Genomic DNA, 228,035 nt, shown 5'->3' with positions numbered 1-228,035 from the left:
CAACCGGAAGTCGCGCCGACCATCGACCAGTTCTTCTACCACCCGCGTCGCAATAATGTGCGCACCAGCGCCAGCCTGTCGTTCATCAGTTACGACGTGGCGTTGCCGGGCAGCCCCGGCGCGCCGGGCAAGGCCAACCGCAGCGAACGTGGGGTGAAAGTGCTGGAGCGCCCACGTCGTGAAGACGTCGACACCGCCGCGTGGCAGCCGGAATTGCTCACAGGTGCCGACGGCAAAACCCGTTTCACCTTCAAGATGCCGGACTCGCTGACCCGCTGGCGCATCACCGCCCGGGCTATCGCCGATGACGGCCAGGTCGGGCAGAAGAAGCAGTTCGTCCGTTCGGAAAAACCGCTGTACCTGAAGTGGAGCGGGCCGAGCAAATTCCGCAAGGGCGATCAGCCGCAACTCGGTGTGTTTGCCTTCAGCCAGGCCGAAAAACCGGTCAAGGCTGAGCTGGTCACCCATTACGCTGGCGCCGAACAACGCCTGCCGGTAACCCTGAACAACGGCATCAACTACGTGCCGCTGCCAGCGTTCGCCCTGGCGACCGGTGAGTGGACAGCGGAGCTGGTGCAGGATGGCAAAACCGCTGACGCCCTCGCCGTGCGCCTGAGCGCGACCGGTGACGGCTGGCAAGTCACGCAAACCCAGAGCCTCGACGTGGCCAGCGGCGACACCCCGTTGAGCCTGCCGGCGGACGCCACCGACATTCGCCTGCGTCTGGATGACAGTCCGCAAGCGCTGTTCCGTTCCGCGCTCGACGATCTGCTGAGCTACCCGTACGGCGGCGTCGAGCAGACCGCCAGCCGCTTGCTGCCGCTGAGCATCGCTTATCCGTCGCTGGCGTCGAGCCCGCAGATCCGCGATCGCCTGCGCCTGATCATGCAGAACAGCCGTCTGCGTCTGGTGCAAATGGCCGGGCCGTCGGCGAGCTTCACCTGGTGGGGCTTCGACGGCGAGCCGGACGCGTTCCTCACCGCTTACGCCTACTACGCCGACTGGAACGCCAGTCAGGTGCTGGAACTGACCTTGCCACCGGAGCACTGGCAGCGAGTGCTGGAGGTCTACGCCAAGCAAGCGCCGAACACGCCGCTGCTGCAGCGGGCACTGATTCTGTCGTTCGCCAAGCAGATGCACCTGCCGGTGAATACCCTGCTCAGCGGTTTGATGGACGATCTGGCCAAGGCCGGTGAGGGCAATGCCGAAAACCTGATGGACGACGGCGAAGACAGCCTGGTGATGAGCGACCCGGATTCGGCGCTCGGTCTGGCGGCGGCGCGGGTGTTGACCGCGTCGCTGGCCACGCAGTCGAAAGTCGCGTTGCCGGAGGCATTCAACCGTCAGGTTGGCGCGGCGCAACAGCGTCTGGCGGTCAGTTCGCAGCCGTTTGCCGAAGCGCTGAACCTGTCGCTGCAACCGTTTGATCAAGCGCGGGCGACGGCGTTGTTGCAACGTCTGTTGCCACAGCAATCGACCCTCGAACGTGCGCTGGCGCTGAGCTGGTTGCAACGCAGCATCGCCCAGGCCTCGCCGACCATCGCGCTGATGCCGGGTGAAGGCTGGAAGAAAAACTACGGCGCCACCGGCGAGATGTACTGGACCTGGCAGGGTGCGACGCCGGTGCCGAGCGTGTTGTCGGTGTCCGGCACTCAGGAGCGTCCGTTGCGCGCGGCGCTGAGCTTCCAGACCCAGCAACCGGCCGTCGATCCAATGGCCGTGACCATCACCCGGCGCCTGTCGCGACTGGTGCCGGGCGATGAAGCGTTCACCTTCAAACTGGAGCCGGTCGGCAGCAAACCGCTCTCCAGTGACAGCCTGTATCTGGACGAAGTGATCCTCACCAGCAAGGCGCCGAAACCGCTGCGCTACGGCATGCTCGAAGTGCCGCTGCCACCGGGCGCCGACGTCGAGCGCACCACTTGGGGCATCAAGTTGCAGGGCAAGGACGGCACCGAGCCGACCGCGCTGGAAAAGGCGCGCTTCGAACCGGGGCAATTGGCCTACGCGGTGCCGGTGGATGCGCTGAGCGGCGAATTGCGTCTGCGCCATCTGGTGCGGTTCTCGCAGAAGGGCCAGTTCAACCTGCCGCCGGTGCGCTTCACTCAGGTCTATGCGCCGCAGCATCAGGCCCGGGAAGCGAAAGCCGCCCTCGGTCAGGTCACGGTCAACTGACATGAACCGGCCGCTGCTGTGGCTGTTGATGTGTGTGATGCCTGCGCTGGCGACGGCGCAGGATGAGCCGTTGCGGCTGGCGTACAAGGGCGAGTTGCTGTCGTTGAATCACACGCAACTGATCGCTCGCGAACCGTTGCCGTCGACGCTGGAAACGCCGCTGGGCAGTCTGTGGAAATTGTTCGTCTATGCGTGGCTGGTGGATACCGGCGCGCGCGAGCCAGCGTATGAATGTCGCGGGCAGTCGAAGGAAGAGGTTTATTGCTGCTCGGCGGGCGGCAGGATCGAGCGTGATCAGGCGTTGGTCAAATCCTGCGGCTTGTACTTTGAGCCGGCGCGATTGGGCATCGCTGCTGCCGATTGGCGCACCTATTGGCAGGCGCGGCAGGCGCCGTCGTGGTTGCTGGATTTGCCGACCGTGCAACCGGCTACTCGGGTTTCCGTGACTGACTTGCTGAAGGTGTTGTCGGTGCTGCCAGCGCAGGAGCAGATGCGCCGAGTGTTGCTCGACGTCGTGCTGAATGCGGCGGACGGCAATGTCGTCGGTGAGCTGGGCGGGCGCTTGCGGGTGAAAACCTGGAGCTGGCTCGGCGATCAGGATCCGCAATCGCGGCAGGGCGGTTTCGCCGGTTGGACGGCGGACGGCTCGCCGATCTGGGCCGGTGGGCGTGGCACCAGTCAGATGGTTTTGCGTCATTACGGGCAGGCGTTGGCGATGGTGTTGCCTTCATCGTGGCCGGCGGAAGCGGGGCGTTGTGTAGAGGTCGGACTGTTCTCGCGCTATCCGCTGACGCGTGTTCTGGCAGGGGATCGGGTGGTGTCTTCCGGCCCGTTGCAAGGCGACTACCGCGTCGAGTTCGCCAACGGCAATGCGCTGGATATCCACAGCGCCAGCGAAATGTTTCTGCTCAACGACAAACTGGTCGCCAGACTTGATCGCGAAGAATACGTCGCCCGCGTCCTTGAGCGCGAAGCCAAACCTGAACCCGCCGAAGCTGCCAAGGCACTGGCCGTGGCGATCCGCACCTATCTGTTGCAAAACGCCACGCGCAACGGCGATTGCCTGAGCATCGACGACAGCAGCAACCGTCAGCGCGTCGCCCCACGCCCAGCCTCCGCCGAGTCGCGCAACATCGCGGCGTGGACCGCGGATCTGGTGCTGGCCGGCAGCACCGTCACCTATCACTCCGATCAACCCGGCCCGGACAAACTCGCCTGGCAACAAGCCGTCGAACAGGCCAACGCCGGTCAACGCTACGACGCGATTCTGTTGCACGCCTATCCGCGCGCCAGCCTCAGCCGTTGGGACAACCCGGTGGCCTCCTGCGAAGCGTTGCCCGCCGCGCAAGACTGGCTGCAAAAGCAGCGTCGCGGCTGGCGTCCGACACTGGAAAGCGAAACCGGCTACAACGAAGTCAGCACCTTTGCCGTGTGCAAACTGGCGTTCGGCCGCCCGTTTGTCGATCGCGAGCGCCAGCGCATCTACGTGCGCGGCGTGCTGACTCTGCAGGATCGCCTCGACCTGACTCACGAATATCTGCACCTGGCCTTTGAAGCACATCCCAATGGCCAGGATGAAACCTACATCGAAGGGCTCGCCCGTCACCTCTTGCTGGAATAGACCATGACACTCCGTTATCCACAGGTCTTGCTATTGCTCTGCGCGTTCAATGCATGGCCGATGGCAATGGCCGCTGACAGCGTCAAACTCGACACCCCGGTCGGCGGCTGGCGCACCGGCGCGCCCGAGGGCGAAGGCGAGAACTTCCGCCAGACCGTCAACTACCCGGCCTCCTCGGTCAACACCCCGGTCGGCCAGGCCAACACTGCCCGCATCAGCGGCGAGATCAAAGCCACCCCCAAGAGCAAGGATCCCGGCCGGCTGATCGTCAACGGTGTCAGCATGCCGCTGAAAATCGACGACAGTGGCCGCTTCGACCGCCCGTTCTCCTTCCCCAACGGCAGCAACAGCGTCGAAGTGCGCAGCCCCGACGGCCAGCAACGCCACCGCACGCAATTCCTCAACACCAGCGGCAGCGCCACCCCGGCCAAACTGCGCGTGCTGCTCTCTTGGGACAGCGACGGCACCGACCTCGACCTGCACTTGATCACCCCCGACGGCGCGCACATCTGGTACGGCGACCGCGTCGCACCCAATGGCGCCGCACTCGACGTCGACGTCACCACCGGCTACGGCCCGGAAATCTTCGCCATGCCGGCACCGATCAAGGGCCAATATCTGGTGTATGTGAACTACTTCGGCGGTGGTTATCGCGGGGATGACGAGGGCGGCGAAGAGGCGGTGCAGCCGCTGACCACGGCGCAGGTGACGGTGATTACCGAGGAAGGCACGCCAAGCGAGAAAATGGAGACGTTTGTGGTGCCGATGCGGGCGGTGGGTGAACTGACGTTGGTGAAATCGTTCAGCTATCCCTGAGCAGCAGCCTGCTCAGGGTTGCACTAGAAACCGGGCGGAATGTAACCAGGCACGAACGGCACGTTGATGCACTTGCCGTGAATGATCTTTCCGTCTTCGATCCTGAACAGCACGATCTTTTTCGCCTTGTTGACGGTGGCTTCGAGTTTGCAATCGGAACTGTGACCGACCGTCTCGTAGTACTCGGTGTAAACCATGCCGTTACCGGTGTGATTCATTGAAGTACCGGCCGCTTCCGTGGTGGTCCAACTGGACGATTTGTACCAGGTGAGCACAGCCAGATTCTCGCCGTTGGCCCCGGTCTGTTTTTTCATCGAGTCGGGTTTGCCGAACAGATCGAGCGCTTCCTGCACATCGCGTCCTTCCCAGCGCGACTGGGCAATCAAGTGGCAACCATTGATCAGCAAAACAGCGGGCGTTATCAGCAGCGCCAATAACGTTTTAGTCCATGGGTTCATCGTAATTCCCGCCGCTTACTTGTTGCCCAGGATCGAGTCGAGGTTATCCATCATCTGGCCTTTCTCCTGAATCGGCGCCAGTTTGAAGAACATCTGCTGCAGGCCCTGAATCATCTGCAAGTACTCCATCTTGCCCAGCGCGATCATGTCCTTTTTGGCAGGTGAGCAAACGAACTCGCTGGTGCGCTGCACCCAGAACTCCTTCGGCTGCTGCCATTGGTCGTTAACTTTGAGGTTGCGCATCATGTAAGCGATGCGATCAACCGACTGGCCATTGAGCATTCGGACCTTGTTCGTCGAACACTGAACTTCGAGGTTGTAGGCATCGATCATCGGTTTGCCGGGTTCCTCATACACCAGCGTCACGGCGACCAACTTGGCCCCCTTGGTCTGCTTCGACGGCACGACTGAAGTGCTGTCGGCGACATACATGATGTTCTTGTGGGGAACGCCGTTGCCGTAAATGATCCACCAGTCACCGACGAGCTTCTGCTCCTCTGCCATGGCTGAAGAGGTAGCGGTCAGGAGTGCGGTCAGCAGAACAGCGGATTGAGTGAGTTTGAAAAACGACGACATGGTGTTGCTCCATTCCTTGGCGCTTTTGTAATGCACAAAAACAGAATGGAAATTTAGTGGTGAGGTTGGGCGCGGGGCAATTAGGGCGGATGTGCTAATGGCTTATTGCGATGCCTGAGTGGCGGGCGCTGCCCGGTTAATCTTGCGAAAGGCTCAGGTATAAAGAACGCAAGGTTTGCAATGGGAGCAGGTCAATTCCATGAGGTCCCATGAGGACTCAGTACCGTAATCCGGCCGGAGGATGAGGATAGAAACACTGGGATTTGCGCTTGGCGGGATTTAGCACTCTGGGTATTCGAAGTTACAGGTCATCCAGGCTTATCTTGACCCTTTGAGGAGCTACAAGGCGTTTGGTGACTGCAGCGATGAGAGCCTTATCCTCTACAAAATTCAATTCTGTTTTGAGCGGTGACTGATACTGATCAGCGAAGCGCTGCTTCAGATCGTCGTCAGTAGAGGGTTTAAAGAATGCCACGATGGAAAACCGTAATGAAGTTGTCGCTACGATAACAAGTGGGCCTTCCTAGAGGTAGGCCTGGGTTTCTTTCAGGCATTAAAAAGCCGGCTTGTGGCCGGCTTCTCGGGGACTGGCTTGGTTTATTTTTGGTAAACCGCGCCAGCCTTCAAAACGTACACCCGGATCTGCGTCCGGCTGTGGGACTTGGTCAGACGTTGGTCTGCCGCGTCAGGCGTCATCTGGGCCGCGGGAGCGGGGCGATGCGCAAATGTGGGGCGCAGGATACTGAGTTTTGTCGGGGATTCCCAGTCTCAACTGCGGAATAGAGCCACCGCGGCGGGCAAAAATCGTAATTTGTACTGATTTTCGGGGCCTCTTCGCGAGCGGGCTCACTCCCACAGGGGTTGGTGCAGGGTTGAAGATCCGTATCCGATCAGAGAAACGGTACCACCGGCCGGCGTTTGCCCAGGGTCGACCACCAGAATACCCAGCCCAGAATGTGTATCCGCTGCTCATCGATTTGTGCTGCGCGGAAGATTTCGTCCGGGTATTCGGCGCTGTTGTGGCTGCGCAGGCGCAGGGCGTTGCCGGGCATGCGGTGCAGGTATTTGATGCGCAGCATGCCGTCATGTTCGATCGCGTAGATTTCGCCGTCGACCACCTGGGTCAGGCCGCGGTCGATGCCGACGATGGAGCCGTCTTCGATGCGCTCGGCCATGCTGTTGCCGATCATGTGCGCGCAGATGGCGTCGCTTGGGCGGATTTCCAGTTGCGCTAGATGGGCGCGGGGCAGGCGGACGGTTTGCTCGGGGTCGAGGATGACGTGGGTTTTGTCGGCGCCGGCGCTGAGCGGTGTTTCCTTGAAAAACGGCAGTTCGATGTCGTTGGGGTTGATGATGGAATAGACGCCGTTGACGGACTGGGCGTCGAAGGTGTCGCCGTTGCTGGCAGGCGTTTGCAGGCGGGGTGACTCTTTGCTGCCTTCGCCGGTTTTCAGCCACTCGCTGTTGACCGAGAGCAGGCGTGAGACTTCCTCCATGCGATACGCCGGGACGCCCCGGGTGTACCAGTTATGAATGTTTTGGGCTTCCGTGCCCCAGAACTTTGCGAATCCCGTGGTGGTGATGTTCGCTGCTTCCAGGAGTGCCTTGAATCTTGGACCGCTAGTGTTCTTTCTCATAAACACCGAGTCTACGGCCGTGCCAGAGCGGTTTGAATAAACTGGCTGTTCAAAAAAAGCCTGTATTTTGCGACTGGATGTAAGACGTGCTTGTGGGAAATCACTCACTTCGAAACTTTTCTGTAGTCCGCAATAAACACACTGTTTAAAGCGGCGTTTTTCAGGCACAAAAAACCCCGGATCAACCGGGGTTTTCTTCAAGCGTCATCCAGCCAGCAGATGCTTAGCCCTTGTAGGCAGCAACCGACTTGGTGATCGCGTCGCGAGCGGCGTCAGCGCCAGCCCAGCCTTCGATCTTGACCCACTTGCCTTTTTCGAGATCTTTGTAGTTCGCGAAGAAGTGCTCGATCTGCTGGATCAGCAGCGGTGGCAGGTCGGTGTATTCCTTCACGTCGACGTACAGCTGGGACAGCTTGTCGTGTGGGACTGCGATGACTTTGGCATCGCCGCCGCCGTCGTCGGTCATGTTCAGGATGCCGACTGGACGCGCGCGGATCACCGAGCCTGGAGCAACCGGGTAAGGGGTCACAACCAGTACGTCGAGGGGATCACCGTCGTCAGCCAGGGTGTTCGGAATGTAACCGTAGTTGGCCGGGTAGAACATTGGGGTGGCCATGAAACGGTCAACGAACAGGCAATCGCTGTCTTTGTCGATTTCGTATTTGATCGGCGCGTGGTTGGCCGGGATCTCGATCGCGACGTAGATGTCGTTCGGCAGGTCTTTGCCAGCCGGAATCTTGCTGTAGCTCATTGGGCGTTGCCCCCGTAGTTGACCAAAAACACTTGGCCGGATTGACCAAAAAGTGGCGGCGATTATAGGCACATTCCTACGTCGACGCCACGTACCAGAAGTCGTGCAGCGCTTACTCGTGCGCCTGATAGACCGGGTCTGTGGCCTGAAGTTGCCGCAGCCTGCCCAACGGATCCTGCCGGTAGAAAAGCTGCAGTTGCAAGTAGACCTGTGGATAAGCCGCGTGCAGCAGATCCGGAGCGCTGAAGAAGTATTCGCTGGTGACCGCAAAGAACTCCGCCGGGTTTTCCGCGGCGTACGGGTCGATGGCGGTTTCGGCGTCGGGGTTGCGGTCGAGCTGGCGGTTGAGGTCATCGTAGGCGTGTTGCATGACCTCGGCCCAGTCGCTGACGCGCATGTCGGCGTGCAGCGGCGGCAGGCCGTTGGCGTCGCCGTTGAGCATGTCGAGTTTGTGCGCCAGTTCGTGGATCACCAGGTTGTAGCCTTCCCAGCCACCACTGGCCATCACCCCCGGCCAGGCGAGGATGATCGGCCCCTGTTGCCAGGCTTCGCCGCTGTGCTCGCCGTCCCACTCGTGCTCGACCCCGCTGGCATCGCGATGCCGTTGCGGGCTGAGGAAGTCGTCGGGGTAGAGGACGATTTCGTGGAAACCCTGATACCAGTTCAAGTCGCCGAGATTGAGCAGCGGCAACTGGGCCTGGGCGGCGAGCAGCAGGCGCTGTTCCTGATGCAGTTCGACGCCGGGCAGGGCGGTCAGGTGTTTTTCTTCCAGAAACAGCACGCTGGCTTCACGCAACCATTGGTCTTCGGCGGCGCTGATGCCGTCGAGAAAACTCAGGTGATGGCGTACCCGTTGCCACATCTCGTCGGCAATCGGGTGCCTGGCCAGAATGCGCCGGCGACGCCAGGCGCTCAGTGACCACATCGGATCAGTGGGTTTCGACTTTGGCGCCGCCGAAACGGCTGCGCACCACGCCGATGATCATTGGTACCAGCGACAGCAAAATGATGGCGACCACCAGCAGCGACAGATTCTTTTTGATGAACGGCACGTTGCCGAAGAAATAGCCCAGGGTCACCAGACCGCCGACCCACAGCACGGTGCCGAACACGCTGAACGCGAAGAAACGCGGATAAGGCATTTTCCCTACGCCGGCGACGAAAGGTGCAAACGTGCGGATGATCGGCAGGAAACGCGCCAGGGTCACGGTTTTGCCGCCGTGCCTGTCGTAGAAATCGTGGGTTTTTTGCAGGTAATCGCGACGGAAGATTTTCGAATTCGGGTTGCTGAACAGTTTTTCGCCCGCCGTTCGTCCAATCACATAGTTGGTGCTGTCGCCGAGGATCGCCGCGAGCATCAGCAGCCCGCCCAACAGCACTGGGTCCATGCCACCGCCCGCTGCCACGGCACCGGCGATGAACAACAGCGAATCACCCGGCAGGAACGGCATCACCACCAGACCGGTTTCACAGAAGATGACAGCGAACAGAATCGCGTAGATCCACGGCCCGTAGTTGGTCACCAGCAAATCGAGGTACACATCGAGATGCAGGATAAGGTCGAGCGGGTTGAAATCCATGGGGGCACCTGTGGTGACGGCCCGACTCGGCAGGCCTGTGCGGATGATTCGGGTGTAAGCCTACAGCGGGGTGTAGTTTTTCTTACAAGCCGGAAAGCTCGGGATTATACGGTCTGAGAGGTGAAAAGCGCGTTGGTTTTGTAGCGAGGGATGTCGGGGTGTGAACAAATGTCAGGCAGGCATTGATGGTTGCGGCAAGGTGGGTGTGGCGAGGGAGCTTGCTCCCGCTGGAGGGCGGAGCACTCCCAAGCCTTGATTTGCCTGACCTGTTGAGATGACTGAGGTGGGGCCGCTTCGCAGCCCGGCGGGAGCAAGCTCCCTCGCCACAACAGGCCCTTGATGAGCGCTAGAGCTCGTCGCTGATCGGCAGCACGTAGTTCTTGAACTCGGTGTCTTCCTTGAAGCCAATGGATTCGTAGGTTTTCTGCGCCACCTCGTTGTTGCTGCTGGTGGAAACGCGCATGCGCACGGCCTGGGTTTCCTTAGCCATTTTCTTCGCGGTGCGGATCAGGTTGTCGGCCACCAGTTGGCGGCGGGCGTCTTCGGCGACATAGATGTCGTTGAGGATCCACACGCGCTTGAGCGACAGCGAGGAAAAGCTTGGATACAGCTGGCAGAAACCCATGAGCTTCTTGTCGTCATCATCGGCCAGGGCCAGATAAATCACCGACTCCTTGCGACGCAGGCGTTTTTCGAGAAACGCGCGGGAGGAATCCGGGTAGGGCAGGGAACCGTAGAACTCGCGATATTTGACGAACAACGGGGTCAGCAAATCCAGGTGTTCGAGGGTCGCTTGAATAATCCGCATGATAGGTCTCGTCTTCAAGTGGCTGTCTTCAACTGCTCTGACGGCGATGGGAAACCCTGCGGCCGTGCATCGATCCTGCCTGAAAGCAGCGCAGAAACGCAATGCGGAAACGGTTCAGGTTGTGGGCGGATCGAGCAGGAAGTTTCCCTTCATGTCCGCACCGGCGTCCGACTCCAGCGTCTGCACCTGTGCTTCGTCCTTCAGATTGACCCCCGACAGCTGCCGCCGGCAGGCTTCGCGCATCAGATACAGCAAGCGATGCGCCGCCATGCCGTAGCTCAAGCCCTCAAGCCGCACGTTGGAGATGCAATTGCGGTAGGCATCGGTCAGCCCGACTTTTGGATTGTAGGTGAAATATAAACCGAGGCTGTCGGGCGAGCTGAGGCCCGGACGCTCTCCGATCAGCATCACGACCATTTTTGCACCCAGCAACTGACCGATCTCGTCACCGATGGCCACTCGACCCTGCTCCACCAACACCACGGGGGCAAGCGACCAGCCGTCGGCGCTCATCTGCTCCTCCAGGCGGGTCAGAAACGGCAGGGTATGCCGATGCACCGCCAGTGCCGACAGACCGTCCGCCACCACAATCGTCAGATCGACCCCGCCGGGGTTGGCCTGCGCGTAATCCCGCAGGCTCTGCGCCGAGGTGTCGCTGAGCTTGCGCCCCAGATCCGGGCGTTGCAGGTAGCTGTTGCGATCGGTCGCCGCGCTGTGCAGCAACAAGGTCTCGCGCCCGCGCTCGCTCAGTTGCGCGCTGAGCCCGGCATGATCGAACGGCAGATGCACCGCATCCCGCGCTTGGGCGTGGGCGAACTGGAAATCCAGTTGGGCGCTGGTCGGCAGGCTGGTGCCGGTGCGGCCGAGGGCGATGCGCGCCGGGGTCAGGCGGCGCAGTTCCAGCCATGGGTTTTGCGGGTCGACAGGCGGTTTTTCCATCACACTCATCCCAGTTGCGCCAGCGCCTGGCGGAAGGCCGGCGGCAGGTTGTTGCCAAAGCGAACCTTGCCGTCCGCCTGGGTGAAAATACCCATGTTCGCCAGCCATTGCTCGAACTCCGGCGCCGGTTTCAGGCCCAAAGTCTGACGGGCGTAGAGCGCATCGTGGAACGAGGTGGTCTGGTAGTTGAGCATGATGTCGTCGGAACCGGGAATGCCCATGATGAAGTTGATCCCGGCGACACCGAGCAGGGTCAGCAGGGTGTCCATGTCGTCCTGATCGGCTTCGGCATGGTTGGTGTAGCAGATGTCGCAGCCCATCGGCACGCCGAGTAACTTGCCGCAGAAGTGGTCTTCGAGGCCGGCGCGGATGATCTGTTTGCCGTTATAGAGGTATTCCGGGCCGATGAAGCCGACCACGGTATTCACCAGAAACGGCTTGAAATGCCGCGCCACGGCGTAGGCCCGGGTTTCGCAGGTCTGCTGGTCGACACCGTGGTGGGCGTTGGCCGACAGCGCGCTGCCCTGACCGGTCTCGAAATACATCAGGTTCTGCCCCAGAGTGCCGCGCTTCAGGCTCAGCCCCGCGTCATAGCCTTCCTGCAATACGTTGAGGTTGATGCCGAAACTGGCGTTGGCTGCTTCGCTGCCGGCAATCGACTGGAACACCAGGTCCAGCGGCACGCCACGGTTGATCGCCTCGATCGAGGTGGTGACGTGGGTCAGCACGCAGGCCTGGGTCGGGATGTCATAGCGCTGGATGATCGCGTCGAGCATTTCCAGCATCGCGCAGATCGAGGCGATGCTGTCGGTGGCCGGGTTGATGCCGATCATCGCGTCGCCATTGCCGTACAGCAGGCCGTCGAGAATGCTCGCGGCGATGCCGGACGGTTCGTCGGTCGGATGGTTCGGTTGCAGCCGGGTCGACAAGCGCCCGCGCAGGCCGAGGGTGCCGCGAAATTTTGTGACCACGCGGATCTTCTGCGCCACCAGCACCAGATCCTGCACGCGCATGATTTTCGACACGGCGGCGACCATTTCCGGGGTCAGGCCGGGGGCGAGGGCGCGCAGGCTGGTTTCGTCCGCCGCGTCGCTGAGCAGCCAATCGCGGAAACCACCGACGGTGAGGTGGCTGACCACCGCGAAGGCTTGTTTGTCGTGGGTGTCGATGATCAGTCGGGTGACTTCATCGGCTTCGTAGGGAATCAGCGCTTCCTGCAGAAAATGCGTGAGCGGGATGTCGGCCAGCGCCATTTGTGCAGCCACGCGTTCGCCGTCATTGAGCGCGGCAACGCCGGCCAGAAAGTCACCGGAGCGCGCCGGGCTGGCCTTGGCCATGACGTCCTTGAGGCTGTCGAAGCGGTAGGTCTGGGCGCCGACGGAATGGGCAAATGCGGCCATGGGGCGGTGTCCTCCTGATTCTGTGGGTAACTCGGTCTCCCTGTGGGAGCGGGCTTGCTCGCGAAAGCGTCGTGTCAGACGACATCGTTGTTGGATGACACGACGCCTTCGCGAGCAAGCCCGCTCCCACATTGGATCTTCATGCACTTCTATATAGCGGGCACCGGGCGACAGGCCCGGTGCCGGTGCAACTAGATACTTTCGAGCATAGCGTCTGCCGGGGCTTCGGCGCGTTGCTTGGCGGTGAGCTGGAAGTACAGATAGCCAGCGGCCATGAAACCAAGGAACACACAGCCGATCAGCGTGTTGAACCACGCCATCGCCACTAGGCACACCACCGCCAGGAACAGCGCAATCGCCGGCACCACCGGGTAGCCCGGGGCGCGGAAGGTGCGTTCCAGGTTCGGTTCGGTTTTGCGCAGTTTGAACAGGCTGAGCATGCTGATGATGTACATCACGATGGCGCCGAACACCGACATGGTGATCATCGCTGCGGTCAGGGTCATGCCTTGCAGGTTGACCAGTCCATCGCTGTAGATCGCCGCGATGCCGATCACGCCCCCGGCCAGAATCGCCCGATGCGGGGTCTGGAAGCGCGACAGTTTGGCCAGGCTTTTCGGCAGATAACCGGCGCGGGCGAGGGCGAAGAACTGTCGCGAGTAGCCGAGGATGATCCCGTGGAAACTCGCCACCAAGCCGAACAGGCCGATCCACACCAGCATGTGCATCCACGATGAGTTATTGCCGACCACCGCTTTCATTGCCTGTGGCAGCGGATCATTGATGTTCGACAGTTGACGCCAGTCGCCGACGCCGCCGGCCATCACCATCACGCCGATGGCGAGGAATACCAGTGTCAGGATGCCGCTGACATAAGCCTTGGGAATCGTGCGTTTCGGGTCCTTGGCTTCTTCGGCTGCCATGGCCGCGCCTTCGATGGCGAGGAAGAACCAGATCGCGAACGGAATCGCGGCAAAGATTCCGGGGATCGAACCCATGCTGAACTCGTTGGCCCCCGACCAGCCATTGAGCACGAAATTGCTGAAGCTGAAGCCCGGCGCGACCACGCCCATGAACACCAGCAGTTCGGCGACCGCCAGCACGGTGACCACCAGCTCAAAAGTCGCGGCAATGCTGACGCCTAGGATGTTCAGGGTCATGAACACGAAATACGCGCCGACCGCTGCCACCTTCGGATCAAGCTCCGGGTACTGCACATTGAGGTAGGCGCCGATGGCCATGGCGATCGCCGGTGGGGCAAAAACGAATTCGATCAGCGTGGCGATGCCGGCAATCAACCCGCCTTTTTCGCCAAACGCCCGGCGGCTGTAGGCAAACGGTCCGCCTGCGTGGGGAATCGCGGTGGTCAGTTCGGTGAAGCTGAAGATGAAGCAGGTGTACATGGTCGCGACCATTAGCGCCGTGACCAGAAATCCGAGGGTGCCTGCGGTGCCCCAGCCGTAACTCCAGCCGAAGTATTCGCCGGAAATCACCAGGCCGACGGCAATACCCCAGAGGTGCAGGGTGCCGAGTGTGGGTTTGAGCTGTGTGGTGGAAGTCATAAGTCCTCTCTGTTTTTTATTGTTCGATCTGTTGGACTTTCGGGTGCAGCGGTTGCGGTGGATGGACGCTGTTCACGCAGCGGCAGTTTTTGTGCAAAACCTGAATGACGGGTACGCAAGGGCCGTGCCAGAGCGGCCAGGCCTTGTGTCGTGTCATTTAGGACGCCTTCGCGAGCAGGCTCGCTCCCACAGTGGATTTGTGCCGAGCCTGTGTATGTGGTGCGACACGACTCCCCTGTGGGAGCGAGCCTGCTCGCGAAAGCGGTCGAAAGGGCGACACAGAAATATCTGTATCGCCCTCGGGTTTTAGAAGAAGCCCAACGGATTGATGTCGTAGCTCACCAGCAGGTTTTTGGTCTGCTGATAGTGATCGAGCATCATCTTGTGGGTTTCACGGCCGACGCCGGACTTCTTGTACCCGCCGAACGCGGCGTGCGCCGGGTACAGGTGGTAGCAGTTGGTCCACACACGACCGGCCTTGATCGCGCGGCCCATGCGGTAGGCGCGGTTGATGTCGCGGGTCCACAGGCCGGCGCCGAGGCCGAACTCGGTGTCGTTGGCGATCGCCAGGGCTTCGGCTTCGTCCTTGAAGGTGGTGATGCTCACCACCGGGCCGAAGATTTCTTCCTGGAACACGCGCATTTTGTTGGTGCCCTTGAGCAGGGTCGGCTGGATGTAATAGCCGGTCGCCAGATTGCCCTCGAGTTTTTCCACCTTGCCGCCGGTCAGCAGCTCGGCGCCTTCGCCCTTGGCGATTTCCAGGTACGACAGGATCTTGTCGAATTGCTGCTCGGACGCTTGCGCGCCAACCATGGTGTCGGTGTCCAGCGGGTCGCCACGTTTGATCTGCAGGACTTTCTTCATCACCACTTGCATGAATTCGTCGTAGATCGACTCCTGCACCAGCGCGCGGGACGGGCAGGTGCAGACTTCGCCCTGGTTGAAGAACGCCAGCACCAGGCCTTCGGCAGCTTTTTCGATGAAGGTCGGTTCGGCCTGCATGATGTCTTCGAAGAAGATGTTCGGCGACTTGCCGCCCAGCTCCACGGTGGACGGAATGATGTTCTCGGCGGCGCATTTCATGATGTGCGAGCCGACCGGGGTCGAGCCGGTGAAGGCGATCTTGGCGATGCGTTTGCTGGTGGCCAGGGCTTCGCCGGCTTCTTTGCCGAAACCTTGCACCACGTTGAGCACGCCCGGTGGCAGCAGATCACCGATCAGCTCCATCAGCAAGCAGATGCCCAGCGGGGTTTGCTCGGCAGGCTTGAGTACCACGCAGTTACCAGCGGCCAGTGCCGGGGCGAGTTTCCACGCGGCCATCAGCAGCGGGAAGTTCCACGGGATGATCTGCCCGACCACGCCCAGCGGTTCATGGATGTGATAGGCCACGGTGTTGCCGTCGATTTCGGCAGCGCTGCCTTCCTGGGCGCGCAGGCAACCGGCGAAGTAGCGGAAATGGTCGGCCGCCAGCGGGATATCAGCGTTGAGGGTTTCGCGGATGGCTTTGCCGTTGTCCCAGGTTTCGGTGATCGCCAGCAGTTCGAGGTTCTGTTCGATGCGGTCGGCGATTTTCAGCAGGATCAGCGAGCGCGCCTGCACGGAGGTCGCGCCCCACGCATCGGCAGCGGCGTGGGCGGCGTCCAGTGCCTTGTCGATGTCTTCGGCAGTGGAGCGGGGGAATTCGGCAATCGGCTGGCCATTCACTGGCGAGGTGTTGGTGAAGTACTGACCTTTGACAGGCGCGACGAACTCGCCGCCGATGTAGTTACCGTACTTGCTCTTGAACGAGACTTTGGCGCCTTCAGTACCGGGGTGAGCGTAACGCATGATTTGTTCTCCTTGGCTTTGTACTTATTAGAGAAACGCGCAAGTGCGCTTGCTATAAGCGTAGAGCAAGGGTCGGGCCACTGCCGTGCAGGTCAGGCAAATCAAGGCGTTACGTATTTTTTGTCGGACGGGCGGGCGACGCCTGTGATGGTTTCGGTACAGATCGGGTGACAGTTTGTACCGCTTTTGGCACAGCCTGTGACCGGGTGGTCTTGCCAGCATTGCAATGCCGGCCTGCCTGGAGGATCCTCAGCCAACAGAAACCCTGTAGGGGCTGCCGCAGGCTGCGATCTTTTGATCTTGATCCTCAAAAACAAGATCAAAAGATCGCAGCCTGCGGCAGCTCCTACATGAGGTTTGCGTCGACCTTTCGGGGAGAACAATAATAAATGCACGATAACCATTTGAGTCGCCATGCCCAGCAGGTTCTCACCGTCAGTCAGGGCAAGCCGCACCTGCACGGGCCCGGTGCCGATCCGTCGATTGCCCGCTCGTGGCTGCGCTGTCTTGAGGACTATCACCTCGATCCGGCCCTGACCATGGCGCCCACCGTGCTCGAACACGGGCGCGTGCTTGAAAGCCGCGAACGCCTGCAACAGGTGTTGCAGATCGCCGGTAATGAAATGAGCAGCCTGCATCAACAACTCTCCGGCGCCGGTCATGCGGTGCTGCTGACCGACGCGCGCGGGGTGATCCTCAACTGCGTCACCGCGCCGGCCGAGCGCAAGATTTTCGAACGCGCCGGTCTCTGGCTCGGCGCCGACTGGAGCGAAGCCTGCGAAGGCACCAACGGCATCGGCACCTGTCTGGTCGAGCGCCAGGCACTGACCATCCATCAGGACGAACACTTTCGCGGCCGCCACACCGGCCTGACCTGCTCGGCGAGCCCGGTGTTCGACCCGCACGGCGAACTGCTGGCGGTGCTCGACGTGTCCTCGGCGCGCCACGATGTCTCGCGGCAGAGCCAGTTCCACACCATGGCACTGGTCAATCTGTCGGCGAAGATGATCGAGAGCTGCTATTTCCTGCGCTGCTTCGATAACCAATGGCTGCTGCGTTTCCATCTTCAGGCCGAATCCGTCGGTTTGTTCAGCGAAGGGCTGCTGGCGTTTGACGGGGAAGGGCGGATCAGCGCGGTCAACCAGAGTGCGCTGAACCTGCTCGGGCATATTCGCGGTGGTTTGCTCGGCAAACCGGTGGAAGCATTTTTCGATTGTTCGCTGGACGAGTTGCTCGGTCGGGCCAGCGCCAATGCCAGCGCCAGTTGGCCGCTGCGCACCCGCGACGGGCGGCATCTGTTTGCCTTGTTGCGTGGCGAATCGCGCAAACCGGTGCCGATCATGCCGGCCCCGATCGTGGCCAAGCCTCAAGCACTGGTGGGCATTTGCCTCGGTGACGCGGCGCTGCAAGCGGATTTCCGCAAGGCGCTACGGGTGTTCGAACGCGACGTGCCGCTGCTGATCAATGGCGAAACCGGCTCGGGCAAGGAAGCCTTTGCCAAGGCTGTGCATCACGCCAGCCAGCGCGCCAGCAAAGCCTTCGTCGCCCTCAATTGCGCGGCGATCCCGGAAAGCCTGATCGAGAGCGAGCTGTTCGGTTATCGCGGCGGCAGTTTCACCGGCGCGCGCAAGGACGGCATGCGCGGCAAGCTGCAGCAGGCCGATGGCGGCACGTTGTTTCTCGATGAAATTGGTGACATGCCGCTGGCGCTGCAAACCCGGTTGTTGCGGGTGCTGGAAGACCGGCAGGTGGTGCCGATCGGCGGCGAGCCGGAAGCGGTCAACGTGCGGATCATCAGCGCCACTCACCGTAATCTGCTGGAGCGCGTGGCGGACGGCAGCTTCCGCGAAGATCTGTATTACCGGCTCAATGGCCTCGAAGTTGCGCTACCGGCGTTGCGCGAACGCAGTGATAAATCGCAGTTGCTGGATTTCCTGCTGGCCGAGGAGGCCGGCGGCGAAACAATTGTGATCGACGAACCGGCGCGCAAGGCGTTGCTGGCCTTCAACTGGCCGGGCAACGTTCGGCAGTTGCGCAATGTTCTGCGCACATTGGCGGCATTGTGTGATGAAGGGCGAATCGGGCTGGAGGATTTGCCGGCGATGATTCGGCAGACGCGGCCGGCGCTGCAGCTGAAGTCGGTTGAGTCCGAGCATCCGCTGGAAGACGCTGAACGTCTGGCGTTGCTCGATGTGCTGGAGCAAACGCGCTGGCACATGACCCAGACCGCGCAGCAGCTCGGGGTCAGCCGCAATACCCTCTATAGAAAGCTGCGCAAACACGCGATCTCCCGTTAAACCGCGCCGCACCGTTCGCAAGCAAGCCCGCTCCCACAGGATCAGCGCCAACCTTGTGGGAGCGGGCTTGCTCGCGAAGGCGTCGGCGCAGGCGAAACACAAGGTGCGATTTCCCCCTCCCTGCGCTAACCTGCGGCCATGTTTTACGAGGTCGACTATGCACATTCATATTCTGGGTATCTGCGGGACTTTCATGGGCTCGATGGCGGTTCTGGCCAAAGAGCTGGGCCATCACGTGACCGGCTCCGACGCCAACGTCTATCCGCCGATGAGCACGCAGCTTGAGGCCCAGGGCATTCAGCTGACCCAGGGCTACGACCCGGCCCAGCTCGATCCGGCACCGGATCTGGTGGTGATCGGCAACGCCATGTCGCGCGGCAACCCGGCGGTGGAGTATGTGCTGAACAAAGGCCTGCCGTACGTCTCCGGCCCGCAATGGCTGGCCGATCACGTGCTGCAAGGGCGCTGGGTGCTGGCGGTCGCCGGTACGCACGGCAAGACCACCACCAGCAGCATGCTCGCCTGGGTGCTGGAACACGCCGGCATGAGCCCGGGATTCCTGATCGGCGGGGTGCCGCAGAATTTCTCGGTATCGGCGCGGTTGGGCGGTACGCCGTTTTTCGTGATCGAGGCCGACGAGTACGACAGCGCGTTTTTCGACAAGCGTTCGAAGTTCGTCCACTACCGTCCGCGCACCGCGATCCTCAACAACCTTGAGTTCGATCACGCTGACATCTTCCCCGATTTGCCGGCGATCGAGCGGCAGTTCCACCACTTGGTGCGGACTATTCCGAGCGAAGGTCTGGTGATCCACCCGACCACCGAACCGGCCTTGCAGCGCGTGATCGAAATGGGCTGCTGGACCCCGGTGCAGACCACCGGCGTCGGCGGTCAGTGGCAGGTCAAGTTGCTCAAAGACGATGGCTCGGCGTTCGAAGTAATGTTCGAAGGCGTGTCCCAGGGCACGGTCGAATGGGAGTTGACCGGTCAGCACAACGTCGCCAACGCCTTGGCTGCGCTGGCAGCGGCGCGGCATGTCGGTGTGGTGCCAGCGATGGGCATCGCCGGCTTGAGCGCATTCAAGAACGTCAAACGCCGGATGGAGAAAGTCGCCGAAGTGCGCGGCATCACCATCTACGACGACTTCGCCCACCACCCGACCGCCATTGCCACCACCCTCGACGGTTTGCGCAAGCGCATCGGCGACGCACCGCTGATCGCGATCATCGAACCGCGCTCCAACTCGATGAAACTCGGCGCGCACCGCGATGGCCTGCCCGACAGCGTGGTCGATGCCGATCAGGTGATCTGGTACGCCCCGGCCAACCTCGGTTGGGATCTGGGCGCCACCGCCGCACTGTGCAGCGTGCCATCGATTGTCAGCGACTCTCTGGAAGGCATCATCGAACGCGTGAAGAGCCAGGCCCAGCCCGGTACTCACGTGGTGATCATGAGCAACGGCGGCTTCGGTGGTCTGCACGGCAAACTCGCCGAGGCACTGCAATGAACACTTTTGCCCAGAGCGGCGGCCCGGAACGCATCACGCTGGCGATGACCGGCGCGTCCGGCGCGCAGTATGGATTGCGCCTGCTCGACTGCCTGGTACGGGAAGATCGCGAAGTGCACTTCCTGATCTCCAAGGCCGCGCAACTGGTGATGGCCACCGAGACCGATGTCACGCTGCCGCCCAAGCCGCAGATGATGCAGGCGTTCCTCACCGAGTACACCGGGGCGGCCGCCGGGCAGATCCGCGTGTATGGCAAGGAAGACTGGATGTCGCCGGTAGCTTCGGGCTCCGGCGCACCGGCGGCGATGGTCGTGGTGCCGTGTTCCACCGGTACCCTGTCGGCGATTGCCACCGGTGCCTGCAACAATCTGATCGAACGCGCAGCGGACGTCACCTTGAAGGAGCGGCGCCAGTTGATCCTGGTGCCGCGCGAGGCGCCGTATTCGAGTATTCATCTGGAGCACATGCTCAAGTTGTCGAACATGGGCGTGACCATCCTGCCGGCCTCGCCGGGTTTCTATCACCAGCCGCAGACTATCGATGACCTGATCGATTTCGTCGTGGCGCGGATTCTCAATCTGCTGGGCATTCCACAGGACATGCTGCCGCGTTGGGGCGAGCATCATCTGAGCAGCGATGAATAAGCTGTTGATGATTGCGCTGGCGCTGCAACTGGCCGGCTGCGCCACCGCGCGCACGCTGGATGCCGCCAAGCCGGGGGCGCCGGTGGTGTATTCCGGGACACGCCTGGATTTGTACGCGATGAATGGCGGGTGCTGTGCGATGGACCGCTTCGGGGCTGAGGCGCCGAGTTATCCGGGAGTGGACCTGCCGGCGAGTGCGTTGCTTGATACGCTGCTGTTGCCGTTGTCTTTGCTGACCGTGATTGGCGTGGGGTTTCAGGCGACTGGTGGGTTGTAGGGGAGTGCTGCGCACTCCATTCGCGAGCAGGCTCGCTCCCACAGGAGAGCGCGGTGCAATTGTGGGAGCGAGCCTGCTCGCGAAAGCTTTCTTCCAGACGCTATAGATTATTTGCCGAGCTTTCGCAGCTCATCCGACTCGACGATCCGCACCCCATCCTGTTCTTCCAACGCCAGGCGCCACATCGCCCGGGCCAGTTGGCAGGCTTCGATGCCGCGATATTTGCCGGGAATCAGTTTGGAGAACGGCGCCGCCAGTTGTTCGCCTAAGCGCGGCTCGGTGCGATCTCCCAGCAATAGCGATGGTCGGCAGATGGTCAGCTGCGGCCAGTCCTGTGCGCGCAATGCCTGCTCCATCTCGCCTTTGACCCGGTTGTAGAAAATCGACGATTTCGGATCGGCGCCCAGCGCGCTGATCACGATCAGGTGCCGCGCGCCCATCTCCCGCGCACGTTTGGCGAAGGCCACCACCATGTCCAGATCCACTGCGCGGAACGCGGCTTCGGAACCCGCCTGTTTGATGGTGGTGCCGAGGCAGCAATAGGCGATATCGACGCGACCACTGAGTTGCGGCAGAAACGCCTGTGGGTCGCCCACCGGGTTTTCCAGGTGCGGATGCTCCGCCAATGGACGACGGGACGGGGCGAGCACGCGGGTGATCGTCGGCTCGTTGAGCAAACGGTCGAGCAGATGTTCACCGGTCAGTCCGGTGGCTCCGGCAAGCAATACGTGCTGAGGCGTCAAGTACATAGTGTTTCTCCCTTGATACTGTTCAGCTTAGTTGCTGTTTGTTGCTCCGTCGTTCAATGCAGCACTCTGCAACGCTTTTCTTGCCTGCAGTTTACGCAGCAGTTGCCAGTGCGCCAGCACGGTTTTCGGTGCCCAGATCTGTGGCTCCGAAGCTTCGAAGTTGTCCGCCAGTTCGCGCTCGGCGACGGTGGCCTTGGCCAGTTTGAAGGCCTGCTCCAGATCGTCGGTCTGGTTCAGGGCCTGAGCGAACAGGGCGTCGCCGAAGTAGGTGAAGTTGGCTTCTTCCGAGCAACCGAACGACACGCGGTCGGCACGCGAGGCGGTCATGATCAGGGTGCGCTCATCTTTCAGCGCGGGGATGAAACCGCCGGAATAGCACGATGAAATCACGATCACCTTGTCGCGGTTTTTCAGTGGCGCGAGCACGGCGGCAAGTTCGTCGGCGGGCAGGTCGGCCAGCTCCATGCGCGGCTGATCGAGCACCAGTTCGTGTTCGGCGGTGCCGTGGCTGGTCAGGTAGATGAAGATCAGGTCTTCCGGGCCGCTGCGTTCAGCGAGGGTCTGCGCGGCGCGGCGCAGGTTTTCGCGGGTGGCCATCGGCCGGTCGGCGAGATGCTCGCGGTGGTTGACCAGACGAATCTGGCCATAAGCGCCGAAACGCGTAGTGAGCATGTTGGCGACGTAATCGGACTCGCGCAGGAACACGCTTTGCTTGCCGTCGCCGCCGAGGGTCAGGGTGTACAGCTCGACTGCTGGCGTCGACGCCGGCACGCCGGCCAGTGCGTCATCGAGCAGGCGCCCTTGGGCCAGCAAGCCGAGTTCGAGGGTGTCGGGCAGCAGCTTGCCATCGGCATCACGCACGCGCTGGCCGTTGATCCAGGTGCCGCTGAGCACGGTGCCGTCGGTCAGCACCAGGGTGCCGCGTCCGGCGTAGCTGTCGCCGTCGAACCCGCCGATGTAGAAGCTGCCGTCAGACAGGTTCAAGCGGCCCTGACCGCTGAAGCGCCAGTCGTTGAAGAAGCCGATGTAGTGGCTGCCGTCGGCGCCGATCAGTTCGCCCTTGCCGGTCAGTGCGCCTTCCTTGAACTGGCCGAGCCACACGTCGCCGTCGGCGTTCTCGTAGCGGCCCTTGCCGTGCAGTTGGCTGTTCTTGAAACCACCGACATAGATGTCGCCATCGGCACTGTTGAATGTGCCATTGCCTTCGAGCTGGCCGTTGACGAAGTGGCCGCTGAAGGTATTGCCGCTAGAGTCGCCGCGCTGGCCTTCGCCGTTGGGTTTGCCGTGGGCGAACTGGCCTTGATAGGAGCTGCCGTCGTCCATTTCCAGACGACCCAGCCCGGAATACTGGTCAGCCTTGAACTCGCCACGGTAGGTCATGGCGTTTTCCTTGAGGGTGCCTTCGCCATCGCGGCGGCCCTGCTTGAAACCGCCGGTGTAACTGCTGGCGTTGGTGGTCAGGCTGCCCTGGCCATCGAACAGACCCTGCTGAAACTGACCGCGATAGACTTCGCCGTTGCTGCCGTGCCACTCGCCCTGGCCATGCCATTGGCCCTTGTCGAACTGCCCGGCGTACCAACTGCCGTTGGGGTAGTCGACCCGGCCCTGGCCTTGCAGCAAGCCGTTGACCAGTTCACCGCGATAGCGTCCGCCGTCCGGCAGCCGTGCATCCGGGGGCAACAGCGATTCGCCGTCGCCGCACGCGGTGAGCATCAGGGTCAGGGCAAGGGGTGCAAGAGAAGCGAGTGGGCGCATAGCGGGATCCGGGCAATTAGGCGACCGAGTATGCCGCAGCTATGTGACCTTATACAGCCGGTAAAAACAGCGCTGATGCGAAACAGCGTGCGCTGTTTCGCATCCCGTGACTCAAACGAAGCAGAGCGACAGCGGTTCGGCGATATAGGCCGGTTTGTCCGAGCCTTCTATCTCAAGCGTCGCGGTGGCCTTGAGCAGCCATTGACCGGGTTTTTTCTCGGTCACTTCGGCCAGATCGACTTTCAGGCGCACTTTTGAATTGACCTTCACCGGCTGGATGAACCTCACGCTGTCCAAGCCGTAATTGACCACCATCTTCAGGCCTTGCGGCAGCACGAGGATGTCTTCCATCAGTTTCGGGATCAGCGACAACGACAGGAAACCGTGGGCAATGGTGCTGCCAAAAGGCGTTTGCGCGGCTTTGACCGGATCGACATGGATGAACTGATAATCCCCGGTGGCTTCGGCGAACAGGTTGATGCGCTCCTGATCGATGGTGAGCCATTCGGAACGTCCGAGTTCCTTGCCGACATAATCTTTGAGCTCTGCAACGGGAACATAGGGCATTGAGACTCTCCTTGGGTTCATCGGTTTTATAGTTTTTCAGGTGGGGGATTTGACCGCCCTGCGAACCACTGTAGATCAACATGGCGATTTGCTCCGGTCAACCGACCATGCTTTTGGCGAATGCCGATCCATAGCGCTGCCGTGCTTATAATGCCGAGGACTTGCGGGGGGAGATGTCTGATGTTGTTACGTGGCCTGACTATGCTGGTGCTGTTCCAATTGCTCGGCACGGCACTCAACCATTTGCTGTTGCCGGTACTGCCGGGGCCGATCATCGGTCTGCTGCTGTTGCTGGTGTTCCTGATCATTCGCGGTGAAGTCGGCGAGCCGCTGAACCTCGCGGCCGGCAGCCTGCTGCGTTATCTGCCGTTGCTGCTGGTGCCGCCGGCGGTGGGCGTGATGGTGTATGCGAGCGACATTGCCGCCGATTTCTGGGCGATTGTCGGCGCGCTGGTGCTGTCGTTGATCCTGTCGATGGCTTTCGCCGGGGTGCTGATGCAACGCCTGGTCAAGCGCCATGCGCCGCACTCGGAGGAGTCGTGATGCTCTTCGATTGGCAAGGCGCCTGGGCTTCGGTGATCCATCATCCGCTGTTCGGCATCGGCATCACCCTCGGTGCCTATCAACTGGTACTGGCGGCGTTCGAGAAAACCCGCTGGATCTTTCTGCAACCGGTGCTGGTCTCGATGCTGGTGGTGATCGGCGTGCTGGTCGGCTGCGGCCTGACCTACGCCGAGTACCGCAAGAGCACCGAAATCCTCAGCATTCTGCTGGGCCCGGCGACGGTGGCGCTGGCGGTGCCGCTGTATCTCAACCTCAAACGCATCCGCCAATTGTTCTGGCCGATTTTTACTACGCTGGTGATAGGCGGTGTAGTCGCCACGGGCATGGGCGTGTTGCTCGGCTGGTGGTTCGGTGCCGAGCACATGATTCTGATGACCATGGCGCCGAAGTCGGTGACCTCGCCGATTGCCATGCTGGTGGCCGAGCAGATCGGTGGCGTGGCGGCGCTGGCGGCGGTGTTCGTGCTGATCACTGGGGTGATCGGCGCGATCTTCGGCCCGGCGCTGCTGACCCGGCTCGGCGTGCACAGCCCCGAGGCGCGCGGCATGGCGCTGGGCATGACCGCGCACGCGGTAGGCACCTCGGTGGCGTTGCAGGAAAGCGATGAGTGCGGCGCCTTCGCGGCGCTGGCGATGAGTCTGATGGGCGTGGCCACGGCGGTGTTCCTGCCGTTGGCGGTGTCGATGGTGGTGTAAGGAAATGTCTATGAGTCTGCCGCTTTTTCCGCTGAATACAGTGCTGTTTCCCGGCTGCAACCTCGACTTGCAGATCTTCGAGGCGCGCTACCTGGACATGATCGGCCGCTGCATGAAACAGGGCGGCGGTTTCGGCGTGGTGTGCATCCTCGATGGCCACGAAGTCGGCGTTGCCCCAGAAGGCTTTGCCCTGGTCGGCTGCGAAGCGCGGATCACCGATTTCCAGCAACAGGACAACGGTCTGCTCGGGATCCGGGTGCAGGGCGGGCGGCGTTTTCAGGTGTTGCGCACGGAAGTGCAGCGCGATCAGTTGATCCTCGCCGACGTCGAGTGGCTGGACGATGAGCCGGAGCAACCGTTGCAGGACGAAGACGCCGATCTGGTGGCGCTGCTCAAGGCCTTGGCCGAGCACCCGATGGTCGAGGCGTTGAACATGGGCACCGAAGCGCTGGGGCAGCAGTCGCTGGCCAATCAGCTGGCGTATCTGCTGCCGTTCGCCGAAGAAGACAAGATCGACCTGCTGCAACTCGACGATCCGCAGCAGCGACTGGATGCGATCCAGGCGCTGCTCGATGAGTTGCAGGGCGAGCTGTTCGCCTGAGCGTCAGTAGGCGTATCGCAACATCGTGTCCGGCAGATGCCGCAGAACGAACAGGCTGAACAGCGCCAGCAGCGCTGGCAGGATCAGCCACCAGACCTTGAACGGCATGGCATTGAGCGGCGCCTTGCGCTGGCTCAGCCACAAGCCCGCCGCACATACGCATGCCGCCAGCATTGCGCCGGCCAGGATATCGGTTGGCCAGTGAGCGCCCAGGTAAACGCGCGACAGGGCAATCGAGAGTGCCGGGATACAGGCGAGCAGCAACCAGGTCAGGCGCATGCGTGGCGGTTGGCCGCGACCGGCGAGTACCGCCAGCACCAGAAACAGCGCGAACGAACCCGATGCGTGACCGCTGGGCATGCTGTAGCTGGTCAATGGATCGGTCAGCACTTCCGGGCGAACCCGGGCGAAAAACTGCTTGGTGACGGTATTCAGCAGGGCAGTGCACAGCAGTGTACCGCCGGCAAAGATTGCCTGGCGCCATTGCCGGCACAGCAGCAACAGACCGGTGAGCAGGGCGCTGAACATCAACATATTGCGGAATTCACCGATCAGGGTGAAGGTCACTGCGATTTCATCGAGCATCGGCTGGCGATGTTCCTGCACCAGGGTCATCACGCCCTGGTCGAGGGCGTGCAGGTACGGATAGCCAATAAACAGGCCGATCAGAATCATCAGGCTCATGCTGCTGATCCAGATCGTCGCCCGGCGATGCTGGCGCAAGCTGCTGTTGACGCTCATGCCGACCATCACCGCAATACTGGCGGCAACGATGCCGGCCTGCAGCCAGAAACCTTCCGGCAGCGGCAGACGGATCGCCGCGCCCGTGGCCCAGCCCGGCAGCAGATAGGCGATGCTCCAGCCAGCGGCAGCCAGCAGGCTGACGGCGGCGAAACGCGGGAAGGGCATGTCGCACATCCCGGCAACCATCGGCAACATCGGCCGCAACGGGCCGATGAAGCGCCCGACCAGCAGGCTGGCGATGCCGTAACGCTGGAAGTAGGTTTCGGCCCCGGCCATCCATTCCGGATGGTGGCGCAGCCCCGGCAGGCGGCGAATGTTCTGATGGAAATGGCGGCCGAGGAAGTACGAGATCACATCGCCGAGTATTCCGCCGAGAAAGCCCAGCAGCAGGGTTTCACTCAACGACAGTGCGCCGCTGCCGGCGAGTACGGCCACGGCAAACAGCAACACCGTGCCGGGCACGATCAGCCCGGCAATTGCCAGGCACTCCACGCAAGCGACGATAAATACCGCAGCCGCCAGCCACTGCGGATTGGCGGCGAGCCACCCGGTCACGCTATCGAGCCATGGGCCCATACACACAACTCCATCAAATCTTCAATAAGTCCCGAAGGCTGCACAAATTTTCAGCAATCACTCAGTACCCCTGTGGGAGCGGGCTTGCTCGCGAATGCGGTGTGTCATCAACGAGCTCGTATCTGACACGCCCTCTTCGCGAGCAAGCCCGCTCCCACAAGGGCGCATTAGGTTCAAAACCTGTGTCACTTCAGGACAGCAAAAAATAATCGCGACCTTCGACCTGGCCCCGGCGCAGCGGGTTCCGCGTGCACCACTGGGCATACGCGGCGTCGACGAAACGGTACATCAGGTGTTCGTCGCGGCCATGGGGGATGCCCAGGCGGGTGGTCTGGATAATCTGGGTCGGTGCCGGCCCGGTGTCTTCCACCAGCATCAGCTCGTGATCGAAACGCTTGGCGTCCCACATCGGCACCTTCAGCCCGAGCGCCTTGCACAGCAGCGTCTGCCCGGCGCAAAGCTTTTGCGAAGGGCGCGGCCGGCCTTGGGCATCGGGGTTGTTCAGCAGCATCTGCGCCAGACTCGCCGGCCCGCTGACCCCATCGACCCACGGGTAGGCGGACTTGATCAGCACCGCGTTGCCTGGCCCCTGAGCACTGAAGTTCAGCGAATCGCCGCCCCTGGCGTAATACATATAGATGTGCCCGCCATCCAGAAACAAAGCCTTACGTTTTTCCGTGTAGCCGAGCGATGCATGACTGCCTTTTTCCGCGCAGTAATAGGCTTCGGTTTCGATGATCCGGGCGCTGAGCCACAGATCGCCGACCCGGTGGCGGATGACTTTGCCGAGCAGATCGCGGGCCAGCACTTGCGCGTCACGGTCGAAAAAAGCGTCCGGAAGGCCCAGAGGCAGGCGCTCGGCGGTGGCGCGAACGGTAGGGTTGGACATGGCAAACGGTGGTTATCCAGGCGAAGGAGGTCGTGATGATAACAATCCGCGGCTTAATTACGGCTGAACGTCGGCAATTTGCAGTCCATTTCGACCATCCGCCTGTCACCGCTGTTAGTCCCGGGACGCGACAGCTATAATCTGCCGCTTTCCTCTTTGCCAAGACCCCAGCAGACCATGACTGAGTCCGTTCTTGACTACATGACCCGATTGGGTCGCGCCGCCCGCGAAGCTTCCCGGGTCATCGGCCGTGCCAGCACCGCGCAGAAAAACCGCGCCCTGCAGGCTGCTGCCAATGCGCTGGACGCTGCTCGCGCCGAGCTGGCCGCAGCCAATGAACAGGATCTGGCCGCCGGTCGCGCCAACGGTCTGGAGCCGGCACTGCTGGAGCGTCTGGAACTGACCCCGGCGCGCATCGACGGCATGATCGTCGGCCTGCGTCAGGTGGCGGCACTGCCGGATCCGGTCGGTGCGATCCGTGACATGAGCTTCCGCCCGTCCGGGATTCAAGTCGGCAAGATGCGCGTGCCGCTGGGCGTGATCGGGATCATCTACGAATCCCGGCCCAACGTGACCATTGACGCCGCCAGCCTGTGCCTGAAGTCCGGTAACGCGACCATCCTGCGCGGTGGCTCCGAGGCGATTCATTCCAACCGCGCGATTGCCGCGTGCATCCAGCGCGGTCTGGCCGAGGCTGAATTGCCGGCAGCCGTGGTGCAAGTGGTCGAAACCACCGACCGCGCCGCCGTCGGCGCGATGATCAGCATGCCCGAGTACGTCGACGTGATCGTGCCGCGCGGTGGCCGTGGCCTGATCGAACGTATCAGCCGTGATGCCCGGGTGCCGGTGATCAAGCACCTGGACGGTATCTGCCACGTATTTGTCAGCGAGCACGCCGATCTGGCCAAAGCCCAGCGCATCGCCTTCAATGCCAAGACTTACCGTTATGGCATCTGCGGCGCGATGGAGACCTTGCTCGTCGATCAAAGTGTTGCGAAGGATTTCCTGCCGTCGATGGCTGCCCAGTTCCACGAGAAAGGCGTCGAGCTGCGTGGCTGCGAACGCACCCGCGCGATCATCGACGCGGTGGCGGCCAGCGAAGACGACTGGAGCACCGAGTATCTGGCGCCGATCCTGTCGATCCGCGTGGTCGACGGACTGGATCAGGCCATCGAACACATCAACCATTACGGCTCGCATCACACCGACTCGATCGTCAGCGAAAACCTCGCCGACACCCGGCGTTTCGTCGCGGAAGTCGACTCGGCGTCGGTGATGATCAACACCCCGACCTGCTTCGCCGATGGATTCGAATACGGATTGGGTGCCGAGATCGGCATTTCTACTGATAAGCTGCACGCCCGCGGCCCGGTGGGCCTCGAAGGACTGACCTGCGAGAAGTACATCGTGGTCGGTGATGGCCAGTTGCGCGGCCAGGCGACGGTCTGACTTGACCGACCTCGACTTGACAGCGCCGCTGCCTGACGGCGAACTCCGACCCCGGCGCATCGGCGTACTGGGCGGCACGTTCGACCCGGTGCACATCGGCCATTTGCGTGGTGCGCTGGAAGTCGCCGAAGCGCTGCTGCTCGACGAGCTGCGCATGATGCCCAGCGCCCGGCCGCCGCACCGCGATACGCCGCAGGTGTCGGCGCAGGATCGGTTGGCAATGGTTGAATGCGCGGTGGCCGGAGTGCCGCCGCTGGTGGTGGACGCCCGCGAATTGCAGCGGGACAAGCCGTCTTACACCATTGATACCCTGGAGTTGATGCGTGCCGAAATGGCCGCCGAGACCCAGGTTTTTCTGCTTTTGGGCTGGGACGCATTTTGCGGCCTGCCCACTTGGCATCGCTGGGAAGAGTTGCTCCAGCATTGCCACATCCTGGTGCTACAGCGCCCGGACGCCGACAGCGAACCGCCGGATGCCTTGCGCAACCTGCTGGCAGCGCGTTCGGTGAGCGACCCGCTGGCCCTGAAAGGGCCGAGCGGACAGATTGCATTCGTCTGGCAGACACCGCTCGCGGTTTCCGCCACCCAGATCCGTCAACTGCTGGCCAGCGGTAAGTCGGTACGTTTCCTGGTGCCCGACGCGGTCCTGGCCTACATCGATGCGCACGGTCTGTACCGTGCGTCGAACTGAACAAGGCGTGCTTCACTGATACGAATCCACGTATCGCCAAGCCGCCGAATATACGAGCAAAACGAGTTTTATATGACTGACAAAGACGTAAGCAAAGTTAAGCGCAAAGGCACGTTCAAGAGCGCACCGCTGCCGGAAGTCGCCAACACCAACGAGCCGCTCAAGGGCGACGAGCTGGTCAAGGTTGCCGTGGCAGCCCTGGAAGACGTCAAGGCACAAGACATCCAGATCATCGATGTTCGCGACAAGCAGAGCATCACCGACTACATGATCATCGCCACCGGTACGTCCAATCGCCAGATCAACGCGATGCTGGACAAGGTCCGTGAAGAAGTCAAAAAGCAGGGCGCCAAGCCGCTGGGCGAAGAAGGCAAGGGCGACAGCGACTGGGTGCTGCTCGACCTCGACCTGGTGATCGTGCACATGATGACTGCCTCGGCGCGTCAGTTCTACGACCTGGAGCGCCTGTGGGCCGGTGCCGAGCAAAGCCGTGCGGCAGACGCCAAGCACCACAGCCCGGAAAACACCCACGAGCATTTCACCAAGCTCAACAAAGACCAGCTGTAAGGGATTGCTGTGCGACTGCGACTGATCGCCGTCGGTTCACGCATGCCCAAGTGGGTGGAAGAAGGCTGGCATGAATATGCCAAGCGTCTTCCGTCCGAGCTGGCGCTGGAACTGGTGGAAATTCCGCTCAATACCCGTGGCAAGAACGCCGACGTGGCCCGTTTCATCCGCCAGGAAGGCGAAGCCATGCTGGCCAAGGTCGGGCCGAACGAGCGGATCGTCACGCTGGAAGTCCACGGCAAGCCCTGGAGCACCGAGCAACTGGCGGTCGAACTCGACCGTTGGCGGCTGGATTCGCGCACGGTCAATTTCATGGTCGGTGGCCCCGAAGGGCTGGCGCCGGAAGTCTGCGCCCGCGCCGATCAGCGCTGGTCGTTGTCGCCGCTGACCTTGCCGCACCCGCTGGTGCGGATCCTGATCGGCGAACAGCTGTACCGTGCCTGGACCGTGCTGTCCGGTCACCCTTACCACAAGTAGTCCTGCCCTCATGTCTCAGCCGATCCGCATCAAGGACCACGAAAAGGACGCCCGCCTGGTGCGCAGCCGCGTCGTGTTCGGGGCCATTGCGGTCATGCTGTTGATCTGCGTGCTGATTGCGCGGCTGTACTACTTGCAGGTGATCCAGTACGAGTACCACTCGACACTCTCGGAAAACAACCGCGTCCACGTGCAGCCGATTCCGCCGACGCGCGGCTTGATCTTCGACCGCAACGGCGTGGTGGTGGCGGACAACCGTCCGAGCTTCAGCCTGAGCATGACCCGCGAGCGTTCCGGCGACTGGCAGCAAGTGCTCGACGTGATCGTCGAAGTGCTGCAACTGACGCCCGAGGACCGGGTGATCTTCGAGAAACGCATGCGTCAGGGGCGTCGGCCATTCGAGCCGGTGCCGATCCTTTTCGAACTGACCGAAGAGCAGATCGCCCGGATCGCGGTTAACCAGTTCCGCCTGCCTGGGGTGGAAGTGGTCGCGCAACTGGTGCGCCACTACCCGCAGGGCGCGCATTTTGCGCACTCGGTGGGTTACATGGGGCGCATCAACGAGAAAGAGCTGAAGACCCTCGACCCGGTCAACTACAGCGGCACCCACCACATCGGCAAGACCGGCATCGAGCGTTTCTACGAGCCGGAACTGCACGGCCAGGTGGGTTACGAGGAAGTCGAAACCAACGCTCGGGGCCGCGTATTGCGCGTGCTCAAGCGTACCGATCCGATTCCCGGCAAGGACATCGTCCTGAGCCTGGACATCAAACTGCAGGAAGCGGCCGAAGCTGCGCTGGGCGGGCGTCGTGGCGCGGTGGTGGCGCTCGATCCGAAGACTGGCGAAGTGCTGGCGATGGTCAGCCAACCGAGTTTCGACCCGAACCTGTTCGTCACCGGCATCAGCTTCAAGGCCTATGCCGAACTGCGCGATTCCATCGACCGGCCGCTGTTCAACCGCGTGCTGCGCGGTCTGTACCCCCCGGGTTCGACGATCAAGCCGGCGGTGGCGATTGCCGGTCTCGATTCTGGCGTAGTGACGGCGTCGAGCCGGGTGTTCGACCCCGGTTACTACATGCTGCCCAACTACGATCATAAGTACCGCAACTGGAACCGCACCGGTGACGGCTTCGTCGATCTCGACACGGCGATCATGCGTTCCAACGACACCTACTTCTATGACCTGGCGCACAAGCTGGGCATCGATCGGTTGTCGGCCTACATGAACAAGTTCGGCATCGGCCAGAAGGTCTCGCTGGACATGTTCGAAGAATCCCCCGGCCTGATGCCATCCCGCGAGTGGAAACGCGCGACGCGCAAGCAGGCGTGGTTCCCGGGTGAAACCCTGATTCTGGGGATTGGCCAGGGTTATATGCAGTCCACACCGTTGCAACTGGCGCAGGCCACGGCGCTGGTCGCCAACAAAGGCATCTGGAACCGGCCGCACCTGGCCAAGACCATTGAGGGCGCCAAACCGGTAGACGAGAACCCGATGCCGGACATCGTCCTGCGCGATCCGTCGGACTGGACCAAGGTCAACCACGGCATGCAGCAGGTGATGCACGGCGCCCGGGGTACTGCGCGCAAGGCAGCAATCGGTGCGCAATACCGCATCGCCGGCAAGTCCGGTACCGCTCAGGTCGTCGCGATCAAACAAGGTGAAAAATACGACCGCTCCAAGGTTCAGGAACGCCACCGCGACCACGCCTTGTTCGTTGGTTTCGCCCCGGCCGACAACCCGAAAATCGTGGTTTCGGTGATGGTCGAGAACGGTGAGTCCGGCTCCGGGGTCGCCGCGCCAGTGGTGCGTCAGGTGATGGACGCCTGGCTTCTGGACCAGGATGGTCGATTGAAGGCCGAATACGCCGGTCCTATCAGTGCGGAGGCTACGGCCCGTGATGAATAATTTTGATCGCATGCTCTCCAGCGAGGATGTGATGCGTCGCCGGGCGACGCTGCTGCAACGTCTGCATATCGATGGCCCGCTGTTGATCCTGCTGCTGATCCTCGCCGCAGGCAGTCTGTTCGTGCTGTATTCGGCCAGTGGCAAGAGCTGGGATCTGCTGGGCAAACAAGCCACGTCGTTCGGCATCGGCCTGGTGTCGATGATTGTCATCGCCCAGTTCGAACCGCGGTTCATGGCGCGTTGGGTGCCGCTCGGTTACGTGGTCGGCGTGGTGCTGCTGATGGTGGTGGACATCATGGGCCACAACGCCATGGGCGCAACTCGCTGGATCAACATCCCCGGGGTGATCCGCTTCCAGCCCTCGGAGTTCATGAAGATTCTGATGCCGGCGACGATTGCCTGGTATCTGTCCAAACGCACGCTACCGCCGCAACTCAAGCATGTCGGCATCAGCCTGATGCTGATCGGCGTGCCGTTCATTCTGATCGTGCGCCAGCCTGACCTTGGTACGTCGCTGCTGATTCTGGCCGGCGGCGCGTTCGTGCTGTTCATGGGCGGACTGCGCTGGCGCTGGATCCTCAGCGTGCTGGCCGCCGCCGTACCGGTGGCGATCGCCATGTGGTTCTTCATCATGCACGACTACCAGAAGCAGCGGATCCTCACGTTCCTCGACCCGGAAAGCGATCCGCTCGGCACCGGCTGGAACATCATCCAGTCGAAAGCCGCGATCGGTTCCGGGGGCGTGTTCGGCAAGGGCTGGCTGCTGGGCACCCAGTCGCACCTGGACTTTTTGCCGGAAAGCCACACCGACTTCATCATTGCCGTACTGGGCGAGGAGTTCGGTCTGGTGGGCATCTGCGCGCTGCTGCTGATCTATCTGCTGCTGATCGGTCGCGGCCTGGTGATTACCGCCCAGGCGCAGACGCTGTTCGGCAAATTGCTCGCCGGCGCGCTGACCATGACGTTTTTTGTTTATGTTTTCGTCAACATCGGTATGGTCAGTGGCCTGTTGCCGGTGGTGGGGGTGCCGTTGCCCTTCATTAGCTACGGAGGAACTTCGCTGGTGACACTGCTGTCAGCGTTTGGGGTTTTGATGTCGATTCATACGCATCGCAAGTGGATCGCACAGGTTTGAATAAGGTGAAGAGTTCAATGCAAGTCATGCGCAGCTGGGCGACTCGTTACGCGCCGTGGGTCGGCCTGGTCGGCATCCTTGGCAGCGCGCAGGAAGCGCTGGCCGGCGATTACGAAGGTTCACCGCAGGTGGCCGAATTCGTTGGCGAAATGACCCGCGACTACGGTTTTGCCGGTGAGCAACTGATGGCGGTGTTCCGCGAGGCGCAGCGCAAGCAGGCGATTCTCGACGCCATCTCCAAACCCGCCGAGCGGGTCAAACAGTGGAAAGAATATCGCCCGATGTTCATCACCGACGCGCGCATCGCCCGTGGTGTGGACTTCTGGCGCCAGCACGAGGCCGTACTGGCCCGTGCCGAGCAGGAATACGGCGTACCGGCACAAGTCATCGTGTCGATCATCGGCGTCGAGACCTTTTTCGGACGTAATACCGGCAATTACCGGGTGATTGATGCGTTGTCCACGCTCGGTTTCGACTATCCTCCCCGTGCCGAATTTTTCCGCAAGGAATTGCGTGAGTTCCTGCTGCTGGCCCGTGAAGAACAGGTCGATCCATTGACCCTCAAAGGCTCGTACGCCGGGGCTATGGGCCTGCCGCAATTCATGCCGAGCAGCTTTCGCGCCTATGCGGTGGATTTCGACGGTGACGGTCACATCAATATCTGGACCAATCCGGACGATGCGATCGGCAGCGTGGCCAGTTACTTCAAACGGCATGGCTGGGTCGCCGGGGAACCAGTGGTCAGTCGCGCCGATGTGCGCGGCGAGCAGGTCGATGAAGGCCTGACCACCGGCATCGAGCCGACGAAAACGGTCGGAGAGTTGCGGGCGCTGGGCTGGTCAAGTCATGATGCGCTGCGCGATGATATGCCGGTTACTGCATTTCGCCTCGAAGGCGACAACGGCCCTGAATACTGGATGGGCCTGAAGAATTTCTACGCGATCACGCGTTATAACCGCAGCGTGATGTACGCCATGGCCGTACATCAACTGTCTGAAGAGCTGGTAAAAGCACGGGGCGTCAAGTAATGCGGGCATTGCCTATCAATAAACCCCTGAAGCTGGTGGCATTCGCCGCGTTGGCGGTGCTGGTCGCCAGCTGTTCGACCAGCCGCGCGCCAACCCAGAAGACCTCGTCCACCGCCGTACGTGCGCAGCCGGGGCTGGACATCAACCGCGCGCACAAAGACGGCGCGCCTTGGTGGGATGTCGATGTTTCGCGGATCCCGGACGCCACGCCGACCCTGCACACCGGCCCCTACAAGGCCAACCCGTACACCGTGCTGGGCAAGACCTATTTCCCGTTGCAGGAATCCAAGACCTACGTCGCCTCGGGCACGGCGTCCTGGTACGGCACCAAGTTCCACGGGCAAAACACCGCCAACGGCGAAGTGTATGACCTGTACGGCATGAGTGCCGCTCACAAGACTCTGCCACTGCCAAGTTACGTTCGGGTGACCAACCTGGACAACAACAAGAGCGTGATCCTGCGGGTCAACGATCGCGGGCCGTTCTATTCGGACCGGATCATCGACTTGTCCTACGCGGCCGCGAAGAAGCTCGGTTATGCCGAAATCGGCACCGCGCGGGTCAAGGTCGAGGGCATCGATCCGCAGCAATGGTGGGCCGCCAAGGGCCGTCCGGCGCCGCTGATGCTCAACGAGCCGCAAGTCGCGCAGAATAGCGCCCCGGTGATCACGGCGTCGGCCGGTACCATCGAGCAGTGGACCCCGCCGCCGCAGCAACATGCCTCTGACACTGTCCCTGTACAGATCAGCGCAAAAAAAAACGCTTCTGCACCAGCGTCTGGCCAGTATCTGCAGGTGGGCGCGTTCGCCAACCCGGACGCTGCAGAACTCCTGAGGTCGAAGCTCAGCGGGATGGTGAGCGCTCCGGTGTTCATCAGCTCGATCGTGCGCAATCAGCAGACCCTGCACCGGGTACGCCTGGGGCCGATCGGTTCGCCGGGTGAGATCGCCCAGGTGCAGAACAGTGTGCGCCTGGCCAATCTCGGCTCGCCGAGCGTGGTCACCGAGTAAGAAACGTAGCACTTGATTGACGGTTCACTTGCGGTTTTGGGGGGTGGACCAGGTTGTTGGCTCGTCGAAGAACAAAAGCCCGGCAAGGGTGACTGGAGTGAGCAACTGAACACGCGATGGCCCGTTAGAAGGCTGTCTGAATAGTTTTGCCTTCGGGCAAGTTTCCATTAGCGATTTCGAGAGACGGATGAACATCACCACCTTTGCCAAACGCCTGTGTCTGCTAGTCCCGCTGCTCCTCTCGCCAGCCGCCTTCGCGGCCGAGATGATGCCGTCGCCACCTCAACTGGCTGCAAAAGCCTACGTGCTCATGGACGCCAGCAGCGGCAACGTGCTGGTGGAGAACAACGGTGACCAGCGTCTGCCGCCAGCCAGCCTGACCAAACTGATGACCGCGTACATCGCTACGCTGGAAATCCGCCGTGGCCAGATCGGTGAGAACGACCCGGTGACTGTCAGCGAAAACGCCTGGCGTACCGGCGGTTCGCGGATGTTCATCAAAGTCGGCTCGCAAGTGACCGTCAGCGACCTGCTGCACGGCATCATCATTCAGTCCGGCAACGACGCCAGCGTGGCGCTGTCCGAGCACATCGCCGGCAGCGAAGACGCGTTCGCCGACCTGATGAACAAGACGGTCGCCGATCTGGGCATGACCAACTCGCACTTCATGAACCCGACCGGTCTGCCGAACCCTGAGCACTACTCGTCGGCTCACGACATGGCGATCCTGGCCCGTGCGATCATCCACGAAGACCCGGCTCACTACGCGATCTACTCGCAGAAAGAGTTCTTCTGGAACGGCATCAAGCAGCCTAACCGCAACCTGCTGCTGTGGCGCGACAAGACCGTTGACGGTCTGAAAACCGGTCACACCGACGAAGCCGGCTACTGCATGGTGTCCTCGGCTGTACGTGATGGCCAGCGTCTGATCGCCGTGGTGTTCGGCACCAATAGCGAAGTGGCGCGTGCCGCTGAAACCCAGAAGCTGCTGACCTACGGTTTCCGTTTCTTCGAAACCCAGACCTTCTACCAGAAGGGCACCGAACTGGCTCAGGCCCCGGTGTGGAAAGGCACCACCAGTCAAGTCAAGGCCGGCCTGGCTGAAGACCTGACCATGACCCTGCCAAAAGGCCAGCTGAAAAAGCTCGCTGCCAGCATGACCATGAACCCGCAACTGACCGCGCCAATCGCCAAGGGCGACGTGATCGGTAAAGTCGAAGTGAAACTGGACGACAAGGTAGTGCACAGCGCTGACCTGATCGCTCTGGACGCTGTCGAGGAGGGTGGTATCTTCCGCCGCATGTGGGATAGCATCCGTCTATTCTTCTACGGCTTGTTCAACTGATTGAGTGTTGACCTGCATGGCCCCGTTCCTGTCCGGTTCGGGGCCATGTGCGTTACCACGGCTTACGCTTACGAGGCCGTTACGCCATGACCGATACCGAAGTAAAGGCGCCAAAGATCGAATTCCCCGCTAAGGACTACCCGATTAAAGTGATCGGTGAGACCGGGGTTGGGAACAAGGACAAGATTGTCGCAATCGTTGAGAAGCATGCGGAAATCAATCATCGCCTTGATGTCGAACGCCAAAGCACCAACGGCAAGTACACCACCATCCAGTTGCACATCGTCGCGACCGATCAGGATCAGCTGTACAACATCAACAGCGAACTGCGGGCGACCGGTTTCGTACACATGGTGTTGTGATGCCGGGCACGCTGGGCTTTCGCGAACTTGGCCAGATGGCTTACGAGCCGGTCTGGCATGCCATGCAACGTTTCACCAACGAACGCGGCAGCGATGCCGCCGACGAAATCTGGCTGGTCGAGCACCCTCCGGTGTTCACCCAAGGCCAGGCCGGCAAGGCCGAACACCTGTTGCTGCCGGGCGATATCCCGGTGGTACAGGTCGATCGCGGCGGGCAGGTGACTTATCATGGCCCGGGCCAATTGGTGGCTTACCTGTTGCTGGATGTGCGCAAGCTGGGTTTCGGCGTACGTGATCTGGTCACGCGCATGGAACAGTGCCTGATCGAACTGCTGGCCAGCTACGGCGTCACCGCCGCCGCCAAGCCAGATGCTCCCGGCGTCTACGTCGACGGAGCGAAAATCGCTTCTCTGGGTTTGCGGATTCGCCACGGTTGCTCCTTTCATGGCCTGGCCCTGAACGTGGATATGAACCTGGAGCCGTTTCGACGGATTAATCCCTGCGGCTATGCCGGGCTGGCGATGACCCAGCTGAGCGATCACGCAGGATCGATTGAATTTGCCGAGGTAAGTGCCCGGCTGCGCGCGCAGCTCGTCAAACACCTCGACTATGCTGAGCAGACGACCCTGACGGGCGGAATCGACTGATATGACTACTGATGCAGTGCAAACCATGATCCCGACGCTCGACGTGACCGAGCGCCCGGCCCCGCGTCCCAAGGTTGAAGCCGGCGTCAAGCTGCGCGGCGCCGAGAAGGTTGCACGCATCCCGGTAAAGATCATTCCGACCACCGAACTGCCGAAGAAACCCGACTGGATTCGCGTGCGCATCCCGGTTTCGCCGGAAGTCGACCGGATCAAGAGTCTGCTGCGCAAGCACAAGCTGCACAGCGTCTGCGAAGAAGCCTCCTGCCCGAACCTGGGCGAGTGCTTCTCCGGCGGCACCGCGACCTTCATGATCATGGGCGACATCTGCACCCGTCGTTGCCCGTTCTGCGACGTTGGCCACGGTCGTCCGAAACCACTGGACGTCAACGAGCCGGAGAGCCTGGCGATCGCCATTGCCGACCTCAAGCTCAAGTACGTGGTGATCACCTCGGTTGACCGCGACGACCTGCGTGACGGTGGTGCCCAGCACTTTGCTGACTGCATCCGCGAGATCCGCAAGCTGTCGCCGAACGTGCAGTTGGAAACCCTGGTCCCGGACTACCGTGGCCGCATGGACATCGCCCTGGAAATCACCGCTGCCGAGCCGCCGGATGTGTTCAATCACAACCTGGAAACCGTGCCGCGCCTGTACAAGGCTGCGCGTCCGGGTTCGGATTACCAGTGGTCGCTGACCCTGCTGCAACGCTTCAAGCAGATGATGCCGCACATTCCGACCAAATCCGGCCTGATGCTGGGTCTGGGCGAGACCGACGAAGAAGTCATCGAAGTCATGAAGCGCATGCGCGAACACGACATCGACATGCTGACCCTCGGCCAGTACCTGCAACCGTCGCGCAGCCACTTGCCGGTGCAGCGTTTCGTGCACCCGGACACCTTCGCCTGGTTCGCCGAGGAAGGTTACAAGATGGGCTTCAAGAACGTTGCTTCCGGCCCGCTGGTACGTTCCTCGTATCACGCCGACGAGCAGGCGAAACTGGTCAAGGCTGAACTGCTCGGTTCCTGATCCGGCGCTGATAGCCTCGAAAAATACCCGCCTCGGCGGGTATTTTTGTTTGGGCCTGCCGCGCACTCTTTTGTTTGTCTCTGTACCTGACTACTGTGTGTTCATGAATTCACAGGGAGACCATGGATGACCGTTCGACCGACCCACAGCCTTTTTCCGCATAAACCCGTACCGGCGCTGCCATCCGAAGGGCTGATCGGCGTGATCGCCCCTGCTGGCCCCGGTGCGCTGGACACGGAAAAGGCTGTGCAGTGGATGCGCGCCCGCGGGTATGCGCTGAAAGTGTTCCCCGGTGTCTACGAGAAGGACGGCTATCTGGCCGGCAGCGATGACGTGCGCCTCAACGACCTGCATGCCGCGTTCGCCGACCCTGAAGTCGACGCGATCATCTGCCTGCGCGGCGGCTACGGTACGCCGCGCCTGCTGGACCGGATCGATTACGATCTGCTCAGCCGCCACGCCAAGCCGTTTGTCGGCTACAGCGATATCACCGCGCTGCATCTGGCGATCAGCCGCTACGCCGGGTTCGTGACCTTCCATGGCCCGTTGCTCAATGCCGACCTGCTGGGCGACAAGGAGCCGCCGACTGTCACCTCATTCTTCGCCATGCTGCGCGGTCAGTTGAAGGCGGGGAGTGTGTTGAGCCATCCGGTGGCTTATCCCTTGACCACCGTCGAACCGGGCATTGCGCACGGGCGTTTGCTCGGCGGCAATCTGGCGATGATCGCCGCAACGCTGGGCACGCCGTATGAGATTGATGTCGAGGGCGTGATTCTGCTGATCGAGGACGTCAACGAGCCGCTGTACCGCATCGACCGTTTGCTCACGCAGATGCGTCTGGCTGGCAAGCTGGCCAGATTGCGCGGGGTGCTGGTGGGGGATGTCGCCGGGGTCGATGTCGAGGCGCTGAATCGCTTGCTCAAGCAGACGTTCGAGCCGTTACGGATTCCGGTGCTGTCGGGGTGGCGCAGCGGGCATTGTGATCCGAACCTGACGCTGCCGATGGGGGCGCTGGTGCGGCTGGATGCGGGGAAGAAGGAATTGATGCTGGAACAGGATGTAGTGATCAAACGCTAGGGTTTGATTGCCAGTGAGTCAGTCTTCGGGAGCAAGCCCCCTCCCACATTTGATTCGTGTCGTACACAGAACCAATGTGGGAGCGGGCTTGCTCGCGAAGGCGGCATCAGCCATACGGCTATCTTCTATTGAGTACGCAGGCTCTCAAGCAACTTATGCGTCGGATAACCATCCGCCGGCCAACCCAGCGCCTGCTGGGCACTGCGGATCGCCTTGCGGGTATTGGCGCCGATAATCCCATCCGCCGTTCCCGCATCGTAGTTACGCGCACTCAGCAGGGTCTGCAATTCGATACGTTCGGTACGGCTCAATGGCAGGTCGTCTTTCGGCCATGTGCCGTTGATCAGGCCTGCGCCATTGAAGCGCTCGGACAACAGGCTGACGGCCAGTGCATAGGACGACGAGTTGTTGTACTTGAGGATCGCCCGGAAATTATCGAGGATCAGGAACGCCGGACCACGGTAACCGGCCGGCAGCAGCAGGGCCGCGGACAGCTGTTCCGAACCGGCTGGGGCCTGACCGCCATTGGGCAGGATCACGCCGAGTTGACGCCATTCGGTGACGGTCTTGCGAATCGTGCCATCGGCGAGGGTGTAGTTGAAGCCGCTCGGCAGCTGCACTTCAAAGCCCCACGGCTGACCACGCTGCCAGCCGGAGCTTTGCAGGTAGTGCGCGGTGGAGGCCAGCGCATCGGCCGGGCTGCCCCAGATGTCGCGGCGGCCGTCACCGTCGAAGTCCACCGCGTGGGTGTTGTAGGTGGTCGGAATGAACTGGGTCTGGCCCATCGCACCGGCCCACGAGCCAAGCATCTTTTCTGGCGTGATGTCACCCTGCTGCAGGATCTGCAGCGCCGCGATCAGTTGTGCATGAGCAAATGCGGGGCGACGGCCTTCGTAGGCCAGGGTCGCCAGCGAGTTGATCACCGATTTGCTGCCCTGGAACTGACCGAAGTTGCTTTCCATGCCCCATACCGACACCAGTGCCTGGCGATCCACGCCATAACGCTGTTCGATGCTTTGCAGGATGTCGGCGTACTGACTGATCAGCGCCTGCCCCTTGCGCACTCGCAGCGGCGACAGGGCGCCATCGAGGTATTCCCATACCGGACGAGAGAACTCCGGCTGGCTGCGGTCGGCTTTGATCACACTGGCATCGAAGCTGACATTGGCAAACGCGCGGTCGAACAGATCGGCGCGGATCCCGGCTGCCAAGGCATCCTTGCGGAAACCCGCCTGCCATTCGGCAAAGGTCTGGGTTGGCTGTAAATCGAGAGGGTCAGCGGACGGCACTACCGGCGGGATGATTGCCGGGGCTGTTGCGACAGGGGCGGCTTGAAGGGGTTGCGCATCGGCGGCGGTAGGTTTTTCCGCGCAGGCGACAAGCAGAATGAAGCTGGAGGCAGCGATCAGTTGGCGAACGGGCCAACGACGGGAAAGACTGAAGGGCATGCACAGTTCCAGGGGATACGAATCAGGTGCAGACCTTAACATGACCAGGGGGTGCTGTGCTTCAGGCAGCCAGAAAGTAAGAAGCCTCCCAGCTATTAGACTGGAAGGCTTCGCGGCGGTAGCTGCCTTTACCCTTGGTTGGTCGTTCCTGGCGACTGCGGAACAGGGGTTGGGCGATGATGGATTTGGCCTTGTTCGGGCCATGTTTCGATGGCTTTTTGCTCATGAGGGTTCTCTCGGTAGGTGGGTGCTGCGGGGCGAATAATCTGCCGAAGCCGCGCGTCTGTCCAGCCTCTATTGCGTAGGAATATTCTGACGCCTTCGCGAGCAAGCCCGCTCCCACAGTCGACCGAGTTCTATCATGTGAATGCGATCGACTGTGGGAGCGGGCTTGCTCGCGAAAGGGCGTTATGCGGTTGAACGTCTTACTCGGCGGGCAGTGAAAGACGCTGGCCCGACATCAACAACGCCAACCGGCTCAGGCTCATCCACGGCGAACCGGCGGCCTGACCCTTGATCTGCGCATCGATGCGCTGGGCTTCGAGCAACAACTGCGCCCAGCGTTGCGCCGAGTAGCGTTGCAGGGCTTTGCTCATCAGCGGTTTGCGCTTGTCCCAGACTGGCGGTTTCGCCTGGCTGAAGCACTTGTCCAGCGGCGTGCCCTGGCTGTACTGCAGCGAGATATTGGCCAGCAGGCGCAACTCCCGCGCCAGTGCCCAGAGAATCACCGGTGGCTCGACGCCTTCACCGCGCAGGCCTTCAAGCATGCGCAAGGCGTGGGCCGGTTCGCCGTTGAGTACGGCGTCGGTCAGGCCAAACACGTCGAAGCGCGCACTGTCGGCCACCGCGGCCTGCACGGTTTCGACGGTGATCTGCCCACCTTCGGCCATCAACTTGAGCTTTTCGATTTCCTGCGCGGCGGCGAGCAGGTTGCCCTCGACGCGTGCAGCGATCAGTTCGACCGCGTCCTGGCTGGCCGACAAACCGGCTTGCGACAGACGCTGGCGAATCCAGCTCGGCAACTGGTTGGCATCCACCGGCCAGATCTGGATGAACTGGGTCTGCTGGCCTTCGACCAGGGCCTTGCCCCACTTGGTTTTCTGCGCACTGCCGTCGAGCTTGGGCAAGCTGATCAGCAGCACCGTGTCTTCAGCGGGGCGCGAGCAGTATTCGATCAGCGCGGCAGCGCCCTTGTCACCGGGCTTGCCCGAAGGCAGGCGCAGTTCCAGTAGGCGTTTTTCGGCGAACAGCGACATGCTGGCGCCGGCCTGCAACAAGGTCCCCCAATCGAAATTGGCGTCGGCGGCGAACACCTGGCGTTCGTCGAAACCTTGCTGGCGGGCAGCACTGCGAATGGCGTCGGCGGCTTCCTGGCACAACAGCGGGTCATCGCCGCTGATGATATAGACGGGCGCGAGCGCACCTTGCAGGTGTTTGCCGAGTTGAGCGGGAGCGAGCTTCATAAGAGAGGGCGAACGGGGCGCCTGAGCGCCCCGTACGTCTTACTGCTGCGGCAGTTCGAGCGGCGACTGACGCGGGGTTTCCGCTTCAGCTTTCTGTGCCGCCTTCAGCGCGTCGGCTTCAGCCCGGGCACGGTCGTTGGCCGCTTGCTGCAATTGCTGCAGTTGACCCGGCGTCAGCTGTTGCAGGCGCAGCATCATGCGCTGAACCAGTTCGCGACGGGTTTCGCGACGGGCGTCGTTGGCTTCCTGATCGGAGCCGACGAGGTTGTTGCCGTCGTGGATGAACACTTTCTGCACTTCAAGCTTGTCGCTCAGCAGGTTCAGATTGTGTTCGCCTACGATGTCGTAGTTCAGCACGGTGGTCACTTGGTACTCACCCGTACGACCGGCACCGGCGTAGCTGAGGATACGCTGGTTTTCCTGTTCGTCAGCCAGATACAGCTTGTACGGTGCACCGCTGTAGACCTTGACGCCGCTGGACTCGAGCACCTGACGCAGCTGGGTGACGGTCTCGCCATAAGCGTTACGGGCGCTCAGATCGAGCTCCTTGATCGACAGTTCGTTGGTGCCGGTGCCACGCAGCTGGAAACCGCAGGCGCTCAGCAGAACGGCGAGGCCCATCACCAGCAGATTGCGTTTGATCATTGTGTTGCTCCCCTTGAAACCATGTGGGCCGACCCTGCGGCCCGAAAGGTTTTACAGTGCGTCAGGCGAACCTGACGCCCAATCCAATTTAGCTGGCGACGATGTTAACCAGTTTCCCTGGTACAACGATCACTTTGCGAATGGTCAGACCGTCGACGAAACGCAGCACGTTTTCGTTGGCGCGGGCCGCCGCTTCAACTTCTTCGCGGGTAGCGCTGGCCGGCATTTCGATCTGGCCACGCAGCTTGCCGTTCACTTGAATGACCAGTTGCAGGCTGTCCTGCACCAGTGCGCTTTCATCGACCGCAGGCCAGCCGGCATCGATCACCGGGTCAGCGTGGCCCAGTTGATTCCACAGCTCATGGCTGATGTGCGGCGTGATTGGAGCCAGCAGCAACGTCACGGCTTCCAGACCTTCGTGAATCAGCGCGCGGTCCTGTTCGGAGCCTTGCGCGGCTTTTTCCAGCACGTTCATCAGCGTCATCACCTGAGCGATGGCGGTGTTGAATTTGTGGTTCTGGCCGACGTCATGGCTGGCCTGTTTGATGGCCAGGTGGATGGCGCGGCGCACAGCTTTCTGCTCGTCGTTCAGGCCGGCGATGTCCAGCTTGCCCGGCAGGCCCTGGGTCACATGGGCCTGCGCCAGACGCCAGACGCGCTTGAGGAAACGGTGCGAGCCTTCAACGCCGGAGTCCGACCATTCGGCGCTCATGTCCGGCGGCGAAGCGAACATCATGAACAGGCGGCAGGTGTCGGCGCCAAACTGATCGATCATCGACTGTGGGTCGACGCCGTTGTTCTTCGACTTGGCCATTTTCTCGGTGCCACCGATTTCCACCGGCAAGCCGTCGGATTTCAGTTTGGCGCTGATGACCTTGGCCTTGCTGTCACGCTCCAGTTCCACGTCCGCCGGGTTGAACCAGGTGTAGGCACCATTGGCTTCGCGGCGATAGTAAGTTTCGGCGATCACCATGCCCTGGGTCAGCAGGTTCTTGAACGGCTCGTTGGAGCTGACCAGACCTTCGTCACGCATCAGCTTGTGGAAGAAACGCGCGTACAGCAGGTGAAGAATGGCGTGTTCGATACCGCCGATGTACTGATCCACCGGCAACCAGTGGTCGGCCGCGGATTTTTCCACCAAGCCACCTTCGAAGTGCGGCGAGGCGTAACGGGCGTAGTACCACGAGGACTCGACGAAGGTGTCCATGGTGTCGGTTTCACGCTTGGCAGGCTGGCCGCATTTCGGGCAGCTGCACTCGTAGAATTCCGGCATGCGCGCCAGCGGCGAACCGGCGCCGTCCGGCACCACGTCTTCCGGCAGTACCACCGGCAACTGGTCTTCCGGCACCGGCACGTCACCGCAGGTGGCGCAGTGGATGATCGGGATCGGACAGCCCCAGTAGCGCTGACGGCTGATGCCCCAGTCGCGCAGGCGGAACTGGGTACGCGAGGAGCCGAGGTTTTTCTTGATCAGGGCGACTTCCATGGCGTCGAAGGCGCCGGTGAAGTCCAGGCCGTCGAACTCGCCGGAGTTGATCAGCGTGCCGTGCTCGCCGTAGGCGTCTTGCCACGGAGCCGGGTTGGTGTCGCCGGAGCTGGTGCGCACCACCGATTTGACCGGCAGGTTGTACTTGTGGGCGAATTCGAAATCGCGCTCGTCGTGCGCCGGAACCGCCATCACCGCGCCGTCGCCGTAGTGCATCAGCACGTAGTTGGCGACCCATACCGGAAGTTTTTCACCGGTCAGCGGGTGCTCGACGAACAGGCCGGTCGGCAGGCCTTTCTTCTCTTGAGTGGCGACGTCGGCTTCAGCCACGCTGCCGCCCTTGCATTCGGCGATGAACGCTTGCAGCTCAGGATTGTTCTGCGCGGCCTGGGTGGCCAGCGGGTGTTCGGCAGCCACGGCAACGTAGGTCGCGCCCATCAGGGTGTCCGGACGGGTGGTGAAGACCTTGAGGGTGCCTGCTTCGCCGATCGAGTCGACGTTGTACGGGAACTGTACTTCCATGCCGCGGGATTTGCCGATCCAGTTGCGCTGCATGGTCTTGACCTGTTCCGGCCAGCCAGTCAGTTCGTCGAGGCTCTCCAGCAGCTCATCCGCATAAGCGGTGATCTTGAAGTAGTACATCGGGATTTCGCGCTTTTCGATCAGCGCGCCGGAGCGCCAGCCGCGCCCGTCGATCACTTGTTCGTTGGCCAGCACGGTCTGGTCGACCGGGTCCCAGTTCACGGTGCCGTTCTTGCGGTAGATCACGCCTTTTTCGAACAGGCGGGTGAACAGCCATTGTTCCCAGCGGTAGTAATCCGGCTTGCAGGTGGTCACTTCACGGGACCAGTCCACCGCGAGGCCCAGGCTGCGCAGCTGGGACTTCATATAGGCGATGTTTTCGTAGGTCCACTTGGCGGGTGCCACGTTGTTCTTCATCGCGGCGTTTTCCGCCGGCATGCCGAAGGCGTCCCAACCCATCGGTTGCAGAACGTTCTTGCCTTGCATGCGCTGGTAGCGGGAGATCACGTCGCCGATGGTGTAGTTGCGCACGTGCCCCATGTGTAGCTTGCCGCTGGGGTAAGGGAACATCGACAGGCAGTAGTAGGTTTCCTTGCCTGGCTGTTCACTGACTTCAAAGGACTTTTGCTCGTCCCAGAACGACTGGGCGGCGGCTTCGATTTCACGGGGCTGATATTGTTCGTGCATGGCTACTTTTGTACTGGATAGGGGTGGCCTAATCCTCTTCAACGCGCCCTCCGGGGGATGCTCCGGACAGGCTGGAAGTGGAATGACAGGAAGCGCCGTAGCATACATGACCGCGCTTGGCCTAGGGAAACCCTGATTACAGCTGTCTGGCCCCGGAAAACCGTGGCGAGGGCCGTTGGTCGCGGCGTTCAGCCGGTTTGTGCAGCGAAGCTAAGCTCTTATTGGGGAGTGAGTCTTATCTTCAATGAGGTGAGGGATGGTGGAGCAACGGCAGAAAAACGTGACGAAACCCGAGTTGTATGAACGGTTGATGGATCGTCTGGGCATGGCGCTCGACGCTGCAAAAACCGCTGGCCGGCTGCGCGATGAGCGCCCCGTGGAACTGGAATTGCGTGGCTTGAGCCCCGCCGAGTTCAAACTGGTCAAGGCCTATCTGGATCGCAGTGAGCGTGAATCGCATGGATACCTGTCGCAGGCAGTGAAACAGCTCGATGCAGCACATTCAGCCAAGGTCATCTGGCTCAAGGACAAGGCGCCCGGCAGAGACACCGTAAAGGTTCGTTCTGTGCAGGCCAAGTAATCGCATGGCAGGTCAAGTAACGGATCTTTTCCAACAGGATCCTACCTATCGGTTGTAACGTTTCATTAACACTCTTAGGCTTCGGGCATCTCTGGAGATGCCCCGATGCCTTTTCGTTACTTCATCAAACAACTGCTCTTGCCGCCCGGCATTCTTTTGCTGCTGTTGCTGGTCGCCTGGTGGCTGCGCCGCTCCCGGCCACGGCTGGCCGGCCTGTGTTTTGCTCTTGGCCTGGGTGGTTTCTGGCTGATGAGCCTGCCGGTGGTGGTGCAATGGGGCGCCAAAGCGCTGGAGCGTGAGCCGCCGCTGCCCCGTGAGTCGTGGTCGATATTGGCGCAGCGCGCCGATGCCATCGTGGTGCTGGGTTCCGGGCGCGAGCGCGGCGATCTGGCCTGGGGCGAGGACCAGCCAACCGGCGTGGGGCTGGAGCGTCAGCGCTATGCGGCGCGACTGGCCAAGGCCTCCGGGCTGCCGATTCTGACCAGCGGTGGCCTGCATTACGGCACGCCGCCGACCGAGGCGAAGCTGATGGCCGATTCGTTGCGCGATGATTTCGGCGTGACCACGCGCTGGCAGGAAGGCGAGAGCCGTACCACCTGGGAAAACGCCAAATTCAGCGCCGACATCTTGTTGCCCCAAGGCATCAAGCGCGTCGTGGTGGTCACGCAGGCCTGGCACATGCCGCGCGCCGTGTGGTGTTTCCAGCAGGCAGGATTCGAAGTGGTGCCGGCGCCCGTCGGGTTTCTCGGAACCGATAATGCGCGCCCGTTTGGTGGCTGGCTGCCGGAGTTCAAGTCGATCTGGCAGAGCGGGCAGTTGCTGAATGAGGCGGTGGGGCAGGTGGGGTATTCGCTGTTTTACCGGGGTGATGCCAACCCTGATTGATTGGGTGCTACTGATGTCCATTCGCGAGCAAGCCCGCTCCCACATTTGAATTGCATTCCAAATATGGGAGCGGGCTTGCTCGCGAAGCTTTTTAAAGGGTTTTCGACATCCGGCTCGCCATCAGCGCCCAGCCAAACAGCAGCACACAGACGATGATCAGCGGCCATGAACGCCATTGCAGGTACGGCGTCAGGTTGTGCATCGGCACCACTTCGCCATACAGAATGCCCTGTTCGAACTGCGGGATCTGCTCGGTGATCTGCCCGAACGGGTTGATCAGCCCAGTCACGCCATTGTTCGTAGCGCGGATCATCCAGCGGCCGGCCTCAAGTGCGCGCATTTGCGCCATTTGCAGGTGTTGCAGCGGGCCGATCGAGGTGCCGAACCAGGTGTCGTTGCTGATTGTCAGCAGCAGATCGCTGCGTGCCGACAGCCCAGCGGCGAATTCCGGGTACACCACTTCGTAGCAGATGAATGGCGCGATTTGATAACCCTTGGCCTGCAGCAGCGGCTGATCCGCCGGACCGCGAGCGAAGTCGGACATCGGCAAGTCAAAGAACGCGATCAACCCGCGCAGCAGATCCTGCAACGGTACATACTCACCGAACGGCACCAGTTTCTGCTTGAGGTAGGTGCCATCGCCTTCGCCGACCACGGTGATGCCGTTGAAGAAGCGTTTTTCGTGACGAACCGTCTCGCGGATCGGCACCCCGGTGATCAGCGCCGATTTACGCTCGGCGGCGAAGTTGCCCATCATGTTCAAGTAGCCCTCGGCGGACTCCTTGAGCACCGGCACGGCGGTTTCCGGCCAGATCAGCAGATCCACCGGCTTGGAGCGAAAACTCAGATCGCGGTACAGCGCCAGTTGCGCGTTGAGCTGCGCCGGATCCCATTTCATGCTTTGTTCGACGTTGCCCTGAATCGCGGCGACGCTCAGTGCCGGGCCGGACGGACTGGTCCAGGCGTGGCCCTTGAGCGCAATACCCGCCACCCATGGCCCGACCAGCAACAGCAAACCGGCCGCGATAAAGCCTTTACGACCGGTTTGCAGCAGGCGCGGTGCGTTGTAGATCAGCGCCGCAGTCAGCGCCAGAACGAACGACACCAACCACATGCCGCCCACCGGCGCGAGCCCGGCCAATGGGCCGTCGAGCTGACTGTAACCGGAGTAGAGCCACGGAAAACCGGTGAGAAACCAGCCACGAAACGCTTCCTGGCCGACCCACAGCGCGGCAAACGCCAGCGCATCGGCCAACGGTGCCTCGTTGCGGCGCAACCAGCGCGCCCAGACCCACGCGGGCAGGGCGAAGAAAAAGGCGATCGCTGCGGTGAACAGCAACATCAGGAACCCGGCCAGCAGCACCGAGGCACCACCGAAGTGGTGGATGCTGCAGTAGATCCAGCTGGTGCCGGCGCCGAACAGGCCGAAACCGAAACACCAGCCACGGCCCAGCGCCTGACGCGGTTTCAGCTCGCGCAGGCCGGCGTAGAACAGCCCAACCGCGAGCAAAGCCAGCGGCCAGATGTTGAACGGGGCGAGGGCGAAGGTGGTGATTGCACCGGCCGCCACGGCCAGCAGGTTACCGGGCCAGCCGGGGCGGGTTGTCCAGCGCAGGGGGTATGTCATCAGCTATTTCCTGTATCGCGCCGGGTCTGCTGTTACGCAGGGCAAGGCGCGAGGAGTGAAGTTTGGTTTTTCAAATGAACGACGAGCAACGCAGCCCTGCGTAACAGCAGGCCCGGCCCTCCGGGTTACGCCTGAAAGCGGGCCATGCTGCGTTGCAGTCCTTGGAAAGGGAATGCCATTCCCTGCGGACTGCGCCTTGCCTGGCCCGCTTTCAGGCGCAACGCGATACAGGAAATAGCTGATGACATACCCCAATCCTTAGATTTAACGAGCGATTGGCGTCAGTCGCAGCAAATGAATCCGACGGCTGTCGGCGTTCAGGATGCGGAAACGATAGGCGCCGATTTCAGTGATTTCGTTGCGTTTTGGCAAGTGCCCGAACGCGCTCATCACCAGACCGCCGACGGTGTCGAACTCGTCGTCGGAGAATTCGCTGTCGAAGAACTCGTTGAAGTTCTCGATCGGTGTCAGGGCCTTGATCAGGAAGTCACCGCTGGGCAGCGGCTTGATGTAGCTGTCTTCTTCGACGTCGTGCTCGTCTTCGATGTCGCCGACGATCTGCTCCAGCACGTCTTCAATCGTCACCAGACCGGCCACGCCGCCGTACTCGTCGATGACGATGGCCATGTGGTTGTGGTTGGCGCGGAACTCACGCAGCAATACGTTCAGACGCTTGGACTCGGGCACGAAGGTGGCCGGGCGCAGCAGGTCCTTGATGTTGAAGCTGTCGCCGTTCTCCTTGAGGATCAGCGGCAGCAGATCCTTGGCCAGCAGCACGCCCATCACGTCGTCGTGGCTTTCGCCGATGACCGGATAGCGCGAGTGGGCCGAGTCGACCACGGCCGGGAGGAATTCACGGGGTGTCTGGTTCGCCTTGATGCTGATCATCTGCGAGCGCGGCACCATGATGTCGCGTACTTGCAGGTCAGCCACCTGAATGGCGCCTTCGACGATGGCCAGCGCTTCGCTGTCCAGCAGTTTGTTCTGATGTGCATCACGCAGCAGCTCAAGCAGCTCCTGACGGTTCTTCGGCTCGTGGGCAAAAGCCTGGGTCAGTTTACCCAGCCATGACTTCTGCCCGTTGCTCGATCGATCTTCGCTCATAGCGATTACTCTGAATCCTTTGTTGTAACGATAGGGGATGTTTCGGCTTCGTCGTCCGCGTACGGATCGGGATAGCCCAGTTCGGCAAGCAACTCGCGTTCCAGTGCTTCCATTTCTTCGGCTTCGTCGTCATCTATATGGTCGTAACCGAGCAGATGCAAGCAGCCGTGAATGACTAGATGTGCCCAATGGGCCTGGAGTTCCTTGCCTTGTTCGGCAGCTTCGCGCTCGACCACGGCCACGCAGATCACCAGATCGCCGAGCAGCGGGATGTCGAGAAACTCGTCCGGGACTTCGGCCGGGAACGACAGGACGTTGGTCGCGTAATCCTTATGGCGCCAGGTGTGATTCAGCTCACGACCTTCTTCCTCGCCAACCAGACGAATGGTCATTTCCGAGTCGGCGCTGCGCTGGCGCAGGGCCAGTTCGCACCATTTGCGGAAGTCGGCTTCACTCGGGGCGTTCGCTTCGGTAGCGATTTGCAGATCCAGCTCAAGCATCGCGCGAGGTTTCCCTGGCGGCTTCGGCACGGGTCTCGAAGCGCTCGTAGGCCTCGACGATCCGCTGCACCAACGGATGGCGCACGACGTCTTTGGGCTGGAAGTGGGTGAAGCTGATGCCAGGAACGTCCTTGAGCACTTCGATCACATGATGCAGCCCGGACTTGGTGCCGCGCGGCAGGTCGACCTGGGTGATGTCGCCGGTGATGACGGCGGTGGAGCCGAAGCCGATCCGGGTCAGAAACATCTTCATCTGCTCGACGGTGGTGTTCTGGCTTTCGTCGAGAATGATGAAGCTGTTGTTCAGCGTACGACCGCGCATGTAGGCCAGCGGCGCGACTTCGATCACCTGGCGCTCGATCAGCTTGGCCACGTATTCGAAGCCGAGCATTTCGTAGAGGGCGTCGTACAGCGGGCGCAGGTACGGGTCGATCTTCTGGGCGAGGTCGCCGGGCAGGAAGCCGAGTTTTTCACCCGCTTCAACCGCCGGACGTACCAGCAGGATGCGGCGGATCTGCTCGCGCTCCAGGGCATCGACGGCGCAAGCCACGGCCAGATAGGTCTTGCCGGTACCGGCCGGACCAATGCCGAAGTTGATGTCGTTGCCGAGGATTTCCTTCACATAGCGCAGCTGATTCAGGCCGCGTGGGCGAATCATGCCTTTCTTGGTGCGCAGAGCGACGGAGGCTTCGGCGGGGGCGTGGTTGTCCAGTTCGACCACGGCCGATTCCTGGAGGAACAGGTGCACCATGTCCGGCGACAGCTCGGTACCCTTGGTTTCGCGGTACAGGCGGCGCAGCAGGTTTTCCGCAGACGTGGTGTGCTTGGGGTCGCCGATCAGCTCGAACTGGTTTCCGCGGTTGCGGATCTCGATGGCCAGGCGCTGTTCGATCAAGCGCAGATGCTCGTCGAATTGCCCGCACAGATTGGCGAAGCGGCGAGCCTCAAAGGGCTCGAGGATAAAACGATGTGGTTCTATGGGTGCGTTCAAGGTCGTATTTAGCCGCCCTGGGGCAATTAAGATGAAATCAAGGATAACGCCAGTGGCGTGGGTGCGAAAGCTCTTAAATATCGATGCGAGTCTGGAAAGCCTTTCTGTGGCGGGTGGAGTTATCTGTGGCGAGGGGATTCATCCCCGATGGGCCGCGGAGCGGCCCCAAAACCAGAGCTTTCGGTATGGCAGATTAACCACAACTTCAGCTTTGGGTCGGCTGCGCCAACCATCGGGGATAAATCCCCTCACCACAACAGCCCTACGACAGAAGACGCGCGGTGTTATTGAATCAACGAGCCGCGCAGCGAGTGCGGTTGCGCCGCGTCGATGTGCACGTCGGCGAACTGGCCGATCAGGGTCGGATTATCGCAGCGGAAGTTGACGATACGATTATTCTCGGTACGCCCTTGCAGCTCGCCCGGGTCTTTCTTCGAGTAGTCGGTGACCAGAATGCGCTGGATCGAACCGACCATTTGTCGGCTGATCTCGAACCCTTGCTGATTCAAACGATGCTGCAAGGCGTTCAGGCGTTCTTTCTTCAGCTCTTCCGGGGTGTCGTCGGCCAGATCGGCCGCCGGGGTGCCCGGGCGCTGGCTATAGACGAACGAGTAGGAGAAGTCGAAACCGACGTCGGCAATCAGCTTCATGGTCTGTTCGAAGTCTTTCTCGGTCTCGCCGGGGAAGCCGACGATGAAGTCCGAACTGATGCAGATGCCCGGCACGGCAGCGCGCAGTTTACGCAGCTTGGATTTGTACTCCAGCGCGGTGTGGTTGCGCTTCATCGCCGCGAGGATCCGGTCGGAACCCGACTGCACCGGCAAGTGCAGGTGTTTGACCAGCTCCGGCACTTCGGCGTGGGCCTGGATCAGGCTGTCGGAGAACTCCAGCGGGTGCGAAGTGGTGTAGCGGATGCGGTCGATGCCGTCGACAGCGGCGACCACGCGGATCAGCTCGGCCAGATCGGCCAGACGCCCATCGTGGGTCAGGCCGCGATAGCCGTTGACGTTCTGCCCCAGCAAGGTCACTTCACGCACGCCGTTCTCGGCGAGGTGAATGATCTCGGCAATCACGTCATCGAACGGCCGGCTGACTTCTTCGCCACGGGTGTAGGGCACCACGCAGAACGTGCAGTACTTGCTGCAACCTTCCATCACCGACACGTAGGCGCTCGGGCCGTCGATGCGCGGCTCGGGCAAATGGTCGAATTTTTCGATTTCCGGGAACGAGACGTCGACTTGCGGCAACTTGCTGCTGCGCGCGGCGTCGATCATTTCCGGCAGACGGTGCAGGGTCTGCGGGCCGAAGACCACGTCGACATACGGGGCGCGATCACGGATCGCCGCGCCTTCCTGGCTGGCCACGCAACCACCGACGGCGATCACCATGTCCGGGTTGGCCAGTTTCAGTTCGCGCCAGCGGCCGAGCTGCGAGTACACCCGATCCTGAGCACGTTCGCGGATCGAGCAGGTGTTGAGCAGAATCACGTCGGCGTCTTCGGCGCGGGCGGTGACTTCCAGGGCCTGATGTTCGCCCAGCAGATCGACCATGCGCGAGCTGTCGTACTCGTTCATCTGGCAACCGTGGGTTTCGATGTAAAGCTTCTTGGCCATGGAGTAAGGTCGTCACCTGATTCAAAGAACCGCGCATTATAGGGAACAAGCCCTCAGGTTCCTACCGCTGTGCGTCCGGCGGCTATGCTATAGTTTGCGCCCTCATTTTTATCCCCGATGTTATCCCCCCGCCATGACCAAACGCGAAGCTCCAATCTATAAGGTGATTTTCCTCAACCAGGGCCAGGTGTTCGAAATGTACGCCAAGCAGATCTATCAAAGTGATCTGTGGGGTTTTCTGGAAGTGGAAGAGTTCGTCTTTGGCGAGCGCACGCAAGTGGTGGTCGATCCGAGCGAAGAGAAGCTCAAGGCGCAGTTCGAAGGCGTGGTGCGCAGCTTCGTGCCGATGCATTCGATCGTGCGCATCGACGAGGTGGAACGTCTGGGCACCCCGAAAATCAGCGAAGCCCGTGGCGCGGTCGGCAATGTGATGCCGTTTCCGATGCCGATGCCTGAGAAGTAAGCCCGGATCTGGATTTGAAATGATTTGTGGCGAGGGGATTTATCCCCGATCGACTGCGAAGCAGGCGCAAGTCCATTCAGCAAGGTATGTCAGAAGGAGCTTGATTGCAGGGTTTTGGGGCTGCTTCGCAACCCATCGGGGATAAATCCCCTCGCCACAAAAGCGCTTATGGCAATGGCGAGAACGGCGTACGCCCGTCGGCGCTCTGCAGTTCCATCAGGTATTTACGGAAAATTTGCCCGAGCACCTGGGTCGCGGTTTCGAGGTCTTCGCGGGACATTTTTTCGGAGACTTCGTCGGCGGTGTCCAGCGCATCTTCGGCGCCGTTGACCGCGGCCATCTTCAGCACGATGTACGCCTGAATGTTGTTGGCCTGCACGCCTTCGCCGTGGAAGAACATGGTGCCAAGCTTGAACTGCGCCTGAGCGTGGCCTTGCAGCGAGGCCTTTTCGAAATAGCTCAGGGCTTGATTGAGATCGCGTGGCGCATTCTTGCCGTTGTAGTAGAACTCACCCAACTCGTATTGCGCTTGCGCATCCCCTTCGTCGGCCGCTTTCTGGCAGGCGGCCAGTGCCTGCGTGACGTCTTGCGGCTGAGTGTTGAGGGTGCAACGACCCATCGCCGGGATCAACAACGAGTTGCCGCCTGCTTGTGCATGCGCGAGCAGGGGCTGAAGGAGCAACAGGCAGCCCAAGGCAAGGGTGCGGCCGGTGCGGTTCATGGGAATCGACTTACCTCTGAAGGGCACGCGGACCCATCGAGGGATCCAATAAGCGCGCATTATGAAATAAGCAGGGCCAACCTTACAAAGTCTTTACTCGTTTTTCTGCTGCGCGGGGAATATATCGGCCACTTTCTGGCGGATTTTTAGCAGAGGCGTGGGAAAAACAGCGTGGGTGTAGGTGAAAGCTGACGCTGGCCATGGCCAACGTCAGCGGTACGGCGATTACTTCAGTGCAGCGAAGGCACGTTCGGCAGCGTCCAGGGTGATTTTCAGCTCGGCTTCGCCGTGGGCGATCGAGGTGAAACCGGCTTCGAATGCACTCGGTGCCAGGTACACGCCGCCTTCCAGCATCAGGTGGAAGAAGCGACCGAACAGTGCTGCGTCGCTGGCCATCACGTCTTCAAAGGTGACGATGTCGTCGGCGCCGCTGAAGTACAGGCCGAACATGCCACCCGCTTGCGTGGTCACGAACGGAATGCCCGCGGCATCGGCGCGTTGTTGCAGACCGTCGAGCAGGCGCGTGGTGTAGTCGGTCAGCTCGGCATGGAAACCCGGACGGCTGATCAGGCGCAGCGTGGTCAGACCGGCGGCCATCGCCAGTGGGTTACCCGACAGGGTGCCCGCCTGATACACCGGGCCCAGTGGCGCGATGCGTTCCATGATTTCGCGCTTGCCACCGAAGCAGCCGACCGGCATGCCGCCGCCGATGATCTTGCCGAAAGTGGTCAGATCCGGGGTTACGCCGTAGTGCGCCTGTGCACCGCCGAGGGCAACACGGAAACCGGTCATCACTTCGTCGAAAATCAGCACCACGCCATGCTTGTCGCACAGCGAACGCAGGCCTTCGAGAAAACCCGGTGCCGGCGGCACGCAGTTCATGTTGCCAGCGACTGGCTCGACGATGATGCAGGCGACGTCCTGACCGACTTCGGCGAGCATCTTCTCCACGGCATCGATGTCGTTGAACGGCAGGGTCAGGGTGTGTTTGGCGAACGCTGCCGGTACACCGGCGGAGCTTGGCACGCCTTGAGTCAAAGCGCCGGAGCCGGCCTTGACCAGCAGGCTGTCGGAGTGACCGTGGTAGCAACCTTCGAACTTGATGATGCTGTCGCGACCGGTGTAACCACGGGCCAGACGAATCGCACTCATGGTCGCTTCGGTGCCGGAGCTGACCATGCGCACCATGTCCATCGACGGCACCAGCGAGCAGACCAGGTCGGCCATCTCGGTTTCCATCGCGGTCGGCGCGCCGTAGGACAGGCCGTGCTGCAGTTGATTGCGCACCGCATCGAGCACGTCCGGGTGGCTGTGGCCGAGGATCATCGGCCCCCACGAACCGACGTAATCCACATAACGCTTGTCGTCTTCGTCGGTGACGTAGGCGCCTTCGGCATGCTTGAAGAACAGCGGTGTGCCGCCCACGCTCTTGAAGGCGCGAACCGGCGAGTTCACGCCACCGGGAATGTGTTTCTGGGCATTGGCAAACAGGGTTTCGGAACGAGACATGATCGGGCTCTCAAATCAGATTTTCAGAAGTTCGTTGAAGGCGCGGGCGCGGCGGGTCACTTCGGCGGTGCTTTCGGCACCGAACAAACCGTGGACCACCGCCAGCAGGTCGACCCCGTGGGCCACCAGTGGCGCGGCGTTGTCGAGGGTGATGCCACCAATCGCGCAGACCGGCAGATGCAGCTTGCGTTTGGCCTCGTCGAGCAGATCGAGGCTGCAGCTTGGCGCGCCGGGTTTGGTGTTGGAATTGAAGAAGCGACCGAAGGCGACATAGCTCGCGCCTTCTTTGGCGGCTTGCTCGGCCAGTTCGAGTTGCGCGTGGCAGGTCGAACCGATGATGGCTTTGGAGCCGAGCAGGGCGCGGGTCGGCGACAGCGGGCCGTCGGTCTGCCCCAGGTGCACGCCGACGTTGAGGCGTGCGGCCAATTCGGCGTCATCGTTGATGATCAACTGCGTCTTGTAGCGTTCGCACAGATCGCGTAGCGCTTCGGCCTCGCGCAGACGGCGGGCCTCGTCGCTGCTTTTGTCGCGGTATTGCAGTAGGGTGACGCCGCCTTCCAGCGCCGCCTCCACATACGACAGAAACTTGCCCGCCAGCAATTGGCTGTCGGTGATGGCGTACAGGCCACGGAGTTTCATCAGGCAGACCTCACGACGTTACGAGCAAAAATCCAGCGGCAGGCGACGCGGCACGAACTGGCCTTTGCCCAGTTGTTCGGCATCGCGCAGGGTGCGCCAGGTGTAATCCAGTGCCGTACGCACGGCGCCGGCGAGGTTTTCACCCTGGGCCAGCCGACCGGCGAGGGCGCTGGCCAATGTGCAGCCGGAACCGTGATAACTGCCCGGTAAACGCTGGCAATAGAAGGTTTCACGCAGGCCGTCACGGCTGTACAGGCGATTGTGGATTTCAGTTTCGTCGCCATGGCCGCCAGTGATCAGCAGGTTTTTGACGAACGGCAGGAGTTTTTCCGCGCACTCGTCCGCAGTGCCTTCGGGCAGTTCGGCGAGGATTCGGGCTTCGGGCAGGTTGGGGGTGGCAATGATCGACAGCGGCAGCAGACGCTCGCGCATCGCATAACCGACTTCATCCTTGCCCAGACGTCCGCCGCCGCCGGCACGCAGCACCGGGTCGCAGACCACTGGCAAGTGCGGGTGCGCAGAGAGCAGTTCGACCACGGTGTCGACCATTTCCAGCGAGCCGAGCATGCCCAGTTTGACCGCAGCGACTTCGGAGTCGTTGAGCACGGCATTGGCCTGGGCCAGTACCCACTCACGGTCGAGGACGCGGAAGTCAGTGACGTTGACAGTGTCTTGCACGGTCAGGGCGGTGACGGCCGGAGCCGCATGGCAACCCTGCGCAAGCAGGGCTTCGATATCTGCCTGCAAGCCGGCGCCACCACTGGGGTCGTGGCCGGAGAGACAGAGGACAACGGGGCGGGAGCTGTAGATATTCATGGTGCGCGAGCTTACCACCAAAGCTGAATTTGGGGTTCAGTCCCGATCGAGCTTGTCATCACAAAAGCATTCACAATGTCTGCTGCTTTACCGAGTTGACCAACTCAACAGCTCTAGCTTGCTGCTTTGCTCTGAAACGCCCGTTCTAGAGCCTTTGTGGGAAAAATTTCGATGGTGCTCAATGGCCATCAACGGCTATGCTAGGCTGGATCCAAACCAATAACAGGTAATACCGGTTTACGTCTACTCAAAGGGAATGGGGGGCTTCCTGACACAACCGGACGAGCCACGCTGGGGCTTCAATGCGCTATTTGCTGATGTTGCTGTTCTGCTTGCCCCTCCTCGCAAGCGCCGTCGAGTTCGACGAAAATACCCAGAGCCTCCCGCTGGGCCGCTCCTTGCAAGTGTTCGAAGACCCGAGCGGTCAGGCGAACATCGCCGACGTCCGTGCTCAAGCGGCGGCGGGCAATTTCAAACCCCACGACAAAGCCACGCTCAATGCCGGTTACTCGCGCTCGGCGTTCTGGTTGAAGATCGATCTGCATTACCGTCCGAACAACCCGGCCGCGCAACGCACCTGGCTGCTGGAGCTGGCGTATCCGCCGCTCGATCACCTCGACCTTTATATGGCCGATGCCAATGGCGACTACCGCCTGATCCGGCAGACCGGCGACGCCTTGCCGTTCGCCAGTCGCGAGATCCGGCAGAACAATTACCTGTTCGACCTGACCTTCGCCCCTGACCAGCAAAAAACCGTGTACCTGCGCCTGGCCAGTGAAGGCTCGATCCAGGCACCAGTGACGTTATGGTCGAGCACCGCGTACCTCGAAGACCAGCCGGTGCGCCTGTATGTGCTGGGGATCATCTATGGCGTGCTGCTGGGGATGCTGGTCTACAACCTGTTCATCTACCTGAGCGTGCGCGACACCAGCTACCTCTATTACATCTTCTACATCGCCTCGTTCGGCCTTTATCAACTGTCGGTAAACGGCGCGGCGGTCGAGTATTTCTGGCCGGACAATCCGTGGTGGGCCAACGCCGCCACACCGTTTTTCATCGGTTGCGCCGGGTTGTTCGGCAGCCAGTTCGCCCGCAGTTTCCTGCAGACCAGAACCCACAGCCGCTGGCTCGACTATCTGCTGATCGCCCTGATCGCGTTCGGCGCGCTGGTGGTCGGGCTGTCGCTGATGACCAGTTACGCATTGTCGCTGCGCCTGGCGACCCTGTTGGCGCTGGTGTTCACCGTGGTGATCTTCGCCGCCGGGATTCTCGCCTGGTGGCGCGGCTTGCGGGTGGCGCGTTATTTCATCATTGCCTGGTCGGCGTTCCTGCTCGGCGGCATCGTCAATACGCTGATGGTGCTGGGCCTGCTGCCGAACGTGTTCCTGACCATGTACGCCAGTCAGATCGGTTCGGCCATCGAAGTCGCGCTGCTGTCGCTGGCGCTGGCCGACCGCATCAACGCCATGCGCGAGCAACAGGCGCAAACCCTGTTCGATGCCGGGCAAAAACTCGAAGTGCTCAACCAGCAACTGGCCCACAGCAACAAACTCAAGGACGAATTCCTCGCGACCCTGACCCACGAATTGCGCACGCCGATGAACGGTGTGATCGGTTCGCTGGAACTGATGCAGACCGTCGAGCTGGAGCCTGAACTGGAGCAATACCAGCAAACCGCCGCCGGCTCCGCCCGGGACATGATGCGCATGGTCAACGGCATCCTCACCCTCACCGAATTGCAGGCCGGCAAGCTCAAGGCGACGCCGGGCAGCTTCAGTCTGCGCGCGGTGGTCGAGGCCTTGCGCGTGCAGTTCGACGGCAACGCGGCGAGCAAGTCGCTGGACTTCAAGGTCGAGGTGCTGCCGACCCTGCCGGATCGCTTGCACGGCGACAGCGCAAAACTGGCGCAATGCCTGGAGTGCCTGCTGGACAACGCGATCAAGTTCACCCGGGTCGGCGGTCTGGCGCTGCGAGTGACGGGCAAACCGGCGGCGGGCAATCGCTTAGCGTTGTCGTTTGCGGTGATCGACACCGGCATCGGTTTCACCGATCTGGGCGAGGCGACGATGTATCAGCGCTTCTTCCAGCTTGATGGCTCGATGACCCGCGAATACGGCGGGCTGGGCGTGGGGCTGGCGATCTGTCGGCAACTGGTGGAACTGCTCGGCGGCAAGCTGACTCACCGCTCCCAACCAGGCAGCGGCAGCCGTTTTCAACTGGATGTCGAGTTCGAGCTGCCGCAGGTTGAAGCGGCGCCAACCCCGGACGCGCTGCATGAGCGCAGCCGGGCACCGCAGGACTGCACGGTGTTGCTGGTGGACGACAACAGCGTCAATCAACTGGTGATGCGCGGCATGCTGCTCAAGCTCGGTTTCCGCGTGCGCACGGCGGACAACGGCGCGGCGGCACTTGATTGCCTGCAACGGGAAACCTTCGACGCGGTGCTGATCGATTGCCAGTTGCCCAATCATGAAGGCGCGTCGTTGTGCTGCCAGATTCATGGGTTGCCCGGCTGCGCCAATCTGCCGGTGTTCATGCTGGCCCTGGGCACAGATCGCGAGCACTGCGCGCCGGGTACGCGCATCGATTACCTGAACAAACCGGTGAAATTCGAAGACCTGCAGACGGCGCTGGAGCGTCGGGTGCTCAGCGCATAATAGGGTGAAAGCGCCGACAGTTCGGCGCATATGACACTTTGATCAGCCACGGGCCGGTGCTTAACTGAATCCCTTGGCTGACCAAAGGAGCCCCGTCATGAACCTGCATCAGTTCGCCGAAACCCACGAAGTCACCAACCAGCCACCGTCGCTGGACGGTGCCAACCTGTACCGCATCGACCTGCCATTGCAGGAGTGGTCGCGCCGCTTTGGCGCCGGGTGGGCCGAGTCGCGGATCGATGCCTACGGTGCGCTGGCCGGCGGGCCGTTGATGGAGGCCGGGTTCCTTGCCAATCAGAACAAACCGGTGTTCGTCAGTCATGACCGCTACGGTCATCGCATCGACTTGGTGGAGTTTCATCCGGCTTATCACGAGCTGATGCGCACCGCGATTGAACATGGCCTGACCTCATCACCCTGGACCCATCCGCAGGACGGCGCGCATGTCGCCCGCGCCTCGATGAGCTATCTGCACAGCCAGGCCGAGGCCGGCAGCGGTTGCCCGTTGACCATGACTTTCGCCAGTGTCCCGGCCATGCGTTTGCAGCCTGATCTGGCCGAGCAGTGGCTGCCGAAAATCCTCGCCACCGAATACGACCCGCGCAACGTCGGCATGGCGCACAAGGCCGGCGTGACCATCGGCATGGCGATGACCGAGAAACAGGGCGGCACCGACGTGCGGGCCAATACCACCAAGGCCTATCCGGTCGGTGCCAGTGGCCCGGGGCAGGCCTATGAACTGGTCGGGCACAAGTGGTTCTGCTCGGCGCCGATGTGCGATGCATTCCTGACGCTGGCGCAGACCGACAAGGGCCTGACCTGCTTCCTGCTGCCGCGCCATCGCCCGGACGATACGCGCAATCAGTTCTACATCCAGCGCCTGAAAAACAAACTCGGCAACCAGTCCAACGCCTCCAGTGAAGTGGAGTTCCGTGGCGCTTTGGCGTGGATGGTCGGCGAAGAGGGGCGCGGTGTGCCGACCATCATCGAGATGGTGGCGATGACCCGTTTCGATTGCATGGTCGGCTCCAGCTCGCTGATGCGTCAGGCGCTGACCCAGGCCAGCCACCACTGCGCGCACCGCAAGGTCGGCGGCAAACTGCTCAGCGAGCAACCGTTGATGCAGAACGTGCTGGCCGATCTGGCGCTGGAAAGCGAGGCCGCGCTGGCCCTGAGCCTGCGCATGGGCAAGGCGCTGGATCATCTGGATGATCGCCATGAAGCGCAATTCGCCCGGCTGGTGACGGCGGTGGGCAAATACTGGATCTGCAAACGTGCCCCCGGAATGATCAACGAAGCCGCCGAGTGCATGGGCGGTGCCGGGTATGTCGAGGAGAGCATCCTGCCACGGCTGTATCGCGAAGCGCCGGTCAACTCGACGTGGGAAGGCTCGGGGAATGTGCAGTGCCTGGATGTCTTGCGCGCACTGTCGAAAGAGCCGGGTGTGCTCGATGTGCTGTTCAGCGAGTTGGGCGATGGCCATGGCGACAAACGTCTGGCTGCGCATATCCAGCAGTTGCAGGCGCAGTTCAAGGACACCAGCGATATTCAGTATCGGGCGCGGCAACTCACCGAAGACATCGCGCTCGGTTTGCAGGCCAAGCTATTGCTGGAGGCCGGCAACTCTGCGGTCAGCGACGCGTTCATTGCCAGCCGCCTGAGTGGTGGCGGCCGGGTCTACGGTGCATTGCCGCGTGGGCTGGACGTCGAAGCCATCGTCGCTCGCGCTACCCCCCAGGGTTTCTGACCCACCACAAATCCCCTTGTGGGAGCGGGCTTGCTCGCGAATGCGGTGTGTCAGTCAATGGATAGGTCGACTGACACTGCGCATTCGCGAGCAAGCCCGCTCCCACAGGGGGATCTCCATTGATAGGGAGATTTGGATATAGCCACAACGCCACTGTTCCCGTGACGCGATGTTGCAGGCAAGATGAAGCTCTGCAAGTCAGAACACAGGAAGCTGATCGTGACCGAAGCGTTTATTGTCGTTCAAACCGCCGAACAAGCCGTGGATCGTCTGGCCGAGCTGCATGAGCGGGCCACCACTGCGCTGAACTCGGCGCTCAAGCGTTACCTCAAGGATCGCGTCGAGCCTGACGCCGAACAGCGTGCTCTGTTTCGTTACCCCGAACTGCGTCTGACCTACCTGTGTCAGGGCGAAGTCCCGCAGACCACCCGCGCCTACGCCAAGGTGCAACTGCCGGGCACCTACAGCGTCACCGTCACCCATCCCAAGGCGTTCCGCAAATACCTGCTGGAACAACTGGTGCCGTTGATGCACGACTTCACCGTGACCGTGGAAGTCGGTGTCAGCCAACAGAACATTCCGTACCCATACGTGGTCGAGCAGGGCGATGAACTGGCCGGCTCCGGCGTCACCGCTGCGGTGCTGGCGCGGGTGTTCCCGAGTACCGATCTGTCCGCCGCCACTGATGGCATTGCCGACGGTCTCTACGATTGGGAAAACACCGATCCGCTGCCACTGGCGCTGTTTGACGCCGCGCGCGTCGACTTCTCCCTGCGTCGCCTGGTGCACTACACCGGCAGCGACTGGCGCCATGTACAGCCGTGGATTCTGCTGACCAACTATCACCGCTACGTCGACCAGTTCATCGTTCATGGCCTGGAACAACTGCGCAACGACCCGCGTTTCGTGCGCATGGTGCTGCCGGGCAACGTGATCATCGAGAAGGGCATGGATCACGGCGAAGCCTCGGCGATCGCCGCTGGCGTGGTCTGGCACCGCTACCAGATGCCGGCCTATCACCTGATCGCCAATGACGGCCACGGTGTGACCCTGGTCAACATCGGCGTCGGCCCGTCCAACGCCAAGAACATCACCGACCACCTGGCGGTGCTGCGTCCGCATTGCTGGCTGATGATCGGTCACTGCGGCGGGCTGCGTCAGTCGCAGACCATTGGCGACTACGTGCTGGCCCATGCCTACATGCGTCGCGACGGTATTCTCGACCGCGTGGTGCCGCCGAACATTCCGATCCCGGCACTGGCCGAAGTGCAACTGGCGCTGCAACAAGCCGCGGCCAATATCACCGGCGAGAAGGGCGAGGAGCTGAAAAAGCGCCTGCGCACCGGCACCGTACTGACCTACGACGACCGCAACTGGGAACTGCGCTGGGCGCAGGAACGTCCGCTGATCAACCTGTCCCGCGCCGTGGCGGTGGACATGGAAAGCGGCACCATCGCCGCCCAGGGTTATCGCCTGCGGGTGCCGTACGGCACGTTGCTGTGCGTTTCGGACAAACCGCTGCACAGTGAAATCAAGCTGCCGGGTTCGGCCAACGCGTTCTACGAGCGCGCGGTCAGCCAACACTTGAAGATCGGCATCGCGGCGGTGGATCTGCTGCGCACCGAACTCAACTCGCTGCACTCGCGCAAACTGCGCAGCTTCGACGAGCCGCCGTTCCGCTGATTTGTTGATGGTCATTTAACGGTCGGGCTACTAGCATTAGCAGCCCTGACCGTTAGATGTTTGTTCTCTTATGTCCCGTCCCCCGCGTTCTCCTTCCCGCCGCCCTGGCGCGAAGCCTTCCCCCTCAGCTCCACGCCGTGTCGCCAAGGCGCCGCCGGCCGAGCCGAAGCTGATCCTGTTCAACAAACCGTTCGATGTGCTGACGCAGTTCAGCGACGAAGGCGGGCGGGCGACGCTCAAGGATTTCATCGATCTGCCCGGCATCTATCCGGCCGGACGCCTTGATCGCGACAGCGAAGGTTTGCTGCTGCTGACCAACGACGGTCAGTTGCAGGCGCGGATTGCCGACCCGAAACACAAGTTGCCGAAGACGTACTGGGTGCAGGTCGAGGGCGAGCCAACGGCCGAGCAACTGCAGCGTTTACGCGATGGCGTCGAACTGAACGACGGCATGACCCTGCCCGCCGAGGCGCGGCAACTGGAAGAACCTGAACTGTGGCCACGCAATCCGCCGGTACGCTTTCGCAAAAGCGTGCCGACCAGTTGGCTGGAGCTGGTGATTCGTGAAGGACGCAACCGTCAGGTACGGCGGATGACCGCAGCGGTGGGGCTGCCGACGTTGCGGCTGGTGCGGGTACGGATTGGCGACTGGACGCTCGAAGGGCTCGATCAGGGCCAGTGGAAGGAAGTGCCGGCGCGGCTATAGAGCGCCGGATTCGATCAGGCCGATCACCACACTCTTGATGATGAACGCGGCCACGCCCAGACCCAGGACGAAGAACAGAATGAACGAGCCGAAACGCCCGGCCTTGGACTTCTTCGCCAGATCCCAGACGATGAAACCCATGAAAATGATCAGGATGCTGACCAGGCCAGTCATCATCCACTCTTCGAATACTGCAGGATCCATCGGGCATCTCCGGCGCGCACAGGGCTGAAAGGGCTGGGCGATTATACGCCGAGGGTGGCAGGGCCGCATTGACCTGTGTCGGTGTGCCGCGGTTATGGGGTGCCTGTACCGGCCTCTTCGCGAGCAAGCCCGCTCCCACAGGGGATCTCGGTTGAACACAGATAGTGTGCTTGACGAATCTCAACTGTGGGAGCGGGCTTGCTCGCGAAGGCGATGTCAGTTGCGCAGATGCGTCAGCGGCAGTTCGGTGCTGTTGAGCACCTGATTCAGTACAAAACTCGAACGCACGCTGGTCACGCCTTCAATCCGGGTCAGGTGCCCCAGCAACAGCTTCTGATAGTGATCCATGTCCGGCACCACCACTTTCAACTGATAGTCGGCATCCACGCCGGTCACCAGGCTGCATTCCAGCACTTGCGGCAGGGTGCGGATCGCCGCTTCGAAATTCTCGAAACGCTCCGGTGTGTGCCGGTCCATGCCGATCAGCACGTAGGCGGTCAGGCTCAGGCCGAGCATCTTGCGATCGAGCAGGGCGACCTGGCGCGAGATGTAGCCGTCGTCCTCCAGTTGCTTGACCCGGCGCGAGCAGGGGGAGGGTGACAGACCGATGCGCTCGGCCAGTTCCTGGTTGGAGATGCGGGCGTCGCGCTGCAATTCCGCCAAAATACTCAGGTCGTAACGGTCGAGTTTGCTCATGAATCAGTCCTTGGTTGTAACTATTGCGGCGGATTATCTATCCAGGGTTAAAAATTGCGCAAGCAGTGTTTATTTGAGCAATCTTCGCAATCTTCTGTCGCGCCTGGCGGCCTATTCTTATCACCAGAATCACTGCTCGGTAACACAGTCCACTGCGGCCCGCCCAATCAGGCCCGCCGCGGCCGCCACCCCCACCGGGGATGGGCCGGCCCCCGAGCTGCACACTGTCCAGAAGACGGCGTGAGGTGAGCCGACGTCAAAAGCGTCGAGCCAGGACGAAGTTCTCTAAAGGGAGGCCGACGGGTCTCCCTTTTTCTTGCCTGCGATTTTTTGTGCCTCGATGCACAGCCTTCCTCAATAAATAAGTCTCGTGACTGATAACCTGTCGCAGAACCCGGTGTGCGTATTCCCGGTCTTAGCTACAAGCCCTCTTAATACCCGCAGTGAGGAAGAGCATGAAGTCGCGCATCTGGCGTCTGGCCGGTGTTGGTTTGCTGTGTGTGAGCGTCAGTGCGCAAGCGCTCGCCGACGATCCGGAGAGCCGCAGCCCTAATGGTGGACGCGGCCCTGAGCATCAGGGAAACAACCAGGGCCATGGGGGCGATCATCAGCCCCACGGGCAGAACAATCCGCCGCCGCAAAATCAGCCGCGGCCGCAGAACAACGAAATCATTCGGGGCGACAACAGCCGCCAGTTCGAGCACAACGGCCAGCAGCACAACAATGGCCAGTGGCAGAACCAGAACCGCACGCCCAATCAGCCTGCTCCGGTGCATCAGGCGCCACCGTCGAACAACCTGCCGATCCAGCCACGGCCCGACACTGTGCGCCAGACTCAGGAGCCGCGTCAGGGCTACTACCGCGACGAGCGCCCGCAGAACGGCTACCACAACCAGCAATGGCAAACCGGCAACCGGCCCAATGACAATCGCTGGCCGGGTCGCCCGGACGGACATGGCAACGGTTGGGGTCCAGGCCCGCAATACCGCCCGGGGCATGTGATCGACCGCTTCCCGGATCGCGAATACCGAGTGCCGTATCGCGGTCAGGATTACTTCTATTCCGGCGGCTACTGGTATCGCCCGCAAGGCCCGCGCTACATCGTCGTGCAGCCGCCACGAGGGATTCGCACCCAGTATCTGCCGGACTATGCCCGTGAAGTGTGGATCGGCGGTGCGCTGCTGTTCCTCGCTGCCGGTTCCTACTATGCGTATCAGGAAGCCACTCAGGATTACGTCGTAGTCGAACCGCCGGTGCAGCAACCGCCGCAACCGCAGCCGCAATCCCAGGGCTATGACGTCGAGGCTTATCCGGCCAACGGGCAGTCGCCGGAACAGGTGCAGCAGGACGGTTATCAGTGCTACCAATACGCCGTGCAGCAGAGCGGTTTCGACCCGCGTACCGCGACCTATCAACCGGCATCTGAAGTGGTGCAGGCTTACCGTCAGGCTCAGGGCAACTGCCTGAGCAGTCGCGGTTATCAGGTGTCTTACTGAATCCGGGTTTGCGCCCGCTCGGTCTTGACCACTTCCTGCGGGTCGGCGTGCACCAGCACTTCGGCTCGCGGGTAGGCGGCGTGAATCGCGTCCGCCGCCTGATCGCTGATGCCGTGAGCCACTGACAAGGTCAGCTCCCCTGGCAACTCCAGATGCAACTGCACGAACCAGTGGTTGCCTGAAATCCGCGTGCGCAAATCATGCGCGCCCAATACGCCAGGTACAGCGCAGGCCAGTTCGAGCATGTGCTGACTGACGTCCGTCGGCAGCTCTTCATCCATCAGCACAGAAAAACTTTCCCGGGCGATCTGGATCGCGCTCCACAAGATGTACCCGGCGATCCCCAGACCGAACCATGCGTCCAACTGATGAAAGCCCATGCCGGCGAGGATCAGCGCAATCAGAATGCTGCCGTTGAGCAGCATGTCAGAACGGTAGTGCAGCGAGTCGGCGCGCACGGCGTTGGAGCCGGTCTGCTTGATCACCCGATGTTGCAGCGTCAGCAACGCGGCGGTCAGCAGCAGCGAGAACACGATCACGCCGATGCTCAGCCACGGCGCGCCCAACGGCTCCGGTTGCTTGATGCGTTCATACGCCTGGAACGCAATCAGCACCGCACTGCCGCCGATGAACAGCGCTTGCGCCATGCCCGCCAGCGATTCGGCCTTGCCGTGGCCGTAACGGTGATCGTCATCGGCCGGACGCAGCGCGTAATGCACCGCCAGCAGATTGAGCAGCGAAGTGACGCCATCCAGCGCCGAGTCGGTGAGGCCGGCGAGCATGCTCACCGAGCCGCTCAGCCACCAGGCGATGGCTTTGGCGATGATCAGCGTGCAGGCCACCGCCACCGAAGCGCGGGTTGCCAGCCGCAGCAGGCGGGCGTGTTCGGGGCTGGTGGTCATGTGACTTCCTTATGCGGCGGGTTGCAGGCCGAACATCGCCAGTTGTTGCGTGCTGCCCTTGTGCTGGATCAGGCGTGGATCGTCCAGCGGCAGGTTGCGGCCCAGTTCTGTTTCGAGAATAGCCTGCAACTTGAGGTTATCGACCTGACCGTCCGGGCCGACCGCCTGTTTGAGCTTGGCCGGATCGACCTGAGCGGTGTGGCCCGGTTCGAAATAGATCGCACCGGTGGTGAAGTCCACGGCAAAGGCGATCAGGCCGGGAATCACGTAGAACAGCAGGCCTACGGCGTCGAGCACGGCAATCGCCGGGTCGATCTTGCCATCGATCTGACCGCGACGATCCGGGTAGAAAATCGAACCGCAGGCCGTGAGTTGAGTGAGCAGGGTGGCGACCAGTACACCGCCGATCAGGCGAGAAGGTAAGCGCATGGAAAATCTCCTGAGTCATCTATTAACGAAGCTTCGTCTTGTGAAGTTAAGACCCTGACGAACGCTTGGCAGTTCGCCGTTATACTCGCCGCTCTGTTTGGGAGCCAGCATGATTTCTTTGCCGATCGATGAAGTTTTACCCGCCCTGCGTGAAGCCTTGGCGACACGCCACGAAGCCGTGCTCGAAGCACCGCCCGGCGCCGGTAAAACCACCCGCGTGCCTTTGGCCTTGCTCGATGAAGCGTGGCTGGCCGGGCAGACCATTCTGATGCTCGAACCACGGCGTCTCGCCGCGCGAGCCGCTGCCGAACGGTTGGCCAGCGAACTGGGTGAGAAGGTCGGTGAAACCGTCGGTTATCGCATCCGCCTCGACAGCAAGGTCGGCCCCGATACCCGTATCGAAGTGGTCACCGAGGGGATTCTCACCCGGCGTCTGCAGGATGATCCGGCGCTGGAAGGCGTCGGTCTGCTGATCTTCGACGAATTTCACGAACGCAGTCTTGATGCCGATCTGGCCTTGGCCCTGAGTTTGAACGGTCGTGAACTGTTCCGCGCTGAACAGCCGCTGAAGATTCTGCTGATGTCCGCCACGCTGGAAGGCGAGCGTCTGGCCGGGTTGCTGGATGACGCGCCGATCCTGCGCAGCGAAGGGCGCATGTACCCGGTGACGATGCGCTGGGGCCGGCCGTTCCAGCCCGGCGAATACATCGACCAGCGCGTGACCCAGACCGTCCTCGAAGCGTTGCACGATGAAACCGGCAGCCTGCTGGTGTTCTTGCCGGGGCAGGCGGAAATCCGTCAGGTGCATCAGCAACTGAGCGATGCCATCGGCGAGCGTAAAGACGTATTGCTCTGCCCATTGCACGGCGAACTGGACCTGAATGCCCAACGCGCTGCCATCGACCCGGCGCCGGCCGGCCAACGAAAAGTGGTGCTGGCGACCAACATCGCCGAGACCAGCCTGACCATCAACGGCGTGCGCGTGGTGATCGACGCCGGGCTGGCGCGGGTGCCGCGTTTCGACCCAGGCAGCGGCATGACCCGCCTCGATACTCAGCGTATTTCCAGGGCCAGCGCCACCCAGCGTGCGGGCCGGGCCGGACGTCTGGAGCCGGGCGTTTGTTATCGCCTGTGGTCGCAGGATCAGCACGAGCAGCTCGCCGCTTACGGCAGTGCGGAAATACTGTCGGCGGATCTGGCGAGTCTGGCGCTGCAACTTGGACGCTGGGGCGTGACCCCGGGCGAGCTGGTCTGGCTCGATGTGCCGCCGGCAGCGGCTTATGCCCAGGCGCAGGATTTGTTGCAGCGCTTGGGCGCGGTCGAAGGCGAGGCGCTGACGTCCCACGGTCAGGCCATGGCCGAGTTGCCGGCGCATCCGCGCATCGCCCATCTGTTGCTGCGCGGTCAGGCGCTGGGGCTGGCGAACATGGCGTGTGACGTCGCGGCACTGCTCGGCGAGCGCGATATCCTGCGCGGTGCCGGAGCGGATTTGCACAGCCGGCTGGTGCTGCTCTCCGGCGAAGAACGCGCGGCACGCGGTGCTCAGGGCGGCGTGCAGCGTGCGCGGCAACTGGCGCGGCAATATCGCGGTTACCTGCGCGGCAAGGCCAGCGCGCCGGTCAGCGATCCTGATCACCCGCGCTGGCTCGGTGCGTTGCTGGCGCTGGCTTACCCGGATCGGGTTGCCCAACAGCGGCGTGCCGGTGGCGCCGAATATCGTCTGGCCAATGGGCGCGCAGCACTGTTCGCCGAAGCCGACAGCCTGATGAAGGAGCCGTGGATTGTGATTGCTGATCTCGGCAGTCGTCAGGGCCAGCGTGAAGAACGGATTTACCTGGCGGCGGATTTCGATCCGGCGCTGTTCGATTCTGTACTCGCCGAGCAGGTGCATAACGTCGATCAACTGGACTGGGACGAGCGCGAAGGCGTGCTGCGCGCCGAGCGTCAGCGCAAGGTTGGCGAACTGATCCTCAGCCGCGAGCCGTTGACCGGTCTCGACGAAGCGGCGCGCAGTCAGGCGCTGGTCAATCTGGTGCGGCGCAAGGGGCTGGAGTTGTTGCCGTGGACGCCGGAGCTACGGCAGTGGCAGGCGCGGGTTGCCCTGTTGCGGCAATTGGATCTGGCCACGCAGGATGACAGTCAGTGGCCGGATGTCAGCGATGTAACGTTGCTGAAAACCCTCGAGCATTGGTTAATGCCTTACCTGGGCAAGGTCTCGCGGCTCAGCCATTTCGCCAATCTGGACCTGTCGAGCATCGTCCGCAATCTGCTGCCGTGGCCGTTGCCGCAGAGGCTTGATGAGCTGGCGCCGCATCACATCAGCGTGCCGTCGGGGTCATCGATTCGTCTGGATTACAGCGAGTCTCCGCCGATTCTCGCGGTGCGTCTGCAGGAGTTGTTCGGCCTCGCCGAGACGCCGCGAATTGCCGGCGGCCGGCAAGTGGTCAAGCTGCACCTGTTGTCCCCGGCACGGCGGCCGGTGCAGGTGACGCAGGATCTGGCCAACTTCTGGCGCAGCACCTATGCCGAGGTGAAGAAGGATCTCAAGGGGCGCTATCCGAAGCATTATTGGCCGGATGATCCGTTGGTGGCCGAGGCGACCGCGCGGGCCAAGCCGCGCGGCACCTGAAGAGCAAAACATCGCAGCCTGCCAACCAATCACGGTACGACATCAATCTATTGTGGGAGCGGGCTTGCTCGCGAAGGCGGTGCGCCAGGCACGGATCCATCAACTGACACGGCGCTTTCACGAGAAAGCCCGCTCCCACAGTGGGATATCGTGTTAACTGGCTACGGGGCGGCGGGCAGCAGGAACCGCGCAATCACCGGCAAGTGATCGGAAATGCGCAACGTATCGTCCTGACGCACCCTCGCCTCGACCCGTTTGATCTTCGGGCTGTAGAACAGATAGTCGACCGTGCGATCCGGGCCATTCAGGCCGGGGTCGTTGGGGTAGTGGGTCAGCCAGTGGGCGCGGTCGATGCCGCTGGCTTCGTTGTTGGTCGGGATCATCGGGTACTTGTCCCACAACAGATGCAGGGCGCTGTCGATCGCGTAGGGCGTGCGCTGCTCGGCGGGCAGACGCTGATACTGGCCCAGCGGCAACAGATTGAAGTCGCCGCCGATCAGCCATGGCAGGCCCTGGCTTTCGTACTTGTCGAGCACTTTGGCCACCGCCGTCACTTGCGCCTGCAAAGTCTCGTCCGGTTGGCGGGCGCGATCCAGATGGGTGTTGAATACCGTCAGTTGTCCGCCGTCGCTCAGCGGCAGCTTGGTGGCGAGCAGGGCGTCTTTGGGTTGGAACTGGCGGGAGATGAAATTCGCCGGGGGCACCGGCAATTGCAGGCGTTCGGCGTGTTCGATGCGGTAACGGCTCAGGGTCACCAGTTGCCGGCCAACGCTGCCGAAGATGTGCGGGTCGGGGACGAACTCGGCTTTCCAGTCGAAGGCATGGGCGCTGCACGGGTAGAGATCGGTGACCCGTTCCTGCAGCAGCTTGAGCTGATTCTGGTAATCGCTGGCCTTGGCGCCGTCATCCAGCTCCTGCAGCAGCACCACGTCGGGCTGCTCGTCGCGAATCACCCGCGCCACTTCGTCGAGACTGAAGGCCATGTCCTCCGGGGATGGTGCTTCATCGGCGCCTTGGGCGAGATCGTTCCAGAACACGTAGCGCTTGCCAGCCAGATACTGCACGTTCCAGGTCATGACTTTCAGCGCTTGCCCGGGCACCAGGGTCGGCGGCGTACCGGTGCAGGTAACGGGCAGGGTCTCCCGTGCGCCGGGGCGCCAGGTCAGGCTGTAGAGCAGCCCGCCGATCAGGGCGACGGCGAGCACAATCAGCAACAGGGTGTAGCGCAGCAGACGGGGCATGGCTCGGCTTATCGCGTTACAAAAGTGGCTCCGAGCATACCTGACCGCAGAGCCTTGGCCCAAGGGTCGCGAAGTCAGACCGCTCCGGTACGTTTGTCAGGCAATTCGCTGATCAACATGAACAGGCGGAACAGCACCACACTGGTGAACAGTTGCAGGAAACTGTGCGCACTGTCGATCAGTACCGCGATCAGCGGATTCTGCGGGTCGGGGTATGCCGCCAGCGTTGCACCCTTGAGCAGCCACAACGGCCCCATCACACACAGAATGCACAGCAGGATCCGCCAGAAATGCCCACGGGTCAGGCGCAGACTTTCCTTCATCGCCTGCAACGGCCCCATACCGCGCAACACCAGCAGGTATTCAGCGAATGCGAGCATGACCATCAGCATCAGCCCCGGCAGGAAATACAGCGACAACCCCAGCAGAATCAGCAAGGTATTGAGCGCGGTGAGCAAGGCGAAACGCGGCCACAGGCGCGCGGACATCGCCAGCAGATCGAGATTGCGCGGAGCTTCGCCACGGGTGCGTGCGTCGAGGAACAGGATCAGCGCGGCGGTGTACAGCGGATACACCAGCAGACCGACGACCACGCTGGCGGCGGAGAAACTGTCCGGGTCGGTGACGTGATCCACCACTTGTTGCAGCGCCGCCTCGAAGATCACCAGCGGCAGGCACAGCTGCACGATGCTGACCAGGTGGCGTTTGAAAAAATACAGAGAGTCGCGCAGTACATCGAAGGCATTCATCAGTCGGTATCGCAGGTCGAAAACAGTGGCTCACTTTAACCGATGATGGGCGGGCGGACACAAACGTAAACATTCGGTAAAGGTCGTTGAAACATCCTGTCACTGCCTCCATTACAGAGGTGCGCCATGTCCACCGTGGACACGGGCAACGTTATCCCCGGCAATCTACGAGGTCGCCATGAACAGCGAAGAGCAAACCCTGATCGATGGACTGTTTTCCCGGCTGCAACAGGCCGAAACGGAGGCAGCCCCGCGCGACGCCCAGGCCGAGGCGCGGATCAAGGAACACCTGACCCGCCAGCCGGCGGCAGGTTATTTCATGACCCAGGCGATTCTGGTGCAAGAGGCGGCCATCAAGAGCCTCGACGAACAGAACAAGCAGCTGACCCGGCAAGTCCAGCAATTGCAGGCTGAACTGCAAGCGGCCAAGTCGCAGAGCGCGGCCCCGGCGCCAAGCGGCGGCGGTGGTTTCCTGTCGAGCATCTTCGGCGGCGGCAGCTCGCGTCCAGCGCCGACCCAGAGCGCTCCGGCTTCTACCGGCGGCTGGCGTGAGCCGGCACCGCAGCAGAACTACGCTGCGCCAGCGCCACAACAGAACTATGCCGCGCCACCGCCCAACTACGCGCAGCAAGCAGCTCCGGCTGCGGGCAGCAGCTTCCTCGGCGGCGCTCTGAAAACTGCAGCTGGCGTGGCCGGTGGCGTGATGCTGGCGCAGGGCATCAGCAGCCTGTTCCATCACAACCAGCAGCCCGAAGAAATCGTTGAAGTGATTAAGGAAGAGCCGGCGCAGGTGGCTGACCAGAGCGGCAACGACTGGGGCAATGACCAGCGTGTGGCCGATAACGGTTTCTCTGGCAATGACCAGGGCGGATTCACTGATACTGATTACAGCGATGACAACTCGTCGTTCTTCGATGACGACGATTCGTTCGTCTGACTAACGGTCAGGCACCAGGCAACACCGTTTCTGTGGCGAGGGAGCTTGCTCCCGCTGGACTGCGCAGCAGGCCCTTCTTTTAAAAGACAGGGTCGCTGCGCAACCCAGCGGGACGGTGCGACGATTCGACAAGCTCCCTCGCCACACTGCTTTTTACTGGCATACTGAGCGCCTTTTTCGGGCCCGGCGCCTGATCCCGCTTCGTGCGCTATGCGCTCACAGGAATCCCGGTGAAAAAAATCGCAGTGTTCGCCGATGTGCAGAACCTCTACTACACCGTGCGTCAGGCCTATGGTTGCCATTTCAACTATGCCGCGCTGTGGGCGGACGTGAGCAAGCACGGGCAGATCGTCGAGGCCTACGCTTACGCCATCGATCGCGGCGACAGCAAGCAGCAGCAGTTCCAGCAGATCCTGCGCAACCTCGGTTTCACCGTGAAGCTCAAACCCTACATCCAGCGCAGCGACGGCTCGGCCAAGGGCGACTGGGACGTGGGCATCACCCTCGACATCATGGACGCCGCCGACCACGTCGACGAAATCGTCCTGGCCTCCGGTGACGGCGACTTCGACATGCTGCTCGAACGCATCATCAGCAAGCACGGCGTACAGGCAGTGGCCTATGGCGTGCCGGGTCTGACCGCCAACTCGCTGATCCGCGCCGCCAGCCGTTATGTGCCGATTGAAGGCGCACTGCTGTTGAAAAACTGAGCGTTGCTCAAGAATTGATTTGAACGGAGTTGAACCCGGTTTGGAACGCATTGCAGTCATCGACTTTGAAACCACCGGCCTGTCGCCGAACAGCAGCTGCCGCGCCACGGAAATCGCCGTGGTCATGCTGGAAAACGGCCGTATCGTCGAGCGTTACCAGAGCCTGATGAACGCCGGCGTGCGCGTTCCTGCGTTCATCGAACAACTGACCGGCATCAGCAACGCCATGCTGCGCAGCGCGCCGCCGGCCGAGCGGGTGATGGAAGAGGTCAACGAATTCGTCGGCTGCACCCCGCTGGTGGCGCACAACGCCTCGTTCGACCAGAAGTTCTGGGACTTCGAGCTTGGGCGGATCAAACGCACTCGATTGCAGAACTTCGCCTGTTCGTTGCTGCTTGCCCGACGCCTGATGCCGGCGGCGCCGAACCACAAGCTCGGCACCCTCACCACGTTCGCCCGCCTGCCACACACCGGCCAGGCGCACAGGGCGATGGCGGATGCCGAGATGGCGGCCAACCTGATGGCGCATCTGGCGGAAGAATTGCGGCACAAGCATGGGGTGCGTGAGCTGAACCATGACCTGCTGTGCAAACTGCAGAAAGTCCCGGCGGCCAAAGTCAGCGAACACCTGCAGCGCTATCGCTGATCTCGAAGTCACCCAAAATCCCCTGTGGGAGCGGGCTTGCTCGCGAAAGCGGTGTGTCATTCGGCAAAAGGTTGTCTGACACTCCCTCTTCGCGAGCAAGCCCGCTCCCACATTTGGATCTTCTGAGTTCCTGATTACTTACCGTTGCCTTCTATATGGCTCAACGGCACCCGCTTCTCGATCGCGCTCGACAGCACAATCGAGGTCTTGCTGAAGCCGAACTTCGCCACGCGATTGATCAATTCTTCCAGCTCCGTCATCGACGCCACTGCACCCTTCATCATCACGCACGGATCGCCCGTCACCCGAAAGCACTCGGTCAGCTGCGGGATTTTCACCAGTTCGTCGTAGACCTTCTGGCTGCCGTTCTGGTGCAGGCGCAATTCGATCATGCACTGGATCGGCAAACCGATTTTCGACAGGTCGATGTTCGCCTGATACCCGGTGATCACTCCGGCGGCTTCAAGCTTGGCCACGCGCTCGGCCACTGCCGGGGCGGACAGGTTCACCTTGCGCGCCAGATCGGCATAGGACGCGCGACCGTTTTCCAACAGGGCGCTGAGCAGCATGCGGTCGTATTTGTCCAAGGCCGGACTCCTGAAATTGCCAGACTTTCGAAATCGCGGTTTATTCCGTCGATCTCCGTTGTTTCAAAAGTGTACCGGCGCCATAAACAGGTTTTGTAGCTTATTTTTGCTCGCGGGCCTTTCTAGAATAATTCACACCCTGCCTCTGACTGTCGAGCTGCCCATGCCTGCCTTGCGCCGTTTTTCTCTGCCGCTGATCGCCGCGTTTTTTGCGCTGTACGTGATTTGGGGATCAACCTATCTGGTGATCCGCCTCGGCGTCGAATACTGGCCGCCGCTGATGCTCGGCGGGGTGCGCTTCGTGATTGCCGGCAGCCTGATGTACGCCTTCCTGCGCTGGCGCGGGGCGCCTGCACCGACCTGGGCGCAGTGGAAAGCGGCGGGGATCATCGGGATTCTGCTGCTCAGCTTCGGTAACGGCGCGGTCAGTGTCGCCGAGCACACTGGCGTGGCGTCAGGCGTGGCAGCACTGGCGGTGGCGACGGTGCCGTTGTTCACGTTGCTCTTCGGGTATTTCTGGGGCGCGCGTAATACCCGCCTCGAATGGGCCGGGGTGGCGTTGGGGATCGTCGGCATTGCCATGCTCAACATGGGTTCCAACCTGCAATCGAGTCCGCTGGGCGCGGCGTTGCTGATTTTTGCAGCGGCGACCTGGGCGTTCGGCTCGGTGTGGAGCAAACACCTGCCGCTGCCGCAAGGGGCGATGGCCAGTGCCGTGGAGATGCTGGTGGGTGGCGTGGTGCTGTTGATCGGCAGCGCAGTGAGCGGCGAACATCTGCAAGCCTTGCCGCCGATGGAAGGCTGGCTGGCCTTGGGTTATCTGATCTTCTTCGGGTCGATCATCGCCTTCAATTCCTACATGTACCTGCTCAAACACGTGCGTCCGGCGGCGGCCACCAGTTATGCCTACGTCAACCCGGCGGTGGCGGTGTTGCTGGGGATCGTGTTTGTCGGCGAGACCATCGGCATGGAAGAAGCGCTGGCGATGCTGGTGATCATCAGTGCCGTGGTGCTGATCGGTCTGCCGCAGTGGCGGCGGCCGGCGCAGCCGCTCGTCGTGGAGACGCCGAAGACCGCCGTTCCAGCAGAACAGCGTGTGAATTAGGGTAAACTGCGCGCCATTGCACACTCGTGTCGCACAATTGCGCTGAATTTTCCTACGGTACTCCCATGACTTTCGCCTCTCTTGGCCTGATCGAACCCTTGCTGCGCTCCCTCGAGAAGCTCGGCTACCAGACTCCAACGCCGGTCCAGGCGCAAGCCATTCCGGCCGTGCTGGCCGGTCGCGACCTGATGGCCGCGGCCCAGACCGGCACCGGCAAGACCGCCGGTTTCGCCTTGCCGCTGCTGCAGTTGCTGGCCATGGAAGGGCCGAAAGTGGCCGCCAATTCGGCGCGTGCACTGATTCTGGTGCCGACCCGCGAGCTGGCGGAGCAGGTTCATGAGTCGGTGCGCCAATACGCTGAAAACCTGCCATTGCGTACGTATGCGGTGTACGGCGGCGTCAGCATCAACCCGCAGATGATGAAGCTGCGCGGCGGCGTTGATGTGCTGGTCGCCACGCCGGGTCGCCTGATCGACCTGTTCCGCCAGAACGCGTTGAAACTCGATCAGTTGCAAACTCTGGTACTCGACGAAGCCGACCGCATGCTCGACCTGGGCTTCTCCGAAGAACTGGCGAACATTTACCGCATGTTGCCGAAGAAGCGCCAGACGCTACTGTTCTCCGCGACCTTCTCCGATGACATCCGCCTGCTGGCCGGGCAGATGCTCAACGATCCGCTGAGTATCGAAGTCAGCCCGCGCAACGTGGCGGCCAACACCGTCAAGCAGTGGGTAGTGACGGTGGACAAGAAGCGCAAGCCGGAACTGTTCGTGCACCTGATGCGCAAGAACAAGTGGAAGCAGGTGCTGGTGTTCGCCAAGACCCGCAATGGCGTCGATGCGCTGGTGGAAAAACTCCAGGGCCTGGGCATCAACGCCGACGGCATCCATGGCGACAAACCGCAGGCGACCCGTCAGCGTGCGCTGGATCGTTTCAAACTCAGTGAAGTGCAGATTCTGGTGGCGACCGACGTCGCTGCCCGTGGTCTGGATATCGAAGATTTGCCGCTGGTGGTCAACTTCGACCTGCCGATCGTCGCCGAGGATTACATCCACCGCATCGGTCGTACTGGCCGTGCGGGCGCGACGGGCGAGGCGATCTCGCTGGTGTGCGCGGATGAAGTAAACATGCTCTCGGCAATCGAGATGCTCACCCGCCAGACCCTGAAGCGCCAGAACGAGCCGGACTTCGAACCCGAGCACCGCGTGCCGGATACCGATGCCAGCGGTCAGGTGATCAAGAAGCCGAAGAAACCGAAAAAGCCGAAGACGTCCGGCGGCGGTGGCGGCAAACGCAATCTGGGCAAGTGGGTCGACAGTGGCGACACCCAGGCACCGGAGCCGTCGATCAAGCCTGTGCGTAAAGTGCCGGTGTTCAATACCGGGCCGCGTAAGCGCAAGCCTTGATCTGATGAGGCGTCTGTAAGGACGCCTTCGCGAGCAGGCTCGCTCCCACAAGGGATCTCCTTGTTACTGGAGATCAGTGTGGGAGCGAGCCTGCTCGCGAAGGACGCACCTCGGTCTTCAGCCCTTACTCTGCAACCACTCCAACATTCCCAATCCCACCGCCCGGCCACTGGCAAAGCACCCGGTCAGCAGATAGCCGCCTGTCGGCGCTTCCCAATCCAGCATCTCGCCCGCACAGAACACCCCCGGCAACGCCTTGAGCATCAAACGCTGATCCAGCGCTTCGAACGTCACGCCACCGGCACTGCTGATCGCTTCGTCAAGCGGACGGGTTTTCACCAAGGTCAGCGGCAACGCCTTGATCGCCCGCGCCAACAACGCCGGATCAGCGAAGGTTGCCGCGTCAGTCAATTCACGCAACAACGCCGCTTTCACCCCATCAATTCCGACCTGACTGTGCAGATGCTTGGCCATCGAGCGTGAACCGCGTGGCTTGCTCAACGCTGCCTGCAATTTATCCACAGGTCGGCCGGGCAACAGATCGATGTGCACCGTGGCTGAACCCTGCGTATTGATCGCCTCACGAATTGGTGCCGACAGCGCATAGATCAGGCTGCCTTCAACCCCGGTCGCGGTGATCACGCATTCGCCCAAGCGCGGGATATCGTCGTTCAAACCGATGGCGACATTTTTCAGCGGTGCACCGGCGAATTTGCTGACAAGCAATTCGCTCCAGGCCTGCACCTCGAATCCGCAATTGCTCGGCTGCAACGGCGCCAGTCCTACGCCTTTTTGCTCCAGGGGCAGCATCCACGCGCCATCCGAACCCAGGCGCGACCAACTGCCGCCGCCGAGGGCGAGCAGGGTGGCATCGGGTTTGACGGTGATTTCGCCGTCGGGGCTGCTGATGCGCAGTGCGCCGTGTTCATCCCAGCCGAGCCAGCGATGGCGGGTGTGGATAACCACGCCGCTGTCGCGCAGGCGTTTGAGCCAGGCGCGCAGCAGCGGCGCGGCTTTCATGTCGGTGGGGAACACCCGGCCGGAGCTGCCGATAAAGGTTTCGATGCCCAGTTCATGAATCCAGCGGCACAACGCGTCGGCGTCGAAACCGCGCAGTAACGGCGCGATCTGCGGCGCGCGTTCGGCGTAGCGCGCGAGGAATGCCGGGTAAGGCTCGGAGTGAGTAATGTTCATGCCGCCGACCCCGGCCAGCAGGAACTTGCGCCCCACCGAGGGCATGCCGTCGTACAGATCGACGCGCACGCCGGCCTGGCTCAGCACTTCGGCGGCCATCAGGCCGGCGGGGCCACCGCCGATGATGGCGACGTGAGCGGGGTGGGGGGCGGAGTTCTGGGTCATGGCGTGCGCTGCGGTATGGCGGGATAAGGCGCGCATTCTAACAGCGCAGACCAATGTGGGAGATCCCTGTGGGAGCGAGCCTGCTCGCGAAAGCGGTGGGTCAGTCACCTTCTAAGTCGAATGTGCCGAAGTCTTCGCGAGCAGGCTCGCTCCTACAGGGAGATCATGTGGATTAGATGACTGGTCAAAAAATAACCATCGCGCTGTACGCCATGTTCGATATGGCCTGTAGTCCCTTTCGCTCAGGTTATCCACAGGCCGTTCCACAGCGATTGTGGGTAACGCAGCACAGCTTAGTGACATCCGTGTGACGTCCAGACCCGTTGCGCGCTGTGATGCAGGATGCCGTGGCGGCGGGCGAGGGCGTGGCGATCCTTGCTGTAGCCGCCGCCGATCACGCCGACTACCGGGATGTCGCGGCCCAGGCAATGGCGCATCACGCTTTCATCGCGGGCGGCGACGCCTTCGTCTGTCAGTTGCAGATAACCGAGGGCGTCGTCCTTGTGCACATCGACCCCTGCGTCGTACAGCACCAGGTCCGGTTGATACAGCGGCAGCAGGTAGTTGAGCGTGTCATCCACCACTTTCAGATAATCGGCATCGCCCATGCCGTTGGGCAGCGGAATGTCCCAGTCGCTTTCGGCCTTGCGTGCAGGAAAATTCTTCTCGCAGTGCAGGGAAACGGTAATGGCCTCTGGGGTGTCATGCAGGATCCGCGCGGTGCCGTCGCCCTGATGCACGTCGCAATCGAAGATCAGCACCCGGTTCACCCGACCGCTTTGCAGCAGGTAATGGCTGATGATTGCCAGGTCGTTGAAGATGCAGAACCCGGCCGGGTAGTCATAGTGAGCGTGATGGGTGCCGCCGGCGAGGTGACAGGCCAGACCGTGCTCGAGGGCTTTTTCCGCAGCGAGTATCGAGCCGCCGACCGCCCGCACCGTGCGCCGCGCCAAGGCTTCGTTCCACGGCAGGCCAAGGCGCCGCTGGTCTTCGCGAGACAACTCGCCGCTCATGTAGCGTTCGATATAGCGACGGTCATGCGCCAGGGCGAGGATGTCGTTGGGGCAGATCTCGGGACGCAGCAGGTCGGCGTCGCGGGTCAGGCCGCTGTCGACCAGGTGGTCGCGCAGCAAGCGGAATTTATCCATTGGAAAGCGGTGATCCGCCGGAAACTCGGGGCTGTAGTCTTCGTGGTAGATCAGCGGCAGGGGCATGGCAACTTCATGTAGGAACGATGGAAAGAGTGAACGATCCTACCAGCGATGTAGACTGGCGGCATGGAAATGGAGGGGCATGATGGAGCCGATTCAGCAACTCGAAAGCGCACGCCTGCTGATGCGTCAGTGGCGCGACGAGGATTTGCCGGCATTTGCGGCGATGTGTGCCGATCCTCAGGTGATGCGTTACTTTCCGGCCCCGCTCAGCCGTCTCGAAAGTGCGTCGATGATCGGCCGGGTGCGCGGGCATTTTGCCGAGCACGGTTTCGGTCTGTGGGCGCTGGAGCGCAAGGACAGCGGTGAGTTCATCGGTTTCACTGGCCTGGGTGTGGTCGGTTTCGATGCGCCGTTCACCCCGGCGGTGGAAATCGGCTGGCGTCTGGCCCGCGAGCATTGGGGGCTGGGCTATGCCAGTGAGGCGGCGTGGACGGCATTGCGCGCAGGTTTTGATCGGCTGGGGCTGAAGGAAATCGTGTCTTTCACCGCCCAGAGCAATCTGCCGTCGGAGAAAGTCATGCAGGCGATTGGCATGCAGCACGATCCGGCCGATGATTTCGATCACCCCAAACTTGCCGTCGATCACCCGTTGCGGCGGCATCTGTTGTACCGAATTACCAGGGAGCAATGGCTGCAAACCCTGCATGGCTAAGCCGACACGGACGTTTACAATGGCGCGACAGTGGCTCGCGCCAGAACCTGAATGGGCCGCCGCAGCCAAGACTGCGCGGCATAGCGTTGTGTGAGGAGAGTCTGAATGAGCCAAGTGTTGGAAGATCTGGTCGACCTGCTGACCCTGGAGCCGATCGAGGAAAACCTGTTCCGTGGTCGCAGCCAGGACTTGGGTTTCCGTCAGTTGTTCGGTGGCCAGGTGCTCGGTCAGTCGCTGTCGGCGGCCAGTCAGACGGTTGAAGAGGCGCGTCATGTGCATTCGATGCACGGCTATTTTTTGCGCCCGGGCGACGCCAAGTTGCCGGTGGTGTATTCGGTGGATCGCGTGCGTGACGGCGGCAGCTTCAGCACCCGACGGGTCACTGCGATCCAGAAGGGCCACCCGATCTTCACCTGCAGCGCGTCGTTCCAGTACGACGAGGCTGGCTTCGAGCATCAGAGCCAGATGCCGGTGGTGGTCGGCCCGGAAAACCTGCCGTCGGAGCTGGAACTGACCCAGCAACGCGCGCACCTGATCCCCGAGCACATGCGCGAAAAACTGCTGTGCCCGAAACCGATCGAAGTGCGCCCGGTCACCGAAAAGGATCCGTACAACCCGCAGCCGGCCGATCCGGTGAAGTATGTGTGGTTCCGTGCCGACGGTGCGCTGGCGGATATTCCGGCGCTGCACAAGTACCTGCTGGCCTACGCCTCGGACTTCGGTCTGCTGACCACCTCGATGCTGCCGCACGGCAAGTCGGTCTGGCAGAAAGACATGCAGGTCGCCAGCCTCGATCACGCGCTGTGGTTCCACAACGATCTGCGCGCCGATGACTGGTTGCTCTACGCGATGGACAGCCCGTGGGCCGGCAATTCCCGGGGATTCTCCCGTGGCAGCGTGTACAACCGCGCCGGGCAACTGGTGGCATCGGTGACCCAGGAAGGCCTGATTCGTCACCGCAAGGACTGGGCATGAGCCTGAGCGATGTGAAGCACTGGGTGTTCGACATGGACGGCACCCTGACCATCGCCGTGCATGACTTTGCGGCGATCCGCGTGGCGCTGGCGATTCCGCCCGAGGACGACATTCTCACCCACCTTGCAGCGCTGCCGGCCGAGGAGGCCGCAGCGAAACACGCGTGGTTGCTGGAGCATGAGCGCGATCTGGCGCTGGGCTCGAAACCGGCGGCCGGTGCGGTGGAGCTGGTGCGCGACCTGCACGGGCGCGGCTATCGGCTAGGCATCCTGACGCGCAACGCACGGGAGCTGGCGCATGTGACGCTCGACGCCATCGGCCTGGCCGACTGCTTCGCCGTGGAAGATGTGCTGGGCCGCGATGAAGCGCCACCGAAGCCGCATCCCGGCGGGTTGCTGAAACTGGCCGAGGCCTGGAAGGTGCCGGCCCGCGAGATGGTGATGGTCGGGGATTACCGCTTTGATCTGGATTGCGGTCGGGCGGCCGGGGCACGGACGGTGCTGGTGAATCTGCCGGACAACCCGTGGCCGGAGCTGACGGACTGGCATGCGCAGGATTGTGTCGAGTTGCGGCGGATGCTTTTGGCCTGAGATCTTCGGTGCCTGTCAGATTGCCTTCGCGAGCAAGCCCGCTCCCACAGGGGAATGCATTCCAAATGTGGGAGCGGGCTTGCTCGCGAAGAGGCCAGAACGGCCACCGCAAGAATTACTGATCAAACAGCGCTTTCAGCCCCTCCGGCGACGTCAACATCCCATCGCCGTTATGCCCGACCCCGGGCACTTCAACCAGCCGCTGATTGACCCCTTCCGGATGCCGGCGCAGCAGGTAGCCGAAAAACAGCTTGCCGCGTTCCAGCCGATACGCGCCTTGTGCCTCGGCGGCGCAACTCTTGTCCAGCGCCGGATGTTGCGGGTCTATGTCCTGCTGCCCCAGCAGGTAAATCACTTCGCGTTTGATGTAGCTGCTCTCAAGCTGCAACGGTGTTTGCCCACCGGCGTACACCGGCATGTCGGTCAACCCGTACTTCCAGCGATTGAAACCCGGGCACTGTGCGTGATCGAACGCTACCGGCCGCTGTTCGTTGAAATACGCGTACGACGACGGATTGGCCACCACATAGCGCAGGCGAATGCCATTGGCCTTCAGCGCCGGTTGCTCTTTGGCCAGCAGGGCATAGCGCTGCACCACTTGTCCGCCACCGGAATGGCCGAAAATCACGATCTGCTTCACGTCCGGAAACTGCTTGCGGTCGCTGACCCGGGCGACGATGGCATCGAGTGCGGCGTAGGAACTCAGCGGCTTCGGCCCTGTGGATAACCCGCCGCCCATCCACTCGTTGCCTTTCCAGCGCAGCAATGTGTTGGGCAGGGAGTACAGGGCGACGTCGCTTTCGTTGAGAAACTGCGGCGCGATCACCAGCGTGTGCGCCGTTTGCCCGGCCAGTTCGGTGGCGCGTTCGGCACTCTTGCGGTAGGTCTCGGCATTGCGCAGCCGTCCGTGAATGACGATCAACACCCGCTCGATTTTTTCCGGTGCCGGGCTGATGCCGACGGCCATTTCGCCGGCCTCGAATTGCAGGCGCCCGGGACTGATGGCATCGACGCCTGCCGCGTGCGCGTTGCCGCCGATGATCAGTAAAGCCAGAAGCCATTTGCGCATTTACAGGTTTTTCGCCGCGAAGGTATCGCACTGGCCGACCTGGCCCTGAGCGAAACCGGTTTTGAACCAGCGCACCCTTTGCGCCGACGTGCCATGGGTAAACGAGTCCGGCACCACACGACCCTGACCCTGTTGTTGCAGGCGATCATCACCGATGGCGTTGGCCGCATTCAAGGCCTCTTCGACGTCACCCGGTTCCAGCCAGTTCAGGCGCTTCTGCGCATGGTAGGCCCAGACGCCGGCCAGACAGTCGGCCTGCAACTCCTGACGTACCAGCAAACCGCCGTCGCCCTGCATCTGCCGACCCTGCTGACGGGCCGCCTGAATTTTTGCCGAGACGCCGAGCAGCGTCTGCACATGGTGGCCGACTTCGTGCGCGATCACGTAAGCCTGGGCGAAGTCGCCGGCGGCCTTGAAGCGCTGGGCCATTTCCTGGAAGAAGGCCATGTCCAGATAGACTTTCTGATCCGCCGGGCAGTAGAACGGGCCGGTCGCCGAAGTCGCCAGCCCGCAAGCGGAATTCACCCGGTTGCTGAACAGCACCAGGGTCGGATCCTTATATTGGCGCCCGGCCTGCTGGAAGATGGCGCCCCAGGTGTCTTCGGTATCACCAAGGATCGAACGCACGAATTCGGCTTGCTGGTCGTTGGCCGGTGGCGCCTGGCGGGTTTGCGTCGAGGCCGGTGCCGATTGCTCGGTCATTTGCCCAGTGAGCTGGCCGAGGATCTGCAACGGATCCTGTCCGGTGATCCAGCCGATGCCGACGATCAGCAGGATCGCCCCCAGGCTCAGGCCTTTGCCGCCACCGAACCGCATGCCACCACCGCCGCCGCTATCATCGCCACGGGCATCGACGACGTTGTCACTGCGTCGGCCTTTTTTCCATAGCATGTGGGAATCCTCTTTTCTGTTCGTGGTGATGAGTGTTGCTGGTGTGGGAGTGTGGCGCCAGTCCGGTCGTCCGTCTATTGGCGTACACGCAAACAGGCCCGGCCTCGGGTGACGAGGGCGGGCCTGTTATTGACGAGCGTGTGGGCGACTAATTCAATCCGTTGGCGGATTTCTCTCGGCGCGCTGTGCGTCAGCGATCGAAGGCGTCCCACACCGGGGCGAAATCCGGGCTGACTTGACGCTGATTCTTCGGCAGGGCGGCGATCAGCGCGCGGTCTTCAGCGTCCAGTTCAAACTGCAGCGAAGCCAGGTTCGCCAGTTGATTGGCCCGGCTGCTGGCTTTGGGAATCGCTGCCACGTTGTTCTGATCCAGCAGCCATTTCAACGCCACCTGAGTCGGCAGCACGCCGTGTTTTTCGGCAATCTGCTGAATCTGTGGAATCTCCGAGACCTTGTTGCGCGCCAGCGGTGTGTACGCGGTCAGCGCCAGGTCGTGTTGGCAGGCATAGTCGAGCAGGGCGTTCTGACCGAGCAGGACGTGGTACTCGACCTGGATCGCTGACAGAGGGATGCCGTGTTCCTCGACGACTGTGCGCAGCAGCGGCAGCGGAAAATTCGCCACGCCGATGTTGCGAGCCAGACCTTGCTCCTTGAAGGATGCGAGGGTTTCAAGCGTGCGCGGCAAGTCCCAGTCAGTGCTCGGCCAGTGGATCATGAACAGGTCGACGTACCCGCTGCGCAAAGCCTTGAGGCTTCGTTCCATCGAGTGGCGCATGGCGTCCGGTTGCAACTGGTCCCACCAGACCTTGGTGGTGACATGAATCTGCTCGCGGGGTGTCGGTGTATTCGCCAATGCTTGTCCGACCGCGTCTTCGTTGTTGTAGGCCGCTGCCGTGTCGATGTGCCGGTAGCCGAGTTCCAGGGCCTGCTCGACGGCACGGGTGCATTCGTCGCCGAGCATCGGCCAGGTGCCGAGGCCGAGTTTCGGCATGTTCAAACCCTGGGCGTTAACGATGTGCTGCATGGTCGATCTCCTGTTCGAAAGCAGTGATGCCGGCGATATGCCGGGCGGCGATGTAGCCGAACGTCAGCGCCGGGCCGAGGTTGATCCCGCCTGCCGGATAGTGCCCGCCCATGATGCTGGCCATGTCGCCACCGGCGGCGTAGAGCCCGGCGATGGGCTGGGCATGGGAATCGAGCACTTGCGCCTGCGGGTTGACCTTGAGCCCGGCAAAGGTGCCGAAGCAGCCCGGTTGCACTTTCACGGCATAAAAAGGGCCGGCCTCTATTGGGGCAACGCAAGGGTTGGGAAGGTTCGCCGGATCGCCCTGTTTGCGGTTATAGGGCGTTGCGCCGCGACCGAACGACGGGTCCTCGCCGTGGCGTGCATGGCGGTTGTAGTTCTCCACCGTCTGGCGCAACCCGCTGGGGTCGATGCCGCAGGCGCTGGCCAATTCTTCAAGTGTGTTGCCGGTTTTCAGATAGCCGCTGCGGATAAATCCTGACACCGGAACGGGAAATGGCCGCGACATGCCCAAGCCATAACGCCGTTGAAAGGCACGGCTGCAGATCAGCCACGAGGCGACTTCTTCGCCTTCAGGCGTGGCGGCAACCATGGCGCTGACGTAGTCGTAGTAACCGTTGGCCTCGTTGACGAAGCGCTGGCCGTTGCGCAGTACGCCGATGATTCCCGGTTTACCGCGTTCGATGATGTGTGGGAAATGGCCGATGCTGCCGTCAGCATGCGGCACTTGCGAGACCGGCGCCCAGGCCACGGGCGACGCCAGCTCGGTATTGACCGTGGCACCGACGCTTTCGCCCAGACGCAGGCCATCGCCATTCACCGCCAGCGGCGGCAGTGCCCAGTGTTCATGACCCGTGGGCGTGCGCGGAAACAAGGCCTTGCGCCGTTCGACGTCGTTGGCGAATCCGCCAGCGGCCAGCACCACGGCTTTACGTGCATGAATGCGGATCGGGCCTTTGGCGCTGCTGACCACTGCGCCGCAAACCCCTGCTTCATCACGCAGCAGCTCGGTCACGGGTGCCGACTCCCATAACAAAACGCCAAGGTCCTCGGCGGACTTCGCCAGCCTTGCGACCAATGCCACCCCGTTGACCAATTGCATGGCCCGGCCGTGTACCGCCAGATCGAGCAAGTGTCGGGTAAAACGACGGGTTACATGCCACGCGGCTTTCAGCGAACGGGTGAGATTGAGGAACGCCGAAAGGTCGGCGCCGGCCATGATCGGCATGCCCATGAAGGACGTTTCGCGCATTGTTGTACGCAGGCGCCTGAGCAGGCGTCCGACTGTTCGTCCATCGTAAGGCGCGGCGATGACCGAGCGACCGCCCGTGCCCGCGCCGGGCGTATCGCCATGAATGTCGGCAATAGCGTTGCCGTCGGCAAATTGCAGAGCAGTGTGCTGTTCGAAAAACGCCACCATGTGCGGCCCGGCAGTGAGGAAAGCGTCGACCATTGCCGGGTCGTAATGCTCGCCGAGTTCGTGGCGCAGGTAAGTGCGCGGCTGCTCGACGTCTTCGACGATGCCGGCGCGTCGGGCCAGCGGATTGCACGGCACCCATGCCCAGCCGCCGGACCACGCGGTGGCACCGCCGAACACCGGATCTTTTTCAACCACGATGACCTTCAGACCGTGCCATGCGGCAGTGACCGCTGTGGATAAACCGGCGGCACCGGAGCCGACGACCACAACGTCGCAGTCGATTTCGGGAAGTTCGGCAGGCATCAGGCAAAGCTCCGCAGCTGGGTTTATTGGAATTAGGTTCCAGAAATTAACTAATTATGCGCAGCTGCAACAAGGCATGGTTCAGTAAAGTGGGCGGTTATCGCACGGCCAGTTCCGGATTTCGCTTTGTCTCGGATGTCTTCTAGAATCGGCAAAATTTCACTTGGACCTTCCCATGGCCGGCAGTCAGATCGAACGGGTTTTCAGCGTGCTGGAAAGCCTCACCAGTGAGCCGCGCGGGCTGCCGATGCAGACCCTGGCCGAGCAACTGGACATCCCGAAAAGTGCCACGCACCGGATGCTCGCGGAGCTGATTCGCCTGGGCTACGTGCGACAGAATGCCGAGACTTTGCGCTATCACCTGTCGACCAAACTGGTGGCGATGGGGTTTCAGTACCTGTCGAGCAGCGGTGCCGACATCGTGCAACCAGTGCTGGATCGACTGGCTCAGGAAACCGGCGAACTGGTGCGTCTGGGGGTGATCGATGGCGAGCGCCAGACCTGGATCGCCAAGGCACAGGGCGCACGCACGGGCTTGCGTTATGACCCGGACATGGGTCGCGATGCGCCGCTGTTCTACACCGCTTCCGGGCACGCGTGGTTGGCCTGCATGAGCGATGCCGAAGCGTTATCGATGGTTGAGCGCCAGGGCGCGGAAGTACCGGTGGGCGTCGGGCCGAATGCGCCGCGCTCCAATATCGAACTGCTGGAGCGCCTGCGCCTGGCGCGGGAACAGGGTTATGCCTGTGTCGAGGAAAGTTCGGCGTTGGGCACCTCGGCGATTGCCGCGGTGGTCAAGCATCCGGTTGACGGGCGAGTGATCGGCGTACTGAGCATTGCCGGGCCGAGCGCACGGATGCCCGGCGCGCGACTGCACGAATTGGCGCCGCTGCTGATGAAGTTCACGGAGGAATTGTCGGCGGCGAGTCTGGCGTCCGAATTGTTCATCTGACCCGCGCCTGTAGATTCAGAGGCGAGTACAAAGTTGTGCGGTGTTCGCACGGTTTTCCCATCACTGGGTGTTTGATTGTGGAACGCGGTTCTAAATTGTTGCTGGAGTGACATTTCCAACAACAATCACAAGAGGATCGCGCCTTGACTCCGCCCCTTCGTATCGCCCTGATCGGCGCTGGCAACATGGGCCAGCAGCATTACCAGCATTTGCAAACCCTCGAAGAAGCCCGGTTGTGCGCAGTGGCCGATCCCGGCCCGCAGGCTCCAGCGCTGGCGGCGCAGTGGGGCGTGGCGTATTTCGCCGATCACCGGCAGATGCTGGAGCAGGTGCGGCCCGACGCGGTGATCGTGGCCAATCCGAATAATCAGCACGTCAGCACGGCGCTGGATTGCCTCGCCGCCGGGGTTCCGGTGTTGCTGGAGAAACCGGTGGGCGTGCATCTGGATGAGGCACGCGAACTGGTGGCGGCAGTCAAACGCAGTGGCGTGCCGGTGCTGGTCGGCCACCATCGGCGGCACAATCCGTTGATCGTGCGTGCCCACCAATTGTTGCTCAGCGGCGCGCTCGGGCGGCTGACCACGGTTACTGCACTGTTCCAGTTACGCAAACCCGACCGATATTTCGAGGTTCCGTGGCGCCGTGAACCGGGGGCGGGCCTGTTGCTGACCAATCTGATTCATGACCTCGATCTGCTGCGCCACCTGTGCGGTGAAGTGCAGTCGGTGCAGGCCATCACCGACAACGCGGTGCGTGGTTTTGCCAACGAAGACAGCGTCGCGGTGTTACTGCAATTTACCGACGGTGCATTGGGCACGCTGAGCGGTTCCGATGCGGTCGCCGCGCCGTGGAGTTGGGAGCTGGATTCCGGGGAGAACCCGGTCTATCCGCGTCAGGTCGATCAGCCGTGTTATCTGCTGGCGGGCACCGCCGGGGCGCTGAGCATTCCGCAACTCAAGCGCTGGCATTACCCTGCCGATCAAATCGATGCCGGTTGGCACGAGCCTTTGCTCGCGGTGCAAGAGCATTGCGCAGCCGGGGACGCGTTGCGTTTGCAGTTGCAACACTTTGTGCAGGTCGCGCGGCGTGAAGTCGAACCCTTGGTCAGTGCCGCCGATGCCGCGCGAACATTGGCACTGGTCGAGGCGATTCGCGAGGCGGCGGCCAGCGGCCGTGCCTGTTGCCCAGCAGCGGTCGAGGCTTGAGCATGAACGAACGAATCCTGTCCCTGGCCAGTCTCACCGTGCTCGAATTGTCGCCACCGCAAATGGTCGAGGTCGCGGCGCGTGCCGGTTACAGCCATGTCGGCCTGCGCCTGGAACCGGCGACGGCGGAGGAATATCACTTTCCGCTGGTGGCCGATGGTGATCTGCGGCGTCAGACGTTGAGGCGTTTGCGCGACACTGGCATCGCGGTGCTCGATGTGGAAATCCTGCGTCTGAAACCGCAAACCGTGGTTGCCGATTTCGACAAGCTGCTGGCCGTTGGCGCGGAGTTTGGCGCCAGTGAATTACTGGTCGCCGGCAATGATCCTGACGAACAACGGCTCACCGACAACTTTGCCGCGCTGTGTGATCTGGCGGCGCCTTACGGTTTGCATCCGCATCTGGAGTTCATGCCCTGGACCGATGCGCGCAACCTCGAACAGGCGTTGCGCATCGTTGCCAATGCCGACCGGGAAAACGCCGCGGTGCTGGTCGATGCCTTTCATTTCGATCGCTCCGGTTCACGGCTGGAGGATCTGGCCCACGTCGCACCTGCGCGCCTGCGTTATGCGCAATTGTGTGATGTGGCGGGACCGAGACCGGCGGACATGGCCGAGATCTTGCGTCAGGCTCGCAACGAACGGCGGTTTCCCGGCGAGGGCGATTGCGACCTGCACGGTTTGTTGCGCAGTCTGCCAGCTAATATTCCACTGAGCCTGGAGATCCCCACGGTAAAACTGCTGGAGCAGGGCGTCAGCGGATTGCAACGAGCGCAGATGGCGCTCAACAGGACGCGGGAATTGTTGGCGCAGTTGTAAGTCAGTTTTTGTGGCGGGGCGCCAGCGTCCTCGCCACTGTTTATTTTTCCTTCAGAGATATCCAATGACCGTCAGCACCCCGCTCTCCGGTGTCAACCAACCCTTCAAGGGGATCCTGCTGATTGTCGTGGCGACTTTCCTGTTCTCCAGCCACGATGCGCTGTCGAAATACCTCTCGGGTTTCTACCCGATCGTCATGGTGGTATGGGCGCGGTATCTGGTGCACACCTTGCTGATGGCGGGAATTTTCCTGCCGCAATCAGGGTTGCGTGTGCTGCGCACCAAACGACCGTTATGGCAGTTGGCGCGGGCGCTGTGCCTGCTCGGCACCAGTCTGTTTTTCACCACGGCGCTGCTGTATATCCCGCTGGCCGAGGCCACGGCGGTCAACTTTCTCGCGCCGGTGCTGGTGACGGCGCTGTCGGTGCCGTTGCTCAAGGAACGGGTGACGCGCGGGCAGTGGATCGCGGTGATCTGCGGTTTTATCGGGGTGCTGATCATCGTCCATCCGGGAGGCGAGTTGTTCACCCCGGCGGTGCTGCTGCCATTCTGCTCGGCGCTGTTTTTCTGCTTCTATCAACTGCTGACGCGCAAACTCAGTGAGGTCGACAGTCCGACCACCAGCAACTTCTTCGCTGGTCTGTGCAACACGCTGGTGATGAGTGCGTTGGTGCCGTTCTTCTGGCAGGTGCCGACCTTGTCGCACGCCGTGTTGATGCTGGCGCTGGGCAGTTGCGGGATGACCGCGCACCTGTTTCTGACCCAGGCGTTCCGCCATGCCGCGCCGGCATTGCTGGCGCCGTTCGGCTACTGCCAGATCGTGTTTGCCGGGTTGTTGGGGTGGGTGGTGTTCAATCACACGCCGAGTCTGTTGACGGTGATCGGGATTGCGGTGATCTGCTGCAGCGGCCTGGCGGCGGCTTGGCAGCAGAGCCGCAGATGAGAGAGATAAATAACCCTGTGGGAGCGGGCTTGCTCGCGAAGGCGGTGTTTCAGTCGACATCTTCAGTGACTGACTGGACGCTTTCGCGAGCAAGCACGCTCCCACAGGGGGGCAGGCCGGTTACTGGGTGACGTCTGGAATCTTGCGCGGTGCCATGAAGTACATCCAGGTCAGGGCAATGAAGTACATCGCCGGGATCAGGGTGAACAGCACCGTGTAGTTATTGTTGGTGACGGTCAGGATGTGGCCGACGATCTGGGTCATGAACATCCCGCCGATCGCTGCGCACATGCCGCCGAAACCGAACACCGTGCTCATCATGTGCTTGGGCGTGTAGTCCATCACCAGGCTCCAGATGTTCGCGGTCCAGGCCTGATGCGCGCCAATCGCCAGGGAGATTGCCGCGACGGCGACCCACAGATTGCTTGAGCCGGCGGCCATGATCACGCCGATGATGCAGCAGGCGAACAGGAACATCGACAGCAGCCGCGCCTTGATCGAGTTCATGCCGCGACCGATCAGGAACGAAGACAGAATCCCGCCGCCCACGCTGCCGAAGTCAGCGGTGACGTAAATGATGATCAGCGGAATGCCCATCTGGGTGACGTTGATACCCAGGTTGTATTGCTGATTGAGAAACGGCGGCAGCCAGTACAGGTAGAACCAGAACACCGGCGCGGTCAGCGAATAGGCGAGGGCGAACGCCCAGGTGCCGCGCATGCGCAGGATGCGTGAAAACGGTACGCGGGCCTGTTCCGGTTCGACTTCCTGTTGGATGTAGTCGAGTTCGGATTTTTTCACCCGTGGATGATCTTCCGGGTTGAAGTATTTCAGGCCCCAGAACAGCAGCCAGATCCCACCGAGTGCCGACATGCACAGGAACGCCGCCTGCCAGCCCCACACGTGAAGAATCAGCGGCAGCAGCATCGGCGTGAACATGGCGCCGACGTTGGTCCCGGCGTTGAAGATGCCGGTGGCCACGGCGCGTTCACCGGCGGGGAACCACAGGCGCGTGGTTTTCACGCAGGCCGGGTAGTTGGCTGCTTCGGTCAGGCCGAGGATGAACCGGCAGACCATGAAGCCGACGGCCGACGTCGCCAGACCGTGGGCGCCGGTGGCCAGGCTCCAGAGCAGCACCGCGCAGAAGAACACGCGTTTGACGCCGACGCGGTCGATCAGCCGTCCTTGCAGCACGAAGCCGATCGCGTAGCCGACCTGAAACCAGAAGTTGATGTTGGCGTAATCCATCGCCGTCCAGCTCATTTCCTTGGCGAGGATCGGCTGCATGACGCCGAGGGCGGCGCGGTCGATGTAGTTCAGGGTCGTGGCGAAAAACACCAGCGCCAGCATGCCCCAACGGGTCTTGCCGACAGCCATGGCGCCGCGGATCTTGTCGCCGATGCCACCCGTGGCAGTGCTCATGGCCGGGGCCATGCGGGAAGTCTGTGAAGGAATCATTGTTCCACCCGTTTTTGAATTTGTTATGTGGTGTTGTTTGCACGCACTGCGACCGAAGGTTCATTTCCGGACTCAATGTGAAGTCGATGGTGGGCAGTGGACGAAAAATCGTCAATTCGCCGAAACGCCATAGTGTTCGATAATCGCACGCAAAACTAACCGGCTGGTACACTTTAAATTGCTGCTGAAGACGATGCAGCCAATAATTTCCTCACGATAAAAAATGATCCCCTGTAAAAAACTGCAGCGCAGTCCGGGAGTAGCAACATGCAGCGTTCCATTGCCACCGTTTCCCTGAGCGGCACCCTGCCGGAAAAGCTCGAAGCCATTGCCGCCGCCGGGTTCGACGGGGTCGAAATCTTCGAAAACGATCTGCTGTATTACGATGGCAGTCCGCGGGAAATCAGGCAGATGTGCGCTGACCTGGGGATCGCCATCACGCTGTTCCAGCCGTTCCGCGATTTTGAAGGCTGCCGCCGTGATCGGCTGGCGCGCAATCTGGAACGGGCCGAGCGCAAATTCGACCTGATGCAGGAACTGGGCACCGATCTGGTGCTGGTCTGCAGCAACGCCTCGGCGGACAGCGTCGGCGACCGGCAGATTCTGGTCGATGACCTGCGGCTGTTGGCCGAACATGCAGGCGCTCGCGGGTTGCGTATCGGCTATGAAGCGCTGGCCTGGGGCCGGCACGTCAATACTTATCAACAGGTCTGGGACATCGTGCGCCAGGCCGATCACCCGGCGCTCGGCGTGCTGCTGGACAGCTTTCACACCTTGTCGCTGAAAGGTGATCCAAGCGCGATTGCCGACATTCCCGGCGACAAGATCTTCTTTGTGCAAATGGCCGACGCGCCGATCCTCGCCATGGACGTCCTGGAGTGGAGCCGGCATTTTCGTTGCTTCCCGGGGCAGGGCGAATTCGATCTGCCGGGGTTCCTCGCGCCAATCATCCAGAGCGGTTACACCGGGCCGTTGTCGCTGGAGATCTTCAACGATGGCTTCCGCGCCGCACCGCCACGGGCCAATGCTGCCGATGGTCTGCGTTCGCTGCTGTATCTGGAAGAGAAAACCCGTCAGCGCCTGGAACAGCAAACAACGCCGGTGGCCAACCGCGACATCCTCTTCGAAACGCCGCAAGCCAGCGAGTACAACGGCATCGAGTTTCTTGAGTTCGCCGTCGACGAAAGCCTCGGCGCCAAACTGAGCAACTGGCTGGAGCGCCTGGGCTTCGTCAAGGCTGGACAGCACCGCTCCAAGAGCGTGAGCCTGTTGCGCCAGGGCGATATCAACCTGATCCTCAACGCCGAACCGTACTCGTTCGGCCACAGCTTTTTCGAGGCCCACGGCCCGTCGCTGTGTGCCACCGCCGTGCGGGTCAAGGACAGCGCCAGCGCCCTGGCCCGCGCCGTCGCCTACAAGGGCCAGCCCTATCGCGGCCTGGTCGGCCCCAACGAACTGGAACTGGCCGCGGTGCGTGCGCCGGACGGCAGCCTGATTTATCTGGTGGATGAGGCGGCGGACGTTTATGGCACCGACTTCAATCTGCTGCCGAACGCTCAGGCCCGTGGCGGCCTCAAGCGCATTGATCACATGGCCATGGCGCTGCCGGCCGACAGCCTCGACAGCTGGGTGCTGTTCTACAAGAGCCTGCTGGATTTCGAGGCCGACGATGAAGTGGTGCTGCCCGATCCGTACGGTCTGGTGAAAAGCCGGGCGTTGCGCAGCCGCGACAGCTCGATCCGTCTACCGCTGAACATCTCCGAGAATCGCAACACCGCGATCTCCCACGCGCTGTCGAGTTATCGCGGCTCCGGTGTGCATCACATCGCCTTCGATTGTGATGACATCTTCGCCGAAGTCAGCCGCGCCAAAGAAGCTGGTGTGCCGTTGCTGGATATCCCGCTCAACTATTACGACGACCTCGCCGCGCGCTTCGATTTCGACGACGAGTTCCTCAGCGAGCTGGCGTACTACAACGTGCTCTACGACCGCGACGCGCAGGGCGGCGAGCTGTTCCACGTGTACACCGAGCCGTTCGAGGGGCGCTTCTTCTTCGAGATCATCCAGCGTAAAAACGGCTATGCCGGTTATGGTGCGGCGAACGTTGCGGTCCGTCTGGCGGCGATGGCCAAGTCACGCAGCGGTGCGGTGCGTCAGGCGAAGTTGTAGGAATTTCGTAAGCGCGGGATTAAACACGAGCCGCGTGGCTTCCTTCACTGTGCAGCGCGGCCCATAATCGCCAACCTGTGCAGTGATGGCCGTGAGCCCGCAATGACAATGACTTCAGAACTCCCCGCCGCTCCCGTCGAATCCGGTATCGAGCCGCGCAAGAGTCGCAAGAACAACCCGGAAAAAACCCGCGAGAACATCCTGCAGGAGGCGATCGTCGAGTTCGTCCAGCAGGGCTTGTCCGGCGCCCGCGTCGACGCGATCGCCGAGCGTATCCACACCTCCAAACGCATGATCTATTACTACTTCGGCAGTAAGGAGCAGTTGTACGTCGAGGTGCTGGAGAAGCTTTACGGCGACATCCGCAGCACCGAAAACCGCCTGCACCTGGCCGAGTTGCCGCCGGTGGTGGCGATCCGTCGACTGGTGGAATTCACCTTCGATCACCACGACCGCAACGTCGATTTCGTGCGCATCGTCTGTATCGAAAATATTCACAACGCCGAGTTCGTGAAGCGTTCGGACACGATCAAGGCGATGAACAATACGATCCTCGATTCACTGGGCGAGATTTTGCGTCGCGGTGCCGAGGAGGGTGTCTTCCGCGCCGGGCTGGACGCGCTGGATGTGCACTTGCTGATCAGCTCGTTCTGTTTCTACCGCGTCTCGAATCGCCATACGTTCGGTGAGATTTTTCAGATCGACTTGCCGGACGAAAGCATCAAGCAGCGTCATCGCGAGATGATCTGCGAGTCGGTGTTGCGCTACTTGCAGCCGTGACACCTACCCATTGTGGGAGCGGGCTTGCTCGCGAAGGCGGTGTGTCAGCCTATACATCTGGCGCCTGATACACCGCTTTCGCGAGCAAGCCCGCTCCCACAGGATCGATGTTTATCTTCAGCCATTCATGCTTTGAAAATGCGCCAGCATCCGCTGTGCGTCCGGCACCACGCCGCTGAACAATTCAAACGCCTTCACCGCTTGAAACACCGCCATGTTGCCGCCGTCCAGCGTGCGGCAACCCAAGGCGCGGGCGTTGCGCAGCAGTTCGGTTTCCAGCGGGAAGTAAACGATCTCCGCGACCCACAACTCCTTGCGCAGCAACTCCACCGGCACCGGCATCCCCGGCAGTTTGGCCATGCCCATCGGCGTGGTATTCACCAGACCATCGGCCTGATTCAGCGTGCCCGGCAGATCTCGCCCGGCGACGGCGCGGCCTGAGCCGAAATGCTGGTTCAGGTTGTTCGCCAGACTCTCGGCGCGCTCGCGGTCGACATCGAAAATACTCAGCTGCTGTACGCCTTCACTCAACAGCGCGTGGGCCACTGCCGCTCCCGCACCGCCGGCGCCCATCTGGACGACACGCTCACGGGCGACATCCTGCAAGCCGCGACGAAAACCTTCGGCAAAACCCAGGCAGTCGGTGTTGTGGCCGATGCGTTTGCCGTCCTTGAGCACCACGGTGTTGACCGCGCCGATGCCCCGGGCTTCCGGCGACAGCTCATCGAGCAGCGGGATGATCGCCTGCTTGCACGGGAAAGTGATGTTCAGACCGGTGTAGTTCATCCGCTCGGCCGCCTGCAGCAAGTCGGGCAGGGCGTTGCTGTCGAGTTGCAACTGATCGAGGTCGATCAGCCGATACAGGTAGCGCAAGCCTTGGGCGTCGCCCTCATGTTCATGCAGTGCTGGCGTGCGCGAGGCTTGAATACCCGCACCGATCAGGCCAGCCAGTATTACCGGTTTACGGGTCATGCTGCGCGCCCCTTCAGTCGCTGACTGAAATGCTCCAGGGCCAGGCGATAGCCATGGCTGCCGAAGCCGCACATCACCGCCGTGGCGATGGCCGAGACAAACGAGTGGTGGCGGAACGGCTCACGCGCATGCACGTTGGACAGGTGCACTTCGATCACAGGCAACTCACTGGCCACCAGCGCGTCGCGGATTGCCACCGAGGTGTGCGTCCACGCGGCCGGGTTGATCACGATCCCGGCGCAGCGGCCGCGTGCCGCATGAATCCAGTCGAGCAATTCGCCTTCGTGATTGGTCTGGCGAAACTCCACGGCCAGGCCGAATTCTTCGGCAGCGCGGCCGCACAGAGCAGAAATATCAGCCAGGGTTTCGTGACCGTAGGTCGCCGGTTCACGAGTGCCGAGCAGGTTCAGGTTCGGGCCGTTGAGCACCAGAACGATAGGGGGCATGGGGGCAAACTCCACTTATTGTTTTTGGCTTGGGCCGAAGGTTTCAGCCTGTGGAGGTAAAATGTACCAGATGGTTACCATGGTCAATTGAACTGATTTAACCCGATGGTTTTGTGTTCGGTGATCGCACAAAAGCTACATCGCATTCAGATTTTCCGAATTGTATCGACAGTTTTGCTTACGTTTTTTTTCGAAGATGCAGCGCTTCCTCATCCGTGCCGACGCTAGTCTGAATGTGGTGAAAGGCATTGAGGTGCTGTGCAGCACCGGCCGTCGGATTTGAAAGGAAAATCGAATCCTGAAACTTATTAACCTAACGGATGGGTTAGCATGAAAGTATGCAACTACAAGGGATTGTCGATAAGCATCATGTTGCGAGATGAGCATTGCCCGCCACATGTTCACGTTAATACAGGCGCCTGGAATGCCCGATTTCAGTTCAGTTTCTGGCACAACGACATTGAACTGTGGGATGTCGTGCCGCTTTCACGTCGACCGCCGCTGGCGTTGCTGGAAGGATTGTGTCGATCACTGGGGCAACCTGCTCATCTGCGTCGCGCACGAGGGATCTGGTGGTCAGTCTTGCAGACAGTTTGTCTCGACAATCAGGTGTGGGACTGCGAGTCAAACGAAGTCCCCGTGATGAAACCGGTCACCGCTACGACCTACAGGATCAGTTCGGCGCGTTATGAGCCAGAAGCAGACAAGACTGTTCTGACATTGCTCGGCAAACTGGCAGGAGTTGAAATCGATTTATGAAAGTCATCAAGGCAAAGCCGTCCGTACATCGTTCGCTGACGGAAGAAGTGCTCGATGCCGCGATAAAACGTGGCGAAGCGCGCCAATCTAGCAGCTTGCAGGCTTTTTCTGTGACCTTTGAAAGCCCGTCTCTGGTCATTCGTTTTGAAGACGGTAGCGGTGTGTTGCTACCGGTGAGCCAGTATTCGGAGTTCGACGGGTTTGATTCAGACGATTATGCGAACCTGACAGTCGGCTATGCAGGCACTGCGCTTTGCCACGAGGGCAAAGACCTCGACGTTTCCATCTCCGGAATGATTTCGGCGAGCCCGTCACTCATGAGGATGGCGGCTTCGGTGGTTGCGTCGCGTAACGGTCGTCAAAGCAGTGCGGCAAAATCCGAAGCTGCACGAGCAAATGGCAAGAAGGGCGGGCGTCCACGTAAGACCGACACTGCACCGTAAGCACCCACAAAAAAGCCGTCAATCACGACGGCTTTCTCGTATCCGGCATTCGCCATCAACGCCGGGTCAGCAACACCCCGGACTCCATGTGATGTGTCCATGGGAACTGGTCGAACATCGCGCAGCGGGTGATGCGGTGCGTGTCGTGCAGTTGGGCGATGTTGGCCGCGAGGGTTTCCGGGTTGCAGGAGATGTACAGGATGTTGTCGAAGCGCCGGGTCAGCTCGCAGGTGTCCGGGTCCATGCCGGCACGCGGCGGGTCGACGAATACGCTACCGAACTCGTAGCTCTTCAGGTCGATGCCTTGCAGGCGACGGAACGGGCGCACCTCGTTCAGCGCTTCGGTCAGCTCTTCGGCGGACAGCCGTACCAGCGTGACGTTATCCACAGCGTTTTCGCTGAGGTTGCTCAGTGCGGCGTTGACCGAGGTCTTGCTGATCTCGGTGGCCAGCACTTTGCGCACACGGGTGGCGAGCGGCAGGGTGAAGTTGCCGTTGCCGCAATACAGCTCCAGCAGATCGTCGGGACGATCGCCCAGCGCTTCGTAGGCCCAGTTCAGCATCTTCTGGTTCACCGTGCCATTGGGCTGGGTGAATGCGCCTTCCGGCTGGCGGTAGCTGAAGGTGCGACCACCGACGTCGAGTTTCTCCACCACGTAATCGTGGCCGATGACTTCGCGTTTGCCCTTGGAACGGCCGATGACGCTGACGTTGAGATCAGCCGCCAACTTCGACGCGGCCGCATGCCAGTGTTCGTCCAGCGGACGGTGATAGCACAGGGTAATCATCGCATCGCCGGCCAGGGTGGTCAGGAACTCCACCTGGAACAGCTTGTGGCTCAGCGCCGAACTGGCCTGCCATGCCGCCTTGAGCTGCGGCATCAACTGGTTGATGCGCAGGCTGGCAATCGGGAACTCTTCGATCAGGATCGGCGTGCGTTTGTCGTCCTGGGAAAACATCGCGTAGTGCCGCTCACCGGCCTCGCGCCACAGGCGAAATTCCGCGCGCAGGCGGAAGTTCTGCAGCGGCGAGTCGAACACGGTCGGCTCTGGTGCATCGAACGGGGCCAGCAGGTCACGCAAACGCGTGACCTTGTCTTCGAGCTGAGTGGCGTAGGCCTGGGAATCGAAAGTCATGCGTTGAACCAACCCAACTTGATCACGAACAGAATCGACAGAATCACCAGCGCCGGGTTCAGCTCACGGGCGCGGCCCGACAGCAGCTTGATCACGGTCCAGGAGATGAAACCGAAAGCGATGCCATTGGCGATCGAGTAAGTGAATGGCATGGCCAGCGCGGTAACCACCACCGGTGCGGCGACGGTGATGTCTTCCCAGTCAATTTCCGCCAGGCCCGACGTCATCAGCACGGCGACGAACAGCAGCGCCGGTGCGGTGGCGAATGCCGGAACGCTGGCCGCCAGTGGCGAGAAGAACAGCGCCAACAGGAACAGGATCGCCACGACGATCGCCGTCAGACCGGTCCGGCCGCCAGCGCTCACGCCGGCAGCGGATTCGATGTAGCTGGTGGTGGTCGAAGTACCCAGCAGCGAGCCGGCCATCGCCGCGGTGCTGTCGGCGATCAGTGCCCGGCCCATTTTCGGCATGTGGCCGTCCTTGCCCATCAGGCCGGCGCGTTTGGCGACGCCGATCAGGGTGCCGGAGTTGTCGAACAGGTCGACGAACAGGAAGGCGAAGATCACGCTGACCAGACCAATGTCCAGCGCGCCCTTGATGTCCAGTTGCATGAAGGTCGGGGCCAGCGAAGGTGGCATCGAGGTCACGCCGCCGAACGGGGTGAAGCCCATGGCGATGGAAATGATGGTCACTGCCAGAATGCCGATCAGCACTGCGCCGCGCACTTTCAGCGCTTCGAGGGCGACGATCAGGGCGAAGCCGAGGGTGGCGAGGATCGGCGCGGGGGCTTTCAGGTCACCGAGGCCGACCATGGTCGCCGGGTTGCTGACCACGATGCCCGCGTTGTGCAGGGCGATCAGCGCCAGGAACAGGCCGATACCGGCGGCAATCGCCGAGCGCAGCGGCAGCGGGATGCTGTTGATGATCCATTCGCGGATGCGGAAGATCGACAGCAGGAAGAAGCACACTGCCGAGATGAACACCGCGCCCAGCGCCACTTGCCAGGTGTGGCCCATGTGCAGGACCACGGTGTAAGTGAAGAAGGCGTTCAGGCCCATGCCTGGCGCGAGGGCGATCGGGTAGTTGGCGATCAGGCCCATGATGGTCGAGCCGATGGCGGCTGCCAGACAGGTGGCAACGAACACTGCGCCCTTGTCCATGCCGGTCTCGCCGAGGATGCTCGGGTTGACGAACAGAATGTAGGCCATGGCCAGGAAGGTCGTGACGCCCGCCAGAATCTCGGTACGCACGTTGGTGTTGTGTGCCTTGAGTTGAAACAGCCTTTCCAGCATGTCTGCTCCCCGTGGCGCGCGCGGCGCCGTGAATGTATCGACCTCAACAGCAAAGCACAGACCGTCGCAAGCGCCTGGGATTTTGTGGTGGGCCGGAAAAAGCCGCGCATCATACCAGCAGCGTGAGGAATATGGCGGTTGTTGGTGCCGAACGTCGTCGAAGTTTTGCCACAGGGCCAACTGCGCCATACTGCGCGCTGAATTTTTTGGGGAAATACGATCACATGGGCAAGCGCTGGATAAAGGCTTTCGGGGTAATGGCCGGGCTGATGGCCGGGTCGACGGCGGCGCTGGCAGCCTCGGCGCCACCGTTGACTGAAGTGAAGGTGATAAAGGTTCAGTCGCCGGCCTGTGGTCTGGAAGACATCGGTGATAACCAGCCGCAAACCCAATGCGATCACAGCGGCCCGAGCATCAAGGTGTTCGTGCTGGAAATCGGCTATGGTCAGAACCAGCCGCATGCCACGCTGGACGGTTTTGAAGTCAACGGCACCCGGGAGCCGGTGTGCGCTTTCGATAACGGCAACCTGACCGAGTGCAAGCCCGGCAGCAACACCGTCGGCTCACTGTATACCTTCGATCTGGCGGGCAAGCAGGAAGGCACCTTCACCTTCAGTAACACCTCGATCAACGCGCCACGCAACACCCTGTCGGCCCAGCTTTACATCAAGTAACGGCTGTCATCGAACAGGCAGGGCAAAGCTGACTACGCTTTAAAGATCACCCAGCGGATAGCGCCCATGACCTTTAGAGCCCTGATTACCCTCGCCGAGGGCATCGATGATCTGCAAAGCGTGACCCTGATCGATGTGCTGCGCCGCGCCGGCGTCGAAGTCGTGGCGGCCAGCATCGAAGGCCGGCGCATGCTGACCTGCGCCCGCGGTACGCGCCTGACAGCGGACGGCATGCTGGTTGATGTACTGGCGCAGACCTTCGACCTGATCGTCCTGCCCGGTGGTGCCGTCGGCGCCCAACATCTCGCGGCGCATCAGCCACTGCAACAATTGCTCAAGGACCAGGCCAGCGCCGGACGCCTGTTCGCCGCCATCGGCGAAGCCCCAGCCATCGCCCTGCAAGCCTCAGGCGTATTACGCCAACGCCGCATGACCTGCCTGCCGAGTGCCAGTCATCAATTGTCGGGCTGTACGTTTGTTGATCAACCGGTGGTGGTCGACGGCAATTGCATCACCGCCCAAGGCTCCGGTGGCGCACTGGCGTTTGCCCTGACGCTGGTGGAGCAGCTTGGTGGCAAGGCGTTGCGGGCGAAAGTGGCGGGGGAGATGTTGGTTTGATGGCTTCAGGCGTGGGCAGCGATAGGCGTAATGGCTGGTTGCTCCCGATGCTCTGCTTGCCACAGATCGTAATCGGTTTGAACGCCTAGCCACACACGCGCCTTGCCAATGCCTGCTCGCTCCAGCCGTACCGCCAGATCCGGGCTGATCGCTGCATGGCCGTGCAATACGCGGGAAAGGTGAGGGCGGGCGAAGCCCAGATGTCTGGCCAACTCACTCACGCTGATGCCTAACTCTGGCAAGACATCCGTGAGCAGGGTTTCACCGGGGTGTGGCGGGTTGTGCATGGGCATGAGCCTGCCTCCTGTCAGTGGTAGTCCAGATAATCGACCAATTCGATGTCCGAACCGACAAAACGAAAGATAACCCGCCAGTTGCCTGAAACACTGAGCGACCAGTATTCGGACAGTTCACCCTTCAGTGGATGCAGACGCCAACCCGGCAAATCAAGATCTGCGGGAAGTGCTGCGCGGTCCATGAATTGCAGCATGCGCGCCAGTCGTTTTGCGTGATCGGCGCGAATTCCGCGGGTCGAACCTGTTTCATAGAAGCCACGAAGGCCTTTGTGCTGAAAGGATTTGATCATGGCTGCGAGTGTAAGGCGATACATTACACTCTGTGCGGTAACTATGTACCGCACCTTTTCAATCAATTTGTGCCTGGCCTGTTGATTTCACTGATGTGACCTAGACCTTCGCCTCTTCCACCGGCACATGCATTCGGTCGCGGTTGGCCAGGGTCGGGAACAGTTTGATCCAGGTCCCGGTGACCACCAGCGTGCCGATTCCGCCCATCACCACCGCCGGGACGGTGCCGAACCAGTGCGCGGTGAGGCCGGATTCGAATTCGCCCAACTGGTTCGAGGCGCCGATGAACAGGCCGTTCACCGCGCTGACCCGGCCGCGCATTTCGTCCGGGGTTTCCAGTTGCACGAAGGACGCGCGGATCACCATGCTGATCATGTCCGCCGCGCCGAGCACCACCAGCACCGCCAGCGAGAACCAGAACGAAGTCGACAGACCGAAGGCGATGGTCGCGACGCCGAATACGCCAACGGCGGTGAACATCACCCGGCCAACATTGCGCTCGACGGCAAATCGCGCCAGAAACAGTGACATCCCCAGCGCGCCAACCGCCGGCGCCGAGCGCAGCAGGCCCAGGCCCCACGGCCCGGTGAGCAGGATGTCCTTGGCGAACACCGGCAGCAACGCCGTAGCGCCACCGAGCAACACCGCGAACAGATCCAGCGAGATCGCCCCGAGAATGTCCGGGCGGCTGCGAATGAAGCGGATACCCGCCAGCAACGAATCCAGCGTGGCTTTGCCTTTGTTCAGCGGTGTTTGCCGGGCGGGCAGGTTGAGCATCAAGGTGCAGGCGATGACGTAGAGCAATACCGTCGGGCCGTAGACCCAGACGCTGCCGAACGCGTAAAGCAAGCCACCGAGGGCCGGAGCGACAATGGTGGCTGACTGTTGAGCCGACTGCGCTGCGGCAACCGCCCGTGGAAACAGGGCGCTGGGCACGATACTTGGCAGCAGCGCCTGGGTGGTCGGCATTTCGAAGGAGCGTGCCGCACCGAGCAGGAAGGCGAGGATAAAGATCATTTCCCGGGTGACGTGGTCGGTCGCACTGCCGATGGCCAGTGCCAGGGCAATCAACGCCTGCAACGACTGACAGATCGCCGCAACACGGCGCCGGTCATAGCGGTCGGCGACATGCCCGGTGTGCAGCATGAACAGCACCCGTGGCGCGAACTCGACCAGCCCGACCAGACCCAGGTCGAGCACGTTGCCGGTCAACTGATACAGATTCCAGCCGATCGCCACCGTGAGCATCTGAAAGCCGCTGGCGGTGAAGATCCGTGCGAACCAGAACGCGAGAAACGGACGATGGTGACGTAACAGCAGGGGCTCTTGGCTGGGCATCTGAAGGCAGGTCTGGCTCAGGAGGGGAACCGCGAGATTATCACCAGTCTGTAACAGGAAGTTGCTATGACAGAAAATTTAGTTAGCCAGACATCGATTATCCGGATACCCCGTTCTCTGTGGCGAGGGAGCTTGCTCCCGCCGGGTCGCGAAGCGGCCCCGACCCAGCACAATCCTGCTTTCAGGCAAGCGCTGGAAAAACTCTTTACGCCTGCTGCGCAGCCGAGCGGGAGCAAGCTCCCTCGCCACGGAGGGTTTCCTGGCTCTGGGACATCTGTTTCAGAACGTTGCCCAGGCAATGAGGCAACTTGTCACGCGGCAAACGACCACGCCGTTCTTCGTCGGAAATGGGACTACTCTTTTAACGTTGCTTGATCCAGATCAAGACCCTCCCGGGCCATGCTCTGGTGGCCCGTTGGCCAGACTCCCTGCGTTGCGATGGCTGTTAAAAAAGAACGAATCAGAATTCGCCGCACTCCATATCCGTGGGGGCAGTAGGCAGGGGCCACAAGCCCCAATGCCGGTATTACCTGACAGAGGAAGACTTATGTTCGGTTTAGAGGCACTCGATCTCGCCCGAATTCAGTTCGCGTTCACCATCTCGTTCCACATCCTGTTCCCGGCCATCACCATTGGTCTGGCGAGCTACCTGGCGGTGCTTGAAGGGTTGTGGTTGAAAACCCATAACGACACCTACCGGGATCTCTACCACTTCTGGTCGAAGATCTTTGCCGTCAACTTCGGCATGGGTGTGGTCTCCGGCCTGGTCATGGCCTACCAGTTCGGTACCAACTGGAGCCGGTTCTCGGACTTCGCCGGCTCCGTCACCGGACCGTTGCTGACCTACGAGGTGCTCACGGCATTCTTCCTTGAGGCCGGTTTCCTCGGGGTGATGCTGTTTGGCTGGAACAAGGTCGGACGCAAACTGCACTTCTTCTCCACGGTGATGGTGGCGATCGGCACGCTGATCTCGACATTCTGGATTCTCGCTTCCAACAGCTGGATGCAGACGCCGCAAGGCTTCGAGATCGTCAACGGTCAGGTGATCCCGACCGACTGGCTGGCCATCGTGTTCAACCCGTCGTTCCCGTATCGCCTGATGCACATGGCGACCGCTGCGTTCGTGGCCACGGCGTTCTTCGTTGGCTCGTCGGCGGCCTGGCACCTGCTTCGCGGCAAGGACAACCCGGCGATCCGCACCATGCTGTCGATGGCAATGTGGATGGCGCTGATCGTCGCGCCAATCCAGGCGGTTATCGGTGACTTCCACGGGCTGAACACCCTTGAGCATCAGCCGGCGAAAATCGCTGCGATCGAAGGCCACTGGGAAAACAAAGGCAACGAAGCGACCCCGTTGATCCTGTTCGGCTGGCCGGACATGAAGGAAGAGAAAACCAAATTCGCCGTGGAGGTCCCGTACCTCGGCAGCCTGATCCTGACCCACTCGCTGGACAAGCAAGTGCCGGCACTCAAGGAGTTCCCGCCTGAAGACCGGCCGAACTCGACCATTGTGTTCTGGTCGTTCCGGGTCATGGTCGGTCTCGGCTTCCTGATGATCTTCACCGGTCTGTGGAGCCTGTGGCTGCGCAAGCGCGATTCGCTCTACACCTCGCGGCCGTTCCTGTATCTGGCGCTGTGGATGGGGCCGTCCGGCCTGATCGCGATCCTCGCTGGCTGGTTCACCACTGAAATCGGTCGGCAGCCGTGGGTGGTCTACGGGCTGATGCGCACGGCGGATGCCTCGTCCAATCACAGTTTCATGCAGATGAGCATCACCCTGATCATGTTCGTCGTAGTGTATTTCGCGCTGTTCGGTGCGGGGCTTGGCTACATGATGCGCCTGGTGCGCAAAGGGCCGAAAACCGACGAAGGCAAGGAAACCAACGAAGGTGGTCCTGGCCAGAAACGCACTCCGGCTCGGCCGTTGTCCGCAGCCGATGATGAAGGTACCGACGCCGACTCGCAGCGCAGCCTGGAAAAGGAGATTTGACTCATGGGTATTGATCTTCCGCTGATCTGGGCCGTGATCATCATCTTCGGCATCATGATGTACGTGGTCATGGACGGCTTCGACCTGGGGATCGGGATTCTCTTCCCGTTCATCCCGGGCAAGACCGACCGTGACGTGATGATGAACACCGTCGCCCCGGTTTGGGACGGCAATGAAACCTGGCTGGTACTGGGCGGCGCGGCGTTGTTCGGCGCGTTCCCGCTGGCCTATTCGGTGGTGCTGTCGGCGCTGTACCTGCCGTTGATCTTCATGCTGATCGGCCTGATTTTCCGCGGTGTGGCGTTCGAGTTCCGCTTCAAGGCCAAGGACGACAAGCGTCACCTGTGGGACAAGGCGTTCATCGGCGGTTCGGTGGCGGCGACGTTCTTCCAGGGCGTGGCACTCGGGGCTTTCATCGACGGTTTGCCGGTGGTCAATCGGCAATACGCCGGTGGTTCACTGGACTGGCTGACACCGTTCACCCTGTTCTGCGGCGCCGCGCTGGTGGTGGCCTATGCCTTGCTCGGTTGCACCTGGTTGATCATGAAGACCGAAGGCAAGTTGCAGGAGCAGATGCACAACCTCGCGCGGCCGCTGGCATTCGTGCTGTTGGCGGTGATCGGCATCGTCAGTCTGTGGACGCCGCTGGCTCACCCCGAGATCGCGACACGCTGGTTCAGCATGCCGAACCTGTTCTGGTTCATGCCGGTGCCGATTCTGGTGCTGGTGACGCTGTACGGGCTGATCCGCGCGGTGGCGCGCAATGCCAACTACATGCCGTTTTTGCTGACCCTGGTGCTGATTTTCCTCGGCTATAGCGGTCTGGGCATCAGCCTGTGGCCGAACATCGTGCCGCCGTCGATCTCGATCTGGGACGCCGCCGCACCGCCGCAGAGCCAGGGCTTCATGCTGGTCGGCACGCTGTTCATCATCCCGTTCATCCTGGGTTACACCTTCTGGAGCTACTACGTGTTCCGCGGCAAGGTCACCCATGAAGACGGTTACCACTGATCTCTCGCTCTGCTCACCTTGTGAGAGCAAGCCGTCTCGCGGTGGCGTCCTCAGCGACGCCATCGCCCAAGAGGAACGATGCAATGAACGGCAAACATTCCCTGCACGAGATTGAAGAAGCCGAAAAAAAGCCGCTGTGGCAGCGGCTCGGCTGGTTGGCCCTGATCTGGATCGGTAGCGTCGGCGCGCTGTTCATTGCCGCCAGCCTGATGCGCCTGTTCATGAACGCGGCCGGCCTGACCACACACTGAAACATCCCGTCCCGCTGCCCTTGGGCACGGTTCTACGACCCTCCGCATTGCGGAGGGTTTTTTTTGGCCTGACGCTTTACTTGCGGGCTTTGAGAATCACGAACTTCGGTGTGGCCGCCACTTGCTCGACGCCACGGAACAGCCGCGCCAGCTTGCTGTGATAACCCAGGTGCCGGTTGCCGACGATGTACAACGCACCGCCTACCACCAGCGCCTCGCGCGCCTGCTGGAACATGCGCCAGGCGAGGAAATCGCCCACCACCTGTTGTTGATGGAACGGCGGATTGCACAGCACTACGTCCAGCGACTGCGGCTCCTGGCCGGCCAGACCATCGCCAGCGCGCACGAGCACTTCGCGCTCGCCCAGCGCGGCGCGCCAGTTCTCGGCGGCCGATTGCACGGCCATGAACGATTCGTCGACCAGCGTGTAGTGCGCGTCGGGGTTGTGCAGGGCGCTGGCGATGGCCAGGACGCCGTTACCGCAACCAAGGTCGGCGACGCGGGCGCTGCCGAGGTTCTTGGGCAGGTGCGGGAGGAAGGCCCGGGTGCCGATGTCCAGGCCCTCACGGCAGAAAACGTTGGCGTGGTTGAGCAATTCGATGGCCGGCTCGTCCAGTTGATAACGCGAAGGGTAGGGCGAGGTCGCCGGGGCTTTGGCTTCAGGCGTTGCGATCAACAGGCGAGCTTTCTTCACCGCCAGTGAAGCCTGTACCGGGCCAATGTAACGCTCCAGCAGATCACCGGCTGCGCGCGGCAAATGCTTGACCATGGCCGCTGCCACCACTTCGGCGCCGGGTGCCAGTAGCCCTTGCAGGCGGATCAGTTGCTCTTCCAGCAATGCCAGCGTCTTGGGCACGCGGATCAGCACCCGGTCGAACGGCCCGATCAACGGCTCACTGGCCGCAATCCCGCGCACGGCATCAAATGCCAGGCCGTTGCGTACCAAGTTCTTTTCCAGGCCCTGGAATGCGAGAAACGAGTCGCCACTGCTGCTGACCTGAACCTTGCCTGCCAGACTCGCCGCCAGCGCTCCGAAGCTGTCATTGAGTACCAACACCCGGGTGTCTGCCGTCGGTTGTTGCGCGGCCAGATGATTGAGCAGGTATTCGTCAGCCGCATCGAACGCTTGCAGAGGTTCATTCTGCTGCTCGGGCTGGCGGATCAGGTCGAGTTGGGCAAAGGGTGTTTCGAGCAAGGGCATCGGGCGAGAACTCTGGTTATTCAACGGGTGGCCCGCAGCCCAGGGCGTCGCGCGGCGGAACCATCCGAGTGGACTGCGGCGTGCGGCGCACGTCATCACTCAGGAAGGTTGCAAATGGTACGTTTTTTTCCGTTGAAATACTCGCAGCTTTTAGTGGGCGGGCATGTCGAGAAGGCCGCAACTCTTGGCGGCAATGACCGCAGAAATCTTGTTGCAGACGTTCAGTTTGAGAATCACGTTTTGCACGTGGTAATTCACCGTCCGCTCGCTCAGGCAGAGGATCCTGGCAATCTCATAGGCCGTCTTGCCGAGCGCCGAGAGCTTGAGCACTTCCAGTTCTCGCGGTGAAAGGCGTGGGGGGACGGGCTTTTTGGCCGGTTTGGGCAAGGTTTTGGCGAACAGGTCACTCAGGTGGCTGGTTGCGTAAAACATATAGCCAAAATGCTCGTATAACTCGAGCGGACTTAATGGACCGTTTTTCCTGGCAAGGCTCAGGGTGCTGCACAGCCCGCTGTCTTCGTGGTGGAACGACTGGGACCAACCGTGTCGCAACCCATGCCTCTGTTGCGCGTCCCACAGCGACAAGGTTTGCGAAAACACGTCCTCGGTCCAGACAATCGGCAGCATTGAATGACTGCAGTGTGCTACTACCGGGTCGATTTTTCTGTAGTTTTGTCTTTCATAAAGTTGGTTCCACTCTTTCGGATAGTTATTGATTTGCAAGGTCTTTAAGTCAGCGTTCCGATTGTTTGATGTCAATGAGATGGCACAAAAATTGAAGCCAATATTTTGAGCGAATCGCAGCAGGATCGGATAAGCGGTCTCTATTTCTCTTGCGAAAGTCAGTTGCTTTAATTGCGACTCCTTCCACATTTCCATCACTCACTCTCCATGAGTCGTTCGTCGGGTGCTTTTTATGGATCCAATCGGATCCTGCACGCAACCGAGTGTAGGACAGGTCTTACAAATGGCGTTGAATTTTTTTGCTCTTGGAGGGGGCGGTTAGTTGCTGGAAAGGTTATTAGTCATCAATAACGCGTTGGATTTAACCTGTCATTCAATCGGACTTTGAATAAAGCTGTATTAACGGCATTTGGGTTTAATTCTCATTTTTTCGGGCGGTCTGAACGGTAAACCACTACAAAAGCAGTGGTGTTTATGCTCTGAGTTTGCGCGAGACTGTCAGGGTCTTTTCCGTGGAGTGCCCCCATGACTGTCAGCGCAGATAAATTTACTGCCCAGACCTTGCTCGACGTGCAGCCTTTGACCCCCAGTCTGTTTACCCTGCGCACCACGCGCGATACGGGCTTCAGGTTTCGCGCGGGACAATTCGCTCGCCTGGGGGTGACAAAGGCTGATGGCAGCACGGTCTGGCGTGCTTACTCGATGGTCTCTTCACCCTTCGACGAGTTTCTCGAGTTCTTCTCCATCGTGGTGCCAGGTGGCGAATTCACCAGTGAACTTAGTCGCTTGCAGGTCGGCGATACCCTGCTGGTGGAACGCCAGGCCTTTGGTTACCTGACGCTGGATCGGTTTGTCGACGGTCGGGATTTGTGGCTGTTATCCACCGGGACCGGGGTTGCGCCGTTTCTGTCGATTCTGCAGGACTTCGAAGTGTGGGAGCGATTCGAGCGGATCATTCTGGTGTACAGCGTGCGCGAAGCGCGGGAACTGGCCTATCAGTCGTTGATTGCAGAACTGTCCGAGCGTGATTACCTGGCAGAACACGCCCATAAACTGCAGTTCATTCCCACCGTTACCCGAGAAAAGGTTCCTGGTGCCTTGCATGGCCGTATTACCAGCCTGATTGAAAGCGGCGAGCTGGAGCGTGAAGCCGGCGTTGAACTGGCCCCCCAGCACTCGCGCGTCATGCTGTGCGGCAATCCGCAGATGATCGACGACACCCGGGCACTGCTGAAGAAACGCCACATGAGCCTGAGCCTGACGCGGCGGCCGGGACAGGTGGCGGTGGAAAACTACTGGTAAAAAAACGGCGCCATCAGGCGCCGTTCTTTATTCATCAAGCAGTCAAGGCCGGTTGTTCTGGGCCTTGAGCAGATCGCGGATCTCACCGAGCAACTCTTCTTCCTTGGTCGGAACCGGTGGCAGGGAAGGGGCCACGGCTTCTTCGCGTTTCAGGCGGTTGATGGCTTTGACACCCATGAAGATCGCGAAGGCGACGATCACGAAGTCCAGAACGCTCTGGATGAATTTACCGTAGGCCAAGACCACGGCAGGGGCGTTGCCCTCGGCGGCTTTTAGCGTGATGGCCAGATCACTGAAGTCCACCCCTCCGATCAACAGGCCGATTGGCGGCATGATCACGTCGCCGACAAACGACGAAACAATTTTGCCGAAGGCAGCACCGATGATGATACCGACGGCCATGTCGACCACATTGCCTTTGACCGCGAAGGCCTTGAACTCACTTAGCACGCCCATAGGTTATTTCCTTGTTACAGATGAGGTTGGTGTACGCAGTGTAAATCAGCAAACGCGTCCTGCGTGAAACACCTTCTTACAATGCCCGTTTTTATCGACCGATAAATCTGCAATTAGTTTGCAAAGTGCCACTAATCGCGCGCGAAATACGCCGTAACGCGCTGATCGGGAAGCCAAAATTTTCAATCGTCGGGTTACGAACTTTCTATTTATGTTCGCGGACTTAGCCCTCTAGCCTCTGGTTGGCGCACCTGGATGCGCCCAAAAGAACCAGAGGAACCTGATATGAATTCCACCCTTGGACTGGGGGCTTTTCCCCATCGCCGTACGCTCGGCGTACTCACCGCCAGCCTGTTGACCTTCTCCGTGCACGCCGCGCCCCTGACCCGGGACAACGGTGCAGCGGTGGGCGACAATCAGAACTCGCAAACCGCCGGCGCCAACGGCCCGGTGCTGCTGCAAGACGTGCAACTGATCCAGAAACTCCAGCGTTTCGACCGTGAGCGCATTCCCGAGCGCGTGGTGCATGCCCGCGGTACCGGTGCCCATGGCACGTTCACTGTGACCAACGACCTCAGTGACCTGAGCAAGGCCAAGGTATTCGCTGCCGGGCAGGTGACGCCAGTGTTCGTGCGCTTCTCCGCAGTGGTTCACGGTAACCACTCCCCGGAAACCCTGCGCGATCCACGGGGCTTTGCCACCAAGTTCTACACCGCTGATGGCAACTGGGACCTGGTCGGCAACAACTTCCCGACCTTCTTCATTCGCGACGCGATCAAGTTTCCGGACATGGTCCATGCGTTCAAACCCGATCCACGCACCAACCTTGACGATGACTCGCGTCGTTTCGACTTCTTCTCCCACGTGCCGGAAGCCACTCGCACGCTGACCGAGCTGTATTCCAATTCGGGTACTCCAGCCAGTTATCGGGAAATGGACGGTAATGGCGTGCATGCCTACAAATTGGTTAACGCCAAAGGCGAAGTGCACTATGTGAAGTTCCACTGGAAAAGTTTGCAGGGCATCAAAAACCTGACACCTGAACAAGTCGAGAAAGTTCAGGGCAAAGATTACAGTCATATGACTAATGATCTGGTCGGTCATATCAACAAGGGTGATTTCCCGAAATGGGACTTGTACATCCAAGTGCTGAATCCACAAGATTTGTCCAAGTTTGATTTCGATCCATTGGACGCTACCAAGATCTGGCCGAATGTTCCTGAGCGAAAAGTTGGACAAATGGTGTTGAACCGTAATCCGGCCAATGTGTTCCAGGAAACCGAACAAGTTGCCATGGCCCCGGCCAATGTTGTGCCGGGTATCGAACCTTCAGAAGATCGTCTATTGCAAGGCCGAGTGTTTTCTTATGCCGATACGCAAATGTATCGTCTGGGAGCCAATGCCCTGCAGTTGCCGATCAACGCGCCAAAAGTTGCGGTCAACAATGGCAATCAGGATGGTGCGATGAACTTCGGTGCCACGGCGTCTGGCGTGAACTATCAGCCAAGCCGCCTGCAACCGCGTGAAGAGCCGCAGAGCGCGCGTTACAGCCAGCTGGCACTGTCGGGCAGCACCCAGCAGGCGAAGATTCAGCGTGAGCAGAACTTCAAACAGGCCGGGGATCTGTATCGCTCGTTCAGCCAGCAGGAGCGTCAGGACCTGATCGCCAGCTTCGGCGGTTCGTTGGCGACCACCGATGACGAGAGCAAGCACATCATCCTGTCCTTTCTTTATAAGGCAGATCCGGAATACGGCACCGGTGTGACCAAAGTGGCCAAGGGTGACCTGAGCCGGGTCAAGGCGCTGGCAGCGAAACTGGTCGACTGATCTCGACGCCATGCAACGCGGGGCCTGATTCAGGCCCCGTTCTGCCCAAGGAGAGCGTTTATGCGTGCCTTTCTTTTACTGTTGCTCGGTTGCCTGTCATTTACAGCGCTGGCCGAACAGAACCCCGAGGCGATCAAGGCGCAGTTGCAGGATTACTATTTCGATGCCGCCCGGCGTGGTGATGTGCCGATGCTCGAGACCTTTATCGAGTCCGGTTATTCCCTCGATACCCGCGACAGCAAGGGCTACACGGCTTTGATTCTGGCGGCGTATCACGGCCAGGGTGCGGCAGTTGACCGGTTACTGGCAGCGGGCGCTGATGCCTGCGCGCAGGACCAACGTGGCAATACAGCGCTGATGGGGGCGATTTTCAAAGGCGAGATGCAGATTGCTCGAAGGCTGATGGCCACCGATTGCAGCCCCGATCAGCGCAACGGCGCAGGCCAGACTGCGGCGATGTACGCCGGGTTGTTCAAGCGCATCGAACTGCTCGACGCGCTCAAGGCCAAGGGCGCCGATCTTAATGCCGAAGACCCGCTGGGCAACAGCGCCGCGCGTCTGGCCAACGGCGAAATCCGTACCGCCGCGCCGCGCTGAGCGGTGGCTGCGTTATCATCGCGGTTTTTGCCGGGGGATCCAGATGGCCAAGGCCAAGCGCATGTACGGCTGCACCGAGTGCGGCGCAACCTTTCCCAAGTGGGCGGGCCAGTGCGGCGAGTGCGGCGCCTGGAACACCCTGACCGAAACCATGATCGAAAGCGGCGGGGCCACGGCGCCCACCGGGCGTACCGGCTGGGCCGGGCAGCAGGCGCAGATCAAGACCCTGGCCGAAGTCAGCATCGAGGAGATTCCACGTTTCTCCACCGCGTCCGGTGAGCTGGATCGGGTTTTGGGTGGCGGTCTGGTCGATGGCTCGGTGGTGCTGATCGGTGGTGATCCGGGCATCGGCAAGTCGACGATTCTGTTGCAGACCCTGTGCAACCTCGCCAAGAGCATGCCGGCGCTGTACGTCACCGGCGAAGAATCCCAGCAGCAAGTGGCGATGCGCGCCCGACGTTTAGGGCTGCCCCAGGATCAACTGCGGGTGATGACCGAAACCTGCATCGAAACCATCATTGCCACCGCCCGTCAGGAAAAACCCAAGGTGATGGTGATCGACTCGATCCAGACCATTTTCACCGAACAGCTGCAATCAGCGCCGGGTGGCGTCTCGCAGGTACGTGAGAGCGCGGCGTTGCTGGTGCGTTATGCCAAGCAGAGCGGCACGGCGATCTTCCTCGTCGGTCACGTCACCAAGGAAGGCGCGCTCGCCGGCCCGCGGGTGCTGGAGCACATGGTCGATACCGTGCTGTATTTCGAAGGCGAATCCGATGGCCGTTTGCGTTTGTTGCGGGCGGTGAAAAACCGTTTCGGTGCGGTCAATGAACTGGGCGTGTTCGGCATGACCGACAAGGGCCTGAAAGAAGTCTCCAACCCGTCGGCGATTTTTCTCACCCGTGCCCAGGAAGAAGTCCCGGGCAGTGTGGTCATGGCCACCTGGGAAGGCACCCGGCCGATGCTGGTGGAAGTGCAGGCGCTGGTGGATGATAGCCATCTGGCCAATCCACGGCGCGTGACGTTGGGCCTTGATCAGAACCGATTGGCGATGTTGTTGGCGGTATTGCACCGTCACGGTGGTATTCCGACTCACGACCAGGACGTGTTCCTCAACGTGGTCGGCGGGGTGAAGGTGTTGGAGACAGCATCGGATCTGGCGTTGATGGCGGCGGTGATGTCGAGCCTGCGCAACCGGCCGTTGCCGCATGATTTGCTGGTGTTTGGTGAAGTCGGTTTGTCCGGCGAAGTGCGCCCGGTGCCGAGCGGGCAGGAGCGTTTGAAGGAAGCGGCCAAGCATGGCTTCAAACGCGCAATCGTGCCCAAGGGCAATGCACCGAAAGAGGCGCCGCCGGGGTTACAGATCGTTGCCGTGACCCGGTTGGAGCAGGCGCTCGACGCACTTTTCGAATAGTCCTATGGGAGCGGGCTTGCCCGCGAAAGCGGTGTGTCAGTCGAAAGCAATGTCGACTGACACGGCCTCTTCGCGGGCAAGCCCGCTCCCACAGGGGATTTGTATTGATGGCTAGATTTCGATCAGGGCGCCGAGTTCGCGTTCAAGCTCGGCCTCGTCAGCCAGGTTGAGCTCGATCAACCGTCGCAAGCGCTGGATCGACTCCAGACTGATATGCCGGCAGACGAAGCCTAGTTGTCCGTGATCTTCGTGAGCCAGGTGTACATCCATCTCGATATCGACATCATCGCTCAGATGAATGTTGACGAAGAAATCCTGCTCCCTATCCCCAAGCCACGGCTCCGGCCGTTCGATCAGCAGCCCTTTGAGCGACAGATCGATCAACTTCACCGGCCAGATGAATTGGCCCTGACTCAGCTCGGTTCTGGCATCGAACGCAATACGTTTGAAGCGACGGCGATTGGCTGGGTGTTCGCTCATGGCGCAATCCTCGGAAGAGTTCGCTGACTATAGACCCGACCGTTGGGTGGCTGCCAATCGACAAGCCGTCTAGACCAACGTCGGGGTATGGCCTTTGGCGCCGTAAGCGCTAAACTCGGGGTGGCTGTCTTTCTTGTCCACCCTGGCTGGAATAATAAAATGAAAAATAATAATAGCCTGCTACGCCACTTACCCTGGCTAGTGCTGGCAATCGTAGGAGCGTGCGCCCTGGGCGTAGTGGCATTGCGCCGAGGAGAGGCGATCAACGCCTTGTGGATCGTGGTCGCGGCCGTGGCCATTTATCTGGTCGCGTACCGTTACTACAGCCTGTTCATCGCCAACAATGTGATGCAACTGGATCCGCGTCGGGCCACCCCCGCCGTGCTCAACAACGACGGTCTGGACTATGTGCCGACCAACAAACACATTCTTTTCGGTCACCACTTCGCCGCGATCGCGGGCGCCGGACCTCTGGTCGGCCCGGTATTGGCGGCGCAGATGGGTTATCTGCCCGGCACGCTGTGGCTGATTGCCGGGGTGGTGCTGGCGGGCGCGGTGCAGGACTTCATGGTCCTGTTCATGTCGACCCGGCGCAACGGCCGTTCCCTGGGCGACATGGTGCGTGAAGAAATGGGCCGCATCCCCGGCACCATCGCCCTGTTCGGCTGCTTCCTGATCATGATCATCATCCTCGCGGTGCTGGCGCTGATCGTGGTCAAGGCACTGGCAGAGAGCCCATGGGGCATCTTCACCGTGATGGCGACCATCCCGATCGCGATGTTCATGGGCATCTACATGCGCTACATCCGCCCGGGCCGCATCGGCGAGATCTCGGTCATCGGTGTGTTGCTGCTGCTCGGTTCGATCTGGCTCGGTGGGCAGATTGCCGCTGATCCGGTGTGGGCCAAGGCCTTCAGCTTCACCGGCGTGCAAATCACCTGGATGCTGATCGGTTACGGCTTCGTCGCCGCCGTGTTGCCGGTGTGGCTGATCCTCGCGCCACGCGACTACCTGTCGACGTTCCTCAAGATCGGCACCATCATCGCCCTGGCGATCGGCATTCTGGTGACCATGCCCGAGCTGAAAATGCCGGCGCTGACCCAGTTCGTCGACGGCACCGGCCCGGTGTGGAAGGGCGGTCTGTTCCCCTTCCTGTTCATCACCATCGCTTGCGGTGCGGTATCGGGTTTCCACGCGCTGATCTCTTCGGGCACCACACCGAAGCTGCTGGATAACGAAACCAACGCGCGCTACATCGGTTATGGCGGCATGCTGATGGAATCGTTCGTGGCGATCATGGCCATGGTTGCCGCTTCGGTGATCGAGCCGGGCGTGTACTTCGCCATGAACAGCCCGGCCGCCGTGGTCGGCGGTGACGTCGCATCGGTGGCGCAGATGGTCAGCAGCTGGGGCTTCGCGATCACGCCGGAGGCGCTGCAAGCGGTGGCTCACGACATCGGCGAAACCACCATTCTGGCCCGGGCCGGCGGTGCACCGACCCTGGCGGTCGGTATCGCGCAGATCCTGCACAGTGTCCTGCCGGGTGAAAACACCATGGCGTTCTGGTACCACTTCGCGATCCTGTTCGAAGCGCTGTTCATTCTGACTGCTGTAGACGCCGGTACCCGTGCCGGGCGCTTCATGCTGCAGGACCTGCTCGGCTCCTTCGTTCCGGCGCTCAAGCGCACCGAATCGTGGACTGCCAACCTGATCGCCACCGCCGGTTGTGTGGCGATGTGGGGCTGGTTGCTGTATCAGGGCGTGATCGATCCACTGGGCGGCATCAACACCCTGTGGCCGCTGTTCGGTATCTCCAACCAGATGCTGGCCGGTATCGCGCTGATGCTCGGCACCGTGGTCCTGATCAAGATGAAGCGCCAGCGCTACATCTGGGTCACCCTGCTGCCAGCCGCCTGGCTGCTGATCTGCACCACCACCGCAGGCTTCATCAAGCTGTTCGACGCCAACCCGGCGATCGGCTTCCTGTCGCTGGCCAAGAAGTACAGCGATGCCCTGGCCGCCGGGCAAGTCATTGCCCCGGCCAAGAGTATCGAGCAGATGCAGCACGTGATCTTCAACGCCTACACCAACGCAACGCTCACTGCGCTGTTCCTGTTCGTGGTCTTCAGCATCCTGTTCTATGCGCTCAAGGTCGGCATTGCCGCCTGGGGCAAAAAAGAGCGTACGGATAAAGAATCGCCATTCCAGGCCCTGCCGGACGCGTAACCAGAGGATTGCACCATGTTCAATGACCTGAGTCGCCTCGGCAAATACCTCGGTCAGGCCGCCCGCCTGATGGTCGGCATGCCCGACTACGACACCTACGTCGAGCATATGCAAACCAAACACCCGGACAAACCGGTGATGAGCTACGAGATGTTCTTCCGCGAACGTCAGGAAGCGCGTTACGGTGGCAAGGGTGGGCCGAAGTGCTGTTGAGCTGACAGCCTGCGGTTGAGGTAATCCCCCTGTGGGAGCGGGCTTGCTCGCGAATACGGAGTGTCAGTTGATACGTGTGGTGACTGACACACCGCTTTCGCGAGCAAGCCCGCTCCCACATTTGTTTTGTGTTTCTTTAAGGAGATCGTGTGTTGTCTTCTCCCATACCCGTAACGGTACTCAGCGGTTTCCTCGGTGCCGGCAAGACCACCTTGCTGCGCCATCTGCTCAAAGCCGAGCATGGCCTGAAGATCGCCGTGATCGAGAACGAATTCAGCGACGCCGGCATCGACACCCAGTTGCTCGGCGTCGAACCGGTGCAAGTCATGACCCTGGCCAACGGCTGCGTCTGCTGCACCATCCACACCGATCTGACCAAGGCCCTGTACCTGCTGCTCGAACGCCTGGACAGCGGTGAAATCGCTTTCGATCGGCTGGTGATCGAGTGCACCGGGCTGGCCGATCCGGCTCCGGTGGCGCAGACCTTTTTCATTGACGAAGAACTGCGCGAACGCTATCTGCTCGACGGCATCATTACCCTGGTGGATGCCGCTCATGCCGACCAGCACCTGACCCAGACCATTGCTCAGGCGCAGATCGGTTTCGCCGACCGCCTGCTGGTGAGCAAGACCGATCTGGTGGATGAGACCACGTTCAACGCACTGAGCGAACGCCTGACGCGAATCAACCGTCGTGCGCCAATCCGCGTGGTCGAGCACGGCAACATCGATCTGGCGGAACTGCTCGACGTGCGTGGCTTCAACCTCAATGCCGACCTGGGCGGCGGAGTGAGTCTGCGTCCGGTGAGCAAGGCGCCTTCCATCGACCGTATCTCCAGCCTGGTGCTGCGCACAGACCAGCCGCTGGATATCGATCAGCTCAGCGAGTTCATGAATGAGCTGCTGGAAGAACATGGCAAGCAGTTGTTGCGCTACAAGGGCGTGTTGAACATCGCTGGCGAGGATCGGCGGCTGGTGTTTCAGGGCGTACTGAAACTTTACGGTTTCGACTGGGACACCGAGTGGGCCGAGGGTGAGGCGCGGGAAAGCGTGATCGTGTTTATTGCCGATGATCTGCCGGAAGAGAAAATTCGGGCGGGGTTTGCCAGAGTGACTTCTGCCTGATGGATCCTGGTTGTCAGCGATGGCCTCTTCGCGAGCAGGCTCGCTCCCACAGTAGGTCGCATTCTGTCAGGAGGAATGCAATTCACTGTGGGAGCGGGCTTGCTCGCGAAGGCGATCTAACCGGCGACACGATGCTCAAGGGCTGTACCCAGCAAGGTCTGCTCAAGATGATCCAGGTGTTGATTCATCAGTCGCTCAGCCATGGACATATCCCCAGACGCGACCGCCTCGACAATCGCCAGATGCTCCTGCCACGCGCAGCAACCGGGCGTCGATCCATCACACCGCGCAATCGCCAGCGACGTCAACGGCACCAGACTGCCAAGAAAATGCGCCAACGGTGCATTCCCCGCCATTTGTGCCAACTGCAGATGAAACTCGCCGGACAAACGAATCGCCGCCGCACGCCGTTCCTGTGTCACGGCCAGACGTTCGCGTTCGACCAGCGTGCGCAAGCGTTTCAAACCCTCCGCTGAGGCATTCTGACAAGCCAGACGCGCCAGCGTCGCTTCGGTCAGGCGCCGGGCGTGCAGGGTTTGCCGGGTCTGCTCGGCATCCGGTGCGGCCACCCGTGGCCGATGGTTGGCGCGCAGCACAATCACCTGCTCATGGGACAACTGCGTCAGCACCCGGCGCACATCGGCGCGGCTGACGCCAAACATCTGCTTGAGACTGTCTTCGGTGAAGCGGCTGGCCGGGTCGATTCGCCGGTCCAGAATCGCGTCGAACAGCCGCGGGTACAGATCGTCTGCCGACGCCTGCAGGCGGGAGAAGTGCAGGGGGGCCGACATCTGACGAGTGTGCGGCGACGTGGCAAGGCTGTTCATGGCCGGTCTCCAGTGTGAATCAATCAGTGGCTGAGGTTGTCATCCGGAATGTTCAATTCAACGCCCATCCGTTGGCCTTCGCGCAGAATGTGCCGACGCATTTCGGCGCTGGCCTGAGCGCTGTTCTTGCTGCGGATTGCGCGCACCACCGCTTCGTTTTCTTCCAGGCGTTCGGCCAGATGCTCAGGCGAATTGCGCAGCACTTCGGCGCTTTGCTTGAGGGCATTGCTCGTTTGCTGCACCACACTCTGGAAAATCGGGTTCGAGGTCAGGGTGAACAGCTCTTCGTGGAAGGCGATGTAGGCGCTGACCCCGGCTTCGCTGTCGCCCGCTTCGAGGGCTTCGCGCATGTCCATCAACGTCAGGCGCAATTGCCCGACTTCCTTGCTGCTGATCGACTGCGCGACCAGACCGACGATGAAAGGCTCAAGGGTGTAGCGCAGTTGCAGCACGTCTTCGAGGCTGGCGCCGGCCACCGCGCTGTCGTGGCTCTGGCTGTCGCTGAGTTGGGCGTCGAGCACCACCACGCCTTTGCCCGGCATCGAGCGCACCAGGCCAAGGGTTTCCAGGACGATCACTGCTTCGCGCAGGCTTGGGCGGCTGATGCCCAGTTGTTCGGCCAGTTCGCGCTGACCCGGCAGCATGTCGCCGGAGCGCCACTGACCGCGGGCGAGGGCGGCGCGCAGTTTTTCTACGACTGAGTTGACGACGGTTGATGTGGTGATCACTTGTCTTGCTCCGTGAGCCCGTTGGGGCTGCCGCAAACAGGATCAAAAGATCGCAGCCTGCGGCAGCTCCTGCGGGGTTGAAAATCAGAACTCTTGCTGGTGCGCCGGAGTTCCGGTTTTACGCGGTTGAAAGGTGTAGCCCTGCTGACCGCTAAGTACTTTGTTTGCGCGTTGCACATCGATGTCCTTTTCCCAACGGGCGATGGCCACGGTGGCGACGCAGTTGCCGATCAGATTGGTCAGCGCCCGGCCGATGCCCATGAACCAGTCCACCGCCAGTACCAGCACCAGACCCACGACCGGAACCGCCGGGATCGCCGTCAGCGTCGCCGCGAGAATCACCAGCGCCGAGCCGGGAATGCCGTGGGCGCCCTTGGAAGTGATCAGCGACACCAGCAGAATCGTCAGCAGATCGGTCATCGCCAGTGGCGTGCCGGTGGCGTTGGCAATGAACACGATGGCCAGGGTCAGGTAGATCGAGAAACCGTCGAGGTTGAACGAATAGCCGGTGGGAATCACCAGCCCGACCGTCGAGCTGCCAATCCCCAGGTGTTCAAGTTTGCGCATGATCTGTGGCAGCACGGCGTCGGAAGAAGCGGTGCCCATGACGATCAGCAATTCTTCGCGCAGGTATTTGAGCAGGGGCCACAGACGCAGGCCCGAGGCGCGCATTACCACGCCGAGGATCACGCTGACGAACGCCATGCAGGTCAGGTAAAACAAGCCCACCAGACTGCCTAGGTGTTGCAGCGAATCGAGGCCGTACTTGCTGGTGGTGAAGGCGATGGCGCCGAACACGCCGATCGGCGCCAGACGCACGATCATGCCCATGATCCGGAAAATCACATGGCTCAGCTCGTTGATCAGCCGTGAGATCCCGGAAGCCGCTTCGCCCACCAGATTCAGCGCGCTGCCGAACAGCACCGAAAACAGCAGCACTTGCAGGATGTTGTTATCGGCGAAAGCGCCGAGCACCGAAGTCGGGATCAGATCCATCAGGAACTGAGTGGTGGTGTGCATGTGCTGGCCGCGTTCGGCGATGTCGCCCATGTCGGCGGCGGACAACTGCTCCAGATGGATATTCGCGCCACTGCCGATGCCGGTGCTGAAGGCGAATACCAGACCGATCACCAGGGCGATGGTGGTCAGCACTTCAAAGTAGATCACCGACTTGAGGCCGATGCGTCCGACCTTCTTCAGATCGCCCGCGCCGCTGATGCCGCTGACCACCACGCAGAACACGATCAGGCCGATAAGCATCTTGATCAGTTTGATGAAGCCGTCACCCAGTGGTTTGAGCTGAGCGGAATATTCGGGAAGGGTCAGCCCGCAGACGATGCCGAGCACCAGTCCGAGAACCACTTGGAGGAAGATTGAACGCGAGCACCATCTGAGCATGGGAGGAATCCTGGTCGGTGTCCTGGCTGCCGTGCGCCTTTGGGCGCATCAGATTCAGAACTTAATTATTGTGGTCTTACCGGTATGTCCAGTGCGGGTGCAGTCTAGGCGCGGATTTTTGCGGATCGCAAGTGAAAATTGACGAATTGGCATGACCGGTCTGACCAGTTGTGCGGTGAGTCCCATTCTTGAGCGGTTCAGGCGTTTGAAAAAATGTGGGCACAAAAAAACCGGCCAATCACTTGGCCGGTTTCTCATGCTGCGGATTTAACGTCGCGATTACGCGCCGTACACCGGCAGTTTCTTGCAGATGGCTTTGACTTTCTCACGAACGGCGTCGATCACCGCTTCGTTGTTCAGGTCAGCCAGGATGTCGCAGATCCAGCCGGCCAGCTCTTTGCACTCTGCTTCCTTGAAGCCGCGAGTGGTCACAGCCGGAGTACCGAAGCGCAGACCGGAGGTCACGAACGGCGAGCGAGGATCGTTTGGCACGGAGTTCTTGTTCACGGTAATGAACGCTTTGCCCAGCGCGGCGTCGGCGTCTTTACCGGAGATGTCCTGCTTGATCAGCGACAGCAGGAACAGGTGGTTCTTGGTACCGCCGGACACCACGTCGAAACCGCGCTCGATGAACACTTCGGCCATGGCTTGGGCGTTCTTCACCACTTGTTCCTGGTAAGCCTTGAACTCAGGCTGCAGCGCTTCCTTGAAGCAGATCGCTTTAGCGGCGATCACGTGCTCCAGCGGGCCACCCTGGGCGCCCGGGAATACCGCGGAGTTCAGCTTCTTCTCGATCTCGGCGTTGGCGCGCGCCAGGATCAGACCGCCACGAGGACCGCGCAGGGTCTTGTGCGTGGTGGTGGTGACCACGTCAGCGAATGGCACCGGGTTCGGGTAGACGCCGGCGGCGACCAGACCGGCCACGTGCGCCATGTCGACGAACAGGTAGGCACCGACTTTGTCAGCGATGGCGCGGAAGCGTGGGAAGTCGAGAATCTGCGAGTAGGCAGAGAAACCGGCCACGATCATTTTCGGCTTGTGCTCAACCGCCAGACGCTCGACTTCGTCGTAGTCGATCAGGCCATTGGCGTCGATGCCGTACTGCACCGCGTTGTACAGCTTGCCGGAGGACGAAACGCTGGCGCCGTGGGTCAGGTGACCACCGTGGGCCAGGCTCATGCCCAGGATGGTGTCGCCACCTTGCAGCAGGGCCAGGTAAACAGCGGCGTTGGCTTGGGAACCGGCGTGCGGCTGAACGTTGGCGTAATCGGCGCCGAACAGCTCTTTGGCGCGGTCGATGGCCAGTTGTTCAACAACGTCGACGTACTCGCAACCACCGTAGTAGCGCTTGCCCGGGTAGCCTTCGGCGTACTTGTTGGTCAGTACCGAGCCTTGAGCTTCCATCACCGCAGGGCTGGTGTAGTTTTCCGAAGCGATCAGCTCAATGTGCTCTTCCTGGCGCTGAGCTTCTTGCTCCATGGCGGCAAAGAGATCGGCGTCGTACTTGGCAATAGTCAAATCACGGCTGAACATGGCGGTCCTCAAGGATCGGGGGCAGAAAAGGGGGGCATTCTAACCCAATGGGTTTTGGATGGCATATGAAACGACATCATGTCGCAGACAAGTGGCGTTCATGCCAGATGTGCGGTGCTTTTGCTGGCTCCACAATGGCCGCGTTTCAACCGGAGAATACTGATCTACGGCAAGTCCCTGTGGCAGCCAGCCTGCTGGGGATGGCTGCACCGCAGATTTTTCCGGCGTCTGTACCGGCCCTTTCGCGAGCAAGCCCGCTCCCACAGGGATGTGCATTCCAATGTGGGAGCGGGCTTGCTCGCGAAGGCGTCATTGGTGGTGCCGCAAAAAATCAGTCGAACATGAACAGCGCATCATTGCTGAACTGCGCTTCAAACCGGCTCGCCGGCATCGGCCGTCCGAACAGATAGCCCTGAACCTCATCGCAACCGTGCTCGCGCAGGAAGTCCAGTTGCTCATGGGTTTCCACGCCTTCGGCGATCACCGCCAGATTGAGGCTGTGGGCCATGGCGATGATCGCCCGAGCGATCTGCGCGTCCTGCTCGCCGGACGGCAGGCCGTCGACGAAGGTACGGTCGATCTTCAGCACGTCGATCGGGAATTGCTTGAGGTAGTTCAGCGACGAATAACCGGTGCCGAAGTCGTCGACCGCAATGCTCAGGCCCAGGTTTTTCAGCCCGGCCAGAATCTGCATTGCTTCGCTGACTTCGCGCATCAGGATACTTTCGGTCAGCTCCAGCTCCAGACACGCCGGTGGTAACCCTGTTTCGCGCAGGATCGTGGCGATGCGCGTACCGAGCTGGCCATCGGAGAACTGCCGCGCCGAAATGTTCACCGAGACCTTCGGCACGCGCACGCGGTTCTGGTGCCAGGTCTTGAGCTGGCGGCAGGCTTCGCTGATCACCCAGTCGCCAACGTCCACTACCAGACCGAGCTCTTCCAGCACCGGAATGAAATCCCCCGGCGGCACCAGTCCACGACGCGGATGACGCCAGCGTAGCAGTGCCTCGGCGCCAGTCAGGCGTTTGCCGTCGCCGCTGAATTGCGGCTGGTAGTACAGGACAAATTCGTTCTGCTCCAGCGCATGACGCAGGTCGCTTTCCAGCTCCAGACGTTCCAGCGCACTGGCGTTCATGTCGGCCTGATAGAACTGGAAGTTGTTCTTGCCGCGCTCCTTGGCGTGGTACATCGCGGTGTCGGCGTTCTTCATCAACTGGCTGAGCTCGTTGCCGTCCTGCGGGCTCAGGGCGATGCCGATACTGGCGGTGACGAAGAATTCGCGACCTTCCAGCACGAACGGACGCACCAGGCTGGCGAGAATCTGCTCGGCCACATGAATCGCCCGGTTCAGCGCCATTTCGCGGCTGGAGCGGTGCTGCAGGAGCAAGGTGAACTCGTCACCGCCCATGCGCGCCACGGTGTCGTCATCGTCGACGCAGGCCAGCAACCGCGTGGCCATGTCTTTCAACATGCGGTCGCCAGCCGCGTGGCCGAGGGAGTCGTTGATCGGCTTGAAGCGGTCGAGGTCGAGGAACATCAGCACCACCCACGACTTCTGCCGTTCGGCCGATTGCAGCGCGGTGTGCAGACGATCCTGGAACAGCGTGCGGTTCGGCAGGTGGGTCAGGGCGTCGTAGTAAGCGAGACGATGGATGCGTTGTTCGCTGGCCTTGCGCTCGCTGATGTCGCTGAAGAAGCACACGTAACTGGCCAGATCGCCTTCATCGTCGAGTACCGCCGTGATGCCGACCCACGCCGGGTAATGCTCGCCGTTACGGCGCTTGAGCCAGACTTCGCCTTCCCAGGTACTGTGCTGGTGCAATTGCTTGAGCACGTAGCGCAGGTGCGCGTCCTGTTGCTCGTCGACGGTGAGCATGTTCGGCAACTGATCGAGCACCTCCGACACCGCGTAACCGCTGACCCGGCTGAAGGCTTCGTTGGCCTGCACGATGTAACCGGCGGGGTCGGTGATCAGAATCGCCGAGGTCGAGTGCTCGAATACCGTGGCGGCCATGCGCAAGTCTTTCTCGGCGCGGCGCTGCTGGCTGATGTCGCGACCGACGCCGAGCACGCCTTCGAACGCGCCGTGTTCGTCCCACACCAGCACCAGCCGCAGCTCGATTGGAATCTTCCGACCGTCGGCGCGCAGGCAGTCGAACAGGAACATCTGCGTCTGTACCTGGCTTCGCAGTTGCGCGAGTTGCTCAGGTTTGTCGAGCGCTTTGCTGACCCGATCCATCAAGGTGTAGATGCCGGATAGCTGCTGCGGGTTGGCGATCGTCGATTGCCAGCCATTCTGGAAGATCCACTCGGCGTCGTAACCCAGCACCGCCTGCACCGACGGGCTGACGTAGTTCAGCGACAGCTTGCTGTCGGTGGAGAAAATCACATCGCTGATGCTTTCGGCGAGCATGCGGTAGCGCTGCTCGCTGTCGCGCAGCGATTCGCTGGCCTCGATCTGCTCGGTGATGTCCTTGGCCACGCCGATGATTCGCGTGACCTGATCATGCTTGTCGCGGGCCAGCGCCTGCTCGCGAATGTCGAAGCGCCGCCACTTGCCGTCGCGATGGCGGAAGCGCAACTGGCACTGCAACAACTGGCTGTAACCGGCGTGCCGCTGCATCTGCCGCGAGCGGTGGTAATAGTCGGCGTCTTCCGGGTGCAGGAGGATTTCCCAGAAGTACTCGCCCATCTGGTGCAGCTCGGAGCGGTTGTAACCGAGGGTTTGGCCGAGGTGGTGGTTGCTGAAAATCATCCGCTGGCTGATCACGTCCTGCACATACAGATGGTCCGGCACGGTGCGCACCACGTCCGACCAGAAACCTTCGCGCTCCAGCAGCGACAGTTCGATCAGCTTGCGGCTGGTGATGTCGTTGATGCTGAGGATCACCGCTTTATAGTCGTGCTGTTCCTCGGGCAGGCGCAGGACCATCCACAGGTGCTGATCGCGGCCGTTGATGTCCGGCAGTCTGATTTCCAGCTCCAGCTGTTTTTGCTGCTGCAGAACCGCGTCGAGCACCTGGTTGCCGATGGCGCACTGGCTGTGCGGATGGCCGTCGATCAGCAATTGCCAGGCGTGCTCGCAGGAATTGACATTGAGCAGTTGCAGTGCCACCTGATTGACCTCGGTGACGCGCAGTTCCTGCAGCAATTGCTGGCGCTGGACCGGTTGGTCGAGCCAAGCCTTGAGCTGGTCGCTGGTTTGGATCTGCGCCTTGTCGAACAACTGCTTGAGGCCCGAGAGGTCGAGTACGCACAGGGCGACGCCGGTGCCTTCGAAGATGTCCTGATAGCGCCGGCGGCCTTCATGTAACTGGCGCTGGCGGCGACGCATGTTCAGCAGCGCGATCACCGGCAACATCGAGAACGCCAGGCCCAGCAGGCATTTGCCGATGAACGCCGGCAGCAGTTCTTCGAGCACGCGCTGGCGGTCGAACAGCCCGCGCAATTGCCAGTCGCTGCTGCTCAACGGCACGGTCAGCACGGTGTTGGCCATGTCGTCCGGGCTCAAGACGCCAGGCCTGGCCGAAGGCCGTGCCTCGTCGCGGCTGATGATCTGATGGTTGAGACGGTTTTCCACCAGCCACAACGGACGGATGCCGGTTTCGCCCTGCTTGGTCAGCGAGTCGAAGAAGGTCGGGGTCAGGCGCAATACCCAGTAGCCGCGCGTGCTGCCGCTGGCCTGATGCAACAACAGATGCACCACCGAGCCGTCGTCGGCGTTACTGAAGTAATGCGCCTGGGCGCGGCTGCGGCGCACCAGTTCAGCGAGGTAATCGGCGTCGTGGCTGTCGCTGGCGCTGTCGTTGAGGATTTTCCCGGACGGGCTGAGCAGGGCCAGGCTGCGCAGGTCCGGCAGCGATTGCTGGAGCTTGCGCAGCAGCGCCTGCTGTTCGTCGGACGACTGCGGCTGTTCGACGATCGGTAGCAGGTTGAGGGCGATTTGCGCATTCAGCGACATGTTCAGGCTGACCTGCGAGGCGAGGTCGGCGGTGTAGTCGATGGTGTACTGACGCTGGTTTTTCTGGGTCTCGCGCAATTGATCGAGCAGTTGCCAGAACAGCAGGGCCAGCAGCAAAAGTACCAGCGTCGCCAATGCACCCTTCAGTGTTCCGCGCAGGGGCGAGCCGGTCCCCGGATTGGACGCGCTCACAGAAGCTGGCGGGGTAACGTTGGACAAGCTGAAATCCTGCGGTTTGGCTGGACTGGCGCGACGTGCACTATAAGCCGGACGCCCGAAGGGCGGCTAGCATGCCTTGAGTTGTGGCGAAGTGCCAGCCCCACTCGGCTGGACTGCCTTCCGTCATTAAGGTAGCTTTGCCGGTTACGCGGGAGCGTTCCAGCTCCTAGACTCAGACTTTTTCAGCGCGCAGGCATTGATGACCATCAAGTGAACGACGCGCATCGGTCTGGCCGGGCATCGCCTGCGCTCCAATCATTCATCTGTCACTGACCCAAGGTTCTCCATGGCTCAATACGTCTTCACCATGCATCGGCTGGGCAAAGTTGTTCCGCCGAAGCGGGAAATCCTGAAAAACATTTCTCTGTCGTTCTTCCCCGGCGCCAAGATCGGCGTGCTCGGCCTCAACGGTTCGGGTAAATCCACGTTGCTGAAAATCATGGCCGGCGTCGACACCGAGTTCGAGGGCGAAGCCCGTCCGATGCCGGACCTGAACATCGGTTATCTGCCGCAAGAGCCACAACTTGATCCGACCAAGACCGTGCGTGAAGTGGTCGAGGAAGCCGTCAGCGTGATCAAGGATGCGCAAGCGCGTCTGGACGAGGTCTACGCCGCTTACGCTGACCCGGATGCCGACTTCGACAAGCTGGCTGCCGAACAGGCCAAGCTCGAAGCGATCCTGCAGGCCAGCGATGGTCACAACCTGGAGCGTCAACTGGAAGTCGCTGCCGACGCCCTGCGTCTGCCGGCGTGGGACGCCAAGGTCGAACACCTGTCCGGTGGTGAAAAACGTCGTGTGGCCCTGTGCCGTCTGCTGCTGTCCGCTCCGGACATGCTGCTGCTCGACGAACCGACCAACCACCTGGACGCTGATTCGGTAGCGTGGCTGGAGCACTTCCTGCACGACTTCCCGGGCACCGTGGTCGCGATCACGCACGACCGTTACTTCCTGGATAACGTTGCTGGCTGGATTCTGGAACTCGACCGCGGCGCGGGCATTCCTTACGAGGGCAACTACTCGGGTTGGCTCGAAGCCAAGTCCGATCGTCTGGCGGCCGAATCCAAGCAGCAGTCGGCTCACGAAAAAGCCATGAAGGAAGAACTGGAGTGGGTGCGCAAAGGCGCCAAGGCCCGCCAGTCGAAATCCAAGGCTCGTCTGCAACGCTTCGAAGAAATGCAGTCGCAGGAATTCCAGAAGCGTTCAGAAACCAACGAGATCTACATCCCGGCCGGTCCGCGTCTGGGCGACAAGGTCATCGAGTTCAAGAACGTCACCAAGGGTTACGGCGATCGCGTGCTGATCGACAACCTGTCGTTCTCCATGCCGAAGGGCGCCATTGTCGGCGTGATCGGTGGTAACGGTGCCGGTAAGTCGACCCTGTTCCGCATGCTGATGGGCAAGGAAACTCCGGATTCCGGCACCATCGAAGTCGGCGAAACCGTGCAACTGGCCTGCGTTGACCAGAGCCGCGAAGACCTCGACGGCAGCAAGACCGTGTTCCAGCAGATCTCCGACGGTTCCGATCAGATCCGCATCGGCAACTACGAGATTCCGTCGCGCACTTACGTCGGTCGCTTCAACTTCAAGGGCGGCGACCAGCAGAAGTTCGTCAAGGACCTGTCCGGTGGTGAGCGCGGTCGTCTGCACCTGGCGCTGACCCTGAAGGAGGGTGGCAACGTCCTGCTGCTCGACGAACCGTCCAACGACCTCGACGTTGAAACCCTGCGTTCGCTGGAAGAAGCCCTGCTGGACTTCCCGGGCGCCGCCATTGTGATCTCTCACGATCGCTGGTTCCTGGACCGCGTCGCGACCCACATCCTGGCGTACGAAGACGACTCGCAAGCGGTGTTCTTCGAAGGTAACTACACCGAGTACGAAGCCGACCGCAAAAAGCGTCTTGGCGAAGCGGCGGCCCAGCCACATCGGGTACGCCACAAGAAACTGGCCTGATTCGGGTTGGTTGCATGAAAAAGCGGAGCCTTCGGGCTCCGTTTTTTTTGCCTGGTTTTTTCCGCAATACCGAGTTGAATTCATCGCTGGCAAGCCAGCTCCCACAGGATTTTTGTTGTACCTGGAATGTGTGAGCGCCACGAAAACTGTGGGAGCTGGCTTGCCAGCGATAGCGGTGTAACTGTTGGTGCATCACTTCAATTTGAACTCCCCATTCAGGTGCAATATCAGTCCAAAAAGCCCTCTTATTTATATCCTGTGCACCATTTAATTTCATAACTGCGACATTTTGCGCTGTTCCTGTGCGCAAATCGTTTGCTACAGTCCGGCTCAATCGCTTCCAACGACAATAAATTTGCCGAGACTTTTCCCATGATCGAATCCGTCGAATCCTTCCTCGCCCGCCTGAAAAAACGCGACCCGGATCAACCCGAATTCCACCAGGCCGTCGAAGAAGTCCTGCGCAGTCTGTGGCCGTTTCTCGAAGCCAATCCGCGTTACCTGACCTCAGGCATTCTGGAGCGCATCTGCGAGCCGGAGCGTGCGGTGGTGTTTCGCGTGTCGTGGGTCGACGATCAGGGCAAGGTCCAGGTCAATCGCGGTTTCCGCATTCAGATGAACAGCGCAATCGGCCCGTACAAGGGCGGCTTGCGCTTCCATCCTTCGGTGAACATGGGCGTGCTGAAGTTTCTCGCCTTCGAACAGACCTTCAAGAACTCCCTGACCTCGTTGCCCATGGGCGGCGGCAAGGGCGGTTCGGACTTCGATCCTAAGGGCAAGAGCGACGCCGAAGTCATGCGTTTCTGCCAGGCGTTCATGAGCGAGCTGTACCGCCACATCGGCGCGGACGTTGACGTGCCGGCTGGTGACATCGGTGTCGGTGCGCGGGAGATCGGTTTCCTGTTTGGCCAGTACAAACGCCTGAGCAACCAGTTCACCAGCGTGTTGACCGGTAAAGGCATGACCTATGGCGGCAGCCTGATTCGCCCGGAAGCCACCGGTTTCGGTTGCGTGTACTTCGCCGAAGAAATGCTCAAGCGCCGCGAGCAGACCGTTGAAGGCAAGCGCGTGGCGATCTCCGGTTCCGGCAACGTCGCGCAGTACGCGGCGCGCAAGGTCATGGACCTGGGCGGCAAGGTGATTTCGCTGTCCGACTCCGAAGGCACGCTGTACTGCGAATCGGGCTTGAGCGAAGAACAGTGGCAGGCGCTGCTGGAGCTGAAAAACGTCAAACGCGGACGCATCAGCGAACTGGCCACGGCGTTCGGTCTGGAGTTCCGCGCCGGTCAGTTGCCCTGGTCGCTGTCGTGCGACATCGCGCTGCCGTGTGCCACGCAGAACGAACTCGATGCAGACGCCGCACGTACGCTGCTGCGCAACGGCTGCGTATGCGTGGCCGAGGGCGCGAACATGCCGACCACGCTTGCGGCTGTGGATATCTTCGTCGAGGCCGGCATTCTGTTCGCCCCGGGCAAGGCGTCGAACGCCGGCGGGGTCGCGGTCAGCGGTCTGGAGATGTCGCAGAACGCCATGCGCCTGCTGTGGACGGCGGGTGAGGTGGACAGCAAGCTGCACGCGATCATGCAGTCGATCCACCACGCCTGCGTGCATTACGGCGAAGAGAACGGACGGATCAACTACGTCAAAGGCGCGAACATCGCCGGCTTCGTCAAAGTCGCGGATGCGATGCTCGCGCAGGGTGTGGTTTAAGCCGGTTCGATGCGAATCACTTCAATCAGCTGATCGCCAGCGGGGCGCTGCCACAGCACTTCGTCATTGAGCCGGGCGCCGAGCAGCGCCCGGCCCAGCGGCGAAGCCCAGTTGATCAGGCCTTGGCTGGCGTCGGCCTGATCTTCGCCGACCAGTTGCACCCGACTTTCGGTGTCGTGTTCGTCGGCGTAGGTCACCCAGCTGCCGATCTGCACTTTATCGGTCGAGATCGCCGGGGCCGCGACCTGTGCGCTGGCGAGGCGTTGGTTGAAGTAGCGCAAATCTCTTTCGAGATCGGCCTGGCGCTGCTTGTCGGCCTGTTCGCCCTTGGCCGATTGCTCGGCGTGCAGGGCTTGCAGTTCGGCGACTTTGGCCTGCAACTGCACCAATCCTTGGGGGGTGACGTAATTGGGCTGCGCACTGACCTGCCGTTCGACGGGCTGATCGGCTTGCGCAGCGGCGTTATCTTCGTTGACGAAAGCGCGGCTCATGCTGTCCTCCTCTGCAAAGAGTTTGGGCCATGGTCGCCGGCATTTGGTTTCACTGGATGTCTGGAAACGACCTATTGCGAGCGATAAGCCCGCCCGGCGTCCTGATCTTTCTGCTGCTGCCAGGCGCGCTCGCGTTCGTCCCAGTGCTCGTTGCGATACTCTTCGCGATCCTTGTTTTCCAGCATTGCCTGACACTGGCGGAAGCCGTCGGTCCAGCCTTCGGCGTATTGCTTGTCCTTGAGATAGCGCGGCACGTTCTTGCGAAACTCGCCACTGATCGAGCCGGCGGCTTGCCGGCCACTGACGCAGCCATCGTCAAAACCGTCGGCGAAGGCCGGTGGATAACCTTTGGCGATCAAGTCTTCGTGGGTGGTCTGGCAACCCCCGAGCAACAGCAAAACACCCAGCAATCCCGCACACCGCCACATCGCACTCTCCCGCGCCGATTCTCGGCTGATAGGGAAAGTCTAGAAGCGGATTCGTCGGGCGTTGGTGAAAGACATGTAAGTAATTCGTTGAATACCGGAGAACCCTGTGGGGGCGGGCTTGCTCGCGAAAGCGGTGGGTCAGTCGAGATTTGAATCGCCTGACACGACGCCTTCGCGAGCAAGCCCGCTCCCACAGGGGGTATTGATTAGGCTTCAGATCAGTAGTGGTACCACTTCACCTCAAGCATCACTTCGGTTTCCGGTGTCGCCACATGACTGAACTCACGCTGTGCCGTCAGGCGCAAACCGAGGTTGCGCGACAATTCCCACTGCTGGTTCAGGCTCAGGCTGCGGCGTACTTCGCCGTTGGTGAAGTAGTCGCCCTTGGCCTCGACGCTGAGATTGCCCAACGGGTTTTTCCACAGCACGCCGGTGTTGAAGCCAGTTGCCGGCGTGACGAATCCGGCGAAGTCATTGTTGTGCTCGATGCGCACGGTGCCGAGGGCAAAACCCAATACGTCATCACCTAACGCCCAGGTACCGCCACCACCACCATTGACGTGGCTGACCAGCGTCTCGTCATCATGCTTGCCCGGCACTCGCTCAAGGCCACCGGTGACTTGCCACGACAGTGGCTGCAGCAGCTCATTGCGCGGGGTCAGCGAGCGGATGGTCGCCAGGTCCAGTTGCTGGAACTGCCACTGGTTGCCTTCATACTGGCGCAGCTTCATCTGTAGAATTTCGATCTGCGCGCCGAGGGGGAAGCTTTCGGCGTTGTCGTTGAGATCGTGATAGGCCATGCGCAAACCGTACTCACCGAACGCACGATCACCGCGGGTGCCGATGCCGGCCTGCCAGGTGCGTGATTCGTGGCCGTCTTCGGGCAGGCCCGGTTGTGGAATCTGCAACTCCGGCGCCGGGTTCTTGTTGATCGCCCGCAGCAGATCGAAGCTGCGCTGAGCGCGTTGCACATCACGTTCCTGGCCGTTGGCGCGGTAGCGCTCCAGACGATATGCCGCATCGATGATCAGCGCCTGACGATCCCGGGGCAGGGCCTTGAAAGTCGGCTCCTGCAACACCTGTTGATCGGCACTGACCTTCAGCACCCATTGCTGTTCTTCCTTGTTCAAAGGCTCGGCGCGGCTGAGCAGTTCACGCTCGCGGGACGGGCGATATTCGATGCTTTCCACCAGCCCGGCTTCTTTCACCGCTTTGACCGTATCGGTAGGGATGGCGGTCAGCGGGAATTGCTCGGTCAGGCGCAGGCTCGGACGTGCCACTTGCAGCAGTTCGAGCAGGCGATAGGAGCAGTTTTCGTCGAAGAAGAAATAGTCGAACTGGATCTGCTTCAGCTCCCACACATGCTCGACCATGCGCGCGGTTTCTGCTTGCGTCAGGTTCAGCCGGTATTCCCACAGATCGCGGTTTTCCAGGCTGCGGTACTCGGAGAGTTTTTCCTGGTACGGCACCAGTGCGAACAGCCCGGGATAGCCACCCATCAAGCCCTTCCAGGCGTAGAGAATGCTGTTGTCCGAGCCTTCGATGTAGGCGCCGAAATTGATCGCGTAACTCAGCAGCGAAGTCTTGTCGCTTTGCACGTCAGCCTGGTCGATGCGCAGCAGGGTGTGGCCGAACATCGACGACGGGCTGTTGAGGTAGGCCGCCGGGAAGATCATCACCGCGCTGTGCGGCGAGACGTCCTTGAACCACTTCTTGAATTCGGCGCAATCGGGGGCGGGCAGTTCGCTGAGGTTGAGCTGCGCTTTCAGCCAGCGCGTACGCGCCGGGTAGACGCACTGCGCATGCTGTTCGCCGAGACTGGCCGGGGCGTACAGCGCCTGCACGGTGGCGGCCAGCTCATGGTCGGGGTGTTCGTTGCCATCGGGCGCCAGAAAGAATTTTCTGTCGCTGACATAGCTGCGCCAGCCGCCAAGCTTGGCGGTTTCGTAATGACCGAGGGAAATCCAGAAGCGGTCGTTGGCCAGTTGCTGCAAACGTTGAGGGTCGATGTGAGGCGCGGCGGACAGCGGGGCGCAGACACAGAGCGCCAGCCAGGCAAGGCGTTTGAGCATAAGTGGCAACTTAAGTCGAAAGAAAATAAAACCCGGATCGGGCTGCGATCACTCCCCTGTGGCGAGGGGATTTATCCCCGATGGGCTGCGAAGCGGCCCTCATACCTGCAAAACTCGGTGTATCAGATACACCGAATTGAATGGTTTCACGACTGCTCCGCAGCCGATCGGGGATAAATCCCCTCACCACAGGTTCAGCGTCACATTCGAGTGATTGCACTCAAAACAAAACCCGCTTCCCGAAAGAAGCGGGTGGGGTCGAGCTTAAGCCTGAGTTGCGTACTTGGCCAGACGTGGGTCCGACTTCAGCACGGCCAGGGTGTTGGTATGCACGTCTTCTGCGGTCACGTCAGCTTTGCTGAAGATCTGCTGGAAATGCTCGTGAGTGACAGCAGCGAAGTGCGCACGGTCTTCCGGCGCCACGCCCAGTACCACGGCGTAGGTCGTCAGCGCTTCGCCGTTGCCCTTGGCCATGTCTTCGGACAGCTCGTTCATCATGCCATTCATGGCGAACCAGGATTTACCGCCGTAGGTCAGCGACGCGTTGGTCGAGCAACCGTTGGTGCCGGAAGTCATACCGAACGTAGCGTTACCGGAGGTGCCGTTAGTGGTGGATGCCAGGAAGTGTGCCGGGGTGCCACGCTGACCTTCGAACAGCATGTTGCCCCAACCGCAATCCGGGCCACCCGGGGCTTGCGCCATGGCGTTGATGGAAACAGCGGTGAAGAGAGTACCGAGAAGAATCCGTTTCATAGCTTTGTTCTCTTTGTGTGCATACCAATGGACAGGGTTCTGACACCTGACGGTGCCAGTGGGCCAGTATTCGTTCCAGCCGCGCAGTTTGGAGTTTAGGCACGTTCCAGGGGTTCCGTGAGTTTTTACAAAAGATTTGGCGATAACCCCGATTTGCCGGGGGGCGGGGCAGGGTCACCCGGTTGTCTATGCTTTGTCGTGTGGCGCGCCTTGCCAGTGGGGCACGGGCAGCGCCAGAATGCCGCTATCCGCCCCGCCTGATTGTTAAGGAAGCCCGATGCCTGATCCTGTTGCTGCCAGCCTGCGTATAGCGCCCGAAGCGCTGACTCGTCCGTTTTCCGCTGAACAGTTCAGCTTCACTACCACCAATGATCTGGAGCCCTTTCGCGGTGTGCTCGGCCAGGAACGTGCGGTCGAAGCCTTGCAGTTCGGTGTGGCGATGCCACGCCCCGGTTACAACGTCTTTGTCATGGGCGAGCCCGGCACTGGCCGCTTCTCGTTCGTCAAACGCTACCTGAAGGCCGAAGGCAAGCGCCTGCAGACCCCGGCGGACTGGGTCTACGTCAATAATTTCGATGAACCGCGCGAGCCCCGCGCGCTGGAATTGCCTTCTGGCACTGCGGCTTCGTTCATCGGTGACATCAACGGCCTGATCGATAACCTGCTGGCAACCTTTCCGGCCGTGTTCGAACACCCGTCCTACCAGCAGAAGAAAAGCGCCATCGACCGCGCCTTCAACCAGCGCTACGACAAGGCCCTCGATATCATCGAGCGGCTGGCGCTGGAGAAGGACGTCGCCCTGTACCGCGACAGCAGCAATATCGCCTTCACGCCGATGCTTGAAGGCAAGGCGCTGGATGAAGCGGAATTCGCCCAATTGCCGGAAGCCGAGCGCGAACGGTTTCACGAAGACATCTCCGGCCTCGAAGAGCGTCTGAACGAAGAACTCGCCAGCCTGCCGCAGTGGAAGCGTGAGTCGAACAATCAACTGCGTCAGCTCAACGAGGAAACCATCACCCTGGCCTTGCAGCCGTTGCTCTCGCCGTTGTCCGAGAAGTACGCGGAGAACGCTGCGGTCTGCGGTTACCTGCAAGCGATGCAGGTGTACTTGCTGAAAACTGTGGTCGAGCAACTGGTCGACGACAGCAAGACCGACGCCGTGGCGCGCAAGCTGCTGGAAGAGCAATACGCGCCGAGCCTGGTGGTCGGGCATCCGGCCAGCGGCGGGGCGCCGGTGGTGTTCGAGCCGCACCCGACTTACGAAAACCTGTTCGGGCGCATCGAGTACACCACCGATCAGGGCGCGCTTTACACCACTTACCGGCAGTTGCGCCCAGGTGCTTTGCATCGCGCCAACGGCGGCTTCCTGATCCTTGAAGCGGAAAAAATGCTCAGCGAGCCGTTCGTGTGGGACGCGCTGAAACGCGCCCTGCAATCGCGCAAGCTGAAAATGGAATCGCCGCTGGGCGAGATGGGCCGTTTCGCCACGGTGACCCTCAACCCGCAACACATTCCGTTGCAGGTCAAAGTCATCATCATCGGCGCGCGGCAGTTGTATTACACGTTGCAGGACCTCGATCCGGACTTCCAGGAGATGTTCCGCGTGCTGGTCGACTTCGACGAAGACATCCCGATGGTCGACGAAAGCCTGGAGCAATTTGCCCAGTTGCTGAAAACCCGCACTTCGGAAGAAGGCATGGCGCCGCTGACCGCCGATGCGGTGGCGCGTCTGGCGACCTACAGTGCACGGCTGGCCGAGCATCAGGGGCGTTTGTCGGCGCGGATCGGCGATCTGTTCCAACTGGTCAGCGAGGCGGACTTCATCCGTCATCTGGCCGGCGATGAAATGACCGATGCCGGGCACATCGAGCGTGCGCTGAAAGCCAAGGCCACTCGCACCGGTCGGGTCTCGGCGCGGATTCTCGACGACATGCTCGCCGGGATCATCCTGATTGACACCGACGGCGCCGCGGTCGGCAAGTGCAACGGGCTGACCGTGCTCGAAGTGGGTGATTCGGCGTTCGGTGTGCCGGCGCGGATTTCCGCCACGGTGTACCCGGGCGGCAGCGGTATCGTCGACATCGAGCGCGAGGTCAACCTGGGTCAGCCGATCCACTCCAAGGGCGTGATGATCCTCACCGGGTATCTGGGCAGCCGTTACGCCCAGGAGTTCCCGCTGGCGATTTCCGCGAGCATTGCGCTGGAGCAATCCTACGGTTACGTCGATGGCGACAGTGCGTCGCTGGGCGAGGCCTGCACGCTGATTTCGGCGCTGTCGAAGACGCCGCTCAAGCAGTGCTTTGCGATCACCGGTTCGATCAACCAGTTCGGTGAAGTGCAGGCGGTCGGCGGGGTCAACGAGAAAATCGAGGGCTTCTTCCGTCTCTGCGAAGCACGTGGGTTGACCGGCGAGCAGGGCGCGATCATTCCGCAGGCCAACGTCGCCACGCTGATGCTCGACGAGAAGGTGCTGGCGGCGGTGCGCGCCGGGCAGTTCCACGTGTACGCGGTGCGTCAGGCTGACGAAGCGCTGAGCCTGCTGGTCGGCGAGCCGGCCGGTGAGCCGGATGCTGACGGTCAGTTCCCTGAAGGCAGCGTCAACGCGCGCGTGGTCGAGCGTCTGCGGGTGATTGCCGAGATGATCAGTGAAGACGATCTGAAAGAGGCGGAAAAGGAACTGGCGCAGGAGGCACTAGCCGAAGCCAAACCAGCCTGACCGCAAACGCGGTAAAAACTGTGGGAGGGAGCAAGCCCCCTCCCACAGTTGTTTTTCCAGATTGATTTTTGCGCTGATCTTCGGGAAAAGTGCCACTACTCTGACGTCAGAATTCACACAATGACCATTCGGCGCCTTCTGGTTCTATCCGGCTTGCGCGACGGACTTTTCTTCTATTCTCTGCTCAAGGACATCGACAGTATCACTGGATCGAAACAGCCTTCGCGTGAAGGCTGAATACAGGCTTTACCGAGGGTCGCCGCCATGTCGCGCAACCTCTGCCTCACCCGTCAATGCCTGGGTCTTGTGACCCGCATCGAATGCGCCATCAAACCGCTGGCCGGCGATAACGGCATGTGGACCTTGCTCTTCGCTGCCGGCATGGCCGGCGAACAACCCTCCGCCATCAAGGCCCAGGGCCCGTTTCACGGGCCGGTCGCCGCCGAGTCGATTCTCGACACTATTGTGGAAAGCCTGACGATGCACGGCTACGAGCTGGCCGACGATCCGCAGATCTGGAGCCTGCACCTGCAGGCACAGTTGCGCCAGATCAATGGCGGGCGTGGGCGTACGGTCGGCGTGTTCGACCACTAGGCGCAATCATGGCGCGGTGTCGGACTGCTGCGCCTTGTCGAGTTTGACCTCAAAGCCGTATTGCACGGTATTGAGCTCGGTCCGCTGATAGGTCTCCACGTGCGTTGGACGACCATAGAAGTAATGCACGCCGAACAGCGCCGGGCCATCCGCACTCGCGTCATGACTGACCGAGAGAATCTGTTTCAGGTAGTTGCCGCTGTCGTCCTTGACGAAGAATCGCCAAGCGTTGGCCGGAAATAGTTTCAGGTCCACCACCAACGTGTTGTTCTTGATCTCCAGGCCTTTGGGCAGGGATTTGGCGTCGTAGGCTTTTTTCTCCACGCTGGCGAGAAACAGCGGCATCGACCCCACGGCAATCGCCGGGGTTTCCGGGAACAGGTTCAAATCGTAAGTGATGGTCGCTTGCAGCGGATCGACCTGATAGGCCTCGGGCGGTAGTTCGATCGGCTCGTCGAGTTTGCCGCTGCGTTTCTCGGTGAAGAACGTCACGGGACTCTCGCCGGGGCTGAAATCATCACCGAGCAATTCATCGTTGAAGGTTCGCCGGTGAGAGAACTCGATGCGTGCAGCGCTCGGATCCTCCACGGACTGATGGATGCGGATACCGGCCTTCAACGCTTCCTCGGTGAGGCTCGCGCCCTTGAGCCAGTTCGGCGCCAGATCGTCATAGAGGACCACCGCCGGGTCCAGCGGTTGGATGGCTTTTTCGGTGGTGTGCTGGCTGAAAGTGCGCACTGGCAGATCCAGTGTTTTGCGGGTCACGGTTGCCGATGAGAAATCCAGCACGCTGACTTCGAGGGTGTCGATGGGGCCGTTGAAGTAGACCTTGTTGTAGCGGCGCGGATGCTGCTGCTCGAAGGTCTGCTGTTCGTCCTCGAGCTGTTTTTCCAACGCCTCGCTCCAGGTTTTCTGCTGTTGCAGATGCGCCAGTTGTTTCTCGTAGAAAGCGACTTGTGCCGGGCTCTCATTGATTGAGCCGGCGCGCACCAGGTATTGCCCGTTGGTGTCACGGGCCTGAACGATGACTGGATTGAGCTGCGCACCCTCGACCTCAGGGGCCAGTGGCAGGCTGTTGCTGAATTCGACTTCGGCGTAGTTCTTTTCAAGCTTCAGCAGGGTGACGCTGAGGTTGTCATCGGTGCGGGTCTGGCCGACGTCCTTCTGGCTCAGGTTGAAGCTGAACAGGCGGCGCGGCGCGATGACTTCGACTTTGCCTTGCAGGCTCACCGGTTGTGGCTGGCTCTTCTTGTCCACGTCCAGCCCTTCGATGAACGGGTAGGTCACGGTCAGGTCATCGGGGTTGTTGACGTTGGAGCTGGACGGGCTCAACTGAACGCCAGGATCGGTTTCCGACCACTCCGGCTGATAGGCGATCACGCGCTTGTTGCTCAGGGTCACCGACTGCCATTCCACGCCGTGCGGGAATAGAAAGCCGCCGGGAATGTTCAGGTTGAACGGGAATACCGGTTGCAGGTCGGTAAGGTAATCGGAGCTGGCGTCCTTGTGCAGCACGAACAGTCCGTTGATAAAGGTATCGACCAGCGCCTGCGGCGAAGGGTAGTGCTTGAGGATGCCGAGGGTGTCTTCGCCGTAGACGGTTTTCAGCGGGGTGCTGTCGAGCTTGAGCTGCGCGCGTTCGAGCAGCAGCAGCGAACCACCGAGTTCGGTCACGGCGTCCTTGAGTTTCGGGTCGGTAATGGCGTCCAGTGAGTGTTCGAAGGTTGCCGTCTTCGCGTCGAGGCTGACCGAGGGCTTTTTCTCATCGCCGGGTGAGCAGCCACCCAGCAGCAGAACGAGGCAAACTCCGGCAGTCGTCAACGGTAATCGCACATGCATTTCCAGTCGTCCTGTCCACTTTCGCTAGGCGGTCAATGGTTTGGACAGTAGCAGAAAAAAATTCACACACACACGCAGGTTGCGGTGATGGGAGGTGCGAGCCGGGCGGTTTCTGGCGGTCACGGGCGGCTGGTATACTCGCCGCCGATTTCAATCCTTATTGTGTGAGAGTCAATGGAACGCTTTATCGAAAATGCAATGTACGCCACGCGCTGGCTGCTGGCGCCGATCTATATCGGGCTGTCCCTCGGGCTGCTGGCGCTGGCATTGAAATTCTTCCAGGAAGTGTTTCATGTCATTCCCAACGTGTTTTCCATGGCCGAATCGGATCTGATCCTGGTGCTGCTGTCGCTGATCGACATGGCGCTGGTGGGCGGCCTGCTGGTGATGGTGATGATTTCCGGCTACGAGAACTTCGTGTCCGAGCTGAACATCGACGAAGGCAAAGAGAAGCTCAGCTGGCTGGGCACCATGGACTCCTCGTCGCTGAAGATGAAAGTGGCGGCGTCGATCGTGGCGATTTCCTCGATCCACCTGCTGCGGATCTTCATGGATGCCAAGAACGTCGATCCCGAGCACCTGATGTGGTACGTGATCATCCACATGACCTTCGTGATTTCGGCGTTCGCGATGGGTTACCTGGACAAGCTCACCAAGCACTGATCATTGTTTGATCGCTGCAAAAACACCGCCCGTCTGTTGCGAAACAGACGGGCGGTGTCGTTTGTGGCTTGTGCTTTGGCGCGCGCGGGCATATCCCTGTAAAGGTTCTGGCTCGCCACCGCACGAGGTACGTTCATGAACCTGCAAGAGTTGAATGCGTTTGCCATCGCCAGAAAGGTCGATGAGCTGAACCTGATCTCCATGGAGGGCGGGATTTATCTGCTCGAAGCGCGGATGCACGGGGCGGCGTATCCGCTGAGTGATCTCAAGGGCGAGATGCTGCAGCTGCGCTCGGTGGAGCATGCGCGGGATTTGCTGCATAACTTTCCGGTGCTGCCGTTCAACCTTGTGCACACCTCGGTGCACGACGAAATGTGCGGCCTGGGCGGCAGCGTCGATGAAAGCCTGAAAGTTCCACTGGCCTGGCGTTCGGCCCTATAGGCCTTGCGCCCCATCGCCGGGCATCTGTGCTAGTCTGCTCGCCCTTTTGGTTCCGGGCGCGCCGGGACGCGCTGTGCACGCACGGCAAGTCTGATGGCCGTCCGCACAGCGGAGCAGTGTCATGTCCGAAGTAAATCTGTCCACCGACGAAACCCGCGTCAGCTACGGTATTGGCCGTCAGCTGGGTGACCAGCTGCGCGACAACCCGCCACCGGGTGTCAGCCTGGACGCCATCCTGGCCGGTCTGACCGACGCATTCGCCGGCAAGCCAAGCCGTGTCGATCAGGAAGCCATGTCCGCCAGCTTCAAGGTTATCCGCGAGATCATGCAAGCCGAAGCCGCCGCCAAAGCTGAAGCGGCTGCCGGTGAAGGCCGTGCTTTCCTGGCTGAAAACGCCAAGAAAGAAGGCATCACTACTCTGGCTTCCGGTCTGCAATTCGAAGTGCTGACCCAGGGCGAAGGCGCCAAGCCGACCCGTGAAGATCAGGTGCGCACCCACTACCACGGCACCCTGATCGACGGCACTGTGTTCGACAGCTCCTACGATCGTGGCCAGCCAGCAGAATTCCCGGTTGGCGGCGTGATTGCTGGCTGGACCGAAGCTCTGCAACTGATGAATGCCGGCAGCAAATGGCGCCTGTACGTGCCGAGCGAACTGGCTTACGGCGCTCAAGGCGTTGGCAGCATCCCGCCGCACAGCGTTCTGGTATTCGACGTCGAGCTGCTGGACGTTCTGTAATGCCTGGCCTGTCTCGGTGACAGGTCAATAATGTGGGAGCGGGCTTGCTCGCGAAGGCGTCCTTTCAGGCAATCATCCGTTGCCTGACACAGCGCTTTCGCCAGCAGGCTGGCTCCCACAGTTTTTTCCGCGCTACTCATATTTCGATCTTGTGATGCAGCTCATTGGTCGGGCGCAACGCCCGGGCATAGCAGAACAGGAACAGATTGCGCACCAGCTCCTTGAGCACCAGCGGTTCGCTGGAATTCAGGCTGCTGACGTCCAGATCACCCTGATCCTGCAGCTCATGCAGGGCTTCTTCTTCCAGTACCGCACAGACTTCGCCGGTTTCCCGATGCAGGATCCTGAGGTACGGGTGTGGGCGGTCCAGCCAGGCATCGATCAAATAAGTCATGGGTCTCATCTCCTTGAAAGGTTTCAATGAGAATAATTCTTATTCGTCAAATAGCAAGTGCCTATTGGCGGAATGCGATTTTTTCCGGGTAAAGATTGCGTAAGGTCAAAACGGCTGGCGTCTGGCTATTACGCGAGAATGCGGAGGGGAAAGCGGGGAGGGCGGAGCACCATCCCGCGGCGGGCGCGGGATGGCTGACAGAAGGATCAGACCTTTCTGACGAACTCGGACTTGAGCTTCATCGGGCCGATGCCATCGATCTTGCAGTCGATGTCGTGGTCGCCGTCGCACAGGCGGATGTTCTTGACCTTGGTACCGACCTTGACCACCAGCGAGGTGCCCTTGACCTTCAGGTCCTTGATCACGGTGATGGTGTCGCCGTCCTGCAGCACGTTGCCGACCGAATCTTTCTTCACGGCATCATCGGATGCCACTTCGGCTTCGCCGTTGGCCGACCACTCGTGGGCGCACTCAGGGCAGATCAGTTGGGCACCGTCTTCGTAGGTGTATTCGGAATTGCATTTCGGGCAGGGTGGCAACGTGCTCACTAAGGCTCCTTGATAGGGGATCGCTAAAAGTCGCACATTGTATAGGGTTTTACGCGCAGGAGGGCATAGCGCAGAAACAACTGTGGGAGCGGGCTTGCTCGCGAATGCGGTGTGTCATTGAACATTAATGTTGAATGACAGGTTGCTTTCGCGAGCAAGCCCGCTCCCACAGAAGGCAGATCAGTGCGTGCGGGCGACCGCAAATTCGCTCAGTTCCACCAGTGCATCGCGGTATTCGCTGGCCGGCAGCGCGTCGAGGCACTTGATCGCACGGGCTACGTAGTCGCGGGCCAGTTGCGCGGTGTACTCCAGCGAACCCGAGGCTTCCACGGCGATGCGGATGCTTTCGAGGTCTTCGATCCCGCCTTTCTGGATCGCCTGACGTACCAGAGCAGCTTGCTCCGGCGTACCTTCGCGCATGGTGTAGATCAGCGGCAGGGTCGGCTTGCCTTCGGCCAGATCGTCACCGACGTTCTTGCCCAGAGTCTCGGCATCGCCCTTGTAGTCCAGCAGGTCGTCGACCAGCTGGAACGCCACGCCGAGGTGATCACCGAAGGTGCGCAGGGCTTCGCTCTGCTCGGCGGTGGCACCGGCCAGTGCGGCGGCGCTGTGGGTCGAGGCTTCGAAAAGCATCGCGGTCTTGCCGCGGATGACTTCCATGTAGGTTTCTTCGGTGGTGCTGGCGTCGCGTACCTTGGACAGTTGCAACACTTCGCCTTCGGCGATGATGCGCGTGGCCTGGGACAGGATCTTCATCACCGGCATCGAGCCCAGCTCGACCATCATTTCGAACGAGCGCGAGTACAGGAAGTCGCCTACCAGCACGCTCGGGGCGTTGCCCCACATGGCGTTGGCGGTCGAGCGGCCACGGCGCATGCCGGACATGTCGACCACGTCGTCATGCAGCAGGGTCGCGGTGTGCAGGAATTCGATGGTGGCGGCCAGCAGGCGCATGTCGTCGCCTTCGCGACCCAGGGCCTTGCCGCACAGCAGCACCAATAAAGGACGCAGGCGTTTGCCGCCGGCCGAGGTGATGTAATCGCCGATTTTCGATACCAGCGGCACTCGGGAAGTCAGCTGCTTCTTGATGATGCCGTCGACGGCGTTAAAATCGTCCGCCACCGCGCGGTAGAAAGCTTGGGGTTGCATCAGCGACAGTTGCTCCAGAAGGGTTGCGCGGCATGCTAGGACCCACACCGGGGCCTGTCAAGGCGCGATGGACGGCCACTTGCGTGACTCTCGCGGCTTGCGTACAATCGCGCACCCTGAACTTCCTGGGCAGCACCTGCCTTACGCAATTGCACTTGGGCCGTTCCAGCCCCATGCAGCCATGCCAGCCAATACCTCTTCTTATAAAGAGCTGGGTGAGCAGGATTATCGGAGAAATACCATGTACGCAGTAATCGTTACCGGCGGTAAGCAATACAAGGTCGCTGAAGGTGAATACCTGAAGATCGAAAAACTGGAAGTCGCTACTGGCGAATCCGTGACTTTTGACCGCGTTCTGCTGGTCGCCAATGGCGACGACGTGAACATCGGCGCACCTGTTGTTGCTGGCGCAACCGTCAAGGCTGAAGTGATCTCCCAAGGTCGTCACGATAAAGTCCGCATCATCAAGTTCCGTCGCCGTAAGCACCACATGAAGCGTATGGGCCACCGCCAGTGGTTCACCGAGATCAAAATCACCGGTATTCAGGCTTAATTACAGCCTAATTCCTCACTAGGAGAATTGAACTCATGGCACACAAAAAAGCTGGTGGTAGTACCCGTAACGGTCGCGACTCAGAAGCCAAACGCCTTGGCGTGAAGATGTATGGCGGCCAGGTCATCAAGGCCGGCAACATCATCGTGCGTCAGCGCGGCACCCAATTCCACGCTGGCTACGGCGTTGGCATGGGTAAGGATCACACCCTCTTCGCGAAAATCGAAGGCGTGATCAAGTTTGAAGTAAAAGGCGCCTTCGGTCGTCGTTACGTGAGCGTTGTCGCGGCTTAATCGCGAGATCGCTGGAAGAGCCCTGTCTTGCGACGGGGCTTTTTCGTTTGTGGGGTGAGTCTCTTGCAAAACTGTTTGTATGGGCTGTCGGCGTGCGATGCAGGTCGTGTTTTGGGGTCGCTGCGCTCATTTTTGCAAGAGTCTTATGTCTTGATTGTTTTTCGGCTCGTCCGTATGGCGAGAGGCGTTGAGTTATGAAGTTTGTAGACGAAGTATCGATCCGCGTAAAAGCTGGCGACGGCGGCAATGGCTGCATGAGTTTCCGTCGGGAAAAATTCATTGAAAACGGCGGCCCGAACGGCGGTGATGGCGGTGACGGCGGTTCCATCTACATGATGGCCGACGAAAACCTCAACACCCTGGTCGACTACCGTTACACCCGGCACTTCGATGCCGAGCGTGGCTCCAACGGCGGCAGCACCGATTGCACCGGCAAGAAAGGTGAGGACCTGATCCTGCGCGTGCCGGTCGGTACTACCGTGATCGACTCGGCCACCCAGGAAGTGATTGGCGACCTGACCAAGGCCGGCCAGAAACTGATGGTGGTGCAGGGCGGTTGGCACGGTCTGGGCAATACCCGTTTCAAATCCAGTACCAACCGTGCGCCGCGCCAGACCACTCCGGGTAAGCCGGGTGAGCAGCGTGACCTGAAACTGGAAATGAAAGTGCTGGCTGACGTTGGTCTGCTGGGCTTGCCGAATGCCGGTAAAAGTACCTTTATCCGTTCGGTGTCGGCGGCCAAGCCGAAAGTCGCCGACTACCCGTTCACCACGCTGGTGCCGAACCTGGGTGTGGTCAGCGTTGACCGCTGGAAAAGCTTCGTCATCGCCGACATTCCGGGTCTGATTGAAGGCGCTTCCGACGGTGCCGGCCTGGGTATTCGCTTCCTCAAGCACCTGGCGCGTACGCGTCTGTTGCTGCACCTCGTCGACATGGCGCCGCTGGATGACACCAGCGCACCGGATGCGGCTGAAGTGATCGTCAACGAGCTGGTCAAATTCAGTCCGTCGCTGGCTGAGCGTGATCGCTGGCTGGTGCTGAACAAGTGCGACCAGATCCTCGAAGAAGAACATGAGGAGCGCGTCAAGGAAATCGTTGATCGCCTGCAGTGGGAAGGTCCGGTCTACGTGATCTCGGCCATCGCCAAAGAAGGCACCGAGCGCCTGACCCGCGACATCATGCGTTATCTGGAAGATCGTGCCGATCGCCTGGCTAACGACCCGGCGTACAAGGAAGAGCTGGCCGATCTCGATCAGCGCATCGAAGACGAAGCCCGTGCGCAGTTGCAGGCGCTGGATGACAAGCGTGCCCTGCGTCGCAGCGGCGTGAAGTCGGTCCACGACATCGGCGACGATGACTGGGACGAAGAAGATGTGGATGATGAAGACGGTCCGGAAATCATTTACGTGCGCGACTGATTCGTTGCAGTAAACTTAAGCGCCGCTCAATCGAGCGGCGTTTTAGTATCTGGAAATCGCAAGTCACAAATAACGACATGGGCGGCGCTGGGTCGCGCTGCCCTCAGGCTAAGGTTGAAGATGATGCGGAGCAAAGTGACAGGTGCGCAGCGTTGGGTCGTGAAGATCGGCAGCGCTTTGCTGACAGCTGATGGCAAAGGGCTGGATCGTGCGGCAATGAGTGTCTGGGTCGAGCAGATGGTCGCCCTGCATGAGGCAGGTGTCGAGTTGGTGCTGGTGTCCTCCGGGGCGGTGGCTGCCGGCATGAGCCGTCTGGGCTGGACCGCACGACCCAGTGCGATGCACGAGCTCCAGGCCGCTGCTGCAATCGGCCAGATGGGCTTGGTGCAGGCCTGGGAGTCGAGCTTTGCCGAGCATGGCCGGCACACCGCGCAGATTCTCCTGACTCACGATGACCTGTCCGACCGCAAGCGCTACCTCAACGCCCGCAGCACCCTGCGTGCGCTGGTCGAGCTGAAAGTCATCCCGGTGATCAACGAAAACGACACAGTGGTCACCGACGAAATCCGTTTCGGCGACAACGATACGCTGGCGGCGCTGGTGGCCAATCTGGTCGAGGCCGATCTGCTGGTGATCCTCACCGATCGCGACGGCATGTTCGACGCTGATCCGCGCAACAACCCCGATGCGCAGCTGATTTACGAAGCGCGCGCCGATGATCCGACGCTTGATGCGGTGGCGGGCGGTACTGGTGGCGCGCTGGGGCGTGGCGGTATGCAGACCAAGCTGCGTGCGGCGCGTCTGGCGGCGCGCTCCGGGGCGCACACGATCATCGTTGGTGGGCGTCTGGAGCGAGTACTCGATCGCCTGAAGGCTGGCGAGCGCATCGGTACGCTGCTGTCGCCTGAGCGCGGCATGCTGGCGGCGCGCAAGCAGTGGCTGGCCGGGCATCTGCAAACGCGCGGCACGCTGGTGCTGGACGAAGGCGCGGTGTCGGCGTTGTCGCAGGGCAACAAGAGTCTGTTGCCGGTCGGCGTCAAATTGGTCCAGGGCAGCTTCCGCCGTGGCGAAATGGTGGTCTGCGTGGCGCCGGACGGTCGTGAGATTGCCCGTGGCCTGGCCAACTACAGTGCGCTTGAGGCGCAAAAAATCATTGGTCAGTCGTCAGATGCAATTGTCGGCGTGCTGGGCTACATGGCTGAGCCGGAACTGGTTCATCGTGACAATCTGATTCTGGTCTAAGGGAAAATACGCATGCGCATGGCTAAAGGATTGTTGGGTCTGCTGATGGCGCTGCCATTGCTGGCCTCGGCCGAGGAAATCGGTCAGGTGTCGACGGTGTTCAAGTTCGTCGGCCCGAATGACCGGATCGTGGTCGAGGCTTTCGATGATCCGAAGGTCGACGGTGTGACCTGCTACCTGTCTCGCGCCAAGACGGGTGGGGTGAAGGGGGGTCTGGGTCTGGCCGAGGATCGCGCCGAGGCGTCGATCGCCTGTCGTCAGGTCGGTCCGATCAAGTTCAAGGGCGAATTGAAGGATGGTGATGAGGTGTTCAAGGAGCGCACATCGCTGGTGTTCAAGACCATGCAGGTGGTGCGTTTCCTCGACAAGAAGCGCAATACGCTGGTGTACCTGGTTTACAGCGATCGCGTGATCGAAGGCAGCCCGCAGAATGCGGTGACCGCGATCCCGATCGTGCCGTGGGTGCCCGTCCAGCAATAACACCGCAAATCCAGAGCGTGGGAGCGGGCTTGCTCGCGAAGAGGTCGTGTCAGTCGCTAGAGATGTCGGCTGACAGATTGCATTCGCGAGCAAGCTCGCTCCCACTTTTTTGAGTGCGGGATTCACCAAATCGCAGGCAATAAAAAACCGACCCTAAGGTCGGTTTTTTAATGACTACGTCGATTAAGCAGCTTCTTTCAGTGCCTTGACGTGGCCATTCAGACGGCTCTTATGACGAGCAGCCTTGTTCTTGTGGATGATGCCTTTATCGGCCATACGGTCGATAACTGGCACAGCCAGAACGTATGCAGCTTGAGCTTTTTCAGCGTCTTTTGCGTCGATGGCCTTAACTACATTCTTGATGTAGGTACGAACCATGGAACGCAGGCTGGCGTTGTGGCTGCGACGCTTCTCAGCCTGTTTTGCACGTTTTTTGGCGGAAGGTGAGTTGGCCACCGTCGAGCTCCTCGAAAGACTTTTTAGGAAATAGCAAACAAAATAGGCCGCGAATCATGCCGATGAAGAGAAGTCTTGTCAAGGGCGCTTGAAACGTTCCGCTAAGTGGTAGGTGTAAAGAGGCGGGATATTTATTTCCGGCGCTTGACCTGTAAACTCGCGAGCTTTGGCTCTGTGCTGTTGCGGCGCAGAGTATCGCACAAGTAGGCGCATTGTTCGCCTGCTGTTTATCGACAGGCACACATTCCCTCAATGAATCTGCTCAAATCGTTGGCCGCCGTCAGCTCTATCACCATGCTTTCCCGGGTTCTCGGGTTCGTCCGTGACACGCTCATCGCTCGCACGTTCGGCGCCGGAATGGCCACGGACGCCTTCTTCATTGCCTTCAAATTGCCCAACCTGCTGCGGCGAATCTTCGCTGAGGGCGCGTTCTCGCAGGCCTTCGTACCGATTCTGGCGGAATACAAAAGTCAGCAGGGTGAAGAGGCGACCCGTACTTTTATTGCTTATGTATCGGGCCTGCTGACGCTGGTGCTGGCATTGGTCACCGCGCTGGGCATGATCGCCGCGCCGTGGGTGATCTGGGCCACGGCGCCGGGTTTTGCCGACACGCCGGAAAAATTCCAGCTCACCTCCGACCTGCTGCGGGTGACGTTCCCTTATATATTGCTGATCTCCCTGTCCTCGCTGGCCGGGGCGATCCTCAACACCTGGAACCGCTTTTCGGTGCCGGCGTTCGTGCCGACCCTGCTCAACGTCAGCATGATTGTGTTCTCGCTGTTCCTCACGCCGTATTTCGATCCGCCGGTGATGGCCCTCGGCTGGGCGGTACTGGTCGGTGGTCTGGCGCAGTTGCTCTATCAACTGCCGCACCTGAAAAAGATCGGCATGCTGGTGCTGCCGCGCCTGAATCTGCGCGATAGCGGCGTCTGGCGAGTGATGAAGCAAATGCTGCCGGCGATCATCGGTGTCTCGGTCAGCCAGATTTCGCTGATCATCAACACCATTTTTGCCTCGTTTCTGGTCGCCGGCTCGGTGTCGTGGATGTATTACGCCGACCGATTGATGGAATTGCCGTCCGGCGTGCTCGGCGTAGCGTTGGGCACGATTTTGCTGCCGACGCTGGCCAAGACTTATGCGAGCAAGGATCGCCACGAATATTCGCGGATCCTCGACTGGGGGCTGCGCCTGTGCTTCGTGCTGGTGTTGCCGTGTGCACTGGCTCTGGGAATTCTCGCCGAGCCACTGACCGTCTCATTGTTCCAGTACGGTCAATTCAGCGCGTTTGATGCGTCCATGACCCAGCGTGCGCTGATTGCCTATTCTGTCGGTCTGCTGGGGATTATCGTGATCAAGGTGCTGGCGCCGGGCTTTTATGCGCAACAGAACATCCGCACCCCGGTAAAAATCGCAATCTTCACCCTGGTGTGCACACAGCTGTTCAACCTGATGCTGATCGGCCCGCTGGCTCACGCCGGCCTGGCGCTGGCGATCAGTGCCGGTGCCTGTCTGAATGCCGGGCTGTTGTTCTATCAACTGCGCAAGCAAAAGATGTATCAGCCGCAACCAGGCTGGTACACATTTGGCTTCAAGCTGGTGGTGGCAGTGGCGGTGATGTCGGCGGTATTGCTGCTGGGCATGCATTTCATGCCGGCCTGGGATCAGGGGCACATGCTGGAGCGCTTTCTGCGTCTGGGGGCGCTGGTGGTTGCTGGTGTGGTGGCGTATTTCGGTATGTTGCTGCTGCTCGGTTTCCGTCTGCGCGATTTCAATCGCAAGGCGTTGAGCTGAGGTTTCAGCCTTTATAACCGGGCACGGGCCGGCAGTTTTGTCGGCTCGATCACTTTGCGTTACGGTGTTGCCTGTCGTCGACCGTCGGGTGTGGTTATAATCGACCACTTTATGAGCAAGAAGCGCGTTATGCAGCTGGTTCGAGGCCTCCACAACTTGCGCCCCCAGCATCGGGGCTGCGTCGCCACTATTGGCAACTTTGACGGTGTTCACCGTGGTCACCAGGCTATCCTGGCCCGGCTGCGTGAGCGTGCGCTCGAGTTGGGCGTACCCAGCTGCGTGGTGATTTTCGAGCCGCAGCCACGGGAATTCTTTGCCCCGGAGACCGCTCCGGCGCGTCTGGCCCGCTTGCGTGACAAGCTGCAGCTGCTGGCCGCCGAAGGCGTTGACCGGGTGCTGTGCCTGGCATTCAACCAGCGCCTGAGCAAGCTCAGTGCCAGTGAATTCGTCGATACCATCCTGGTGGACGGTCTCGGCGTGCAGCATCTGGAAGTCGGCGACGATTTCCGCTTCGGCTGCGATCGCCTCGGCGATTTCGATTTCCTGTTGCAGGCCGGCCAGGTTCACGGTTTTACCGTGGAAGCCGCGCAAACCGTCGAGCTGGACGGCATTCGCGTCAGCAGCACTCAGGTGCGCAACGCGTTGGCCGCGGCCGATTTTGCCTTGGCCGAACGCTTGCTCGGCCGCCCGTACCGGATCGCCGGTCGCGTGCTGCACGGTCAGAAACTGGCCCGGCAACTGGGTACGCCCACTGCCAACATTCAACTCAAGCGCCGTCGCGTACCGTTCACCGGGGTTTACCTGGTGGATGTGGACATCGATGGCAAGACCTGGCCCGGCGTCGCCAATATCGGCGTGCGGCCTACGGTCCAAGGTGACGGCAAAGCCCACCTTGAAGTTCATCTACTGGATTTTGCCGGCGATCTGTATGACCGGCGTCTGACGGTGGTTTTCCACCAAAAGCTGCGTGAAGAGCAGCGTTTCGCCTCCCTGGAGGCACTGAAAACGGCGATCAACGCGGATGTCGCCGCCGCCCGTGCACTAGCCGCACCTAGCGCCCATCGCTAATGAAGAGCCTTAAATGACCGACTATAAAGCCACGCTAAACCTTCCGGACACCGCCTTCCCAATGAAGGCCGGCCTGCCACAGCGCGAACCGCAGATCCTGCAGCGCTGGGACAGTATTGGCCTGTACGGAAAGTTGCGCGAGATTGGCAAGGATCGTCCGAAGTTCGTCCTGCACGACGGCCCTCCGTACGCCAACGGCACGATCCACATCGGTCACGCACTGAACAAGATTCTCAAGGACATGATCATCCGCTCGAAGACCCTGTCGGGTTTCGACGCGCCGTATGTTCCGGGCTGGGACTGCCACGGCCTGCCGATCGAGCACAAGGTTGAAGTGACTCACGGCAAGAACCTGGGCGCGGACAAGACCCGCGAGCTGTGCCGTGCCTACGCCACCGAGCAGATCGAAGGGCAGAAGAGCGAATTCATCCGTCTCGGCGTGCTGGGCGACTTCGCCAACCCGTACAAGACCATGGACTTCAAGAACGAGGCCGGTGAAATCCGCGCCCTCGCCGAAATCGTCAAGGGCGGTTTCGTGTTCAAGGGCCTCAAGCCGGTGAACTGGTGCTTCGATTGCGGTTCGGCGCTGGCCGAAGCCGAAGTCGAGTACGAGAACAAGAAGTCCTCGACCATCGACGTGGCGTTCCCGATCGCCGACGAAGCCAAACTGGCCGCCGCGTTCGGTCTGCCGTCGCTGGGCAAGCCTGCCTCGATCGTGATCTGGACCACCACCCCGTGGACCATCCCGGCCAACCAGGCATTGAACGTTCACCCTGAGTTCAATTACGCCCTGGTTGATATCGGCGACAAGCTGCTGGTGCTGGCTGAAGAGCTGGTTGAATCCTGCCTGTCGCGTTACGGCGTTGAAGGCTCGGTCATCGCGACCACCACCGGTAAAGAGCTGGAACTGATCAACTTCCGTCACCCGTTCTACGACCGCCTGTCGCCGGTGTACCTGGCTGACTACGTCGAACTGGGCGCTGGCACCGGCGTGGTTCACTCCGCCCCGGCCTACGGTGTGGACGACTTCGTGACCTGCAAGAAGTACGGCATGGTCAACGATGACATCCTCAATCCGGTACAAAGCAACGGCGTGTACGTGCCGTCGCTGGAGTTTTTTGGCGGCCAGTTCATCTGGAAGGCCAACCCGGCCATCGTCGAAAAACTCACCGAAGTCGGTGCGCTGCTGCACACCACCGTCATCGAACACAGCTACATGCATTGCTGGCGCCACAAAACCCCGCTGATCTACCGCGCCACCGCGCAGTGGTTCATCGGCATGGACAAGGAGCCGGTCAGCGGCGACACCCTGCGCGTGCGCTCGCTCAAAGCCATCGAAGACACCAAGTTCGTTCCGGCCTGGGGCCAGGCGCGCCTGCACTCGATGATCGCCAACCGTCCGGACTGGTGCATCTCCCGTCAGCGCAACTGGGGCGTTCCGATCCCGTTCTTCCTGAACAAGGAAAGCGGCGAACTGCACCCACGTACCGTCGAGCTGATGGAAGAAGTCGCCAAGCGCGTTGAAGTCGAAGGCATCGAAGCCTGGTTCAAGCTCGACGCCGCCGAACTGCTGGGCGACGAAGCGCCGCTGTACGACAAGATCAGCGATACCCTCGACGTGTGGTTCGACTCGGGCACCACCCACTGGCACGTGCTGCGCGGTTCGCACCCGATGGGTCACGAAACCGGCCCGCGCGCCGACCTGTACCTGGAAGGTTCCGACCAGCACCGCGGCTGGTTCCACTCGTCGCTGTTGACCGGTTGCGCCATCGACAACCACGCACCGTACCGCGAGCTGCTGACCCACGGCTTCACCGTCGATGAGTCCGGCCGCAAGATGTCCAAATCGCTGGGCAACGTGATTGCGCCGCAGAAAGTCAACGACACCCTGGGCGCCGACATCATGCGTCTGTGGGTCGCGTCGACCGACTACTCCGGCGAAATGGCCGTGTCCGAGCAGATCCTGCAGCGCAGCGCGGACGCCTATCGTCGTATCCGTAACACCGCGCGTTTCCTGCTTTCCAACCTGACCGGTTTCAACCCGGCCACCGACCTGCTGCCGGCTGAAGACATGCTCGCACTGGATCGCTGGGCGGTGGATCGCACGCTGCTGCTGCAACGCGAATTGCAAGAGCACTACGGCGAATACCGTTTCTGGAACGTCTACTCGAAGATCCACAACTTCTGCGTGCAGGAGCTGGGTGGTTTCTATCTCGACATCATCAAGGATCGCCAGTACACCACCGGTGCCGACAGCAAGGCACGTCGCTCGTGCCAGACCGCGCTGTTCCACATCTCCGAAGCGCTGGTACGCTGGATCGCGCCGATCCTGGCGTTCACCGCCGACGAGCTGTGGCAGTACCTGCCGGGCGAGCGCAACGAATCGGTGATGCTCAACACCTGGTACGAAGGTCTGACCGAGTTGCCGGAAGGCTTCGAGCTGGGTCGCGCGTACTGGGATCGCATCATGGAAGTGAAGGTAGCGGTCAACAAAGAGATGGAAATCCAGCGTGCGGCCAAAGCCGTCGGTGGCAACCTGCAGGCCGAAGTGACGCTGTTCGCCGAAGAGGCGCTGAGTGCCGACCTGGCCAAGCTGAGCAACGAGCTGCGCTTTGTATTGATCACCTCCACTGCCAGCGTGGCACCTTTCGTTCAGGCACCTGCGGACGCGGTAGCCACCGAAGTCAGCGGCCTGAAACTGAAGATCGTCAAATCGGCCTTCCCGAAATGCGCCCGTTGCTGGCACTGCCGCGAAGACGTCGGCGTGAACCCGGAGCATCCGGAAATCTGCGGTCGTTGCGTCGACAACATCAGCGGCGCCGGCGAGGTTCGTCACTATGCCTAACGCCGTTGGCCGTTTCGGACGGTTGAGCTGGCTCTGGTTGAGTTTGCTGGTTCTGGTCATCGACCAGGCCAGCAAGTTCTACTTCGAAGGCAAGCTCGAAATGTTCCAGCAGATCGTGATCATTCCCGATTACTTCAGCTGGACGCTGGCCTACAACACCGGCGCGGCCTTCAGCTTCCTGGCTGACAGCTCCGGCTGGCAGCGCTGGCTGTTCGCCCTGATCGCGATTGTGGTCAGTGCGGTGCTGGTGGTCTGGCTCAAGCGTCTGGGCCGCAACGATACCTGGCTGGCTGTCGCACTGGCACTGGTGCTGGGCGGTGCGCTGGGCAATCTGTATGACCGCATTGCCCTGGGCCATGTGATCGACTTCATTCTGGTGCACTGGCAAAACCGCTGGTACTTCCCGGCGTTCAACTTTGCCGACAGCGCCATCACCGTCGGTGCGGTGATGCTGGCACTGGACATGTTCAAAAGTAAGAAAACCGGAGAAGCCGTTCATGACTGAACAGGTATTGGCTGAGCAACGCATCGGCCAGAACACGGAAGTCACTTTGCACTTTGCATTGCGCCTGGAGAACGGCGACACGGTCGACAGCACGTTCGACAAGGCTCCGGCGACCTTCAAGGTCGGCGACGGCAACCTGCTGCCGGGTTTCGAAGCGGCATTGTTCGGCTTCAAGGCCGGCGACAAGCGTACGCTGACCGTCGAGCCGGAAAACGCTTTCGGCCAGCCGAACCCGCAAAACGTACAGATCATCCCGCGTTCGCAGTTCGTCGACATGGAGTTGTCGCCGGGTTTGCTGGTGATCTTCAATGATGCGGCCAATACTGAGCTGCCGGGTGTGGTGAAAGAGTTCGATGACGCGCAAGTGACCATCGACTTCAACCACCCGCTGGCCGGCAAGACGCTGACCTTTGACGTCGAGATCATCAGCGTCAAAGCGATCTGAGTACACCGCAGAACAATGGTGGGAGCGGGCTTGCTCGCGAATGCTGACTGACATTCAACATAGAAGTTGTCTGACACACTGCTTTCGCGAGCAAGCCCGCTCCCACATTGGATTTTTGCTGGATTTGAGCAATTGTGCTCGATCAGCAGGACGTAAATTTATTTCGCGCGCAAGACACGAGGCACAGCATGCAAATCAAACTCGCCAACCCCCGTGGCTTCTGCGCCGGTGTGGACCGGGCGATCGAAATCGTCAACCGCGCCCTGGAAGTTTTCGGGCCGCCGATCTACGTGCGTCATGAAGTGGTGCACAACAAGTTCGTGGTCGAAGACCTGCGCAGCCGTGGCGCGATTTTCGTCGAGGAACTGGATCAGGTGCCGGACGACGTCATCGTGATCTTCAGTGCCCACGGCGTTTCTCAAGCCGTACGCAGCGAAGCCGCCGGCCGTGGCCTGAAGGTTTTCGACGCCACTTGCCCGCTGGTGACCAAGGTGCACATCGAAGTCGCGAAATACAGCCGCGACGGACGTGAGTGCATCCTGATCGGCCACGCCGGTCACCCGGAAGTCGAAGGCACCATGGGCCAGTACGACGCCAGCAATGGCGGCGCGATCTACCTCGTCGAAGACGAGAAAGACGTCGCCGAACTGCAAGTGCGTGACCCGGAAAGACTGGCGTTCGTGACCCAGACCACCCTGTCGATGGACGACACCAGTCGCGTGATTGATGCCCTGCGCACACGTTTCCCAGCCATCGGTGGCCCGCGCAAGGACGACATCTGCTACGCCACGCAAAACCGTCAGGACGCGGTCAAGCAACTGGCCGACGAATGCGACGTGGTGTTGGTGGTGGGCAGTCCGAACAGCTCCAACTCCAACCGACTGCGTGAGCTGGCCGAACGCATGGCCACGCCGGCCTACCTGATCGACGGCGCCGAAGACCTGCAGAAGAGCTGGTTCGAGGGTGTCGAGCGCATCGGCATCACCGCCGGTGCTTCCGCGCCGGAAGTGCTGGTGCGCGGCGTGATCCAGCAATTGCAAGCCTGGGGCGCGACCGGTGCCGATGAACTGGCCGGCCGCGAAGAGAACATCACGTTCTCGATGCCGAAAGAGCTGCGCGTCCGCTCGATCTGACGCTCTTCGCCTTCAGGCACAGCGCCTGCTCAGCCTTCGCGCTGGTCAGGCGCACCCGGCCGGTTGCCGCCAGCACCACCTGGCGCTGGCTGACCGGCTCGCGTGCCGAACAGATATGTAAAGTCCCTGCCTGAAACGCCCGCCCGGGCATCAGCGGTTGTCCAAGACTGCTGAAACGTACATAACGACTGACCAGCCAATTGCCGACGATCGGTGTCCGCCCGTCACTCGCGTGCTCCAGCAGCAGTGGGTTGCTGCTGTCCAGCGACCCCTTGCCGCTGATATCCAGAATGATCCGCCAGCCCTGACTCCAGTCGCCATTGATGCCATGGATCACCACGCTCTGATTGCGCGTGATGGCCAGGGTGCGGGCGTTGCGAATGCCTTCAACCAGTGACCGCGCCGCCTGGTCGCGCTGAGTCGACTCGGTGAAGGCGGCGAACGCCGGACTGACCAGCGCCAGAACAATTGCGCCAATTGCCAGTCCCATAAGCAATTCGAGCAGGCTGAAACCCTGTTGCGGCATGACAACTCCCTCCGTGGAGCATGAAGCCCGGCGCGATCCTTTTCGCCGTGCAGGGCAAATCAACCGACGCGGGCCGGTTGAATGTTCTAGTTTGTAGAAGCAGGTATAGCCGACGGCAACGGAGGGCATCGATGGATCTTCGTACAAAAGGTTTCACGCTGCCCGAGTTGTTGGCTGCGGTAGCGGTGATGGTGATCCTCATCACCCTGGCGGTGCCGGGTTTTACCCGCTCGATCCAGAGCAGCAAGGCCGACACGGAAATGGGCGACCTGCAGCGCGCCATCAACTATGCCCGGCTGGAGGCGATTGATCGCGGCGTGACCACGCGCTTGCGCCCGAGCGCCGGCGGCGGCGTGTGGACCGGCGAATTGTCGGTCTACGACAGTACTGGAACACCGGCCAATGTATTGCGGGTTGTTCCAGCGATGAGCAGCGGCGCGACTCTGACGCTACCCTCAGGAGTGACCGCACTGGATTTCAATAATCTGGGTGGCCTGGCGGCGCCGTCGACAGCGGTGGTCATCAGTTACGTACTGGGAACGCAAAGCAGGACGCTGAACGTGTGTCTGAATGGACGAATTCAATTGGGTGGAAGTTGCGGATGAGGGCAGGGAGCACACAGGCACAGGAGGGCATGTCGCTGATCGAAGTGCTGGTCGCGTTGCTGATTCTGACCGTCGGGATATTGGGCGCGGCTGCTGTTCAAGTGAATGCGCTGAAGTACACCGACAGTTCGCGAATGACCAGTCAGGCCAGCTTCATCGCCTACGACATGATGGACCGCATCCGTGCCAACTCCGCCGCTGATTACACCGTCACGCCGCCGACCTCGGGCAACCTCAGCGTGGCGCGCGATCAGGATCTCTACGATTTCACCACCAACATCGTCAATTTCGGCGGGCCAACCGCCACCGGCACGATCACCCGCAATCAGCGGGTGTACACCATCACCATCAACTGGAATGACTCACGGGCCGCGAATGCCACCGGTACCACGCGCAGTTTCGTCCTGACCAGCCGTGCAACGGTCGATCCGGTGGCCACGCCATGAAGCATGATCAGCGGGGGTTCGGCCTGATCGAAATGCTCATCGCGCTAGCGCTTGGGCTGATCATCGTACTGGGGGTGGTGCAGACGTTCCTTGCAGCCAAAAACACTTACGTCAGCCAGAACACCGCCGCTGCGATGCAGGAAGACGCACGTTTTGTCCTGAGCAAGATGATTCAGGAACTGCGCATGGTCGGCATGTTCGGCTGTCTGGGCACGATTACTGACGCGAGCTCGGCGGGGGATTTCAACGCGGCGCAGATCATCCCGATCAGTTGGGACAACAGCAACCTCAAGCTGACTCTGGTTACCGCCGATGTCGGCGGCAGTGGTGGCACGCCGACCTGGACGGTGGTCTCCGATTGCCGCAACAGTGCCACGGCCTATACCGGGTTGCGGGCGGCAGCGAGCGGGCAGATCGCTTTTCCGATCCGCCGCTTGATCTACAGCTTCAGCAACAACCAGATTCTCATGGGCACCGGCAGCGGCACTCCGACCCAGCAGGTGCTGGTGAACAATGTCAGTGCGTTCAGCGTTATGTTCGGTCTGGCGACGTCCGCCACTGACGTCGCGGCGTCCTCCTACAGCGCCAACCCCAGTGACCCGGCGCGCATCCGCAGTGTGCGCCTGAGCCTGACCCTCACCGACCCGAACAACCGGGTGGCCAATCAAACCTTCAACGTGGTTGCCGCTTTGCGCAACCGCTTGCAGTGAGGCCGGAATGATGAGGATCACGTTCAACCAGAGGCAAACCCAGCGCGGCATGGTGTTGCTGGTCAGTCTGGTGTTTCTGTTGCTGCTGACCTTGATCGGGCTGTCCTCGATGCAGAGTGCCAACCTGCAGGAGAAAATGGCCGGCAGTGTCAGCCTGCGCAATCAGTCGTTCCAGACCGCCGAGGCGGCGTTGCGCATCGGCGAGAGTGCGGTGCAACTCGACAGTTATTCGCTGGCGGTGTGTGCCAGTACCACGCAATGTGCGCCGCCGGCGGAGTCTTCTGTGGTCAGCGCGGCGGGGTTCAATTCGACTTCCGGAGTTACGTGGATCGCTGCCGGTAACGGCTTTTATGGTGTGCAGAACATTGGCACCACCCTGACGGCGGTCAACGTGCCGAGCAACACTTCGGCGACGCTGTATCGAGTTACGGCAGTCGGCATCGCCGGTACTTCGCGCAGTGTGGTGGAGAGCGTCTATGCGAAGTATTAAGCGCTGCTGGACGTTATTGACCGGCATGCTGCTGAGCTTGTATCTGGCGGCACCGGCCTACGCGTTCACGCCGTCCGACTCGCCACTGTTGAGCGCTGCAGCGGTGCCGCCCAACGTGATGTTGCTGATCGATGATTCCGGCAGTATGAACAGCATTATTTATGCGGCAGGATTCGACCCCGGCGTTGATCGCACACCCGCCCGGCAGTGCAACGCGTTGCTCGGACTGTGCCTGAGTTCTACTGCCATCACTGGTGATTCGGTGTTTCTCTCGAGCCTGCCGACCTCGGGTTGTTCCGGTGGGGCCTATGCCTTTTACAACAACAGTATCGCGCCGCTATGCCTGAAACTGCCGGATCCGGTGGGTGGCGGCAACACCCGCTACACCGGGGACTACATCGCCTACGTTGTCGGGCTGGCGATCAACAACGGCACCCGCGACTTCACCAACGGGGCCATTCCCAACGACTATCGGATCAACGTCGCGCGCAATGTGTCCACCGCGCTGGTCACCAGCAACCGTACCTTGCGCATGGGCCTGTCGACCTTCAATCCGGCCACCAGTAACAATTCGGGCAATGGCGGATATATCGCGCGATCGATCAGCGACCTGTCCCCGGTCTCCGGCAGCGTGACCCAGGCGCAGGCCGACGCCAACTACAACGCGCTGATTTCTTCGATCAACGGTTTGAGCGCCGTGGCCAATACGCCGCTGGCGGAAACTTATTATGAAATCACTCGCTACATGCGCGGCATGGCGCCGTACTACAACAGCACGCCGACGACCTACACCAGCCCGATTCAGTACCGCTGCCAAAAGAACTACGGCGTGGTGATCACCGACGGTTTGCCGACCTACGACCGCACGTTTCCCACCAATGATCCGTTGGGTGGCAGTCGCCTGCCGAACTGGGACGGTATCAACAATGACGGCAACAACCTCAATGGCGATAACGAGGGTGACACGCTGTATCTGGATGACATTGCCAAATTCGCCTTCGACATCGACATGCGTTCCACGGGGACTGACGCCGCTGGCAAAAGCTGGAATGCCGTGGATTTTCCCAAACAGAACATGAACACCTACACCGTGGGTTTTACCGCCGACAACGACATGCTGTCGGACGCCGCCGCTTACGGGCAGGGCAGGTATTACCAAGCCACCGACAGCGCCGGTCTCAACACCGCGCTGTCCTCGGCGTTGAGCGACATCACTTCCAAGGCCGGTTCCGGCGGCAGCGGGGTCACCAGCGGTACCACGCTGGCCAGTGGCACCAGTTATTTCCAGACCAGCTACGATCCCAAGGACTGGCGCGGGACGATCAAGTCTTTCGGCTTCACCTCGGCCGGCGCGGTGAATACTTCGACAGCCCTGTGGACCACCGATACCACGATCGTGCCGGGCGCGACCGCTCCAACCTATCAATCGTGGAACACCTCCAGTAACGCCGCCGTCACCCTGGCCTATGGCAACTTTTCCGCAGCCCAACAGACGACGCTCAGCCAGAGCCTGCCCACCGGTATCAGCGGCAGCGATCTGGTGGAGTGGAGCAAGGGCACCAACAAGACCGGGCTGAAAGTGCGCAGCGTATTGCTCGGCGACATCATCAACTCGCCGCTGGTGCTGGCCTCGCCCAGCGACAAAACCGCCTCCGACCTTTCGGGTGACACCACCTACACTACGTACCTGACCACCAAAGCGGCGAACATGAATTCGAATCTGGTGGTGAATGCCAACGACGGTTTCGTCAACGTGATCAACTCGGCTAACGGCACCCGGCGTTATGCCTACATGCCGTCCAGCGTGTTGCCGTCGCTGCGGCTGATTGCCGACCCGGCTTACATCAATGGCGTCAGCCACAAGTTTCTGGTGGACGGTCAGGTCGGTGTGTATGACGCGCAAATCAACAGCGCCTGGAAAACCCTGGCCATCGGCGGTACCGGTGCTGGCGGCAAGACTTTCTATGCGCTGCAACTGTTCGACGCGTCGGCGGGCAATGTGCTCAATGCCCTGTGGGAAGTCAGTGCACCTGCCACGGCTAACACCGCCAACGCATTCAATGATCTGGGTTACGCCTATGCCCGGCCGGAAGTGGCACGCTTGGCCGATGGTCGCTGGGCGGCGTTCATTGCCAATGGTTATGGCAGCAGCTCCGGGGTGGCGGCGTTGTATGTGCTGGATGTGCGTGACGGATCGTTGATCAAGAAGATCGTGATCGACAGCACCGAAACCACCAATGGCCTGTCGTCGGTGAAGCTCAAGGTCAATTCTTCCAACGTGGTGCAGGCCGCTTACGGCGGTGATTTGAAAGGGCGCTTGTGGAAATTCGATCTAAGCGCGACATCGACCGACAGTTGGGGCGTGGCGTTTTCCGGTAAGCCGCTGTTCACCACGGCGGGCGGGGCGACTCAACCGATCACCGCGCAGCCGCTGCTGGCGGACAATTCGCTGGGGGGCAAACAGATCTTCGTCGGCACCGGCAAATTCAACGAGACCGCCGACAAGACCAACAAGGATCTGCAGGCATTTTATTCGGTGTGGGATGCCGACGGCGGTTCCGGGCAACTGACGGTCAGCAGCCTGCAGGCGCAGGCAGTGACTGGAGTGTTCTCCGGCAGCACCGGGCAGTTCATCACCACCAGCCAGAACGACACGACCTATCCGGCGGAGAAGGGCTGGTACCTGCCGTTGGTGTACAACAACGTGCTGACCGGCGAGCGGGTGATCAATCAGGCCAGTCTGGTGCTCGGACGCATCGTGTTTACCACCGCCAGTGTCGATACCACCGACCCGTGTGCCAGTTTCGGCACCGGCAAACTGGTCGAACTCGATGCGTTCAGCGGTAAGATGCTCAACTACGCGGTGCTCGACACCAACGCCGATGGCGTGGTCGACAGCAACGACACGATTTCCAGCGGCGTGGTGTTCACCGGCGGGATTCCGACCCTGAACGCCATCGTCAATGGCGCGACGCGCAAGATCGTCAACGATTCCAGTGGCACTGTCACCACACTGGTGGAAAAATCCGGCGGCGGCAGCCGGCGTATCATGTGGCGACAAATACAGTAAGTGAGAGTTTGAGGCATGCGCAGATTCAACCGAGGTTTCACCCTGATCGAAATCATGATCGTGATTGCGATCATCGGGATCATCATCACCATCGCCGCACCGAGCTACACCGAATACCTGAAAAAGGGCCGGCGCGCCGAAGTGGTGTCGCTGCTCTCGGAGCAGGCGCAGAGCCTCGAACGCTTCTATACCAAAAACAACGTCTACACCGGCATCACTGGTCTGAGCACGGGCAATGATTTCTACACCATCACCCCGACGATCGCTGATCAGACCTTCCTGCTGACCGCCACACGCAAGGCTGGCACTGCCATGGCCACCGACAAGTGCGGGGACTTCACCCTGTCCAACACCGGCGTCAGAAGCATGAACAACGCTACCACCGGGCTGACCACCAAGGATTGCTGGGGCCGCTGAGGTACCTTCTTAAGGGCGCCTTTTTGCGCCCACTGTCTTTTTTACGGTTGGATCAAATATGACCAGGCAACAGCAAGTGGTGATTGTCGGTGGCGGGGTGATTGGCCTGCTGACCGCCTACAACCTCGCCTCCGAAGTGCGCAGCGTGGTGCTGCTGGATCGCTCGAACGTCGGCCAGGAATCGTCCTGGGCCGGCGGCGGTATCGTTTCGCCGCTGTACCCGTGGCGCTATAGCCCGGCAGTCACCGCGCTGGCGCATTGGTCGCAGGATTTTTATCCACAGCTGGGCGAGCGGCTGTTTGCCGATACCGGGGTTGACCCCGAAGTGCACACCACCGGCCTGTATTGGCTGGATCTGGAGGATGAAGCCGAGGCGCTGGCTTGGGCCGAGCGGGAAAACCGTCCGCTGCGGGCTGTGGATATCTCGGCGGCGCACGACGCGGTGCCGGTGTTGGGCGGCGGGTTCTCCCAGGCGATCTACATGGCCGATGTGGCCAATGTGCGTAACCCGCGTCTGGTCAAATCACTGAAAGCCGCTTTGCTGGCGCTGCCGAACGTGACGATTCACGAGCAATGCGAAGTCAGCGGGTTTGTTCGCGAAGGCGAGCGGGTGGTTGGCGTCGAGACGTCCAAGGGCTTGATCCGCAGCGAGCAGATCGTGCTGGCGGCCGGGGCGTGGAGCGGTGATCTGCTCAAGACGCTGAACCTGACGCTGCCGGTGGAGCCGGTCAAGGGCCAGATGATTCTCTACAAGTGTGCAGCGGATTTCCTGCCGAGCATGGTACTGGCCAAGGGGCGTTATGCGATTCCGCGTCGCGACGGGCACATTCTGATCGGCAGTACGCTGGAGCACGAAGGCTACGACAAGACGCCGACCGATGTCGCGTTGCAGAGCCTCAAGGCTTCGGCGGTCGAGCTGCTGCCGGCGCTGGCGGAGGCCGAAGTGGTGGGGCACTGGGCCGGTTTGCGCCCGGGCTCGCCTGAGGGAATCCCGTATATCGGCCGCGTGCCGGGGTTTGAGGGGTTGTGGCTGAACTGCGGGCATTACCGCAATGGCCTGGTGCTGGCGCCGGCGTCGTGTCAGTTGTTTGCCGATATGATGCTGGGGCGTGCGCCGATTATTGATCCGGCGCCGTATGCGCCTGAAGGTCGCATTTAGTCAGATATTTCTCTGTAGCCTGGCAGATCGCTTTCGCGAGCAAGCCCGCTCCCACATTGGATCTGCGGTGAACACAAATTGTGTGAGCAACCGAGATCTACTGTGGGAGCGGGCTTGCTCGCGAAGGGGCCTCAATCCAGACCGAGTTTCTTCAGCCTGTAGCGCATCGACCGAAACGACAAGCTCAAGCGTTGCGCTGCCGCTGTACGATTCCAGCGGGTTTCCTCCAGCGCCTGCAGGATCAGCTTGCGCTCGACGTTCTCCAGATAATCCTCAAGGTTGTCGATTTGCGTCAGGTCGGCAATGCCGTCCTCGACTGCGCAATTGCCTTCGCTCAAGCGCAAATCCGCAGCCTCGATCACCTGGTTTTCGCACAGCGTGTGCGCGCGTTCGAGGACATTCTCCAGTTCTCGCACATTTCCGGGAAAACGATAACGCTTCAGTGCTTCAAGCGCTTGCGGGTGCAATTGGGCTGCCGGCTGGCCACTGTTGCTGGCCAGACGCTGGAGCATGTGCGTGGCCAGCACTTCGATGTCGTCGCGCCGTTCGCGCAGGGACGGCACGCGCAGTTCGATCACATTCAAGCGGTAATACAGGTCCTGGCGAAAGCGCCCGGCGGCGACTTCCGCTTCCAGGTCTTTGTGTGTGGCGCACAGAATGCGCACATCGACCACGGTTTCTTGCTGGCCGCCGACGCTGCGCACGGCTTTTTCCTGAATCGCCCGCAGCAGCTTGACTTGCATCGACAGCGGCAGATCGGCCACTTCATCGAGAAACAGGGTGCCGCCGTGCGCGGCCTGAAACAGCCCCGGTTTGTCGTCCACCGCGCCGGTAAAGCTGCCTTTGCGATGGCCAAAAAATTCGCTCTCCATCAGCTCTGAAGGGATCGCCCCGCAATTGACCGGTACAAACGGCTGTTGCGCGCGCGGCCCTTGTTCGTGGATCAACCGGGCGACCAGCTCTTTGCCGCTGCCCGATTCGCCGCTGATGTAGACCGGTGCCTGACTGCGCGCCAATTTGTCGATCTGTTTGCGAAGGTCGCGCATGGGCTGCGAGTCGCCGAGCAGGCGCCGATCTATCGACGATGCGACGCCCCCCGCCGCTGGCATGCGCAGTGCGGTGCTGACCAGTTCGCGCAGGCGCGTGAGATCAACCGGCTTGGTGAGGAAGTCGAAGGCCCCGGCCTTCAGCGCATTGATCGCGGTTTCCAGACTGCCATAGGCGGTGATCATCGCCACCGGCAGTTGTGGATGACGTTGCTGGATGTGCTGCACCAGGTCCAGCCCCGTGCCATCCGGCAGACGCATGTCGGTCAGGCACAGGTCGAACGCATTGCGTTGCAACAGTGCCTGGGCTTCGCCGAGGTTGCGAGCACTGAAGGTGTCGAGTTTCATCCGTCCCAGGGTGATTTCCAGGAGTTCGCGGATATCCGGTTCGTCGTCGACGATGAGGATTTTTTGCCGTGGGCTCGTGTTCAACTTTGTTTCCGTCCGTGAGCAAAGGTGATGCGAAAGCAGCCGCCGCCTTGGCGTGGTTTGAAGTCTAGGCGCGCCTGGTTGCTTTCGCACAGCTCACGGGACAGATAAAGCCCAAGGCCGGTGCCCTGGCTGCTGGTGGTGAAGAACGGTTCGAACAGATGCGCCTGCTGATCGGACGGGACACCGGGGCCGTTGTCCTGTACTTCGAGCACCGCCAACTGGCTGTCGGGGTCGACGAACAGCGCCAGCCAGACTTCGGCCTGCTGGTGCAGCAGGGCGCTGTGCCGCCAGCCGTTGCGTAAAAGATTGTCGAGAATCTGCGTGAGCTGGTCGGGATCCATCAACGTGATGAAGTCCCCGGAATTGATCCGCAAATGAATCGACTGGCGCTCGCTCGCCTGCTCGCGGCTCTCGGCAACAAAGTGTTCCAGCCACGGTTTGAGATCCAGCCGTTGCGGAGCGCTCTGCTGGCGACGCGACAGTTGCAGGACGTTTTCAATGACTCGGTTCATGCGCTGGGAGTGGTCTTGAATGATCTGCGTCAGACGCCGATCGGCGCTATCGAGTTCCTCGGACTCCGCCAATAGCTGCGCGGCATGACTGATGGCGCCCAGTGGATTGCGGATTTCATGGGAGATGCCGGCAGTCAGACGCCCCAGTGCGGCGAGTTTGAGCTGCTGGGCTTGCTGAGCGACTTGCGCCAGATCTTCGAGGAACACCAGGGTTTGCTGGTTGGGACTCTGGTCGAGGGCGATGAAGCTGGGTTGCAGTTCCAGGCCGTTGCCGGGGATCTTCAGACTCTGCGGGCGCAGGGTCGGGTTGCTCAGCCACAGCTGCAGACGCTCGACTAATGCCGGCGAGTAGTCGCTGATCAAATGCCCTTCAAGATGCGACTGGGCCAACAGATTTTTCGCGCTGTGATTGGCCAGCTGTACCCGGCGCTGTTCGTCGAGCACCAGGATGCCGGTGCGCATGCGTTGCAGAATCAGGGCGTTGAGGGCTTCAAGACTGGTGACTTCGCTGGCACGCTGTTCGGCGAGATTTTCGCTGACTTCCAGACGCCGGATCAGGCCCTGAACCAGCAGCGATGCGGCAAAACACAAAGCGCCGAGGGTCCCGGCTTGCAGATAGTCATTGGCGCTCAGGGGGTGACTGAAGCCCAGCAGAAAGCTGGAGCCGACTATGCCGAGTGCGCCGATGGCGGCAATCAGCAGGCCGATGCGCCGGCGCAGCAGGGTGTTGGCGATCGCCACCGAGACAATCAACAGGTTGCCGATGGCGCTGGCCACGCCGCCCGCCGCGTAGAACAGGCCGCACAGCAACAGCACATCGACCAAGGCCAGGGTGAACAACTGCGCCGGGCGGCGGGTGTTCTCCAGAAACACCACCAGCAGAATGTTCAGCACCAGATACAACCAACTGCCGCTGCGCAGCAGATCGTCGTCGGCTGACGTCAGCAGGCGGTTGTCCATGTTGCTGGAGATCAGCAACACCAGGGTGATGCCGACGCTCAAACGGTAGAGATGATACAGGCGCAGCAGGCGCTGAGCCTGTTTACGGTCGGCGTTGGCGACCTCAGCGACCACTGGTGCCCGGGCCTTGCTCAAGGTGAGCCTGGCTGCAATACCATTGTTGCTGAAGGTTCAACGCGCGGTCGCGGGGCAGGTGCACGCCGCAGTGAGCGCAGCGCACCATCGGCGCGGCGTCTTGCTCGCGGGGCGATTGGGCAGACGAGGCGGGCGCCTTGAATTTGCGCCACAGCCATACCGCAGCGAAAATCAGGACAATCCAGAACAGTAAACGAAGCATGATGGGCGGCTTTTCGGCTAATGATTCGGCAGTTTAGCCAAGGCGCCGGCAAGCGCACAGACTATTAATGCGCAGCCATGAAAAAGGGAGATCCGCAGATCTCCCTTTTTTGTAACGCCCGGTGTGATCAGTCGAACACGCCGAAGGTCATGTAGCTGAACCACGAACGGTCATCGTTGTTGCCTTCAGCCTCGTGATGTTCTTCCTCGATCACGTCACCGTTTTCGTCTTTAGGCTTGAGCTCGTTCGGGATTGCGTCTTTCGCGTCCTGGAACTGCTTCTGCACGTCCTGGTTGGCGCGGGTTTCTCCCGGCGGCAGCGGTGGACGCGATTCGATCAGACCCAGCGTCGCCTTGCTCAGGAACGAGCGGTTGTCGGCTTCGGCGACCGATGGCACGAACTGACCGTCCTGCAGGCTTGGGTGGTTCGGGTAGTTGAGCTTCAGGGTTTCCAGACTGGTGGCGGCCAGATCGTCCAGGTGCAGACGCTGGTAAGCCTCGGTCATCACCGCCAGGCCGTCGCCGACCGATGGGGTTTCCTGGAAGTTTTCCACTACATAACGGCCACGGTTAGCGGCGGCGACGTAGGCCTGACGGGTCAGGTAGTAGTCGGCTACGTGGATTTCGTAGGCCGCCAGCAGGTTGCGCAGGTAAATCATGCGCTGCTTGGCGTCCGGTGCGTAGCGGCTGTTCGGGTAGCGGCTGGTCAGCTGCGCGAACTCGTTGTACGAGTCGCGGGCAGCGCCCGGGTCACGCTTGGTCATGTCCAGCGGCAGGAAGCGCGCCAGCAGGCCGACGTCCTGGTCGAAAGAGGTCAGACCTTTCAAGTAGTACGCGTAATCCACGTTCGGATGCTGCGGATGCAAACGAATGAAACGCTCGGCGGCGGACTTTGCAGCTTCCGGCTCGGCGTTCTTGTAGTTGGCGTAGATCAACTCCAGCTGTGCCTGATCGGCGTAGCGACCGAACGGATAACGCGACTCCAGGGCCTTCAGCTTGGCTGTGGCGCTGGTGTAGCTGTTGTTGTCCAGGTCAGTCTGAGCCTGCTGATACAGCTCGGCTTCGCTGAGGTTTTCGTCTACGACTTCCTTCGATGAGCAAGCAGCGGTCAATGCGAGGATGGCGATCAGCAGCAGGTGTTTCACTTGCATGGCGGCTTGCGTCCCTATGACGGCCGCTGTCTTGGGCGGGGCCGTCCTGTTATGATGAGCGCCCCGTTGAAAAGCCTCGGGGCAAAAGACGCCGTATTTAACCACAAGCGCGCAGCCGAAACCAAAGGCTGTGCCGACGCCCAGTCAGAGCATGTCCGATAAAATTGAACTTCGCGCAGAGGTGCCGTCCGATTTGGGCGGCCAACGCCTCGATCAAGTCGCCGCCCAACTCTTCGCTGAGCACTCACGCTCGCGCCTTTCCGCCTGGATCAAAGAAGGTCGCCTGACTGTGGACGGGGCGGTCATCCGCCCGCGCGACATCGTGCACGGCGGTGCCATCCTTGAGCTGACTGCCGAGCAGGAAGCCCAGGGCGAGTGGATCGCCCAGGACATCGAGCTCGACATCGTCTATGAAGACGACGACATCCTGGTGATCAACAAGCCTGCGGGCCTGGTGGTGCACCCGGCTGCCGGCCACGCCGATGGCACCTTGCTCAATGCCCTGCTGCACCATGTGCCGGACATAATCAATGTCCCGCGCGCCGGTATCGTGCACCGCCTGGACAAGGACACCACCGGTCTGATGGTGGTGGCCAAGACCATCCAGGCGCAGACCAAGCTTGTTGCCCAGTTGCAAAGCCGCAGTGTCAGCCGGATCTACGAGTGCATCGTGATCGGTGTCGTGACCGCTGGGGGCAAGATCAACGCCCCGATCGGCCGTCATGGTCAGCAGCGCCAGCGCATGGCAGTGATGGAAGGCGGCAAGCCGGCCGTCAGTCACTACCGCGTGCTGGAGCGTTTCCGGTCCCACACGCATGTGCGGGTGAAGCTGGAAACCGGTCGGACCCACCAGATTCGCGTGCACATGTCGCACATCAACTTCCCGTTGGTCGGCGACCCGGCGTACGGCGGTCGTTTCCGCATTCCGCCGGCCGCGAACCCGACCATGGTCGAGTCGCTCAAGCACTTCCCGCGTCAGGCCCTGCACGCGCGTTTCCTCGAGCTGGATCATCCGACCACCGGTGAGCGCATGAGCTGGGAATCGCCGCTGCCGGAAGATTTCGTCTGGCTGCTGACCCTGCTCAAGCAGGATCGCGAGGCATTCGTCGGATGAACTGGCTGACGCCGGACTGGCCGGCGCCGGCCAGCGTCAGGGCCTGTGTCACCACCCGCGAGGGGGGTGTCAGCGAGGCGCCATTCGACAGCCTCAATCTGGGTGATCATGTCGATGATCGCCCGGAAGCAGTCGCCGAGAATCGTCGGCGTCTGACCGAACACTTCTCTATTCAGCCTGCCTGGTTGCAGCAAGTACACGGGATTGCCGTGGCCCATGCTGATCCGGGCGTGGTTGCCACCGCCGATGCCAGTTGGACGGCGACTCCCGGGATTGCCTGCACGGCGATGACCGCAGATTGTCTGCCGGCATTGTTCTGCAACCGTGCCGGTACTCGCGTCGCGGCGGCTCACGCCGGTTGGCGCGGTTTGGCGGCGGGCGTGCTGGAAGCCACTCTCGATCATCTCGACACCGCTGCGGCGGACGTACTGGTCTGGCTCGGCCCGGCCATTGGCCCGAAAGCCTTCGAAGTCGGCCCGGAGGTACGCGAAGTCTTCGTCAATCAATTGCCGGAAGCAGCATCCGCCTTCGCCCCCAGCCACAATGCTGGCAAGTTCATGGCTGACATCTATCTTCTGGCGCGCCTGCGTCTGGCTGAACGTGGTGTCACTGCGGTTTATGGCGGCGGTTTCTGCACTGTGACCGATCCACGCTTCTTTTCTTACCGCCGTGCGTCGCGCACTGGCCGTTTCGCCTCCCTTGTCTGGCTCACCCGCTAGACTTGCCTGACCTGAATCAACTCGCTGACGCTTGAATCTCCCAGAATCGACCGCATCTACAGTGGTATCTGGCAGGTTTCTTTATTCAGGATGGTTTTTAGGTCCGGCCTGCTCAAAAGGAAGGTGACCCCATGCGTATAGACCGTTTAACCAGCAAATTACAGTTGGCGTTGTCCGACGCCCAATCCCTGGCCGTTGGCCATGATCATCCGGCCATCGAGCCGGCGCACTTGATGCAGGCCATGCTTGAACAGCAGGGTGGTTCGATCAAACCCCTGTTGATGCAAGTGGGCTTCGACGTCAACAGCCTGCGCAAAGAGCTGACCAAAGAGCTCGATCAATTACCGAAAATCCAGAACCCGACCGGCGACGTCAACATGTCGCAGGATCTGGCGCGTCTGCTCAATCAGGCCGATCGCCTGGCCCAGCAGAAGGGCGACCAGTTCATTTCCAGCGAGCTGGTGCTGCTCGCCGCGATGGACGAGAACAGCAAACTCGGCAAACTGCTGCTCGGTCAGGGCGTGAGCAAGAAAGCCCTGGAAAACGCGATCAACAATCTGCGCGGTGGTGAGGCGGTAAATGACGCCAACCACGAAGAGTCGCGTCAGGCGCTGGACAAATACACCGTCGACCTGACCAAGCGCGCCGAAGACGGCAAGCTCGATCCGGTGATCGGCCGTGATGACGAAATCCGCCGCACTATTCAGGTTCTGCAGCGTCGCACCAAGAACAACCCGGTGCTGATCGGTGAACCTGGCGTAGGTAAAACCGCGATTGCCGAAGGTCTGGCCCAGCGCATTATCAACGGCGAAGTGCCGGACGGCCTCAAGGGCAAACGTCTGCTGTCGCTGGACATGGGTGCGCTGATTGCCGGTGCAAAGTATCGCGGTGAGTTCGAGGAACGCCTGAAAGCGCTGCTCAACGAGCTGTCGAAGCAGGAAGGGCAGATCATTCTGTTCATCGACGAGCTGCACACCATGGTCGGCGCGGGTAAGGGCGAAGGCTCGATGGATGCCGGCAACATGCTTAAACCGGCACTGGCGCGCGGTGAGCTGCACTGCGTCGGCGCTACCACGCTCAACGAGTACCGCCAATATATAGAGAAGGATGCGGCCCTCGAACGGCGTTTCCAGAAAGTGCTGGTGGACGAGCCGAGCGAAGAAGACACCATCGCCATTCTGCGTGGCCTCAAGGAGCGTTATGAGGTTCACCATAAAGTGGCGATCACCGACGGCGCGATCATCGCCGCGGCCAAGCTCAGCCATCGCTATATCACTGACCGGCAGTTGCCGGACAAGGCCATCGACCTGATCGACGAGGCCGCCAGCCGTATCCGCATGGAGATCGACTCCAAGCCGGAAGTGCTGGATCGTCTGGAACGTCGTTTGATTCAGCTCAAGGTGGAATCCCAGGCGCTGAAGAAAGAAAGCGATGAAGCGGCGATGAAACGCCTGGAAAAACTCCAGGAAGAAATCGTCCGCCTCGAGCGTGAATATTCGGATCTGGAAGAAATCTGGAACTCGGAAAAAGCCGAGGTACAGGGTTCGGCGCAGATTCAGCAAAAGATCGAGCAGTCGCGTCAGGAGCTGGAAGCGGCGCGCCGTAAAGGCGACCTCAACCGCATGGCCGAATTGCAGTACGGGGTGATCCCGGATCTGGAGCGCAGCCTGCAAATGGTCGACCAGCACGGCAAGAGCGAAAACCAGTTGCTGCGCAGCAAGGTGACCGAAGAGGAAATCGCCGAAGTCGTGTCGAAGTGGACCGGTATTCCGGTGTCGAAAATGCTCGAAGGCGAGCGCGACAAGCTGATGAAGATGGAAAGCCTGTTGCATCAGCGTGTGATTGGTCAGGACGAGGCGGTGGTCGCGGTCGCCAACGCGGTACGGCGCTCGCGTGCCGGACTGGCGGATCCGAATCGTCCGAGCGGCTCGTTCATGTTCCTCGGCCCTACCGGTGTCGGTAAAACCGAGCTGTGCAAGGCGCTGGCCGAATTCCTCTTTGATACCGAAGAGGCGATGGTGCGGATCGACATGTCCGAGTTCATGGAGAAACATTCCGTGGCGCGGCTGATCGGTGCGCCACCAGGCTATGTTGGCTACGAGGAGGGCGGTTACCTGACCGAAGCGGTGCGTCGCAAGCCTTACTCGGTGATCCTGCTGGACGAGGTCGAGAAAGCGCATCCGGACGTGTTCAACATCCTGCTGCAAGTGCTTGAGGATGGACGGCTGACCGACAGCCACGGACGCACGGTGGATTTCCGCAATACCGTGATCGTCATGACCTCGAACCTCGGTTCGTCGCAGATCCAGGAACTGGTCGGTGATCGTGAGGCCCAGCGTGCAGCGGTGATGGACGCGCTGACGTCGCACTTCCGTCCCGAGTTCATCAACCGGGTCGACGAAGTAGTGATCTTCGAGCCACTGGCGCGGGATCAGATCGCGGGCATTACCGAGATCCAGTTGGGCCGTCTGCGCAGTCGTCTGGCCGAGCGCGAGCTGAAGCTGGAACTGAGTCCGGAAGCGATGGACAAGCTGATTGCCGTTGGTTACGACCCGGTTTATGGCGCACGTCCACTCAAACGTGCGATCCAGCGCTGGATCGAAAACCCGTTGGCGCAGTTGATCCTGTCGGGGCATTTCCTGCCGGGCGATACAGCAACCGGCAAGGTCGTGAACGACGAAATCGTTTTCGACTGAGCGGCAACGCCAATGAAATAAGAAAGGCCTCGCTTTGCGAGGCCTTTTTTTCGTTAGGCTGTTGAAGTCTAAGGAAAAGGCTTGTAAAGTGCGCCCCGCAGTCAGTCACCCGCAGCATCTCAGCTCACTGAGCTGAAATCTGAAATAAGTTGCAAATCATTAACTTGAAAGCGATTTAGGGGGTTGACAGAGGTGTTCTAGGTTGTAGAATAGCGCGCCTCAGACACACGAACGCAGCGATGCGAACGGAAGTCTAAGAGCTGTAAGTTTCACCGTTGTAAATTGAAATATGTAGTTCCGTGATAGCTCAGTCGGTAGAGCAAATGACTGTTAATCATTGGGTCCCAGGTTCGAGTCCTGGTCACGGAGCCAATTTCAAACCGGGGTATAGCGCAGTCCGGTAGCGCGCCTGCTTTGGGAGCAGGATGTCAGGAGTTCGAATCCCCTTACCCCGACCATTTTTGGGTCGTTAGCTCAGTTGGTAGAGCAGTTGGCTTTTAACCAATTGGTCGTAGGTTCGAATCCCACACGACCCACCATTTTTGAAACCAGGTAACACTGGGATCGAATCTTAAGATCAGAGGCCAAAAGCGCTGATCGAAGAAGGCGATCTTTGAAAGGTCGCCTTTTTTTTACCGGGGTATAGCGCAGTCCGGTAGCGCGCCTGCTTTGGGAGCAGGATGTCAGGAGTTCGAATCCCCTTACCCCGACCATATTAAAAATCCTCGTATCGAAAGATACGGGGATTTTTTTTGTCCTCGCGAAAGACAATTCCCTTCAAGTCATCGTACAACTTGCCGATAGCCCGCTAACGAGAGGGGACTGCCGCTGTTCGCCCCTTCAATCTGGCCAATACAAGAATAAGGGCGTCCGTCATGTTGCTTCGTCAGTTGAATATTGCTCCACGTGCCGCACTGGGTTTTGCCCTGATCGCGGTACTGGTGGCGTTGCTTGGGGTATTTGCCTTGGGGCAGATGTCGAGCATCCGTGACAGTGAAGTTGCGGTAGAGAGCCAGTGGCTGCCGAGTATTCGCGGCGGCGACGAGATTCGTGAGTTGATGCTGCGGATCCGCACGATTTCCCTGCGCATGGCGCTTGATCAGGATCCGAAGAACGTCGCGACTTACCGCAGCCAGATGGATACCCGCGACAAGGAGCTGAGCGAGAAGATCGCCGCCTACGACAAACTGGTCACCACGGCGGAAGGCCAGCAGCTCTATGACCAGTTCAAAAAAACCTTCGCCGCGTATCGCACCGGCATCGCGCAATCCTTCACCCTGGCCGATCAAGGCCAGCGTGACGAACTGACCAAATTGTTGCTGGTTGATATGAAAACCGTGGTCGACGGCTCCGGCAAGCAGCTCAATGACCTGGCGGATCTGTTCGCCAAACAGGTTGCTGCGGAGAGCCAGAAATCCGCTGACCACTACCAGACCTCACGCACCATCGTCAGTCTGTTCATCGCGCTGGCGGCGCTGGCCACCGTGGCGCTGGCCATGTTGCTCACCCGTAGCATCGTCCGTCCGCTGAGCAGCGCTGTCAGCGCTGCCGAAAGCGTGGCCAGTGGCGATCTGACCCGACCGATCGAAACCCACGGTAACGATGAAGTCAGCCGTTTGCTCAAGGCGCTGGCAACCATGCAGCAGAACCTGCGGGAAACGCTGCAAGGCATCAGCGGTTCGGCCACGCAATTGGCCACCGCTGCCGATGAGCTCAACGCGGTGACGCTCGACAGCACACAAGGCCTGCAGCAGCAGAACAACGAAATCGAACAGGCCGCCACGGCGGTCAATGAAATGACCACGGCGGTTGAAGAAGTCGCGCGCAACGCGGTGTCGACGTCCGATGCCACCCGTCAATCCAGTGAGTCGGCGCAACTGGGGCAGGCGCGGGTCGGTGACACCGCGTCGGCCATCAATGCGCTGGCCAGCGACGTGCAGCACACCGGCGAGTTGGTGCAATCGCTGGCCAACCAGTCACAGGACATCGGCAAAGTGCTGGATGTGATCCGTGCGATTGCCGAGCAGACCAACCTGCTTGCGCTCAACGCGGCCATTGAGGCAGCCCGCGCAGGGGAGAGCGGACGCGGTTTTGCGGTGGTTGCCGATGAGGTGCGGGCGCTGGCCTATCGCACTCAGCAATCGACGCAGGAGATCGAGCAGATGGTGCAGGGCATGCGCACCGGTTCAAGCCTGGCGCTGGATTCGATGCAGGCCAGCGCTGCGCGGGCCACGACCACGCTGGCGTTGGCCGAGCGCGCCGGGGAGGCGCTGGAAACCATCACCGCGTCAGTGCATGAGATTCATGAGCGCAATCTGGTGATCGCCAGTGCGGCGGAGGAGCAGGCGCAAGTTGCGCGGGAAGTGGATCGTAATCTGGTGAATATTCGCGACCTGTCGGTGCGTTCGGCAGCGGGAGCCGATCAGACCAGCGCGTCGAGTCACCAACTGTCGCAACTGGCCAACGCGCTGCAAGGCATGGTACGGCGCTTCCAGCTCTGATGTGCAGAGATCGATTGCTGGATTTTTGAGCTGCGCAAAACAGTGTGGGAGCGGGCTTGCTCGCGAAAGCGGTGTATCAGTCGACATGAATGTTGAATGACACGACCTCTTCGCGAGCAAGCCCGCTCCCACCGTTTTTAAATCAATGCAGCTTCAAGCGTGGCTCGGTGCCGCGACCGATCTTGCTGCCCAGCATCAGCATCGCCGTGCGGAACGGTCCGTACAGTGCCATCTGGTGCATGCGGTACAGCGACACGTAGAACATCCGCGCCAGCCAGCCCTCCAGCATCACACTGCCGGTCAGGTTACCCATCAAGTTACCCACAGCCGAAAAACGCGACAGCGAAATCAGCGAGCCGTAGTCGGTGTACTTGTACTCCGGCAGGGTTTTGCCTTCGATACGCAGCTTCAGCGACTTGGCCAGCAACGAAGCTTGTTGGTGCGCGGCTTGCGCACGCGGCGGCACGTTGCGATCCGAACCCGGTTGCGGGCAGGCGGCGCAGTCACCGAAGGCGAAAATGTTTTCGTCGCGGGTGGTCTGCAACGTCGGCAGCACTTGCAGCTGGTTGATGCGGTTGGTCTCCAGGCCGTCGATGTCCTTGAGGAAACCCGGCGCGCGAATCCCGGCGGCCCAGACTTTCAGGCTGGCCTTTATCACGTTGCCATCAGCGGTGATCAGGCTGTCGGCGGTCACTTCGCTGACCGAAGCGTTGGTCATCACATTGACCCCGAGTTTCTCCAGGGTCTTGTGCACCGGGCCGCTGATGCGCTCCGGCAGGGCTGGCAACACCCGTGGGCCGGCTTCGATCAGGGTGATGTGCATGTTTTCCGGTTTGATTCGGTCCAGACCGTAGGCCGCCAGTTCGTGTGCGGCATTGTGCAGTTCTGCCGCCAGCTCGACACCCGTGGCGCCGGCCCCGACGATCGCCACACTGATCTGCTCGATCACATCGGTCTGCCCGGCATGCGCGCGCAGGTAGTGGTTGAGCAACTGCTGGTGGAAGCGTTCGGCCTGTTTGCGGGTGTCGAGGAACAGGCAGTGCTGCGCTGCGCCCTGGGTGCCGAAATCGTTGGTGGTGCTGCCGACGCTGATCACCAGCGTGTCGTAGGCCACTTCACGCGCAGGAACCAGTTCCACGCCGTTTTCGTCGTAGGTGGCCGCCAGCTGGATTTTCTTCTGCGCGCGATCGAGCCCGCTCATGCGTCCCAGCTGGAACTCGAAGTGGTTCCATTTCGCCTGGGCAACATAGTTGAGTTCATCCTCGGAAGAGTTCAGCGATCCGGCGGCCACTTCGTGCAGCAGGGGCTTCCAGATGTGCGTGAGGTTCGCGTCGACCAGCATCACACTGGCCGTGCCGCGCTTGCCCAGAGTCTTACCCAGACGGGTAGCCAACTCCAGACCGCCGGCGCCGCCGCCGACAATAACAATACGATGGGACATAGGGATCACTCGCAAGGTTTTTAAAGGAAATCGGTGCAATCACCTTCGCGAGCGCAATGCTGCTCATAGCGTCAGGTAACTGATAAGTCGGCTCAGCAGGCCCAGACCAATGGTCACTGCCAGCACCAGCACCAGGAGCATCCACGGCCGAAAAGGCCGGCGCTCGACACGGTGTTGGGACAGTTGCAGGTACTCTTCGACATGCTTTTGGTCTTCGGGGTTCAGGCGGCTGGTCATAAAGGCCTCGTCAGGTAGACGTTGCTGAATGTGCAGAAGCTACAGCGGTTTTCAACCGGGGTTGAACGCAGCATAGCCGCTGTCCGGAACCGGTTCGACAGACACACCGTCGTCGAGGCGAATGATCCCGCTTTGTAACACCCGCGCGGTTATTCCGCCATGCCCGCGCACCGCTTGAAAGGTGCCGGGACCGAGGTTGTTTTGCAGGCGCGCACAGGGCTGGCACCAACCGGTGGTCTCGAATATTGCCTGACCGATGCGAAAGCGCCGACCCTTGAGACTAAACAGATTGATACCGCTGATGACCAGATTGCGCCGCAGGTCTTCAGGCCTCACGGGTTGATCTTCAGGCCGGCCCATCAGCGCGCTGATGACCGCCAGGTGTTCGAACTGAATCAACGTTACTTGCCGCGCGTTGCGCACGCCGGGGCGGGCGTGGTCACCGGTCAATCCGGCTTCGAGCCGTGCCTCGACGGCGTCGAGCTCGATCATCGGGCCGCGAGACTCGGGGCGCACGCCGATCCAGCGTACGCGGCCAGTCTGCGGGACGTCGGCAATCAACTGCTGCAGCGGCGTCACAGGCTGATCCCGACATCGAAGACGATGCTGCGACCGAGGTTGCTGCGCAGAAAGTCCGGCGCATCGGGATGGGCGAACAGCACCCGGGCGAAGGTCGGGCCGACCAGCGACAGCGAGCGCCAACCCTGACGCAGATACTCGGTCGGTGGTGGAAAATGGCTGTTCAGGTCCAGCACTTCGCGCTTGAGGCTAGCGAAGGCGATGATGTCCAGTTCGCCCAGATCCATGCCGCGTTCCTTGTAGTTGTGCGCTTTTTTGCGCAAGGTCGGCGCCAGTCGCAGCAAGAATTCATTGGCCGGGATCCGCCGTGGCTTGGCTTCACGACGCACCAACTGGCTGAGGGAAAACGCACTGCGGCGGCGTTGCAGTTCATCGCGCCATTCGTCGTTGAGCCGACGGCCTTCATCGAGAACGAAGAACACTTCGAAATTGGCATCGCGAAACAGCACGTCCGGCGGCTCGCCGGCGGGGGCGAACTCATCGACACGGTAGGGAATGTTCAAGCCTTGCAGCAGGCGCTGGCAGACCCAACGCTCACGCTCCCATTTGCGGGCATTGGACAGGAACGCGTTGGCTTGCTCGGCCGCAATGGTCAGCAGGCGTAAGTAATCTGAGTCATCCATAGGCCAAGCTTAGCGTTCAAATGCGACAAGCAGAAAGCTTTGCATCGGCTGATGCCCGGAAGAGGGCGGTGTAGACTCCGATGAAGGAATCAAACCCATGGAGAAGGTAAGGGATTCATGATCGGTGCAGAACTGCTGTCCTCGACGAGCCTGACACTCGGCTGGCTGATTTACCTGCCGGTGCTGTTGTGGGCGATCTGTCGTGCGCCGTGGGTCGAGTTGTTCGCTGACAGTCGCCGCCAGCATCTGCTGTTCGGCACGGTGTTCGCCTTGTTTCTGCTGTGGATGGTGCGCAGGGATTTCGACACCGGGGTTTCTTATCACTTCATCGGTATGACCGCCGTGACGTTGCTGCTCGACTGGCCGCTGGCGATCATCGGCGGGCTGGTGGCGCAGCTCGGGCTGGTGTTGCTCGGGCGCCAGGATCTGGCGGCGGTCGGGGTCAACGGTACGTTGCTGATCCTGTTGCCGGTGTTGATCACCGAGTGCGTGGCGATCCTCGTCGAGCGTGCCCAGCCGCGAAATCTGTTTGTGTACATCTTCTGTTCCGGGTTCTTTGCCGCAGCGTTGTCCGCATTGCTGTGTCTGACGCTGAGTCTGGGCCTGCTCTGGTACGACGGTCTGTTCGCCATGCCGGAATGGCTGGAAGATTTTATCGGCTACCTGTGGCTGCTGATTTTCCCCGAAGCCTTTATCAACGGCATGGTGATCAGCGCGCTGGTGGTGTTCAGCCCGGAGTGGCTGGAAACCTTCAACCGCACCCGCTACCTTTCGGCGCCGTGGAAGGACGACGATCCCAAGTCTTGATCCACATCAAATCCGTCATCCACGCAGCATTTCATGCTCGGCCAAATTCCTTCAGGAGCAGCGGCATGAGTGTGTACGAGTGGGCGAGGCAGGAAACGCGGCAGAGTCTGGACATGGCGCTGGAGGTGGGTTTCGATCCGGGCCTGAGTTTGCGCGCCTTGCTCAGCGCGGTGGTGCAACAGAGCAAGACGGTGCGCAACGCCGAAGACCTGGCCGACGAGTTGCGCTTTCTCGCGGAAAACCTCGACGACGATCAGGACTACGGCTTCATGCGGCCCTGATCGCGATCAGTGACGCGGGTCGAAATCGCCGGAGAACATTTCGTCTTCGGCATCCGGGGCGACCGGAATCTTGTGCTCTTCGGACGCCCAGGCGCCGAGGTCGATCAGCTTGCAGCGATCGGAGCAGAACGGGCGGAATTTGTTCTCGGGGGTGAATTCCACGGGGGCGCCGCAGGTTGGGCATTCGACGGTTGTAGGGCTCATGACTGGCCTCCGGATAAAGTCAGGTAAAAGTGATGCAGGCGCTCGACTTCGCTGTGCAACCAGGCGAGGTCGCGGTCGTTGACCACCACATCATCGGCACGGCTCACGCGGTCTTCACGGCTGGACTGGGCCTTGAGGATCGCCTGGACCTGCTGTTCGCTGGTCTGGTCACGCTGCAAGGTGCGTTCGATCTGCAGTTGTTGCGGGGCATCGATCACCAGAATTCTTTGAGTCATCGCGTACTGCCCGGATTCGATCAGCAACGGTGAAACCAGAATCGCGTAAGGCGATTTTGCCAGCGCCAGATGGTGAGCGATTTCCTCGGCGATCAACGGATGCAGCAGGGCTTCGAGCCAGCGGCGTTCTTCAGGCACTTCAAAGATCAACTTGCGCAGGGCCGCACGGTCCAGCGTGCCATCTGCTTGCAGGACACCGGAACCGAAGTGTTCAGCAATCTTCGCCAGTGCCGGACGCCCCGGCTCGACCACCCAGCGCGCTGCGTGATCGGCGTCGACCACATGGATCCCGAGATCGATGAAGTGCTGGGCCGCGGCGCTTTTGCCGCTGCCGATGCCGCCGGTCAGGCCGAGAATCCAGGGTTTTTCCACAGGGGTATTCATTTCAAACCGACAAACTGCCAATAGAAGTCGGTTATTTGACCACCCCAGAGCAAGGCAATCCAGCCGGCAATTGCCAGATACGGGCCGAAGGGCATCGGCGTCGAGGTTTTCTGCTCACGCAGACGCAGTAGAACCACCCCGACAATCGCCCCCACCAGCGATGACAGCAGGATCGTCAGCGGCAGAATCTGCCAGCCGCCCCAGGCCCCGAGCAGCGCCAGCAGCTTGAAATCGCCGTGGCCGATGCCGTCCTTGCCGGTCAGCAGCTTGAACAGCCAGAACACCGACCACAGCGCCATGTAACCGGCCACCGCACCCCACAACGCCGCGTGCAGCGAGACGAACAGCCCGAAACTGTTGACGATCAGCCCCAGCCACAACAACGGCAACACCAGCACATCGGGCAGCAGTTGATGTTCGGTGTCGATCAGGCTCATCGCCAGCAGCCCCCAGGTAAGGACGATCAACAGGCCCGCCGGCCAGCCGAAACCCAAATGCCAGGCAACGAATGCCGAAAGCAGGCCGCAGGCCAGTTCGGTCAGGGGATAACGTTTGCTGATGGGCGCGGCACACGCCGAACAGCGTCCGCGCAGCACCAGGTAACTGAGCAGCGGAATGTTTTCCCAAGCCCGAATCCGGTGGCCGCAGTGTGGGCACTGGGAGTGCGGCAGCATCAGGTTGTAGGTCGGCAGTGGCGTTTCGGTCGGCAGGCCGAGGACATCCTGCGCCTGCTGGCGCCAATCGCGCTCAAGCATTTTCGGCAGGCGCCAGACCAGTACGTTGAGGAAACTGCCGACCACCAGACCCAACAGCAGGGCGGTGCACACAAAGGCCAGCGGATACAGACTGAAGAGTTCGTCGATAGGCATGTCAGATCGCTGAGCCAAGCTGGAAAATCGGCAGATACATGGCCACGACCAGCCCGCCGACGATGACCCCGAGCACCACCATGACGAACGGCTCCATCAGGCTGGTGAGGTTGTCGACCATGTTATCCACTTCCTCTTCATAAAAACCGGCGACCTTGTCGAGCATGTCATCCAGCGCGCCCGATTCCTCACCGATGGCGGTCATCTGCACCGCCATGTTGGGGAAGACGCCGGTGCTGCGCATCGAGAAATTCAGCTGCATGCCGGTGGCGACGTCCTGACGGATGCGCAGCACCGCGCGTTTGAACACCACGTTACCGGTGGCACCCGCCACCGAATCCAGTGCCTCCACCAGCGGTACGCCAGCGGCAAAGGTAGTCGACAGAGTGCGGGCGAATCGCGCCACTGCCGATTTGTACATCAGCGTGCCCACCAGCGGCAGCTTCAGCAGCCAGGTGTCCTTGCGGTCGCGCAAGGCCTGGGACTTCTTCAGCGCATGGCGGATGCCGAACACCGCCGCGATCAGCGCACCAAGCACCGCCCACCACCATTGCTGCAGGAACTCCGAGATACTGATTACCATCAGGGTGAAGGCCGGCAATTCGGCGCCGAAGCCGGAAAATACCGATTGAAACTGCGGCACCACTTTTACCAGCAGAATCCCGGTAACGACCATTGCCACCAGCACCACGGCGCTGGGGTAGGTCAGGGCTTTCTTGATCTTGGCCTTGAGTGCTTCGCTTTTTTCCTTATAGGTCGCGACCCGTTCGAGCAACGTATCGAGGGCGCCGGATTGCTCGCCGGCATCCACCAGGTTGCAATACAGCTCATCGAAATACTGCGGCTTCTTGCGCAGTGCGGCGGCGAAGCTGTTGCCGGCCGCTACCTCTTGCTTCACCTCGTCTACCACTTTGCGCATCGCCGGGTTGTCGAAGCCTTCGCCAATGATGTCGAACGACTGCAACAGCGGTACGCCGGCCTTCATCATGGTTGCCATCTGCCGGGTGAACAGGGCGATGTCCTGCGCTTTGATGCGTTTGCCGAGGTTGAGCAAAGAGGTGGATTTCTTCCGTACCTTGCCCGGGTTGATCCCCTGCTTGCGCAACTGGGCCTTGATCAGCGCGGGGTTCTGCCCGCTCAACTCGCCCGTGACTTTGCTGCCTTTGCGATCCGTGCCTTCCCAGGCGTAGATGCTGATTTTCGCTGCCTTGACCGCCATGTTCAGTCCTTGGTGACCCGGTTGATTTCTTCCAGGCTGGTGATGCCTTGCATGGCCTTGTGCAGGCCGGAGGTGCGCAGATCGTCGAAGCCGTCGCGACGCATCTGGCTGTCGATTTCCAGCGAATTGCCTTCGGCCATGATCAGCCGTTGCAGGTCAGGAGTGTTTTTCACCACTTCGTAAATCCCCACGCGTCCCTTGTAGCCGCCGTTGCAGAGGTCGCAACCGACCGGCTCATAGATCGTGAAACTGCCGATCTGTTCCGGCGGGAAACCTTCCTTGATCAGCGTTTCGCGGGGGATCTCGATCGGTTTCTTGCAGTGGCTGCACAGCTTGCGCGCCAGGCGCTGGGCAATGATCAGACTGACCGAGGTGGCGATGTTGAACCCGGGGATGCCCATGTTGTGCAGGCGGGTCAGAGTCTCAGCGGCACTGTTGGTGTGCAGCGTGGACAGCACCAGGTGGCCGGTCTGCGCCGCCTTGATCGCGATTTCGGCGGTTTCCAGATCGCGGATTTCCCCGACCATGATCACGTCCGGATCCTGACGCAGAAACGAACGCAGAGCCTGAGCAAAATCCAGCCCCTGTTTCGGATTGACGTTGACCTGGTTGATGCCTTCCATGTTGATTTCCACCGGGTCTTCGGCGGTGGAAATGTTGATGTCGACGGTGTTGAGAATATTCAGGCCGGTGTACAGCGATACGGTTTTCCCCGAACCCGTAGGCCCGGTAACCAGAATCATCCCTTGAGGCTGCTTGAGCGCGGCCATGTACAGTTCTTTCTGCGCCGGTTCGTAACCCAATGCATCGATGCCGATCTGCGCGCTGGACGGATCGAGGATCCGGATCACCACTTTTTCTCCCCACAGGGTCGGCAAGGTGTTGACCCGGAAGTCGATCGACTTGGTCTTCGACAGGCGCATCTTGATCCGCCCGTCCTGAGGTTTGCGGCGTTCCGAGATGTCCAGGCTGGCCATGACTTTCAGGCGTGCGGCGATTCGCCCGGCCAACTGGATCGGCGGTTTGGCCACCTCACGCAGGATGCCGTCGGTGCGCACCCGTACCCTGAAGTTTTTTTCGTAGGGTTCGAAGTGCAAGTCCGACGAGCCACTCTTGATCGCGTCGAGCAGCATCTTGTGCACGAAGCGCACAACCGGCGCGTCGTCGGCGTCGAGGCCGCCAATGGCGTCCTGGCGGCTGTCGTCGACGGACTCGACATCCACGCCGTCGAGATCGACGTCGGCCATGTCTTCGAGACCACTGGCGTGAGTGTCAAAGAATTTCTCGATGGCATCAGTGAGCTTGTCGTCCTCCACCAGAATGGCTTCGGTGCTCAGCCCGGTGCTGAACTGGATGTCATTGATCGCCTGATGATTACTCGGGTCGGAAATGCCCACGAACAGTTTGTTGCCACGGCGCCACAAGGGCAGGGCGTGATGCTGGCGCACCAGTTTTTCACTGACCAGGCCTTTGGGCTGGGTTTCCTTGTCCAGGCAATTGAGGTCCATGAAGGCCATACCGAAATGCTCGGAAGCGATCTCGGCCACCTGTGAGCTCTTCACCAGTTTGTTCTGCACCAGGTAGCTGACCAGCGACAGCCGATTGCGCTGCGCCTGTTGCCAGGCCTGCTGGGCGCTTTTTTCCGTAAGCAGTTCGGCCTGCACCAATTGCTTGGCCAGACCGCTCAGAGCGATGTCATTCATGGGGATTCCGGATGCTGACAGTTCATGACTTATAGCCTAGTCAAGTGACAGCGCCAAACACGCCCGGTACAGGTGACAAAAAGTGTCAGATAGTGCGGTTACGGGTTGTAGGAAAGCGCGACACGGCACCTTTATGCTGAGCGTGCGGGGTCTGCAAGCGGTTGGCACGGCCTATGCTGAGCCCTTTGCAGATCATGAGATTCCGACTCATGCATGGAGAGCCTGTCTATGAACAACCAAAAGGGTTTCACTCTGATCGAGCTGCTGATCGTGGTGGCGATCATCGGGATTCTGGCGACCATCGCCTTGCCGCAATACTCAAAATACCAGGCGCGTTCGAAAGTGACGGCAGGTCTGGCCGAAATCAGTGCGCTGAAGGTGCCGTTCGAGGACACCATTAATCAAGGTACTGACCCTACGCTGACACTGGTGGCGGGGGGCGCTTCAGCCACTACCTCCAACTGCACGCTGGCGGCGTCGGGAACTGCCTCGACCGGTGCCGGCTCGATTACTTGCACATTGGTGAACGCACCGGGTCCGGTATTGGGCAAAACCATCACACTCAGCCGTTCGGGTGCCGCAACAGGCAACACCTCTGGTGTGTGGACCTGCGCCACAACAGTCAATGCTGACTATTCGCCAAAAGGCTGCACCGCCAGCGGCACTTGATGCGATGGTCTGAAGGAAAATGCCCTGCTTTGCGGGGCATTTTTTTGTGTTTTGGCACTGGAAAAAGCTTCAAGAATTTCAGCGTGTTAGGAACTTTCCGAAAAGCCGCAACTTGCATGTCGATAATGCACTTGTCATGCAAATTGCATGATTTCGAAAATTTGCTGAATTCGTAACTATTTGATTTACAACGATTTATTGCCTTTCGAAAAGTTGGCACAGCCTTCGCAATATACCCAGTAACCCTGCTGACAAGACAACCAGCAGACTTTCCAGAAAAACAGGAGTTACTCGTATGAAGAAGTTCGCTATCACTGCCGCTGCTGCTACCGCGCTGACCCTGACCATGGCTTCCGGTGCTTTCGCACAATCCACCCAGGCTACTCAGGCTCCAATGACTCTGGCTGCTGGTGAAATGACCAAGGCTAAAGAAGCTACTTCCGATACCTGGATCACTACCAAAGTCAAAAGCGACCTGGTAACCGAAAAAGGCATTCCTGGTACCGACATCAAAGTCGAAACCAACAAAGGTGTGGTTTCCCTGTCTTCTGACGTCGCTGTCACCGAAGCTCAGAAAACCACCGCTGTGAACATCACCAAGAAAATCAAAGGCGTCAAAGCGGTCTCCGCTGACGGCCTGAAAGCCGAGTAAGGCATGACTTCTCGCCTGGACCGGGAGAAGGCGCGACAGACGGGCCGAGCAATACGTCTGCCGCAACTTTAGAGTTCATGCGAACGGTCACACGGATGTGACCATTACAGGCCCCGGCACTTGTGTCGGGGCCTGTTCTATTTTCAGGTGATAAAAAACGAAATGTGGGAGCGGGCTTGCTCGCGAATGCGGTGTGTCAGCAGGCATATTCATTAACTGACCCACCGCATTCGCGAGCAAGCCCGCTCCCACAGGGATATAGGTTTTGGTTCAATTACCGCGCTTGCTGTTGATCTGCCGCAGGCGATTGCCTTCAAAGCGCAGGTATTGATACATGCCGTTGCTCGGGCCGTATGTCCATTCCTCGACCTGAAATTCTTCGCGGCGGTTGGCGCTGCGCTTGTAGCCGAGGACATCGCGGCTCACCGGTTCGCCACACTTCTGCAGTACTTCGCTGGCGCGGTCACCGAGGCTGACCAACTGACTGCCACAACGCAGCGTGTCAGAGGCCAGAGCCGGGCTGGCGGCGAGCACCAGCATCAGCGCAAGCAGCCACTTGTGGTTCATCATTCGGCGTCCAGGTGCATTTGCGTCACCACTCGGCCATCGCTCTCGGCTTCGCCCAGATTGGCATCGATGAAGTACACCCGATCATCGGCCAGTTGACCTTTGTCGACCAGATAGTCCTTGATGCTGCTGGCGCGTTCCTGACCCAGCTGCCGCAGCAGTACATCGCTGGAACTCCAGAACTTGATCACGCCATCACGCATTTTCGCCGTGCGTTCTTCCTTGCCCAGATCCTTCCATTCGGACGGTGGCTGGGTTTTCAGACGGGTGCGGTAGATGCCTTCGAGCAGCGGGCCTTTCTCGCTGTCCGGCACTTGCAGCAGTGAAGCCTGGGCCGGCACCTTGTCGCCACGGCGCTGGAGCATCTTGTAGTAGTTGTACTGGTATTCGCGTTCCAGACGCTGCTCGGCAATCAACGGGCCGTCGCTGCTCTGTGCGGCAGTGCCTTCGATTTCCAGGCGCAGGGCTGGACGTTCCTTAAGGGCTTGGGACAGTTTATCCAGCGCTGCTTCGGCATCCTTGCTCAAATCGCTTGAGCCCGCAGCAAAGGACACGGTACCGAGGTCTTCGGAGCCGCCACCGTTGATCAGCCCGCCAATCATCTTGAACGGTGCGGCGGCGGCCTTGACGATCAGGTTGCGCAGGGTCTGCCAGACAATCGGCATCACGCTGAACTGCGGGTTGTTGAGGTCGCCGGTCACTGGCAGTTCGATGGAGATCTTGCCGTCTACGTCCTTGAGCAGGGCAATCGCCAGTTTCAGCGGCAGGCTCACGGCATCCGGGCTGTCGACTTTTTCACCGAGTTGCAGTTGCTCGACCACCACTTTGTTTTCAGCCTTCAACTGGCCCTTGGTGATCAGGTAATGCAGGTCGAGGTTGAGCCGGCCCTTGCGGATGCGGTAACCGGCGAACTTGCCGGAATACGGGGTCAGGGTAGTCAGCTCGACGCGTTTGAAACTGGTGGCGATGTCGAGGCTGGCCATCGGGTCGAATGGATTGACCGCGCCTTTGATGGTCACCGGGGCATAGCGGTCGACCTTGCCCTTGATGTCGACGCTGGCCGGTTTCGCCTGACGACTGTCGATGGTGCCGATCTGGCCGTTGAGCTGTTGGACCGCCGTAGCGAAATTCGGCGTCAGGCTGAAGTCGGCGAAGTTGGCCGAGCCGTCGTTGATCGCAATCGCGCCGATGTGAATGCCCAGTGGTTTGTCTTTACTGGCCGGTTTCGCCGCTGCGGTTTTCGCACCATTGTCGACGGGCTGCGGGATCAGCAGATCGTCGATGTTGGTGGTGCGGTCGTCGTTGATCATGAACCGCGCGTACGGCTGGAACAGGTTGACCTTGTCGATCGACAGGCTGTCACCGTGTTGATAGTTGATGCCTTCAACCACCACTTGCTGCCACTTGAGGAAGTCGCGGGTTTTCAGGGTGTCGAGAGTGTGCAGTTGATCGATCTGCGCGCGCCCGGTCACGCCGAGTGCGAGCGGTTCGGTGCTCTTGAGGTTGACCTTGAGGTCGCTGCCGAGCATGCCGCTGCGCAGCTCAAGGCGAATGAACGGATTGATGTAGGACTGTGCAACGCGCAGGTCGATGTCCTGGGTTTTCACATTGAGCTGGGCGGTGACCGGCGCGAGGTTGACCACCCCGTCAGCGTTGATCTTGCCTTGTTTGCCCAAGCCGCTGTCGAGCCTGACCTTGAAGGGCGAACCGTTGAGGCTGTCGAAATCCTGCAGATCAATGTTCAGCGGCGTTACATCCAGCGCCACCGGCGGGTTGGCCGAACGGTCGGCGAGATGCACGGTGTAGTTGCGTAACTGGACGTCTTTGAGCAGCACTTGCCAGGGCTTGCTCGGCGCGGCCGGCTCTTTCGGCGAGTCGGCGGCGGCCGGAGTGGTCTTGGGTTCGGCGGCGGCCTTGGCGGCAGGTTTCGATGGCTGGCTGGCGAACAGCTTCTGCCAGTCGAGCTGGCCGTCGGCTTCGAGCGCGGCCCAGGTTTCCAGTTTGTTGCTGCGGATCTTGCCGACCACTACTTGCTGTTTGGCCAGGTCCAGTGAGGTCTCGCTGACGTCGAGACGTTCAAGTTTCGCCAATGGGCGTCCGTCCGGCGCCTTGATCGCGAATGGCGCAATGCTCACCGCGACGTTGTTCAGCTGTAGTTCGGTTTCTTTCGACAGATTCAGTTTGTACTCGGTGCTGAGATTCAGCACGCCGTCTTCGAGCACCAGTGGCACCGCGTCACGCACATAGGGCCAGAAGGATTTCATCTTGCCGTCGGTAACTTTCAGTGTCCCCTCTGAGGTGAACGGGATCAGGCTGAAGTTGCCTTTCCAGTCGATCTGCCCACCGGCCGGGCCGGCGGCGACCAGGGTCATGTCGGCGTTGTCGTCGGGGAGGGTGCTGAGGTTTTTCAGCTCGAAGTCGAGTTTGTCGTAGATGAACTCGATCGGTTCACTCGGCCGGGCGTCCTGGAAATGTACGTTGCCACCGGCCAGCTGGATGCGATCGATGCGCAGCGGGAACGGCTTGGCATTCGGATCGGCCGGGGTCGGTTCGCTGGCGGGAATCTTGAACAGGCCCAGCAGATTGAGCTGGCCGTCCTTGGCGAAGAGGATTTCGGTCTTCGGCTTGTCCAGCTCGATATCAGCCAGATGCAGCGCCTTGGTCCACAGGCTGTCGAGTTGCAGGTTGGCGTACAGCCGCTCGAAGCCGACTTGCTCCTTGCCCGGCTCACCGACGACCAGGCCCCACAAGGTGACTTCCAGGCTGAACGGATTGAGTTCGATGCGCTGGATATGCGCGGGCACCGTGGCGTAGTTCGCCAGTTGCTGGTTGGCGATACGCAGGGCAATGCCCGGCAAAATCAGAAACCCCAGCAGGCTGTAGAGGGCCAGAGCAGTCAACAAGGCGCCAATCGCGCGAATCAATCCTTTGGGCATGTGCGGCTTCATCTGTCTGAATCGGAGTGCCTTGGAGTATGGCACGCGATTCTGGTTCCGAAGTACCTCGTGGGGGGCAGGATTGTTCAGATTGTTCTGTAGGATCGCAAAACCCTGTGGGAGCGGGCTTGCTCGCGAAAGCGGTGGATCAGTCGAGAAATATGCTGACTGACACGCCGCCTTCGCGAGCAGGCTCGCTCCCACAGTGGGTAGCTGTCAGCCGCAGAGGAGGGTTACAACTGCAGGATCAGGGTTTTCAGCGGTGGCTGTTGATCCAGCGACGGGAAGTCCGCGCCCGGGGTCATCACGCTCCATTCGCGGACCGGTCGCCCGGCTTTCTCGGCGCAACGCAGAACCTGTTCGCGCCAGTCGTCCATGCTGACTTTTGCCAAGTTGTTGCAGCAGATCAGCACGCCGTTGTCAGCGGTGGTCAGCAGCGCCGGCTTGAGCAGGCTCTGATAGTCGCGCAGCAGGTCGACGGTGCCGAAGGCGCTCTTGGCCCAAGCGGGCGGGTCGAGCAGCACCAGATCGTATTGGCGCTGTTCGAGGCGCTGATAGCTCGGCAGTTTCTGCCCGCGCCGCTGGCTGATCGGCAGGCCGGCGAGCTGACGGATCGCCGGGAAGTAATCGGACTGGATGAATTGCATCTCGGGCAATTGCGGGTTGAGCAGGCCGTTTTCTCGGCCGACTGCCAGATTGCCTTCGGCGAAGTCGAGGTTACACACCTCACGCGCACCACCGGCAGCGGCGCTCAGGCCGACGCCACAGGTGTAGGCAAAGAGGTTGAGCACACTTTTACCCTTGGCGTGATCCTTGACCCAGCCACGGGTGTTGCGCAGGTCGAGAAACAGCAGCGGATCCTGCCCGGCATGCCGCCCGCGCACGCGATAGTTCAGGCCCCATTCGTGGCCGACCAGATCCGCCAGCGCGGCGTCGTCGGCCTTGTAGACGCTGTCTTCGCGATCGATGCGCGAGTTGCCGCGGGAGCGGTCGTTGTAGACCAGCAGGGTTTCGAAGCCCAGGGTCTGATTGACCATGGCGTGCAGTTGCAGCAGGTCGTCACGCTCCAGGGTCTGGTGAAAACTTTGCACCAGCAATTGCGGACCGTAGCGGTCGACGGTCAGGCCACCGGCGCCTTCCTGGCTGCCGTGGAACAGCCGATAGCAATCGGTGCCCTGGCTGTGCAGCTCAGCGAGCAGGTTCTGGCGTTTATCGAGGGCGGCGCGCAGCGCCTGATTCAAGGAAGACATGCGTGCGCCTTGCTGGTGAGAATGGGGGCGCGGGAGTTTAGCAGTTTGGCGGGCAACCGAGTTAAGCCCTTCGCGAGCAAGCCCGCTCCCACAAGGGGGCTGATTTACACCATGGATTCCCTGTGGGAGCGGGCTTGCTCGCGAAGCTTTTCAGGTCAGCACTCCCATCCGCCGCTTGGCCCGCTGCACCGAACCGTTGCGCATCGCCCAGCGCAGCATCGGCGCGCTGCGCTTGACGCTGGCACGGATCAGCTGGCGTTGCAGTGGGTTCTGCCGTATGCCGAACATGGCGCTGGCCCACTCCGGCAACAGGTCGATGCCGGCCTTCATCATCAGGTCGCCAAACGGCCGCGCGAGAACGCTCGGAGCCGGGGCGTCGAGCAGCAGGCGCAGAACTTCGCGGCTGCGTTCATCACAGAGCAATTGCGGGCGCATGCGTTGCAGATAGTCGGCCACGGCCTGCCGCGATTTCGGCACGTCCCGCGCACCCAGGCGCTCGGCGACCACGGCGATTTCCGCGTAGTAACGATCCTGATCCGCCGCTGACAAATGCGGGTTGCGGTAACGCAGATGCGCGGCAAGAAAGTGACTGACCTCGGCCACATGCACCCAGGTCAGCAGGTCCGGATCGCTGGCGGCATACGGCCGACCATCCGGTGCGGTACCGACCACTTGCAGGTGAATGGTGCGCACTTTGTCGATCAGCCATTCGGCGTCGCGGCGCGAGCCGAAGGTGGTGCCGGAGACAAACTGACTGGTGCGGCGCAAACGTCCGAGCATGTCCTGACGAAAATTCGAATGGTCCCAGACCCCGGCCAGCGCCAGCGGATGCAGGGCTTGCAGCAACAACGCGCTGATGCCGCCGATCAGCATGCTGCTGAAATCGCCATGCACTTGCCAACTGACCGAGTTCGGCCCGAACAGCCCGGGATCGCCCTTGGGATTTTCCAGGTCGAGCTGACCGAGGGACAGCCCGGTCAGGCTCATGAGTTGGTTTTCGATGCGGCTGCGGATGAATTCCATGACAACTCATTGGTGGTGGACGGGCGCGGCCGGTTGACCGCGCCACGAATGTTACTGATTCAGGCGCTTGTCGATCAGGCCCTGGACTACGCTAGGGTCGGCCAGGGTCGAGGTGTCGCCGAGGCTGTCGAGTTCGTTGCAGGCGATCTTGCGCAAGATGCGGCGCATGATCTTGCCTGAACGGGTTTTCGGCAAGGCCGGCGCCCACTGGATCAGGTCCGGTTTGGCGAAGCTGCCGATTTCCTTGCTGACGTGGGCCAGCAGTTCTTTCTTCAGCTCATCGCTCGGCTCGACGCCGTTCATGGGGGTGACGAAGGCATAGATGCCCTGGCCTTTGACGTCGTGCGGGTAACCGACCACGGCCGCTTCGGCGATGCTGTCGTGCAGCACCAACGCGCTTTCCACTTCGGCGGTGCCGATACGGTGGCCGGAGACGTTGATCACGTCGTCGATGCGCCCGGTGATCCAGTAATCGCCGTCCTCGTCGCGGCGTGCGCCGTCACCGGTGAAATAATAGCCGGGGTAGGGTTTGAAATAGGTGTCAACCATTCTTTGCGGATCGCCGTAGACGCTGCGGATTTGCGCCGGCCAACTCGACTTGATCGCCAGCACGCCGCTGCCGGCGCCTTTGATTTCCTTGCCGTGCTCGTCGAGCAGCACTGGTTGCACACCGAACATCGGCTGCGTGGCGCAACCCGGCTTGATTCGTTGCGCACTGACCAGCGGGCTGAGCATGATGCCGCCGGTTTCGGTCTGCCACCAGGTATCGACAATCGGGCAGCGCTGCTCGCCGACCACGTTGAAATACCATTCCCACGCTTCCGGGTTGATCGGCTCACCGACACTGCCGAGTAATCTGAGGCTGGCGCGCGACGTTTCCTGCAACGGCCCGGCACCTTCGCGCATCAGCGCACGTAGGGCGGTGGGCGCGGTGTAGAAGATGTTGACATGGTGTTTGTCGATCACCTGCCAAAAGCGCGAGGTGCTCGGATAACTTGGCACGCCTTCGAAGATCAGCGTGGTCGCGCCGTTGGCCAGCGGGCCGTAGACGATGTAACTGTGGCCGGTGACCCAGCCGACGTCGGCGGTGCACCAGAACACCTCGCCCTCGCGGTAATCGAGCACGTATTTGAAGGTCATCGCCGCCTGCAGCAGGTAGCCACCGGTGGTGTGCAGCACGCCCTTGGGTTTGCCAGTGCTACCGGAGGTGTAGAGGATGAACAGCGGATCTTCGGCGTCCATCGGCTCCGGTGGGCAGTCATCACTGACGTCACGCACGGCCTGGTGATACCAGAGGTCACGGCCTTCGACCCAATCGACTTTGCCTTGGCTGCGCTCGACTACGACGACGGTGCTGACGTCCGGACAACTTTGCAGGGCCTTGTCGACGTTGTGCTTGAGCGGCACGAACTTGCCGCCGCGTACGCCTTCATCGGCGGTGATCACCGTGTGGCAGTCGGCGTCGAGAATGCGGTCACGCAATGAGTCCGGGGAGAAGCCGCCAAACACCACCGAGTGAATCGCGCCGATTCGCGCGCAGGCGAGCATGGCGTAGGCCGCCTCGGGGATCATCGGCATGTAGATGCACACCCGGTCGCCTTTTTTCACTCCACGGCTTTTCAGCACATTGGCCAGGCGGCAGACATGATGGTGGAGTTTTTTGTAGGTGATCTGCGCTGATTCGGCCGGGTCGTCGCCTTCCCAGAGGATCGCGGTCTGCTCGCCGCGCTGCGCCAGGTGACGATCGATGCAGTTGTAACTGACGTTCAGTTGGCCGCCGGCAAACCAGGACGCTTCACCGGTTTTCAGGTCGTAGCGCTGGACGGTCTGCCACGGTGTGCTCCAGTCGAGGAAGCCGGTGGCCTGTTCGGCCCAGAAGGCGCTGGGGTGTTCAATCGATTCGCGGTATAGACGCTTATAGTCGTCCTGACTCAACTGCGCAGCCCGGCGGACGGCATCGGCTTTGGGGAACGTGCTGATATCGAACATGACGGTTCCTTATTCTTGTTGTGCGAAGAATAAAGATGCGCCGAGAGGGCCAAGGGTTCAAGCCGCATCAGGAATCTGATGGCTGGTATTGAATTCAGGTGTACCCAAAACAACTGTAGGAGTGAGCCTGCTCGCGATAGCGGGGTGTCAGTCAACATCAATGCTTAAAGACATACCGCTATCGCGAGCAGGCTCACTCCTACAAGGGAATTTGCTTGCCCACAGGATTCTGGTTGATCCAAATCCTGTGGGTTTTGCTTTCAAATCACCCGCGGTGACGACCGCGGAAGTAGTTGATCAGGCCCTGGGTGGAGGCATCGTCAGCAACGGTTTCATCGCTGCCGACCAGACGGTTGTAAACGCCTTTGCCCAGTTCCTTGCCCAGTTCCACGCCCCACTGGTCGAAGGCGTTGATGCCCCAGACCACGCTTTGCACGAACACTTTGTGCTCATACATGGCGACCAGCGCGCCCAGACGACGCGGGCTGATGCGCTCGACCACAATGGTGTTGCTCGGACGGTTGCCCGGGATCACCTTGTGCGGTGCGAGTTTGTGCACCTGCTCTTCGCTCATGCCTTTTTCGCGCAGTTCGGCTTCGGCTTCCGGCAGGGTCTTGCCGAGCATCAGCGCCTGGCTCTGCGACAGGCAGTTGGCGTACAGCCACTGATGGTGGTCGGAGACCGGGTTGAAGCTGACGATCGGCACGATGAAATCGGCCGGGATCAGTTGGGTGCCCTGGTGCAGCAACTGGTGATACGCATGTTGACCGTTGCAGCCGACGCCACCCCAGATCACCGGGCCGGTATCGGTCGACACCGAGGTGCCGTCCTGACGCACGCTCTTGCCGTTGGATTCCATGTCCAGCTGTTGCAAGTGCTTGGTGATGTTACGCAGGTAGTGGTCGTACGGCAGGATCGCGTGGCTTTGCGCGCCCCAGAAGTTGCCGTACCACACGCCGAGCAGGGCCAGCAGCACCGGCATGTTCTGTTCGAACGGTGCGCTCTGGAAATGCTGGTCCATGGTGTAGGCACCGGACAGCAGTTCCTTGAAGTTGGACATGCCGATGGCCAGGGCAATCGGCAGACCGATGGCCGACCACAGCGAGTAACGACCGCCGACCCAGTCCCACATCGGGAAGATGTTTTCTTCACGGATGCCGAACGCAACGGCCGCAGCGTTGTTGCTCGATACCGCGATGAAGTGGCGATACAGCTCGGCTTCCGAACCACCCTGAGCCAGATACCAGGCGCGGGCGGCCTGCGCGTTCTTCAGGGTTTCGAGGGTGTTGAAGGATTTCGACGAAACAATGAACAGTGTGGTTTCGGCGCGCAACTTTTGCGTCAGTTCGTGGAACTCACTGCCGTCGATGTTCGCCAGGTAGTGGCAACGCACGCCTTTCTGCGCGTAGGACAACAGCGCTTCGGAGACCAGCTCCGGGCCGAGGAAAGAGCCACCGATGCCGATGTTGACCACGTCAGTGATCGGCTTCTCGGTGTAACCGCGCCACAGGCCATCGTGGATACGGCCGACCAGATCCGTGATCTGGTTCAGCACCTTGTGCACTTCCGGCATCACGTTGACGCCGTTGACCGATAGCTTGTCGCCCACCGGGCGGCGCAGAGCGGTGTGCAGCGCCGGGCGGCCTTCGGAGGCGTTGACGATTTCGCCGTCGAACAGCGCTTTGATCGCGCTTTTCAGATCGACTTCATTGGCCAGACCCACCAGCAGGTTTCGGGTCTCGGCGTTGATCAGGTTCTTCGAATAATCGAGAAACAGTCCGCAGCTGCTGAGCGTGAATTGATTGAAGCGCTGCGGATCGGCGTTGAAGGCTTCGCGCATGCTGAAATCCTGCATGGCTTGGCGGTGATCTTTCAACGCTTGCCAGGCAGGCAGAGCGGTAACGTCATGAGGAGTGCGGTAGTACGCCATCGCTGCGGTTTTCCTTTTTACTTGAACGGCCTTTTGAACACAGAACAGACCGATACGCCATGTTTGGGCGAGGGTCAAATGCGTCGACACGATTTTTCAACGCAGGGCGAATACAGTAAACCTCGCGCTGCGATCTGTCTTGACTTCTTCTGACCTGTTCCCTGTACTTTTTTAACATCAATACCGGGAACGGGCCGACCAACGGAAGGGGAGTGACGCGTCGAAGCGGCTCAGGCCACCTGAACCGGAATGGCGTTGCTGGTGTGGCTGAGCTCATTGCCCGGTGCCATGTACAGCATGCGCGGCTTGAAATTGAGCAGTTCCGCTTCGCTGTAATGGGCGTAGGCGCAAATGATCACGCGGTCGCCGACCTTGGCTTTGTGCGCGGCTGCGCCATTGACCGAAATCATCCGCGAACCTTCTTCGCCACGAATCGCGTAGGTGGTGAAACGCTCGCCATTGTCGACGTTATAAATCTGGATCTGCTCGTACTCACGGATGCCGGACAAGTCCAGCCACTCGCCATCAATGGCGCAGGAACCTTCGTAATCGAGTACCGCGTGAGTGACTTCGGCGCGGTGCAGCTTGGCCTTGAGCATGATGGCGTGTATGAGGGATTTCCCGGGTTGGAAGCAAACGGCGGGCAGTGTGCCCGAAGGCTTTGGGGGCGGCAATATGGCTTGAAATGCAAATTTCAGAACACTGAAAAACACTGTAGGAGTGAGCCTGCTCGCGATAGCGGACTGTCATTCAACAAAGGTGTCGAAAGTCAGGCCCTCATCGCGAGCAGGCTCACTCCTACAGGGGTATTGCGCTGTTTTTTAAGCCGGGGTATCGAGGTTCAGGTGCAGGTTGTCGATCAACCGTGTGGTGCCGAGGAACGCGGCCACCAGAATCACCAGATCGCGGTCTTCAGCCGTTGCCGGACGCAAGGTCAGGGCATGACGGATTTCCAGGTAATCCGGACGCAGGCCGGCGGCTTCCAGCTGTTGCACCTGGGCTGCGATCAGCGCCGGGTAGTCGCGTTCACCTTGCTTGATCGACTCGGCAATCGCGCTCAGGGTGCGATAGACCACCGGCGCCACCGCGCGTTGATCTTCGTTGAGGAAGCCGTTGCGCGATGACAGCGCCAGGCCGTCAGCCGCGCGCACGGTCGGTTCGCCGATGATCTGGATCGGCATGTTCAGGTCATGCACCAGCGCGCGGATCACCGCCAATTGCTGGAAGTCTTTCTGACCGAAGATCGCCAGATCCGGCTGCACCATGTTGAACAGCTTGCTGACCACCGTCGCCACGCCCTCGAAGTGCCCCGGACGGCTAGCGCCGCACAGGCCTTCAGACAGTTGCGGCACGCTGACCCGGGTCTGCCCGGCCATGCCGTCGGGGTACATTTCTTCGACGGTCGGGGCGAACAGCAAATGACAGCCGGCTTGCAGCAGTTTCTCCTGATCCGCCGCCAGGGTGCGCGGGTACTTGTCGAGGTCTTCGCCGGCGCCGAACTGCAGCGGGTTGACGAAAATGCTCGCGACCACGAAATCCACGCGTTGAGTGGCTTTGGTGATCAGCGCGATATGGCCACTGTGCAGGTTACCCATGGTCGGCACGAAGCCGATGCGCTTGCCTTCACTGCGGGCGCGCGCCACGGCGGCGCGAAGTTCGCGTACGGTTTTAACGGTGTTCATGCAGAGAATCCGTGTTCGATCCCAGGGAAAGTAACGCCTTTGACTTCGTTGACGTAGGCCTTCAGTGCGGACTGGATGCTGTCCTGACCCTGCATGAAGTTCTTGACGAATTTCGGCACGCGGCCGGTGATCGACAGGCCGAGCATGTCGTGCAGCACCAGTACCTGGCCGTCGGTATCGCTACCGGCGCCGATGCCGATGACCGGAATCTTCACGGCCTGGCTGATTTCGGCGGCCAGTTCGCTCGGCACGCATTCGAGCAGCAGCATGGCTGCGCCAGCCTGTTCCAGCGAGATCGCGTCGGCACGCATCTGCCGCGCCTGGTTCTCGTTGCGGCCCTGCACTTTATAGCCGCCAAGAATGTTCACGGCCTGTGGGGTCAGGCCCATGTGCGCGCAGACCGGCACACCGCGCTCGGCCAGCAGGCGGATCGACTCCGCCAGCCACAGCGCGCCTTCGACCTTGATCATGTGCGCGCCGGCCTGCATCAGCGTGGCGCTGTTGGTCAGGGTTTGTTCGATAGTGGCGTTGGCCATGAACGGCAGGTCAGCCAGGATCAGGGCGTCGGTGTTGCCGCGTTTGACGCAGGCGGTGTGGTAGGCCATTTCTGCGATGGTCACCGGCAAAGTGCTGTCGTGCCCTTGCAGAACCATGCCGAGGGAGTCGCCCACCAGCAGCACTTCGACACCGGCCTCGTTGCAGGCGTGGGCGAAGGTCGCGTCATAGCAGGTCAGCATGGTGATCTTTTCACCTTTCTGCTTGAGGCTCTGGAGCGTGGTCAGGGTGATGGCTGGCATGTAAAAAATCCTCGTTCAGGCGCTCTGGAAACTACTGCGAGTAACGCGCGTGATTCTTCGTCTACTCAGGCGCACGCTCTTTTGTCGTGCTTATAAGGCCTGGATTGCGCCCGTATGTGCCGGGTTGGTGGCAGCGGGACGCCTATAGTCGTGAGGAGCCAAGCGGAAGTCAATTGCGTGTGTTACCGCATTGTTACGAGGGGAGTGTTACCGGCGTTACTGATGCGATTCAGCGGTGCGGCGGGGCTGATTGGCGGGTTTTTTGTCCGACAAAAAATCAGAATTGGAATACTCGATGTGGGAGCGGGCTTGCTCGCGAAAGCGGTGGGTCAGTTGACTGATTGAGTGACTGACACGACCTTTTCGCGAGCAAGCCCGCTCCCACAGGGGATTGTAATCAATCTGTCGGGAGGCGTTCCAAGCCTACGAACGGGCAGGCGGCGAGCAGATCGGACAGCGCGCGGCCATCGGCCAGGCGCAGATCGGCGGGAGCCAGTTCGGCCAGGGGATAGAGCACGAACGCCCGTTCCTGAATCTGATAATGCGGGACTTTCAGGCGTGGCTCGTCGATAAGCCGATCGCCGAACAGCAGGATATCCAGATCCAGCGTACGCGGCCCCCAACGTTCCAGACGCTCGCGACCCTGATCGTTTTCGATCGCTTGCAGCGCATCGAGCAGATCGAGCGGCGCGAGATCACTGTCGAGGGCGGCGACCGCGTTGGTGTAACGCGGTTGCCCTGGCAGCAGTGAATCGCTCTGATAGAACGCCGAAACACCAGCAAGGGAAGTCTGCGGCAATTGCCCCAGCGCGCTGAGCGCGCTGCGCAATTGTTCGGCCGGGTCAGCGAGGTTGCTGCCCAGGCCGATATAGATGCGTTCCATGCCTTATTCGCCCGAGGCGCTCGGAGCTCCGGCGCGCTTGCGCTTGGAACCGCTGCTGCGGCGACGTTTGCGCGGCGCGCCGCTGGCGTCATCACCCTTGCCGCTGAGTTCGCGAATCATCTCGCGACGCTCGCTGTCGTTGGCGTCCTGATAATCCGTCCACCATTCGCCGAGACCGTCAGTCTGCTCGCCAGCGCTTTCACGCAGCAGCAGGAAGTCGTAACCGGCGCGGAAGCGTGGATTGTCCAGCAGCAGATCGGCGCGTTTGCCGCTGCGGCGTGGCAGGCGTTCCTGCATGTCCCAGATTTCGCGGATCGGCATGGTGAAACGCTTTGGAATGGCGATGCGCTGGCACTGCTCGGCGATCAGCTCGTGCGCACCTTCCTGCATCGCCGGAATCGGCGGCATGCCACGCTCTTGCAGACGCAACACGCGGGCCGGCAGGGCAGGCCAGAGCAGGGCGGCAAACAGGAATGCCGGGGTTACCGGTTTGTTCTGCTTGATGCGCAGGTCGGTGTTGGTCAGCGCTTCGCTGATCAGCGTGTGGGTGTATTCCGGGTTGTGCTCCAGTGCGTCGGCACTGGCCGGGAACAACGGGGCAAACAGCTGCAGATCGACCAGCATCTCGAAGGTGATTGCGCCATGGCCGGAGAGGAACAGCTTGAGCACTTCCTCGAACAGGCGGGCCGACGGGATCTCGCGCAGCATCGGCGCCAGTTCGCGGATCGGTTGCACAGTGTGTTTTTCGATGCCGAAATTCAGCTTGGCGGCGAAACGCACGGCACGCAGCATGCGCACCGGGTCTTCCTGGTAACGCTGCTTCGGATCGCCGATCAGGCGGATCAGGTGATTGCGGATGTCGTGTACGCCGTTGGCGTAATCGAGAATGCGCTCGCTGACCGGATCGTAATACAAGGCGTTGATGGTGAAGTCGCGGCGTTGCGCGTCTTCTTCCAGGGTGCCGTAGACGTTGTCGCGCAGAATCCGCCCGCTCTCGTTGCGCGAAGACTGGTTGCTGTCCTCGTCGTCTTCATTGACCGGGTGATTGGCGCGGAAGGTCGCGACTTCGATGATTTCGCGACCGAAATGAATGTGCACCAGTTTGAAGCGGCGACCGATGATCCGCGCATTGCGGAATTCGGCACGGACTTGCTCGGGGGTGGCGCTGGTGGCGACGTCGAAGTCCTTGGGCGTGATGCCCAACAGCATGTCACGCACGCAACCACCGACCAGATAGGCCTGGTAGCCGGCGCCCTGCAAGCGTTCGACGATATTGACCGCATAGCGGCTGAATTGCCCCTTCTGCAGCGAATGTTGGCCGCTGTTGAGCACTTCAGGGGTGCTGCGGATGTGTTGCGTACGACGCACGGGAGTTCGGAATGACTGGAACAGCTTCTTCAGCATGGGATGCACTGTTTGAAGGAATGTTCGGCCATACCAAAGAATGACCGCATGATGGGCGCAGATTCTAGCATTTAGTCGGGGGATGGTGTAGGACGCAGCGGATTTGCGCTGTAAGTCGCAGGCTAAAGGCTTTGGGGGTGGGTTTTTGCGGGGGGGAAGAAACTACAAGGGGAGCCGAAGCTCCCCCAGAAGTAGTTGCGTGCTCTTTTTATTATTGATTCGGGCTTCTTGTTTTTGTTGAGTGCCCTCGCCATGAAGCTTTTCCTTCATGACCCTCCCAGTCGGGAGCCAAGAGCAAACGGATTGCTTTGGTCGCTGTGTTGCAGTGATCTTGCGATCCAACCAGTACAGGCTCTGTCTTAGGACAGTTTTTGTTGTTCTCGGCCTGGTCGTGGGGCTAGCCCCAAATACAACGCCTCTCCAAAAGAATCAGTTAGCTGCGCCTCTCGCCGTCTTGTTTTTATTGTGCGTGAGTCGATTCGTCTTATTTTTATTGTCTTGTGCATTGCTTGTTATTGTTCTTGTACCAAACATATAGCAGGTGCCGTGCCAACTTTTGCGAAGCCCAATAAAACAAGGGGTTAGGTCGATATAACGGTTTTCTCGGGGCGAAAAAAAGCCGGGGTTTCGTTACCGATAACCCCGGCTTCTGTTACGTGAAAGGACTGAGGTAACAGTTTTTTCACATCTTCAAGCGTTACGCGCACACTCGACAGGTAACGTTCAGCTCTCGCTGGCGACCCCGGTCTTGCGCCGTGGAATGCCCAGGCGCTGACGGCGTTCCCACAGGCACTTGCGGCTGACGCCCAGTTTGCGCGCCAGTTCGGTTTCGGTCATGTGGTCCTGATGCTCAAGAACGAAGTGCTGGAAGTAATCTTCCAGCGACAGGTCTTCGGTCGGCTCATGGCTGCTGTTGCTGGTGTTACCTGCGGTTTGCGCAGGCAAGCCGATGAACTCGTCGTCTTCCAGATCACTCAACTCGATGTCGATGCCCAGCAGGTCGGCAGAGATTTCCGGGCTTTCGCTCAGGATCACTGCGCGCTCGACTGCGTTTTCCAGCTCGCGCACGTTACCCGGCCAGGAATAGTGCCGGATGGCCTGTTCGGCGTCGGCGGCAAATTTCAGGTCGGTACGGTTGATGCGCGCACTCTGGCGAGCGAGGAACGCGGTGGCGATTTCGTTGACGTCGGCGCCACGTTCACGCAGGGCCGGCAATTTCAGGGCAATCACGTGCAGGCGGTAATACAGGTCTTCACGGAACTGGCCGATTTTCGCCAGGCTCTTGAGGTCGCGGTGGGTCGCGGCGATCAAACGCACATCGACCTTTTGCGACTGCACCGACCCCACGCGGCGAATCTCGCCTTCCTGCAGCACGCGCAGCAGACGGGCCTGGGCTTCGAGCGGCAGTTCGCCGATCTCGTCGAGGAACAGCGTGCCGCCGTCCGCCGCTTCCACCAGACCGGCGCGACCGGCGCTGGCGCCAGTGAACGCGCCTTTTTCGTGGCCGAACAGTTCGGACTCGATCAGGCTTTCCGGAATGGCAGCGCAGTTCACCGAAATCATCGGTGCCTTGGCACGCTTGGACAGGTTATGCAGGGCGCGGGCCACCAGCTCTTTACCGGTGCCGGACTCGCCCTGGATCAGGACATTGGAATCGGTCGGCGCGACTTTGCGAATCTTGCTGTACAGATCCTGCATCGGCGGGCACGAGCCAATGATGCCGATCTCGCCGTTGCTGTTGTCGACAGACGACTTGCCGCTGCCATTGGCTGCTTTGCCGGCAGGCACTTCGCCGGCGGCAGGCGTCGACTGGTGATCACGCAGGATCCGCGCGACCGCCTGAAGCATTTCATCGTGATCGAAAGGCTTGGCGATGTAGTCCACCGCGCCCATCTTCATCGAGTCGACCGCAGAGCGCAGGCTGGCGTAGCTGGTCATGATCAGCACCGGTTTGCCCTGGCCAAGCTTGATCAGCTCTGTGCCGGGGGCGCCAGGCAGGCGCAGGTCGCTGACGATCAGATCGAATGTGGGAATACTGAAGCGTTCTTGTGCTTCCTGCACAGAACCGGCTTCGCTGACCTGATACTGGTTACGTTCCAGCAGGCGGCGCAAGGCGGAGCGGATAATGGTTTCGTCTTCGACGATCAAAATGTGCGGCATTGATTCGATACTCTCGACGGTCTCAGTTCACAGCGGACGTCGCTTCGACATGACGCGGTAAGGTCACCCGGATACGGGTGCCGCGCTGGCTTTGTACATCAGCCGGGCTGTCGATGGTGATTTGTCCATAATGCTCTTCAACGATGGAATAGACCAGTGCAAGGCCCAGACCGGTACCTTCACCCGGATCCTTGGTGGTGAAGAAAGGTTCGAACAATCGGTCCATGATGTTCTGCGGAATACCACTGCCTTCGTCTTCGACGATCAGATCGACCGTGTGTTCGCCGGCTTCACTCTTGACCCGTACGGCACTGTGCGGCGGCGAGGCGTCGCGGGCATTGGAGAGCAGATTGATCAGCACCTGGGCGAGGCGCTGCGGATCGCCTTCGACCCAGTGATCGGGGTCGCACAGGTTGTAGAACTGCACTTCGAAGTTGCGCCGGTTCAGCGCCAGCAGGCCAATTGCATCCTGCGCGACTTCGGCCAGACAGACGGGTTCGTCGCTGTGCTGGTGGCTGCCGGCGTGGGCGAAGCTCATTAGCGACTGCACAATGCGCGACACGCGCTTGGTCTGTTCGAGAATCTGCCCGCTGATCTCCGTCAGTTCGCCATCTTCTTCACGCTCTTCGCGCAGGTTCTGCGCCAGACAGGCGATGCCGGTGATCGGGTTGCCGATTTCATGAGCCACACCTGCCGCCAGTCGACCAATGCTCGCCAGACGTTCCGAGTGCACCAGTTTGTCTTCGAGCATTTGGGTTTCGGTCAGGTCTTCCACCAGCAGCACCAGGCCGCTGTTGCCCGGGGCCAACGGTTCATCGATCGCCGCTTTGTGCAGATTCAGCCAGCGGGTCTGGCCGTCGAGGGCCAGGTGCTGTTTGTGCAAGTGTTCGTCGGGCAGGTTGATGAAGCCTTGCAGCAGTTGCTTCCACGGATTGGCGATGGTGCTCAGGCGCGAGCCGACCACGCGTTGCGCGGCGATGCCGGTGAGTTCTTCCATGGCCTTGTTCCACATCAGGATCTCTTGATCCTTGGCCAGCGAGCAGACGCCCATTGGCAGTTCCTGCAGGGTCTGGCGGTGGTAGCGGCGCAAGGCGTCGAGTTCGGCGGCCAGCCCGGTGAGGCGCGAGTGGTAGTCCTCGAGACGGCTTTCGATGAAGTGGATGTCTTCGGTTACGTAGTTCTCGCCGCCAGCCTTGTACGGCAGGAAGGTTTCGACCATGTCCTGCGCCACGCTCGGGCCCATCAGGCCGGAGAGGTTGGCTTCGATCCGATCACGCAAACGGCGCAAGGCGTAAGGACGGCGTTCGTCGAAAGGCAGATAGAGGTCGCGCAGGGCCTGCTCGACTTCTTTCTGCGCCGCCTTGGCGCCTAGCGGTTTGGCCAGTTGCGTGGCGAACTCCTGGGGCGAGGCGGCGTGCAGTTCACGACGTTGCGGACGGCGCACGTTATCCACCGCGCAGGCTTCGGCGGCGCTGGCTTCTTCAGGGCTGGCGTTGGTGAACAGAGAGATCAGGGTGAACATCAGCACGTTGGCCGCTAGCGAGGCAATGGCCGCCATGTGCCAACTGGTGTCGTCCAGCACGTAGATCATGTTCAGCAGTGGAATGTAGAAACCCTGCAGGTTGCCGACCAGCGGCAACAGCATGGTCACCACCCACACCAGAATCCCCGCCAGCAAGCCGGCGATAAAGCCGCGCCGGTTGGCGGTCGGCCAGTACAGCACCGAGAGCACGCCGGGCAGGAACTGCAGGGTGGCGACGAAGGCGACGATGCCAAGGTTGGCCAGGTCCTGACCGGCGCCGAGCATCAGGTAAAAGCAGAAACCGGCCATGATGATCGCGACGATCAGTGCCCGGCGGGTCCACTTCAGCCAGCGGTAGATATTGCCTTCGGCTGGTGGCTGATAGAGCGGCAGCACCAAGTGGTTCAGCGCCATGCCCGACAGCGCCAGGGTGGTGACGATGATCAGGCCACTGGCGGCCGACAGTCCGCCGACGTACGCCAGCAAGGCCAGCGGTTTGCTGTTGGCGGCAATGCCGATGCCGAGGGTGAAGTATTCCGGATCAGTGGTGGCGCCGAGCTTCAGGCCGGCCCAGAGAATCAACGGCACCGCCAGACTCATCAGCAACAGGAACAGCGGCAGGCCCCAACTGGCACTGACCAGCGAGCGCGGATTGAGGTTTTCGGTGAAGGTCATGTGATACATGTGCGGCATCACGATCGCCGAGGCGAAGAACACCAGCAACAGCGTGCGCCACGGCCCTTCCTGCAGCGGCGTGTGCAGCGCGGCGAGGGCGGTCTGGTTTTGCAGCAGCCACAGTTCAAGCTGTTGCGGGCCGTCGAACACGCCGTACAGCGCATAGAGGCCGACGCCGCCGAGGGCGATCAGTTTGATCACCGATTCGAAGGCAATCGCGAACACCAGCCCTTCGTGTTTCTCGCGGGTGGCGATATGTCGGGAACCGAAGAAAATCGTGAACAGGATGATCAGCGCACAGAACGCCAGCGCGACGCGGCTCTGGATCGGTTCGCCCGTCAGGATGCCGATGGAATCGGCCACCGCCTGAATCTGCAACGCCAGCAGCGGCAGTACGCCGATCAGCATGAAGATCGTGGTCAGCGCGCCGGCCCAAGTGCTGCGGAAGCGGAAGGCGAACAGATCCGCCAGCGACGACAGTTGATAAGTGCGGGTGATTTTCAGGATCGGATACAGCAGCACCGGCGCCAACAGAAACGCGCCGGATACCCCGAGATAACTGGAGAGAAAGCCGTAGCCGTACTGATAGGCCAGGCCCACGGTGCCGTAAAACGCCCACGCACTGGCGTAGACCCCCAGCGACAGGGTGTAGGTCAACGGATGGCGAATGATCGCTCGCGGGATCATGCCCCGTTCGCTGATCCAGGCGACGCCGAACAGCACCGTCAGGTACGCGGCGCTGACCAGGATCATCTGGGTCAGGCTAAAGCTCATCGGCATCTTTTTGGCTCTGCAGGATGAAGGTCACGACAATCAGGATCAACCAGAGCAGATACGGCCGATACCAGGCGCCCGTGGCGTCGATCCACCAATCCATGATGGCTGGCGAAAACAGATAGATTCCCACGACCAGAAGCAGGACCAAGCGATAGATGTACATCCCGGCCTCTCTTTTTTATGCGCGTGCCCGAAAACGTGCGGCGATGGTAACGGATGGGCGCGCCACTGCAAGTGTCGTCATTGCAGTTGCGCTTCGGGCAGGGTCAGTGTGCGCGGGATCTTTGTCGCATCCCAGTGGGCTGCGCCCCATTTGAGCAATTCCTCGGGTGTGGCATGGGCCAGTTCGGCACCGGGGTTTTGTCCCAGCGCTCGCAGGGCCCGCAGCAGCAAAGGAGTGGCCTGATCCGCCTCAAGCGGCGGCGAACGGTAGGATTTGCCGAGTTTGTTGCCGTCCGGCTGCGTGATCAATGGCAAGTGCAGATAGCGCGGCTGACGCAGGCCCAACAGTTCTTGCAGGTAGAGCTGGCGTGGCGTGGAGTCGAGCAGGTCGGCACCGCGCACGATGTCGGTGATGCCTTGCCAGGCGTCATCCAGCACCACGGCCAGTTGATAGGCGTAGAGGCCGTCGCGGCGGCGAATCACGAAATCGCCGACGTCGCGCCCCAGATGCTGGCGGAACTCGCCCTGCACGCGGTCGATGAAGTGGTATTCCAGTTCCGGCACGCGCAGGCGGATCGCCGCGTCTTGCTGCTCATGCCCGGCATTGCGGCACAAGCCTGGATAAATCCCGTGGTACGGCTCCAGTTGCTTGCGCGAACAGGTGCAGGCGTAGGCCAGGCCGTGATTGAACAGACTGTTGAGGACTTCGGCGTAGGCGTCGTGCCGGTCACTCTGACGCACCATTTCGCCGTCCCATTCGAAACCGTAGCTTTCCAGCGCTTTGAGAATGGCCGCCTGCGCGCCGGGCTCTTCCCGGGGTGGATCGAGATCTTCCATGCGCACCAGCCAGCGCCCGCCGACCGCGCGTGCGTCGAGATAAGAGGCGAGGGCGGCAACCAGCGAGCCGAAGTGCAGATGGCCACTGGGGGTCGGGGCGAAGCGGCCGATGTAGGCGGAAGCGGTTTTGGCAGTCATGTGGACAATATAACTTTTCAGGATTCGCGCAGATTACCCCTGTGGGAGCGGGCTTGCTCGCGAAAGCGTCGGCTCAGACATATTTGATGTTGAATGACACACCGCCTTCGGGAGCAAGCCCCCTCCCACCAAAAGCGCAAACAGGGCAAAAGGCAGAAACATTACCCTTGTGGGAGCGGGCTTGCTCGCGAAAGCGTCGGCTCAGACATCTTTGATGTTGAATGACACACCGCATTCGGGAGCAAGCCCCCTCCCACAAAAGCGCAAACAGGGCAAAAGGCAGAAACATTACCCTTGTGGGAGCGGGCTTGCTCGCGAAAACGTCGGCTCAGACATCTTTGATGTTGAATGACACACCGCATTCGGGAGCAAGCCCCCTCCCACAAAAGCGAGGCATAAAGGGCAAAGGCAAAAGGCAGAAACAAAAACGGAGCGTTCGCACGCTCCGTTTTTCATTCAGGTCGAGATTACTTGCCGACCTGCTTTTCCTTGATTTCCGCCAGGGTCTTGCAGTCGATGCACAGATCGGCGGTAGGACGGGCCTCGAGGCGCTTGACGCCGATCTCGATGCCGCAGGACTCGCACCAGCCGTACTCTTCGTCCTGGATCAGTTCGAGGGTCTTGTCGATCTTCTTGATCAGTTTGCGCTCGCGATCGCGGGCGCGCAGCTCGAGGGCGAATTCTTCTTCCTGGCTGGCACGGTCGGCCGGGTCAGGGAAGTTGGCCGCTTCGTCTTTCATGTGATCAACAGTACGGTCGACTTCCTGCATCAAGTCCTGTTTCCACTTGTTCAGGATCTTGGTGAAGTGCGCGCGCATCGGGGCGCCCATGTACTCCTCGCCTTCCTTCGGAACGTAAGGTTCGAAGCCGCTGATCGTCACTTGCTGCTGTTGCTTTGCTTGGGTGGGCATGAAATGGACCGCCTCTACTCTTGTAATCCATTGCGCAGGATTGCTCCATCACCGACACCTGCCGGCCCTGCGGCTGCAAGCGGGCGAACTTACCAGATCAATTCGGCCCGCGCTACTCCCGGATGTCGAGGCCCCGGCGGGTGGCGCTTGCAGAAGTCTGGCAAGCCATGTCTGACAGTGATGGAGACCTGATCAATCTCTGATTTTAGTCAATCCTGGAGCGTACGCGCATATCGTTACAGTCCAGCGTTCTTGAGGCTGTGACCGCGACGGGTTCTCGCTCGTTCCGGCAGATGGGTAGAATCGTCTCTTTTTCCCCGTCGAAGGAAAACCAATGGCTCAGCCTTACAGTGCGCGCAGTCGTGCGATCGAACCGTTCCATGTAATGGCGCTGCTGGCGCGGGCCAACGAACTGCAGGCCGAAGGTCACGACGTGATCCACCTGGAAATCGGCGAGCCGGACTTCACCACGGCCGAGCCGATCATCCGTGCCGGGCAGGCTGCGCTGACGGCGGGCAAGACCCGCTACACCGCCGCGCGCGGTATTCCTGAACTGCGCGAGGCGATTTCCGGGTTCTATCAATCGCGTTACGGTTTGAACATCGATCCGCGGCGGATCCTGATCACGCCGGGTGGCTCCGGTGCGCTGTTGCTGGCCAGTGCCTTGCTGGTCGATCCGGGCAAACACTGGCTGCTGGCGGATCCTGGCTACCCGTGCAACCGGCACTTTCTGCGACTGGTCGAAGGCGCGGCGCAACTGGTGCCGGTCGGGCCGGAGGTGCGTTACCAACTGACCCCGGATCTGGTGGCACGTCACTGGGATCACGACAGCGTTGGTGCGTTGGTGGCATCGCCAGCCAACCCCACCGGTACCATCCTGACCCGCGATGAACTGGCCGGGTTATCCACCGCAATCAAAGCGCGCTACGGGCACCTGGTGGTGGACGAGATCTACCACGGCCTGACTTACGGCACTGATGCCGCGAGCGTGCTGGAAGTCGATGACAGTGCCTTTGTCCTCAATAGTTTCTCCAAATATTTCGGCATGACCGGTTGGCGGCTCGGCTGGCTGGTGGCGCCGGAGGCTGCGGTCAGTGAGCTGGAAAAACTCGCACAAAACTTGTACATCAGCGCCCCGAGCATGGCGCAGTACGCCGCTTTGGCCTGCTTCGAGCCGGACACCATCAGCATCCTCGAAGAGCGCCGCGCCGAATTTGGCCGCCGCCGCGACTTCCTGCTGCCGGCGTTGCGCGAGTTGGGTTTCAACATCGCCGTCGAGCCTGAAGGTGCATTTTACTTGTATGCCGATATCAGCCAGTTCGGCGGTGATGCCTTCGCGTTCTGCCGACATTTCCTCGAAACCGAGCACGTTGCCTTCACCCCGGGGTTGGATTTCGGCCGTTATCAGGCCAGCCACCATGTGCGTTTTGCTTACACGCAAAACCTCCCTCGCTTACAGGAAGCGGTGGAACGTATCGCTCGCGGCTTGAAGAGCTGGCAAGGCTGATGCGCTTTTATCCGGCTCTGGAAGAGGCGCGGCTGATTCGTCGCTACAAACGTTTTCTGGCGGACGTTGAAACGGTCAATGGCGAGTTGTTGACCCTGCACTGCCCGAACACCGGCTCGATGCTCAACTGCCAGGTCGAAGGCGGGCAAGTGTGGTTCAGTCGCTCAAACGACCCGAAGCGCAAACTGCCCGGCACCTGGGAAATCGGGGAAACGCCGCAGGGTCGACTGTTCTGCGTGAACACCGGCCGCGCCAACGCCCTCGTTGAAGAGGCGCTGCAGGCCGGTGTCATCAGCGAGTTGAACGGCTTCACGGCGCTTAAACGCGAAGTGGCATACGGTCAGGAAAAAAGCCGTATCGATTTCCGCCTTGAATACCCGAGCGGGCCGGCTTATGTGGAAGTTAAAAGTGTCACTTTGGGGTTCGACGGGACGAATGTCGCGGCGTTTCCCGACGCAGTTACCCAGCGCGGCGCCAAGCATCTGCGCGAGCTGGCGCATCTGGCCCGTGACGGTATTCGTGCGGTGCAGTTGTATTGCGTCAATCTCAGCGGGATTGAAGCGGTGCGACCGGCCGAAGAAATCGATTCGGCGTACGCGGATGCCCTGCGTGAAGCGGTGGCGTGCGGGGTCGAGGTGTTGGCCTACGGTGTGCGCTTGAACCACGAAGAGATGGTGATCGACCGGCGGCTGGACGTTTTGCTCAGCGGTTAAACATCTATCCACAGCCCCTGTGCGTCTTCGCGGCAGGGGATGGTGGTCAGGAATTGCCCGGCGCAGGGCCCGGCGACGCATTCGCCGTCCTCGATCAGAAACAGTGCGCCGTGGGTGGCGCACTGGATCAGGCTGTTGCTCGGGTCGAGAAACTGGTCGGGGTGCCATTCCAGACCGACGCCGCGATGCGGGCAACGATTGAGATAAACATAGACCTGGCCATTGCGGCGCACGGCAAACAGTTTGTTGCCGTCGATGTCGAACCCACGGCTGCCGGCCTCAGCGAGATCGGTACCGGCGCACAAAAACTTCATGGCTATCCTCAAATGTCAGCTCGTTTCAGGAAATGTCCGAGCTTGACGTTTAAATGCAAACAATTATCAAATGGCCGCCTTCGCCCACTGCGCGCAACCGCGGTCAAGGATACTTGGCCCGCCGGTTCGCTGCCCGGGAAAACTTTTCAAGGAAAGCTGCGTATGCGCCTGATTACCCGCGTTGCCGTGCTGTGTGTCGGACTGCTCGCCAGCCTTCAGGCGACAGCTGCCGATTTGCCACAACGTTGGGTCAGCGCCGGTGGGGCGCTTTCGGAGTGGGTGAGTGCATTGGGTGGCGAATCTAAACTGGTCGGCGTCGACACCACCAGCCAGCATCCGCAATCGCTGAAGAAGCTGCCCAGCATCGGCTATCAACGCAGTCTCTCGGCAGAAGGCATTCTCAGTCTGCGCCCGGACATCCTCATTGGCACCGAAGAAATGGGCCCGCCACCGGTTATTGCTCAGGTGAAGAGCGCCAAGGTGCAGGTCGAACTGTTCTCGGCGCAGCCGGATCTGCCGACCCTGGAAAAAAACGTTACGCATCTCGGACAGTTGCTGGGCGCGCAAGCGCAGGCGACTCGGTTGCTGGAAAGTTATCAACAGCAGCTTACCGAGCAGAAAGCGCGAGTCGCTGAGTTGCAGACCAGGCATAAAGCGCCCGGTGTGCTAGTGCTGATCGGGCATGCCGGCGGCAAACCTTTGATTGCCGGCAAGGACACTGCCGCCGACTGGCTGCTGCAACGGGCCGGGGGACATAACCTGGCGACGCATACCGGTTACAAACCGTTCTCCGTGGAGTCGCTGGCCGGGCTCGATCCTGAGGTACTGGTGTTTGCTGATCGCGCGTTGAGCGGCGAGGCGGCAAAAGCGGCATTGTTCAAGGAAAACCCCATTCTCAATTCAAGCCGCGCGGCCAAGGCCGGACGGGTGCTGGAGCTGGATCCGACGCTGCTGGTCGGCGGGCTCGGGCCGCGTTTACCGGCGGCACTGAAGAATTTGTCTGACGGCTTCTACCCGACCGCGAGCGGCCAATGACCGTACTGGTCAAACCACGAAGCCTGTTTATCGGCCTGACGCTCCTGTGTTTGCTGGCCATCTGGCTGTCGTTGGCGCTGGGGCCGGTGAGCCTGCCGCTGTTCGATACGTTACGCGCTGCATTGCGCATGGTCGGTGTGCCGTTGGCGCCGGACGGTCTGGAGCAGGCCGAGCTGATCCTCGGGCAGATCCGTCTGCCGCGCACCTTGCTCGGTCTGGCCGTCGGCGGTGTGCTGGCACTGTCGGGTGTGGCGATGCAGGGCTTGTTTCGCAATCCGCTGGCCGATCCCGGGTTGGTCGGGGTTTCCAGTGGGGCAGCGCTGGGTGCGGCGGTGGCGATTGTCGGCGGGTCATTTTTTGGCGGTTTGCCGGAGTGGTTCGGGCCGTACCTGTTGTCGGCGTGCGCGTTTCTCGGTGGACTGGGGGTGACGGCGCTGGTCTATCGGCTCGGTCGGCGCAACGGCCAGACTAACGTCGCGACCATGCTGCTGGCCGGGATCGCCCTGACGGCATTGGCAAGCTCGGCGGTGGGTCTGTTCACCTATCTGGCGGATGACGCGACTTTGCGTACGCTGACTTTCTGGAATCTGGGCAGCCTCAATGGCGCCAGTTACGCGCGTTTGTGGCCGTTGCTGATTATCAGCACTGGCGTCGCGTTGTGGTTGCCGCGGCGTGCCAAGGCGCTGAATGCGTTGTTGCTCGGTGAATCCGAGGCGGGGCATCTGGGGATCGATGTCGAGCGGCTCAAACGTGAATTGGTGTTCTGCACGGCGTTGGGTGTTGGCGCGGCGGTAGCGGCAGCCGGGATGATCGGTTTCGTTGGGCTGGTGGTGCCGCATCTGGTGCGTTTATTGGCCGGGCCCGATCACCGGGTGTTGCTGCCAGCGTCGGTACTGGCGGGGGCGAGCCTGTTGTTGCTGGCGGATCTGGTGGCGCGGTTGGCGCTGGCGCCGGCGGAGTTGCCGATCGGTATCGTCACGGCGTTTATCGGCGCGCCGTTCTTCCTCTACCTGTTGCTGCGAGGTCGTGCCTGATGCTGCGTGCGCACAATCTGCACATCCGTCGCGGACGCAAGACTGTCCTCAGCGACGTCACCCTGCAGCTTGAACCCGGTGAGGTGTTGGGTGTGCTCGGGCCGAACGGTGCCGGCAAAAGTACCTTGCTCGGTGCCTTGTGCGGTGAACTGGCTGCGGGTGAGGGCGAGGTGTTGCTCGACGACAAGGTGCTGAGTCACTGGACCGGTACGCAGCGCGCTCAGCGCCTGGCGGTGTTGCCGCAGGTGTCGACGCTGGATTTTGCCTTTCGCGTGGAAGAAGTGGTCGGCATGGGCCGCCTGCCTTATCAAAGCGGTCGGGCGCGCGACGACGAGATCGTTGCGGCAGCGCTGGCCGCTGCGGATGCCGGGCATCTGAGCGGGCGCAGTTATCTGGCATTGTCGGGTGGCGAGCGCCAGCGCGTGCATCTGGCGCGGGTGCTGGCGCAGTTATGGCCGGGGCAGGCCGGGCAAACGCTGTTGCTGGATGAGCCGACCTCGATGCTTGATCCACTGCATCAGCATACGACGCTTCAAGCGGTGCGTGAATTTGCCGACCGTGGCGCGGCAGTGCTGGTCATCCTGCATGATCTGAATCTGGCGGCGCGCTATTGTGACCGGGTGTTGCTGCTTGAGGGCGGGCGCCCGGTGGCGCTGGGTACACCGCAGCAGGTCTTGCGACCGGACGCGCTCAAAGCCGTGTTCGGTCTCGAAGTATTGGTGCAGCCGCACCCGGAGCGTGGGCATCCGCTGATCATCGCCCGCTGATTTCTCATCGAGGTGATGGTATGCGCGGGATCTGGTTGTTAGCGGTGTTGTGGCTGACGGGGTGTCAGCATGTTGCTGCGCCACCACCAGTCAGTGGTGAGATACGCGATCTGCACAGCGGCCAGGTGTTGACGGCGCAGGAACTGCTGGCGCGTCTGGCCAAGCCGCAACAGCTGATCATTGGCGAGCAACATGACAACGCCGATCATCACGCTGTGCAGTTATGGCTGATGCAGGCGCTGGGTGAGCAGCGGCCCCAAGGCAGCCTGCTTTTGGAGATGCTCACGCCGGACCAACAGCCGAAGGTTGATCAGGTTCGTCATGCGGCAACGCCGCCCAGCGATCTTGCCGCCGCACTGGCCTGGCAGGATGGCTGGGACTGGAATCTTTATGGACCGATCGTTCGGTTCGCCCTCACGCAACCCTATCCGCTGTTGGCGGCCAATCTGGATGACGGCGAAATCCGCGCTGTCTATCGCCAGTCGCCCGCCCTGAGCGGTGTTCGCAGCAATGCGGCATTGGTGAAAGCCACGCTGCTCGAACAGATCAGCGACTCACATTGCGGCTTGCTGCCCAAATCACAGATGCCGGCGATGCTTGCTGTTCAACAACAGCGGGATCGGCGTATGGCCGAACGCTTGATGGCTGCGCCGACGCCAGCGTTACTGTTGGCGGGTGCCTGGCATGCGCGCAAGGATGCTGGCGTGCCGCTGCATGTTCTGGATCTGGGCGTAGCCCAAGCGCCAACGGTGCTGATGCTGGCCGAGCAGGGCGCCGAGGTTACTGTGGCGATGGCCGATTACGTCTGGTACACCCCGGCCGCGCCCGCGCAGGATTACTGCGCACAGATGCGCAAACAGTTCGGGCAATGACTTTTCCACAGGCAAAAAAAGACCCGGTAAAAACCGGGTCAAATAACCGTGATTAGCCTGATGAGGAGATAATCTGAGAGTCCGAACCAAGGGCTTTTCAGAATATCGACTGATCTCGCGACCAGTTGTGATAATCATAGCGATTCTCATTAGCGAGTCAACCACTGTTTTTCCATTTGCTTGATTTAGTCGTGCAAATGGCCGGAATGTCCCGGAAACAAGGGACTTAACGCGCAGCTTTCACCGCGCTCAGTTGCGTGATCTGCTGGTTGAGCTGGCCGATGCGGCGGGCCATGCTCTCGATCAGGCTGTGGGCAATCTTCGGATTGTTGCGGGTCATGTTCAGAAACTGCTCTCCGGGAATCAGCATCACTGTGCTCGGCTCGCGAGCAATGACGGTAGCGTTACGCGGCTCGCCGGTGAACACCGCCATGGCGCCGAAAATCTCGTCCTTGGGCACTTCGCCAACCTTGTGCCCGTCAACAAATGCTTCGGCATGCCCATCGATGATCACGAAGACGTGATCGGCGGCATCGCCCTGCTGGATCAGTACTTCACCGCTCTCGACCCGCTTGAAGCCATTGGTGCTGCGAAACTCCCGCGGTTTCAGTTCGGCCACCGCATGAGCCAGCAGCGCCATCTGCCCCAGCAGATACTCAAGCCATTGCTCGGCCCGGCCCGGCTCGGCATAAAAATGCTGGAACAGATCGGTTCGCCGATAGGGCAACAAGCGCGATGGTCCGTCGCTGCGCAGTCGGCAATCGGCCCAGGCGTCACCTTGCTGCAGACCGATCAGATCGCCTTCCTGCCAGTAAAACAGCGCACGGCCACCGATGTAGCCGTTGATTACGCCTTCTGTCAGCAGAAACAGCTGATCGTGTGGGAGCTGCTCCATCAGGTTGTCAGAGATTTCTGGCTCAAAGGCTGGCCCGCACGGCGCAAGGCCTTCCAGCCAACGCGCGGGCAAGCTCTGCAAGCGATTGATCAGTGCATCGACCAGTGCCGATTGTTCCCCGAGCAGATACATGGCCGTCAGCGCCTGTTCAGTTCTTGTGACGCGAGGAGATGGCTTCGAGCTGCTTGTTCAAGGCGTCTTTGCGTTCGGCCGGGATGTCGTTCCAGTGCACATCCATCAGCGCCCCTTCGATCGCGTACAACAACACCTTTGATGCGCGAAACCCGCGGGTACGCACGGCCCGATAGGCGTCCACCGCCCCCAGGCGACGCAAGTCCGAGGCGCTGTGGATGCCCACGGCATGCAGCCATTGCGCCGACGTCTTGCCAAGATTCTTCAGGTGTTGCAGTTCATCATTCATCAAGCCTCCTTGCGACGGCCGAATGGAGCGTGGGCGATCTTCTCAGGAGTGTAGCCATCAGTAGGAAAAGCGTGGTTGTTTGGTCGGATTAGACGCAAACGCTTCTAAGAAAGGCGATGAGATCTGGCGAATGCAATAGTAAGGAGTGTGACGCATACAACTGTAGGAGTGAGCCTGCTCGCGATAGCGGCGTAACAGCCGACATCCATTTTGAATGTCAGTCGGCTATCGCGAGCAGGCTCACTCCTACAAGGGGAGGGTGTTGTGTCAGGGGCTGCCGATGGTGCTCAGCGTGTGCGATAACGCAACCGTGTACCAAAATTCATCGACATCAAAATCTCGTCAGCACTCAGCTCTGGCGGGAAGTACGCTCCGGAAATCTGTGCATGCGCCAGGCTCGCGCCTTCGAGCGATGAATTACGGAAATCGATGCCACGCAAATCGGCAGAACGGAAGTAGGCGTCCCGGAAATCCACGCCATCGGCGTTCAGTTCACGCAGATCGAGGCCACGGAAGTCGCCACCAACCATGTCGATCGGGCCGTCGTTCGGGCGTTCCTTGTTGAAGCCTGTGATGTCGTCTTTGTGCAGCAAGGCAAAAAGCGGGGTGTCGAGAAGTTTCGGCTGGCTCATGTCACATCACCTGTTGGTTTTATGACGCCAGTATAGTGCCACTATTTGACGGCCGTGAAGCAAGCGAGGGCTTCACGGCCGAAATAGTTTCTTACAGGCCTGGCAGACGCTGACGGATCTGTGCGACTACGGTGTCGAGGGTCCCGCTTTCATTGGTCTGCACGCGTTTGCTGCGCAGAATCTCTTCTGGCGTCAGCGCCTCGCGGCTGGCCTGCTGGGCCTCGATCACGGCCAGCGTGGCGTCGGAAGGGTCCTTCTTGTCAGCCTGACGAATCGCCAGCCAGCTTTCGATCACCGCCTGAGGCGCGTTGCAGTCGAGGATCAGGAACGGCGTGCCGGTGGCTTCGGCCACCTGAGCGGCGTTGTCGCGTTGCTCGCGCTTGAGGTAGGTCGCATCGATCACCACCGGGAAACCGGCGTGCAGGATCACTCCGGCAATCTCATGCAGGCGGGCATAGGTGGCAACGCTGGCGTCGGCGCTGTAAATCCCCGCCTGCACGTCGTTGGCTACGGTCTGCTCGCCGAACAGGCGCTTGCGCTCGACATCGGAACGCAGGCGAATCGCGCCCAGCGCTTCGACCAGACGCATCGCCACGTGGCTCTTGCCGACAGCCGATACGCCGTGGGTGATGGCCATGAAGCGCGATGGGATGGTGCTGTAGCTTTCTGCCAGGTTGGCGTAGTTGCGGTACTGGCGCAGGGTGGTTGCGCGCTGCACCGGGGTGGCATCCGCCGGCATGCTGAACAGCGCGACTTTGGCGCGAACCAGTGCGCGGTAGGCTTTATAGAAGTTCAGCACTTCCAGGCCCTGATAGTCGCCGGTCAGCTCCAGGTACTGGCTGATGAAGCGGCGGGCGAGGGATTTCAGGCCACGGTCTTCCAGGTCCATCGCCAGGAAACCGATGTCGGCCCAGACGTCAGTGAAGCGGAACGGTTCGTTGAACTCGATGCAGTCGAAGATCACCACTTTGCCATTGATGACAGTCGCGTTGCCCAGGTGAATGTCACCGTGGCATTCGCGAGTGAAACCCTCGGCCTTGCGCTGGCTGAACAGTGCCTTGAGACGATCGAAGCTGCTCTCGGCCCAGGCCTTCAGGGCCTCGAGTTGCAGCAGATCATTTTTGTCGCTGAGGAACGGCAGGATCTGTTCGAAGTTCTGGCGCACCGGGGCCATCACGCTGTCCGGGGTCCCGGCCTCGTGTTCGGCCGGGACTTTTGGCGCACTGAGGTGGAATTTGGCGATCTGCTCGGCCATTTCATCGATGTGCTGGGTGGTCAGTTCACCGTTGGCTTGCAGGGTGCTGAGCAGGCCGGTCTGCGGGAATTGACGCATTTTCAGCACATATTCGATCACCGGGCCGTCGCCACCCAGTTGTGGCGCCTCGACGCTGCCGGTCACCGGCAACACGTCCAGATACAAATCGTCGGTCAGACGCTGGTTCAGGCGCAGCTCTTCAGCACAGAAATGTGCGCGTGATTCGAGGCCGGTGAAGTCAAGGAAGCCGAAATTCACTGGCTTCTTCACTTTATAAGCAAACGGGCCGGTGAGGATCACCCACGAGATATGGGTTTCGATGACCTGGAACCCTTCGACGGGGTGCGGGTAGAGGGCCGGGTTTTGCAGGGCAGCGATCAGGGACTGGCTCACGGGCGATCCTTCAGAGACTGGGAAATTCGAGGTCGCCATTATGGCCGCTCGCCAGCCTGACGCAAACCTCGGAGCGCTCCTGTTGAGTATGAATAAAGTGCGTATAATCCGCCGCCATGACTCGAACTCGATCCCCCCGTACCAAGAAAAAACCAGTCTCCAAGGGCCTCAGCCCGTGGTTGAGCTGGGCCATTAAACTCAGCCTGGTCGGCCTTGTGGTGCTGGCCGGCTTCGCCGTTTACCTCGATGCCGTGGTGCAGGAGAAGTTCTCCGGCAAGCGCTGGACCATCCCGGCCAAGGTATACGCGCGTCCGCTTGAGCTGTTCGTCGGACAAAAGCTCAGCAAGGAAGATTTCCTCACCGAGCTCGATGCCCTGGGCTATCGCCGCGAAGCCGTGAGCAATGGCCCCGGCGCTGCTGCCGTCAACGGCAATACCGTTGATCTGAACACTCGTGGCTTCCAGTTCTATGAAGGCCTGGAAAAAGCCCAGCCGGTGCGCGTGCGCTTCTCCGGCGACTATGTGGCCGAACTCTCGGGGCTCAATGGCGGCAAATTGTCCGTGGTGCGGCTCGAGCCGCTGATGATCGGCGGCATTTACCCGAAAAACCTTGAAGACCGCATCCTGATCAAGCTCGATCAGGTGCCACCGTACCTGCTGGAAACCCTGGTAGCAGTGGAAGACCGCGACTATTACAGTCACTGGGGCGTGTCGCCGAAGTCGATTGCCCGGGCCATCTGGGTCAACACCTCTGGCGGCAAGATGACCCAGGGCGGCAGTACGCTGACCCAGCAACTGGTGAAGAACTTCTACCTGACCAACGAGCGCAGCCTGAGCCGCAAGCTCACCGAAGCGATGATGGCGATGCTGCTGGAACTGCACTACGACAAAAAGGAAATTCTTGAGGCCTACCTCAATGAAGTCTTTGTCGGCCAGGATGGTCAGCGTGCCGTGCACGGTTTTGGTCTGGCCAGCCAGTTCTTCTTTGGTCAGCCACTGTCCGAGCTGAAGCTGCATCAGGTCGCGCTGCTGGTCGGCATGGTCAAGGGCCCGTCCTATTACAACCCGCGCCGCAATCCCGAGCGTGCGCTGGAACGGCGTAACCTGGTGCTCGACGTGCTTGAGCAGCAAGGCGTGGCGACTGCCGAACAGGTCGAAGCGGCGAAGAAAATGCCACTGGGTGTGACCACGCGCGGCAAGCTTGCCGACAGCTCGTTCCCGGGCTTTATCGATCTGGTCAAACGCCAGTTGCGCGAAGACTATCGCGACGAGGACTTGACCGAAGAAGGCTTGCGGATCTTCACCAGTTTCGACCCGATTCTGCAGATGAAGGCCGAAGCGTCGGTGAATGACACCTTCAAACGGCTGGCTGGACGCAAGGGCTCCGATGACGTGGAAGCGGCGATGGTCGTGACCAACCCGGAAACCGGCGAAGTGCAGGCGATGATCGGTAGCCGTCAGGCCAGTTACGCCGGTTTCAACCGGGCGCTGGACGCCGTGCGGCCGATCGGTTCCCTGGTCAAGCCAGCGGTGTATCTGACCGCACTGGAAAAACCGAGCCGTTACACGCTGACCAGTTGGCTGTCGGATGATCCGCTGTCGATCAAAGGCGCGGACGGCCAGGTGTGGAAGCCACAGAACTACGACCGTCGCTCCCACGGCACAGTCTTCCTCTATCAAGGGCTGGCGCATTCGTACAACCTGTCGACCTCGCGCCTGGGTCTGGAAGTCGGTGTGCCGAATGTGCTCAAGACCCTTGCGCGTCTGGGCGTGACCCGGGAATTCCCGGCGTTCCCGTCGATGCTGCTCGGGGCTGGCGGCATGACCCCGATCGAAGTGGCGACCATGTATCAGACCCTCGCCAACGGTGGTTTCAATACGCCGATGCGCGGGATTCGCAGTGTGCTGACCGCCGAGGGCGAGCCGCTCAAGCGTTATCCGTTCCAGATCGAGCAGCGATTTGATCCGGCGTCCATCTACTTGATCCAGAACGCCATGCAGCGTGTGATGCGTGAAGGTACCGGCAGCTCGGTTTACAACGTGCTGCCCAAGACCCTGACGCTGGCCGGCAAGACCGGTACCAGTAACGATTCGCGTGACAGCTGGTTCGCCGGTTTCAGTCAGGATCTGCTGGCGGTGGTCTGGCTGGGCCGTGACGACAACGGCAAGACCCCATTCACCGGGGCGACCGGTGCGCTGCAGGTCTGGACCAGTTTCATGCGCAAGGCCGATCCGCTGCCGCTGGACATGCCACAGCCGGACAACATCGTGCAGGCGTGGGTCGATTCGCGTACCGGGCAAGGCTCCGATGCCAACTGTCCGGGGGCGGTGCAGATGCCGTATATTCGCGGCAGCGAACCGCTACCCGGCGCCGCGTGTGCAAGCGAAACGCCTGCCTCGCCGGAGTCGGTGATGGATTGGGTCAAGGGCTGGATGAATTAAGCAAAGAGGGTTTCAAGTGAACAAGTGGTTGATTCCAGCGGTGACTGCCGTGGCTTTGCTCAGTGGCTGCTCTACCGTACAGCGTGGTTCGATCCCGGTGGTGGACGCCGGCACCGCCGTGTCCAACAGCGAACGGCTGTCGGCCAACGGCGGTTTCCGCAAGACGACAGTCACACGCCCAGTCCAGGGCCAGGCGCAATCCCAGGCCATCCCACAAGGCGATACCGGCGTGGTGGTGATGGTGCCGGGTGGTGGCGCCACGACATCGGCGCCGATCAGCTCCTCGCCGATCGTGCCGGGCCCGGCGTCTGGCGGTATCACCGCAGGGCCGTACAACCCGTCGCCGGTTGAGTCGGCACCGATCAACACCGGCAGCTACAGCATGCCTTCGACGCCAAGCGGGATTCCTTCGGCCAGCAGTGGCGGTGGTCTGTCGGCGGACGAGCAACTGGACGGTCCGGTGCTCGCCTTGCTGACCACCGCACAGCAGCAACAGGCCGGTGGCGACCTCAACGGTGCGTCTTCCAGCCTCGAGCGCGCGCAACGTGTTGCCCCGCGTGAACCGCAAGTGCTCTATCGTCTGGCGCAAGTACGCATGGCTCAAGGCGACGCGCCGCAGGCCGAGCAGTTCGCCCGTCGTGCACTGACCATGGCCAACGGTCGTCCGGACTTGCAGGCCAACCTGTGGGAGATCATCGCGCAGTCCCGTGAGAAACAAGGCGATTCCGCCGGCGCAGCGCTGGCTCGTCAGAAGGCCAAGGTTTCGCTGTGATGGATTCCCGTTTCCCGAAAATCGCTGATCAGTTGCTGCTGATCGAGCGCGAACTGCGCACGCAGGGTTGGTGGGATGACGTTCAGCCGTCCGCCGAGGCTTTGAGCAGTGTGGAGCCGTTTTCGGTCGACACGCTGGATTTCGAGCAATGGCTGCAATGGATCTTCCTGCCACGGATGAAAATGATCCTTGAGCAGGATCTGCCGTTGCCCAATGCCTCGGGCATTCAGGAAATGGCCGAAATGGTCTTTGCCCAGCGTAATCTGCAGGGCAAGGATCGACAGCTGCAGGTGCTGCTCAAAGAGTTTGACCTGCTGATTACCGCCTCGCGCTAAGCCTCTGTAGGAGCTGCCGCAGGCTGCGATCTTTTGATCTTGGTTTCAAAGATCAAAAGATCGTCCGATCGCGGCCCGAGCCTGCGGCAGCTCCTACAGGTGACTATTCGCAGTTCTGCGCAATCTGCTTCTGCGCTTCGACAATGCGCTCCTGACGCTGCGCATCATCCAGCCGCCGTAATTGTCCCTCCACTTCCTCCCTCAACCGCGGATTGTTCTGCAATTGCGCCAGGTTCGTCCGTGACTGTTCGCAAAATGCCTTGAGCTGCGCCTGCTGCTCCGCCACCTGTTTCTTCACCTTGTCGTCGATGGCTTTCTGATCGCCCAGCGTACCACTGCCAGGCATGGCGGCAGGTTTCGGTGGGGGCGAGGAGGGCGTCTGCACAGTCGTCGCCGGCAGCCCTTGCGGTGGCTGCGCATCGAAGTGCGTGACGCCTTGGGCATCGACCCATTTGTAGATCTGAGCGGCCGAGCACCATGGGCTGAGGCCGATCAGCAGAGTTAACAGAAGCGTTCGCATGCTGATTCCTTGGCAAAATTGCGCAATTGACGCTAACAGAGTAGCTGTTTTCAGGTTTTTTCTTGCGTTCTCATGTGCTTACCCACAATTAAGCACATTGACGGCTTGACTTGGAGAGGGCGAAACAGAAGAATCCAAAGTCCGCTGTAGAGGGACTGCCAGAAGCAGACCCACTCGGTAGATCATGAGGCGCATATCCGCGTCGACCTGTTACACCCGCAACGCGTTACCTCGCGCTGGGTGGGAAAGGCCCGCAACACTTGGGACGATCCCAATACTTGCTCAGTCAGTGCTGACGTAGTCGGCGACCACCGTCGCTCATGCTCTGCCGAGAAGTAAACCTATTAAGACCCGCCCCTTTTGTGTGGACGGTATTCTGGCGTTTTAGAGGTGAACAACGTGGAGCTTTTATCTGGCGGTGAGATGCTCGTCCGCTTTTTGCGTGACGAAGGCGTCAAATATATCTACGGGTACCCGGGTGGTGCTCTCCTTCATGTTTACGATGCCCTGTTCAAAGAACCGGAAGTGACCCACATCCTGGTTCGTCATGAACAAGCGGCTACCCATATGGCTGACGGCTACGCCCGTGCCACCGGTAAAGCCGGCGTGGTACTGGTGACATCAGGTCCTGGCGCCACAAACGCCATCACCGGTATCGCCACCGCCTATATGGATTCGATTCCAATGGTGATCATTTCCGGTCAGGTGCCAAGCACTATGGTCGGCACCGACGCGTTCCAGGAAACCGACATGATCGGTATCTCCCGGCCGATCGTGAAGCACAGCTTCATGATCAAGCACGCTTCGGAAATCCCGGAAGTCATGAAGAAGGCGTTCTACCTGGCGCAATCCGGTCGTCCGGGCCCGGTCGTGGTCGATATCCCGAAAGACATGACCAACCCGGCCGAGAAGTTCGAATACGTCTTCCCGAAAAAAGCCAAGCTGCGTTCCTACAGCCCGGCCGTTCGCGGCCACTCCGGGCAAATCCGCAAGGCGGCAGAAATGCTCCTGGCGGCCAAGCGTCCTGTGCTCTATTCCGGTGGCGGCGTGATCCTCGGCAACGGTTCCGCACCGCTGACCGAACTGGCGAAAATGCTCAACCTGCCAGTGACCAACACCCTGATGGGCCTGGGCGGTTTCCCAGGCACCGACCGGCAGTTCATCGGCATGCTCGGCATGCACGGCAGCTACACCGCCAACCTGGCGATGCACCATGCCGACGTGATCCTCGCTGTCGGCGCGCGTTTCGATGACCGGGTGATCAACGGCGCGGCGAAGTTCTGCCCGAACGCCAAGATCATCCACATCGACATCGACCCGGCTTCGATCTCCAAGACCATCAAGGCTGACGTGCCAATCGTTGGCCCGGTGGAGAGCGTCCTGACCGAAATGGTCGCGATCCTCAAGGAAATCGGCGAGACCCCGAACAAGGAGTCCGTCGCCAGTTGGTGGAAGCAAGTCGATGAGTGGCGCGGTGATCGCGGCCTGTTCCCTTATGAAAAGGGCGACGGCAGCCTGATCAAGCCGCAGACCGTGATCGAGACCCTGTGTGAAGTGACCAAGGGCGATGCCTTCATCACTTCCGACGTGGGCCAGCACCAGATGTTCGCTGCGCAGTACTACAAGTTCAACAAGCCTAACCGCTGGATCAACTCCGGTGGTCTGGGCACCATGGGCTTCGGTTTCCCTGCGGCCATGGGCATCAAGTTGAGCTTCCCGGATGACGACGTTGCCTGCGTCACTGGCGAAGGCAGCATCCAGATGAATATCCAGGAGCTGTCGACCTGCCTGCAATACGGCTTGCCGGTGAAAATCGTCATCCTGAACAACGGCGTTCTGGGGATGGTTCGTCAGTGGCAGGACATGAGCTACGGCAGCCGTCACTCGCACTCTTACATGGAGTCGCTGCCTGACTTCGTCAAACTGGCTGAAGCCTACGGTCACGTCGGCGTGCGCATCACTGATTCGAAAGATTTGAAGTCGAAGATGGAAGAGGCGTTCGCCATGAAAGATCGTCTGGTGGTGATCGATATTTCGGTCGATACCAGCGAGCACGTCTATCCGATGCAGATCAAAGACGGCTCCATGCGCGATATGTGGCTGAGCAAGACGGAGCGTACTTAATCATGCGGCACATTATTTCCCTGCTTCTGGAAAACGAACCCGGCGCTTTGTCTCGCGTAGTCGGCCTGTTCTCGCAGCGCAACTACAACATTGAAAGCCTGACGGTGGCGCCAACCGAAGACCCGACTCTGTCGCGTCTGACGCTGACCACTGTTGGCCACGATGAAATCATCGAGCAGATCACCAAAAACCTGAACAAGCTGATCGAAGTGGTCAAGCTGGTGGACCTGTCGGAAAGCGCTCACATCGAGCGCGAGCTGATGCTGGTCAAGGTCAAGGCCACTGGCGCCCAGCGCGCCGAGATCAAACGCACCACCGATATCTACCGTGGACAGATCGTCGACGTCAGCGCCAGCGTGTATACCGTTCAACTGACCGGTACCAGCGACAAGCTCGACAGCTTCATTCAGTCCATCGGCACCGCATCGATTCTGGAAACCGTCCGTAGCGGCGTGACCGGCATTGCCCGCGGCGACAAAGTACTCAGCATCTAAACCAAATTAGCGAATGGCCTGAACGGCCTGGATATATAGGGGAAATTCATGAAAGTTTTCTACGATAAAGACTGCGACCTGTCGATCATCCAGGGCAAGAAAGTTGCCATCATCGGTTACGGTTCCCAGGGCCACGCCCAGGCATGCAACCTGAAAGATTCCGGTGTCGACGTTACCGTCGGTCTGCGTAAAGGTTCGGCTACCGTTGCCAAAGCCGAAGCTCACGGCCTGAAAGTGACCGACGTGGCCGCCGCTGTTGCCGGCGCCGACCTGGTCATGATCCTGACCCCGGACGAATTCCAGTCCCAGCTGTACAAGAACGAAATCGAGCCGAACATCAAGAAAGGCGCCACCCTGGCCTTCTCCCACGGTTTCGCGATCCACTACAACCAGGTTGTTCCGCGTGCCGACCTCGACGTGATCATGATCGCGCCGAAAGCGCCGGGTCACACCGTGCGTTCCGAGTTCGTGAAGGGCGGCGGTATCCCTGACCTGATCGCGATCTACCAGGACGCTTCGGGCAACGCCAAAAACGTTGCACTGTCCTACGCAGCTGGCGTGGGTGGCGGTCGTACCGGCATCATCGAAACCACCTTCAAGGACGAGACCGAAACCGACCTGTTCGGCGAACAAGCCGTACTGTGCGGCGGTACCGTTGAGCTGGTGAAAGCCGGTTTCGAAACTCTGGTTGAAGCTGGCTACGCGCCGGAAATGGCCTACTTCGAGTGCCTGCACGAACTGAAGCTGATCGTTGACCTCATGTACGAAGGCGGTATCGCCAACATGAACTACTCGATCTCCAACAACGCTGAATACGGCGAGTACGTGACCGGCCCGGAAGTGATCAACGCCGAATCCCGTCAGGCCATGCGCAATGCCCTGAAACGTATTCAGGACGGCGAATACGCCAAAATGTTCATCAGCGAAGGCGCGACCGGCTACCCTTCGATGACCGCCAAGCGTCGTAACAACGCCGCTCACGGTATCGAAATCATCGGCGAGAAACTGCGCTCCATGATGCCGTGGATCGGTGCCAACAAGATCGTCGACAAAGCCAAAAACTAAGTCGTCATCCTTGTACGAAAAACGCGGCCTCGGCCGCGTTTTTTCGTTTGAAACCGATGGTTCTGGTATAAAGCTGCATCGTTTGTGGCCGAACCGTCGTCACAGGCACCTGTCGAAACTTTCCAAACCGTTGCAAGGTAATGTCCATGAGCGAACGTCCCGAAGAGCCGAACCAGGCTTCTGACGCCGAAAGCCTGCTGCCCATCGATGAACATGTCGAGGAAGGGCACGACGCAGAAGGTCGTAAAGTCCGGCATCGTGGTATCTATCTGCTGCCGAATCTGTTCACCACTGCGAACCTGTTCGCAGGGTTTTATTCCATCATCAACTCGATGAGTGCCCAGGCTGCCTTGAGCGCCGGGGACTCTGCGAATGCGAGCAAGTATTTCGCCTTTGCCGCGATCGCAATCTTTGTAGCCATGGTGCTCGACGGTCTCGATGGTCGCGTAGCGCGCATGACCAATACGCAAAGTGCCTTCGGCGCCGAATATGACTCGCTGTCCGACATGGTCGCTTTTGGTGTCGCACCGGCGCTATTGGCCTTTGGCTGGGCATTGGGTGACATGGGCAAGGTCGGCTGGATGGTTGCCTTCATCTATGTCGCCGGCGCGGCATTGCGTCTGGCGCGTTTCAATACCCAGGTCGGAACTGCGGACAAGCGCTATTTCATTGGTCTGGCCAGCCCGGCAGCTGCCGGCGTGGTCGCGGGAATCGTCTGGGCGTTCAGCGATTACGGCATTCAGGGTTCGAAGATGTCGTTCCTGGTCGCCTTGATGGTGGCGGCTGCCGGCATGCTGATGGTCAGCAACATCAAGTACAACAGCTTCAAGGAGCTGGACTTGAAGGGGCGCGTGCCGTTCGTGGCGATCCTCGCCGTGGTGCTGGTGTTCGCCGTGGTGTTCAGCGATCCACCGCGAATTCTACTGCTGGTGTTCCTCGGTTACGCCGCTTCCGGCCCTGTGCAATACCTGTTGCGTCTTCGTCGTCACAAAAACGCCGAATGATGTAATTTCCCGCATACTCCGCAGTCTATGGGTGCATCTGTCCTCCAAAGCTGCGGAGTTGCCATGCTGATCAAAATCCCCAAAGCGTCCGACTGCCATGAGTCGGATGTCACGCCTGAATCCATTTATCTTTCTCGTCGCCAATTGCTCGGAGCTACCGCTGCCGGTATCGCCGTGAGCAGCCTGCCGCGTTGGGCCAGTGCCGGGGATGCGGCGCGTTATGCCGATGTCGAGCCGGGCAAGGCGCCTGCCTGGTTTGCTGAGAAGCTCCCTTCTACCAAGTGGGGCGCCGTCAACGTCAAGGATGAGGCAATCACGCCTTATAAAGACGCGACCCATTACAACAACTTCTATGAGTTCGGCACCGACAAGGGTGATCCGGCGGCCAATGCCGGTTCGCTGAAAACCGAGCCGTGGAGCGTGGTCGTGGACGGGGAGGTGGGTAAGCCAGGGCGTTACGAGCTGGAAGACTTCATGAAGCCGTACCAGTTGGAGGAGCGTATCTATCGCCTTCGCTGTGTTGAGGCGTGGTCGATGGTCATCCCGTGGATTGGCTTTCCGATTTCTGCGCTGCTCAAACAGGTCGAACCCACCTCCAACGCCAAGTACATTCGCTTTGAGACTCTGCAGGATCCCAAAAGCATGCCGGGTCAGCGCTCAGGTTTCGCCCTGATCGACTGGCCATATGTAGAAGGCTTGCGCCTGGACGAGGCGATGAGTCCGCTGGCGATTCTGGCGGTTGGCATGTATGGCCGTGAGTTGCCGAATCAGAACGGTGCGCCGCTGCGCCTGGTAGTGCCGTGGAAGTACGGCTTCAAGAGTGTGAAGTCCATTGTGCGGATCAGTCTGGTCAGCGAGCAACCGAAAACTACCTGGCAGAGCATCGCGGCAGATGAGTACGGGTTTTATGCCAACGTGAATCCGACGGTTGATCACCCGCGCTGGACTCAGGCACGGGAGCGGCGTCTGCCGAACAGTCTGTTCAAGCCGAATGTGCGTGATACACAGATGTTCAACGGCTATGCGGATGAAGTCGCTTCTTTATATACAGGGCTCGATCTGCGGAAGAACTACTGATGCGATATCCGTTCTGGCGTGTAGGCGTGTTCATTGCGGCGGCGATCTGGCCATTGCTTTGGTTTTATCAGGCGTTCGCCGATTTGCTCGGGCCGGATCCTGGCAAAGTCCTGGTTGATCGATTGGGGCTGGGGACGCTGGTATTGCTGCTGATCACTTTGAGCATGACGCCGCTGCAGAAATTGACGGGGTGGGCGGGCTGGGTTGCTGTGCGCCGTCAGTTGGGACTTTGGTGTTTTGCCTATGTGGTTCTGCATTTGTTCAGCTATATGGCGTTTATCCTCGGCTTCGACTGGTCGCAGTTGGGCGTGGAGTTGCGTAAGCGGCCGTACATCATTGTGGGTACGCTGGGTTTTCTTGGTCTGTTGGCGTTGGCGGTGACTTCCAATCGCTACAGTCAGCGCCGTTTGGGTGTGCGCTGGAAGAAATTGCATCGGTTGGTGTATGTGATTCTCGGGCTGGGATTGCTGCATATGTTGTGGATCGTGCGTGCTGATCTCAAGGAGTGGGCGATCTATGCCTTTATAGGTGCGGTGCTTTTACTGATGCGTGTACCTGCGGTTGCGCGTCGAATCCCGCGTTTGCTGACTAAAAAGCAGGTTTTGCAATAAAACTGAAATTAACGGTTGACGGCAGATTCAGGAGGTCTATAATTCGCCCCACTTCCGGCGCAGTCGAAACGGAAAACTCCTTGAGATTCAATGAGTTACGCAGTTTTCGGCAT

At 60.8% G+C, this 228,035-nt stretch carries 213 protein-coding genes, 4 tRNA genes and 1 pseudogene (1 of these 218 running past the window's edge); 113 read left to right on the top strand and 105 right to left on the bottom strand.

Annotation, left to right across the window (positions count from 1 at the left end; translation table 11 throughout):
• The 3 genes in view from V3W27_RS17815 to V3W27_RS17805 are tightly spaced (at most 3 nt apart) and all read left to right on the top strand, a layout consistent with a single transcriptional unit that may run on beyond the window.
• Positions 1–2,175: the 3' portion of an alpha-2-macroglobulin family protein gene (locus V3W27_RS17815; RefSeq protein WP_330207169.1), read on the top strand. Its footprint begins 2,400 nt before the window's first position; the window shows 2,175 of its 4,575 coding nt (coding positions 2,401–4,575); its start codon lies off the left edge, out of view; it ends in the stop codon at positions 2,173–2,175.
• A gap of 1 nt (position 2,176) precedes the next feature.
• On the top strand, positions 2,177–3,796 hold the full coding sequence (locus V3W27_RS17810) for a DUF2300 domain-containing protein (RefSeq protein ID WP_330207168.1): 1,620 nt from the start codon (positions 2,177–2,179) through the stop codon (positions 3,794–3,796).
• 3 nt (positions 3,797–3,799) lie between these two features.
• Positions 3,800–4,612: a YfaP family protein gene (locus tag V3W27_RS17805; protein ID WP_330207167.1), complete on the top strand. Its 813-nt coding sequence runs from the start codon at positions 3,800–3,802 to the stop codon at positions 4,610–4,612.
• Positions 4,613–4,635: 23 nt separating this feature from the next.
• On the opposite strand, the gene V3W27_RS17800 is transcribed toward V3W27_RS17805, so the two are convergent.
• The 11 genes from V3W27_RS17800 to exaC form a co-directional block, all read right to left on the bottom strand.
• Positions 4,636–5,070 (bottom strand): hypothetical protein, encoded by a 435-nt coding sequence (locus V3W27_RS17800; RefSeq protein WP_027612917.1) that lies wholly within the window; start codon positions 5,068–5,070, stop codon positions 4,636–4,638.
• A 15-nt stretch (positions 5,071–5,085) separates the two neighbouring features.
• Positions 5,086–5,646, bottom strand: coding sequence for a hypothetical protein (locus tag V3W27_RS17795; RefSeq protein WP_330207166.1), 561 nt, complete (start codon positions 5,644–5,646; stop codon positions 5,086–5,088).
• Positions 5,647–6,536: 890 nt separating this feature from the next.
• Positions 6,537–7,283 carry a S24 family peptidase gene (locus V3W27_RS17790; RefSeq protein ID WP_027612915.1) on the bottom strand — a complete coding sequence of 249 codons (747 nt, stop codon included), beginning with the start codon at positions 7,281–7,283 and terminating at the stop codon, positions 6,537–6,539.
• Positions 7,284–7,506: 223 nt separating this feature from the next.
• Positions 7,507–8,034 carry an inorganic diphosphatase gene (gene ppa, locus V3W27_RS17785; protein WP_008052339.1) on the bottom strand — a complete coding sequence of 176 codons (528 nt, stop codon included), beginning with the start codon at positions 8,032–8,034 and terminating at the stop codon, positions 7,507–7,509.
• Positions 8,035–8,146: 112 nt separating this feature from the next.
• The gene (locus V3W27_RS17780) at positions 8,147–8,959 is read right to left on the bottom strand and encodes a zinc-dependent peptidase (protein WP_003228597.1); all 813 of its coding nucleotides are present in this window, start codon (positions 8,957–8,959) and stop codon (positions 8,147–8,149) included.
• Positions 8,960–8,963: 4 nt separating this feature from the next.
• Entirely contained in the window at positions 8,964–9,614 is a 651-nt protein-coding gene (locus tag V3W27_RS17775) for a DedA family protein (RefSeq protein ID WP_041064947.1), read from the bottom strand.
• Positions 9,615–9,960: 346 nt separating this feature from the next.
• Entirely contained in the window at positions 9,961–10,422 is a 462-nt protein-coding gene (locus tag V3W27_RS17770) for a GNAT family N-acetyltransferase (protein ID WP_003228592.1), read from the bottom strand.
• 114 nt (positions 10,423–10,536) lie between these two features.
• Complete coding sequence (eutC, locus tag V3W27_RS17765) at positions 10,537–11,361, bottom strand: ethanolamine ammonia-lyase subunit EutC (protein WP_049827902.1); 825 nt, start codon at positions 11,359–11,361, stop codon at positions 10,537–10,539.
• A 5-nt stretch (positions 11,362–11,366) separates the two neighbouring features.
• Positions 11,367–12,761 (bottom strand): ethanolamine ammonia-lyase subunit EutB, encoded by a 1,395-nt coding sequence (locus V3W27_RS17760; protein WP_330207165.1) that lies wholly within the window; start codon positions 12,759–12,761, stop codon positions 11,367–11,369.
• 191 nt (positions 12,762–12,952) lie between these two features.
• On the bottom strand, positions 12,953–14,323 hold the full coding sequence (gene eat, locus V3W27_RS17755; protein WP_330207164.1) for an ethanolamine permease: 1,371 nt from the start codon (positions 14,321–14,323) through the stop codon (positions 12,953–12,955).
• A gap of 306 nt (positions 14,324–14,629) precedes the next feature.
• Positions 14,630–16,150, bottom strand: a complete 1,521-nt coding sequence (exaC, locus tag V3W27_RS17750; RefSeq protein WP_330207163.1) for an acetaldehyde dehydrogenase ExaC — start codon at positions 16,148–16,150, stop codon at positions 14,630–14,632.
• A gap of 389 nt (positions 16,151–16,539) precedes the next feature.
• Here exaC and V3W27_RS17745 point away from each other — a divergent pair, with 389 nt between their 5' ends.
• The 4 genes from V3W27_RS17745 (at position 16,540) to V3W27_RS17730 (ending at position 20,875) form a co-directional block, all read left to right on the top strand.
• Positions 16,540–18,447 carry a sigma-54-dependent Fis family transcriptional regulator gene (locus tag V3W27_RS17745; RefSeq protein WP_330207162.1) on the top strand — a complete coding sequence of 636 codons (1,908 nt, stop codon included), beginning with the start codon at positions 16,540–16,542 and terminating at the stop codon, positions 18,445–18,447.
• A gap of 157 nt (positions 18,448–18,604) precedes the next feature.
• The gene (gene mpl, locus V3W27_RS17740; RefSeq protein WP_027612907.1) at positions 18,605–19,954 is read left to right on the top strand and encodes a UDP-N-acetylmuramate:L-alanyl-gamma-D-glutamyl-meso-diaminopimelate ligase; all 1,350 of its coding nucleotides are present in this window, start codon (positions 18,605–18,607) and stop codon (positions 19,952–19,954) included.
• On the top strand, positions 19,951–20,598 hold the full coding sequence (gene ubiX, locus V3W27_RS17735) for a flavin prenyltransferase UbiX (protein ID WP_007968137.1): 648 nt from the start codon (positions 19,951–19,953) through the stop codon (positions 20,596–20,598). Before mpl ends, ubiX begins: the two co-directional genes overlap by 4 nt.
• Entirely contained in the window at positions 20,591–20,875 is a 285-nt protein-coding gene (locus tag V3W27_RS17730; protein WP_096796309.1) for a YceK/YidQ family lipoprotein, read from the top strand. Before ubiX ends, V3W27_RS17730 begins: the two co-directional genes overlap by 8 nt.
• Positions 20,876–20,982: 107 nt before the next feature.
• Here V3W27_RS17730 and V3W27_RS17725 read toward each other — a convergent pair whose 3' ends face one another.
• The 3 genes from V3W27_RS17725 to V3W27_RS17715 all read right to left on the bottom strand — a co-directional run bounded on the left by V3W27_RS17725 (position 20,983) and on the right by V3W27_RS17715 (position 23,946).
• Positions 20,983–21,624: an oxidoreductase gene (locus V3W27_RS17725; RefSeq protein WP_007968134.1), complete on the bottom strand. Its 642-nt coding sequence runs from the start codon at positions 21,622–21,624 to the stop codon at positions 20,983–20,985.
• Between the two features lie 27 nt (positions 21,625–21,651).
• A complete protein-coding gene (locus tag V3W27_RS17720; RefSeq protein ID WP_330207161.1) occupies positions 21,652–23,379 on the bottom strand; it encodes a C13 family peptidase in 1,728 nt (575 codons plus the stop codon).
• Positions 23,380–23,490: 111 nt separating this feature from the next.
• A complete protein-coding gene (locus V3W27_RS17715; RefSeq protein ID WP_003228575.1) occupies positions 23,491–23,946 on the bottom strand; it encodes a MaoC family dehydratase in 456 nt (151 codons plus the stop codon).
• A 180-nt stretch (positions 23,947–24,126) separates the two neighbouring features.
• On the opposite strand from V3W27_RS17715, the gene V3W27_RS17710 reads away from it, so the two are divergent.
• The 3 genes from V3W27_RS17710 to V3W27_RS17700 are packed head-to-tail and all read left to right on the top strand — an operon-like array spanning position 24,127 to position 25,806.
• Positions 24,127–24,489, top strand: a complete 363-nt coding sequence (locus tag V3W27_RS17710) for a CidA/LrgA family protein (RefSeq protein WP_095139173.1) — start codon at positions 24,127–24,129, stop codon at positions 24,487–24,489.
• Positions 24,489–25,205, top strand: coding sequence for an LrgB family protein (locus tag V3W27_RS17705; protein ID WP_027612903.1), 717 nt, complete (start codon positions 24,489–24,491; stop codon positions 25,203–25,205). Before V3W27_RS17710 ends, V3W27_RS17705 begins: the two co-directional genes overlap by 1 nt.
• Positions 25,206–25,215: 10 nt before the next feature.
• Positions 25,216–25,806, top strand: coding sequence for an LON peptidase substrate-binding domain-containing protein (locus tag V3W27_RS17700; protein WP_007960613.1), 591 nt, complete (start codon positions 25,216–25,218; stop codon positions 25,804–25,806).
• A 3-nt stretch (positions 25,807–25,809) separates the two neighbouring features.
• Here the strand turns inward: V3W27_RS17700 and V3W27_RS17695 are convergent, their stop codons facing one another.
• Both V3W27_RS17695 and V3W27_RS17690 read right to left on the bottom strand, forming a co-directional pair.
• The gene (locus V3W27_RS17695) at positions 25,810–27,126 is read right to left on the bottom strand and encodes a bifunctional DedA family/phosphatase PAP2 family protein (RefSeq protein ID WP_330207160.1); all 1,317 of its coding nucleotides are present in this window, start codon (positions 27,124–27,126) and stop codon (positions 25,810–25,812) included.
• Between the two features lie 190 nt (positions 27,127–27,316).
• Entirely contained in the window at positions 27,317–28,015 is a 699-nt protein-coding gene (locus V3W27_RS17690; RefSeq protein ID WP_330207159.1) for a DNA-3-methyladenine glycosylase, read from the bottom strand.
• A gap of 177 nt (positions 28,016–28,192) precedes the next feature.
• On the opposite strand from V3W27_RS17690, the gene V3W27_RS17685 reads away from it, so the two are divergent.
• The 13 genes from V3W27_RS17685 to V3W27_RS17625 all read left to right on the top strand — a co-directional run bounded on the left by V3W27_RS17685 (position 28,193) and on the right by V3W27_RS17625 (position 40,733).
• A complete protein-coding gene (locus V3W27_RS17685) occupies positions 28,193–29,464 on the top strand; it encodes a glutamate-5-semialdehyde dehydrogenase (RefSeq protein ID WP_330207158.1) in 1,272 nt (423 codons plus the stop codon).
• Complete coding sequence (nadD, locus tag V3W27_RS17680; RefSeq protein WP_049827899.1) at positions 29,433–30,155, top strand: nicotinate-nucleotide adenylyltransferase; 723 nt, start codon at positions 29,433–29,435, stop codon at positions 30,153–30,155. The genes V3W27_RS17685 and nadD overlap by 32 nt, the downstream gene beginning before the upstream one ends.
• Before the next feature lie 72 nt (positions 30,156–30,227).
• Positions 30,228–30,722, top strand: a complete 495-nt coding sequence (rsfS, locus tag V3W27_RS17675) for a ribosome silencing factor (RefSeq protein WP_007960601.1) — start codon at positions 30,228–30,230, stop codon at positions 30,720–30,722.
• Between the two features lie 9 nt (positions 30,723–30,731).
• Entirely contained in the window at positions 30,732–31,199 is a 468-nt protein-coding gene (rlmH, locus tag V3W27_RS17670; RefSeq protein ID WP_003185785.1) for a 23S rRNA (pseudouridine(1915)-N(3))-methyltransferase RlmH, read from the top strand.
• A gap of 10 nt (positions 31,200–31,209) precedes the next feature.
• Positions 31,210–33,105: a penicillin-binding protein 2 gene (mrdA, locus tag V3W27_RS17665; RefSeq protein WP_027612897.1), complete on the top strand. Its 1,896-nt coding sequence runs from the start codon at positions 31,210–31,212 to the stop codon at positions 33,103–33,105.
• A gap of 31 nt (positions 33,106–33,136) precedes the next feature.
• Complete coding sequence (gene rodA / locus V3W27_RS17660) at positions 33,137–34,240, top strand: rod shape-determining protein RodA (protein ID WP_047296919.1); 1,104 nt, start codon at positions 33,137–33,139, stop codon at positions 34,238–34,240.
• Between the two features lie 17 nt (positions 34,241–34,257).
• Positions 34,258–35,268 carry a lytic murein transglycosylase B gene (gene mltB / locus V3W27_RS17655; RefSeq protein WP_007960589.1) on the top strand — a complete coding sequence of 337 codons (1,011 nt, stop codon included), beginning with the start codon at positions 34,258–34,260 and terminating at the stop codon, positions 35,266–35,268.
• Positions 35,268–36,278 carry a septal ring lytic transglycosylase RlpA family protein gene (locus tag V3W27_RS17650; protein WP_007960588.1) on the top strand — a complete coding sequence of 337 codons (1,011 nt, stop codon included), beginning with the start codon at positions 35,268–35,270 and terminating at the stop codon, positions 36,276–36,278. Before mltB ends, V3W27_RS17650 begins: the two co-directional genes overlap by 1 nt.
• A gap of 187 nt (positions 36,279–36,465) precedes the next feature.
• The gene (locus tag V3W27_RS17645; RefSeq protein ID WP_003228546.1) at positions 36,466–37,623 is read left to right on the top strand and encodes a D-alanyl-D-alanine carboxypeptidase family protein; all 1,158 of its coding nucleotides are present in this window, start codon (positions 36,466–36,468) and stop codon (positions 37,621–37,623) included.
• Between the two features lie 86 nt (positions 37,624–37,709).
• Positions 37,710–37,985: a DUF493 domain-containing protein gene (locus tag V3W27_RS17640; RefSeq protein ID WP_330207157.1), complete on the top strand. Its 276-nt coding sequence runs from the start codon at positions 37,710–37,712 to the stop codon at positions 37,983–37,985.
• Complete coding sequence (gene lipB / locus V3W27_RS17635) at positions 37,985–38,632, top strand: lipoyl(octanoyl) transferase LipB (protein WP_027612894.1); 648 nt, start codon at positions 37,985–37,987, stop codon at positions 38,630–38,632. Before V3W27_RS17640 ends, lipB begins: the two co-directional genes overlap by 1 nt.
• Before the next feature lie 25 nt (positions 38,633–38,657).
• Positions 38,658–39,656, top strand: coding sequence for a lipoyl synthase (lipA, locus tag V3W27_RS17630; RefSeq protein WP_160768663.1), 999 nt, complete (start codon positions 38,658–38,660; stop codon positions 39,654–39,656).
• Between the two features lie 126 nt (positions 39,657–39,782).
• Positions 39,783–40,733: a S66 peptidase family protein gene (locus V3W27_RS17625; protein ID WP_115988818.1), complete on the top strand. Its 951-nt coding sequence runs from the start codon at positions 39,783–39,785 to the stop codon at positions 40,731–40,733.
• Between the two features lie 125 nt (positions 40,734–40,858).
• On the opposite strand, the gene V3W27_RS17620 is transcribed toward V3W27_RS17625, so the two are convergent.
• The 5 genes from V3W27_RS17620 to leuS form a co-directional block, all read right to left on the bottom strand.
• The gene (locus V3W27_RS17620) at positions 40,859–42,181 is read right to left on the bottom strand and encodes a lytic murein transglycosylase (protein WP_247268890.1); all 1,323 of its coding nucleotides are present in this window, start codon (positions 42,179–42,181) and stop codon (positions 40,859–40,861) included.
• Between the two features lie 61 nt (positions 42,182–42,242).
• A complete protein-coding gene (gene arfA, locus V3W27_RS17615) occupies positions 42,243–42,407 on the bottom strand; it encodes an alternative ribosome rescue factor ArfA (RefSeq protein ID WP_027612891.1) in 165 nt (54 codons plus the stop codon).
• Between the two features lie 199 nt (positions 42,408–42,606).
• Positions 42,607–43,644 (bottom strand): DNA polymerase III subunit delta, encoded by a 1,038-nt coding sequence (gene holA / locus V3W27_RS17610; protein WP_003228535.1) that lies wholly within the window; start codon positions 43,642–43,644, stop codon positions 42,607–42,609.
• A gap of 39 nt (positions 43,645–43,683) precedes the next feature.
• Positions 43,684–44,289 carry an LPS-assembly lipoprotein LptE gene (locus V3W27_RS17605; RefSeq protein ID WP_007960576.1) on the bottom strand — a complete coding sequence of 202 codons (606 nt, stop codon included), beginning with the start codon at positions 44,287–44,289 and terminating at the stop codon, positions 43,684–43,686.
• 88 nt (positions 44,290–44,377) lie between these two features.
• The gene (leuS, locus tag V3W27_RS17600; protein ID WP_330207156.1) at positions 44,378–46,984 is read right to left on the bottom strand and encodes a leucine--tRNA ligase; all 2,607 of its coding nucleotides are present in this window, start codon (positions 46,982–46,984) and stop codon (positions 44,378–44,380) included.
• Positions 46,985–47,240: 256 nt separating this feature from the next.
• On the opposite strand from leuS, the gene V3W27_RS17595 reads away from it, so the two are divergent.
• Entirely contained in the window at positions 47,241–47,564 is a 324-nt protein-coding gene (locus V3W27_RS17595; RefSeq protein WP_096796296.1) for a hypothetical protein, read from the top strand.
• 105 nt (positions 47,565–47,669) lie between these two features.
• Complete coding sequence (locus V3W27_RS17590) at positions 47,670–48,449, top strand: YdcF family protein (RefSeq protein WP_330207155.1); 780 nt, start codon at positions 47,670–47,672, stop codon at positions 48,447–48,449.
• A 91-nt stretch (positions 48,450–48,540) separates the two neighbouring features.
• Here the strand turns inward: V3W27_RS17590 and lnt are convergent, their stop codons facing one another.
• The 5 genes from lnt to miaB all read right to left on the bottom strand — a co-directional run bounded on the left by lnt (position 48,541) and on the right by miaB (position 54,284).
• On the bottom strand, positions 48,541–50,064 hold the full coding sequence (gene lnt, locus V3W27_RS17585) for an apolipoprotein N-acyltransferase (protein ID WP_330207193.1): 1,524 nt from the start codon (positions 50,062–50,064) through the stop codon (positions 48,541–48,543).
• 276 nt (positions 50,065–50,340) lie between these two features.
• A complete protein-coding gene (locus V3W27_RS17580) occupies positions 50,341–51,180 on the bottom strand; it encodes an HlyC/CorC family transporter (RefSeq protein WP_027612886.1) in 840 nt (279 codons plus the stop codon).
• Between the two features lie 5 nt (positions 51,181–51,185).
• A complete protein-coding gene (ybeY, locus tag V3W27_RS17575) occupies positions 51,186–51,680 on the bottom strand; it encodes an rRNA maturation RNase YbeY (protein ID WP_330207154.1) in 495 nt (164 codons plus the stop codon).
• Positions 51,673–52,671, bottom strand: coding sequence for a PhoH family protein (locus V3W27_RS17570; protein WP_097089326.1), 999 nt, complete (start codon positions 52,669–52,671; stop codon positions 51,673–51,675). Before V3W27_RS17570 ends, ybeY begins: the two co-directional genes overlap by 8 nt.
• Before the next feature lie 284 nt (positions 52,672–52,955).
• A complete protein-coding gene (gene miaB, locus V3W27_RS17565) occupies positions 52,956–54,284 on the bottom strand; it encodes a tRNA (N6-isopentenyl adenosine(37)-C2)-methylthiotransferase MiaB (protein ID WP_007960557.1) in 1,329 nt (442 codons plus the stop codon).
• 133 nt (positions 54,285–54,417) lie between these two features.
• On the opposite strand from miaB, the gene V3W27_RS17560 reads away from it, so the two are divergent.
• Positions 54,418–54,747, top strand: a complete 330-nt coding sequence (locus V3W27_RS17560) for a DUF1820 family protein (protein ID WP_003185742.1) — start codon at positions 54,418–54,420, stop codon at positions 54,745–54,747.
• A gap of 166 nt (positions 54,748–54,913) precedes the next feature.
• Here the strand turns inward: V3W27_RS17560 and V3W27_RS17555 are convergent, their stop codons facing one another.
• The 4 genes from V3W27_RS17555 to V3W27_RS17540 form a co-directional block, all read right to left on the bottom strand.
• Positions 54,914–55,468: a tetratricopeptide repeat protein gene (locus V3W27_RS17555; RefSeq protein WP_330207153.1), complete on the bottom strand. Its 555-nt coding sequence runs from the start codon at positions 55,466–55,468 to the stop codon at positions 54,914–54,916.
• 225 nt (positions 55,469–55,693) lie between these two features.
• Positions 55,694–56,977: a glutamate-1-semialdehyde 2,1-aminomutase gene (hemL, locus tag V3W27_RS17550; protein ID WP_134787403.1), complete on the bottom strand. Its 1,284-nt coding sequence runs from the start codon at positions 56,975–56,977 to the stop codon at positions 55,694–55,696.
• A 15-nt stretch (positions 56,978–56,992) separates the two neighbouring features.
• Positions 56,993–57,616: a thiamine phosphate synthase gene (gene thiE / locus V3W27_RS17545; protein ID WP_007960555.1), complete on the bottom strand. Its 624-nt coding sequence runs from the start codon at positions 57,614–57,616 to the stop codon at positions 56,993–56,995.
• A gap of 18 nt (positions 57,617–57,634) precedes the next feature.
• Positions 57,635–58,432, bottom strand: coding sequence for a hydroxymethylpyrimidine/phosphomethylpyrimidine kinase (locus V3W27_RS17540; RefSeq protein ID WP_330207152.1), 798 nt, complete (start codon positions 58,430–58,432; stop codon positions 57,635–57,637).
• A 302-nt stretch (positions 58,433–58,734) separates the two neighbouring features.
• Here V3W27_RS17540 and V3W27_RS17535 point away from each other — a divergent pair, with 302 nt between their 5' ends.
• The 4 genes from V3W27_RS17535 to V3W27_RS17520 all read left to right on the top strand — a co-directional run bounded on the left by V3W27_RS17535 (position 58,735) and on the right by V3W27_RS17520 (position 65,225).
• Positions 58,735–61,089, top strand: a complete 2,355-nt coding sequence (locus V3W27_RS17535) for a hybrid sensor histidine kinase/response regulator (RefSeq protein WP_330207151.1) — start codon at positions 58,735–58,737, stop codon at positions 61,087–61,089.
• 97 nt (positions 61,090–61,186) lie between these two features.
• Positions 61,187–62,836: an acyl-CoA dehydrogenase family protein gene (locus V3W27_RS17530; RefSeq protein WP_258676222.1), complete on the top strand. Its 1,650-nt coding sequence runs from the start codon at positions 61,187–61,189 to the stop codon at positions 62,834–62,836.
• Positions 62,837–63,019: 183 nt separating this feature from the next.
• Positions 63,020–64,519, top strand: a complete 1,500-nt coding sequence (amn, locus tag V3W27_RS17525) for an AMP nucleosidase (RefSeq protein WP_167734182.1) — start codon at positions 63,020–63,022, stop codon at positions 64,517–64,519.
• A gap of 70 nt (positions 64,520–64,589) precedes the next feature.
• Positions 64,590–65,225, top strand: coding sequence for a pseudouridine synthase (locus tag V3W27_RS17520; RefSeq protein WP_260319940.1), 636 nt, complete (start codon positions 64,590–64,592; stop codon positions 65,223–65,225).
• On the opposite strand, the gene V3W27_RS17515 is transcribed toward V3W27_RS17520, so the two are convergent.
• Together V3W27_RS17515 and V3W27_RS17510 are read right to left on the bottom strand one after the other, a co-directional pair.
• Positions 65,220–65,429 (bottom strand): DUF2788 domain-containing protein, encoded by a 210-nt coding sequence (locus V3W27_RS17515; RefSeq protein WP_003228500.1) that lies wholly within the window; start codon positions 65,427–65,429, stop codon positions 65,220–65,222. The two genes, V3W27_RS17520 and V3W27_RS17515, sit on opposite strands and share 6 nt — an antisense overlap.
• A 216-nt stretch (positions 65,430–65,645) precedes the next feature.
• A complete protein-coding gene (locus V3W27_RS17510; protein ID WP_008081091.1) occupies positions 65,646–66,125 on the bottom strand; it encodes an Lrp/AsnC family transcriptional regulator in 480 nt (159 codons plus the stop codon).
• Positions 66,126–66,580: 455 nt separating this feature from the next.
• Here V3W27_RS17510 and V3W27_RS17505 point away from each other — a divergent pair, with 455 nt between their 5' ends.
• Positions 66,581–67,621, top strand: a complete 1,041-nt coding sequence (locus V3W27_RS17505; protein WP_150368167.1) for a DUF6515 family protein — start codon at positions 66,581–66,583, stop codon at positions 67,619–67,621.
• Here V3W27_RS17505 and V3W27_RS17500 read toward each other — a convergent pair.
• Together V3W27_RS17500 and V3W27_RS17495 are read right to left on the bottom strand one after the other, a co-directional pair.
• The gene (locus tag V3W27_RS17500) at positions 67,615–68,523 is read right to left on the bottom strand and encodes a cation diffusion facilitator family transporter (protein WP_098965762.1); all 909 of its coding nucleotides are present in this window, start codon (positions 68,521–68,523) and stop codon (positions 67,615–67,617) included. The two genes, V3W27_RS17505 and V3W27_RS17500, sit on opposite strands and share 7 nt — an antisense overlap.
• 9 nt (positions 68,524–68,532) lie before the next feature.
• Positions 68,533–68,952 carry a hypothetical protein gene (locus V3W27_RS17495; protein WP_003228492.1) on the bottom strand — a complete coding sequence of 140 codons (420 nt, stop codon included), beginning with the start codon at positions 68,950–68,952 and terminating at the stop codon, positions 68,533–68,535.
• A 109-nt stretch (positions 68,953–69,061) separates the two neighbouring features.
• Here V3W27_RS17495 and hrpB point away from each other — a divergent pair, with 109 nt between their 5' ends.
• Positions 69,062–71,581, top strand: a complete 2,520-nt coding sequence (hrpB, locus tag V3W27_RS17490) for an ATP-dependent helicase HrpB (RefSeq protein WP_330207150.1) — start codon at positions 69,062–69,064, stop codon at positions 71,579–71,581.
• 161 nt (positions 71,582–71,742) lie between these two features.
• Here the strand turns inward: hrpB and V3W27_RS17485 are convergent, their stop codons facing one another.
• Both V3W27_RS17485 and V3W27_RS17480 read right to left on the bottom strand, forming a co-directional pair.
• Positions 71,743–72,822, bottom strand: a complete 1,080-nt coding sequence (locus tag V3W27_RS17485) for an endonuclease/exonuclease/phosphatase family protein (RefSeq protein ID WP_285373969.1) — start codon at positions 72,820–72,822, stop codon at positions 71,743–71,745.
• 74 nt (positions 72,823–72,896) lie between these two features.
• Positions 72,897–73,571, bottom strand: a complete 675-nt coding sequence (locus V3W27_RS17480; RefSeq protein ID WP_330207149.1) for a YciC family protein — start codon at positions 73,569–73,571, stop codon at positions 72,897–72,899.
• A gap of 178 nt (positions 73,572–73,749) precedes the next feature.
• Here V3W27_RS17480 and V3W27_RS17475 point away from each other — a divergent pair, with 178 nt between their 5' ends.
• From V3W27_RS17475 to V3W27_RS17465, 3 genes are all read left to right on the top strand, one after another.
• Positions 73,750–74,508: a DUF2076 domain-containing protein gene (locus tag V3W27_RS17475; RefSeq protein ID WP_096795265.1), complete on the top strand. Its 759-nt coding sequence runs from the start codon at positions 73,750–73,752 to the stop codon at positions 74,506–74,508.
• A 230-nt stretch (positions 74,509–74,738) separates the two neighbouring features.
• On the top strand, positions 74,739–75,218 hold the full coding sequence (locus V3W27_RS17470) for an NYN domain-containing protein (RefSeq protein WP_041065128.1): 480 nt from the start codon (positions 74,739–74,741) through the stop codon (positions 75,216–75,218).
• Positions 75,219–75,258: 40 nt separating this feature from the next.
• Positions 75,259–75,864 (top strand): 3'-5' exonuclease, encoded by a 606-nt coding sequence (locus tag V3W27_RS17465; RefSeq protein ID WP_098965754.1) that lies wholly within the window; start codon positions 75,259–75,261, stop codon positions 75,862–75,864.
• Positions 75,865–75,998: 134 nt separating this feature from the next.
• On the opposite strand, the gene V3W27_RS17460 is transcribed toward V3W27_RS17465, so the two are convergent.
• On the bottom strand, positions 75,999–76,451 hold the full coding sequence (locus V3W27_RS17460) for an Lrp/AsnC family transcriptional regulator (protein WP_027612871.1): 453 nt from the start codon (positions 76,449–76,451) through the stop codon (positions 75,999–76,001).
• A 163-nt stretch (positions 76,452–76,614) separates the two neighbouring features.
• On the opposite strand from V3W27_RS17460, the gene yedA reads away from it, so the two are divergent.
• Positions 76,615–77,556, top strand: coding sequence for a drug/metabolite exporter YedA (yedA, locus tag V3W27_RS17455; RefSeq protein ID WP_103367261.1), 942 nt, complete (start codon positions 76,615–76,617; stop codon positions 77,554–77,556).
• 65 nt (positions 77,557–77,621) lie between these two features.
• Positions 77,622–78,962 (top strand): DEAD/DEAH box helicase, encoded by a 1,341-nt coding sequence (locus V3W27_RS17450; RefSeq protein WP_097089306.1) that lies wholly within the window; start codon positions 77,622–77,624, stop codon positions 78,960–78,962.
• 117 nt (positions 78,963–79,079) lie between these two features.
• On the opposite strand, the gene V3W27_RS17445 is transcribed toward V3W27_RS17450, so the two are convergent.
• Together V3W27_RS17445 and V3W27_RS17440 are read right to left on the bottom strand one after the other, a co-directional pair.
• Positions 79,080–80,321 carry a TIGR03862 family flavoprotein gene (locus V3W27_RS17445; RefSeq protein ID WP_096795262.1) on the bottom strand — a complete coding sequence of 414 codons (1,242 nt, stop codon included), beginning with the start codon at positions 80,319–80,321 and terminating at the stop codon, positions 79,080–79,082.
• A 293-nt stretch (positions 80,322–80,614) separates the two neighbouring features.
• Entirely contained in the window at positions 80,615–81,535 is a 921-nt protein-coding gene (locus tag V3W27_RS17440; RefSeq protein WP_202370570.1) for a histone deacetylase family protein, read from the bottom strand.
• Between the two features lie 82 nt (positions 81,536–81,617).
• Between V3W27_RS17440 and V3W27_RS17435 the strand changes: the two genes are divergently transcribed.
• The 3 genes from V3W27_RS17435 to V3W27_RS17425 all read left to right on the top strand — a co-directional run bounded on the left by V3W27_RS17435 (position 81,618) and on the right by V3W27_RS17425 (position 83,752).
• The gene (locus tag V3W27_RS17435; RefSeq protein ID WP_103367265.1) at positions 81,618–82,187 is read left to right on the top strand and encodes a GNAT family N-acetyltransferase; all 570 of its coding nucleotides are present in this window, start codon (positions 81,618–81,620) and stop codon (positions 82,185–82,187) included.
• Between the two features lie 105 nt (positions 82,188–82,292).
• Positions 82,293–83,162 (top strand): acyl-CoA thioesterase II, encoded by an 870-nt coding sequence (gene tesB, locus V3W27_RS17430; RefSeq protein WP_003228466.1) that lies wholly within the window; start codon positions 82,293–82,295, stop codon positions 83,160–83,162.
• Complete coding sequence (locus V3W27_RS17425; RefSeq protein WP_027612865.1) at positions 83,159–83,752, top strand: HAD family hydrolase; 594 nt, start codon at positions 83,159–83,161, stop codon at positions 83,750–83,752. Before tesB ends, V3W27_RS17425 begins: the two co-directional genes overlap by 4 nt.
• A 115-nt stretch (positions 83,753–83,867) precedes the next feature.
• On the opposite strand, the gene V3W27_RS17420 is transcribed toward V3W27_RS17425, so the two are convergent.
• From V3W27_RS17420 to V3W27_RS17405, 4 genes are all read right to left on the bottom strand, one after another.
• Positions 83,868–84,821 (bottom strand): alpha/beta fold hydrolase, encoded by a 954-nt coding sequence (locus V3W27_RS17420; protein ID WP_330207148.1) that lies wholly within the window; start codon positions 84,819–84,821, stop codon positions 83,868–83,870.
• Positions 84,822–85,712 (bottom strand): KPN_02809 family neutral zinc metallopeptidase, encoded by an 891-nt coding sequence (gene ypfJ, locus V3W27_RS17415; RefSeq protein WP_330207147.1) that lies wholly within the window; start codon positions 85,710–85,712, stop codon positions 84,822–84,824. It abuts the gene before it with no gap.
• Positions 85,713–85,902: 190 nt separating this feature from the next.
• Positions 85,903–86,736, bottom strand: a complete 834-nt coding sequence (locus tag V3W27_RS17410; protein ID WP_330207146.1) for an aldo/keto reductase — start codon at positions 86,734–86,736, stop codon at positions 85,903–85,905.
• On the bottom strand, positions 86,720–88,459 hold the full coding sequence (locus V3W27_RS17405; protein ID WP_330207145.1) for an FAD-dependent oxidoreductase: 1,740 nt from the start codon (positions 88,457–88,459) through the stop codon (positions 86,720–86,722). The genes V3W27_RS17410 and V3W27_RS17405 overlap by 17 nt, the downstream gene beginning before the upstream one ends.
• Positions 88,460–88,634: 175 nt before the next feature.
• On the opposite strand from V3W27_RS17405, the gene V3W27_RS17400 reads away from it, so the two are divergent.
• From V3W27_RS17400 to V3W27_RS17385, 4 genes are all read left to right on the top strand, one after another.
• Positions 88,635–89,411 (top strand): IclR family transcriptional regulator, encoded by a 777-nt coding sequence (locus V3W27_RS17400; RefSeq protein WP_330207144.1) that lies wholly within the window; start codon positions 88,635–88,637, stop codon positions 89,409–89,411.
• A 143-nt stretch (positions 89,412–89,554) separates the two neighbouring features.
• Positions 89,555–90,616, top strand: coding sequence for a Gfo/Idh/MocA family protein (locus V3W27_RS17395; RefSeq protein WP_330207143.1), 1,062 nt, complete (start codon positions 89,555–89,557; stop codon positions 90,614–90,616).
• A 2-nt stretch (positions 90,617–90,618) separates the two neighbouring features.
• Positions 90,619–91,434 (top strand): sugar phosphate isomerase/epimerase family protein, encoded by an 816-nt coding sequence (locus V3W27_RS17390; RefSeq protein WP_330207142.1) that lies wholly within the window; start codon positions 90,619–90,621, stop codon positions 91,432–91,434.
• 64 nt (positions 91,435–91,498) lie between these two features.
• A complete protein-coding gene (locus V3W27_RS17385; RefSeq protein ID WP_007963736.1) occupies positions 91,499–92,377 on the top strand; it encodes a DMT family transporter in 879 nt (292 codons plus the stop codon).
• Positions 92,378–92,497: 120 nt separating this feature from the next.
• On the opposite strand, the gene V3W27_RS17380 is transcribed toward V3W27_RS17385, so the two are convergent.
• Positions 92,498–93,835, bottom strand: coding sequence for an MFS transporter (locus tag V3W27_RS17380; RefSeq protein WP_330207141.1), 1,338 nt, complete (start codon positions 93,833–93,835; stop codon positions 92,498–92,500).
• A gap of 267 nt (positions 93,836–94,102) precedes the next feature.
• Between V3W27_RS17380 and quiC the strand changes: the two genes are divergently transcribed.
• Positions 94,103–96,004 carry a 3-dehydroshikimate dehydratase QuiC gene (gene quiC / locus V3W27_RS17375; RefSeq protein WP_330207140.1) on the top strand — a complete coding sequence of 634 codons (1,902 nt, stop codon included), beginning with the start codon at positions 94,103–94,105 and terminating at the stop codon, positions 96,002–96,004.
• A gap of 102 nt (positions 96,005–96,106) precedes the next feature.
• Positions 96,107–96,784, top strand: a complete 678-nt coding sequence (locus V3W27_RS17370; protein WP_027612854.1) for a TetR family transcriptional regulator — start codon at positions 96,107–96,109, stop codon at positions 96,782–96,784.
• Between the two features lie 117 nt (positions 96,785–96,901).
• Here V3W27_RS17370 and V3W27_RS17365 read toward each other — a convergent pair whose 3' ends face one another.
• Both V3W27_RS17365 and aroQ read right to left on the bottom strand, forming a co-directional pair.
• Positions 96,902–97,756: a shikimate dehydrogenase gene (locus V3W27_RS17365; protein ID WP_145598309.1), complete on the bottom strand. Its 855-nt coding sequence runs from the start codon at positions 97,754–97,756 to the stop codon at positions 96,902–96,904.
• On the bottom strand, positions 97,753–98,202 hold the full coding sequence (aroQ, locus tag V3W27_RS17360) for a type II 3-dehydroquinate dehydratase (protein WP_025108744.1): 450 nt from the start codon (positions 98,200–98,202) through the stop codon (positions 97,753–97,755). Before aroQ ends, V3W27_RS17365 begins: the two co-directional genes overlap by 4 nt.
• A gap of 330 nt (positions 98,203–98,532) precedes the next feature.
• Between aroQ and V3W27_RS17355 the strand changes: the two genes are divergently transcribed.
• Positions 98,533–98,961, top strand: a complete 429-nt coding sequence (locus V3W27_RS17355; RefSeq protein WP_330207139.1) for a DUF4160 domain-containing protein — start codon at positions 98,533–98,535, stop codon at positions 98,959–98,961.
• Complete coding sequence (locus V3W27_RS17350; RefSeq protein ID WP_330207138.1) at positions 98,958–99,404, top strand: DUF2442 domain-containing protein; 447 nt, start codon at positions 98,958–98,960, stop codon at positions 99,402–99,404. The genes V3W27_RS17355 and V3W27_RS17350 overlap by 4 nt, the downstream gene beginning before the upstream one ends.
• Before the next feature lie 55 nt (positions 99,405–99,459).
• Here V3W27_RS17350 and trmA read toward each other — a convergent pair whose 3' ends face one another.
• Together trmA and V3W27_RS17340 are read right to left on the bottom strand one after the other, a co-directional pair.
• A complete protein-coding gene (trmA, locus tag V3W27_RS17345; RefSeq protein ID WP_047602591.1) occupies positions 99,460–100,539 on the bottom strand; it encodes a tRNA (uridine(54)-C5)-methyltransferase TrmA in 1,080 nt (359 codons plus the stop codon).
• The gene (locus V3W27_RS17340; RefSeq protein ID WP_007963748.1) at positions 100,536–101,831 is read right to left on the bottom strand and encodes an NCS2 family permease; all 1,296 of its coding nucleotides are present in this window, start codon (positions 101,829–101,831) and stop codon (positions 100,536–100,538) included. The genes trmA and V3W27_RS17340 overlap by 4 nt, the downstream gene beginning before the upstream one ends.
• A 224-nt stretch (positions 101,832–102,055) precedes the next feature.
• Here V3W27_RS17340 and V3W27_RS17335 point away from each other — a divergent pair, with 224 nt between their 5' ends.
• Both V3W27_RS17335 and V3W27_RS17330 read left to right on the top strand, forming a co-directional pair.
• Positions 102,056–102,505, top strand: a complete 450-nt coding sequence (locus V3W27_RS17335; protein WP_330207137.1) for a DUF4879 domain-containing protein — start codon at positions 102,056–102,058, stop codon at positions 102,503–102,505.
• A gap of 66 nt (positions 102,506–102,571) precedes the next feature.
• Positions 102,572–103,123, top strand: a complete 552-nt coding sequence (locus tag V3W27_RS17330) for a DJ-1 family glyoxalase III (protein ID WP_330207136.1) — start codon at positions 102,572–102,574, stop codon at positions 103,121–103,123.
• A 5-nt stretch (positions 103,124–103,128) separates the two neighbouring features.
• Here the strand turns inward: V3W27_RS17330 and V3W27_RS17325 are convergent, their stop codons facing one another.
• The 3 genes from V3W27_RS17325 to V3W27_RS17315 all read right to left on the bottom strand — a co-directional run bounded on the left by V3W27_RS17325 (position 103,129) and on the right by V3W27_RS17315 (position 105,048).
• Positions 103,129–103,416, bottom strand: coding sequence for a HigA family addiction module antitoxin (locus V3W27_RS17325; RefSeq protein ID WP_330207135.1), 288 nt, complete (start codon positions 103,414–103,416; stop codon positions 103,129–103,131).
• A gap of 14 nt (positions 103,417–103,430) precedes the next feature.
• A complete protein-coding gene (locus tag V3W27_RS17320) occupies positions 103,431–103,709 on the bottom strand; it encodes a type II toxin-antitoxin system RelE/ParE family toxin (protein ID WP_027612847.1) in 279 nt (92 codons plus the stop codon).
• 100 nt (positions 103,710–103,809) lie between these two features.
• Positions 103,810–105,048 carry an MFS transporter gene (locus tag V3W27_RS17315; RefSeq protein WP_007963751.1) on the bottom strand — a complete coding sequence of 413 codons (1,239 nt, stop codon included), beginning with the start codon at positions 105,046–105,048 and terminating at the stop codon, positions 103,810–103,812.
• A 547-nt stretch (positions 105,049–105,595) separates the two neighbouring features.
• On the opposite strand from V3W27_RS17315, the gene V3W27_RS17310 reads away from it, so the two are divergent.
• The 3 genes from V3W27_RS17310 (at position 105,596) to V3W27_RS17300 (ending at position 108,300) form a co-directional block, all read left to right on the top strand.
• Positions 105,596–107,038, top strand: coding sequence for a cytochrome ubiquinol oxidase subunit I (locus tag V3W27_RS17310; RefSeq protein WP_330207134.1), 1,443 nt, complete (start codon positions 105,596–105,598; stop codon positions 107,036–107,038).
• A 3-nt stretch (positions 107,039–107,041) separates the two neighbouring features.
• Positions 107,042–108,049, top strand: coding sequence for a cytochrome d ubiquinol oxidase subunit II (cydB, locus tag V3W27_RS17305; RefSeq protein ID WP_007963753.1), 1,008 nt, complete (start codon positions 107,042–107,044; stop codon positions 108,047–108,049).
• Between the two features lie 83 nt (positions 108,050–108,132).
• The gene (locus V3W27_RS17300; RefSeq protein WP_007963754.1) at positions 108,133–108,300 is read left to right on the top strand and encodes a DUF2474 domain-containing protein; all 168 of its coding nucleotides are present in this window, start codon (positions 108,133–108,135) and stop codon (positions 108,298–108,300) included.
• Between the two features lie 76 nt (positions 108,301–108,376).
• Here the strand turns inward: V3W27_RS17300 and V3W27_RS17295 are convergent, their stop codons facing one another.
• Positions 108,377–109,501 carry a methyltransferase gene (locus V3W27_RS17295; protein ID WP_097089280.1) on the bottom strand — a complete coding sequence of 375 codons (1,125 nt, stop codon included), beginning with the start codon at positions 109,499–109,501 and terminating at the stop codon, positions 108,377–108,379.
• Between the two features lie 150 nt (positions 109,502–109,651).
• Positions 109,652–110,380 carry a helix-turn-helix transcriptional regulator gene (locus V3W27_RS17290; RefSeq protein WP_027612843.1) on the bottom strand — a complete coding sequence of 243 codons (729 nt, stop codon included), beginning with the start codon at positions 110,378–110,380 and terminating at the stop codon, positions 109,652–109,654.
• Between the two features lie 330 nt (positions 110,381–110,710).
• On the opposite strand from V3W27_RS17290, the gene V3W27_RS17285 reads away from it, so the two are divergent.
• Positions 110,711–111,487 carry a ferredoxin--NADP reductase gene (locus tag V3W27_RS17285; protein ID WP_330207133.1) on the top strand — a complete coding sequence of 259 codons (777 nt, stop codon included), beginning with the start codon at positions 110,711–110,713 and terminating at the stop codon, positions 111,485–111,487.
• 42 nt (positions 111,488–111,529) lie between these two features.
• On the opposite strand, the gene mscL is transcribed toward V3W27_RS17285, so the two are convergent.
• Positions 111,530–111,943 (bottom strand): large-conductance mechanosensitive channel protein MscL, encoded by a 414-nt coding sequence (mscL, locus tag V3W27_RS17280; protein WP_115986790.1) that lies wholly within the window; start codon positions 111,941–111,943, stop codon positions 111,530–111,532.
• A gap of 285 nt (positions 111,944–112,228) precedes the next feature.
• On the opposite strand from mscL, the gene katB reads away from it, so the two are divergent.
• From katB to radA, 3 genes are read left to right on the top strand one after another with little or no spacing between them, the layout of a single operon-like run.
• Positions 112,229–113,770 (top strand): catalase KatB, encoded by a 1,542-nt coding sequence (katB, locus tag V3W27_RS17275; RefSeq protein WP_330207132.1) that lies wholly within the window; start codon positions 112,229–112,231, stop codon positions 113,768–113,770.
• 60 nt (positions 113,771–113,830) lie between these two features.
• On the top strand, positions 113,831–114,367 hold the full coding sequence (locus tag V3W27_RS17270; protein ID WP_097089277.1) for an ankyrin repeat domain-containing protein: 537 nt from the start codon (positions 113,831–113,833) through the stop codon (positions 114,365–114,367).
• A gap of 43 nt (positions 114,368–114,410) precedes the next feature.
• On the top strand, positions 114,411–115,778 hold the full coding sequence (gene radA, locus V3W27_RS17265) for a DNA repair protein RadA (protein WP_115988855.1): 1,368 nt from the start codon (positions 114,411–114,413) through the stop codon (positions 115,776–115,778).
• Positions 115,779–115,889: 111 nt separating this feature from the next.
• Here the strand turns inward: radA and V3W27_RS17260 are convergent, their stop codons facing one another.
• Entirely contained in the window at positions 115,890–116,258 is a 369-nt protein-coding gene (locus V3W27_RS17260) for a PilZ domain-containing protein (protein WP_027612837.1), read from the bottom strand.
• 159 nt (positions 116,259–116,417) lie between these two features.
• Here V3W27_RS17260 and V3W27_RS17255 point away from each other — a divergent pair, with 159 nt between their 5' ends.
• The 3 genes from V3W27_RS17255 to yjiA all read left to right on the top strand — a co-directional run bounded on the left by V3W27_RS17255 (position 116,418) and on the right by yjiA (position 119,821).
• Positions 116,418–118,484: a carbon starvation CstA family protein gene (locus tag V3W27_RS17255; RefSeq protein WP_007963766.1), complete on the top strand. Its 2,067-nt coding sequence runs from the start codon at positions 116,418–116,420 to the stop codon at positions 118,482–118,484.
• Between the two features lie 15 nt (positions 118,485–118,499).
• Positions 118,500–118,697, top strand: coding sequence for a YbdD/YjiX family protein (locus V3W27_RS17250; RefSeq protein ID WP_003228401.1), 198 nt, complete (start codon positions 118,500–118,502; stop codon positions 118,695–118,697).
• 152 nt (positions 118,698–118,849) lie between these two features.
• On the top strand, positions 118,850–119,821 hold the full coding sequence (yjiA, locus tag V3W27_RS17245) for a GTPase (RefSeq protein WP_330207192.1): 972 nt from the start codon (positions 118,850–118,852) through the stop codon (positions 119,819–119,821).
• A gap of 116 nt (positions 119,822–119,937) precedes the next feature.
• On the opposite strand, the gene V3W27_RS17240 is transcribed toward yjiA, so the two are convergent.
• The 5 genes from V3W27_RS17240 to morA form a co-directional block, all read right to left on the bottom strand.
• The gene (locus V3W27_RS17240) at positions 119,938–120,648 is read right to left on the bottom strand and encodes a GntR family transcriptional regulator (RefSeq protein ID WP_247269236.1); all 711 of its coding nucleotides are present in this window, start codon (positions 120,646–120,648) and stop codon (positions 119,938–119,940) included.
• 23 nt (positions 120,649–120,671) lie between these two features.
• The gene (locus tag V3W27_RS17235; RefSeq protein WP_027612834.1) at positions 120,672–121,376 is read right to left on the bottom strand and encodes a FadR/GntR family transcriptional regulator; all 705 of its coding nucleotides are present in this window, start codon (positions 121,374–121,376) and stop codon (positions 120,672–120,674) included.
• Positions 121,377–121,460: 84 nt separating this feature from the next.
• Positions 121,461–122,774 carry a C4-dicarboxylate transporter DctA gene (locus V3W27_RS17230; protein ID WP_330207131.1) on the bottom strand — a complete coding sequence of 438 codons (1,314 nt, stop codon included), beginning with the start codon at positions 122,772–122,774 and terminating at the stop codon, positions 121,461–121,463.
• A gap of 279 nt (positions 122,775–123,053) precedes the next feature.
• Positions 123,054–124,307 (bottom strand): serine hydroxymethyltransferase, encoded by a 1,254-nt coding sequence (gene glyA / locus V3W27_RS17225; protein ID WP_003228394.1) that lies wholly within the window; start codon positions 124,305–124,307, stop codon positions 123,054–123,056.
• A 331-nt stretch (positions 124,308–124,638) separates the two neighbouring features.
• Complete coding sequence (gene morA / locus V3W27_RS17220; RefSeq protein WP_330207130.1) at positions 124,639–128,487, bottom strand: cyclic di-GMP receptor MorA; 3,849 nt, start codon at positions 128,485–128,487, stop codon at positions 124,639–124,641.
• 286 nt (positions 128,488–128,773) lie between these two features.
• Between morA and ettA the strand changes: the two genes are divergently transcribed.
• Together ettA and gdhA are read left to right on the top strand one after the other, a co-directional pair.
• A complete protein-coding gene (gene ettA / locus V3W27_RS17215) occupies positions 128,774–130,438 on the top strand; it encodes an energy-dependent translational throttle protein EttA (protein ID WP_003228391.1) in 1,665 nt (554 codons plus the stop codon).
• A 372-nt stretch (positions 130,439–130,810) separates the two neighbouring features.
• On the top strand, positions 130,811–132,148 hold the full coding sequence (gene gdhA / locus V3W27_RS17210; protein ID WP_330207129.1) for an NADP-specific glutamate dehydrogenase: 1,338 nt from the start codon (positions 130,811–130,813) through the stop codon (positions 132,146–132,148).
• Here the strand turns inward: gdhA and V3W27_RS17205 are convergent.
• From V3W27_RS17205 to V3W27_RS17190, 4 genes are all read right to left on the bottom strand, one after another.
• Complete coding sequence (locus tag V3W27_RS17205) at positions 132,145–132,639, bottom strand: GreA/GreB family elongation factor (RefSeq protein WP_096795243.1); 495 nt, start codon at positions 132,637–132,639, stop codon at positions 132,145–132,147. The two genes, gdhA and V3W27_RS17205, sit on opposite strands and share 4 nt — an antisense overlap.
• A gap of 71 nt (positions 132,640–132,710) precedes the next feature.
• Positions 132,711–133,067 (bottom strand): hypothetical protein, encoded by a 357-nt coding sequence (locus V3W27_RS17200; protein WP_007963787.1) that lies wholly within the window; start codon positions 133,065–133,067, stop codon positions 132,711–132,713.
• Positions 133,068–133,285: 218 nt separating this feature from the next.
• Positions 133,286–135,139 carry an Lnb N-terminal periplasmic domain-containing protein gene (locus V3W27_RS17195; protein WP_330207128.1) on the bottom strand — a complete coding sequence of 618 codons (1,854 nt, stop codon included), beginning with the start codon at positions 135,137–135,139 and terminating at the stop codon, positions 133,286–133,288.
• 264 nt (positions 135,140–135,403) lie between these two features.
• Positions 135,404–135,892, bottom strand: coding sequence for a DUF3015 domain-containing protein (locus tag V3W27_RS17190; RefSeq protein WP_007909797.1), 489 nt, complete (start codon positions 135,890–135,892; stop codon positions 135,404–135,406).
• A gap of 277 nt (positions 135,893–136,169) precedes the next feature.
• Between V3W27_RS17190 and V3W27_RS17185 the strand changes: the two genes are divergently transcribed.
• Both V3W27_RS17185 and V3W27_RS17180 read left to right on the top strand, forming a co-directional pair.
• The gene (locus tag V3W27_RS17185; RefSeq protein WP_027612829.1) at positions 136,170–138,608 is read left to right on the top strand and encodes a Lon protease family protein; all 2,439 of its coding nucleotides are present in this window, start codon (positions 136,170–136,172) and stop codon (positions 138,606–138,608) included.
• A gap of 264 nt (positions 138,609–138,872) precedes the next feature.
• The gene (locus tag V3W27_RS17180) at positions 138,873–139,202 is read left to right on the top strand and encodes a PA4575 family protein (RefSeq protein WP_007963794.1); all 330 of its coding nucleotides are present in this window, start codon (positions 138,873–138,875) and stop codon (positions 139,200–139,202) included.
• A 6-nt stretch (positions 139,203–139,208) separates the two neighbouring features.
• Here the strand turns inward: V3W27_RS17180 and V3W27_RS17175 are convergent, their stop codons facing one another.
• Entirely contained in the window at positions 139,209–141,041 is a 1,833-nt protein-coding gene (locus tag V3W27_RS17175) for a hypothetical protein (protein ID WP_330207127.1), read from the bottom strand.
• A gap of 174 nt (positions 141,042–141,215) precedes the next feature.
• Here V3W27_RS17175 and V3W27_RS17170 point away from each other — a divergent pair, with 174 nt between their 5' ends.
• From V3W27_RS17170 to V3W27_RS17160, 3 genes are all read left to right on the top strand, one after another.
• Entirely contained in the window at positions 141,216–141,704 is a 489-nt protein-coding gene (locus V3W27_RS17170; RefSeq protein WP_007963798.1) for a TIGR00645 family protein, read from the top strand.
• A gap of 135 nt (positions 141,705–141,839) precedes the next feature.
• Entirely contained in the window at positions 141,840–142,145 is a 306-nt protein-coding gene (locus V3W27_RS17165) for a DUF6482 family protein (protein WP_027612827.1), read from the top strand.
• Positions 142,146–142,266: 121 nt separating this feature from the next.
• Positions 142,267–142,884: an FKBP-type peptidyl-prolyl cis-trans isomerase gene (locus V3W27_RS17160; RefSeq protein WP_115988861.1), complete on the top strand. Its 618-nt coding sequence runs from the start codon at positions 142,267–142,269 to the stop codon at positions 142,882–142,884.
• 136 nt (positions 142,885–143,020) lie between these two features.
• On the opposite strand, the gene V3W27_RS17155 is transcribed toward V3W27_RS17160, so the two are convergent.
• The 3 genes from V3W27_RS17155 to V3W27_RS17145 form a co-directional block, all read right to left on the bottom strand.
• A complete protein-coding gene (locus V3W27_RS17155; protein WP_003228365.1) occupies positions 143,021–143,278 on the bottom strand; it encodes a PA4570 family protein in 258 nt (85 codons plus the stop codon).
• 206 nt (positions 143,279–143,484) lie between these two features.
• The gene (locus tag V3W27_RS17150) at positions 143,485–143,826 is read right to left on the bottom strand and encodes a zinc ribbon domain-containing protein YjdM (RefSeq protein ID WP_003228364.1); all 342 of its coding nucleotides are present in this window, start codon (positions 143,824–143,826) and stop codon (positions 143,485–143,487) included.
• A 180-nt stretch (positions 143,827–144,006) separates the two neighbouring features.
• Entirely contained in the window at positions 144,007–144,975 is a 969-nt protein-coding gene (locus tag V3W27_RS17145) for a polyprenyl synthetase family protein (protein ID WP_003228362.1), read from the bottom strand.
• Positions 144,976–145,216: 241 nt separating this feature from the next.
• On the opposite strand from V3W27_RS17145, the gene rplU reads away from it, so the two are divergent.
• The 5 genes from rplU (at position 145,217) to V3W27_RS17120 (ending at position 148,961) form a co-directional block, all read left to right on the top strand.
• Entirely contained in the window at positions 145,217–145,528 is a 312-nt protein-coding gene (gene rplU / locus V3W27_RS17140) for a 50S ribosomal protein L21 (protein ID WP_003228361.1), read from the top strand.
• A 35-nt stretch (positions 145,529–145,563) separates the two neighbouring features.
• Complete coding sequence (gene rpmA, locus V3W27_RS17135) at positions 145,564–145,821, top strand: 50S ribosomal protein L27 (protein WP_003228360.1); 258 nt, start codon at positions 145,564–145,566, stop codon at positions 145,819–145,821.
• Positions 145,822–146,015: 194 nt separating this feature from the next.
• A complete protein-coding gene (cgtA, locus tag V3W27_RS17130) occupies positions 146,016–147,239 on the top strand; it encodes an Obg family GTPase CgtA (protein ID WP_003228358.1) in 1,224 nt (407 codons plus the stop codon).
• 123 nt (positions 147,240–147,362) lie between these two features.
• A complete protein-coding gene (proB, locus tag V3W27_RS17125) occupies positions 147,363–148,481 on the top strand; it encodes a glutamate 5-kinase (protein ID WP_027612826.1) in 1,119 nt (372 codons plus the stop codon).
• Positions 148,482–148,493: 12 nt separating this feature from the next.
• Positions 148,494–148,961, top strand: coding sequence for a CreA family protein (locus V3W27_RS17120; protein ID WP_003228353.1), 468 nt, complete (start codon positions 148,494–148,496; stop codon positions 148,959–148,961).
• A 183-nt stretch (positions 148,962–149,144) separates the two neighbouring features.
• Here V3W27_RS17120 and rpsT read toward each other — a convergent pair whose 3' ends face one another.
• On the bottom strand, positions 149,145–149,417 hold the full coding sequence (rpsT, locus tag V3W27_RS17115; RefSeq protein ID WP_003228351.1) for a 30S ribosomal protein S20: 273 nt from the start codon (positions 149,415–149,417) through the stop codon (positions 149,145–149,147).
• Positions 149,418–149,669: 252 nt separating this feature from the next.
• On the opposite strand from rpsT, the gene murJ reads away from it, so the two are divergent.
• From murJ to ispH, 6 genes are all read left to right on the top strand, one after another.
• Complete coding sequence (gene murJ / locus V3W27_RS17110) at positions 149,670–151,208, top strand: murein biosynthesis integral membrane protein MurJ (protein WP_097089255.1); 1,539 nt, start codon at positions 149,670–149,672, stop codon at positions 151,206–151,208.
• A gap of 129 nt (positions 151,209–151,337) precedes the next feature.
• Positions 151,338–152,276 (top strand): bifunctional riboflavin kinase/FAD synthetase, encoded by a 939-nt coding sequence (gene ribF / locus V3W27_RS17105; RefSeq protein WP_003228347.1) that lies wholly within the window; start codon positions 151,338–151,340, stop codon positions 152,274–152,276.
• A gap of 13 nt (positions 152,277–152,289) precedes the next feature.
• The gene (gene ileS, locus V3W27_RS17100) at positions 152,290–155,121 is read left to right on the top strand and encodes an isoleucine--tRNA ligase (RefSeq protein WP_330207126.1); all 2,832 of its coding nucleotides are present in this window, start codon (positions 152,290–152,292) and stop codon (positions 155,119–155,121) included.
• Positions 155,114–155,626, top strand: coding sequence for a signal peptidase II (gene lspA / locus V3W27_RS17095; RefSeq protein ID WP_007963824.1), 513 nt, complete (start codon positions 155,114–155,116; stop codon positions 155,624–155,626). The genes ileS and lspA overlap by 8 nt, the downstream gene beginning before the upstream one ends.
• Before the next feature lie 7 nt (positions 155,627–155,633).
• Positions 155,634–156,071 (top strand): FKBP-type peptidyl-prolyl cis-trans isomerase, encoded by a 438-nt coding sequence (gene fkpB / locus V3W27_RS17090; RefSeq protein WP_210558657.1) that lies wholly within the window; start codon positions 155,634–155,636, stop codon positions 156,069–156,071.
• A gap of 188 nt (positions 156,072–156,259) precedes the next feature.
• Positions 156,260–157,204, top strand: a complete 945-nt coding sequence (ispH, locus tag V3W27_RS17085; RefSeq protein ID WP_097089253.1) for a 4-hydroxy-3-methylbut-2-enyl diphosphate reductase — start codon at positions 156,260–156,262, stop codon at positions 157,202–157,204.
• Here the strand turns inward: ispH and V3W27_RS17080 are convergent.
• Positions 157,161–157,730: a GspH/FimT family pseudopilin gene (locus tag V3W27_RS17080; protein WP_330207125.1), complete on the bottom strand. Its 570-nt coding sequence runs from the start codon at positions 157,728–157,730 to the stop codon at positions 157,161–157,163. The two genes, ispH and V3W27_RS17080, sit on opposite strands and share 44 nt — an antisense overlap.
• A gap of 131 nt (positions 157,731–157,861) precedes the next feature.
• Between V3W27_RS17080 and V3W27_RS17075 the strand changes: the two genes are divergently transcribed.
• The 7 genes from V3W27_RS17075 to thiO are packed head-to-tail and all read left to right on the top strand — an operon-like array spanning position 157,862 to position 164,627.
• Positions 157,862–158,335, top strand: coding sequence for a GspH/FimT family pseudopilin (locus tag V3W27_RS17075; protein WP_330207124.1), 474 nt, complete (start codon positions 157,862–157,864; stop codon positions 158,333–158,335).
• Entirely contained in the window at positions 158,332–158,781 is a 450-nt protein-coding gene (pilV, locus tag V3W27_RS17070; RefSeq protein WP_027612818.1) for a type IV pilus modification protein PilV, read from the top strand. Before V3W27_RS17075 ends, pilV begins: the two co-directional genes overlap by 4 nt.
• On the top strand, positions 158,778–159,491 hold the full coding sequence (locus V3W27_RS17065; RefSeq protein ID WP_330207123.1) for a PilW family protein: 714 nt from the start codon (positions 158,778–158,780) through the stop codon (positions 159,489–159,491). The genes pilV and V3W27_RS17065 overlap by 4 nt, the downstream gene beginning before the upstream one ends.
• Before the next feature lie 10 nt (positions 159,492–159,501).
• Positions 159,502–159,981 (top strand): pilus assembly PilX family protein, encoded by a 480-nt coding sequence (locus tag V3W27_RS17060; protein WP_183784282.1) that lies wholly within the window; start codon positions 159,502–159,504, stop codon positions 159,979–159,981.
• Positions 159,968–163,051, top strand: coding sequence for a pilus assembly protein (locus V3W27_RS17055; RefSeq protein WP_330207122.1), 3,084 nt, complete (start codon positions 159,968–159,970; stop codon positions 163,049–163,051). The genes V3W27_RS17060 and V3W27_RS17055 overlap by 14 nt, the downstream gene beginning before the upstream one ends.
• A gap of 15 nt (positions 163,052–163,066) precedes the next feature.
• The gene (locus V3W27_RS17050; RefSeq protein WP_103367293.1) at positions 163,067–163,468 is read left to right on the top strand and encodes a type IV pilin protein; all 402 of its coding nucleotides are present in this window, start codon (positions 163,067–163,069) and stop codon (positions 163,466–163,468) included.
• 58 nt (positions 163,469–163,526) lie between these two features.
• Positions 163,527–164,627: a glycine oxidase ThiO gene (thiO, locus tag V3W27_RS17045; protein WP_330207121.1), complete on the top strand. Its 1,101-nt coding sequence runs from the start codon at positions 163,527–163,529 to the stop codon at positions 164,625–164,627.
• A 131-nt stretch (positions 164,628–164,758) separates the two neighbouring features.
• Here the strand turns inward: thiO and V3W27_RS17040 are convergent, their stop codons facing one another.
• The 4 genes from V3W27_RS17040 to V3W27_RS17025 form a co-directional block, all read right to left on the bottom strand.
• Entirely contained in the window at positions 164,759–166,105 is a 1,347-nt protein-coding gene (locus V3W27_RS17040) for a sigma-54-dependent transcriptional regulator (protein WP_134787358.1), read from the bottom strand.
• The gene (locus tag V3W27_RS17035; protein ID WP_330207191.1) at positions 166,102–167,691 is read right to left on the bottom strand and encodes a sensor histidine kinase; all 1,590 of its coding nucleotides are present in this window, start codon (positions 167,689–167,691) and stop codon (positions 166,102–166,104) included. The genes V3W27_RS17040 and V3W27_RS17035 overlap by 4 nt, the downstream gene beginning before the upstream one ends.
• Positions 167,681–167,914 (bottom strand): PP0621 family protein, encoded by a 234-nt coding sequence (locus tag V3W27_RS17030; protein ID WP_183786036.1) that lies wholly within the window; start codon positions 167,912–167,914, stop codon positions 167,681–167,683. The genes V3W27_RS17035 and V3W27_RS17030 overlap by 11 nt, the downstream gene beginning before the upstream one ends.
• Before the next feature lie 127 nt (positions 167,915–168,041).
• On the bottom strand, positions 168,042–169,064 hold the full coding sequence (locus tag V3W27_RS17025; RefSeq protein ID WP_027612809.1) for an outer membrane protein assembly factor BamD: 1,023 nt from the start codon (positions 169,062–169,064) through the stop codon (positions 168,042–168,044).
• A gap of 151 nt (positions 169,065–169,215) precedes the next feature.
• On the opposite strand from V3W27_RS17025, the gene rluD reads away from it, so the two are divergent.
• The 9 genes and pseudogenes from rluD (at position 169,216) to V3W27_RS28250 (ending at position 176,094) form a co-directional block, all read left to right on the top strand.
• Positions 169,216–170,178: a 23S rRNA pseudouridine(1911/1915/1917) synthase RluD gene (gene rluD, locus V3W27_RS17020; RefSeq protein ID WP_007963852.1), complete on the top strand. Its 963-nt coding sequence runs from the start codon at positions 169,216–169,218 to the stop codon at positions 170,176–170,178.
• Positions 170,175–170,897, top strand: coding sequence for a peptidoglycan editing factor PgeF (gene pgeF, locus V3W27_RS17015; protein ID WP_098965675.1), 723 nt, complete (start codon positions 170,175–170,177; stop codon positions 170,895–170,897). The genes rluD and pgeF overlap by 4 nt, the downstream gene beginning before the upstream one ends.
• Before the next feature lie 131 nt (positions 170,898–171,028).
• Positions 171,029–173,593: an ATP-dependent chaperone ClpB gene (gene clpB / locus V3W27_RS17010; protein WP_007963856.1), complete on the top strand. Its 2,565-nt coding sequence runs from the start codon at positions 171,029–171,031 to the stop codon at positions 173,591–173,593.
• A 296-nt stretch (positions 173,594–173,889) separates the two neighbouring features.
• Positions 173,890–173,965: transfer RNA gene (locus V3W27_RS17005), tRNA-Asn, on the top strand.
• 9 nt (positions 173,966–173,974) lie between these two features.
• A tRNA-Pro gene (locus V3W27_RS17000) sits at positions 173,975–174,051 on the top strand.
• A gap of 5 nt (positions 174,052–174,056) precedes the next feature.
• Positions 174,057–174,132: transfer RNA gene (locus V3W27_RS16995), tRNA-Lys, on the top strand.
• Positions 174,133–174,229: 97 nt separating this feature from the next.
• Positions 174,230–174,306 (top strand) — tRNA-Pro (locus V3W27_RS16990).
• Positions 174,307–174,468: 162 nt separating this feature from the next.
• Positions 174,469–175,239, top strand: a pseudogene (locus V3W27_RS28255) (MCP four helix bundle domain-containing protein); the annotation flags it as partial.
• On the top strand, positions 175,231–176,094 hold the full coding sequence (locus V3W27_RS28250) for a methyl-accepting chemotaxis protein (RefSeq protein WP_442962661.1): 864 nt from the start codon (positions 175,231–175,233) through the stop codon (positions 176,092–176,094). The pseudogene V3W27_RS28255 and the gene V3W27_RS28250, both read left to right, overlap by 9 nt.
• A gap of 142 nt (positions 176,095–176,236) precedes the next feature.
• On the opposite strand, the gene V3W27_RS16980 is transcribed toward V3W27_RS28250, so the two are convergent.
• The 4 genes from V3W27_RS16980 to V3W27_RS16965 form a co-directional block, all read right to left on the bottom strand.
• Positions 176,237–177,535 (bottom strand): NAD(P)/FAD-dependent oxidoreductase, encoded by a 1,299-nt coding sequence (locus V3W27_RS16980; RefSeq protein ID WP_285376161.1) that lies wholly within the window; start codon positions 177,533–177,535, stop codon positions 176,237–176,239.
• 63 nt (positions 177,536–177,598) lie between these two features.
• Positions 177,599–177,772 carry a DUF3094 family protein gene (locus V3W27_RS16975; RefSeq protein WP_003228304.1) on the bottom strand — a complete coding sequence of 58 codons (174 nt, stop codon included), beginning with the start codon at positions 177,770–177,772 and terminating at the stop codon, positions 177,599–177,601.
• 51 nt (positions 177,773–177,823) lie between these two features.
• Positions 177,824–178,351, bottom strand: a complete 528-nt coding sequence (locus V3W27_RS16970) for an MOSC domain-containing protein (RefSeq protein ID WP_096795222.1) — start codon at positions 178,349–178,351, stop codon at positions 177,824–177,826.
• The gene (locus V3W27_RS16965) at positions 178,348–178,974 is read right to left on the bottom strand and encodes a DUF1780 domain-containing protein (RefSeq protein ID WP_025108806.1); all 627 of its coding nucleotides are present in this window, start codon (positions 178,972–178,974) and stop codon (positions 178,348–178,350) included. The genes V3W27_RS16970 and V3W27_RS16965 overlap by 4 nt, the downstream gene beginning before the upstream one ends.
• 117 nt (positions 178,975–179,091) lie before the next feature.
• On the opposite strand from V3W27_RS16965, the gene V3W27_RS16960 reads away from it, so the two are divergent.
• Entirely contained in the window at positions 179,092–179,781 is a 690-nt protein-coding gene (locus tag V3W27_RS16960; RefSeq protein WP_330207119.1) for an energy-coupling factor ABC transporter permease, read from the top strand.
• A gap of 65 nt (positions 179,782–179,846) precedes the next feature.
• Positions 179,847–180,062 (top strand): hypothetical protein, encoded by a 216-nt coding sequence (locus tag V3W27_RS16955; RefSeq protein WP_003228298.1) that lies wholly within the window; start codon positions 179,847–179,849, stop codon positions 180,060–180,062.
• Positions 180,063–180,068: 6 nt separating this feature from the next.
• On the opposite strand, the gene yacG is transcribed toward V3W27_RS16955, so the two are convergent.
• From yacG to pilB, 5 genes are read right to left on the bottom strand one after another with little or no spacing between them, the layout of a single operon-like run.
• Entirely contained in the window at positions 180,069–180,266 is a 198-nt protein-coding gene (gene yacG / locus V3W27_RS16950; protein WP_003228296.1) for a DNA gyrase inhibitor YacG, read from the bottom strand.
• Positions 180,263–180,886, bottom strand: coding sequence for a dephospho-CoA kinase (gene coaE, locus V3W27_RS16945; protein ID WP_096795220.1), 624 nt, complete (start codon positions 180,884–180,886; stop codon positions 180,263–180,265). Before coaE ends, yacG begins: the two co-directional genes overlap by 4 nt.
• A complete protein-coding gene (locus tag V3W27_RS16940; RefSeq protein ID WP_330207118.1) occupies positions 180,883–181,755 on the bottom strand; it encodes a prepilin peptidase in 873 nt (290 codons plus the stop codon). The genes coaE and V3W27_RS16940 overlap by 4 nt, the downstream gene beginning before the upstream one ends.
• A gap of 1 nt (position 181,756) precedes the next feature.
• Positions 181,757–182,974 (bottom strand): type II secretion system F family protein, encoded by a 1,218-nt coding sequence (locus tag V3W27_RS16935; RefSeq protein ID WP_330207117.1) that lies wholly within the window; start codon positions 182,972–182,974, stop codon positions 181,757–181,759.
• 2 nt (positions 182,975–182,976) lie between these two features.
• On the bottom strand, positions 182,977–184,677 hold the full coding sequence (gene pilB / locus V3W27_RS16930; RefSeq protein ID WP_330207116.1) for a type IV-A pilus assembly ATPase PilB: 1,701 nt from the start codon (positions 184,675–184,677) through the stop codon (positions 182,977–182,979).
• A gap of 228 nt (positions 184,678–184,905) precedes the next feature.
• Between pilB and V3W27_RS16925 the strand changes: the two genes are divergently transcribed.
• Together V3W27_RS16925 and V3W27_RS16920 are read left to right on the top strand one after the other, a co-directional pair.
• Positions 184,906–185,346: a pilin gene (locus tag V3W27_RS16925; RefSeq protein ID WP_027614108.1), complete on the top strand. Its 441-nt coding sequence runs from the start codon at positions 184,906–184,908 to the stop codon at positions 185,344–185,346.
• 295 nt (positions 185,347–185,641) lie between these two features.
• Positions 185,642–185,998 (top strand): BON domain-containing protein, encoded by a 357-nt coding sequence (locus V3W27_RS16920; RefSeq protein ID WP_007963876.1) that lies wholly within the window; start codon positions 185,642–185,644, stop codon positions 185,996–185,998.
• Positions 185,999–186,268: 270 nt separating this feature from the next.
• Here V3W27_RS16920 and V3W27_RS16915 read toward each other — a convergent pair whose 3' ends face one another.
• The 16 genes from V3W27_RS16915 to dksA form a co-directional block, all read right to left on the bottom strand.
• Complete coding sequence (locus V3W27_RS16915) at positions 186,269–186,565, bottom strand: DUF2845 domain-containing protein (RefSeq protein WP_027614107.1); 297 nt, start codon at positions 186,563–186,565, stop codon at positions 186,269–186,271.
• Positions 186,565–189,513 (bottom strand): DUF748 domain-containing protein, encoded by a 2,949-nt coding sequence (locus V3W27_RS16910; RefSeq protein WP_330207115.1) that lies wholly within the window; start codon positions 189,511–189,513, stop codon positions 186,565–186,567. Before V3W27_RS16910 ends, V3W27_RS16915 begins: the two co-directional genes overlap by 1 nt.
• Before the next feature lie 221 nt (positions 189,514–189,734).
• Entirely contained in the window at positions 189,735–190,751 is a 1,017-nt protein-coding gene (locus V3W27_RS16905; protein WP_330207114.1) for a class I SAM-dependent rRNA methyltransferase, read from the bottom strand.
• A 150-nt stretch (positions 190,752–190,901) separates the two neighbouring features.
• Positions 190,902–191,774, bottom strand: coding sequence for an oxygenase MpaB family protein (locus V3W27_RS16900; protein ID WP_247269212.1), 873 nt, complete (start codon positions 191,772–191,774; stop codon positions 190,902–190,904).
• A 51-nt stretch (positions 191,775–191,825) separates the two neighbouring features.
• Positions 191,826–193,763 (bottom strand): acetate--CoA ligase, encoded by a 1,938-nt coding sequence (gene acs, locus V3W27_RS16895; protein WP_330207113.1) that lies wholly within the window; start codon positions 193,761–193,763, stop codon positions 191,826–191,828.
• A gap of 265 nt (positions 193,764–194,028) precedes the next feature.
• Positions 194,029–195,693 (bottom strand): glucose-6-phosphate isomerase, encoded by a 1,665-nt coding sequence (gene pgi / locus V3W27_RS16890; RefSeq protein ID WP_330207112.1) that lies wholly within the window; start codon positions 195,691–195,693, stop codon positions 194,029–194,031.
• A gap of 230 nt (positions 195,694–195,923) precedes the next feature.
• Entirely contained in the window at positions 195,924–196,304 is a 381-nt protein-coding gene (gene panD, locus V3W27_RS16885; protein WP_003228271.1) for an aspartate 1-decarboxylase, read from the bottom strand.
• Positions 196,305–196,514: 210 nt separating this feature from the next.
• Complete coding sequence (panC, locus tag V3W27_RS16880) at positions 196,515–197,375, bottom strand: pantoate--beta-alanine ligase (RefSeq protein ID WP_330207111.1); 861 nt, start codon at positions 197,373–197,375, stop codon at positions 196,515–196,517.
• Complete coding sequence (gene panB / locus V3W27_RS16875) at positions 197,372–198,172, bottom strand: 3-methyl-2-oxobutanoate hydroxymethyltransferase (protein ID WP_095668303.1); 801 nt, start codon at positions 198,170–198,172, stop codon at positions 197,372–197,374. Before panB ends, panC begins: the two co-directional genes overlap by 4 nt.
• 397 nt (positions 198,173–198,569) lie before the next feature.
• Positions 198,570–199,055, bottom strand: a complete 486-nt coding sequence (folK, locus tag V3W27_RS16870) for a 2-amino-4-hydroxy-6-hydroxymethyldihydropteridine diphosphokinase (RefSeq protein WP_285376141.1) — start codon at positions 199,053–199,055, stop codon at positions 198,570–198,572.
• A gap of 3 nt (positions 199,056–199,058) precedes the next feature.
• Entirely contained in the window at positions 199,059–200,459 is a 1,401-nt protein-coding gene (locus V3W27_RS16865; protein ID WP_007963895.1) for a polynucleotide adenylyltransferase PcnB, read from the bottom strand.
• A 723-nt stretch (positions 200,460–201,182) separates the two neighbouring features.
• Positions 201,183–202,619, bottom strand: a complete 1,437-nt coding sequence (locus V3W27_RS16860; RefSeq protein WP_103367311.1) for a sigma-54-dependent transcriptional regulator — start codon at positions 202,617–202,619, stop codon at positions 201,183–201,185.
• 22 nt (positions 202,620–202,641) lie between these two features.
• Positions 202,642–205,596: a sensor histidine kinase gene (locus V3W27_RS16855; protein WP_027614096.1), complete on the bottom strand. Its 2,955-nt coding sequence runs from the start codon at positions 205,594–205,596 to the stop codon at positions 202,642–202,644.
• Positions 205,580–205,756 carry a hypothetical protein gene (locus tag V3W27_RS16850; RefSeq protein WP_003176118.1) on the bottom strand — a complete coding sequence of 59 codons (177 nt, stop codon included), beginning with the start codon at positions 205,754–205,756 and terminating at the stop codon, positions 205,580–205,582. The genes V3W27_RS16855 and V3W27_RS16850 overlap by 17 nt, the downstream gene beginning before the upstream one ends.
• Before the next feature lie 77 nt (positions 205,757–205,833).
• Positions 205,834–206,730 carry a tRNA glutamyl-Q(34) synthetase GluQRS gene (gluQRS, locus tag V3W27_RS16845; protein WP_330207110.1) on the bottom strand — a complete coding sequence of 299 codons (897 nt, stop codon included), beginning with the start codon at positions 206,728–206,730 and terminating at the stop codon, positions 205,834–205,836.
• 467 nt (positions 206,731–207,197) lie between these two features.
• Positions 207,198–207,641, bottom strand: a complete 444-nt coding sequence (gene dksA, locus V3W27_RS16840; RefSeq protein ID WP_027614094.1) for an RNA polymerase-binding protein DksA — start codon at positions 207,639–207,641, stop codon at positions 207,198–207,200.
• 334 nt (positions 207,642–207,975) lie between these two features.
• Between dksA and V3W27_RS16835 the strand changes: the two genes are divergently transcribed.
• Both V3W27_RS16835 and sfsA read left to right on the top strand, forming a co-directional pair.
• On the top strand, positions 207,976–209,148 hold the full coding sequence (locus V3W27_RS16835; RefSeq protein WP_330207109.1) for a pyridoxal phosphate-dependent aminotransferase: 1,173 nt from the start codon (positions 207,976–207,978) through the stop codon (positions 209,146–209,148).
• Positions 209,148–209,861, top strand: a complete 714-nt coding sequence (sfsA, locus tag V3W27_RS16830; protein ID WP_135296575.1) for a DNA/RNA nuclease SfsA — start codon at positions 209,148–209,150, stop codon at positions 209,859–209,861. Before V3W27_RS16835 ends, sfsA begins: the two co-directional genes overlap by 1 nt.
• Here sfsA and V3W27_RS16825 read toward each other — a convergent pair.
• The gene (locus tag V3W27_RS16825; protein ID WP_330207108.1) at positions 209,858–210,175 is read right to left on the bottom strand and encodes a Rieske (2Fe-2S) protein; all 318 of its coding nucleotides are present in this window, start codon (positions 210,173–210,175) and stop codon (positions 209,858–209,860) included. The genes sfsA and V3W27_RS16825 overlap by 4 nt on opposite strands.
• A gap of 162 nt (positions 210,176–210,337) precedes the next feature.
• Here V3W27_RS16825 and V3W27_RS16820 point away from each other — a divergent pair, with 162 nt between their 5' ends.
• The 4 genes from V3W27_RS16820 to V3W27_RS16805 are packed head-to-tail and all read left to right on the top strand — an operon-like array spanning position 210,338 to position 213,883.
• Entirely contained in the window at positions 210,338–211,210 is an 873-nt protein-coding gene (locus tag V3W27_RS16820) for a heme/hemin ABC transporter substrate-binding protein (RefSeq protein WP_247269205.1), read from the top strand.
• A gap of 50 nt (positions 211,211–211,260) precedes the next feature.
• Positions 211,261–212,244 (top strand): FecCD family ABC transporter permease, encoded by a 984-nt coding sequence (locus V3W27_RS16815; protein WP_177325663.1) that lies wholly within the window; start codon positions 211,261–211,263, stop codon positions 212,242–212,244.
• Positions 212,244–213,011, top strand: a complete 768-nt coding sequence (locus V3W27_RS16810) for a heme ABC transporter ATP-binding protein (RefSeq protein WP_330207107.1) — start codon at positions 212,244–212,246, stop codon at positions 213,009–213,011. The genes V3W27_RS16815 and V3W27_RS16810 overlap by 1 nt, the downstream gene beginning before the upstream one ends.
• Positions 213,012–213,031: 20 nt before the next feature.
• Entirely contained in the window at positions 213,032–213,883 is an 852-nt protein-coding gene (locus tag V3W27_RS16805; RefSeq protein WP_330207106.1) for a ChaN family lipoprotein, read from the top strand.
• A gap of 226 nt (positions 213,884–214,109) precedes the next feature.
• Here V3W27_RS16805 and V3W27_RS16800 read toward each other — a convergent pair whose 3' ends face one another.
• From V3W27_RS16800 to V3W27_RS16785, 4 genes are all read right to left on the bottom strand, one after another.
• Positions 214,110–214,910, bottom strand: a complete 801-nt coding sequence (locus V3W27_RS16800; protein WP_330207105.1) for a Crp/Fnr family transcriptional regulator — start codon at positions 214,908–214,910, stop codon at positions 214,110–214,112.
• A gap of 16 nt (positions 214,911–214,926) precedes the next feature.
• Positions 214,927–215,199 (bottom strand): TfoX/Sxy family protein, encoded by a 273-nt coding sequence (locus tag V3W27_RS16795; RefSeq protein WP_003228231.1) that lies wholly within the window; start codon positions 215,197–215,199, stop codon positions 214,927–214,929.
• Between the two features lie 287 nt (positions 215,200–215,486).
• Complete coding sequence (locus V3W27_RS16790; protein ID WP_330207104.1) at positions 215,487–215,831, bottom strand: pentapeptide repeat-containing protein; 345 nt, start codon at positions 215,829–215,831, stop codon at positions 215,487–215,489.
• 91 nt (positions 215,832–215,922) lie between these two features.
• The gene (locus V3W27_RS16785; RefSeq protein ID WP_330207103.1) at positions 215,923–217,479 is read right to left on the bottom strand and encodes a bifunctional aminoglycoside phosphotransferase/ATP-binding protein; all 1,557 of its coding nucleotides are present in this window, start codon (positions 217,477–217,479) and stop codon (positions 215,923–215,925) included.
• Positions 217,480–217,595: 116 nt separating this feature from the next.
• Between V3W27_RS16785 and mrcB the strand changes: the two genes are divergently transcribed.
• Genes mrcB through V3W27_RS16770 form a run of 3 tightly spaced genes read left to right on the top strand, consistent with a single transcriptional unit; the run spans position 217,596 to position 221,027 of the window.
• Positions 217,596–219,920: a penicillin-binding protein 1B gene (mrcB, locus tag V3W27_RS16780; RefSeq protein ID WP_330207102.1), complete on the top strand. Its 2,325-nt coding sequence runs from the start codon at positions 217,596–217,598 to the stop codon at positions 219,918–219,920.
• A 16-nt stretch (positions 219,921–219,936) separates the two neighbouring features.
• Positions 219,937–220,692 carry a hypothetical protein gene (locus V3W27_RS16775; RefSeq protein ID WP_330207101.1) on the top strand — a complete coding sequence of 252 codons (756 nt, stop codon included), beginning with the start codon at positions 219,937–219,939 and terminating at the stop codon, positions 220,690–220,692.
• A complete protein-coding gene (locus V3W27_RS16770) occupies positions 220,692–221,027 on the top strand; it encodes a YqcC family protein (protein WP_103367323.1) in 336 nt (111 codons plus the stop codon). Before V3W27_RS16775 ends, V3W27_RS16770 begins: the two co-directional genes overlap by 1 nt.
• 103 nt (positions 221,028–221,130) lie before the next feature.
• Here V3W27_RS16770 and V3W27_RS16765 read toward each other — a convergent pair whose 3' ends face one another.
• Complete coding sequence (locus V3W27_RS16765; RefSeq protein ID WP_330207100.1) at positions 221,131–221,547, bottom strand: DUF4124 domain-containing protein; 417 nt, start codon at positions 221,545–221,547, stop codon at positions 221,131–221,133.
• A 399-nt stretch (positions 221,548–221,946) separates the two neighbouring features.
• Between V3W27_RS16765 and V3W27_RS16760 the strand changes: the two genes are divergently transcribed.
• The 6 genes from V3W27_RS16760 to msrQ all read left to right on the top strand — a co-directional run bounded on the left by V3W27_RS16760 (position 221,947) and on the right by msrQ (position 227,922).
• Positions 221,947–223,671, top strand: a complete 1,725-nt coding sequence (locus tag V3W27_RS16760; protein WP_041065497.1) for an acetolactate synthase 3 large subunit — start codon at positions 221,947–221,949, stop codon at positions 223,669–223,671.
• A 2-nt stretch (positions 223,672–223,673) separates the two neighbouring features.
• Entirely contained in the window at positions 223,674–224,165 is a 492-nt protein-coding gene (ilvN, locus tag V3W27_RS16755; RefSeq protein WP_003205610.1) for an acetolactate synthase small subunit, read from the top strand.
• 48 nt (positions 224,166–224,213) lie between these two features.
• Positions 224,214–225,230: a ketol-acid reductoisomerase gene (ilvC, locus tag V3W27_RS16750; protein WP_330207099.1), complete on the top strand. Its 1,017-nt coding sequence runs from the start codon at positions 224,214–224,216 to the stop codon at positions 225,228–225,230.
• A 146-nt stretch (positions 225,231–225,376) separates the two neighbouring features.
• On the top strand, positions 225,377–226,234 hold the full coding sequence (gene pssA / locus V3W27_RS16745) for a CDP-diacylglycerol--serine O-phosphatidyltransferase (protein ID WP_027614080.1): 858 nt from the start codon (positions 225,377–225,379) through the stop codon (positions 226,232–226,234).
• A gap of 63 nt (positions 226,235–226,297) precedes the next feature.
• Positions 226,298–227,311, top strand: a complete 1,014-nt coding sequence (gene msrP / locus V3W27_RS16740) for a protein-methionine-sulfoxide reductase catalytic subunit MsrP (RefSeq protein WP_247269198.1) — start codon at positions 226,298–226,300, stop codon at positions 227,309–227,311.
• Entirely contained in the window at positions 227,311–227,922 is a 612-nt protein-coding gene (gene msrQ, locus V3W27_RS16735; protein ID WP_330207098.1) for a protein-methionine-sulfoxide reductase heme-binding subunit MsrQ, read from the top strand. Before msrP ends, msrQ begins: the two co-directional genes overlap by 1 nt.
• The last annotated feature ends 113 nt before the right edge of the window (positions 227,923–228,035 follow it).

This window comes from Pseudomonas sp. AM14(2022), assembly GCF_036346455.1.
GTDB classification, from domain to species: domain Bacteria; phylum Pseudomonadota; class Gammaproteobacteria; order Pseudomonadales; family Pseudomonadaceae; genus Aquipseudomonas; species Aquipseudomonas putida_A.
This window is presented reverse-complemented; position numbering and strand designations above follow the sequence as displayed.

Coding starts and splice junctions, on each gene's coding strand:
- V3W27_RS17810 (WP_330207168.1), top strand. CDS start 2,177: ATGAACCGGCCGCTGCTGTGGCTGTTGATGTGTGTGATGCCTGCGCTG.
- V3W27_RS17805 (WP_330207167.1), top strand. CDS start 3,800: ATGACACTCCGTTATCCACAGGTCTTGCTATTGCTCTGCGCGTTCAAT.
- V3W27_RS17800 (WP_027612917.1), bottom strand. CDS start 5,070: ATGAACCCATGGACTAAAACGTTATTGGCGCTGCTGATAACGCCCGCT.
- V3W27_RS17795 (WP_330207166.1), bottom strand. CDS start 5,646: ATGTCGTCGTTTTTCAAACTCACTCAATCCGCTGTTCTGCTGACCGCA.
- V3W27_RS17790 (WP_027612915.1), bottom strand. CDS start 7,283: ATGAGAAAGAACACTAGCGGTCCAAGATTCAAGGCACTCCTGGAAGCA.
- ppa (WP_008052339.1), bottom strand. CDS start 8,034: ATGAGCTACAGCAAGATTCCGGCTGGCAAAGACCTGCCGAACGACATC.
- V3W27_RS17780 (WP_003228597.1), bottom strand. CDS start 8,959: ATGTGGTCACTGAGCGCCTGGCGTCGCCGGCGCATTCTGGCCAGGCAC.
- V3W27_RS17775 (WP_041064947.1), bottom strand. CDS start 9,614: ATGGATTTCAACCCGCTCGACCTTATCCTGCATCTCGATGTGTACCTC.
- V3W27_RS17770 (WP_003228592.1), bottom strand. CDS start 10,422: ATGCGGATTATTCAAGCGACCCTCGAACACCTGGATTTGCTGACCCCG.
- eutC (WP_049827902.1), bottom strand. CDS start 11,361: ATGGAAAAACCGCCTGTCGACCCGCAAAACCCATGGCTGGAACTGCGC.
- V3W27_RS17760 (WP_330207165.1), bottom strand. CDS start 12,761: ATGGCCGCATTTGCCCATTCCGTCGGCGCCCAGACCTACCGCTTCGAC.
- eat (WP_330207164.1), bottom strand. CDS start 14,323: ATGACTTCCACCACACAGCTCAAACCCACACTCGGCACCCTGCACCTC.
- exaC (WP_330207163.1), bottom strand. CDS start 16,150: ATGCGTTACGCTCACCCCGGTACTGAAGGCGCCAAAGTCTCGTTCAAG.
- V3W27_RS17745 (WP_330207162.1), top strand. CDS start 16,540: ATGCACGATAACCATTTGAGTCGCCATGCCCAGCAGGTTCTCACCGTC.
- mpl (WP_027612907.1), top strand. CDS start 18,605: ATGCACATTCATATTCTGGGTATCTGCGGGACTTTCATGGGCTCGATG.
- ubiX (WP_007968137.1), top strand. CDS start 19,951: ATGAACACTTTTGCCCAGAGCGGCGGCCCGGAACGCATCACGCTGGCG.
- V3W27_RS17730 (WP_096796309.1), top strand. CDS start 20,591: ATGAATAAGCTGTTGATGATTGCGCTGGCGCTGCAACTGGCCGGCTGC.
- V3W27_RS17725 (WP_007968134.1), bottom strand. CDS start 21,624: ATGTACTTGACGCCTCAGCACGTATTGCTTGCCGGAGCCACCGGACTG.
- V3W27_RS17720 (WP_330207161.1), bottom strand. CDS start 23,379: ATGCGCCCACTCGCTTCTCTTGCACCCCTTGCCCTGACCCTGATGCTC.
- V3W27_RS17715 (WP_003228575.1), bottom strand. CDS start 23,946: ATGCCCTATGTTCCCGTTGCAGAGCTCAAAGATTATGTCGGCAAGGAA.
- V3W27_RS17710 (WP_095139173.1), top strand. CDS start 24,127: ATGTTGTTACGTGGCCTGACTATGCTGGTGCTGTTCCAATTGCTCGGC.
- V3W27_RS17705 (WP_027612903.1), top strand. CDS start 24,489: ATGCTCTTCGATTGGCAAGGCGCCTGGGCTTCGGTGATCCATCATCCG.
- V3W27_RS17700 (WP_007960613.1), top strand. CDS start 25,216: ATGAGTCTGCCGCTTTTTCCGCTGAATACAGTGCTGTTTCCCGGCTGC.
- V3W27_RS17695 (WP_330207160.1), bottom strand. CDS start 27,126: ATGGGCCCATGGCTCGATAGCGTGACCGGGTGGCTCGCCGCCAATCCG.
- V3W27_RS17690 (WP_330207159.1), bottom strand. CDS start 28,015: ATGTCCAACCCTACCGTTCGCGCCACCGCCGAGCGCCTGCCTCTGGGC.
- V3W27_RS17685 (WP_330207158.1), top strand. CDS start 28,193: ATGACTGAGTCCGTTCTTGACTACATGACCCGATTGGGTCGCGCCGCC.
- nadD (WP_049827899.1), top strand. CDS start 29,433: ATGGCCAGTTGCGCGGCCAGGCGACGGTCTGACTTGACCGACCTCGAC.
- rsfS (WP_007960601.1), top strand. CDS start 30,228: ATGACTGACAAAGACGTAAGCAAAGTTAAGCGCAAAGGCACGTTCAAG.
- mrdA (WP_027612897.1), top strand. CDS start 31,210: ATGTCTCAGCCGATCCGCATCAAGGACCACGAAAAGGACGCCCGCCTG.
- rodA (WP_047296919.1), top strand. CDS start 33,137: ATGCGTCGCCGGGCGACGCTGCTGCAACGTCTGCATATCGATGGCCCG.
- mltB (WP_007960589.1), top strand. CDS start 34,258: ATGCAAGTCATGCGCAGCTGGGCGACTCGTTACGCGCCGTGGGTCGGC.
- V3W27_RS17650 (WP_007960588.1), top strand. CDS start 35,268: ATGCGGGCATTGCCTATCAATAAACCCCTGAAGCTGGTGGCATTCGCC.
- V3W27_RS17645 (WP_003228546.1), top strand. CDS start 36,466: ATGAACATCACCACCTTTGCCAAACGCCTGTGTCTGCTAGTCCCGCTG.
- V3W27_RS17640 (WP_330207157.1), top strand. CDS start 37,710: ATGACCGATACCGAAGTAAAGGCGCCAAAGATCGAATTCCCCGCTAAG.
- lipB (WP_027612894.1), top strand. CDS start 37,985: ATGCCGGGCACGCTGGGCTTTCGCGAACTTGGCCAGATGGCTTACGAG.
- lipA (WP_160768663.1), top strand. CDS start 38,658: ATGATCCCGACGCTCGACGTGACCGAGCGCCCGGCCCCGCGTCCCAAG.
- V3W27_RS17625 (WP_115988818.1), top strand. CDS start 39,783: ATGACCGTTCGACCGACCCACAGCCTTTTTCCGCATAAACCCGTACCG.
- V3W27_RS17620 (WP_247268890.1), bottom strand. CDS start 42,181: ATGCCCTTCAGTCTTTCCCGTCGTTGGCCCGTTCGCCAACTGATCGCT.
- arfA (WP_027612891.1), bottom strand. CDS start 42,407: ATGAGCAAAAAGCCATCGAAACATGGCCCGAACAAGGCCAAATCCATC.
- holA (WP_003228535.1), bottom strand. CDS start 43,644: ATGAAGCTCGCTCCCGCTCAACTCGGCAAACACCTGCAAGGTGCGCTC.
- V3W27_RS17605 (WP_007960576.1), bottom strand. CDS start 44,289: ATGATCAAACGCAATCTGCTGGTGATGGGCCTCGCCGTTCTGCTGAGC.
- leuS (WP_330207156.1), bottom strand. CDS start 46,984: ATGCACGAACAATATCAGCCCCGTGAAATCGAAGCCGCCGCCCAGTCG.
- V3W27_RS17595 (WP_096796296.1), top strand. CDS start 47,241: ATGGTGGAGCAACGGCAGAAAAACGTGACGAAACCCGAGTTGTATGAA.
- V3W27_RS17590 (WP_330207155.1), top strand. CDS start 47,670: ATGCCTTTTCGTTACTTCATCAAACAACTGCTCTTGCCGCCCGGCATT.
- V3W27_RS17580 (WP_027612886.1), bottom strand. CDS start 51,180: ATGAGCGAAGATCGATCGAGCAACGGGCAGAAGTCATGGCTGGGTAAA.
- ybeY (WP_330207154.1), bottom strand. CDS start 51,680: ATGCTTGAGCTGGATCTGCAAATCGCTACCGAAGCGAACGCCCCGAGT.
- miaB (WP_007960557.1), bottom strand. CDS start 54,284: ATGGCCAAGAAGCTTTACATCGAAACCCACGGTTGCCAGATGAACGAG.
- V3W27_RS17560 (WP_003185742.1), top strand. CDS start 54,418: ATGACCAAACGCGAAGCTCCAATCTATAAGGTGATTTTCCTCAACCAG.
- V3W27_RS17555 (WP_330207153.1), bottom strand. CDS start 55,468: ATGAACCGCACCGGCCGCACCCTTGCCTTGGGCTGCCTGTTGCTCCTT.
- hemL (WP_134787403.1), bottom strand. CDS start 56,977: ATGTCTCGTTCCGAAACCCTGTTTGCCAATGCCCAGAAACACATTCCC.
- thiE (WP_007960555.1), bottom strand. CDS start 57,616: ATGAAACTCCGTGGCCTGTACGCCATCACCGACAGCCAATTGCTGGCG.
- V3W27_RS17540 (WP_330207152.1), bottom strand. CDS start 58,432: ATGAATATCTACAGCTCCCGCCCCGTTGTCCTCTGTCTCTCCGGCCAC.
- V3W27_RS17535 (WP_330207151.1), top strand. CDS start 58,735: ATGCGCTATTTGCTGATGTTGCTGTTCTGCTTGCCCCTCCTCGCAAGC.
- V3W27_RS17530 (WP_258676222.1), top strand. CDS start 61,187: ATGAACCTGCATCAGTTCGCCGAAACCCACGAAGTCACCAACCAGCCA.
- amn (WP_167734182.1), top strand. CDS start 63,020: ATGAAGCTCTGCAAGTCAGAACACAGGAAGCTGATCGTGACCGAAGCG.
- V3W27_RS17520 (WP_260319940.1), top strand. CDS start 64,590: ATGTCCCGTCCCCCGCGTTCTCCTTCCCGCCGCCCTGGCGCGAAGCCT.
- V3W27_RS17515 (WP_003228500.1), bottom strand. CDS start 65,429: ATGGATCCTGCAGTATTCGAAGAGTGGATGATGACTGGCCTGGTCAGC.
- V3W27_RS17510 (WP_008081091.1), bottom strand. CDS start 66,125: ATGAGCAAACTCGACCGTTACGACCTGAGTATTTTGGCGGAATTGCAG.
- V3W27_RS17505 (WP_150368167.1), top strand. CDS start 66,581: ATGAAGTCGCGCATCTGGCGTCTGGCCGGTGTTGGTTTGCTGTGTGTG.
- V3W27_RS17500 (WP_098965762.1), bottom strand. CDS start 68,523: ATGACCACCAGCCCCGAACACGCCCGCCTGCTGCGGCTGGCAACCCGC.
- V3W27_RS17495 (WP_003228492.1), bottom strand. CDS start 68,952: ATGCGCTTACCTTCTCGCCTGATCGGCGGTGTACTGGTCGCCACCCTG.
- hrpB (WP_330207150.1), top strand. CDS start 69,062: ATGATTTCTTTGCCGATCGATGAAGTTTTACCCGCCCTGCGTGAAGCC.
- V3W27_RS17485 (WP_285373969.1), bottom strand. CDS start 72,822: ATGCCCCGTCTGCTGCGCTACACCCTGTTGCTGATTGTGCTCGCCGTC.
- V3W27_RS17480 (WP_330207149.1), bottom strand. CDS start 73,571: ATGAATGCCTTCGATGTACTGCGCGACTCTCTGTATTTTTTCAAACGC.
- V3W27_RS17475 (WP_096795265.1), top strand. CDS start 73,750: ATGAACAGCGAAGAGCAAACCCTGATCGATGGACTGTTTTCCCGGCTG.
- yedA (WP_103367261.1), top strand. CDS start 76,615: ATGCCTGCCTTGCGCCGTTTTTCTCTGCCGCTGATCGCCGCGTTTTTT.
- V3W27_RS17450 (WP_097089306.1), top strand. CDS start 77,622: ATGACTTTCGCCTCTCTTGGCCTGATCGAACCCTTGCTGCGCTCCCTC.
- V3W27_RS17445 (WP_096795262.1), bottom strand. CDS start 80,321: ATGACCCAGAACTCCGCCCCCCACCCCGCTCACGTCGCCATCATCGGC.
- V3W27_RS17440 (WP_202370570.1), bottom strand. CDS start 81,535: ATGCCCCTGCCGCTGATCTACCACGAAGACTACAGCCCCGAGTTTCCG.
- V3W27_RS17435 (WP_103367265.1), top strand. CDS start 81,618: ATGGAGCCGATTCAGCAACTCGAAAGCGCACGCCTGCTGATGCGTCAG.
- tesB (WP_003228466.1), top strand. CDS start 82,293: ATGAGCCAAGTGTTGGAAGATCTGGTCGACCTGCTGACCCTGGAGCCG.
- V3W27_RS17425 (WP_027612865.1), top strand. CDS start 83,159: ATGAGCCTGAGCGATGTGAAGCACTGGGTGTTCGACATGGACGGCACC.
- V3W27_RS17420 (WP_330207148.1), bottom strand. CDS start 84,821: ATGCGCAAATGGCTTCTGGCTTTACTGATCATCGGCGGCAACGCGCAC.
- ypfJ (WP_330207147.1), bottom strand. CDS start 85,712: ATGCTATGGAAAAAAGGCCGACGCAGTGACAACGTCGTCGATGCCCGT.
- V3W27_RS17410 (WP_330207146.1), bottom strand. CDS start 86,736: ATGCAGCACATCGTTAACGCCCAGGGTTTGAACATGCCGAAACTCGGC.
- V3W27_RS17405 (WP_330207145.1), bottom strand. CDS start 88,459: ATGCCTGCCGAACTTCCCGAAATCGACTGCGACGTTGTGGTCGTCGGC.
- V3W27_RS17400 (WP_330207144.1), top strand. CDS start 88,635: ATGGCCGGCAGTCAGATCGAACGGGTTTTCAGCGTGCTGGAAAGCCTC.
- V3W27_RS17390 (WP_330207142.1), top strand. CDS start 90,619: ATGAACGAACGAATCCTGTCCCTGGCCAGTCTCACCGTGCTCGAATTG.
- V3W27_RS17385 (WP_007963736.1), top strand. CDS start 91,499: ATGACCGTCAGCACCCCGCTCTCCGGTGTCAACCAACCCTTCAAGGGG.
- V3W27_RS17380 (WP_330207141.1), bottom strand. CDS start 93,835: ATGATTCCTTCACAGACTTCCCGCATGGCCCCGGCCATGAGCACTGCC.
- quiC (WP_330207140.1), top strand. CDS start 94,103: ATGCAGCGTTCCATTGCCACCGTTTCCCTGAGCGGCACCCTGCCGGAA.
- V3W27_RS17370 (WP_027612854.1), top strand. CDS start 96,107: ATGACAATGACTTCAGAACTCCCCGCCGCTCCCGTCGAATCCGGTATC.
- V3W27_RS17365 (WP_145598309.1), bottom strand. CDS start 97,756: ATGACCCGTAAACCGGTAATACTGGCTGGCCTGATCGGTGCGGGTATT.
- aroQ (WP_025108744.1), bottom strand. CDS start 98,202: ATGCCCCCTATCGTTCTGGTGCTCAACGGCCCGAACCTGAACCTGCTC.
- V3W27_RS17355 (WP_330207139.1), top strand. CDS start 98,533: ATGAAAGTATGCAACTACAAGGGATTGTCGATAAGCATCATGTTGCGA.
- V3W27_RS17350 (WP_330207138.1), top strand. CDS start 98,958: ATGAAAGTCATCAAGGCAAAGCCGTCCGTACATCGTTCGCTGACGGAA.
- trmA (WP_047602591.1), bottom strand. CDS start 100,539: ATGACTTTCGATTCCCAGGCCTACGCCACTCAGCTCGAAGACAAGGTC.
- V3W27_RS17340 (WP_007963748.1), bottom strand. CDS start 101,831: ATGCTGGAAAGGCTGTTTCAACTCAAGGCACACAACACCAACGTGCGT.
- V3W27_RS17335 (WP_330207137.1), top strand. CDS start 102,056: ATGGGCAAGCGCTGGATAAAGGCTTTCGGGGTAATGGCCGGGCTGATG.
- V3W27_RS17330 (WP_330207136.1), top strand. CDS start 102,572: ATGACCTTTAGAGCCCTGATTACCCTCGCCGAGGGCATCGATGATCTG.
- V3W27_RS17325 (WP_330207135.1), bottom strand. CDS start 103,416: ATGCCCATGCACAACCCGCCACACCCCGGTGAAACCCTGCTCACGGAT.
- V3W27_RS17320 (WP_027612847.1), bottom strand. CDS start 103,709: ATGATCAAATCCTTTCAGCACAAAGGCCTTCGTGGCTTCTATGAAACA.
- V3W27_RS17315 (WP_007963751.1), bottom strand. CDS start 105,048: ATGCCCAGCCAAGAGCCCCTGCTGTTACGTCACCATCGTCCGTTTCTC.
- V3W27_RS17310 (WP_330207134.1), top strand. CDS start 105,596: ATGTTCGGTTTAGAGGCACTCGATCTCGCCCGAATTCAGTTCGCGTTC.
- cydB (WP_007963753.1), top strand. CDS start 107,042: ATGGGTATTGATCTTCCGCTGATCTGGGCCGTGATCATCATCTTCGGC.
- V3W27_RS17300 (WP_007963754.1), top strand. CDS start 108,133: ATGAACGGCAAACATTCCCTGCACGAGATTGAAGAAGCCGAAAAAAAG.
- V3W27_RS17295 (WP_097089280.1), bottom strand. CDS start 109,501: ATGCCCTTGCTCGAAACACCCTTTGCCCAACTCGACCTGATCCGCCAG.
- V3W27_RS17290 (WP_027612843.1), bottom strand. CDS start 110,380: ATGGAAATGTGGAAGGAGTCGCAATTAAAGCAACTGACTTTCGCAAGA.
- V3W27_RS17285 (WP_330207133.1), top strand. CDS start 110,711: ATGACTGTCAGCGCAGATAAATTTACTGCCCAGACCTTGCTCGACGTG.
- mscL (WP_115986790.1), bottom strand. CDS start 111,943: ATGGGCGTGCTAAGTGAGTTCAAGGCCTTCGCGGTCAAAGGCAATGTG.
- katB (WP_330207132.1), top strand. CDS start 112,229: ATGAATTCCACCCTTGGACTGGGGGCTTTTCCCCATCGCCGTACGCTC.
- V3W27_RS17270 (WP_097089277.1), top strand. CDS start 113,831: ATGCGTGCCTTTCTTTTACTGTTGCTCGGTTGCCTGTCATTTACAGCG.
- radA (WP_115988855.1), top strand. CDS start 114,411: ATGGCCAAGGCCAAGCGCATGTACGGCTGCACCGAGTGCGGCGCAACC.
- V3W27_RS17260 (WP_027612837.1), bottom strand. CDS start 116,258: ATGAGCGAACACCCAGCCAATCGCCGTCGCTTCAAACGTATTGCGTTC.
- V3W27_RS17255 (WP_007963766.1), top strand. CDS start 116,418: ATGAAAAATAATAATAGCCTGCTACGCCACTTACCCTGGCTAGTGCTG.
- V3W27_RS17250 (WP_003228401.1), top strand. CDS start 118,500: ATGTTCAATGACCTGAGTCGCCTCGGCAAATACCTCGGTCAGGCCGCC.
- V3W27_RS17240 (WP_247269236.1), bottom strand. CDS start 120,648: ATGAACAGCCTTGCCACGTCGCCGCACACTCGTCAGATGTCGGCCCCC.
- V3W27_RS17230 (WP_330207131.1), bottom strand. CDS start 122,774: ATGCTCAGATGGTGCTCGCGTTCAATCTTCCTCCAAGTGGTTCTCGGA.
- glyA (WP_003228394.1), bottom strand. CDS start 124,307: ATGTTCAGCCGTGATTTGACTATTGCCAAGTACGACGCCGATCTCTTT.
- ettA (WP_003228391.1), top strand. CDS start 128,774: ATGGCTCAATACGTCTTCACCATGCATCGGCTGGGCAAAGTTGTTCCG.
- gdhA (WP_330207129.1), top strand. CDS start 130,811: ATGATCGAATCCGTCGAATCCTTCCTCGCCCGCCTGAAAAAACGCGAC.
- V3W27_RS17205 (WP_096795243.1), bottom strand. CDS start 132,639: ATGAGCCGCGCTTTCGTCAACGAAGATAACGCCGCTGCGCAAGCCGAT.
- V3W27_RS17200 (WP_007963787.1), bottom strand. CDS start 133,067: ATGTGGCGGTGTGCGGGATTGCTGGGTGTTTTGCTGTTGCTCGGGGGT.
- V3W27_RS17195 (WP_330207128.1), bottom strand. CDS start 135,139: ATGCTCAAACGCCTTGCCTGGCTGGCGCTCTGTGTCTGCGCCCCGCTG.
- V3W27_RS17190 (WP_007909797.1), bottom strand. CDS start 135,892: ATGAAACGGATTCTTCTCGGTACTCTCTTCACCGCTGTTTCCATCAAC.
- V3W27_RS17185 (WP_027612829.1), top strand. CDS start 136,170: ATGCCTGATCCTGTTGCTGCCAGCCTGCGTATAGCGCCCGAAGCGCTG.
- V3W27_RS17180 (WP_007963794.1), top strand. CDS start 138,873: ATGTCGCGCAACCTCTGCCTCACCCGTCAATGCCTGGGTCTTGTGACC.
- V3W27_RS17175 (WP_330207127.1), bottom strand. CDS start 141,041: ATGCATGTGCGATTACCGTTGACGACTGCCGGAGTTTGCCTCGTTCTG.
- V3W27_RS17170 (WP_007963798.1), top strand. CDS start 141,216: ATGGAACGCTTTATCGAAAATGCAATGTACGCCACGCGCTGGCTGCTG.
- V3W27_RS17165 (WP_027612827.1), top strand. CDS start 141,840: ATGAACCTGCAAGAGTTGAATGCGTTTGCCATCGCCAGAAAGGTCGAT.
- V3W27_RS17160 (WP_115988861.1), top strand. CDS start 142,267: ATGTCCGAAGTAAATCTGTCCACCGACGAAACCCGCGTCAGCTACGGT.
- V3W27_RS17155 (WP_003228365.1), bottom strand. CDS start 143,278: ATGACTTATTTGATCGATGCCTGGCTGGACCGCCCACACCCGTACCTC.
- V3W27_RS17145 (WP_003228362.1), bottom strand. CDS start 144,975: ATGCAACCCCAAGCTTTCTACCGCGCGGTGGCGGACGATTTTAACGCC.
- rplU (WP_003228361.1), top strand. CDS start 145,217: ATGTACGCAGTAATCGTTACCGGCGGTAAGCAATACAAGGTCGCTGAA.
- rpmA (WP_003228360.1), top strand. CDS start 145,564: ATGGCACACAAAAAAGCTGGTGGTAGTACCCGTAACGGTCGCGACTCA.
- cgtA (WP_003228358.1), top strand. CDS start 146,016: ATGAAGTTTGTAGACGAAGTATCGATCCGCGTAAAAGCTGGCGACGGC.
- proB (WP_027612826.1), top strand. CDS start 147,363: ATGCGGAGCAAAGTGACAGGTGCGCAGCGTTGGGTCGTGAAGATCGGC.
- V3W27_RS17120 (WP_003228353.1), top strand. CDS start 148,494: ATGCGCATGGCTAAAGGATTGTTGGGTCTGCTGATGGCGCTGCCATTG.
- murJ (WP_097089255.1), top strand. CDS start 149,670: ATGAATCTGCTCAAATCGTTGGCCGCCGTCAGCTCTATCACCATGCTT.
- ribF (WP_003228347.1), top strand. CDS start 151,338: ATGCAGCTGGTTCGAGGCCTCCACAACTTGCGCCCCCAGCATCGGGGC.
- ileS (WP_330207126.1), top strand. CDS start 152,290: ATGACCGACTATAAAGCCACGCTAAACCTTCCGGACACCGCCTTCCCA.
- lspA (WP_007963824.1), top strand. CDS start 155,114: ATGCCTAACGCCGTTGGCCGTTTCGGACGGTTGAGCTGGCTCTGGTTG.
- ispH (WP_097089253.1), top strand. CDS start 156,260: ATGCAAATCAAACTCGCCAACCCCCGTGGCTTCTGCGCCGGTGTGGAC.
- V3W27_RS17080 (WP_330207125.1), bottom strand. CDS start 157,730: ATGCCGCAACAGGGTTTCAGCCTGCTCGAATTGCTTATGGGACTGGCA.
- V3W27_RS17075 (WP_330207124.1), top strand. CDS start 157,862: ATGGATCTTCGTACAAAAGGTTTCACGCTGCCCGAGTTGTTGGCTGCG.
- pilV (WP_027612818.1), top strand. CDS start 158,332: ATGAGGGCAGGGAGCACACAGGCACAGGAGGGCATGTCGCTGATCGAA.
- V3W27_RS17065 (WP_330207123.1), top strand. CDS start 158,778: ATGAAGCATGATCAGCGGGGGTTCGGCCTGATCGAAATGCTCATCGCG.
- V3W27_RS17060 (WP_183784282.1), top strand. CDS start 159,502: ATGAGGATCACGTTCAACCAGAGGCAAACCCAGCGCGGCATGGTGTTG.
- V3W27_RS17055 (WP_330207122.1), top strand. CDS start 159,968: ATGCGAAGTATTAAGCGCTGCTGGACGTTATTGACCGGCATGCTGCTG.
- V3W27_RS17050 (WP_103367293.1), top strand. CDS start 163,067: ATGCGCAGATTCAACCGAGGTTTCACCCTGATCGAAATCATGATCGTG.
- thiO (WP_330207121.1), top strand. CDS start 163,527: ATGACCAGGCAACAGCAAGTGGTGATTGTCGGTGGCGGGGTGATTGGC.
- V3W27_RS17030 (WP_183786036.1), bottom strand. CDS start 167,914: ATGCTTCGTTTACTGTTCTGGATTGTCCTGATTTTCGCTGCGGTATGG.
- V3W27_RS17025 (WP_027612809.1), bottom strand. CDS start 169,064: ATGCAAGTGAAACACCTGCTGCTGATCGCCATCCTCGCATTGACCGCT.
- rluD (WP_007963852.1), top strand. CDS start 169,216: ATGTCCGATAAAATTGAACTTCGCGCAGAGGTGCCGTCCGATTTGGGC.
- pgeF (WP_098965675.1), top strand. CDS start 170,175: ATGAACTGGCTGACGCCGGACTGGCCGGCGCCGGCCAGCGTCAGGGCC.
- clpB (WP_007963856.1), top strand. CDS start 171,029: ATGCGTATAGACCGTTTAACCAGCAAATTACAGTTGGCGTTGTCCGAC.
- V3W27_RS28250 (WP_442962661.1), top strand. CDS start 175,231: ATGCAGCAGAACCTGCGGGAAACGCTGCAAGGCATCAGCGGTTCGGCC.
- V3W27_RS16980 (WP_285376161.1), bottom strand. CDS start 177,535: ATGTCCCATCGTATTGTTATTGTCGGCGGCGGCGCCGGCGGTCTGGAG.
- V3W27_RS16975 (WP_003228304.1), bottom strand. CDS start 177,772: ATGACCAGCCGCCTGAACCCCGAAGACCAAAAGCATGTCGAAGAGTAC.
- V3W27_RS16965 (WP_025108806.1), bottom strand. CDS start 178,974: ATGGATGACTCAGATTACTTACGCCTGCTGACCATTGCGGCCGAGCAA.
- V3W27_RS16960 (WP_330207119.1), top strand. CDS start 179,092: ATGATCGGTGCAGAACTGCTGTCCTCGACGAGCCTGACACTCGGCTGG.
- V3W27_RS16955 (WP_003228298.1), top strand. CDS start 179,847: ATGAGTGTGTACGAGTGGGCGAGGCAGGAAACGCGGCAGAGTCTGGAC.
- yacG (WP_003228296.1), bottom strand. CDS start 180,266: ATGAGCCCTACAACCGTCGAATGCCCAACCTGCGGCGCCCCCGTGGAA.
- coaE (WP_096795220.1), bottom strand. CDS start 180,886: ATGAATACCCCTGTGGAAAAACCCTGGATTCTCGGCCTGACCGGCGGC.
- V3W27_RS16940 (WP_330207118.1), bottom strand. CDS start 181,755: ATGCCTATCGACGAACTCTTCAGTCTGTATCCGCTGGCCTTTGTGTGC.
- V3W27_RS16935 (WP_330207117.1), bottom strand. CDS start 182,974: ATGGCGGTCAAGGCAGCGAAAATCAGCATCTACGCCTGGGAAGGCACG.
- pilB (WP_330207116.1), bottom strand. CDS start 184,677: ATGAATGACATCGCTCTGAGCGGTCTGGCCAAGCAATTGGTGCAGGCC.
- V3W27_RS16925 (WP_027614108.1), top strand. CDS start 184,906: ATGAACAACCAAAAGGGTTTCACTCTGATCGAGCTGCTGATCGTGGTG.
- V3W27_RS16920 (WP_007963876.1), top strand. CDS start 185,642: ATGAAGAAGTTCGCTATCACTGCCGCTGCTGCTACCGCGCTGACCCTG.
- V3W27_RS16915 (WP_027614107.1), bottom strand. CDS start 186,565: ATGAACCACAAGTGGCTGCTTGCGCTGATGCTGGTGCTCGCCGCCAGC.
- V3W27_RS16910 (WP_330207115.1), bottom strand. CDS start 189,513: ATGAAGCCGCACATGCCCAAAGGATTGATTCGCGCGATTGGCGCCTTG.
- V3W27_RS16905 (WP_330207114.1), bottom strand. CDS start 190,751: ATGTCTTCCTTGAATCAGGCGCTGCGCGCCGCCCTCGATAAACGCCAG.
- V3W27_RS16900 (WP_247269212.1), bottom strand. CDS start 191,774: ATGGAATTCATCCGCAGCCGCATCGAAAACCAACTCATGAGCCTGACC.
- acs (WP_330207113.1), bottom strand. CDS start 193,763: ATGTTCGATATCAGCACGTTCCCCAAAGCCGATGCCGTCCGCCGGGCT.
- pgi (WP_330207112.1), bottom strand. CDS start 195,693: ATGGCGTACTACCGCACTCCTCATGACGTTACCGCTCTGCCTGCCTGG.
- panC (WP_330207111.1), bottom strand. CDS start 197,375: ATGAACACCGTTAAAACCGTACGCGAACTTCGCGCCGCCGTGGCGCGC.
- panB (WP_095668303.1), bottom strand. CDS start 198,172: ATGCCAGCCATCACCCTGACCACGCTCCAGAGCCTCAAGCAGAAAGGT.
- folK (WP_285376141.1), bottom strand. CDS start 199,055: ATGGAACGCATCTATATCGGCCTGGGCAGCAACCTCGCTGACCCGGCC.
- V3W27_RS16865 (WP_007963895.1), bottom strand. CDS start 200,459: ATGCTGAAGAAGCTGTTCCAGTCATTCCGAACTCCCGTGCGTCGTACG.
- V3W27_RS16860 (WP_103367311.1), bottom strand. CDS start 202,619: ATGCCGCACATTTTGATCGTCGAAGACGAAACCATTATCCGCTCCGCC.
- V3W27_RS16855 (WP_027614096.1), bottom strand. CDS start 205,596: ATGCCGATGAGCTTTAGCCTGACCCAGATGATCCTGGTCAGCGCCGCG.
- V3W27_RS16850 (WP_003176118.1), bottom strand. CDS start 205,756: ATGTACATCTATCGCTTGGTCCTGCTTCTGGTCGTGGGAATCTATCTG.
- gluQRS (WP_330207110.1), bottom strand. CDS start 206,730: ATGACTGCCAAAACCGCTTCCGCCTACATCGGCCGCTTCGCCCCGACC.
- dksA (WP_027614094.1), bottom strand. CDS start 207,641: ATGCCCACCCAAGCAAAGCAACAGCAGCAAGTGACGATCAGCGGCTTC.
- V3W27_RS16835 (WP_330207109.1), top strand. CDS start 207,976: ATGGCTCAGCCTTACAGTGCGCGCAGTCGTGCGATCGAACCGTTCCAT.
- sfsA (WP_135296575.1), top strand. CDS start 209,148: ATGCGCTTTTATCCGGCTCTGGAAGAGGCGCGGCTGATTCGTCGCTAC.
- V3W27_RS16825 (WP_330207108.1), bottom strand. CDS start 210,175: ATGAAGTTTTTGTGCGCCGGTACCGATCTCGCTGAGGCCGGCAGCCGT.
- V3W27_RS16820 (WP_247269205.1), top strand. CDS start 210,338: ATGCGCCTGATTACCCGCGTTGCCGTGCTGTGTGTCGGACTGCTCGCC.
- V3W27_RS16810 (WP_330207107.1), top strand. CDS start 212,244: ATGCTGCGTGCGCACAATCTGCACATCCGTCGCGGACGCAAGACTGTC.
- V3W27_RS16805 (WP_330207106.1), top strand. CDS start 213,032: ATGCGCGGGATCTGGTTGTTAGCGGTGTTGTGGCTGACGGGGTGTCAG.
- V3W27_RS16800 (WP_330207105.1), bottom strand. CDS start 214,910: ATGTATCTGCTCGGGGAACAATCGGCACTGGTCGATGCACTGATCAAT.
- V3W27_RS16795 (WP_003228231.1), bottom strand. CDS start 215,199: ATGAATGATGAACTGCAACACCTGAAGAATCTTGGCAAGACGTCGGCG.
- V3W27_RS16790 (WP_330207104.1), bottom strand. CDS start 215,831: ATGAGCCAGCCGAAACTTCTCGACACCCCGCTTTTTGCCTTGCTGCAC.
- mrcB (WP_330207102.1), top strand. CDS start 217,596: ATGACTCGAACTCGATCCCCCCGTACCAAGAAAAAACCAGTCTCCAAG.
- V3W27_RS16770 (WP_103367323.1), top strand. CDS start 220,692: ATGGATTCCCGTTTCCCGAAAATCGCTGATCAGTTGCTGCTGATCGAG.
- V3W27_RS16765 (WP_330207100.1), bottom strand. CDS start 221,547: ATGCGAACGCTTCTGTTAACTCTGCTGATCGGCCTCAGCCCATGGTGC.
- ilvN (WP_003205610.1), top strand. CDS start 223,674: ATGCGGCACATTATTTCCCTGCTTCTGGAAAACGAACCCGGCGCTTTG.
- ilvC (WP_330207099.1), top strand. CDS start 224,214: ATGAAAGTTTTCTACGATAAAGACTGCGACCTGTCGATCATCCAGGGC.
- pssA (WP_027614080.1), top strand. CDS start 225,377: ATGAGCGAACGTCCCGAAGAGCCGAACCAGGCTTCTGACGCCGAAAGC.
- msrP (WP_247269198.1), top strand. CDS start 226,298: ATGCTGATCAAAATCCCCAAAGCGTCCGACTGCCATGAGTCGGATGTC.
- msrQ (WP_330207098.1), top strand. CDS start 227,311: ATGCGATATCCGTTCTGGCGTGTAGGCGTGTTCATTGCGGCGGCGATC.